The sequence below is a fragment of the Halomonas sp. FeN2 genome, from assembly GCF_020595105.1.
In the GTDB taxonomy this organism is placed as follows: Bacteria; Pseudomonadota; Gammaproteobacteria; order Pseudomonadales; family Halomonadaceae; genus Vreelandella; species Vreelandella neptunia.
In genome coordinates this window covers 2,248,121-2,475,885 of the sequence record NZ_CP074200.1, presented here as the reverse complement: position 1 = coordinate 2,475,885, position 227,765 = coordinate 2,248,121, and the positions used below count along the sequence as shown (strand labels likewise).

Sequence of the window (227,765 nt, the reverse complement as noted above, 5' to 3'; positions counted from 1 at the left end):
AGCGCTCCGTAGCTCGGGTCGGCAATACTTGTTCCAACCCAAGCTCATGGCAGGCGGCAAACAGCGAAATTGAGCGCTCCGTCGCGTAGTTGGCGAGTTTCTCTACCGTTCCAGGGCCCACTTCGCGGCGCGGCACGTTCACAATGCGCAAAAAGGCGTTGTCGTCCGCGGGATTAATCAACAGGCGCAGGTAAGCCATGGTGTCTTTAATCTCGTTGCGCGAGAAAAACGACGTACCCCCAGAGAGCTTGTAAGGAATTTGGTAGTGCTGCAGCTTAAGCTCTAACAAGCGGGCCTGGAAATTGCCCCGATAAAGCACCGCAAAATCCCGCCACTCGGCCTTTTCCTTGATACGCCGGGTGAGCATTTCGCTGGCGACCCGCTCAGACTCCGCCTCTTCATGACGATTCACGATTACCCGAATAGGCGCGCCGTCGCCCATATCGGACCATAGCGTCTTCTCATAAACGTGGGGGTTGTTGGCGATTAGCGTGTTGGCGGCGCGCAGTATCGTGGCGGTAGAGCGGTAGTTCTGCTCCAGCTTGATCACTTTCAAGCGCGGGAAATCTTCACCCAGGGTGATTAGGTTTTCAGGGCGGGCACCGCGCCAGGCGTAGATCGACTGGTCATCGTCGCCTACCACGGTAAAGGTGGAGCGCTCCGCCATTAGCAGTTTCACTAACAGGTACTGGGAGACGTTGGTGTCCTGATACTCATCGACGAGCATGTAGTGGATTTTGCGCCGCCAGCGCTCTAGTGCTTCCGTATCGTTCTTGAGCAGTACCACCGGCAGCAGAATCAGATCGTCGAAATCCACCGCGTTGTAGGCTTTTAAATGGCGTACGTAGGCTTCATAAACCCGAGCGGCAAAGTGCTCATCGTCATCAGCCGCAAACGAGAGCGCATCGCTAGGCAGCACCAAGTCGTTCTTCCAGGTGGAAATTTTGCTCTGCACAGCATTGATCTGCTCGGCGTCCACCTGGGCGTCTTTGTTCATCAAATCGCGCAGCAGCGCCTTGGCGTCTTCCGGGTCAAATAGCGAAAAGCCCGGTTTATAGCCCAGGGTTTTAAGCTCGCCACGGATAATATTCAGCCCCAGGGTGTGAAAAGTAGAGACCGTCAGTCCGTGGCCCTCTTTGCCGTGGAGCATCTGGCCCACGCGTTCTTTCATCTCTCGGGCGGCTTTATTGGTAAAGGTCACCGCGGCGATCCTGCGCGCGCTCATCCCACACTCTTGCACCAAATAGGCAATTTTAGTGGTGATAACGCTGGTTTTACCGGAACCTGCACCCGCCAACACCAGGCAAGGGCCATCAATGTAGCGCACGGCTTCCTGCTGGCGCGGGTTTAGCCCTTTGATGCGGCTAAGAATGCTCTTGGGCGTTGCAGGCGTCATGCGTCGGTGATCCTCTACGAGAGTTGCAGGCGGTTTCAAGTACGGTTTCGATTACGATTTCAAGTACGGTTTCAAGTACAATCGTCCGCTTGGCGAATGTAGGATAAACAGGCAGGTGGCGATGTTTGAAGTAGCGCTTTTTGAACCGCGTATGGCGCCCAATACGGGCAATATCATGCGCCTGGTGGCTAATAATGGCTGCCGGTTACACCTGATTGAGCCACTGGGCTTTGACCTGGAAGAGAAAAAGCTGCGTCGCGCCGGGTTGGATTACCGCGACCTCGACAACGTCACTCGCCACGCCGATTTTAGCGCCTTTCAGCAAACCATGCAGGGGCGGCGCATCTGGGCGATCACCACCAAAGGCACGCGCACCTACAGCGATGCGGACTTTGCCCCAGGCGATGTGCTGCTGTTTGGCTCTGAAACCGCTGGGCTGTCACCTCAGGTGCATGAAGCGCTAACCGCGGAGCATAAACTGCGCCTGCCCATGCAACCCAATAACCGTAGCCTAAACCTTTCCAACGCTGTGGCTATTGTGAGCTACGAAGCGTGGCGCCAGCAAGGGTTCGCTGGCGCGCTGCAGGTCTAATCAGTTGGTAATCCCATAGCGGTCACGATACGCCCTGATCGCTTCAGCGTAGGCGAGCATTTCGCCACCAGCATGCTCTTCAAGGTAAGTGAGCACTTGCTCCAGAGTGACGATACTGACCACTGGCATAGCGTACTGAGCCTGCACTTCCTGAATCGCGCTCTGCTCGCCTTGACCGCGCTCCTGACGGTCAAGCGCTATGATAACGCCTGCGGCACGAGCACCGCTCTGCTCAATCAGTGTCATCACTTCGCGAATGGCGGTACCCGCGGTAATCACGTCGTCAATAATTAAAATATCGCCGATAAGCGGTGCGCCTACGATATTGCCGCCTTCGCCGTGGGGTTTCGCCTCTTTGCGGTTAAAGGCGTAGGGCATATCCCGGTCGTGGTGATCGGCCAGCGCCGCCGCGGTGACTGCCGCCAGGGGGATGCCTTTGTACGCCGGGCCAAACAGTACATCGGCGTTTAAGCCGCTATCGACAATCGCCTGGGCGTAAAAACGCCCCAATTTGGCCAGCGCACGACCGGTTTGAAACAGCCCTGCGTTGAAAAAGTAGGGGCTAACGCGGCCAGATTTAAGCGTAAACTCGCCAAACTTAAGCACGCCTTGCTCAATGGCAAAGGCAATGAAATCGCGCTGGTAGGGTTGTAGAGTGGTAGCCACGGCATTCCTCACTAGGCGGTAGGTTTAAATCGGTACGAAAGCAACAATAAAAGTGGGGTAAATGGCAAGTTTTACTAGCTGCCTTTACCCAAACGTCTAAACGTCGGGTATCATACAGCAGCGACGCAAAAGGGACGATTTATGAAAATTGCCAGCATCAATGTCAATGGTATTCGTGATGCCGTCGATCGTGGCTTCCTGGACTGGCTGGCTCAGCAGGATGTCGACGTGGTCTGCGTGCAGAACATCAAGGCAAAAAGTTTTGAACTGGGTGACCACATTCTGTATCCGGAAGGCTATGAAGGCTATTTCCTGGATGCCGAAGAGGACGGTTTCTCCGGTGTGGCACTCTATTGCCGCAAAATCCCCAAGGCGATTATGTATGGCCTGGGGTTCCCTCAGTGTGACCATGAAGGACGTTTTCTGCAGGCGGATTATGAACGCTTCAGTATTGTCTCCTTCCTGATGCCTGACGGAAGTGACCAAAAAGCCAAACAGGCGTTTATGGAGCAGTATCAAGAGTATCTGACGAAGATGTCGCGCAAACGCCGCGAATACATCCTCTGCGGTACTTGGCATATTGCCCATAAAACCGTCGATTTGGCTAACTGGTCGGATAATCAACTGACCTCAGGCTTCCGCCCGGAAGAGCGCGCCTGGATGGATCAGGTGCTTGGCCCCACCGGGTTTATCGACACCTTCCGCGAAATTAACCGCGATGCAGGTGAATATACCTGGTGGCCGAAGCTCGACCAAGACGTGCCCCGTGAGCGCCAGGAAGGTTGGCGGATTGACTATCAATTAGTCGGCCCCAACTTCCGCCGCCACGTGGTCGACGCGTGGATCGATTACGATGCGACCTTCTCTGAGTTCGCACCGCTAATCGTTGAGTACGACCTGGCGCTCTAAGCGCTAGGCAACGAACTTTTCCCGCGTCGCCTGTCACCCTTGCGGATTAGCCGGGGTGACAAACAACAGGCCAGCTAAATGCTGGCCTGTTGTTTTTTACGTCTTACTCCTTACCTTCATTACCCACGAATACCCAGCGCTTCACGCTGATGATCGCGAAGCGCATCGCCTGCTTTCTCGGCTAAATCGAGCATGTCGTTTAGCTCAGCGCGAGTGAAGGCGCCTGCCTCGGCGGTGCCTTGCACTTCGATTAGCTCGCCGCTTTCGGTCATTACCACGTTCAGGTCGGTATCGGCTTTGCTATCTTCCGGGTAGTCCAGATCCAGCACCGGCACGCCTTTATAAATACCCACGGAAATGGCGCTCACCAACTGCTTGAAGGGATCGCCCTTGATCTTCTTCTCGCGCTGCAGATAACGGATCGCATCGATCAGTGCTACGCAGCCCCCGGTAATCGCCGCGGTACGGGTACCGCCATCGGCCTGGATCACATCGCAATCCACGGTAATGGTGAACTCACCGAGCTTCTTCAAATTCACCGCGGCGCGCAGGCTGCGGCCAATCAAACGCTGGATTTCCAGCGTGCGGCCGCCTTGCTTGCCGCGGGTCGCTTCACGGCCACTACGGGTGTGAGTGGCGCGGGGCAGCATGCCGTACTCAGCGGTGACCCAGCCCTGATTCTTGCCGCGCAGCCAGCGCGGTACACCGGCTTCTACGCTGGCATTACACAGCACTTTGGTATCGCCAAACTCCACCAGCACAGAGCCTTCCGCATGACGGGTGTAATCGCGGGTCAGGCGAATCTCACGGAGCTGGTCGGCTTCGCGACCGCTGGGGCGCACAACATCAGGACGCTTAGCACTGCTCACAAATAGTACCTCTCAATAAACGCACAACTGGGAAAAGCCCTCCATTGTACACGTCTGGGAGTGCGCTGATTGGCCTATCGGGTAGACTGTTGGCAATGCTTTATACACCGTTGTTCTCTATTAGGATGAAACATGGCCACTTCAAGCCGCGTACACAGCATGACCGCCTTTGCCCGCACCGAGCAGGCTGCCCCGTTTGGCACGCTGCAGGTGGAAATTCGCTCGGTGAATCAGCGTTATTTAGAGCCTCACTTCCGCCTGCACGAAAGCCTGCGTGACCTGGAGCCAGTGCTGCGTGAAGCGCTGCGCACCCGTTTAGCTCGTGGCAAAGTCGAGTGCAGTGTTCGCTTTGAGAGCGCCGAAACCGCCCAAGCCCCCGCCGTTAACAGCGCCCGCTTAGCCGCCATTGCTGATGCGCTAACCGCCATACAGCAGCAAGTGCCCAGCGCCGTGCCGCCCACCACGCTTGCGCTCCTCAATCAGCCCGGTGTAATGGAAACCCAACATCTCGATCAGGATGCCATCAAAGCCGCTGCCAAAGCGCTGTTCGACCAAGCGCTGAATGAGCTAATTGATGCCCGCGCCCGTGAAGGGGAAAAGCTTGCCGAGATGATCACCACCCGCCTGGCGGCAGTAAGTGAACAGGTCACCACCGTACGCAGCCTGCTGCCGCAGATTTTAGAGCGCCAACGCGCCCAACTGCTAGAGCGCCTGGAGGTTGCCAAAACCGAACTCGACCCCCAGCGCCTGGAAGCCGAACTGGTGCTGGTAGCGCAAAAAGCCGATGTGGATGAAGAGCTAGACCGCCTAACGGCGCATATCGAAGAAGTAAGCCACCAGCTCGCCCAGAAAGGCCCCAAAGGCCGCCGTTTGGATTTCCTAATGCAAGAGCTTAACCGGGAAGCCAATACGCTTTCGTCAAAGTCTGTGGTGGCGGAGACGACTCGCTGTGCGGTGGAGTTGAAGGTGTTGATTGAGCAGATGAGGGAGCAGATTCAGAATATTGAGTGACTTCCAATGATGGTGCTTCAGGGGAGCGTTGTAGTTGTTAAAGAAAATGCGGCAGGCGTCATAGCGATACGACACCTTCACGGAAATACCTTATCGCCATCGACTTAGCCGTTGATGGCATTCGTCTTCCGGTAGCCAGGCACCCGCTTCCAGCATCGTTTCCAAAGCATCGGCCAACTGGCCTGGAGCAAGAAGCGCATGGGCTTCCAGTTCATCCAGGATCCAAAGTACACCACGAACCTCTAGCTGGCTTTTCTGACCTGATTTCCTGAGCGCGCCGTCATTGGTCAGCAGCGTCCAGCCTCTTTCCTTGGCTAGGAAGTAGCACGACACATCCGCTAGTGAGGAATTACCCAATGTTTGGCGTAGCATAAAAAGCGTTGCAACTTCCTCACCATTGAATGCCTCAACCACAAGGCCTAATCCCGTTAACTCTTGGCCAGGGGGCTTTTTCAGCTCCCGCCACACAAAGTCGGTGGTGACGAACTGGTGAGGTAGGGCAAACACGGTTTCAAGCAGGCCACTGTGGTGAAGATCTATCCAGATATTGGTATCAGAGACAAGAATTTTCGCTGACATGCTCACTGTCACCTGCCTGTCCGTTTGCCATGATTTCCTCAATCTCGCCGAGGCTTACACTGAGTAACTCCGCTGCTCTTGAAGGAGTAACCAGTCCTTCAGCCAGCGCCCTGTAAACCAATTGCTTCAGGCGATAGGATTTTTCAGGCTCTTGTCGACCAGGTTCACTTTTTCGAAAACCTTTCATCGACCATAGGCGAAAAGTGTTCTGATAGAAGCTCGAACTAACGATATCCAGGTCATATAACCGGCGCAAAGTGGCTTGAATAGAAATACCCCACTCCTCCTTGGCCAAAAGGAACTCTTGGAACAGCACCCGTTTGCGGTGCTCACCAAAGGTGACGCGCACTTGATTTGCAGGAAAAAGAAACGCCCCGGCAAAGCGGTGGCACCAGTTTTCTTCATCCCGAGTGCCATGAAGCTCCTCTGGTAGTGACATAACCAAATGTCCTAGCTCATGGGCGAGATTAAAACGCTGGCGTTCACCAGGACGCTCAGTATTACTGACAATAACGGCATCCGCGCCATCGTTGACGAGGGCGCAAAGCCCATCGAATTTCTCGTGGGCCTTAAGACTGACGACTTTAATGCCGTTTTCTTCCAGGGTTTCAGTCAGATTGGCGATGGGGTTTAGCCCAAGCTGCCATTCTTCACGGAGTTTATTAGCTGCCTGTTCAACCTCATCGATACTGGATACGGAAAAACGCTTATGCCATTTGGAAAATTCATCAGGTGATTGGCCGGTTTGGAACAGGCTCTCTGCCGCTAAATAGCGCTCAAGGTGCTCACGCACTTGCTCCTTGACGGCTTCTTGCTGGCGTTTTCCGAAGGCAGAGTGCTTACGGAAGTCTACTTTTCCCAGCGCTACTGAGTCTGAACGGAAAAAATACTCAGGGTTAACCCCAAGTGCGTCCGCTAGTTGGATCAAGCGAGTCGAATTGGGCGCGTCCTTGCCCTGTTCATATTTCGACAGAGCTTGCTTGGTTATGCCCCCCAGCAGATCGGCTAACTGCTGCAAGGTCATATTCTTAAGGACACGCGCACGATGTAGACGATCATGCAGCATGACGTATTACCTTATGTCAGGGCGGTTTAAGTTGACAATATGGTTAAATTTTTAAAATCTGTCAACCTGGCGTGTTGTTTAGATATGGAGCACTTCATGAGGGAAGTTCATGTGATGGATCACATGTTGGCAGGAAGTCAGGGATGTAGATCCAGGCTATTTTTGACGCAGCTCTGACTCGAACGCTGACAGCGTCCCTCCCCGCCCAGCAAACCGTTCGTGCTTTTAGCCGTTGGTCGATGCCCCTGACCGAGTTGCCGATCTGTGCTAACGCCCTGGCCTTGAGATGCGCAATATGAAATGCACCGCATTCCAACAAGAGCGCATCGAGGACTCCATCATGGGCAACAACACCAAGATTGATTTTATCTACCTCTCCGAGCAGGACATGATTCGTGCCGGCGTGACCGATATGGCCGCCTGTGTGGACACCATGGAAGAGGTCTTCCACCTGCTTCACATCGGCGATTACCGCATGGCTGGGCCCAACAACGACTCCCACGGCGCGATGATCATGTTCCCAGAGGAGTCGCCGTTTCCCACCATGCCGAAACCGACTGCCGATCGCCGCATGATGGCGATGCCGGCCTATCTGGGCGGCAGCTTCTGCACCTCCGGTGTGAAGTGGTACGGCTCCAACATCGCCAACCGGGAAAAGGGCCTGCCCCGCTCCATCCTGATGTTCACGCTGACCGACCCGGACACCGCCGCGCCGTTGGCGTACATGTCGGCCAACTTGCTGTCGGCCTACCGCACCGGCGCCGTGCCGGGTGTCGGCGCTCGCCATCTGGCCCGCAAGGATTCCCGCGTTATCGGCCTGCTGGGCCCAGGGGTGATGGGCCGCACGAGCGTGGCCGCGTTCATGGCGGTCTGCCCGGAGATCGACACCATCAAGATCAAGGGGCGCAGCGAGAAGAACATCAACGGCTTCATCGACTGGGTGAAGGAGCACTACCCGCAGGTCACCAACCTCCAAGTCGTCGATTCCGAGGAAGCGGTGGTGCGCGATGCCGACATCGTGACCTACTGCGCCTCCGGCGAAGTCGGCAATCCCGACCTCTACCCGATGGTCAAGCGCGAGTGGGTTAAGCCCGGCGCCTTTCTGGCAATGCCGGCGCCGTGCAACTTCGATGCCGGCATGGAAGCGCCGGATATCCGCAAGGTACTCGATGACACCGGCCTTTACGAAGCCTGGTACGAGGAAGTGCCCAAGCCCGCCCATAACGTGATTCCGCTGGTCGGCGTGAAGTTCATGGACATGCTCCACGCCGGCACCCTCGAGGCCAGCGCGCTGGAAGACCTGGGCGCTATCGTCTCCGGTGACAGCCCAGGCCGTCAGAGCGACGAGGAGATCATCATGATGTCGGTCGGCGGCATGCCGGTCGAAGACGTTGCCTGGGCCACGGTCGTCTACCGCAAGGCCGTGGAGCATGGCATTGGCGTCAAGCTGAACCTGTGGGATGAGCCCGCGCTGAAATAAGGCGTCGGCATCTCTCATCCGCGGGCATCGCCTCTCGGCTGATGCTCGCCCTTCTCATTGATTTCAAAGCGAGCGTTCTCTAATGACTACGATCACCAAGGTCAAAACCGGCTCCAAATTTGAGGAACACGCCAGCTATTCGCGCGTGGTGGCCGTCGACAACTGGATCCTTGTCTCCAACACTGCCGGGCGTAACCCGGACACCAAAGAGATTCCAGACGACGTCAGTGAGCAGTTGAAGCAGGTCTTCGCCAACATCGAACGCGGGCTTTCAGCCGTCGATAGCGACCTTTCCGACGTGGTATCTGCCAGGATTTTCATTCAGAACCCGGCCGACACTGAAACGGTCATGACCCTGTTCGGCGAAACCATGCGCGGCGTCGACCCGGTCATTACCGTGACCTGCCCGCCGCTCGGCGCCGAGGTCTACAAGGTCGAGCTGGAAGTGACCGCTTACCGAGGCGCTGGCAACGCCGAGACCATCCGGATCGACACCTCCGCTCAGTGAGGCGTCGTTCGGCCCTATAACTTGATCCAACGCGGTATGGCCGGCCTGACCCGGGCATACTGCGTTGAACGATCAACCGATCAGGACGCGTTCATGGCACCGACTATCGCACCCGTCGAGACCTCCAACGACTTTCCCGCCTCGACCACCGTGGTCATCATCGGTGGCGGCATTATCGGCCTGACCGCTGCCCTGACGCTCGCCGAGCGCGGCGTGCCCGTCACGGTACTGGAAAAGGGCCGCATCGCCGGTGAGCAGTCCTCCCGCAATCTGGGCTGGATTCGCAAGACCAGCCGCCACGGCGAGGATGTGCCGCTGGCGCTGGCTTCCGACCGGCTATGGGCCACCATGGCTGAGCGCACCGGCAGCGACGTGGGGTATCGCCAGTCGGGCATCATGTTTTTGTCGCGCACGCCCGATCAGCTCGCCGTGCATGAAGCCTGGCTCGACTCGGTCGCGGCGCTGTCGCTGGACTCCCGACTGTTGAGCGCGCGCGAGATCGACGCGCAGGTGCCGGGCGGTCGCGATGACTGGGCTGGCGCCATCTTCACGCCATCTGACGGCTACGCTGAGCCTACGCTTGCCTCCAGCGCCATCGCTCGGGCGGCCATTGCACGGGGCGCGGTCATCGTCGAACACTGTGCGGTGCGCAATATTACCCGCACCGGCGGGCAGGTGAGCGGGGTGGTAACCGAGCGCGGCGAAATTCGCTGCGATCAGGTACTGCTGGCTGGCGGCATGTGGTCCCGGCGGTTTCTGGGCAATATCGGCATCTCCCTGCCCACCTTGCCGCTGATTCTGTCGGTGTTTCGAACCGGCGCCATGGAAGGGCCCACCAACAGCGCCGTTGGCGGGCCGGATTTCTCCTTTCGAAAGCACAAGGATGGCGGCTTCATTGTGACCCAGCGTGGTGCACTTGATGCCCCGCTGACGCTGGATCATCTGCTGGTCGGCTCCAAGTATCTAAGCGCACTGCGTGCCCAGCGGGGGCTTTTGCGGATATCGCTGGGCAAGCACTTTTGGCGGGATCTCGCGCTGCCACGGCGCTGGAAAAACGGCAACTCGCCCTTCGAACGCGTGCGCACCCTGGATCCGCCGATCAATCAAATGCTCAACCGTGATGCCCACCACAATCTGTCCGCGGCATGGCCGGTGTTCGAAAAGGCGACCATCGAAGAAGCCTGGGCAGGCATGATCGACATCACACCGGACTCCAACCCGGTCATTGATGCGGTGCCCGGCGTGCCGGGGCTGACCCTGGCTTCCGGCTTCTCCGGCCACGGCTTTGGCACCTCGCCGGCGGCCGGCCAGCTCGCCGCGGATCTGATCATGAACAACGAGCCGATCATTGATCCAAGGCCTTACCGGTTCGGGAGGTTCTAAACTGTGCGGAGCGTCTATGTCACGCTCTGCCCACACCCAGGCGCGTAGCTAACGGTGGCTTCTGGAACAGCCGTAACCTCCTTCTGCTCGATATATCCAAAATCTCACCCGAGAAAACGCCAGGCTCGTCCTGGCTGGACGTCTTTTGCCAGCCTCGAGACCCGGTCTGGTCGGATTGCGATTGTCATGGCGGCGATGGTTTTTCGCTCGCCACCAGGTTCAGTACGCCCTCTGCCCAATCCAGAGCGACCTCAGAGGCCGCAAGCGATCCGCTGGCATCGTGACGGCCAAACTCGCCGATTCGCGTTGCGCCACAGGCCAGTAGCGCCTCGGTGAGCAGTTCGCCGCCGCGTGAGTAGGTTCTGGCGTAGCTACTGTCGCCCAGCCCCATGCTCGCAAAACGCACGCCGGATAGGTCGGGAGCATCATCGCGCAGCGTCGCGTAGAAATCTTGGGCGCCGCCCGGCACCTCGCCATCGCCGTAGGTTGAGCAGACGATGAGGTAGAACCGGGTCGGGTCGAGCGAGTGCGGGTCAACATCGCCCAGATCGGCCACGTCCACCGTGCAGCGCCCATCAAGGGCCTGCTCGAGCTCCTCGGCGACCAGCTCGGCATTGCCGGACTCGGTGCCGAATAGAATGCTGACCGCCAGGTCGCCCAGGCTGTCGCCGTCACCCGTATTGAGGTGCGCCGCACGCTCGACCACCAGCGACTCATCCCGCGCCGACGCTAAAAGCGCCTCCAGCGTGGCCAGCTTGGTGCGTACCCGCCCTGGAGAGGTCTGGGTACGCTCTAGGTGGTCGATACGCCGCCAGCCGTCGATGTCGGTGGCCTCTTCATGAGGGCTAAGCCCCTGGCGAGTGCAGTGCACCTCACCTGCCGCGATATCCGCGCCAATCACGCCAGCCAGTGCCCGTGCGTCGGTGCGCTGATCGGGAATCGTGCCTCGGGCGCCGCGGCGCAACCAGCCGGCCAGGTAGAGCCCTGCCTCGACGCGGCCGGTCTCGGATGCCGCCGGATACTCGGCGAGCGCGTGTGATATGGCGTCCTCCGGGTCGGGCACGAAACCGATGGCGGTTATGACCGAATCCAGTGCCAGCGCGACGGTCTCGCCGCCATGACGCAGAGTGATACCTTCGACCTGCGCCTGCCCATCGATGTGTTCGGGCACTGTCTCGAACCACCACTCGACCATCATCCGCGGCTCGCCCTCGAGGTCGACGCTGTCTGCCCCGGGTAGCGTACGCAGCGCGTCCAGCCGAGCATCCTTGCCTTCCGGCACGCTATCCAGATCGACACCGTGAAGGCGATGCCGAATAGCTGAAAAGCCGCCCAGCTCGCGGATCATCACCGGGTCGAAGCGGGCCTTCTCCGCGCTCGAGCGGCCGATGATGTGCAGCGTATCGATCTCACGTGTCAGCTTCCCGTGAACGGCGTCGTCGATGTCGCTGCCCTCGAGTTCGGCGGCGCGAATCGACAGCAGCCGCAACACGTCGATGGCTACATTCCCCTGACCCAAGATTGCCACGCGCCGACCAAGCGTCGGCGTCTCGGTCTCGTCCGGGTGGCCGTTGAGTCGGCGGGTAATACTGCCCGCACCCACTACGCCCGTAAGCAGGTCACCGGGAATCTCCAGCGGCCGATCCGCACGTACACCGGAGGCAAGCACCACGGCGTCGTAGTTCGTGCGCAGCGCATCGAAAGACACCTGCTGGCCGATGGTCGTATTGCCGATAAAACGCACGTTCGGCGCATCGAACAGGCGATCAAACTGGCGTGAGACGGCTTTGGTACCCTGATGATCGCCTGCCACGCCGTAGCGCAGCAGTCCGTAGGGCACCGGAAGGCGGTCAAACAGATCGATATGGGCGCCGGGCATGCGGCGCTGGACTTCTTTTGCCGTGAAACAGCCCGCCGGCCCCGAGCCGACAATGGCGACGTGGGGGGTCGCCTCGGCTTCCGTTGCCGAGGGCGTTGGCCCACCCGTAGAGACGGGCACGCGCCCCTTGGCAAGCGGCTTCACGTCGCGCCAGGTCACCGGCAGCGAGAGCATGCCACGGAAGACCCAGCCGCCGATGGTGGGATCGCGGTCGGGGTGAAGCTCAAGCCCTTTCAAGTGATCGAACAGCAGCGGCAGCGCCACTTCGGCCACCTCGGCCCGCGCCGCCCGGGCGCCTAGGCACACATGCGTGCCCTTGCTGAACGCCAGGTGCGGTTTGACCTCGCGGTAAATATCGAATTTGTCCGCGTGCTCCCAGATCGATTCATCGCGGTTGGCCGAGAGAATACAGATGCCTAGCCGTGCCCCTTCCGGCAGCTCGACGCCGGCCAGCACGGTGCGTTTCGTGGTCTGGCGTGAATAAAGCCCGATGGGCGCTACCCAGCGAATGGTTTCATCGAACACCGTCGACCACAGGCTCGGGTCGCGCTCCACCGCCCGGCGCTGGTCGGGGTGGGTCAACATCGCCCAAGCCGCCACGCCCAGGGCGTCCCGGGGCTCATTCAAACCGCCGCCGATGCTCATCTTGATGTTGGCGCGAATCTTTTCCAGCGGCATCTGATCCTCGGGGGAGGAGAGCAGCGAGGAGAGAAGGGAGTGGTCGCGGTTGTGAAGGTGCCACTCGAGCATCTCGTCGAGGGCGACATCCACTTCATCGAAAGAGCGCTTGCCCGCGGCCCAAACGTCCGGGTCGTCACCGTAGTTGCCGGTTGCATCAATCAGCGTCTGTGACCAGCGCTGAAGATCTTCCGCCGAGGCGTTGTAGAGCCCGAGCAGTGATCTCAGGCATTCGGCGGCAAAGGGCGCTGAAAAATCCCAGATCAGATCGGCCCCCGGCCCCTTGTCGATGAAGCGGGCCAACTGCTCGCGGCCCTTTTCATGAAAGGTCTGCGTCCAGACGTTTTTAACCGCATTGGGCTTGAATACGCTCTGCCACTGGCGGCGCTCACGGTAGTGCTCCGGGTCGTCGCGGCGCAGCATCGAATGCCCCATGGCGCGAATCTGGAGCGAATCCGTCTCGTTGGCTGAATAGGTTTCCTGGTCGTGCTCGGTGGTAATCACGGCGTCGTAGCTGGTGATCAGATAGCGGTTGACGCTGGGCACCCAATGAACCCCGCCCTCGCGCCGCAGGCGTTCGTAGATTGGAAACGGATCGTCATACAGTGTCTTGAGATCGACCCAGTTTGCCACGGGGGCGGGGCGAGTTTTCATTGGCTTGTTCATAGGATCTCCATGAAGGTGCACTTAGACGCTGCTTACGCCCGGCGCCCCATGTTCTATCTTGAGCGGTTCTAATCGCTCAGATCCGGCTCGAACAGCCCCTTGTTCATCTTGAACTTGACCCAGACGATGGCAATCAGGCTGACAATACCCAGCACCACGCCCAGTAGCGTATAGATCAGGGCGGTCATCTCAGGCGATGGGGAAGCGTTGGCTGCCACGTAGGCCATGCCGATGATGCCCAGAATCTGCGGCAGCGGGTAAAAGGGCGTGCGATAAGGGCGGCGATGCTCGGGGCGGCGACGACGCAGCACCATCACATCGATATGCGCGACGATGTAAGCAAACAGCCAACTGGTCGCCGCAGCGATCACCAGCGCGATGATCTGATCGGGTTCGATCAGCAAAAAAGGCACGACCACGCCCAGCGCCAGAAAGGTGATGCCGACCCAGGGCGTGTTATAGCGCGGGTGCATCTTGCCCATGATAGAAAACGCCTGGCCGTTATCGGCCATGCCCGAGAGCATGCGCGGTACGGCGGCAAGCACGGTATTGACCGTGCTGCAGGTCGCGGTCACGCCCATTACAGTGGCAATAATCAGGCCTGCTTGGCCAAACACGCTATTGACCAGATCTAGATACGGCAGGGGTGAGGTGGTTAAGGTCTCAACGGAAAGATAGTGGCCGGCGCCGAGGCAGAAGATCGAGAACAGCACAAAGATGATGCCCAGCGACAGGAACATAGCGCGGGGAATCCGCTTCTCCGGCTGACGAATATCGTTGATCATCGGGCAGATGAACTCACAGCCGACGAACATCCACATGGCCAGGGCGACCAGGCCGATAAAGCTGCCGTCGACAATGCCTCCGATGCCCCAGTCGATGCCTGCGGCGGCCTGAGCCACCTCCGGCGACGGCGGCTGGAGCAGGGCGGTGGCGCCCACGAGTAAGATGGCAACGATCATGGCGAAAGTGAACACGTTCTGAAGCTTGGCGAAGACGTCGGTGCCGAGAATATTGAGCACGGCCAGCGTCGCCAGCAGCAGGATTGGTACCAGATGCGACGGCAGCATTTCGGGGAACAGCGTCTGCAGCAGGGCATCCACCAGCAGAAATTCGGCAGGAATCGCGAAGATGGCCACCACCACGTAGCCTGCAAACACCGAGACGATGGCTGGGAAATGACCGATGGCCTTTTGAGTATAGGTGGCAAGCGTGCCCGCCTGCGGATACATCAGCGAAAGTTCCGAGAAGGACATGGCGTTGCAGACGGCAAGCAAGGTGGCCACCAGCATGGCGGCCAGAAAACTCAAGCCGCCGATGCCAAAGCCCATCAATGCCGATGCCATGGCGCCCTGCACCACCACGGTTCCCACACAGATCGCGATCATGGTCTTGAAACCGATGTGTTGACGCGCAGGGGCGCTTACCTGGGGCGCGGGGCCCGCCTTCGAGGTGTTGAGCATGATGAGTAATCTCCTGGCCGGTTGAATTCTTGTTTGGTTGACACGGACAACCTGATATCCAATCTGCACCTTACTCACCGACCATTCTTGTTCTCTGCTGCCAGAAATTTTCCCCTGCCTGCCTACTTCTGTCTTAACTCTCCTGTATCACGGCCGACCTCCCCCATCCGGGGGATACCCAGGCGGCTTAACAGCGCCGACGATAAAAATGTACGTGGCCATTGGTTGCCTTACACCTTACCCCTGTCTCAGGAGACAACCCCATGACAACAACTCCTTCCCACACTGACTGGATCTCGGTTGCTGGCCTTGAAAAGGGCTTCGCGACGGGTTCCTATGCGCTGGACAACTCGGCAGACCTCACCGGCAAGCAGGTTGAACTGCACGCCGCCGACGGCAGTGTTCGCCGTCTCGAGTTCGATCAGGATCAGCTGGCCATCGATGGCGGCGAGGCGGTCAAGGTGCGCATCACATCGTTACGTGAACGTGTCTATCTGCTTGACTGGCTGGATGAACGCACCCGTCCGGCGACTTCGTACACCGTGGTGCTGGATACCCTGACTGACAGCTACACTCAGGTCATCGGCACCTTGCCCACGTTTGATGTCATCAAAACCGGCCTCTATGAGCGCGCACTGGGCGGCCGCCCGCTGACCGACGTCAAGGTCGACATCAGCCACGGCGCGGTGAACAAACCCTACAGCGACGGCGCCTGCCCGCATGCCAAGACCGACGAGCTGATCGGGGTGCGCAACCTCTACCGTTACAGTCCGACCGAGGTGTACGAACACACCTATCTGAACGAGAACTTCTACACCTGGCACTGCCTGAAAGGCGTGGAGCAGGGGCTGTGCGACACTGATGCCTGCCACTATTACAAGATTGCCGATGAGCTTTATCTGTTCATCTGGCGCGAGAAGATCGTCCCGACGCTCGGCATCGTCATGATCGATGAGCAGAATCACCGCAGCGACGGCAAGATCTTCGGCGTTGGTGATACCGAAGACGCGCCGCTGGCCAACTTCCCGATGGCTTCTTACTGTCAGCGCCTGGCCGATACGGAGTACCCCGATGACCTCTGATAACAAAACCGTCGTCATCACCGGCGCCGGCACCGGCGTGGGTGAAGCCTGCGCGCGTCAGCAGGCCGCGCTTGGCCATAACGTCGTATTGATTGGACGTCGCAAGGCACCTCTTGAGGCGCTAGCGGCGGACACCGGCGGGCTGGTGCTCGCCGGCGACGCCGCCAGCGCCACCGAGTGGGAGGGGTTCTGCCAGCGCATTCTCGAGGCCTATGGCCGGATCGACAGCCTGATCTGCAGCGCGGGGGGCCACGGCCTCGGCACGGCCACCGAGATGTCCGACGATGACTGGCATCAATCGATGCGTCTCAATCTGGATACCGCCTTCTACAGCGCACGCGCCTGTCTGCCACACCTGATCAAGCAGCAGGGCACCATGGTGTTGCTGGGGTCGTTGGCTTCGTTTCAGGCCGGTGGTGAGGTCTGCGGCTACACCACCGCCAAGCACGCGATTGTGGGGCTGACACGTTCCATGGCTCGTGACTTCGGCCCTCAGGGCGTGAGGGTCAACTGTGTCTGCCCGGGGTGGATTCGAACGCCCATGGCCGATGAAGAAATGCAGCCGCTGATGGCGCATTACCACGAGTCCCTCGATGATGCTTACGCCCGTGTGACGCAGCACGTGCCCCTGCGGCGGCCAGCCAGTGCCCACGAAATCGCCGAGGTCTGTCATTTTCTGATCAGCCCGGCCTCCGCCATCATTACCGGCAGCATGATCATGGCCGACGGCGGCTCGCATATCGTCGACACCCCCACCCTCGCTTTCGAGGCCCTCTAGGAGACGACAGGGCGACCGGGCTGCCCATGGCCCGGTTGCCCTGTCCCGGATCAATGGAGTCCGTTCATGAGTATTCGTATCGATTACAGCGGCCAGCACGTACTGGTCACCGGCGGTGCCCAGGGCATCGGCGAGGCTATCGTGACCCGTTTTGCCGAGGCCGGTGCCCGCGTCACGCTGGCCGACATCAACGGCGACCAGGCCACGCGGGTAGCTGAAAAGCTCACGGCTGAGGGGCATCGGGTTCAGGCTTACGCCGTGGATCTCTCCGATGAGGCCACCACACGCGCCATGATAGCGGTCAGCGACCCCATCGACGTGCTGGTGCACAACGCGGGCTACTTTCCGCTCACGCCTTTTGAAGATCTCACCCGCGACCAGGTCGAACGCACCTTCGCCGTTAACGTGCAGTCGCTGTTCTGGATGACACAAGCGCTGCTGCCTTCTTTCAAGCAGAAGGGGCAGGGCGTGATCCTGTGTACTTCCTCGGTCACCGGCAATCGGGTCGCGTATCCGGGGCTGACCCATTACGCCGCGTCCAAGGCCGCGGTTAACGGCTTCATCCGCAACACCGCACTGGAAATGGGCGGTTTGGGCATCCGCATCAACGGCGTCGAGCCGGGCATGATCCGCACCCCGGCGATGGACAACCTTGGTGACGACGAGCACAGCCAGCGCCTCGAGCGCGGCATTCCGCTGGGCCACCTGGGGGCTCCGGAGGACATCGCCAACGCCATGCTGTTTCTGGGCTCTGATCTGGCCAAGTACATCACTGGCCAGACCATCATCGTCGATGGCGGCGCTCTGCTGCCGGAAAGCGTGACCGCGCTCGACTGAGCCACTATGGGTCATTGGGCAACAAATTTCCGTTGCTTGCACACGGCCGACTCGCTATGTTGGAGGTATTAATCAACATGGAGTCGGCTAGCCATGCAGTCTCCCCAGGAACTGGGTGTCTACTGTCTGAACGCCTTCACCCGTGCCGTGCCCGCTTCGCTGGCAGCGTTCTACCATATCGACGACGGACTGAGTGCGTTTGATTTCCAGCTTTACGGCGATCCCACGCAGATGCACGACAGCTACCTGCGTCGCTACCGGCACCTTGACCCGCTTCAGCCCGGTTACTGCCAGCAGATCGGCCGAGGTGTCGTGTCACTGCGCGATGCCCAGGCGCTTCAATCGAAACAGCGTAATGAGGGGTATCAGACGTTTCTGAGCCAGCACGATGTGGTGGATGTAACCGAAGTCATGTTCTACCGCCGGAACCGCCCGGTGATGGGCATGTCGTTGCTGCGCAAGTCACGCTTCGGGAGTTTTACCCCCCAGGAACTGAACACGCTGCAATCGCTTCAGGAGATGCTGCAGCTGGCCGTCTCGACCCGCGCCAGTGAGATTGCCCCGGCGCAGGCCGAACCCCACCACAGGCCGTTGACCGAGCGTGAGGCGCAGCTTTTGCCGCTGGTACGCCAGGGGTTGAGCAATAAGGTCATGGCGCGTGAGCTCGGCATTGCGCCCTCCACGATCAAGACCCACCTCGATCATCTGTATCGTAAATTCGATGTCACCAACCGCACCGAGTTGGTCGGGCGACTCTACTCGTAGCCCGCTTCACCCTGCTCGATAGGCTATGAAGCCCTCAGCGCAGTTGCCTTCTCATAGTGATTAGCGGACGTCCCAACATGCCCACCCTACGCTACCTCACGTTAGCCCTGCTGCTCGCTATGTCGAGCATATTCTCGACCACTGCCCAGGCAAACGAGGCAACCTGGCAGGCGCTACAGGAGGGCGGTTTAGTGATTCTCATGCGCCACTCCCTGGCCCCTGGCATTGGTGATCCGCCCGGGTTTGAGCGTGGCAGTTGCGAGACTCAGCGCAATCTCTCTGAGGCTGGTCGCGCTCAGGCGCAAGCCGCTGGGCGTGCGTTTCGTGCGCGGGATATTCCCATTGCGGCGGTTTACTCATCAAGCTGGTGTCGTGCGCTGGATACCGCCGAGTTAATGGCGTTGGGGCCTGTGGAGCCTACTCCCTGGCTGGACTCTTTCTTTCGCGGGCGCGGTGATCAGACGTCAATCACTCAAACCGCCCAAGAGCAGATTGCCGCATGGCAGGGGCCGGGCAATTTGCTGCTGGTCACCCATCAGGTAAATATCACGGCATTGGTGGGTAGCGGTGTGGGCTCGGGAGAAATGATTGTGGTGCGCCCAGCGGGTGATGAGATGCAGGTCGTGGGGCGGTTAAGCGTTAGCGGCCAATAATTTGCTTCTTATCCGCGCAAGACTTTATAAAGTAAACAACGATATAGGTTAGGAATTCTTTATGAAAGCCGTTGTTTTTGAGCAATTTTCCGCCCCGCCGACCCTTCAGCAACTGCCCGACCCTACCCCTGAGCCGCATGGCGTTGTGGTGAAGGTAATGGCCAACGGAGTCTGCCGCAGCGACTGGCATGGCTGGGTAGGGCATGACACCGATATTCAACTTCCCCATGTGCCGGGGCATGAGCTTTCCGGCGTGGTCGAAGCCGTGGGTAAGGACGTAAAAAAGTGGCGCATTGGCGATCGCGTCACGGTTCCCTTCGTTGGCGGTTGCGGTACTTGCCCCGAGTGCCACTCCGGCAACCATCAGGTGTGCGATAGCCAGTTTCAGCCCGGTTTCACGCATTGGGGCTCCTTTGCCGAGTATGTGGGCATTCACTACGCCGATGTGAACTTGGTTGCACTGCCAGAGACACTCGACTTTGCAACGGCGGCCAGCTTGGGTTGCCGGTTCGTTACCTCTTTTCGGGCAGTGGTGGATCAAGGCAAAACAGCGGCAGGCCAGTGGGTGGCCGTCCACGGCTGCGGCGGGGTTGGGCTTTCTGCCGTGATGATTGCCAACGCCGTCGGTGCCAACGTGGTGGCCATCGATATTTCTGAAGGCGCTCTAGATCTGGCCCGTCAATTGGGTGCCACTGCCACCGTGAATGCTGCCAAGGTACCCAATGTGGTTGAAGCGGTGGCGGAGATAACCCGGGGAGGCGCTCACGTATCCCTGGATGCGCTGGGCCATCCGACAACTTGCTTTAACTCCATCAGTAATCTGCGTAAACGGGGCAAGCATGTCCAGGTCGGGTTGATGTTGGCCGAGAACAGCACGCCCGCCATTCCCATGAGTAAAGTCATTGCCCATGAGCTTGAAATACTGGGTAGCCACGGCATGCAGGCCCACCGTTATGACGCCATGCTGGCGATGATCCAGTCTGGAAAGCTGGCGCCTGAAAAGCTTATTGGCAAACGCATCAATCTTGAGCAGTCGATTGAGGCGCTGATGAACATGGATAAGTTCGAAGGGGCGGGGGTGACGGTGGTGACCGAGTTTTGAGGAAACCGCTGAGCAGTTTAGTAACAATTTCCTTCAATGAAACGAGGCAAATTATTCGCTCCTCATCTGCGGGTTGAGGTTTTACGCTGGGCGTATTGATAAGGAGTAAGCTATGCCATCAGACACTATTCAATCAGCACGTCGCGTGATCGCCCAGCACCCGGCCAAGCGCGATGATATCGGCGATTTGGTTACCCGGCGCCCGCTGCCGGGGCCGCAACTTGAACAGCTCGATCCATTCCTGTTTCTTAACCACCACGGCCCGCAGACTTATCCGGCCAATAATCGTGGCCTGCCGTTTGGCCCGCACCCGCACCGGGGCTTTGAAACGGTCACCTTTATACTGAAAGGCTCATTGGCCCACGCTGATAGCGCCAAGCATCAAAGCGTGATCAATGCGGGCGGCGTGCAGTGGATGACCGCGGGCAGCGGCATTGTGCATGCGGAAATTTCGCCAGAGGAGTTTCTGCGCGACGGTGGCCCGTTGGAGATTCTGCAGCTGTGGGTCAACCTACCGTCGCACTTGAAAATGAGCGAGCCGCGCTACGTAGGGCTGCAACAAGAATCCATTCCTGCTATTAAGCTGCCGGGTGGCGGTGAGTTGAACCTGATCTCAGGTGAGTGGCAGGGTAATGCTGGCCCTATCGACACGCTAACCGGCGTATTTATGTCGACGCTGCGGCTGCCTGCCGGTAGCCACGAGCAACTGCCCGTGGCGCCAGGTCGACAGGTATTTCTCTACGTGGTGGATGGCGATGTCACCGTAGGTGGCGAACTCGTTAAGGCCCATCATCTGATTGAAGTGGATCGCGATGGTGATAGCCTCGACATCGAAGCTAACAGCGACGCGCGCCTGCTGTTTGGCCATGGCGAGGTGATCGATGAGCCGGTCTATTCCCACGGGCCCTTCGTGATGAATACCCGCGAAGAGATCGTTCAGGCGGTCGAGGACTATCAGAACGGCAAATTTGGCGGGCTCGACGCATAAAGGCAGCGTCAGCAGCAATTATTGCGTTTGGCGTTCCAATCCTCTTCAGGCGGCCTTACGCCATGGTTGCCGCGATAGTTAGGTGATGTCGGCGGCGACCAGCCCTCTAGCAGTGCGTCATCAAGGGCGTATATTTCGATGCCGATCGGGTGGCAAGTGGCCAGCAGGTCGTCGTCAGTGGCATCGCTGCCCCATAGATCTACCGATAGATCGCCGCCTGGGCAGCAGGAGAGGGCACACAGTAGGTCAATCTCGGCAAATAGCTCCAGGTAGTCGCCTTCTTTGGCCGGGCAAGCCTTCATGAAGTACTGATCCTGTTCATTAAGGCCGGTGCACTGAAAGACGTTAAGCACATCGTGGACATCAAATTCGGTGAGTCCGAAGGGCGCCACGGCCCGGGTTAAGTTGGAGTGACAGTGGAAGTCGAAATCCTCACCGGTCAGCAGATGATTCACATAAGGATCACAGCGGGTACCTAATAAATCGTGAACACGACCGCCATCCTCGTCGATACCGTAGTTTTCCAAGGTATCGGCGGTGATAGTCGCCATAGGCCGAAGGTAGGGAAGAGACGACCATAAACGATCGTGAACGCTAACATGAGCGCGCTGAAGCTGGCGCGTGCGTGAGGCCCAGAAGCGTTCTCGTGGGTTGTGCAACGACCACAGATTGAAATCTCCCACCTGAGGCCCTTGGCGAGTACACAGGCGCATTACGTGACCAGCGGGAACTTTCCAGGCGCGTGCATCACGAATTGGCACCTCTATGGTTTCTATTAGCCTCCGCTGATCGGTCGCTTTGGCAATCCGGTTGTAAAAAGCCGGGTCAACGAAAAGGGGAGAGCCTGGTTTGGCGCGGTAGGCTGGAGCTCGGTTGGCCATTGTTAGTGACTCCTTGTAAATAACGGTGGTGATGACACTTGGTGCTCAAAGAGGCCATTCACTACAGCGGCTCGCCGCGATAGTAGTGCCACAGAAACAGCGAACCCACGCTGCGCCAAGGCGCCCAGTGTTCCACCAACTGGCGGGCCTGCTTGGGCGTGGGTTTGTCGTCCATGCCTTTTAAACGGCCCAGCGCTACCCGCAGGGCGAGATCATCGGCAGGGAAAATATCCGGGCGTTTCAGCGAAAACATCAGGTAGATCTCGGCGCTCCAACGGCCAAAGCCGCGTAGCTCGGTAATCGCGGCAATGGCTTCATCATCGCTTAGCTGTTCAAGCCCCTCGGCGCTAAAAGTACCTGCCAACTCTGCTTCTGCCAGCCCTTTGGCGTACTCAATCTTGCGCCAGGAGAGCCCTGCGTCGCGCAGCGCTTGGCCCTCTACCTCCATCACTGCCTTGGCGTGCAGCTCGGGCAACAATGTATTGACACGACCCATAATAGCGCGGGCCGCTTCGGTGGATAGCTGTTGGCTAACGATGGTGGAAAAGAACGTCGCAAAACCTTTGTCGCGCTCACGAGGCGGGGGAGCCCCCACTAGCGGCAGGGCGCGGGCTATATCCGGATCGGCCTTGGCAAGTGCTGCCATGGCGTGCTCGATGGTATCTAGGTTCATGGACGTCTCGGGTATTGAAAAATAAAAAGTACACTAACAAAGCTAGGACACTAATGGGATTAAACCCATGTGGATAATCCCTTTCGCTCGCTAACTTTTTATACGCAGTATGTTTCTACTTTCGTCTAATCCTGCGATCATTTGCGCCATCGTGATACCAACGGGGTGGTATCCCTAGGAGTCAAACATGCAGGATTCGACAGCATCGTCGTCTCAAGGGCTGGCGCGTAACCCGCGCTTGGCAGAATTTGTGTTGGCGCTGGGTGGCTTTGGGATAGGCACCAGCGAGTTTGTCATTATGGGCCTGATGAATCGCGTGGCGGGAGATTTAGCGGTAACGGTGCCGCAAGTGGGTTACGCAATCAGCAGCTACGCCCTGGGCGTGGTGGTCGGCGCACCGCTGATTTCGGCACTGGCCGCGCGGGTGCCTAGGCGGCCACTGTTAATCATTCTGATGCTGGTCTTTGCGGTGGGCAATATTGCCAGCGCTATGGCACCAGGGTTCTGGTCATTCGTCGGCCTGCGTTTTCTGGCGGGCTTGCCCCATGGGGCCTATTTTGGCATCGCGGCGCTGGTGGCGGCGGGAGCCGTGCCGATAGACCAACGGGCGCGGGCTATTTCCCGGGTGATGATGGGCTTAACGGTGGCGATTTTGATCGGTGCACCGCTGGGTACCTGGGCGGGTAACCTTTTTGGCTGGCAGATCGCCTTTGCAGGTGTCGGCGGTATTGCGCTGCTCACCGCCCTGTTGATTCGGCTTTATGTGCCGGTTCAGCCCGTCGATACCCTGGCAAGCCCGGTGCGTGAACTGTCCGCACTGCTTAAGCAGCGGGTGTTGGTCACCCTGGCGCTTGCCTGCATCGGCTGCGGCGGCATGTTCGCAATTTTTAGCTATGTGATGCCGACGTTAACCCAGCAGGCGGGTATGAGCGAAGCACTGGGGCCACTGGTGCTGGTCATTTTTGGCCTGGGCTCTATTGCCGGTAATTTAATTGGCGGGCGCATGGCGGATAAAAACCTGATGCGCGCCATACCCACCATCCTGCTTTGGTGTGGCGTGATCCAGGGGCTGTTTTACTTTGCGGCGAATAACGTTTGGACGGGGCTGCTGTTTGTTGGCTTGGTGGGTACCAGCATGGCCCTGGCGCCTTCTTTACAAACCCGCTTAATGGATGTGGCAGAGGATGCCCAAACCATGGCGGCCTCACTGAACCACGCGGCCTTTAACGGTGCCAATGCCTTAGGGGCGTGGCTTGCTGGCCTGGCCATCAGCGCTGGCTTTAGCTGGTCGAGCACGGGCTTGGTCGGTGCGGGATTGGCACTCTGTGGTTTGGTGATTTTTGCCGCAGGGCGTTGGTTGGAAAAGCGCACCTACGGCATCGTGGCCCAGCGAGCCTAGCGTTGGCTAACGTTGCATCGTGATTGATTGGCCAGTTGGCTAGTTATCGAACAGTGATAATTAACATGGCTAAAAAGTCGAATTCTCTCTACTGTGTAAGAGTAGTAACCCATAAGGAGATGACCATGCACATTCAGGTATTGAATTCGACACGTATATTGACCCTCGGCGCGGTGGTGGCGTTAACCATTGGCTTGGCGGGCTGCGGTACTTCCACTGGCGAGCGCGCTACTAGCGGCGCGGGGGTCGGTGCTGCCGTCGGCGCGGGTGCCGCAGCCATAACCGGTGGTAGCGTCGTTCAAGGCGCCGTTATCGGCGGTGGCGTTGGTGCTGCCACCGGTGCCGCTACGGATGAAGATGACATCAACCTCGAATAAGCAATGGTTGATCTCTTAGCGACACAGCCTAAATCCGCGCATGCCCATATGAAAGTGATCCGCATGCGCGGCGTTGTAATCCGGCCCCAATACATTACCGAAGGTATGGCAGGCGCCATCCCGCGCCGCGCGTAAAAACTCACCTACCTCGCCTTCATCATCCCAGCCATTAATTAGCGTGATGCGCTGGCCGTTCTCAAACTGAAATCCCACTACATCCAGCGCTTCAGCGGTGGCGTGTTCGCTGCGCCTGCCGGTTTCACGACCGTAAACGTTACGGCAGGCAAAGCTACCCACGTGGTTAACCTGACTCACCCGGCTGCCCATAATCTCCTCGGCGGCAGGCTGTAACGCGTGGCGTTCATACATAACCCACGCCAGCGCCATCGGGCAGGAGGCCACGAAACTCTGATTGAACGCGACGCCGCTAGACTGCATGCGTACGATATTGGCAAGCGGGCAGTTCGCCGTGGGGGCGTAATCGGCCAATGGTGTGTAGAGCAGCTCGCCTTCAGGGAGAGTATCTAATGCGGCTAAACAACCATTGCGGTCATCCGCCAAGCGGCTTAGCTTCAGTTGAGTGACCGGCGTAATGGGATCGTCAATATGTAGCGGTGCCCAAGGCGCCCAGTGGCGGGGAATCTCTATAAGGCCTTTTTGCAGGGCTACGCCCAGGGCAATCAAGACTAAAATAAACAGCGTACTGCGCATGCTTACCTCCCTGTACATCACTGCCAACGCTACAGTCGTCGCGCTGGGTGTGCGATACTGCGCAGCCTTGCTGCTCTGCTGCAGTCGCTCTACTTATTTTGCTACTTGTTCCGCTACTTATTTTCGCTAACTGAAGGGAAAGTACTTCATGTCCCAAGGTACGCTGTTTATCGTTTCTGCCCCATCGGGTGCTGGCAAGACTAGCTTGGTGCGCGAGCTAATCGAAAGCCTGGATGGAATTCAAGTATCGGTGTCGCACACTACGCGTGCCAAGCGCGAGGGTGAGGTGGATGGCGTCAATTATCATTTCACCGATGTGGCCGAGTTTGAAGCGATGATCACCCGGGGGGAGTTCTTTGAGTATGCCAAAGTATTTGATAATTACTACGGCACCTCGCGCCAGGCGGTAGAGGTATTGCTGGCAGCGGGGCAGGACGTCATTCTGGAAATCGACTGGCAGGGCGCCCAGCAGGTACGCGAACAAATGCCTGATGCGGTGTCGATTTTTATACTACCGCCTTCGCGCAACGAACTTGAACGGCGCCTCGCTAGCCGTGGCACCGACGAGCATGCGGTGATTGCCCGGCGCATGCGCGATGCGGTGAGTGAAATGTCCCATTACCACGAATATGATTACCTCGTCGTTAACGATGACTTCACCACGGCGCTGCAGGAGTTACAATCACTGGTAATCAGCCGTCGCTTAAGTCGCCCGGTAATGACCGAGCGCCACGCGCCGCTGTTGGCTGCGCTCTTGTCACAGGCGCCTACGGTCGAGTAATCTATTCGGTTCTACATCTTTTTTTCGCTGGGTCGACGCCGTTTTTCAACTTTAAAACGGTGTCGGCCCGGTTCCGTCATAACAGGAAGGCTCCCATGGCTCGCGTAACCGTTGAAGATTGTCTTGAAAATGTTGAAAACCGTTTCAAGCTGGTGATGATTTCCACCCAGCGTGCTCGTCAGCTGGCGCGCGGCTCCCGCGATGCCCTGCTGCCCTGGGAAAATGACAAGCCTACGGTAATGGCGCTGCGTGAAATTGCCGCAGGCTTGGTTGATCACACCGTACTGGACGAGCCCGTTGAAGCCGCAGTTCGTCCGCGCCCGGCAATGGCGCCTACTCATATCGACGACTAACGTTTTCAACGAAACCGATAGAGGCGCGGTAGATGTTCACCATTGATGACCTGGCCGATAGACTCGGCGGCTATTTACCCTCGGATGAAATCCAGCAGGTCAAACGTGCCTTTTACTACGCTGAGCAGGCCCACGACGGCCAGCGGCGGCGTTCAGGCGAGCCTTACGTCACCCACCCGCTTGCGGTGGCGAATATTCTTGCCAATATGCACATGGATCATCAAAGCCTGATGGCTGCCATGCTGCACGACGTTATCGAAGACACCGGCGTTTCCAAAAAAGCCCTTGAGGCCCAGTTTGGTAAACCGGTGGCAGAACTGGTGGACGGGGTATCCAAACTTACCCAAATCACCTTTGAAGACAAAGCTGTCGCTCAAGCGGAAAACTTCCAGAAGATGGTGCTGGCGATGTCGCGAGATATTCGTGTCATTATCGTCAAGCTGGCAGATCGACTGCATAACATGCGCACCCTGGGCGCCCTGCGACCGGATAAGAAGCGCCGCATTGCCCGTGAAACGTTGGAAATTTACGCGCGCATTGCTGGACGGCTGGGTATCAATACCATTCGTATCGAGCTTGAGGATCTCTCCTTTCAAGCGATTCACCCCATGCGCGCGGAGCGCATCAAGCGTGCGGTGGCCAATGCGCGGGGGCATCGGCGCAGCGCGATGCGCGAAATCCAGTCGTCGTTGCAAAAGAGTCTGGATGAAGATGATCTTAACGGCACGGTAATTGGGCGCCAAAAGCATCTGCTGTCGATCTATAAAAAGATGCGCGACCAGCGTAAGCCCTTCGCCGAAATTATGGACGTGTTTGGTTTTCGCATCATTACCGAAGATGTGGCCAGCTGTTACCGCATTCTAGGCGTGGTGCATAACTTTTATAAGCCAGTGCCGGGGCGTTTTAAAGACTATATTGCGATCCCCAAGGCCAACGGTTACCAGAGCCTGCATACCACCCTGTTTGGCTCACGGGGTATGCCCATTGAAGTGCAGATACGCACCCGTGAAATGGAGGCCATGGCCAATAACGGTATTGCGGCTCACTGGCTTTACAAAGCGGGGCAGACATCGCACCCGATTGCCGAGGGCAGCCATGCCCGAGCCCGCGCATGGGTGAAAGGCCTGCTGGAGATGCAGCGCCACGCCGGCGACTCGCTGGAGTTTATCGAACACGTTAAGAACGACCTTTTTCCTGACGATGTCTATGTGTTCACGCCCAAAGGCGACATTATGGAGCTTCCTCAGGGCGCCACCGTGATCGACTTCGCCTACTCCGTGCATACGGATATCGGCAATAACTGCATCGCTTGTAGAATCGATCGCCATTTGGCACCGCTCTCGACGCGCTTAGAGAGTGGCCAAACGCTGGAGATCATCACCGCTCCCGGCGCGAAGCCGAATCTTGCCTGGCTTAACTTTGTGACCACAGCAAAGGCGCGTTCGGCTATTCGACATGCGCTTAAACATCAGCAGCAGACCGAAGCGGTCATGCTGGGGCGGCGGTTACTCAATAAAGCGCTGGCACCGTTCGATACCAGTCTGGAAGAGCTGGATGAGAGTGTTCTCAAGCGGGCATTTAAAGAGCTGGATGTTACTTCCGAAGAGTCGCTGTTGGAGTCGCTAGGGCTGGGCAATCGCATGACCCACGTGGTGGCTCGCCGCCTGGTGGATGCCGCCCACGGGGATGATACTTATGAGCATCCCGCAGGCGTTGAAGGTAGCAAAGCCGTTATGATCAGCGGCAGCGAAGGTATGGTGATTAACTTTGCCCGCTGCTGCCATCCGCTACCGGGCGACCCGGTGGTCGGTCACCTTTCCACTGGCAAAGGCTTGGTGGTGCATCGTGCAGAGTGTAAAAACGTTGTTGATAAGAACTTTGCCGATAAAAACGACCCCGACAAGCTCTTTGCACTGGAGTGGTCGGACACCATCGATGAAGATTTCCCAGTCGCGCTGCGTATCGAAATTGAGAGCCGCCGCGGATTAGTCGCAGAGCTTGCCGGACTGGTCACCGATGCCGATGCCAACATTGAGCGGATTGGCATTGAAGAGCGTGATGCCCACCTTTCCACCGTCAATCTGATCCTGTCGGTGAAAGGACGCGTGCACTTGGCACGCATCATTAAACGCATCCGTAACCTTCCCAACGTTGGCAAAATCACCCGACTCGCTAACTAACACCGTCTATAACAATAGGCTGATAAAAATCGGCAGCGATCGCTATTTTTTTAGCATCAAATAATTAAGCGTTACCCACTACAGGAGCGAAACAACGTATGAGCAATAAGGCTGTTATCAACACCAGCAAAGCCCCCGCGGCTATTGGCCCTTACTCCCAGGCCATTAAAGCAGGCAACACGGTTTATCTCTCTGGCCAGATCCCGCTGGATCCAGCGACCATGGTGATTGTGTCTGAGGATTTCGAAGCCCAGGCACGCCAAGTCTTCACCAACCTGAAAGCAGTGTGTGAAGAAGCGGCGGGCTCGCTAAGTGATATTGTGAAACTGAATCTCTACCTGGTGGACTTGGATAACTTTGCCATTGTGAACCAAGTCATGGAGGAGTTCTTCACCGCTCCTTTCCCCGCCCGCGCCGCCGTTGGCGTCAAAGCGCTGCCCAAAGGCAGCCAGGTGGAAGCGGAAGCGGTGATGGTGATTGGCGACTAGGCTTTGTTTAGCGCTAGCAGCCTGTCGGGCTTGACCGATCATCGCGAGAAACACGGATTTTGAGCCAAATTTATCGATCGATTGAGGCGAATAGCGCGCTATTTAACGAAATCGATCGAATAAAGTTGGCCAAAATACAGGGATTCGCAGTAGATCAGTGTTAAGTCCGACAGGCTGCTAGAAAGCCGCCCTCTTTGAGTACCTGTGCATACCCTTCGCGGTAGCTGGGAAAGCGGAACTGATAACCAGTGCTCAATAGACGCTGGTTATCGCAGCGTTTGCTCGTTCGCCGACGCAAAGGAGACTGCATGGTCTCGGTGGCTTCAACGTTAAGCTGCTCTGCCAGCCACATCATGACGTTATGCATGGTGACCGGTTCGCAGTCGCTACCCAGGTAGACATCCGCCAGGGACTCACCGCTCTCCTGATAGCGAATCAGGTGGGCGATAATGCCGGTGCAGTCGTCGCGGTGGATACGGTTGGAGTACACCACGGGAGTGATCGCGGCAACACGGCCTTCAGCGACCTGATGAATCAGCCGGTCGCGGCCTGGGCCGTAAATGCCGGAAAAACGAATCACCGTACCGGGCAGCGAATGATTAATCAGCGCCTGTTCGGCTTCACACATCAGCGTGCCAGAGAAGCTCGTCGAATCGGGAGGCGTCTCTTCGTTAACGACTTCGCCTTCCTGTTGCCCATGCACGCTGGTCGACGAGACAAAAAATACCCGGCGCGGCGGCGTTTTATGCTGTTCTAATACACTCAGCACTCGCTTTAAGCCTTCAGGGTAGGCGCTTTGATAGGCGCTCTCTTCGAAACGGTCAGCGCTGACGGTATACACCACATAGTCAGCCTGGGGCAGGCTTTTGGGGCCGGCTTCTTCAAGATCGTTTAAATCCAGCTTCAGCGGTTTAATGCCGGTGCCTTTCAAGGCTTCCACGTTGCGACGTAAGCCAATCACCTGGTGTCCTTCCTCAAGCAGTTCGCGCCCAAGGTTGATCCCTATATCGCCACAGCCGATAATCAGTACGGTTAGCTTCACCGTGCTCACTCCTCTTGATTAATATTCCCTATTAGATGCAAAGTCTCTACCAAATATGAGATTGTCGGATGAGAAGACCAACTGCAGAGCTTGCTTGTCCTTTTCCATCCCGCTGACTGTCACTTTGTTAGTCACACGCTGCTACGAGAGGATGCCACTGGCACCGCTATGACTTTAACAGAACTTCGCTATATCGTAACCCTTGCCCAAGAGCGTCATTTTGGTCGCGCGGCAGAACGCTGCCATGTTTCACAGCCCACGCTCTCGGTGGCGGTGAAAAAGCTGGAAGAAGAGCTCGAAACGCCGCTGTTTGAGCGTTCCAAGTCCACCGTACAGGTCACCCCGCTGGGTGAAAAAATCGTCGCCCAGGCCCAGCGTGTGCTAGAGCAGAGCAGCCTGATTTTTGAGCTCGCCAGTGCGGGTAAAGATCAGTTGGCCAACCCGCTGCGCATTGGGGCGATTTACACCATTGGGCCCTATCTGTTTCCGCATCTGGTGCCTGCCCTGGCGAACGCGGCACCTCAGATGCCGCTGTATATTGAGGAAGGCATGACCGGTACGCTGCGCGCCAAGCTTAGAAGCGGCGAGCTGGATGTGATTATTGTCGCGTTGCCGTTTACCGAAACCGATGTAGTGACCAAGCCGATCTACGACGAAGCCTTTGAAGTGCTCATCCCCGCCAATCACCCTTGGGTCGAGCGGGAGGCGATCAATAAAGAGGACTTACTCGAAGAGCGCCTGCTGCTACTTGGCGAAGGCCACTGCTTCCGCGATCAAATTCTGGAAGCCTGCCCGGCGATTACCCAAAAGCTCAACAGCCCCAACAATACGCTGATTGCCGAAGGCGGGTCGCTGGAAACCATTCGCCATATGGTGGCCTCTCGATTAGGTATCACTGTGTTGCCGCAGTCGGCTCTGGGCACCGACCAGTATGAAAATGCCATGCTGGCGAGCCGACCCTTTGTTGACCCAGCGCCCTCCCGCACCGTGGCGATCGCCTGGCGGGCGAGCTTCCCCCGTCCCAAAGCTATTGAGGCGCTGATTCAGGCAATTAGCCACTGCCGCCAACCGACTAAAGCCGTGAAAAGCGCCCCATGAGTGATCTTTCCGCGCCCATCACCGCGCTGAAGGGCGTTGGCGAAGCGCTGGCGCTAAAGCTTGGCCGGTTAGGGATCGAGCGGGTGAGCGATCTGCTGTTTCACCTGCCGCTACGCTATCAGGATCGCACGCGACTGACACCGATTGGCCTGCTGCGCGCGGGGCAGGAGGCGGTGATTGAGGGCGAAGTGACCGCCTGCGACGTGGTCAAAGGGCGCCGCCGCAGCCTGTTGGTGCGCCTGCGTGATGCTAGCGGTATTTTGAGCCTGCGCTTTTTTCACTTCTCACCGGCCCAGCAGCAACAGATGCGTCCTGGCGCCACGGTGCGGGCTTTTGGCGAAGCGCGGGCCGGGGCGACCGGTTTAGAGATCTATCACCCGGAATACCGGCTCAGCGGCGGTAGTGAGACCCCGGTGGATGAGTACTTCACGCCGATTTACCCCACCACCGAAGGCTTGAACCAGCCGCGGCTACGCGCCCTGGCGCAGCAGGCGCTTGGTTTACTGGACGACGCCCCCGAGGCCTTGCCCGATGTGATACCCGATGCACTTCTCACGCGCTTCCAACTGCCGGGCCTACACGCCAGCCTGCACTTGCTGCACCAGCCGCCTCCCGATGTGAATATAGAGCAGTTGACCAGCGGCCAGCACCCGGCCACTCGGCGGCTAGCGCTGGAGGAACTGCTGGCCCACCAATTAAGCCTGCGCGAAGTGCGCCTGCGTATTCAGGCGGATGGCGCACCGACGCTACCCTCCGGGCGCAGCCTGCAGGCGCGCTTTTTGGCCCAACTGCCCTTTGCCTTAACCGGCGCACAGCGCCGCGTGCTGGAAGAGATCAGCCACGATTTAAGCCGACCGGCGCCGATGCTGCGGCTGATCCAGGGCGATGTGGGATCGGGAAAAACCGTGGTTGCCGCCATGGCCGCACTGAGCGCCCTGGCGGGCAACTGCCAGGCGGCAATTATGGCGCCCACAGAGATCCTCGCTGAGCAGCACTACCGCTCGTTTAAAGCCTGGTTTGAGCCGCTGGGGATCGAAGTGGCGTGGCTGGCGGGCAAGCTCAAAGGTAAAGCGCGGCTGGATGCCAAGGCGGCGATCGCCGACGGGCGTGCGCGGATGGTGGTGGGTACCCACGCGCTGTTTCAGGACGATGTGCACTTCCAGTGTTTGGGGCTGGCGATTATTGATGAGCAGCACCGCTTTGGCGTGCATCAGCGTTTAGCGCTACGCGAGAAGGGCGAGGCGGGTGGGCTGACGCCGCACCAGTTGATTATGACCGCCACGCCGATCCCCCGCACTCTGGCCATGAGTGCCTATGCGGATCTCGATGTTTCCGTGATCGACGAGCTTCCCCCCGGCCGCACGCCAGTCAAAACCGTGGTAGTGCCCGACGAACGCCGCCCTGAAGTGGTTGAGCGCATTCGGCTGGCCTGCAGTGAAGGCCGTCAGGCGTACTGGGTGTGCACGCTGATCGATGAATCCGAGGTGCTGCAGTGCCAGGCCGCCGAGGTTACTCGTGATGAGCTAACCGTAGCGCTGCCAGAGCTGGCGGTGGGCTTGGTTCATGGGCGCATGAAGTCGAGCGAGAAAGCCGAGGTGATGACCGCCTTCAAAGCGGGAGAGCTGGATCTGCTGGTGGCGACCACGGTGATCGAGGTGGGAGTGGACGTACCCAACGCCAGCCTGATGATTATCGAAAACCCCGAGCGCCTGGGGCTTTCCCAGCTACACCAGCTGCGCGGCCGGGTAGGGCGTGGCAGCACGGAAAGCTTCTGTGTGTTGCTCTACCATCCGCCGCTGTCGAAAAGCTCCCGCCAACGTTTGGCGGTCATGCGCGAAACCACCGACGGCTTCCGTATAGCCGAGAAAGACCTGGAAATCCGCGGGCCCGGCGAAGTGCTCGGCACCCGCCAAACCGGCCTGGCGCAGATGAAAATCGCAGACCTGGAGCGCGATGCCGACCTTCTGGAACGTGTCAGCGCCATGGCCCAAACGCTGCAGGGCAACTCCAACGTCACCGCTGTCCTGGTGCGCCGCTGGTTAGGCGAAGCAGCAGGGCGCTATGGGCAGGTGTGACTAGGTAGGTTAGACCCTAGCGGTGGCGTTGGTTGGCGCGTGTTCTTCACTTCCCACCAACCTATTAGCCGCCTCACCCAGCGGGGCGAGCTGCTCGGTAATAAGGCGCAGCTGGCTCTGGATAGGGCGGTAGAGCGTAACGGTTTTTTCATCTGCTGATAGCGCACTTTGCTCTTCTAGCTGGGCTAATAACTCGGCAGCTTGATTCGCCAGTGGCTCAACCGGCTGGCGCTGGTTTAATCGCTCGGCGATTTGTCCCAGCAGCTCACCAATACGTTTTGCTACCGGCACCAGCGTGGCGTCATCTTCATCGTCAGTCAACTGGTGGCGATGGGCGCCCAGAGCAGAGAGGTGGCTGAGTAGGGTGTTGGAGAGCACCAGAAAGCGCAGCCCGTTGTCCGCATCCAGTTTCCGGTAGTGCCCCGGCTCATGGAGCATATTGGTGAGCAGGGTGGAGAGCGCTGCATCGGCGTTATGCGCATTGCGCCGTGCCAAACGGTAGGCTAAGTCGTCCTGCTTTCCTTCCTCGTATTGGTGAATAATTTCTTCAAGATAGCGGCGGTGGTTATTCAGTGCGTTGGCGGCCTCGCGGTAAAGCCTGCGTCCCTGCCAGTCGGGCAGAATAAAAAACACCGCTAAGCCCGCAATGAGCGAGCCAAGCAGGGTGTCGAGCAGCCGCGGCAGAATCAGATCATAGCCGTCGCCTACCTGGTTGAAACTGCACAGTACGAGCAGCGTGATGGACGCGGTGGCGATCACATAGTGTTTCTCACGATTGGCAAAAAATGACACCCCCGCGGCCACGGCGATCATGCTCTGCACCAGCGGGTGCGGAAAGAGGCTGATCGACGCCCACCCCACTGTCAGGCCCAATACCGTACCCATTATCCGCTGTGATAAAAATCGCCGCGTGGTGGCAAAGTTGGGCCGGCAAACAAACAGCGTGGTCAGCAGAATCCAAAAGCCCTGCTCGGGGTCGATCCACTGAAGGAGGCCATAGCCGATCATCAGCGCGATAGAGAGCCGCGTCGCGTGTCGAAAGGTGGGGGAGCCGAGGGTAAAGTTCAGACGCACCCGCTTCCACGCTTCCAGCAAACTTGAAGGCGAACGGTCGTAAAGCGAGCTGTCGCGCCGCTCATCGCTGACGCCGGGGTTGTGAGCGCTGGCCAACTGGCTTTCCAGCGTGGCCAGATTCTCTGCCAGCGCGCTCAACGGGTAAAGGAGTGGGCGCCACTCGGGCTTGCCCCGGCCACGCAAGTTCTCAATCGAGGCGTGCAGGTCGGCCAACGCCTCTTCGCTTTGCTGGTGGTCAAACGGGCGGTTGAGCAGCAGCGATTTCGCTAGCTGGCGGCAGGCGCGCCCCTGTTGATCCAGCAGCCGCTGACAGCGAAACAGTACATCGTGGTGGAAAAATGCTTTGCTGAGCGCGCTATAGGGGTAGTGGGTAGAGCTGGCGCGTTCGTGGATGTCCTGGGCGATAAAGTAGATGCGCAGGTAGCGGTTGAGTTTTTGGTCGCCGCGCTGACCCTCTAAGCGCCGGAAAATCATCTCTTTAGCTTGATTGAGCGCATCGACCACTTTGCCGTTCTGGCGTGCCAAGGCCACCCGACGCGCTTCTACATCGACACCGCGTACCGGTTCAAACAGCGCCGATTTCAGTATTAGAAACTCACCCAGCGCTTTGTACACCCGCGCCATGCTCTGCTTGACCGGCTGGCGCGAAAACAGTGCGCACCACACCACCGAAATTAGCCCGTACCACACCGCTCCAGCCAATAGCAGTAGTTGGCGCGTCGCCACGTCTTCATCTACCCCGCCGTGCTGCTCGATGTTGATCATCGAGTAGATCGACAGTATTAGCGTGCCGGAAGCGATGGTGGCGTAACGCTGTCCAATAGCGCCGAGCATAATCAGGCAAAAGGTCGAAAGCCCCAGGCCCACGACAAATAGCCACGGCCAGGGAAATAGCCACTGCACGATAAATGATGCTGACGTAAAGCAGACCAGCGTTACCAGCAGCGCTTGAAGACGGCCTTGCCAACTGTCGTCAGTTTCAGACAGCGCGCAGGCGATAATGCCCAGAAACAGCGGAATGACCAGCGCCACATCACCCATTAAACCGCTGAACAGCAATGCACCGCTGAACGCTATAAAAACGCGCAGGCTGTAGGCGAATTTATCGAGAGTCCAAAGGCGCCGTAGCGGCAAAGATAGGGGCATAAAGGCTCTTATAGGTGGTTGTTAGACTTTAGTATAAATGCGTAGGCGTTGGATGTCGCTACCTCAGCGCTCAACGATTGAGTGTTCTAAAAATTAGCGCACTAAAGCCCTATGATTGAAACAGTAACCTTTCGATACTCGGAGTGACTCTAAAAAAAACAGGGACACTCCTATGGATCTCAAGCTACTGCTGGACTGGCGTCTTCATCTTACGGTGATCGTGACGTCGATGTTTGCCGAGTGGGTCGGCATCGTACGTATCCCCCTCGGGCCTGGAACGCTGCTGCTGCTACCGCTGCTCTATGCTTTTATCATTGGCGTACTGTTCAATCCTCATCTTTTTTCGGCAATGGGCAAGGTCATTCCCAAGCCGGTCAGCAATGCGGCTGGCCCGATTATTCTCATCGCCATCCTGCCGTTTATTGCCAAGTTTGGCTCCACCATTGGCCCCGCCATTGAGCAAATTATCGCCGCCGGCCCTGCGCTGATTCTCCAGGAATTGGGCAATCTGGGTACCATGCTCATCGCGCTGCCCTTTGCCGTATTAGTGCTCAAAATGGGCCGGGAAGCGATTGGCGCTACCTACTCTATCGCCCGTGAACCCAATATTGCCATCATTTCAGACCGTTACGGGCTGAGAAGCCCTGAAGGTATCGGCATTATGGGCGTTTACGTAGTGGGTACCATGTTCGGCACGCTCTACTTCGCCTTAATGGCGGGCTATATCGCCTCGTTGGATATTCTCGATATTCGTGCTTTGGCCATGGCCTGCGGGGTGGGTAGTGGCAGTATGGTGGCGGCGTGTTCGGCAGCCTTAGCCGAAGCGGTACCAGCATCCAAAGACGAGCTACTCGCCTTTGCCGGGGCAAGCAACCTGCTTACCTACGCCACCGGTCTGTATATCTCGCTATTTATCGCGCTACCGATCACCGAGTGGATGTACAAGCGCTTAAACGGCTCGCGCCAGGAGGTTAGCCATGAAAACTCATGAGAGCCCGATCGATCAATTCGACGCTGAGGCGTTAAAAGAGCTACGTCCCGAAAATCAGCTGGGTAAAACAGCGTTAGTACTGGCAGCGGTGTGTGTGGCGGCGTGGTTTAGCAATATCGTCAACGGTTCGCCTTTATTAGACGCGCTGCCCGGTATGCTGATTTTGTATGTGATGGTCATCATCGGCTTGGTGATTGGGCGATTTTGCCCTTTTTACCTGCCCAGCGTGGCCTGGGTGTCGCTGATCAGTATTATCGCGACGCTGCCGTTCTTCCCTGGCAATGGCTGGATTATCGCACGGCTCGCTGAAGTGGATTTCCTGGCGGTGGTCACGCCGGTGTTGGCCTATGCCGGGCTGGCACTGACTGGACGTGAGTTTGCCATGTTCAGGCAAACCGGCTGGAAGCTGGTGATCGTGGCCCTGCTGGTATTCACCGGGACCTTTATTGGCTCTGCCGTTGTCGCCCACGTGATGCTTTAAGGATAAGACGATGACTGCTTCAGTAGACTTACCGGATAGCGCAGAACTAAAAGCGTGGCGCCATGATTTTCACCAGCACCCGGAAACGGCCTTTGAAGAGCACCGCACCAGCGCGCGCATTGCCGAGCTGCTGAATGAGTGGGGCTTTGAGGTAACCACCGGGATTGCCGGAACGGGTGTGGTAGCCGCGTTGGATGGTCAACAGGGTGAAGGTAAAACCATCGGCCTGCGGGCCGATATCGATGCCCTGGATATTCGTGAAGAGACGGCGCTTGCCTACGCCTCGCAAACGCCGGGCAAGATGCACGCCTGCGGCCACGATGGCCACACGACCATGCTATTGGGCGCCGCCTGGGCGTTAAAGCAGCAGCCGGATTTCAAAGGCCGGGTGGTGTTTATCTTTCAGCCCGCCGAAGAGAGCGCAGGCGGTGGGCGGGTGATGGTCGAAGAGGGCCTTTTTGAGCGCTTTCCCATGGACGCCGTGTACGGCCTGCATAACTGGCCGGGCCTACCCGTAGGCGTTGCCGCGGTGCACGATACCGACGTCATGGCCGCTTTCGATATCTTTAGCCTGACACTGACGGGTAAGGGCTGCCATGCGGCGATGCCCCATTTAGGTACTGATACGGTTTTGGCGAGCTGCCAACTGATCAGCCAACTGCAAGGGCTGGTGAGCCGCGAAACGCCGCCGGACAAATCAGTCGTGCTGAGTATTACCAGCATTAATGCGGGGGATACCTTCAATGTGATTCCCGAGCAGGTCGAGCTGCGTGGCACGCTGCGCTGCTTCGATATGGCGCTTAAAGAGCAATTAGAAGCACGCTTTAAGCAGGCGATTGCCAGCTTGGCGGAGTTTCACGGCTTAACCGTTGAGCTGGATTACCAGCGCTGCTATCCCGCTACTATCAATACCCCTGAACATGCCCAGCACTGCGCCTCGGTGCTGGAAAGCTTACTCGGCAGCGACAATGTGGTGCGCAACCCGCCGCCCAGTATGGCCTCCGAAGATTTTTCGTTCCTGCTGGCCGAGCGCCCCGGCGCCTATATTTGGATGGGCAACGGCGAAGATTCTGCCTCGCTGCACAACCCGCGCTACGACTTCAACGACGCGCTGTTGCCGTTAGGAACGCGCTATTGGGTGGAGCTAGTCAGGGCGCTGCTCGTCTAAGTCGCACCCTTTTTCTCAACGAAAAGCGTTATGCGCTCTCTGATGCCCACTGGGTAGGGGAGCGTCTACGCCGAACTTCACGTAACAGGACGTTCAAGGAGTTTTAAGATGTCTTTTTCAACAGAGTCGTTATCGGTTGTGGTGATTGGTCTGGGGCAGATGGGCGGCAATATGGCACTTACGCTTAAAGCCGCCGGGTTTACAGTGACAGGCAGCGATGTATTTGAGCAAGCGCGGTCGCGTTTGTCGGCTAAGGGCCTAGCAGTGGTAGCGCTCGATGAACTACCTGCCAGCGACATCTATCTGCTGTCCCTGCCCACCTCTGCCCATGTCCGGGAGGTGATCGAGCAATCTCCAGGCTTACTCAACCTGGCGCCGAAAGGCAGCGTTATTGTCGATACCTCCACCAGCGACCCCGCCGTGACGCGTGAATTGGCCGAAAAAGTAACCGCCGCGGGCCTTCAATGGCTGGATGCGCCGGTCAGCGGCGGGCCTAAAGGTGCTGCCAGCGGCAAGCTGGGGATGCTGCTGGGAGGCGATGAACGTACTATCGAACGGGTATTGCCGATGCTGGAAGCGATGTCGGCCAAGCGTACCCATGTGGGCGGCCCAGGCAGCGGCCATGTGGTGAAACTTGCCAATAACTACCTGTGTGCCGCGCACCTGCTGACGACTGCCGAAGCCGTTGCGATGGCCGCCAAGGCGGGCGTGGACCCCGCTGCCTGTTTAGCGGGCCTGAATAGCGGTTCAGGGCGCAGCGCGGTTAGCGAAGTCAACTTCCCCGAGTGGGTGCTGAGCGAGCGTTTTGATTCTGGATTTACCACCGGCTTGATGCGCAAGGATCTGCGTTTGGCGCGGGATGCCGCTGAGCAGTTGGGCCTGCCGTTACCGCTGCTGCAAGCCGTTGTCGATGCGTGGCACGCAAACCCCGAGCAGCCAACTGATAGCGATGACTTTAACCATATCACTACGCCGATATTAGCGCGCGGCAGCCAAACGGAGGGTAACCAATGAACTCACTTAGCCAGCACGCCTGCGACCATCTTGCACAACTGCTTGAGGGTTTTGGCTTGGCCGCTGCCACGCCGTTAAGTAATTGGATTGATGGCGAATTAATCGCGGGCGAAGGTGAGGAAATCACCCTGATCAACCCGGCTACTGGCGAAACGCTGGTGCACTATCGTGATGCGGGCGCTGCACTGATTGAGCGTGCTACCCAAGCGGCACAGCGAGGCCAACGTGAGTGGATGGCGCTCACCGCCAGCGAGCGTGGGCGGCGCATGAATGCGGCGCTGCGTGGGCTAGAGGGCCATGAAGAGGCGCTGGCGCAGCTGGAAAGCGTGGTGGCCGGTAAGCCTATTCGTGACTGCCGGGCTGAAGTAGGCAAAGTGCGCGAGATGTTTGAGTATTACGCGGGCTGGTGCGACAAGCAGCACGGCGAAGTGATTCCGGTACCTACCTCGCACCTTAACTATGTGCGCCACGTGCCTTACGGCGTGGTAGGGCAGATTACTCCTTGGAATGCCCCGATGTTTACCTGCGCCTGGCAGTTGGCCCCGGCGATGGCGGCGGGCAACGGCGTGGTGCTGAAGCCCTCTGAGCTTACGCCCTTCTCCTCGGTGGTGATTGCCAAGCTACTGGAAAGCGGCGGGCTACCTAAGGGACTGATCAATATCGTCAACGGGCTGGGCAAGTCGACCGGTGCGGCGCTGACCGACCACCCCGCCATCAGCAAGCTGGTCTTCGTGGGCTCCCCCCAGAGCGGGCGCATGATTGCCGAAGCAGGCGCGCGGAGGCTGGTGCCCAGCGTGTTAGAGCTGGGGGGCAAGTCCGCCAATATCGTGTTTGCCGATGCCAAGCTCGATGAAGCCGTCGCGGGAGCCCAGGCGGCCATTTTTGCCGCCGCCGGCCAGAGCTGTGTGGCGGGATCGCGGCTGTTGATTGAGCGCTCGGTGTTTGAGCAGGTCACCAGCCGTTTGGCACGGGCCGCGGAGCAGATTGCGGTGGGGTTACCCAGCGATGAAGCGACGCGCATGGGGCCACTACAGAATCGCCGACAATTTGAGCAGGCCACCCGCATGATTGAGGCCGCCGAAGCGGCAGGCGCGAGAGTATTAACGGGCGGCAAACGTCCCGAAGGACTGCCAGACGAGGCCCACGGCTATTTTATCGCCCCGACCGTGCTGGTCGATGTCACGCCGGATATGGAGATCGCTCAACAAGAGGTGTTCGGCCCGGTGCTGGTCGCCATGGCCTTTGACGATGAAGCCGAGGCTATTCAACTCGCCAATGAAACCCGCTTTGGCTTGGCTGGCGCCGTTTGGAGCCAGGACGTAGCAAGGGCGCATCGCGTCGCCGGGCAACTGCGTGCGGGTACGGTATGGATTAATAGCTACAAGGCGATCAGCGTGATGTCGCCGTTTGGTGGCTTTGGCGATAGCGGCTTCGGTCGCTCCAGCGGGTTGGATGGCCTGCGTGAATACACGGTGCCGCAAAGCGTCTGGGTGGAAACGGCACCGGAAGCTAGTGTCGCCTTTGGCTATGGCAGCGGCGTGGGTTGATCGTTTAGTCATAGCGACTATCCAGTAACAGAGAGCGTGAGTTGAACTTGTCGGGGCTATTCGCCCCGCTTTGTGAGGAGTTACTGCAATGAGCTTTGGCATTGATCACCCCTTAGTCGCGGTCGCCGATTTAGATGTGGCAGCCGAGCGTGCGGCAGCCTTGGGTTTTACCCTCAATCCGCGCCATAGCCACCCCTGGGGTACCGATAACCACCTGCTGTTTTTACGCAATAATTTCATTGAGTTGATTGGTATTGCCCATTCACACCTAACAGATTATCGGGATAGCAACGGCTTTCAATTTGCCAAAGTGGTGGAAGATCGCTTAGCCATTGGTGAAGGGATCGCTATGCTGGCTTTAGAAAGTGAAGCGATGGCGACGGATCATGCGCTGTTGACCGCGCGTGGCTTTGAAGGCCACTCGCCTATTGAGTTTCGCCGACTGGCGCATCTTGCCAGTGGTGATGTGGAAGTGGGCGTCGCGTTAAATATTCTGCATGACCCTCAGCAGCCTTTCCTTACTCAGTTCTTGTGCCAGCAATTGCGCCCCGAGCTGTTTCGCACAGACCCCAGCCTTGAGCGGCACGCCAATACGGCGACATCTATCACCGATATTTGGTATGTGTCCGATAGCCCTGCTCGTGATGTGGAGCATTTTCGTCGTATCCATGGCGAAGAAGCGATTCAAACGCAAGCGGGGGGCTTTAAAATCCACACCGATAAAGGGGTTTGCCATTTATTAAGCGATAGCGCAATAGGGGAGCACTTTGAGGTGTTGGCTGGGCTTCCGTCGATACCCGCCAGGGCGGTGGCGCTAACACTGGCCTGTGAAGATATTGCCGCGGCGATGAATCATTGGCAGCAGTGCTCGCTACCTTTTGTGTCGCTGAGCGCTCATCAGGCCGATATACCGCCTGAGGTGTTAGGTGGAACAGCGCTACGCTTTTCTCAAACCACTGGGTGAGAGCACCAATAATGACCGAGACCTCAGACTTAGGCGCTCACGCCTTTAATGACCCTGCCGCGCTTTGGCGGGAGATCCAGGTAGCAGCCCTTGAAGCCTCACGCTCGCAGCCCCTACTCGCTGATTTCTACCGCTACGCTTTGCTTGATCATAGCGACTTTGCTTCGGCACTTGCCGTCGTTATCGCCGAAACTCTGTCATCTACTCATATATCACATGCCTCTGCATTGGCAGAGATTCGCGCTGTGTTTGCGGAAAACCCGCTGATCGTAGAGTCGGCTTTGGATGATTTGCGGGTATTACTACAAGAAGATGCCGCTATTCCAGAACCTTTTACACCGCTGCTCTATTTCTCGGGTTATCGCGCACTGCAGTGTCATCGCGTCAGTCATGTTTGGTGGGCAACGGCGAAGAAGAGCATGGCGAGCTACCTGCAGTTTCGCTGTAGCTGTACATTCAGTGTGGATATTCATCCTGCGGCATGCGTTGGTAAAGGCATCTTTATCGACCATGGGGCGGGCATTGTGATTGGCGAAACCGCCGTCGTCGAAGATGGAGTCACCATTTTTCAGGGCGTCACATTAGGGGGAACGGGTAAGCTCGATGGGGATCGCCATCCCAAAATTAGGCGGAATGCTTTTTTGGGTGCAAACGCCGTTGTACTTGGCAATATTGAAATTGGTGAGGGCGCCCGAATAGGGGCTGGCGCTATTGTGACTAAGCGCGTTGCTGCTGGCGTCACGGTGGTTGGTTTACCCGCATCAGCGCGCTAATTCGCTACATCGCGAAAAGCCTGCATCCAGCGCTGCAAATGGCGTAGCAGTAGAATGCTGGCTTTGGGCTGTTGGCGGCCTACTCGTGTGACCATATGGGCTTGGGAGCGCTGAAAGAGCGGATGGTCTACCGGGCGCGCCACGAGCGTGCCCGCTTCTATGTCGTGCGCGACAGCAAAAGCCGGTAGCAGCGTAACGCCCATGCCGCTGCGTACATACTGTGCCAATACCACCATGGAGTTGGTATTCATCGCTAGGCGGGGTGCAATGCGTGCGTGCTGAAACGCTTGATCAACCATTTGGCGAACGCCGTGACTGGTGTCCCACATGGCCATCGGCTGATCACTGAGCTGAGTCAGCGTGAGCGGTGACGTTTGCAAGGTGAGTGGATGGTTCGGTGGCAGAATAGCCATTAGCGGCTGAGGCGTCGATGCCCAGAAGCGTAGCTGTGGGTGGGTTCGCTCGTGGAACATTAAGCCGATATGAGTGTGATCGTCGACAATGGCTTCAATAATGCCCGAGGTGCCTGCGGTATGAATATCGAGCTGAATGCCCGCATAGCGTTGGGTAAATTCATGCAGCGGGGAGGCTACCAGGTCACTGACAAACCCTTCACCGACGGTAAGCGATATCTTACCGGTTTCCATGCGCTGGTAGGATTCAAGTGACGCAATAAAGCCTTCATCAAGGGCGCCGCGACGTTCGCAGTATTCAAGCAACATTTCGCCTACCGGGGTAGGCGAAATGCCGTCGCGCTGACGCTCCATCAGGGTTGCTCCCAAGGCTTCTTCCAGCAGAGCAATTTGCCGGCTTACCGCCGAGGGAGCAATATCCAAGCGCGCCGCTGCGCGGCGCACGGAGCCAGATTCAAGGGTAACGCGGAAGTAAACGAGGCGTTGATGAGGTATGTCCATCGATAGCTTTTATACCTCTACCTTGTTTAGCCTAAATTTATTTAAACTAAGCCGCTACCCTATGCCAATCGTAAGCCGCTACAAATACTTGAGTAGTTTTTGCAGCTTATTCATATCGGCGGAATCACCCACCAAGCGCACGCTGCCGTTCATCATGCCGTCGAGAAAGGCCTGCTGGGTTGGCTTTTTGAGCACTTTCAAAGCGGTATCCTGATCACGGAAACGTAGCTCAAGATCTAAGTCCACGGGCAGCCCTTTGCCGGTACTGACACTTTTCGGCGTCATCCGGTAGTGGCGGGCAATGCTTAGATCTTCCGTGGCAATCCCCCAGTCCAGGCCGCGCATGCGTTCTAACTGTTCGCGAAAGCGCGGTTTGCGGCGCAGGGCGCGTTTGAGCAGTACGCCCAGCAGCCACAGCGTCAGCTTGAGCTTCATTAGGAAACGGCGTCCTTGAGTCCCTTGCCTGGCTTAAAGGCAACGTTTTTGCTGGCCGGAATCTGCAGCGGGGCACCGGTTTGCGGATTTTTGCCGGTACGCGCTGCGCGCTCACGTACCGTGAAGGTACCAAAACCAATCAGCGCGACATCTTCGCCCTTGGCACAACTGTTGGTGATCTCATCCAGAATGACGTTCAGCACCTGGCCAGCTTTATCTTTGGACAGGTCGGCACTTTCAGCGATGGCTGCTGCGAGTTCAGGTTTGCGCATAAGGAATCTCCCCTTTTTAAAAGAAATCAAACATCAAACAAATGCATGTTGTTGGGTGCGTAGCCGATTAGGATAGCTTCTCTAGCCTAGTCGTGAACGCGACGAAAATCAGCCTAGCAGCGCAGGTGCTGCTCTGGAAAGCTCCACTTTCCTTCTCACGCAGCCGCCTGTCAACGCAAAACCAATCAAACGTCCGTCTTTATTTTCAGCCAAGGCACTGATATCACCGCCTTCGCCTTCAATTCGCCAGCGCTCGGGCGTGGTGGTTGGCGGGTAGGCCACTACTGGCAGCAGCGGCGTTTTAACCACTACCGGCCAGGCGCCAAAGCTAACGGTTGTGGGGGTGCCCGAAAGCGTTGCCGCCAGTGCCTTAGCGCTGGCTTGCAGCGGCTGAACGTACATGGCATTAACGCCGTCTACGCAGGCTGCATCGCCCAGGGCGTAGATATTGGGGTGCGAAGTACGCAACTGGCGGTCAACGACTATACCGCTAGGCGATACGCTTAAACCCGCTGATTCGGCAAGCGCCGTACGGGGTGCAAGGCCGGTTGCCATCAGCACGAGATCAGCGCTGACGGTGTCGCCATTATCCAGACGTAATAGGATGTCTTCGCCGTTTTCGGCCGCGATGGAATCAATCGAACGGCCAAGGTGAAGGTGGATCCCTGCTTCGCTAAAGGCATCGCCCAAGGCGTTCCCTAAAGGCGGTGGCAGCAAGCGAGGAAGCAGGCTTCCTTCAGGGGCGATGACGCTGACGTGATGGCCGCCAGCGTGAAGGTCGTTGGCAAATTCACAGCCGACCAGCCCCGCGCCAATAATCGCCACCTGTGCTGGGCCGTGGCCTAGCGCCGTGTGAAAGCGGCGGTAGTCGTCCAGGTCATTAATGGTAAAGCAGCGTGAGGCTAAGCTGGGCTCAAGGCTGAAGGGCAACCGTGGTGCAGCGCCAGTGGCGAGTACCAGTGTGTCGTAGCCGAGCACCCTGCCGTCTTCAAGAAGAACGGCTTGGTTATCCACATCCAGTTCGTCTACCTGGGTGTGGATAACCATCTGGGCATTTAGCTCTTCGCCTAGATCAGACGCGCTGCGCTGGGCTAATTTTTCGGGCTCGAGGCCCTTGGCGAAGCCGGTGGAGAGCAACGGCTTGCTGTAGTCATCGCCGCTGTCAGCGCTTACCAGCGTGATTGAGCGTTGGTCGCCCAATCGGCGTAACACCCGGGCAAGGCCAACCCCTGCCATGCCAGTGCCAATAATCACCAGCGCAGCGTGAGAGGACGTTTTCTGTGTTTGGGTGGCGGGCATGCAGACACCAAAAAAAGTTGCTAAAAAGAGTGCGAAAAAAGAGGCGCTAAACCGAGTCGTTAAAAAAGTCGCTGAAACAAAAGCCTTTCAGTGCTCATGTTACACTAGCCAACCCGTTAATTGCCCTGGAGAACTCGGTGACGGCTGCTGCTTTTCGGCAAAATCCTCTATTTTCCCGCTGGCGCCCGATTGATGCGGCGCGGCCTGCGATGAGTGCTTCCTGGTGGCAGTGGGTCGCCTCCACCGACTCGTTAACCGCCCGCTTAATGGTCGCGGGTGGAGAGAAGCCGTTTCGAGTACGGTTGCTACATCAGGGCGTCGGCTGGCCGCGCCAGGATGAGGCTCAGGCGCTGGGCATTGGCTTCAAGCGTTACGCCTGGCTGCGGGAAGTGGCGCTGTGCTTGGATGAAACGCCGTGGGTGGTGGCTCGCTCGGTCGCCCCCCTCACGCAGCTAAAGGGCCAGCGTTTGGAGAGTTTGGGTGAGCGCTCGCTAGGCAGTTGGCTATTTCGACAGCCAGGTTTAGTTCGCGGGCCTTTGGAAGCGACGAAGCAACCCCCGGATTTTATTAGCGTGAATGGTATCGATGGGAGTTGTGCCTGGGGAAGGCGCTCCGTCTTTTATCACGGCGGCCTGTCGTTATTAGTGCAAGAGTATTTTTTGGGTGCGATGGCAGATGATCTTGGCCTGCCTTCGCGCTAGGCTAGCGCCTGCATCTTATTCTTCGTGAGGTAAGCATGGATCGTTCACTGTTGCGGCCGAAGGGATGGGCTCGCGTGACAGACTTTTTACAGCTGATGCGCTTGAATCGGCCGATAGGCACATGGCTTTTGATGTGGCCGACGCTATGGGCCCTTTGGGTGGCTGCGGAAGGTGTACCAGGGCGAAATGTGCTGGTGATTTTTGTGGCCGGCGTTTATGTGATGCGCGCCGCGGGCTGCGTAGTCAATGACTATGCGGATCGCCACTTCGATGGGCATGTGAAACGCACAAAACATCGTCCGCTAGCGACAGGCCGTATCAGCGAAACCGAAGCCCAACTGCTGTTTATTGCGCTGGTGGCCGCTGCGTTTATTCTGGTATTACTGACCAACTGGTTTACGGTACTGCTCTCGCTGGGCGGGGTGCTGCTGGCGATTATTTATCCGTTTATGAAGCGCTATACCCACTTTCCTCAGGTGGTGCTGGGTGCGGCGTTTTCCTGGGCAATTCCGATGGCGTTTGGCGCCATACTTGGCCACGTGCCGCTGGAAGCATGGCTGCTATTCTGCGCGAATGTGTGCTGGACAGTAGCCTACGATACCCAGTACGCCATGGTTGATCGCGACGATGATTTAAAAATTGGCATTAAATCAACGGCCGTGCTGTTTGGAAATGCGGATCGCTTGATCATTGGCTTACTCCAGCTAGCTACCCTGGGGCTTCTGGCATGGGTAGGTTGGCGGGTTGGTTTAGGTGGCTTCTTCTGGTTAGGGCTCGCGGCAATGGCGGCGACTTTTCTGCATCAGCAGCGCTTAATTCGCGACCAGGAGCGGGATGCCTGCTTCCAGGCGTTTCTTAACAATCATTGGTCGGGCCTGCTGATTTTTGCCGGTATTGCGCTTAGCTGGTGGCCTGTGGCTGGTTAATCGCGGCGGTTGTCATGTAACTGTCATCAAGTCATGGTGTTATCGTCACTGACATGTCATTGAACTGTTTATCTTTGAGCAAGTTTTCTTTGGACACCGTGAGGCTCTGGTATGACCGCCAAGACCGTTCTGATTGTCGATGATGAATCATCGATTCGCGAGATGATCGCGGTAGCGCTGGAAATGGCTGACTATCGCGTGCTCGAAGCGGATAATGCCCAGGATGCTCATGCCATGGTGGTCGACCACCAGCCCGATCTACTACTGCTGGACTGGATGATGCCCGGTACTAGTGGTATTGAGCTGGCAAGACGCCTAAAGCGTGAAGAAGCTACCGCCGAAATCCCGATTATTATGCTCACCGCGAAAGGCGAAGAGGATAATAAAATTCAAGGGCTTGAAGCCGGTGCAGATGACTATATCACCAAGCCTTTTTCACCTCGGGAATTGGTGGCACGGCTAAAAGCGGTGCTGCGCCGTGCGACGCCACGTGGCGTTGAAGATCCCATTGAGATTAACGGCCTGCTGCTTGATCCGGTTAGCCACCGGGTCAGCGCTCACGGCAAAGCGCTGGAAATGGGCCCTACCGAGTACCGGCTGCTACAGTTTTTTATGACCCACCAAGAGCGCGCTTACACACGCAGCCAGCTGCTTGACCAAGTGTGGGGGGGGAATGTGTATGTCGAAGAGCGCACAGTTGATGTGCATATTCGCCGTTTGCGTAAAGCCCTGGGCGAGGTGCATCAAAACCTGATTCAAACGGTTCGGGGTACCGGTTACCGTTTCTCTGCACGGGTGTAAATGTGCGTTTATGGAGTCGTGAGCTGTGGCGAATAGCGTGGCTGGCCACGCTGGGCACCTGCTTAGGCTGGCTGTTGGGTTCGGCCGGGCTGGGGCTCGCGGCAGGGCTTGCGCTATGCCTGTTTTACCACCTACGACAGTTGCGCGAGCTTTACCTGTGGCTCACGCTTAACCCTCACGATGAACCCCCTGCCGCCAGTGGAATGTGGGGCGAGCTATTCGATCGTTTATACCGCTATCAAAAAAGCCAGCGCATTACCCAAAGCCGTCTGCGCGCTACTCTGGCGCGTATTCAAGAGTCGTCTGAAGCGATGCGTGACAGCGTGGTTATGCTTGACCGCCACGGCGACCTGGAGTGGTGGAACAGTGCTGCTACCGCCATGCTGGGGCTACAAACGGCCCATGATCGTGGTCAACACATTACTAACCTGCTGCGCGACCCAAGCTTTATCAGCTACTTTAATGCGCGTAATTACAGTGAGCCGTTAACGCTCACTTCGCCGATTGATGAACGGCGAATCCTGCAATATCAAATTACTCTCTATGGTGACGACGAACGCTTGGTGATGGCGCGCGATATCACCCGCTTGCATCGCCTAGAGCAGATGCGGCGCGACTTTGTCGCCAACGTCTCCCACGAGCTGCGCACCCCTCTGACCGTTCTATCAGGTTATTTGGAAACCTACAGTGATATCGCCGATCAGCTTCCGCCGCGATTGGGTCGCAGTGTCCAGCAAATGCAGGAGCAGACCCAGCGGATGCAGAATCTGGTCAACGATTTATTGCTGCTCTCGCGTTTGGAGATTGACCAAGGTGGGCAAGATCATCATCCGCTGTCACTTGAGCCTTTACTGCAAAGCGTGTGTGCTGACGCACTAGCCTTATCGCATCAACGCCATACCATCACCGTCGCACTTGAGAGCGATGCGCGGCTGCTAGGCAGTGAGCAGGAAATTCGTAGCGCCGTCTCTAACCTTGCCTTTAATGCGGTTCGCTACACACCAGCAGGCAGCCAAATCACCCTGCGCTGGAAAGCTAGCGCTACTGGCGGTGGCTGTATTGATGTGGAAGATAACGGAGAGGGGATTGATCCTGTGCATATTCCCCGCTTAACCGAACGCTTTTACCGAGTCGATAAGGGGCGCAGTACTGCAACGGGCGGCACAGGTTTAGGCTTAGCCATCGTTAAGCACGTACTGTTGCGTCATGATGCGCAACTGCAAATTGAATCCCTCCCCGGTAAAGGGGCGTTGTTTCGCTGCGCCTTCCCCCCCTCGCGTCTTGTTTGATGTAGCCAAATGTCCCGCCGCACAATATTTGTAGAAGTGTGCAATATTGGCATGCAAGATTGGTAAAACCTTGCTCATGTGTCATTTCTACACAGTTTTTAGCGTCATATTTTAGCTGGGTAGATTTCTGAAAATGCTTTCAAGTTGAATTCAAGTTATTGATTTTTGATGTTTTTATTTTATTTTATGTTTTTTTGGCATACCGAATGCAGCAATAAAGTTAAGAAAGACGACCGCAGGAAATGCTGGCTACTGGTTAGCCCTTCTTTCTTGACTAAGCGGTAACAAACAGCGATCGGAGGTGGAATATGATGTCCAAGGAATTTCTCAAGAAAGCTGGCATTCTAGGTGTTTCTTTTGGTCTGATGGCAAGTCCATTAGCTTTTGCACAAACCGATGAAAATTCGGCGATTGACGAAAATCAGGGTATTACAGCTGATGAGCAGCCAATGGATCCACAAGGTGTAGGCAGCTCAAACAGCAGTGATACAGATATGACGAATGACTTAACCCATGACGAAGGCGATGACGTTAGCGACATGGATCCTCAATCAAGCAGCCACTCAGATGATGCTGAGTATGGCGAAGATGAGCTTGTTGAAGAAAATAGCGGTAGCTAATTATTGGTGATTTTTTAGATATCATTGAATGCTTTTTCATCGGATGAAGAAGCGATCAACAGGATGTTACACAGGCAAGGATGCTCTTAGATTCAAGGATGAATCAATAGGAAATCAAAACGTTAGTCAGGGGAAATTCCAAGGTTGGAGTCCCGCACAAGGAGTGGAAGCTAACGTTAGTCATTCCCTATAACCAATTCTGATATCGGGCTCCGCAAAGCGGGGCCTAATTTTTTGCTGCCTACTTTTTTCAATCTATATTTTTCCCTCCCCCTCTGCTTTGTACTTTTCTTGTTTTCTCCCTAAAAACTATACTGTTGCCTTTTGATACGAGGCGTATTTGCATGCGCTTTTAAGGCGGACGTTGAGTAGTGTGTCATAAAGGCACAGACAATTTTGCGCATGTGTCATTAGTGCACATGTAATTAGCGTGCTTTTGTTTGTAGCGGTGTATTATTGCGCACAATATATTTAAAATAAGTAGTTGATTTTATTGCTATTAATTGAATTAATATCGGTTTTGGCATTTTAAGTGCAAGATTAAGGTAGTGAAGCTAACCGCAGTGAGAACTGAGCCAGGGGCCTCTTCTTACTTCACTTCAGCGGTATCAAACAGTCGTCAGGAGTAAATATTATGTTTAACGTATTTGTAAAAAAAGCAGCCGTTGTGGGACTTTCATTTGGTCTACTGGCTAGCCCGTTGGCAATGGCACATATGTCCATTGAAGCTAACCAAGACTTTACCGTCGATGATCAGCCGATTCAGGCACAGTCACACCGTACCTCGGCCCAAGCTGAGTTTAGCCCATCTGATTTGATGTATGACGAAGGCGAGCGCCCTCTAGTTATCAAGGCAGAGTCACACCGCACCAGCGCTCAAGCAGAGTACACAGCAAAAGATTTAACGCATGATGAAGGTGATGGAAACGTTTGGTAACAAAAATTTGCAATTATGTAGAAATACATTACGATTAGCGTGTGAGCTAAACACGCGAAGGCGTGTCAAAACGGTACGGATGCAGATCGATTCAAGGAATGAATCAAGCGACAATCAAAGCGTTAGTCAGGGTTAAATTCCAAGGTTGGAGCAGTCCCGCAAAAGGAAAGGAAGCTAGCGTTAGTCATTGTCAAAGTATTGTGTCCTTAGGCCCTGCTAATGCGGGGTCTGATTTTTTGTGACGCCCAACACCTCTCTCAAACCATTGTCTTTTTCGTTTAAGGTGCTGCTTTCTAGCGGGGCCTAATTTCATTGCATCGCTATGCATACACCGCACCTCATGCAGTCTGCCGATGGGCGATGTCTTAAGTATCTGGTATGTATAGATAACATCCATATGAATAATGAATACATAATCCCTATGGTCATAAAAATCTATGCTATTGATTTTTATGCAATAAATTATTTTTATTTTTTGGCGCCTAATATGCAACGTAAAGCGTGATAGTCGTTCTAATCATCATCGAACGGAATCCATGAATAGTGAGGAGATCACCATGCTGTTAAAAGAAATGAGTCAAAAACTCGCCATAGTAGGTATTGCTTTTGGTCTGGTAGCGAGCCCCTTGGCGATGGCGCAATCATCTATTGAGCTAAATCAAGACCGTACCGCAGGTCAGGATGTCATCGACAAACCTGAGTCACATGCAGCTTCCAAACCATCTCATGTCTCTGCGAGTGACTTGAACCATGATGAAGGCGATAGCTTGGACTTTTCGCCCTCAAGTAGTCGTTTTTCTAGTGCTGAAAAAGGGGCGACCTCTCGCCGAGAGGGTTACACTCCTGGGGAACTCAACCGGGATGAAGGCGATAGCACCGACTGGTAAAAAATAGAATAAGTGTAACTGCTAATGTAATCATTGCTAGCAAAAACCCCGCCAAAGCGGGGTTTTTGCTATAAGTTAACTGCAGCCCACGTCAGTGGTGGTGGCCATCAGCAGCTTCGCTGCCTTCCTGGGCGCCCTGTATCCAAACCTCAATATCCACATCGCCTTGTTCTGCAAAGGTGAGCGTAAGAGGGAACCGCTCACCCTCCTTTAGCGGCTCGGTGAGGCCAATCAGCATTAAGTGAAAGCCGCCACCAGGGCGCATGGTATAAGTCTCACCTGCCTCGACACGAATCTCATCCACATGCCGCATCTGCATCATATCGCCGTCCATTCGCATATCGTGCAGCTCAACGTTGCTGCTCGCAGGGCTGCTCGCGCCAATAAGAGTAACGGACTCTGAAAGGGCGGTGATGTCGACGTAGGCGGCGCCGTTTGCCGCACCTGGTGGGGTAGGGGTGGCGAAGGGGTGCGCAACGCGCAGAGCCTCAGTTTTTACCTCGTGGGCTACGGCTATAGATGCCATCAAAATAGACATAGCGCTAACCAAGAGTACGCCCCCCAGCCAAGCCGTCGGTTTTAACATGCGGTGATTCCTTTGTTGTTAATTGAGCCCAGGATTGAACCTAGGAAAGACGAACAAAACATAAAGGTAGCAAAGTGGCGTAGCCTGGGTAATAAGCGCCTACTGCGGTGTGATGCCGCGTGTATCACCATGTACATTTCGGTAATGGTCATCCCAGAGTAGTACGGCACCCGCTACGGCGCCGGGAATCAGAAATAGATTGGCCAACGGAATCCAGGTGATTAGCGTGACTAGGCCTCCAAAACTGAGGCTTTGCCACCAGCGTTTAGAGAGCCGTTGACGCATATCAGCAAACGTCACCTTGTTGTTATCCATGGGGTAATCCAAATAAGTGATGGACATCACCCAGGCAGAAAACAGCGCCCAGAGTAGTGGGGCAACGATATTAACGCCTGGAATCCAGCTAATCACAAAGAGGCCAGCGGCACGCGGCAGAATATAGGCGAGCTTAACAAACTCGCGTCCCACAGCATCAACGGCTGTTTTAGTCAGATTTCGATCATCAATGGGCTCACGGCCAGTGACTTGAACTTCAACTTTGGCGGCCAAAAAGCCGTAAAAAGGGGCTGCAATCAAGCTGGTCACCAGCGTGAAGGTAAAAAACACGACTACCAACAGGCTAATTACGAAAAGCGGCCAGATAAGCCAGGATAGCCAATCAAGCCAGGCGGGTACCATGCTCATCCAATGGGCGAGCCAGCCATCAAAACGGTTGAGCACAAAGCTGAACATGCTCACGTAGACAATCAGGTTGACCAGAATCGGCAGAAAAATATAGCGGCGCATACCCGGCTGATACACACAGCGTGTACCTCGGCTCAGCGCAGTGACAGCATCCAGCATTTAGGTGAGCTCCTCGAGATTCAAACGACCAGGCCGCTTAGCAGCCTGGTCGTATTGCAGGAGGAAAGCCCCATCAGGTCAAGACTTTTTTAGCACCTTTGGATCCAGGTCGTCGGTGTCGCTATGACGAATATCCAGGCCTTTGACGAGATAAACCACGTACTCAGCAAGGTTGTCGGCGTGGTCGCCTACTCGCTCCAGCGCACGCAGTACCCACATGATGCTAAGCACGGATGTAATAGAGCGCGAATCTTCCATCATAAAGGTCATCAACGAACGCATAGCGCTGCTGTACTCGTCGTCAACCAGCTCGTCTTCGCGCACAACCTGCATTGCCAGGTCAGTATCAAAGCGGGCAAAGGCGGTGAGTGCGTCGCGGAGCATTTTGCGTACGTGCTCACTAATGTGACGCACCTCTACCAAGCCACGAATGGTGCTGGTGTTTTCACTTAGGAGCAGGGCGTTGCGGGCAATTTTGCTGGCTTCATCGCCAATGCGCTCTAAGTCTGAAGTGGCGCGGATGACGGCCAGCACCAGACGTAAATCGGACGCTGCCGGTTGACGACGCGCCAGTACGCGAGTGCATTCATCGTCGATTTGCAGCTGCAGATCGTTGACTTGGCGGTCATTGTCACGCACCTGCTCGGCTAACCGGGTGTCGCCTTCCAGTAGGGCAAAGACGGCGTCCTGCACTTGCTTTTCCACCAGACCGCCCATGGCCATCAGGTGGGTTTTCAGCTCTTCCAGCTCCTGGTTGAACTGGCGAGAGATATGCTGGCTGTGAGAGTCGCTAGTAATATCCATGGAGCACTCCTGACGGTTCAGTTGCTAGGGCCTAGGTGATGCGGCCGGTGATGTAGTTTTCAGTGCGTTGCAAACGGGGGTTGGTGAAGACCTGATCGGTCGGCCCGTATTCAACCAGCTCCCCTTGATGCAAAAAGGCGGTGTAATCCGATACGCGTGCCGCTTGTTGCATATTGTGGGTGACCAGTATCAGCGTCAGCTCTGACTTGAGGTTACGGATCAACTCCTCAATTTTGAGGGTTGAAATCGGGTCGAGGGCTGACGCAGGTTCATCAAGCAGCAGCACATCGGGCTGAACTGCTAAGGTGCGGGCGATTACCAGGCGCTGCTGCTGGCCGCCGGAAAGCTGCCAGGCGGAACGGTGTAGGCGGTCTTTCACCTCATCCCACAGAGCAGCGGAAGTAAGCGCCCACTCAATAATGTCGTCCCTTTTGCGCTTGGGCATGCGCTGCTGCAATCGTAGCCCAAAGGCCACGTTTTCATAGATCGACATGGGGAAGGGATTGGGCGTTTGAAATACCATCCCCACACGCCGTCGCAGCTCAGTCACATTCATTTGCGGGTCATGAATATCTTGCCCTTCCAGCGTGATTTGGCCGCTGTGGGTGACCGACTCATTAAGATCGTGCAAACGATTAATTGCCCGTAACAGCGTCGACTTACCGCAGCCTGACGGGCCGATAAAAGCCGTTACACGATGCCGGGGAACACTGAGGGTTAACTCGCGCAACGCCTCTTTCCCCGCGTAGGCGAGGCTAAAGTGATCGATACTCAGGCAGCTGTGCTCGGACGAAAAGTGCGCCACTGGTGCCTGAGAGGTATTGGCTGAATGTAATGACGCTAGCATTCGTTTCCCCGTTGACGCCTAAGATAATGACGCAGAAATATGGCAGTTAGGTTAAGCACCAGCACAATTAACACTAAAAGTAGCGCCGTGGCGTAAACCAGCGGTATGGCAGCCTGCACATCTTCGCCGTGAAAGGCGGTATCAAATAAATGATAGCCAAGGTGCATGAACTTGCGCTCTAAATGTAGGTAAGGAAACTCACCATCGATGGGCATTTGAGGCGCCAGCTTAGCAACGCCAACCAGCATTAGCGGCGCCACTTCGCCGGCCGCGCGGGCAACCGCTAAAATGACGCCTGTTAGCATGGCGGGGGCAGCCATGGGCAGCACAATGCGGGTGAGCATTTCTAAGCGCGTAGCGCCAAGCGCCACGGCGCCTTCACGCTGCGCCTCGGGAATCCGCGCCAGGCCTTCCTCTGTTGCCACAATCACCACTGGTAGGGTCAGCAGTGCCAGGGTCAGCGACGCCCATAACAGGCCGCCGGTGCCAAAGGTGGGCGAAGGCAGTGTATCGCTGAAAAACCACTCATCCAGCGAGCCACCGATGCCGTAAACAAACACGCCCAAACCAAATACGCCATAAACAATCGACGGAACGCCCGCCAGATTGCGCACGCCAATACGTACCAATCGGGTCAGTCGCCCCTGGTGAGCGATTTCATTGAGATAAATAGCGGCCAGCACCCCAAACGGGGTCACCATCACCGACATTAAAATCACCATCAGCACCGTGCCAAATATCGCGGGCCAGACGCCACCGTCGGTGTTGGCTGCCCGTGGGCCCTCACTCAGAAACCGCCAAACTGCATCCCCCCAGGCGAGCGTTTTCTGCCACACGCTCATGGCATTGGGAGCCTGAGCGCTCGACACGCTGGCCAGCGGTTGGCGCAGGGTTTGGCCGTCCACGGTGGTAAGCAGCAGTTGGCTATCCTGGCGCTGGCTGACGGGGAGCGCCAATAAAGAGGTCAATCGTTGCCAGGCAGCGTCTCCCTCCCACCGCTGGCCCTGCTGCTCTATGGCGACCAAACGGCCAATAAAGTCGCCCCAGGGGCTGCGATCAAGACGAATCAAATCGTCTGGCTGGGTGCGCTCGGCAATTTCATCAATCGCCACCCAACGCCAGCGCACGCCCTCTATATCCTGGTTGCCGGTAAAGTAGAGGCGTTCATCCCCTGCTTGCTGGGGTAGCGCGACTTCGCGTACGGCTTGACCAGCAAAGGTTTCGCCCGAGTCAAGGGTGACCTCTTCCAGCGTAGCGGGCCAAAAATGCCCTAGCCCGCGCACCAGCAGCAGCGTGAGTAGGGCGCCCAGCATCAGCAGGGAGAGCGCTACGCTGGCTGCGCAAAGCCAGGGCCATACATCATTTGCCCGGCTAAAACGAGGTCGGCGAGAGGCGGCGTGGGTCGAAACTGAGTTCATAAGGTGCCCCCCATCTGGCGGAAGCGGCGGCGTAAACGCTGGCGGACGACCTCGGCAAGGGTATTGACCAGAAACGTGAAGATAAACAGCACCAGGGCGGCCAAGATCAGTAGATGATAGGTCTGGCCACCGGGGGACGCTTCAGGCAGCTCAATGGCAATAGCCGCGGCCATGGAGCGCATACCCTCGAAGGGGCTGGCGCTAAACAGGGCTGTATTGCCGCTAGCCATCAGTACTATCATGGTTTCGCCTACAGCCCGGCCCGCACCGATCATTATCGCCGAGAATATACCTGGGCCCGCTGCCACCAGCGCCACTTTCCACATCGCCTGCCAGCGGCTGGCTCCTAGCGCTTGCGCGCCCTCTATTAAGGTTGAGGGCACATCGGCGAGCGCGTCTTCTGCCAGTGAATAGATGCTGGGAATAACGGCAAAGCCCATGGCAATACCGACAATCAGCGCGTTACGGGTGGCGTAATCCATACCGTAGCGCTGATCGAGTAGCTGGCGTAAATCACCGCCTAACCACTGCTGCTCCATCCAGGGCGCGAGCCATAGTGCTACCGCCACCATTATAGCGAGCCAGGGAACGAGCCAGAGACCCGCCCAGGAGAGCGGTAAGCGGCGGCGCAGGCGTGATTTAGCCCAATGCCAGAGTAAGCCGGCAAGCGCTGCGCTAAGCGGTAGCCAAACGATCAGCACCAAAGCGCTGGCGAGGTGGCGTTCTACCCAAGGTGCCAAAATAAGTCCGGCAATAAAGCCCACCACCACACCGGGGATTGCCTCCATCATTTCGAGCGTAGGCTTGATCCGCGAGCGCAGGCGCGCTGACATAAACAGTGCAGAGTAGATGGCGGCCCCCAAGGCCACGGGAATGGCGAACAGCAGTGCGGCTAGGGCGGCTTTAAGCGTGCCCCACGCCAGGGGGGAGAGCTTAGCCAGCGCTAAGGTATCGCCAATCGCCAGCAGCGGCAGGGTTTCCCACACCAAAAAGACACCGATAGCCAGGATTGCCAACAGCACGCCGATTCCGCCAGCGGTGATTAAACCGGTGGCCATGCGATCTTGCAGCAGCCTTAGCGGCCGTCGAGAAGAGCTTAACCGAGGTAGGGTCATGTGGATATCATGGCAAAACCGAGGTGATCATAGCGCTGACCAAGAGGTAGTGAAAAACCAGGATGTAGTGAAAAACAGTGCATAGACAGGATCCCTACCCTAAGACAATTATGTGTCAGTTAGATGACAGTGATTTACCACCTCTGTTGAGCGCTAAGGACACTGGAGGTTAATGGTACAAAGCCGGATGCGCGCGCAATCTGCTGGCCCTCATCGGACATAATCAACTTGAGCAGTGCCTGCTCGGCGGGAGGTAAGGTCTCCCCCGGCGGTAGGTTCACATAGAGGTAAAGGTAGCGCGACAGCGGGTAGTCACCGCTCTGTATCGCTGCTTCATCGGGCGGTATCGCAATGCCATCATCGTTATAGAGGCTCAATGCATGAACGGCTGGGGTTAGGTGGTTAAATCCTGCATAGCCCATCGCATTGGCTGATTCGCCAACGGCCGCGACCACCGCCGATGAGCCGGGGTGCTCACTAATGTCGTTGCGAAAAAGACCGCCGCATAACGCCCGCTGTTGAAATAGCCCATGGGTGCCCGAGGCAAGGTTACGCCCATGCAGCGCAATGCTACCAAATGACCAGTCACGGGTTGCCGGTAGCTGTTCCCAGCGTCTGATCGGCACTTCGCCTCCGCAGGCCAACGAGGTTGAGAAGATGGCATCAACCTGCAGCCGGGTCAGAGCGCGTAAGGGGTTATGGCGGTGTACAACCACAATCAGTGCGTCACGGGCGACTTTTAATTCCAGCGGTGGGTAGCCATAGCGCTCAATAAAATTGTCACGCTCTTCGCTGGTCATCGGACGAGACATCGGGCCAAGCCGGGCAGTGCCGGCCATTAGCGCCGTGGGCGCACTGGCTGAACCACTTGCTTGAAACTGCAGCTTTACCTCAGGATAACGGGTAGTGAGGGTTTCACCCCAGCGCAGCATTAGCCCCGCCATAGTGTCGGATCCCACCGCGCCCAAGGTGCCGCTAATAACTGCTGGCTGCTGCCCCCAGGCCAGGGACGTTATCAGCATCAGGACAAACGCCATCCAGCTCAATACGGTGCGCCGAACGGTGAAAGCTAAACCCCCATTAATGAAAAGAGTCGTCAAACGAGTATTCAAACGAGCGTCCTCTTATGGTTAACTAAATCCATTCCTTTGTGTTGCGATGCAGCAACACCTATAAATAACGTGCCACGCTGCAACGTTTACAACAATAAACTGACTAAGCGACTAACTCATGACTCTTCTGGAAACCGATTTGGACGACGTACCCGCCCCTCAAGGCCAACTAACGCTAAAATTACTGGCTTCCCGCCAAGATACCAATTTTTATGGTGATATACCCGGTGGATGGCTGGTCAATCAAATGGATCAAGCGGCTGAACTGGCGGCAGGCCGTGAAGCAGGGGGGCGTACGGCGACTGTGGCAATTGAAGCCATGGACTTTTTAAGCCCGGTGCGCGTTGGCTCGATGGTCAGCGTTTACACCCAGGTACAAGAAATTGGTCATAGCTCGATCAAGATTGATGTGGAGGTCTGGGTGCGTCCTCCCCATGGGCAACGCATAGAGGAGCGCCAAAAAGTTACCGAGGCGCGCTTTGTGATGGTTGCGCTGGACGATAATGGGCGCATCCGAGCAGTGCATAGCGACTAGTTCACTTCAACAGAGCTGACTTGAAATAGCAAAAGGGCGCTAAGAGCGCCCTTTTGTCGTGCTTGTCGTTTACTGGTCTAGTGGCTCATTAACCTTCGACGTTATCGCGGTTCTTCAGGTAGGCGTATTCACCCACATCGCTGAACGGGCGCAGTAGCTTCTGGAAGGCCGAGTAAGACTCGTAAACACGGCGAGATTCCTCGTCGCTTTCGACCTGGCGCTGGATCGCTTCCTGAGACGAGGTGTATAGCGCCGCCATTACATCGTCAGGGAAAGTACGCAGCTGAACGCCATGCTCATCGACCAGTGTTTCCAGTGCTTGTGCGTTGCGGAAGGCAAATTCGCTGATCATCGCAAGGTTAGACGCCCGCGCCGCTTCGCGAACCACGTCCTGCAGATCTTCCGGCAGAGAGTTCCAGGCATCCAGGTTGATCGTTCCTTCCAGTACCGCAGAGGGCTCGTTCCACGCCGAGGTGTAATAGTAGTCAGCCACCTGATGTAGGCCGAATGCCATATCGTTATAGGGCCCCACCCAGTCAGCGGCATCCAGTGCACCGGTTTGCAGCGAGGTGAAAATTTCCGAGCCCGGCATAGTAACCGTACTGACGCCGATGCTGTTCATCGCTTCACCCGCCAGGCCCGGCAGGCGAAGTTTTAGCCCCTGCATATCGTCTAACGAGTTGATCTCTTTTTTGAACCAGCCCGCCATCTGCGCACCGGTATTGCCCACGGCAAACGGCTTCAGATTGTGATTGGCGTAGATCTCATCCCAAAGCTCCTGACCGCCGCCGTGGTACAACCAGGCGTTCATTTCGGTAGTCGTCATACCGAAGGGTACAGCGGTAAAGAACTGCGAAGCAGCTACTTTGCCGCGCCAGTAGTAAGAGGCAGAGTGGCCCATCTCAGCGGTACCGGCTGCTACCGCATCGAAGACTTCCAGGGCTGGTACCAATTCACCCGCTCCGTGTACACGGATCTGCATGCGGCCGTTGGAAAGCTGTTCTACCCGGCGGGCGAAATCATTCGCACCAGTGCCCAGGGCAGGGAAGTTTTTCGGCCAAGAGGTGACCATGTCCCAGGTGAAGGTTTCTTGTGCGCGCGCACTTGAGGTGGTTACGAAAGGGGCGGCAACGGCCCCGGCGACGCCAAGGCTGGCAGTTTTGAGGAAGTGACGGCGTTGCATGGTGAGCAAAACTCCAAAGGTAATAAAACTGTTGTTATAGGGCGCTAAGTTCGCGGTGTCCGCTTGTTAGTATGCTGTATAGCGAATTTAGCCCGCAAGCCTGATTAATCATCCGAGGCGTCTTTCATGCTGTTGCCATGGCGTACCAGCCAATAACAGCCGCCTAACGCCAATACCGCAGCCGAGAGGGCGCCAATCTGCCAGGGGTCGATGACTTCCATATCCAGCACCATAAACTTGCGCACCAGCGCCATAATGGCAATGAGAACCACGATTTCAACGTGGATGAAGCCTTTACCACTGGTCATTGTGCGGATGATGGAGTTATTGAACTCCATGGCAATCAAGACGGTAAGGATCATGTCAAATAGCGCTTGAAATACGCGGTAGTCAAAGGGGTCACGGCTTTGAATAAACAGCAGTTGCACCACATGAATGACTAAGTAATACATAGCGACCAGCACAGCGCCGCCGATGGCGAGGGTCAGCACCATCGAAACTAAGCGTTCAAAACGCTGGTAGCCGCTGAGTGCCTGCCAACCGTTACACACCTCAGGAAATAGGCGTTTTAAGCGCTGTTTCATAATGACCTCTATGTGGTGCCTGGAGCGCGTAGGCGTAGTTAATGAGAAGAATCGCTGGTTTACAGCGGCGTTAGCTTAGCAAAACCAAGCACCAGCCATTTGACCCCTTCGCCTTCAAAGCTGACCTGTACCCGGGCGCGGGCACCTTCGCCTTCCGCGTTAAGAATAATCCCTTCGCCGAACACCGGGTGCTCAACGCCTTGGCCAACATGTAAGGTGGGTATATCACCGCTGCTCTCGACACTTTGCTGGGCAAAAGACGTTCGCGATGCGGTGACCGGGCGGGAAATATGTCCGCGTAGGCGGACTTCTTCGAGTAGGTGTGGCGGTAGCTCGCGCAAAAAGCGCGACGGGCGTGGAAACACCTCTTTGCCGTGCAGGCGCCGGGTTTCGGCGTGGGTCAGGTAGAGCTTCTGCATGGCGCGGGTGACGCCGACGTAGCAGAGCCGACGCTCCTCTTCGAGCCTACCCGGTTCCTCCAGGGACATCTTGTGTGGAAACAGCCCCTCCTCGACACCGGCAATAAAGACGACGGGGAACTCCAGGCCTTTGGCGGAGTGCAGCGTCATCAGCTGTACGCTGTCCTCAAACTCTTCGGCTTCATGGTCGCCAGCATTAAGGGCGGCTTCTGAAAGAAACGCTTCCAGTGCGGCCATGCCTTCGCCCGCTTCAGGGGCTTCAAAAACATCGCCTTGGGTAAAGGCGCGGGCAGCAGTGACGAGCTCTTCCAGGTTTTCGACCCGCGCCTGGCCTTTCTCGCCGCGCTCACTCTTGTGGTGCTCGATCAAACCGGTATGCACCGTGACGTGATCGATAATTTCGTGCAGCGCCATGCCAGAGGCATCGTTATCGAGCTGCTCAATCAGGTTGGCGAAGGTTTGCACGGCATTGGCCGCGCGGCCTTTCAAGGTGCCGTCGTTAATCGCATCGTGGAGTGCCTGCCACAGCTGAATGCCTTGTTCACGGGCACGTAGGCGGACAATCTCCACCGTGCGCGTGCCGATACCGCGGGTGGGTACGTTGATCACCCGCTCAAGCGAGGCGTCATCATCGCGGTTGAGCATCAGGCGCAGGTAGGCCAGGGCATTCTTGATTTCCAGGCGCTCGTAAAAGCGGTGACCACCGTAAATACGGTAGGGCATGCCTTGGCGAATCAGCGTCTCTTCCAGCAGGCGAGACTGGGCGTTTGAGCGGTAGAGAATCGCGATATCGCGGCGGTTAAAGCCTTCGTCGACCTTCTCCTTGATGGTGTCGACGATATAGCGCGCTTCTTCCAGGTCGTTAAACCCGGCGTAGATCGAGATCGGCTCGCCTTCGATACCGTCGGTCCACAGGTTTTTACCCATCCGCTCGCTGTTGTGGCTGATCAGCGTATTGGCGGCTTCCAGAATCGCGCTGGTGGAGCGATAGTTCTGCTCGAGCCGCACGGTGTGGGTTTGCGGAAACTCCTGCTCAAAGCGGCTGATATTCTCCACCTTGGCACCGCGCCAGCCGTAGATCGACTGGTCGTCATCACCGACGGCAGTCATCGGCGTCTTCATGCCGGTGAGCAGCTTTAGCCAGGCGTACTGCAGGGTATTGGTATCTTGAAACTCATCCACCAGGACATGACCAAAGCGCTCTTGGTAGTGGTTTAACAGCGCCGGGTTATCGCGCAGCAGCTCCAGGCTGCGTAGCAGCAGTTCACCGAAATCGACCAGGCCGCCGCGCTCGCAGGTGAGCTGGTAGCGCTCGTAGAGCTCAACCATCTGGCCCATGTAGGCATCGCCATCCACATTGACCTGGTGCGGGCGCAGTCCCTCCTCTTTGCAGCCGGAGATAAAGTGCTGCACTTGGCGGGGCGGGTAGCGTTCGTCGTCGATGGCGTAATCTTTCAGCAGCCGTTTGACCAGCCGTAGCTGATCGTCAGAATCGATAATCTGGAAGTGTTGCGGCAGCTTGGCGTCCTGCCAATGGGTGCGCAGCAGGCGGTGGGCGATGGAGTGAAAGGTACCTACCCACACATGGCGCATCGAGATGCTTAGCAGCGCCTCGAGGCGGGTGCGCATCTCCTTGGCGGCTTTATTGGTAAAGGTTACCGCCAGCAGTGCGTAGGGTGAAAGCCCTTCGGCCTGCATCAGCCAGGCGATGCGATGAACCAGCACGCGGGTTTTGCCCGAGCCTGCGCCTGCGAGCACCAATAGATTACCTTGGGGAGCGCTCACTGCTTCGCGCTGGGCGGAGTTGAGCTGATCGAGAATCGCCGTGACGTCGTCCATAGTAGCCGCTGCCGGATCAAAAAATAGGCGGCTAGTCTAGCACAGCCAGCTAACTGGCTGTGTATACAGGTGTGGCAATCTTCTCGCCTCTGTGTCGAGGGCAGGTTTCCGCGAGGGCGCTGTGAACCCATCCGTGGGCGCTACTTTTGCATCTGACCGCCATGGAGGGCGGAAATGCCGGAATTGTCAGGAACACTTTCCGGCCCTGTCAAAAGACCCTCGCTTCAACCTGCCCTCGCACTCGGTATAGGCAAAGACTAGGAATCTTCAGGAAAGCGCAGCGTATTAAGGCTCTTTTTAACCGCTTTGAGCTGTTCGGCGAGTTTCGGCCCGCGGGTTTTGGCCACGCCCACGGCGAGTACATCGATAAGCACCAGGTGTGCAATCCGCGAGCTAAGCGGGGTGTAGATTTCGGTGTCTTCGTGAACATCGATATACAGCGGCAGGCTAACCTCTTCGGCGAGCGGCGAGCCGCTGGGGCACAGGCCAATGACTGTCGCGCCCGCTTCGCGAGCCAAGCGCACGCTGGCGACCAACGCTTTGGTACGGCCGGTTTGGGAAATGGCCACCACCACATCGCCATCGTTCAAGGTCACCGCCGACATATTCTGCATATGCGGGTCAGCGTAGGCAGAGGTAGAAATTTGTAGCCGGAAAAATTTGTGCTGAGCATCAAAAGCCACCGCGCCGGATGCCCCAAAACCATAGAACTCGACCCGATTGGCCATCGCCAGGGCGTTGACTGCACGGCCCAGGGCGTCGTTATCCAACCGGTCACGAACCGAGAGTAGCGTACCCACGGTCGAGTCAAAGATGCTGTGGGAAAATTCAGCGACCGAGTCGCTATCGTTCATGGAGAACTGCGCAAACTGACTGCCGCTGGCCAGCATTTGCGCCAGCTGTAGTTTGAAGTCCTGAAAGCCATTGCAACCCAGCGCACGGCAAAAGCGCACAACGGTAGGTTCGCTAACGGTGGCTTCGGTGGCCAGGTCCACAATACGCATGTGGATGACCTCTTCGGGGTTGCGCAGTACAAACCGCGCCACTTTTTGCTCGGAGCGTCGAAAGTGCTCCATGCGGCGTCTCATTTCATCGAACAGGGCGCGACTCACGTTCAGCTCCTTGGCTTTCTAGCTCACTTGGCTACGTTGGCATTGGTCACAGTATGCCTGACTGATGGCGCAAATGGGCACTGATAACGACGTTCAGGCTAGCGTTTAAAGGCCGTTAGCCCCTTTTTTTAAGATTGGTCATCATTTTGTCAAGTAGGTTATAGTAATAATTGAAGTGCCGCACTGCATCATAACAGTCGTCACGGATGCAGGTGGACGAAGGCATATTCATCTGGAGGAACGTCGATTATGAGAAACGTCGAACGAATCACCTCGGTTAAAAGCGAATTGCTCGACATCTTCATGAGTATGGAAGTCGATGAGCATGCTCAGCGCCAGCGCAGCGCTGCCCAACGCAGCTTAAGAGCGCGGCGGGGTATTGAGCTTCATCGTGAGTTTCAAAAGTTATCGCGGGATATCGCCCCCTTGCCCGATGAAGATCGGCAAGAGAGCGAATTACACTAAGTTTCAGGATGCCAAGAGAGTAGGGGCGCAACTATTATCTGCGCAGAACCACGCTGCCCTGCCGGTTAGCAGGGCCTTGGCAGCTCGGCTATACAAGCGGCTGAGCTTAGATTAACCCTGTTACGAAGACGGCAATAACGCCAGCGGGCGCTACATAGCGCGCGATGACGTTCCATACGCTCTTGCCGGTCGCTGAAAGACCCAGTTCATCTTCCACGCTGCTGCGCTCCAGGCACCAAGCGGTGAATAGAATCGCGCCCAGCCCCGTCAGCGGCAGCATTATTTTGCTGGTCAGCGTATCCAGCAGGTCAAACACGCCCAGTCCAAACAGCACCGGTTCGCTCCACACGTTGAATGACAACAGCGCCGCAATACCTAGTAACCAAGCACCCACTCCGGCCACAACGGTAGCCATGACACGGCTTAGCGGCGTGCGTTCTTCAATGAATTCCACCACGGGCTCAAGCAGTGAAATGGCCGACGTCAATGCCGCAAACGTCAGCAGCAAAAAGAACATCAAACCTAACAGTAAACCACCATCAATATTGCCAAAGGCCAGTGGTAGGGTGACGAAAATCAGCCCTGGGCCCGAAGCGACATCCAAATTATTTGCAAACACGATCGGGAAGATGGCTAAACCCGCGCCCAACGCGATGACGGTATCCATGATGATGACCGTGCGGGCGGTTTGCAGCAGGTCGATCTCTTTGCCCAGATAAGAGCCGTAAGCCATCATTATGCCCATACCCAGAGAGAGGGTGAAGAAGGCGTGGCCCAAGGCGGCTAGCACGGTTTCTGCTGTGAGCTTGCTCCAGTCCGGGTTGAACATATACGTCAACGCCTCGCCAAAATGACCGGTTGTCATGCCATAACCAATCAGCACCACCAGCAGCAGTGCGAGGACTGGCATCAGAATGCGTACAGCGCCTTCAAGGCCTTTGGTAACGCCGCGGGCGACAATCCCAATGACCAGCAGCATAAACACGGAGTGACCCAGCAGCAGCAATCCAGGGTTACTCAACATGCCATTAAATAGCGCGCCAATGCCATCGGCATCTTGACCGCTAAAAGCACCGCTCACCGAGTTGACGGTGTAGTAGAGCGACCAGCCGCCAATCACGCTATAAAACGACAAAATCAAGAAGGCCCCGACAATGCCACTGATGCCCACGATGGCCCAGGCTCTTGGCTTTTTAGCCGTGCGCGCCAGCTCTGACATCGTGCTGGCGGGGTTCTTCTGGCCGCGCCGCCCCAAAAGCCACTCAGAGACAAGAATGGGCAAGCCGATCAGCGCGATACAGAGCAAATACACAAATACGAAAGCAGCGCCGCCGCTTTCACCCACCATATACGGAAATTTCCAGATATTGCCTAGACCCACCGCTGAACCAGCGGCGGCCAGCACAAAGGTCATTCGCGATGACCACTGCGCATGCGCAAGCTTCGCCATAAATCACCCATTAAGTCGATTGTTGTGTAAGTCACTGCGTGCTGGGCACGCTAGTTTTCGGAAAAATGAGTTATTGCCAGCGTACTTTTCCGAAAGTAAGCGCAATTTATCTGATCGACCGCAAGCATGCCAGTTAGCTGACCTAAAAAGGTGGGTTAAAACAGTTGGCTTTGCTTTTCACCCGCGAAAGGGCCAAGTGGTGGCAGCGGCGTCACTTCTTCTAGTGCGTTGTAGAGTAATCGGGCCATGTGGGGAGACTCGCGGTTATCCGCAGTATGCACAAATAAGAAAGGGGTTTTCCCCTGATTTATCCACAGCTTTAGGCGGTCTATCCAGGCGGTGAAGTAGTTGCTATTAATCGTTTTGTCAATATGGCCAATGAAACGAATGACAGGAAAATTTGCCGTGGAAAGCACGTGTAGCGGGAGTTTCGGCTTTTCTTGCTGGGCATGGGCCAGGCCCATATGGCCATTTGCCGGGGTTGAGAAGAGCGGGCGTACGTCGAGCATCACGCGATTGGCCGAATAAGTTATCAACAGGCGGTTAAGGGCTGTTTCAGCGGCTCCTTTGTGGAAAAACTCTGGGTGGCGAACCTCGACCGCGCAAGGCAAATGGGCAGGCCAAGCGGCGAGCAGCGCTTCAAGCTGGGGAAGCTCTTGGGGGCCGAAATCCCGTGGCAGTTGAACCATGGTGGGCCCAAGGCGGTCGTGCAGCGGTTCTAGCGCCGTTAAAAAAGCCCAGGCCTCCTCTAACCGGGTTAGCCGTTGATCGTGGGTGACACTGGCAGGCAATTTAAAACAAAAGCGGAAGTGGGATGGTGCCTGACGCGCCCAGGCAGCAATGGTTTCCGGCTTAGGGGTACCGCTATAAAAGGTAGTGTTGCCCTCAACGCTGGAAAACACCGCCGCGTAATCGCTTAACAGCTCAGTTTTGGCATGGCGTGGATAAAGGTTGCCCAGCCAGTCTTGATTGGCCCACATAGGCAAGCCTAGATAAAGAGGAAGCGTCATGGGTGCCAGCCTACGTCAACAAGATCAAGCGCTAATGTAACAGGTTAAGCGCCCCGCCCGTTAAGCGTGCATGGCGGCTTTTATAGGGGCTTTGCATGGCTTTTATGTATAGCAAGGCGCGGAAAAAGTGAAATTGTTAAGACGCCGATAGCGCTACTATGTAGGTATAGCCCCTTTATGGGCAGGTATAGCCGTTTACAAACAGGATAGTGCCATGTGTTCAGCTTACGTTAGCAGTGATGAAATTCGCGACCAGTTTTCCCGCGCCATGTCGGCGATGTATCAGCAGGAGGTGCCGCAATATGGCACCTTGCTGTCGCTGGTTGAGGCGGTTAATCAAGAGGTACTCGCCGCTAATCCTGCACTTAACAGTGAATTAAAACAAAGCGATGAGCTGGCGCGTATCAACGTTGAACGCCACGGCGCTATTCGAGTGGGAAGCCCAGGCGAGCTTGCTATGTTGCGGCGAATGTTCTCGGTCATGGGGATGGAGCCGGTGGGGTATTACGACTTATCTACCGCAGGCGTGCCGGTTCACTCCACGGCGTTTCGGCCGGTCGCGGATAGTGCCCTCAAGCGGAACCCCTTCCGCGTATTTACCTCGTTATTGCGCCTTGAACTGATCGAAAAAGCTGAACTAAGAGAACAGGCGAGTGAAATTTTAAGTGCCCGCGATATCTTCACTGCCAACGTGAAAACGCTGATTGAGCGTTTTGAGCAGCAGGGTGGCCTAAGCGCCGACGATGCCAAGCAGTTTGTGCAGGAAGCGTTGGAAACGTTCCGCTGGCACGACAACGCCACGGTCGACTTGGCCACCTATGAGCGTTTGCATGCCGAACACCGCTTAATTGCCGATGTGGTCTGCTTCCGCGGCCCGCACATTAACCACCTAACGCCGCGCACGCTGGATATTGATGAAGTGCAGCGGCGCATGCCCAGCGTTGGCATTGACCCCAAAGCGACGATTGAAGGCCCGCCTCGCCGAGACTGCCCAGTCCTGCTACGTCAAACCAGCTTCAAAGCACTGGAGGAGACGATTGCTTTCGCGGACGCTGCTGAGGGTAAACACACCGCCCGCTTTGGCGAAATCGAACAGCGCGGCATTGCATTAACGCGCAAGGGGCGCGAGCTATACGACCGCCTGCTGGCAGCTGCCAAAGAGAACTCGCCCACCTTAGCCAATAATGACACCCATCAAGCGCATTTATCTGAGGTGTTTAAAGCGTTTCCCGATAGCTATGAAACGCTGCGTCGCGAAGGATTAGCGTTTTTCCACTATCAGGCGGTTCAGGGTGCATCTGTGCAAGGAGAAGTTTCAGTTGAGCAACTGGAGAGCTTGATCGAACAAGGCGCCCTCCGTGTGACCCCGATGATTTATGAAGACTTCTTACCCGTGAGCGCGGCCGGTATTTTTCAATCCAACCTGGGTGGAAACAGCCATGATCATTATGCAAGCAGCGCAAGTCAGCAGGCGTTTGAGCAGGCCTTAGGGAGAGCCGTTATCGATGAAATCGAGCTGTATGCCCAGCGCCAGGAAACATCGCTTGAACAGGCGCTGGCGCAGTTGGCGGGTTAAGTGATAGAACAGGCAGCTAGGTCAAGCTATCCACTAACCCATAAGGTTGAAGAGAGTTATGAGTCAAGGAAAGGTATTGGTATTACATGGCCCCAACTTAAATTTGCTGGGTAGCCGTCAGCCAGAAATATATGGGTACGAGACGTTAGACGACGTGAATAACACTTTGCGGGAGAAAGCGGTGATGGCCGACTGGGACATCACTTGTCTGCAGAGCAACCATGAAGGCGAATTGATTGACGCCATTCACGCTGCACGCCTGGATGGCACCCAAGCGATTATTATCAATCCCGCTGCCTACACGCATACCTCAGTGGCCATTCTTGATGCCCTCAATGCTTTTGATGGCAAAGTCATTGAGGTGCATTTGTCCAATGTTCACAAGCGCGAAGCCTTTCGCCATCACTCCTATGTCTCGCTGCGTGCCGATGGCGTCATTGCTGGCCTCGGGGTTCAAGGCTATCGAGCCGCGCTAGAGGCGGTGATGGTGGGGGCTAGTTAATATGCGCTCTTACCTGGGCCACTTTGTTTTGTAAAACAGGCAAGTAAACATTAATCAACGTATCAAGATCGACCCGAGCAGCGTTAGTGCTGATATTGATTGCGCCCATTAAATGCTGCTTGGCGTCATAGACAGGAACGGCAATGGAGCGCAAGCCGGAGTCAAGCTCTTGATCAGAAATGGCATAGCCCTGCTGCCGCGCTTTTATTATCTGGTTTCGTAGCTCACTAACATCTGTCACCGTTTTGTCGGTGTAAGACTCTAGAGCAACCGAAGAAAGAAAGTGATCAAGGTCGGTATCGCTGAGCTGAGCGAGCAACATGCGCCCCATGGAAGTATGAGCTGCTGGCAGCCGAGTGCCTACTGAAAGCGTAATTGCCATCAAGCGATGCTTTGCTGCCGAGCGGGCTACGTAGATAACATCATTGCCATCAAGTACACCAAGCGAGGAGGACTCCCCAGTTTCAGCGGTAATGTCTTCGAGATGTTGCTGAATAACATCTCGGTAATTATTAGCCGATAAAAAGGCATAGCCGAGTTGAAGCACGCGGGGTGCCAGTTCGAAGTAGCGTTGCTGTTTGCGCACATACCCCAGGGCATGCAGGGTGAGTAAGAAGCGCCTGGCTTTTGCTCTATTCATTCCCGTGCGCGCGGCGACTTCGCTTAGTGTCATGCGGGGGTGCTCATGATCGAATGCCTGGATGACTTCCAGACCACTAGCAAGGGCCGTTACAAAGTCGCGGCTATCTTCACTCAGCATTTCTTCCTGCATTTTTACTATCCATTGTGCTAAAACCGGGGATAAAAGATTAACGTAAAAAAGTTCGCAGTGCGAACGTGGCTCCCTCTTTCAGCGGTCAATCCCGCTTCTTACTACTAAAGTTGTGTTTTTTAAAAGGTTAGCAACAACGTAATCTCAAGCTAGATGCTACGAATACGTGTACGCCTTACGAACAATAGTTAAGTATAAATAATTACTTAGCAACGCACAGGAAGATAACAATGAATAAACTCCTTAGCGCATCATGTCTGGCTGCCTTCGGTAGCGCTCTGGCACTGGGCCTAGCGGTTTCCTCCGCCAGCGCCAATGAGTGGCCCACCGACGATATTCGTCTTGTCGTCCCCTACGCTCCAGGTGGCACCACGGATGTGTTGTCCCGCCGCGTCGCGGATCTTCTTCAGCAAGAGCTTGATGCTAACGTGGTTGTGGAGAATCGTCCGGGGGCGGGCTCTACGGTGGGCACCGGTCGTCTCGCCCGCGGTGGGCGTGATGCCGACCACACCATTTTAATGGCATCACCCGGTCACACCATCGGCGCGGCCATTTACCCTGATCTTAGCTACGATCCAGTCGAAGACTTTGTCTTCCTGCAAAACATGATCGATATCCCCAATGTCATGGTGGTGCCCGCCGACAGCCCTTATGAAAGTGTTATCGAGTTCGTTGAAGCGGCAAAAGAAGAGAACATGACCTTCAGCCACAGCGGCGTGGGCAGCTCCATCCATATGTCCGGCGAGTTATTCAAGACGTTGACCGAGACCAACATGACGGCAGTGCCGTTTGCCGGCAGCGGTGCGGCGCTTCCTGCGCTTTTGGGCGGCGATGTAGACGTCTCCTTCGAGAACATGCCGACCGTTCTTTCGCATATTCGCTCGGGTGACCTGCGCGCTCTGGCGGTGACTTCTGCTGAGCGGTCAGAGTATTTGCCGGATGTACCCACTTTGACGGAAGTGGGTGAGTATAACCTCGACCAGTTCGTCACCACGGCATGGTTTGGTCTGGTGGCACACAGCTCTTTCCCGGAAGAAGCGCAAACCGTTATGCGGGATGCCCTGGCTAAGGTGATGGAGCGTGAAGAGTTTGTGGACTTTGCTGATCAACTGGGCGCCGAACCGGGCCAGGTGTCTGGCGAAGAGTTCAAGCAGTTTATCGCCGATGAAGTCGAACGTTGGCAGGGCGTTGCACAGCAGGCCGGTATTAGCCAGTAACTAGCTACTCTTCCGTTATAACAGAGAGGCGAGGGCCGCTACCCTCGCCTCTCTTGTTGCCCAGGAGAAGGCCGCGATGACACCCTCGGGTTCCAAGCGCAGAGTGAAAATAAAAGATACCAGCGACCTCATCACCGGCATTGTATTGCTGGGGTTTGCCATAGTGTTGGTCTTTTATCTGGTACCCAACTATATAAACGAACCGCCGATCCTACAAAACCCAATGATGTCGCCGCGATGGCTGCCGGCGATCATCGGCTGGCTGATTCTGCTGTTTTCGATTCTACTCATTCTTCAGGCCTTCATTGTGGAAGGAAAGCCCGAGGAGGATGAGCGGGCGATTGAGAAAGGCTCCACTCGGCGTTTCGTGCTAATGGTGCTATCGCTGGTGATATATGTTGCCTTGTTTGAGGTAATGGGCGCCGTGTTCTGCGGTATTTTGGCAACCTTAGTTCTTTTCGTAGCGCATCCGGTTCGCACCTGGTGGGTATATAGCCTGGCATTTCTGTTTCCAGTTGTGGTGGCGCTCTTATTTGTAGAAGTAATGAACGTACCACTACCGATAATGCCGCTCGGTTTCTGATTTGCTACTTACTTTTCTGGGTGCCCTATGGAAAATTTTTCGGAAGTCATAGAGATATTCTTCAGCCTGGATAACTTTCTGGCCATAGCCGCAGGCGTGGTTATCGGCGTGGTTGTTGGTTCTATCCCCGGTTTAACCGCCACCATGGCGGTGGCATTGGCACTTCCCTTTACCTTCTCTATGCAGCCGGTTGCCGCTATCCTGCTGCTGGTAGGTATCTATAAAGGGGGGATGTACGGTGGCTCGATTACCGCCATTCTCATCAGAACCCCAGGCTCCCCCGCCTCGGCCTGTACGTTGTTAGACGGCTACCCGATGGCCCAACAGGGGCATGCAAAAAAAGCGCTTAAGGCCGCGCTCTATTCGTCGGTGATTGCCGATTTTATCTCCAACATAGCGTTGATCTTTTTTGCCGCCTACTTGGCTAAAATTGCGCTGAACTTCGGGGCACCCGAATTTTTCTGGCTGATCTGTTTTTCGCTCACCATTATCATCTCGCTAGCCAGCGGCTCTATGATCAAGGGCTTGATGGCAGCGCTGTTGGGCATTTTGTTGTCCATGGTAGGGCTGGATGAGGTCTTCGGTTCCCAGCGGCTTACCTTCGATAGCTACAACTTGATGGACAGCATCTCTTTTATCCCTCTGTTGATTGGCCTGTTTGCTATTCCAGAAATTATCGAGTTTTATCGTAAGAAAGCGATTCCTCATATTAAGGCGAAGGCAAGTGGTGCCGGTTTGGCCTTCTCTGAGCTCAAGCGTTGTATGAAAAGCATTGTGCGAGGCAGCTTAATTGGCGTCATTATTGGCGCTATCCCCGGCACCGGCGCGACGGCGGCGGCATTCATCTCCTACAGCGATGCGCGTCGGCGCTCTCCCAACAGAGCAAATTTCGGCAAGGGCGAGGTAGAAGGGGTGGCAGCGGCTGAGGCCGGTAACAATGGCGTTGCCGGGGCGACGTTAATTCCGCTGTTATCGCTAGGTATTCCTGGGGACGTCATCACCGCCATTATCCTGGGAGCTTTTATGGTGCATGGGTTAACGCCTGGCCCGCTTATGTTCCAGGAAAATCTGTCGCTGATCTATGCACTGTTCCTGGGGATTATGTGCAGCTCGGTCATCCTGCTGGTGGTGGGTAACGTTGCCATCAAGTACTTCTCGTTAATTGCCGATATCCCCAAGTCCATTCTCTTTCCTATCGTCTTGATGTTCTGCGTCTACGGCGCTTATGCGGTCAATAACGCCACGTTCGACGTGTGGCTGATGCTGGCGTTTGGAGTGTTGGGATATATCTTCAATCGTGCCGCCATACCGGCGGCGCCGTTTCTGATTGGCTTCATCCTGGGGCCGATGTTCGAAGACAACCTGCGTCGTTCTCTGCTCATCGGCTCCAATGACCTATCGATCTTCGTACGCGGGCCGATTACCTGGGCCTTCATCGCGCTGACCGTGGGTTCCATCGGCCTGGCCGTTTATCGCTTTGCCGCCTCTCGACGTGGTGCGCGCAATAGCACTGACGAGTCACGCCAAAGCTGAGTTAACCGACCGTCACTCCGCCGCAGACAAACAGCGTCTGGCCGGTAATAAAGCTGCTACGCTCGTCGCAAAAGAAACTGACAGCCTGGGCCACGTCTTCAGGTTGTCCCATTCGGCTTAGCGGAATGTTATCGATGATGCGGCGAGCGCGCTCGGAATCGGGCGGATTGTTTTGCCAGAAGGCACTAGTGGCGATAGGGCCGGGTGCCACGCAATTGACCGTAATACCGTGCTCCGCCAGCTCCAACGCCCAGGTGCGGGCCATGGATTGCAGTGCTCCCTTTGTCGCGCTGTAAATAGTGCGCGCCTCTTTACCGAGCACCACACGACTGGCATTCATGACGATACGACCCATGCCCTGTGCCTTGATAGTGGGCAGTAGCGCTTGAGTGCAGACCAGCGCCGAGCGCACGTTCAGATGCATGAGCTTATCGAAGTCCTCAAGCCGTGCCTCTTCAAGCAGCGCTGGTGCCACAATACCCACATTATTGATCAGCCGAGACACCGCATATCGTTCGGCGATTTCCTCCATCACCCGGCGAGTAGCGTTGGCGTCGGCAAGGTCGACTTGGTAGGCGTCTTCTTGTAAAGAGCCGGCCTCCGGCGCGACGATATCCGCCACAATAACGCGATAGCCATCCTGTTGAAGTCGTAAAGCAATGGCTTGGCCAATGTTTCTAGCCCCGCCGGTAACCACGGCGCAGGGCTGTTGTGACGTTTTGTCTTGATCAGAATGTTGACCCATTTTTATTGTCCTTTTATACGTTAAATATTTGTTTATTAGAGTTTTAAAACGCTAGCATTCCTGAAAGTGACATCAGCCCGATGATCAGGCTAAGCGTAAAGAACGAAGCGACTGTCGCCACCAGCATCGCCGCAGCGCTTACGCCGCCTAAACCATAGCGTTGGCCAAAAAGTGGGTAAATGCTGATCATCGGTGCGGCAGCAAATAGCAACGCACCGGCCATATAAAGCGGATCAATGCCTGGAACAAAATAGAAGGCGATGAAGATGAGCAGGGGGTGAATAATCAGTTTGCCGATGACAATTTGACCTACGTCGCTCGCCATACCTTTAACCTGTAGGCCAAACAGCGCGCCGCCGATCACAAACAGCGCCGCTGGGCCCGCTGCTTCGGCCAGCATATCAATGGCTTTAAACAGTGGCGCGGGAATATTGACGCCGGTAACGGCCAGACAAATGCCGATCAGCAAGCCTACCAGCACCGGGTTTTTGATAAGGCTAAGCAACGTCTTTTTAACCGTTATCCATGTGCTGGAACCTTGATGGCTGCCCATTTCGGCCAGAATCAGCGCTGCGGGAATGATAATCAGTGTCTCAATAACCATATTGAGTGCCATAAGCACCGCCGCAGGTGAGCCGATGACCATCGCTGCCACGGGGTACCCGACAAAACCGCTGTTGGAAGCTGACATGCCTAGTGCCTGCATAGCACTGGCGTTGAGTGGTTGGCGCTGTAGTTTTAAGCAGAGCAGTAACCCCGCAGCGAAAACGGCGATAGAGCCCAGCCCGTAAGCCACCAGATAGTTGAGCTTGAAAACCTCTTCGAGAGGTTGCTGGGTGAGCGCGCGAATTACGAGCGCGGGCAGCGCGCAGTAGAGCACAAAGACGCCCACCCCCTGCATCTGATCGCGCTGGATAATGCCGCTCCATCTCGCTATATATCCCAAGCCAATAAGTAGGAATATGGGCGTGGTAATCCCAAGTATAGCTAGCATAGCGGCCCCTTAGCGCATGAAGGCAAATAGTTAAGTTCGAATAACGAATAATTGTACGCTATTTATCTGGCGCTTCATGGCATAGAGTGAGCAGAAGGCGTGACAAGTTGCTCGATATAATGAGCACGCGGTGGTATTACGAGCAGATCGATCTGTTTTAGAGATGATGCCGACGCAATTGATGTCTTCAGCCCGCAGAATATCAGTGTTGTTTAACATCATCATCTTGAGTGCTATCGCCAAGTTCCGCTTCCAGACGCTGCTGTGCAGTGACGCGCACAAAGGCATTCGGCGCGCCCAGCCCTTGGTAACCCTCCCGTTGCACCAGCTCAAAGAAGAACGCCTGGCGGCCGGGCTGGGTATACAGCTGATGGAAGTCACCTTCGCCATCCTGATCAAACAGGATGTGGTGCGCTTGCATCCATTGCAGGGTTTGCGCCGGTAGGTCGAAGCGCGCGGCCAGGTCGCGGTAGTAATTGCCGGGAATCGGCAGTACCGGCGTGCCCGCCTGCTGCAGCGCCGCACTGGTGTCGCGCATGGCGCTGGTGCGCAGGGCAACATGGTGAATTCCCGAGCCGCCGTACTGGCGCACAAAACGGTTGCTGGCGGTATCCGGCGAGGCGCTGGCGTTAAGCGCCAGGCGGAAGCGACCGTTGTAGTTCTGTAGTACCTGGCTCTGGATCAGCCCGCGGGGGTCGGTGACATCGAAGGAGGGCGTTGGCGCTAACTGGAAAATAGCGCGGTACTGCAGCATCAGCGAGAGGTAGTCGTGGTAGGAGAGCGCCACGCTGATATGGTCGATATCCACCAGCGCCCCCTGAGGAGCCGGCTGTACATCGACAGGGAACTCGCGATCCCAGGTGCGGCTTAGCTGCGAGTCATCAATAATATAGGAGAGGCTGCCATCCACATTGCGCAGGGCGCTCATGCGGTGGCTGGCACCCACCTCTTCGGGTTCCACGATATCGTAGCCAAGTTTGTCGGCACGTTTAAACGCCTCATAGGCATTTGCCACGCGCAGGCCAATCGCCGTTACTGCGGTGGCATCGCGTCCTGGCGTGCGGCCGGTAAAGCTCGATTCGGCATTGAGTACCAGATTGACGTCACCTGCCGCCCAGCGCTCGGCGTTAAGCGTGTGGTGGCGCCCCACGCAGGCCATGCCCAGCGCGGTAAGCAGCTCGCGCAGCGAGGCTAAATCGTCAGGCTCAACGGCGATTTCCAGAAAGGCGACCGACTCGATCGGCTGCGGTGCGGGAATGCCGCTGTCGCCCTGCATGCTGCGCAGCAGGTTGTAGGAACGCAGCCCGTCCCGGGCAGTTTGGTCGCTGTGACCCATGCGAAAGACATCGTTAAAGATCTCGTGGGAGAGCGGGCCGTCGTAACGGGTCTCATCCAGCATGGCCATGAACTTATCCATCTGCAGCTCGCCCTGGCCGGGGAAGCAGCGGTAGTGGCGGCTCCACGACAGGTGATCCATGGAGAGGCGCGGCGCATCGGCGGTCTGTACCAGAAAGATGCGATCCCCCGGAATGCGGCCAATGGTGCCTAGCTCGGTCTGACGGGAGAAGATATGGAAAGTGTCCAGCACCAGGCCGACATTGGGGTGGGCGGCACGGCGCACCACTTCCCAGCTGTCGCGGTAGTCGTGAATATGGCGGCCCCAGGCCAGCGCCTCATAGGCCACGCGCAGGTGTCGCCGCGCGGCACGCTCGCCGAGCTCATAGTAGTCATCGGCGGCGCGGCTTAACCCCGGTAACGAGTCGGGATGAACGGTACTGCACGCCATAAGCAGATCCGTGCCCAGCTCCTCCATCAGATCAAACTTGTGCTCGGCGCGGTCAAAGGCCCGCTCACGAGCGCGGCCCTGGAGACCTTCAAAATCGCGAAACGGCTGAAGCGTCACCAGCTTGAGGCCGCGGGAGCGAATCAACTCACCCGCTTCCCGCGGCGTGCCGGTGAACGCGGTTAGGTCATTTTCAAACAGCTCAAGCCCCTCAAAGCCTGCCTGAGCAATGGCGTCTACCTTCTCTTCCAGGGAGCCGCTTAGGCAAACCGTGGCAATGGATGAGTACATGGAGTGTGCTCCTTGGTATCGAACAATCAGTAACCCGTCAGCAAGGTGACCGACCGGTGCTGGCAGGAGAAGTGGCGATTGGTCTGCTGTCATCGAATAAACAGGTGCTGACGCGTCAGGCTTGTCGGGCGATCGCTTTTCGATGCTGCAAGGCTTTCAGATAGATCTCTTGGGTTCGCATGATGTGCGCGTGTAGAACGCTTTCGAAGCTTGCGATATCGCTTTTCTTGAGGTGCTCGATCATGGCGTGATGCTCCTGGAAGCTTATATTTCTTAACTCGGTTTGCGGTGATGTGATGGACGTTCGCAGAGCCGAAATACGGTTGCTGATCAAGTTGAAGGCATCGAGCAGATATCGGTTGTCGCAGTGCTCGAAGAACATCTGGTGGTAGGCGCTATCGAGGCTGGAATACTCCTGAACATCGTCTTTATCAATAGATGACTGCATCTTCTGAGTGATCAACTGCAGAGATCTAACGAGTCTTATCGGGCTATTCGAAAAGCTGCGCTTCGCTGCCTGTAGTTCTACCATAAAGCGAAAGTCGCAAAGGTCCACAACGTCCGCGCTCGTTGGCTCGAATACGAAACTGCCGCGTTTGGGCTTAACGGTGACAAGCCCCAACGTTTGAAGTCGAGCCAGCGCGTCTCTTATAGGGGTCCGGCTGACTCCGAGTTTCGACGAAAGCGCCTCTTCAGGGATTTTTTCTCCCAGGACAAAATCCCCGTTGATGATGGCCGTGCGAAGTCGTTCGGCAACGATGTCCGTCAGGGACTGAACAGGCCCTATGCGAAATTTGTTTGTCATTAATTCGCCCTATCAACCGTTTACTGTCTTTTGTTTTCGAATCAGTCGTAGCAATACCGGCACAAACCATATGGAAAGCGTCAGGATGCCAAGCGTTGCGGCGATGGGGCGCGAGAAGAAGTCGAGCAGGTTGCCGTCACTCTTGATGAGCGAGGTAATCAGGTTGCTTTCGAGCATGGGACCCATCACCAGACCCAGTATGACCGGGGCGACAGGCAGGCCATTCTCTTCCATGAGGTAAGCTATCAATCCCAGCACCAGCATGATCACGATACCGGTGTAGGTATTGTCGATCGCATAGGAGCCAGCAATGGCAAAAATCAGGATGAAAGGCACTAGAATGCTCTTCTTTACCTGAAGAAGATGCCGAGAGGCAAATATGGCGATCAGGCCAAGTGGAATGATCAGCAGGTTGGCCACCAAAAAGGTAATGAAGACCGCGGTCACTTCGACCCCTTTCGTGATAAATACCAGCGGCCCCGGGTTAAGCCCCTTGGCGTAGAGCACCCCTATGACGATCGCGGTGATCGAATCCCCTGGAATACCGAACACCATGGCCGGTACATACGCACCGGATAGCGCAGAGTTGTTTGCAGAGCAGGCGTCTACCAGCCCTTCGTCGTGACCCGAGCCGTACTTTTCAGGTTGGCGAGACATCTTCTTGGAGACGGCGTAGGCAATCCAACTGCCGATATCGGAGCCCGCGCCGGGCAGAATGCCCACAATATTGCCGATCAACGAGCCCCGCAGGATGTTGACCTTGTAACGGAACAGGGTTTTGCCCAGGCCCGAAAACAGCGAACGAAAGGAAACGTGTGAAGGCGCCTTCTCTGTCGAATCCTTGTGGACGAGGGTGCGAATGATCTCGGGGATGGCGAACATGCCGATCAGGGCTGGTACGAAGGCCACACCTGAAATGACAGCGTCGATACCGAACACGAAGCGTGGATAACCCGCCGTCGAGTCGAGACCGACCGTGGCGATCAAAAGCCCCACTCCCAGCGAGAGCAGACTCTTTAATACGGAGCCGGTACCCAGCATGACAGCCGCTGTCAGCCCGAGAAGCGCCAGCCAGAAATACTCGGTGGAAGTGAAGTTCAGAGAAACCAGCGCAAGCTTGGGCGCGGCGAAAATGAGCACCAGCGATCCGAAGACGCCGCCAAAAGCGGCACAGAAAACCGAGATACCCAGCGCCTGCCCTACCTTTCCTTTCACGGCGAGACCATTCATGTCGCTGACGTAAGCGGCCGAGGCGGCCGTTCCGGGAATTCGCAGCAGAGCGGTGGGTATATCGGAGGCGAATATCGCCATGGCCGCCGTCGTGACGATCGCGGCAATGGCGGGCACCGGATCCATAAAGAAGGTGATGGGTACCAGTATGGCCGTTGCCATGGTGGCGGAAAGCCCCGGAATGGCGCCCACGAAGAGTCCGAAAAGTGCACTGATCAGGATGACGCTGAGCGTGGTGTAGTTGAAAACTAAGGGCAGCGCTCCCACGATGTTGTCGGTCATGTCGTTATACCCTTAGATGAATGATCCGGCGGGAAGAGGCACATTGAGCTGTTGAGATAGCAGGTAATAAACCACGACGACGAAAACAGCGGCGCAGCCAAGAATCAGCGGTTGGCGGTAGCCTTCAAGCCACAATAGTGCCAGCGCCAGAATGATCCCACCGGGTACGAAGCCGATCTCTTCAATCCAAATCGCGAACACAAGACTTCCCAGAATCAGCAGTAAAAACCCCAGGACGCGCTTCTTTTTCAGCCAGCCCTGGTTGGTGACTAGTAAGGGAGTCGCTTTTCCCGCGAGCATGTACTTGGCGATCAATATCACGCCGCCGATCAGAAAACCGCAGCCGATAATCGTTGGAAAGGTGGAGGGGCCGACCATCTGCCCAGGCATGGCAGGAAAGGTACGTGCCTGGAAAACCGCCAACGCGCCAATGAGCATGAAGGCAATACCAATCACAATATCGTTGAATTTCATATGAGAAGACCTGAAGCAAATGGATACCTTGCAGGCAAGGTACCCATTTTCGCTATTCAACAATGCCCAGAGATTTCAGCGTTTCGCCGATTCTCTGATCCGAGCTCTGCATGAAATCCATGAACTCATCACCTTCCAGCCAAAGCGTTGCGTAGCCGCGATTGTTCATGAATTCCAGGTAGGTCGGGTCGTTCACTATGGCGCTCATATGTTCCTGTAGCGTGTCGATGATTTCTTCATCCACGTCGGCAGGCCCGACCAGTCCGCGCCAGGAACCAAACGACCACTCGTTGCCCGTCGCTTCTTCGAAGGTCGGCAGGTCAGGAGCGTTTGAGGAGCGCTCTGTATTCAGGATCACGAGTGGCTTGATGAGTCCCGCATCCATCAGTGCACGCGCTTCCGGCATCGACGCGGCCGCGAAATCCACGCCGCCGGCGGCGAGATCCTGAAGGCCCGGAGCCGCGCCTTCGGAAGGAACCCACGCCACTTTGTCCGCCGGGATATCTGATGCCAGCAGCATGCCGGCTTCTGCAATGTGATTGACGCCGCCCTGGGCCGAGCCGCTGGCCTTGAACTCGCGATGTCCGGATGAGCGAATCGCTTTCAGCAGATCGTCGATGCTGTCATAGCCGCTTCTGGACGAAACGAAAATGGCAACTGGGTCGGCATTGTAAAGCCCGATGGGCGAGTAATCCTGGTAGGTGATATCCGTGAGGCCCTGGTAATGCATGCCGCCTATTTCAAGGGTGGCGATTCCGATCGTATAGCCGTCAGGCGTGGCATTGGCGATGGCCGAATGGCCGATAACGCCCGAGCCGCCGGTACGGTTGACCACGGGAACGGGAACACCAAGGCTCTCTTCGAGCAGGGTGGAAATCATGCGCGCGGTTGCATCTGTGCCACCGCCGGCGCCCCAGGGAACAACCAGCGTGATGGGTTTATCAGGCCAGCTACTGGCGTGCAGAGGCGATGATGCAAGCAGCAGTAATGAGGCAATTCCAAGGGCTTTGTAGCCTTGGCTCTTCGTTGAATGAGTCATGAGGGTCTCGTATTGTTATCAAAAGCTTGTTGTATGTAACACATAACACTTCAATTTAAATGCCGGGTACCGTCAAGAAATAATACTCAAAAACGTATTATCAAAAAGTATAATAAATAAATAAGTTATTGATAATAAATAGTATTATTGTTTTATCACTATCCGTGCTTGAACACACAAGTGCATATTTAAAGCACGCAGTTCTTACATACAACAATCAAATTTTATTGAGTTATTGCTCTATAAAAGGGGCTTTAAAACGCTGAAATAGTGGTTTTTCTTATTACTTTAGTCTTAGTTAAGCGGTTTAAGCTCAGATTTGTCTTGACGGCTTCAGGATTAATTGTTGTATGTTGTATGTAACATATTAGGTGAGTCGAGGCGGCGTACACGCTCAAGCGCCGGTTCCGCTACGGAGGAAAGATGACCAGGACAATCAACCTGATTTTTAGAGTGGTTGACGTCGCACTCGTGGCACTGCTGTTTGGCATGACGGTCATGGTGTTTGTAAACGTTGTCTTACGTTACGGTTTCGGCTCGGGTATCGACGTATCCGATGAGCTTTCGCGATTTTTTTTCGTGTGGCTGATTTTTCTTGGCGCCATCGCAGCCATGCATCGCAACATGCATATCGGCTTCGATCTGGTGCTTTTGCTGGCCCCGAGGCCGCTCAGGCGTGCCATGCTCGTCGTTGCCAACGGTCTGGTCGTTGTCGTTTGTGGGCTGCTCATCACCGGCGCACTCCAGCAGTTCGATATAAACGCGACGAATATCGCGCCGGTGACGCGCCTGCCGATGATTTGGGTCTTCGGCGCAGTTATCCCCATGGCGGGAGCGATCGGTTTGATCGCCGCGCTGCGTATGTTGGGCTATCTGACCGGGCGGCTGACCTCTCTACCGCGTGGCGGTGAGGTGGCGCCATGATTTTGGGTATCTTTGTCAGCACTTTGATCGCCACTCTGGCGCTCGGTGTCCCCGTGGCTTTTGCGCTGCTGATCTGTGCGGCCATGATGGGCTGGGCGCTCGATCTGCTCGATCCACAGATCATTTCGCAACAGCTAGTGCTTGGCGCCAACAACTTTTCCCTATTGGCTATCCCGTTTTTCCTACTGGCTGGGGAGCTGATGAACGCCGGCGGAATGTCTAAGCGGATCATCGCTTTCGCGATAGCTTTCGTGGGCCATCTGCGTGGTGGGTTGGGCATCGTGGCGATCTTTGCCGCTATCATTCTTGCATCGCTGTCGGGCTCTGCCGCCGCCGATACTGCGGCCCTGATCGCCATCATGCTGCCCATGATGCGCGCATCGGGCCATGACGAGGCGCGCTCTGTCGGGCTCTTGTCGTCAGGGGGTGTCATCGCGCCGATCATCCCGCCTTCTATCGCCTACATTATTTTTGCGGTGGCGACTAATCTCTCGATTACCCAGCTGTTTCTGGCGGGCATCGTTCCGGGTGTTCTGATGGGGCTCGCGGCGATGGCGGCATGGCTGATCGTTGCACGTCGCGACAATGTCGAACCGCTGCCGCGTCAGGGGTGGATGACGCGCTTGCACGAAACTCGGCGGGCGATCTGGTCGCTAGGTATGCCGGTCATCATTCTGGGCGGCATTAGGTTCGGTATTGTCACGCCCACCGAGGCGGCCGTCGTCGCCGTGGTCTACGCCGTATTCGTCGGCATGGTGATTCACCGAGAGCTGAAGATCAGTCATCTGTTCGAGGTCTTTCGCAACGCAGCGCTCACCACGGCGGTCGTCATGCTGTTGGCCGCAGCGGCGTTGGCCACCGCCTGGTTCATCACCATCGCCGATTTGTCGGGAATAGTGCTCGAGCTGGTCGGCCCGCTGGTGGAGTCGCCGCGTCTGCTGCTAATCGTGATCATGCTGATCGTGCTGCTGGTAGGCACCATGCTGGATATGGGGCCGACCATTCTCATCCTCGCACCGGTATTGCTGCCCGTGGTCGTCGAGGCTGGCATCGATCCGATCTACTTCGGGGTGATCTTCGTCGTCAATACCGCGATCGGTCTTGTTACCCCGCCTGTCGGCATTGTATTGAGCGTCGCCTCCGGGGTGTCAGGTGTCGCGCTGCATCGGGTGGCGCGAGGGGCGGCGCCTTTTTTGATCGCCCAGGTACTGGTGCTGGTACTGCTGGTCGCGTTCCCGCAAATCGTTCTCTGGCCACTGGAGTGGTTGGCTCGATAATGTCGAAGCGATCCAGCAGTGGTACGTAACTTGCGTCTTCAAACAATAAATAAGGAATGACTCATCATGAAAAAAATGACCTTCCTCGCCGCGACGGCTCTGACTGGTCTGACAACGCTGGTACCGGCCATGGCCCAGGAGTTCGGCAATCACACCTTTCGAGTGTCGAACGGCGCCGCTCAAGACCATCCGGTGGCCACAGGGGTTGATGCCATGTCTAGCTGTCTTCAGGAGGGCTCGGGTGGCGCGATGAAGCTGCGCGCCTTCTACTCTGGCCAACTGGGTGACGACGCTCAGGCAACGCAGTCGGTGCGCTCGGGCTCCATCGATATGGTCGTTGCCGGGGCCGACGCGCTGGCGGGCATCGAGCCTGCGATGGGCGTTTTCAGCCTACCGTTCCTGTTTTCCGATTTCGATGAGGTCGATCAGGTGATGACCGGCCCCTACGCTAACGATCTGGCCGAGAAGATGGCCGGACATCAATTGGTAATGCTGTCGATCTGGGAAAACGGTTTTCGCCATGCCACCAACTCGGTGCGCCCCATCCAGAGCGTGGCGGATTTCGAGGGACTGAGCATTCGCGTGATTCAGAACCCGATCTATCTCGCTACCTTCCGCGCGCTCGATGCAAACCCGGTGCCTATGTCGTTCGGCGAAGTGTTCACGGCACTCGAAACCGGCGCCGTCGATGGCATGGAAAACCCACTGCCGCTGATTCAGTCCCAGCGTTTCTACGAGGTTCAGGACTATGTCACGCTGACGCAGCACGCCTATTCCCCGTTGCCGGTCTTGATGTCCGAACGCAAGTGGAACGGTCTTAACGAAGATGAGCAGAATCTAGTGCGCGAGTGTGCGGTTGCGGCGCGCGACCCCCAGGTCACGCGTGCCCGCGAAGCCGTTGACGAGGCTCGCGCCGCGCTGGAATCTGAAGGCATGGAGTTTACCGAACTCAGCGAAGAGGCAATGGCCGAGCTTCGCGAGACGGTGGCGCCGGTTTACGAGATCAGCCGTGACGCGCTCGGCGGTGACAACATCGACCGAATGATGGAACAGCTCGACAGCATCCGTTCAGGTAACTAATAAAGAGAGAATTATGTCTCGACCCACTGTACTGATTACCGGCGCGGCAGCGGGCATCGGCCGGGCCATCGCGAACCGGCTGGTTCAACGAGGCGCGCGTGTCCTGCTCTGGGACGTCTCGGCGCCGGCACTGGAGCAGACACGCGACGAGCTCGGCGATTTAGCCCGGGCAGAGGTCGTCGATATCGCCGATGAAAATGCCATTGCCTCGGCGGATATGACCACGTGGCGCCCGACACACCTGGTCAACAACGCCGGCATTCTGGGGCAAAAGCGCAGTTGGCTCGACCTGGAGGCCGCTGAAATCGAGCGTTTGTTACGCATTAACGTGACAGGCCCAATGCTGGTCACCAAGGCCTTTCTGAACGCACGCGCCCTCGATACGCCCGGTGCGATCGTCAATATGGCGTCTATCGCGGGTGAAAACGGAGGCGCGCCGGGCTTTGCCGCTTATGGTGCCTCGAAGGGCGCATTGTTGGCGCTAACCCGTGCGATGGCGCGCGATCTGGCCCCGGATCTTCGGGTCAATGCCTTGGCGCCCGGCATCATTCAGACTGCCATGCAGACCGGCGCGCCAGGCGGGGCGGCGAACGCCGAGGCTATCCCGCTCGGTCGGGCAGGCAGCGCCGAGGAAGTGGCCGGCGCCGCTGAATGGCTGCTGCTCGATGCGCCTTATACCTCTGGCGAAGTGCTACGCGTCGCCGGTGGGCGGCGCTGACGCCCACGTACTACTTCCATCACTCAAAGGTGCCCAATGACTGACACACGGCCAACTACCCAGGCTTCTCTTCTCAGATCCCTTATTGCCAAGGGCGATATTGTCGCTGCACCCGGTGCCCCCGACTCGCTGTCGGCGCGCTTGGTCGAGCGAGCAGGCTTCCCCGCTATCTATATGACGGGCTTTGGTGCCACTGCCAGTCGTTTGGGGATGCCCGATATTGGGCTTTTATCCCAGACTGAGATGACCGAGCACGCCCGTAATATGGTGCGAGCTGTCAATATCCCCATTATCGCCGATGCCGATACCGGCTATGGCGGGCCAAACAACATTTACCGCACCGTGCAGGAATACCTGCAGGCTGGAGTCGCTGCGATCCATTTGGAGGATCAAGAGGCACCTAAACGCTGTGGCCAGCGAGCGGGTGTACGCTTGATCGATGCCGATGCCAATGTACGACGTTTAAAAGGCGCCATCGCCGCACGTGGTAGCCAAGATATGCTGGTCATTGGTCGCACTGATGCGATGCCTGCCGCAGGGCCCGAGGAAGCGATTCGCCGAGCGAAAATGTATCAGGATGCTGGTGTCGACCTGGTATTTGTCGATGGCATTAAAACCATCGCCGAAATTGAGGCCGTCGCTAAATCTGTCGAAGGGCCCAAGGTCGTGTCGATCGTGGATGGCAACGAAACGGTCAAGCTGAACCAGGCAGTACTGCAGGAGATGGGGTTCTCGGTCGTTTTCTATGCCGTCACCCTGCTGTTTACGGCGAGCAAGGCCATGGAAAACGCACTGGTACGCCTGCGCGAGGACGGTACCCCAGCAAATGTCGGTGATCAGCATAATTATAACCAGTTCACCGAGATCGTGAACCAGGACTTCTTCAACGCCTTTGATGACCAGTATGGAGCGCGTTCATGAACCCCAAGATTGTCGTTACCGATTTTGAATTTCCCGATCTAGCACCCGAACGAGCGGTCATTGAAGCGGCTGGTTTTCAGTTAATCGAAGCTCAGTGCAAGACAGAAGCCGAGGCCATCGCTGCCTGCGCCGATGCGGATGCCATTATTAATCAGTATTGCCAACTGACAGCTGGGGTGATCGACAAGTTAGAACGTTGTCAGGTTATCTCGCGTTATGGTATTGGGCTGAACACTATTGATGTACCGCGTGCCACCGAATCTGGCATCTATGTTGCCAATGTGCCAGACGGCTCATTGGAAGAAGTATCGGATCATGCCATTGCACTCATGATGGCGCTGAAACGAGGCATTGCTACCTATGATCGCGCGCTAAGAGCAGGCACATGGGACTACACTGTTGCCAAGCCACTATCGCGGTTACGTGGGCAAACATTGGGATTTCTTAGCTTCGGCCAAATTGCCCAGCGTATGGCACACAAAATGGCGAATTTTGGGCTGCGTATTATTGCGCATGACCCATACGCCGATGTAGCTGTCGCGAAGTCCGCAGGTGTTGAGCTGGTGACTTACGACAAGTTAATCGCCGAATCCGATATCTTGTCAGTACATGTTCCGTTGACCGATGAAACCCGGCACATGATTTCAGATGCACAGTTTGCGGCGATGAAGCCCACTGCCCTAATACTGAATACCGCTCGCGGCCCAGTGGTTGACGAGGATGCGCTGGTGCGGGCACTGAAAGACGGGCAAATTGCAGGCGCAGGGCTCGATGTGTTTGAAGCCGAACCGATTGGCGCTGATCACCCGCTATTATCGCTTCCCAATGTCATTACTAGCCCGCATTGCGCTTGGTATTCAGAAGGCAGCGAGTTCGAGATCCGCTCAAAGACTGCGCAGAATATCGTCGACGTATTACAGGGACGTGAACCGACTTATCTCGCTAATCCGGCTGTCCGCGATATTCTTCGCGCTAAAGCCTGAGGGTGGATCGAGCCGACGCAGAGGCATCATGATCCGTTTCGGATAAGCGTTCGACGGCAACGAGCTGAGTGCGGTGAACATGCGTTTTCAGCACTCTCTCAAATCTGGCCATGTCCTGTTGTTTTAGCGCCTCAATGATGTCGCCATGTTCAGTAAAGCTGGCCTCACGGCGTTCTTCCTTGGCTGCTGTCAGTACGGTGCGGATTGTCGCTAGCCGTGCTTCAACCAGCATATAGGCGTCCTGTACCAATGTGTTTGAACAGTGTTGGAAGAACGCTTTGTGGAAGGCGGTATCCAGTGCGGCATAGCGCCTGGTGTCTCCGCTTTTATGGGTGCTGGCCATTTCATCGAACAGCCCTTGAAGAGCTTGAATCAATGTCTCACCCCCGCCTCGCATGGCGAGGGTGCAGGCTTCACGCTCTAGCATTTCACGGTATTCGCACAGTTGACCTATGTCGACGATCGTAGGATTGAAGACAAAACTACCTCGCTTGGGGCGGATTTCAACCAAGCCTGTAAATTGCAGTGCGTTTAGCGCATCGCGTACCGGTGAGCGGCTGACACCAAACGTTTCGGCTAGCGACTCTTCTGAGATTTTCTCACCCAAGGTGAACTCGCCAGACACAATAGCATCACGAATCCGCTCCATAACAAGTGTTGCCAGGGACTGGGGGCGCTGGATCTTAAGAGGTTTGGAAGCCATAGGTGTTCCGCACAGTGGGTGGTGACTGCATCTAGTATGTAAAGTACCACACACCGTAAATCTAAATATAGTTGTGTCGTTTTGTTTCAACTTGGGAGAATTTTATATGGACACCAAGGATAACGCGTTCAATACAGAGTTAAAGGGTACGGTTGCCATCATTACGGGAGCAGGTGGTGACATTGGCGAGGCCCTTGCTCAAGAGTTAGAACGCTGTGGTGCGACTAACTGCTCGATATAATGCGTACGCAGCGGTATCACATGCGGATCGATCTGTTTAGAGGCGATGCAATCGGCGGTGAAAAAGCGAAACGCATCCACGCCCTGAAACACAAACAGATCAACACCCGACAGTGTTTTGGCGCCCGCCTGGTGGGCGGCGTTTAACAGCTCGGTGTGGGCGGGGATGTAAACCGCATCGAAGACCCAATGCTGGGCACCCAGCCCAGCGGTATCGATGGGGCAGCCGGGGTGGTTGATATGGCCAATCGGCGAGCAGTTGACCACGCCTTGCCACTGGGGCAGTTCCTGCTGCGCCTGCTCTGAGGTAATGCACGTCGCCTTAATGTCCATGGCGTTAAGGTCACGGCTGAGGCTCTCTGCCCGGGAAGCATCGTGTTCGAGAATATGGATGTGGCTAACGGCAAGCTCCCCCAGCGCACACGCCACCGCACGCCCAACGCCACCGGCGCCAATGAGTAGTACCTCACCCGCGGGCTGGCTGCCGAAAGAGTGGCGGTAGGCGCTGATAAAGCCGGTGTAATCGGTGTTCTCAGCGCGCAACCCATCCGCGTCAAACAGCAGCGTGTTGGCAGTGCCTACCCGCCGAACGCCTTCGCCGCGGATATCGGCCAGCTGTGCCGCTTTCTCCTTAAACGGGAACGTAACGTTGGTGCCCCGGTAGCCCTCGGCACGCAGCTTTTGTATTGCATTGGGGAAGTCAAAATCTGCCACGCCCCGGCTATCGATTAAATCATAGCGTACCGGCTCGCCCAGTGAGGCACCCAGGCGCTCATGCAAATCGGGAGATTGCGATTTAGCAATACCTTCGCCTACCAGTCCGAGTTTGATCATGCTTGGCTCTCTCCCGAGTCGTGGTTTGGCGTTGCCTGAGCAATACCATCAATTTCCGCTTCCAGGCGTTGCTGTGCAGTGACGCGCACAAAGGCATTCGGCGCGCCGAGCCCTTGATAACCTTCACGCTGCACCAGCTCAAAGAAGAACGCCTGGCGGCCGGGCTGGGTATACAGCTGATGGAAGTCACCGTCGCCATCCTGATCAAAAAGGATGTGGTGCGCTTGCATCCATTGCAGGGTTTGCGCCGGTAGGTCGAAGCGCGCGGCCAGGTCGCGGTAGTAATTGCCGGGAATCGGCAGTACCGGCGTGCCCGCCTGCTGCAGCGCCGCACTGGTGTCGCGCATGGCGCTGGTGCGCAGGGCAACATGGTGAATTCCCGAGCCGCCGTACTGGCGCACAAAACGGTTGCTGGCGGTATCCGGCGAGGCGCTGGCGTTAAGCGCCAGGCGGAAGCGACCGTTGTAGTTCTGTAGCACTTGGCTCTGGATCAGCCCGCGGGGGTCGGTGACATCGAAGGAGGGCGTTGGCGCCAGCTGGAAAATAGCGCGGTACTGCAGCATCAGCGAGAGGTAGTCGTGGTAGGAGAGGGCCACGCTGATATGGTCGATATCTACCAGCGCCACCTGAGGAACCGGCTGTACATCGACAGGGAACTCGCGATCCCAGGTGCGGCTTAGCTGTGAGTCGTCAATAATATAGGAGAGGCTGCCATCCACATTGCGCAGGGCGCTCATGCGGTGGCTGGCGCCCACTTCTTCAGGCTCGACAATATCGTAGCCAAGTTTGTCGGCACGTTTAAACGCCTCATAGGCATTTGCCACGCGCAGGCCAATCGCCGTTACTGCGGTGGCATCGCGTCCTGGCGTGCGGCCGGTAAAGCTTGATTCGGCATTGAGTACCAGATTGACGTCACCTGCCGCCCAGCGCTCGGCGTTAAGCGTGTGGTGGCGCCCCACGCAGGCCATGCCCAACGCGCTGAGCAGCTCGCGCAGCGAGGCTAAATCGTCAGGCTCAACGGCGATTTCCAGAAAGGCGACCGACTCGATCGGCTGCGGTGCGGGAATTCCGCTGTCGCCCTGCATGCTGCGCAGCAGGTTGTAGGAGCGCAGCCCGTCCCGGGCCGTCTGGTCGCTGTGACCCATGCGAAAGACATCGTTAAAGATCTCGTGGGAGAGCGGGCCGTCGTAACGGGTCTCATCCAGCATGGCCATGAACTTATCCATCTGCAGCTCGCCCTGGCCGGGGAAGCAGCGGTAGTGACGACTCCACGACAGGTGATCCATAGAGAGGCGCGGCGCATCGGCGGTCTGTACCAGAAAGATGCGATCCCCCGGAATGCGGCCAATGGTGCCCAGCTCGGTCTGGCGGGAGAAGATATGGAAAGTGTCCAGCACCAGGCCGACATTGGGGTGGGCAGCACGGCGTACCACTTCCCAGCTGTCGCGGTAGTCGTGAATATGGCGGCCCCAGGCCAGCGCCTCATAGGCCACGCGCAGATTGCGCCGCGCGGCACGCTCGCCGAGTTCATAGTAGTCATCGGCGGCGCGGCTCAATCCCGGTAGTGAGTCAGGGTGAACGGTACTGCACGCCATAAGTAGATCCGTGCCCAGCTCCTCCATCAGATCAAACTTGTGCTCGGCGCGATCAAACGCCCGCTCCCGGGCGCGGCCCTGGAGACCCTCAAAATCGCGAAACGGCTGAAGCGTCACCAGCTTGAGGCCGCGGGAGCGAATCAACTCACCCGCTTCCCGCGGCGTGCCGGTGAACGCGGTTAGGTCATTTTCAAACAGCTCAAGCCCCTCAAAGCCTGCCTGAGCAATGGCGTCTACCTTCTCTTCCAGTGAGCCGCTTAGGCAAACCGTGGCAATGGATGAGTACATGGCATCACGCTCCTTACATTGAGTAACATTAGTAGCCCGCCAAGCGCGGCAGGAAGGTGACCAGCGCTGGTACGAAGGTAATCAGCAGCAGAATCAAAAACTGCACGCCCAGCATTGGCAGAATGCGGCGGATAATCGGCCCCATTCCCACCCCAGAGACAGAGTCGGCGACAAACAGGCAGAGCCCCATGGGCGGTGTGATCAGCCCCATCATCAGGTTGAAGATCACCACGATGCCGAAATGCAGTGGGTCGATACCCAGCGCCATGGCGATGGGGTGGAGGATAGGCACGAGCACCAAGATGGCCGCTATACCCTCTAAAAACAGTCCCACCACCAGCAGGAGTAGAATCACGGCAATCAGGAAAGTCCACTGGGTATCGATACTCATCAGCGCCCACTCGGTGAGCATGTTGGGCACGCGTTCGAAGGTTAATACCCAGTTGGCTGCGGCAACGGCGCCCATGATGACCATAATCACCGCGCTGTCGCGCATGGCTCGGGCGAAGATGCCAGGCAGGTTCACCAGTTTGATATTGCGGTAGAGCACCACGCCCAGAATCAGCGCGTAGACCACGGCAAAGGCCGCCGCCTCGGTGGGCGTGACGATACCGGCAAGAATGGCCCCGACCACAAACACTGGCATGAGCGCGGGCAGCAGGCCGTGGAGAAGGGCGTGTCGGCGCGACTGCTGTTTTGACTGGGTGGCGCCAAGGTCACCGGCAAAAAAGTAGACGTAGATGGAGAGCCCCAGTGCCAGCAAAAAGCCCGGCACGATACCGGCTAAAAACAGCCCCGGTACCGACACACCCGACACCGTCAGTGCATAGATAATCACCGGAATACTGGGTGGAATAATCGGGCCAATCACCGAAGAGGCAGCGGTAAGCGCAGCGGCAAAATCCCGGGGGTAGCCCTCTTTTTCCATTGATGGAATGAAGACCCGCCCTAGCGCGGAGGTGTCGGCAATTGCCGAACCCGAGAGGCCGGCAAAAATCACCGAGGCCCAGATATTGACGTGTGCCAGCCCCGCTTTCAGGCGGCCGACAATGGCGGTGGCCAGGTTAATAATCCGGTGCGTGATGCCCGCTTCGTTCATCAGCTCGCCAGCCAGAATGAACAGTGGGATCGCCAGTAGCGGGAAGGACTCCATCCCGCCGAAAAACTGCTGCGAGACGATTCGGATGTGGTAGGGCAAATCGCCGGTGCTCATCAGCACCGTCAGCGAGCCGAGAATGGCAAAGGCAAACGGCACCCCGAGCAGTACAAGGGCTAAAAGTAGTATAAAAATCATGATGAAGCCTCCTCACCACGCTGATCACATAGGCGCAGCGCGCCCATCACCAGTGCAGAGAGACAGAGCAGCCCACCACCGATGAGCATGGAGGCTTGAAAAAGCCACATCGGCATGCCGGTGCTTGATGAGGTGCGGCCACCCCGTGCGGAGATAAACTCAACGGCTGACACCATCAAGCCAATGCCCACTACTAGCACCACCAAGTCGACGGCCACGGCCTGCCAGCGCACCCAGCGCGGCGGCAGCAAACGACGAATAAGGTCAAAGCCGATGTGCTTGTCCTGTAGGTACGCCCAGGACATGCCAAACATCAGGCCGTAAATCATCAGGTAGATGGCGGTATCTTCCCCCCAGGTAATGGAGCCGCCAAAGGTGTAGCGCGCAAAGGCATTGCCTGCGACCAACAGAAAAATCAGCACCATGGCAAGTCCTGCCAAACTGCCATTGAACAGGATCAGGCCGCGGTGTAACCGGGCGAGAAGAGGAGACATAGGAGCACCTTCGATCGATAGTCAGGCACGCAGGGCTGCGAGTGGGCCACTGAAGGCCCACTCGCAAGCGCTTTGTTCAGGCGGGGTTTAGAAGCGTGCGGAAGCCTCTTCCACAGCGGAAGAGAGGCGCTCGATCCACTCTGCGTCATCGCCAAGTTCTTCGGTCAGGTACGCCTGAACCGGCGGCTGGGCGGCTTCGCGGAAGGCCTCCATCTGCTCAGCGGTGGGCTGGGTGATCTCCATACCCTCTGCTTCCAGTTTGGTGATCCCCTCTGCCGAATTGAACTGCTGAATGGCACGACCTGTGGTGCCCGCGACCACAGCGGCGCGCTTCACCGCAGCCTGTTCCTCTTCGCTAAGCGACTGGAATATCTCATCGTTAATCAGCAGGTGGTCAACGCCGTAAACGTGGCGATCCAGGGTCAAATAATCCTGAAACTCATAGAAGTTATTGCCGTAGATCACCGAGATGGGGTTCTCCTGGCCATCGACTACGCCGGTGGCAAGGGCTGTGGGTACTTCACCCCAGGCGATGCCCTGGGGCTCTCCACCTAAAGCACTGACCATTTCCAGGTAGAGCGGAATAGTCTGCACGCGGAACTTCAGGCCCTGCATATCCTCAGGCGAGTTGATCGCGCGCACGGAGTTGGTGAAGTGGCGGAAGCCCGTTTCGCCGTAAGCCAGTGTGCGTAGGCCAGTCTGTTGCAAGCAGTGCTCGGCTAGTGCTGTACCAAACTCGCCGTCCATCACTTGCCACGCCACTGGCGCTGACGGGAAGGTGTAAGGGATATCCGTTACGGCGACCGCCGGGCAGAAATTAGCGTAGGCGCCGGAGACCATCGCAATGCTGATGGTGCCATCCTGGGCGCCTTCAATCAGCTCGGTTTCACCACCAAGCGCTCCAGCGGGATAGACCTCTACGGTGAGGTCAGTTTCGGCTTCCACCAGATTTTTAAACACCTGACCAGCTGCGCCTTTTTTCGAAGTAGTCCAGTCATCTGGGTCAACGTGGGCGAAGCGTAACGTCTGGGCGGAGGCATTCGCTGCGGCAATGAGAGTAGCGGCAGCGACGGCTGCCGTCAGCGTGCGCTTCATGGATATTTGTTTTACTGAAAACACTGGAGACATTGTTGTTGTCCTCTTATCGGGCCGTTGTCATGGGGTTTGAAAAAGCCTTATAGACATGGCGTGCCTGGCCTTTTCATCCTGTCATAATCAACAATGTACGAAATGGTACGTTCAGTCAAGCTGTGGCATACTAGACAAAAGACGACCATGACAATAAAAGGCACGCTCTATGACAGCCCCTTCGACCAAGGCCAGCCCCCCTGCCGCGCGGCGTCGGCGTAAAAATAACCCCGAATCTGTGCGCGCCGATATTCTTGCGGTGGCTACCCGCGAATTCTCAGAAAAAGGCCTCTCTGGAGCCCGGATTGATGAGATCGCCGAGAAAACCCGCGCCTCCAAGCGGATGATTTACTACTACTTTAATGATAAAGAGACGCTCTACCTGCACACCCTGGAAGCCGCCTATCAGAAAGTGCGCCTGCAGGAGGCTGAGCTGGATCTTGACCACCTGGCCCCGCTTGAAGCGCTTAGTCGGCTGGTGCGGTTTACCTTTTGTCATCACGCCAAAAACCCTGACTTTATTCGCCTGGTAATGATCGAAAATATTCATCATGGCCGCTTTTTGGCGCAGTCAGAGTTGATTCAATCACTCAATGCTGGAGTGATTGATGTACTCACCAACGTCTATAGCCGCGGTGTAGAGGAGGGTTGTTTTCGCGAAGGCCTGGATCCTCGGGAGCTGCACTGGCTGATTAGCGCCCTGTCGTTTTTCAATGTCTCAAATCAGCACACCTTTTCGCGGATTTTTGATTGGCACCAAGCTGCGCCAGAGAATCAGCAAAAATTAGAAGATCATGTTACCGATATGGTGATGCGTTACGTGCGTCCCGACTAGGCGACCCCTTAATGGTGAGCAAAATCAGTTCATGTTGATTCGCAAGCTTGCCTTACGAAGTAGGGAGACGCTTGTGAGTTCACACCTACCTAGTTAGCGTAAGGTTCTTAGCGTACGTTCGAAGAGCGAACATATGTACAATTTTGTCCTGGGCCATGTTTTTAAGCTATTTTGAGGCGCTGGACAGCGTTAAATAGGAAGCCTACCGCCATGCCCTCTGCATTTTTAAAACACCCTTTTATGAGCCAGCGAGCCGTCGCTGAGAGTGACGATGACGCGATGGTGGGTGCCATGTTGGCCTTCGAGTTGGCCCTGGCCGAGGTTCAAGAAGCCAGCGGAGCCGTGCCTGCCGGGGTTAGCCAGCAAATGCGTGAGCAGCTTGAGCGCGCCAACGTTAATGTCGCTGAGATCTCTGAGGGCATCGCCAGCGGAGGCAATGTGGCGATTCCCTTCGTTAAACAGAGCCGTGCGCTGCTCGCCGATGAGATCAAGCGCTACTGGCACCAGGGTGCAACAAGCCAGGACGTGGTCGACTCTGCGCTGATGCTGCTACTTAAGCCACGCTTGGCGGCGCTGGATGAATTACTGCTGCGCTGCCGTTCGGCGGCGGTAGCACTTATGGAGACTCACATCGACACGCCCATGGTGGGGCGCACCTTAATGCAGCAGGCGCTGCCGATCACCTTTGGGGTGAAGGTGGCTCACTGGGCAATTGGCCTGGAGCAAACGCGCCGCCGTTTAAGCGCTGTTGAGCTACCCGTTCAGTTTGGTGGTGCGGTGGGCGTGCACTCGGGTTGGGATAACCTCGGGCTTGAGTGGATGGATGCGCTAGCCGAGCGGTTAGGCTTGGCGGTGCCGGTACTGCCCTGGCATACCGACCGCTACCCGATCCATGCCCTCGGCACGGCGTTTGATGCCGTTGCCGGGGCCGCTGAAAAAATCGCCCTGGATGTCTCGCTGCTCACCCAAACCGAAGTCGGTGAAGTCGCGGAACCCTCGGCACCGGGGATGGGGGAGTCCTCCTCCATGCCCCATAAGCGTAACCCGGTACGCAGCGCGTTGATTCGTGGCGCCGCGCGGCAGGTGCATGGCCACACCAGCGTCTTGAGCAACGCTGCCGCCCAACCCCTTGAACGTGGTTTGGGCGAGTGGCATGCGGAGTGGGCGCCGCTGATGGAGAGCGCTCTGCTGGTAGAGGGTTCGCTAGAGCAAGTGACCGTGCTGCTGGAAGGGTTGGAGGTCTATCCCGAAAAAATGCAGCGTAACCTGGCAGCCACCGGCGGCGGCATTATGGCCGAGCCAGTCGCACGTTTGCTGGCACCGACGCTAGGCGTGGAGAAAGCCAAAGCGGTCAGCGCGGAAGCGGCAGAAACCTCACGCCAGACAGCACGTCCCTATTCAGAGGTGCTTGCCGAGCATCCTGATGTGAAAGGGGTCGTAGACCCCGAGGCGCTGCGTAATGCCTGCGACCCTGCTTTATACCTTGGTAGCAGCGCCGCCCAGGTCACTCGTGCCAAAAAATGGCTAGCAGCGCAATAAGCGTATTTAAAAACAAAACGTTACGTTTAGGTTTGGCGTGGTAGATGGGTTCAGCAGGGTAATTAGGTGAGCGCCGATGGGTTTGACCCCATTAGCGTTCAGCAGTAGATTGTTCGTATAGAGGATCTATGTTCGCTTAACGAACATTCTGCTAACCGCTAAGAGGCACCCATCATGGCCGAGTTTCTCAGCTTGCATGACGCGGTAGCGCGCTACGTCCAAGACGGCGCTACCGTGGCCATGGAAGGTTTTACCCACCTGATTCCGTTTGCCGCCGGTCACGAAGTGATCCGCCAGAAGAAGCGTGACCTGACGCTGATCCGCATGACCCCGGATATCATCTACGATCAGATGATTGGCGCGGGCTGCGCTAAAAAGGTGATCTTCTCCTGGGGCGGTAATCCCGGCGTGGGCTCGCTGCACCGCCTGCGCGATGCGGTTGAGAAAGGCTGGCCGAATAAGATCGAGATTCTTGAGCATAGCCACGCCGCCATGGCCTGCGCCTTTGAGGCGGGTGCCGCCGGTCTACCGCTGGCGGTTTTTCGCGGCTACATCGGCAGCGAGCTGCCCAGCGTCAACGATCAAATCAAATTCATCGAGTGCCCGTTCACCGGTGAGCGCCTGGCCGCCGTGCCGTCGGTGCGCCCGGACGTCTCGATCATCCACGCCCAGCGGGCGGATCGTCAGGGTAATGTGCTGGTAGAAGGTATCGTGGGCGTACAGAAAGAGGCGGTACTAGCGGCCAAGCACAGTATCGTCACGGTGGAGGAGATCGTCGATGACCTCAACGCCCATCCTAACGCCTGCGTGATTCCCAGCTGGGCCATCAGCGCCATTGCGGTGGCCGAGAAAGGCGCACTGCCCTCCTACACCCACGGTTATTACGGCCGCAGCAACCGCTTCTATAAAGAGTGGGATGCCATCGCTCGGGATCGCGACACCTTTACCCAGTGGCTCGACGACAACGTCTTTAATGCTGTTAAAAATCATGCAGAGGAGAACAGCTAATGAGTCTCGAATATACCTCTTCTGAAATGATGTCGGTGACCGCCGCGCGGGCGCTGGAAAATGGCATGACCTGCTTTGTGGGTATCGGACTGCCCTCGGAAGCCGCCAACCTGGCACGGCTGACCCACGCCCCTGATGTGGTGCTGATTTATGAGTCCGGCACGCTGCAAACCAAGCCCGATATTCTGCCGCTCTCCATCGGTGACGGTGAGCTGTGCGAATCAGCGCTGACCACCGTAGCGGTGCCGGAGATGTTTCGCTACTGGCTGCAGGGCGGCAAAGTCGACGTGGGCTTTTTAGGCACCGCGCAAATCGACCGCTTTGCTAACCTTAACACCACGCTGATCGGCGATTACAAAGCGCCCAAGGTTCGCCTGCCAGGCGGCGGCGGTGCGCCGGAAATTGCCACCAACGCCGGTGAAGTGTTTATCACCCTGAAACACTCCAAGCGTGCCTTTGTGAAAGATGTCGATTTCGTCACCACACTAGGCTTTGGCCGCGACGGCAAAGGGCGCGATAACGTACCTAATATCGGCAAAGGCCCCACCCGGGTAATCACCGACCTGTGCGTGATGAAGCCCGACCCGGAAAGCAAAGAGCTGGTAGTGGTGTCACTGCACCCAGGTGTCAGCCGCGAAGACGTGATTGAGGCGACCGGCTGGGAGATTCGCTTTGCCGAACAGCTTGAGAGCACACCAGAGCCCAGCGAAAACGAGCTGACGATTTTACGTGAGCTCAAAGCGCGCACTGAGCGGGCCCACGCGGACGCATAAAGGAGCTATTTATGAGCGATGTTGTGATGCAAGACGTCTTTCTATGTCATCCCCGCCGCACCGCCGTGGGACGCTTTGGTGGAACCCTGGCCAGCGTGCGCCCGGATGATTTTGCTGCAACGATTTTTAAAGCCGTACTGGCAGAAGCGCCGGATCTCGACCCTGCTGCCATTGAAGAAGTCTTTATGGGCTGCGCCAACCAGGCCGGCGAAGATAACCGCAACGTAGCGCGGATGTCGTCGCTCCTGGCGGGTATTCCTACCTCAGTCCCTGGCACGACCATGAACCGCCTGTGCGGCTCGGGTATGGACGCGGTGGGCACCGCGTTTCGTGCCATTAAAGCGGGTGAGATGGAGCTGGCGCTGGCCGGCGGCGTGGAGTCCATGTCCCGCGCGCCCTACGTGATGGGCAAGGCCGATAGCGCTTTCGCCCGCAGCCAAAAACTCGAAGACACCACCATTGGCTGGCGCCTGATCAACCCGCTGATGAAGAAAACCTACGGCATTGATTCCATGCCGGAGACCGCAGAGAACGTCGCCGAGCAGTTCAATATCTCTCGCGAAGACCAGGATGCCTTTGCCCTGCGCTCCCAGCAGAAGGCCGCTACCGCTCAAAAAGCCGGGCGCTTTGCCCAGGAGATCACCGCCATCGAGATCCCGCGCCGCAAGCAGGAGCCGCTGATCTTTGACCAGGATGAGCATCTGCGGGAAACCACGTTGGAAAAACTGGCAGGTTTGCCCACGCCCTTCCGTGAAGGCGGCAGCGTTACCGCGGGCAACGCTTCTGGCGTCAACGACGGTGCGGCGGCGATGCTGGTGGCCAGCGAAGCGGCGGTCAAACAGCATGGTCTTAAGCCGATGGCGAAAATCATCGGCATGGCCACGGCAGGCGTTGAGCCGCGCATTATGGGCTATGGCCCGGTACCGGCAGTGCAGAAGCTACTCAAGCGCACCGGCATTTCGATGGATGAGATCGATGTGTTTGAGTTTAACGAAGCGTTCGCCGCCCAGGCGTTAGCCTGTATGCGCGACCTGGGTCTTAAAGACGACGACCCTCGCGTCAACCCGAACGGTGGCGCGATTGCGCTGGGGCACCCGTTGGGTATGTCCGGAGCCCGCCTGTTGTTGACCGCCGCCCATGAGCTGCAAAACAGCGGCAAGCGCTATGCGCTGTGCACCATGTGCGTAGGCGTGGGTCAGGGTATCGCTACGTTGATTGAACGCGTTTAACGGAGACCGTCATGGCATTTCATAGCATCAACGGCCGCAGCGTGGCCTATCGGCTGCTCGGCTCGGAAGTGAACCCGCTGGTCGTGCTGGCGCACCCTTTGGGCATGAGCCAGGCAGTATGGGATGACGTGATTCCCGCGCTGCTGCCCCGCTATCGGGTGCTGACCTGGGATCTTCCCGGCCACGGTGCTAGTCAGGCAGTCAGCGGTACGCAAATTACGCCCGCTGATCTAGCCGCCGAGGCCTTGGCATTGGCAGAACTGGCGGGCGCTGAGCGCTTTCACTTTGCCGGGACATCCATTGGCGGTGTCGTTGGCCAACAGTTGATTGCCGAGTATGGTGATCGCCTGCTCTCCGCTACGCTGACCAACACTGGCGCGGTGATTGGTAATCCGGATCTCTGGAACACCCGCGCAGGCCGCGTGCGGCAGGAAGGCCTAGCAGCGATGTCTGAAGAGATCGTGCCTCGCTGGTTTGCCCCGGCGGCGTTTGAGGAAAGCCCGGCGCTGAAAGCGGGATGGTGCGTACAAATGGGCCGTGGCGACGATGAGTCCTACGCCCAGCTGTGCGAAATGCTTGGCCGCGATACCTTCACTGGCAAATTAGCTGCTAAGCAGGTCAAAGTGCAGTTATTTGGCGGCAGTGAGGATATGGCTACACCCTCCGCGACGCTGGAAGCCCTGGCGGCAGAGCTCGGTGACGCACCGCTGGAGATTTTTGAGGACGTCGGCCATGTGCCTGCGGTAGAAGCCCCGCCGCTGTTCGCGCAAAAGCTCCTTGCCGTGATGGCAACGGATCTGGGCGACGTGGCCAACCACGGCGTGGCTTACGCCACTGGCCTTGAAACCCGCAAGCAGGTATTGGGAGAAGAGCATGTAGCGCGCTCTACCGCCAACGCCAACAGCCTGGATGCACCCTTCCAGCAGATGATTACCCGTCTGGCCTGGGGCGAACTGTGGAGCAATAACGACCTAACCCGCCGTGAGCGCAGCATGATCACCACCGGCATTCTCGCCGCCCTCGGCCGTGAAGAGCTAACGCTGCACTTGAAAACAGCCAAGCGTATTGGGCTAACGGAAGCCGAGCTGCGCCAGGTGCTGATGCACGTGGCCATCTACGGCGGTGTTCCAGCGGCAAATCACGCTTTTTCGCTTGCCAAAGAGCTGGGGTGGGGCGAGTAAAGCGCCACTCGCTGTACACGTGCTGACAGGGTATCCTCATAACCAAAGGGTTATTGTGAGGGTGTTATGCTCAACGCGCGGATAAAACTACGGCACTTGCAGGCGTTTCTCGAAGTGGCGCGGCAGCGAAGTTTTGCCCGCGCCGCTGAAAGCCTCGCCATTACTCAGCCGGGTATCTCCAAAACCATTCGTGAGCTAGAGGATACCCTCGCTGTCCAGCTATTCGAGCGCACTCCCCGTGGTGTTTCCCTTACCCAGGCTGGACTGACACTGCTTCGACATGCAGGCCCGGCAGTGCGCGCGCTGGAGGAGGGCGTGGATGCTATTCAGGCCGTTCAAACCGGCTCTCACTGGTTGCGCGTAGGCACGCTATCTACGGTTGAAAGTTGGCTCCTACCTGAAGCTCTGCGCCGTTGGCAGATGAGTACCACCACCGAACGAGGCGCACAGGTGGTTACCGGCACCAGCGCCTTCCTGCTTTCGCGTTTGCGCCGCGGTGAGCTGGATGTTGTGGTAGGCCGCATGACAGAAGCGCGCGAAATTCATGATCTGAGCTTTGAACACCTCTATTACGAACGTCTTCAGCTAGTGGTTCGCGCAGGCCACCCGTTACTGCTCGAACAGGAGCCAGGTGCCGATAAACTCTGCGCCTACCCCTGGATTGTGCCGCCGCCGCAAACCACGCTCCGCCAACAAGTCGATAGCTTCTTTGTACGTCATGGGCTCACGCTGCCAGCCCAGCGCATTGAGACACTGTCGTTAGCGTTGGGACAGCGTTATACGCTTACCGGTGATGCTATTTGGGTGGCGCCAGAAGAAGCGGTGCGTTCATCCCTTGAGCGCAGAGAGCTCTGCGAACTCGCCCTGCCCTTAGAGCCCCATGGCGGTTCCGTCGGGGCATGTATCAACCGTTCACTGCGCCCTACTCTGGCGACTGAAACGTTCTGCGAAGTGTTGCGGGAAGTGGCTGCCGACGTTGTCAAAGGGCATAACCTATAGGTTATTAGGGTTGGATAAGTTATTAATTGGCAGGTGGTGGATTAACCATGACACTAATACCGTCCGTTTCAATCCTTGAGATACCTGTATGCCAAATGACAATAACCGCTTTGTGACCCGTGACCGCAACTGGCATCCCCCAGCCTATACGCCGGGTTATAAAACCTCGGTACCGCGCTCGCCACAGCAGGCGCTGGTGAGTATGCAGCAACCCACCGCCTCCGAACTGACCGGCCCAGACTTCAGCCACCTGCGCATGGGGCCCCACGATAACGATCTACTGCTGAACTTCCGCCAGGATCCAGACCGGGGCGGACTCCCCCAGGGCGAGCGGATTATGATGTTTGGCCGAGTGGTGGATCAGTTTGGTAAGCCGGTACCGCATACCCTGGTGGAAATGTGGCAGGCCAATGCTGGCGGTCGCTATCGCCACAAAAACGACAGGTATCTGGCGCCGCTAGACCCTAACTTCGGCGGAGTAGGTCGCTGTTTGACCGATGAGCAGGGTATGTACCGTTTTCGCACCATCAAGCCTGGCCCCTACCCGTGGCCCAACGATGTGAACAGCTGGCGCCCAGCGCATATTCACGTATCGGTAACCGGCCCCTCGATCTCAACCCGGCTGATTACTCAGATGTATTTTGAAGGTGATCCGCTGATTCCCCTGTGCCCCATTGTGCATACGCTCAGAGATCCTGACGCAGTGGAAACCATGATCGGCCGACTCGATATGGCGCACAGTAAACCGATGGACTGCCTGGCCTATCGCTTTGACATCGTGGTGCGCGGTGAACTGCAAACCTACTTCGAAAACCAGTAAGGCCAGGGGAAACCTCATGAAACAACCCGCTATTCAGCCCAACACGCAGCCAACTAGCGAGCTTATGCTGCGCGAAACGGCGTCGCAAACTGCTGGCCCCTACGTGCATATTGGTCTGGCGCTCGCCGCAGCCGGCAACCCCGTACGGGATGAAGAGATCTGGAACGAGATGGCCAAGCCCGACGCCGAGGGCGAGCATATCGAAGTCGTCGGCACCGTTATCGACGGCAATGGTGACCTGGTGCGCGATGCGTTTTTAGAAGCGTGGCAAGCCGATGCCGCCGGCAACTACCAATCCGATTACGACCTCAGCAAGCCGTTCAATAGCTTCGGCCGTACCGCGACGACGTTTGACCACGGCAGCGAGTGGTCGCTAACCACCATTAAGCCCGGCGCGGTGAAGCACCCCAGCGGCCAGCCAATGGCGCCGCATATTAACCTGGCGGTCTTTGCCCGGGGTGTCAATGTTCACCTGCAAACACGGCTCTACTTCGATGATGAAGCTGAGGCGAACGCCCAGTGCCCGGTGCTCACGCGTATTGAGTCACCGACGCGACGCCAAACGCTAATCGCCAAGCGAGAAGAGGCAAATGGAAAGGTACGTTATCGCTTTGATATCCGCCTGCAGGGCGAAGGCGAGACGGTGTTTTTTGATTTTTGAGTAGTCGTTATTCTCGCCTCTGCAAAAAAAGCGCTGTGACGATGTCATGGCGCTTTTTTGTGTGTCTGGCGAGATGATCAATTTGCGCAGCAGGTGCTATTGGGTGGGACTTATCACAGTGGTTTTTCCAGGATCTTGAGCAGCGGCATAATGATTAAACGGCACTGGAAGGAAAAGTTTGTGTAAGACATTTCGGAAAATTTTGTAAGAGATTTCTTACAAAGAGAGTGCTGACAATAAGTCTTTATTTTTTAAGTGGCTGATTTTTATATGTTGTTTCTGCTTTGGTAGGCTTTAAAACACCGAGCAGTGCTCAGATCATCTCCGCTTCGTAACTGCCAGCGGTTGCGCCCTCACGGTATCTCGCTACGCTAGCGCCTCTCATTCGTAATCGACGATCCAAGGAGGGAGGCGATGGCAAACGGCAACGGTCTATCCTTTACGCTGACACTACCCGGCGTAGACGATGTCGCCGTGGTGGACTTTACTCACCGCGAGGCCCTTTCCGCCCCCTTTGAGCTAACGCTCAACTTTGCCAGTCGCAATGGCCAACTCAATGCCGCCGAGCTGCTGGATCGTGACGCCACGCTCACCGTGTGGCACAGCGGCGAAGCGCTGCGCCACCTTCATGGCATTGTCAGCGAATTTTCCCAGGGCGATCGCGGGCACCGCCGCACCTTCTACTCCCTGGTACTGCGCCCTGCGCTGTGGCGGCTTTCGCTACGCCATAACTCGCGTATTTTCCAAAAAGTCACGCCCATCACCATTATCACCACCCTCTGCCAGGAACGCGGCATTAGTGACATAACGTTTGATGTTACGCGCGAGCCCGTCGAACGTGAATATTGTGTTCAGTATCGCGAGACCGACCTCGCCTTTATCGAACGCCTCGCTGCGGAAGAGGGGCTGTTTTACTACCATACCTTTGAAGTAGGATCCCATCGCCTGGTCTTTAGCGATGATCCTAAAATGCTCAGCAGCTTGGGCGAGCGCACCTATCACAGCCGCGCGGGGGGAACGCCGCCTACCCGCTATGTGCGCAAACTGCGCCAGACGGCGCGGGTGGCCAGTTCCTCTGCCACACTGAAGGACTACACCTTCAAGAACCCGGCCTATGCACAGCTGCATGAGCACCAGGGCCGCGACGTTGAGCAACACGGCCAGCGCGCCGACTATGAACACTACGACTACCCGGGGCGCTATAAGCAGGATGCTTCCGGCAAGCCGTTTACCCGCACGCGCTTAGAATACCTGCGCCGAGAGGCGATCACGGCACATGCCGAGAGTGACCTACCCGAGCTTGCCCCAGGGGCGCGCTTTACCCTCACCGATCACGATGCCGACGCCCTCAACCGCGACTGGCAGCTTATCGAGGTCACCCATTACGGCGAACAGCCCCAGGCGCTGGAAGAAGACAGCATCTCCAGCAGCGATACGGGCGGGATGACCCGCTACCACAACACGCTGGTGCTGGGGCCAGGTAATACCGCTTGGCGGGCAACGCCTAACCCCAAGCCGCGGGTGGACGGCCCTCAGGTGGCGTTTGTGGTCGGGCCCCCAGGGGAGGAGATCCACTGTGATGAATTCGGCCGGGTCAAGGTGCAGTTTCCCTGGGATCGCTATGCGGAGCCTAATGAGAAGGCCAGCTGCTGGGTGCGGGTATCCCAAGGCTGGGCAGGGGCGGGTTACGGCAGTATCGCTATACCGCGGATCGGGCATGAGGTCACGATTTCGTTCCTTGAAGGCGATCCGGATCAGCCGCTGATCACCGGGCGTACCTACCATGCCGTGAATACGCCACCGTATCTTCTCCCGGAGCACAAAACCCGCACCACGATCAAAACCCAGACCCACCAAGGCGAAGGCTTCAACGAGCTGTGCTTTGAAGACAAGGCCGGGGAAGAGTTTATCTACATGCATGCCCAGAAAAATATGGAGCTGCATGTCCTCAACTCCCGCCAGAAACGGGTCGAGTTCGACGACACCGCCACCATTGGCAATAACTCCCATTTAGCGGTCGCCAAGGACCGTGTTGAAACCATCGACGGCAATCGCGATATCACCGTGCGTACCAATCACACCGAACAGATAGACGGTGACCGTGGGTCAACGGTGGGCGGCAGCTATCAGACCCATGCCAATGGCGATATCACCTTTAAAGCCGATGGCGAGCTTATCCTCGATGCCAGCAAGATCACCCTGGTCGCCGGTGGCGCCGCGCTGGTGGTCGGTGGTGGCAGTGTGGATGTCACCCCGGTACTCAATGTTGGCTCGGCATCGCCCAGCGCGGCGGCGCTGCCCAGCATACCCGCCGTGCTGGAAGCCGCTGCAGGGGAAGGCAGCCCGTTTGTCTCCCACTGCCCGCTCGAAGGGGAATAACCCATGGCCATGGCCGACTACTGGCTCGCCCGCTGCCATGTGATGGCTTATTCCCCCAGTGCTCGACGCTGGGAAGAGGAGGCCGACGAAGCGGTCACCGTGGTCGCGGTACTGGCCGAGGACGCCGACCAGGTCAGGGCGCTGTTACAGCAGCAGTGCCACGCTGACGGCCTGGGGCTGATCCGCCTCGATGCCATTGAGACCCTGCTCCAGCGCTGCCGCCGAGAAGGTATCGCCCACGGGCTGGTGGAACTGGCCCACACCACCTCGTCGCAACACCCGGTGGCGTATGGCGAGATGCTGCCCCTGTTGCCGGAACCCGCGCCTGAACCTGAACCAGCAGCGGTTCTCCCGCCGGTGAATTATCAAGAGACCACTTGGCAAGCGCTGTTTGCCCCCCATCAGCCACCGTTATGGGCGGTCATCGACGGGGTTAACTGCCGCGAAGCAATGCAGCGCCTAAGCCAAGCCGAGGCCCAAAGCGCCTGCCTGTATGCCTCAACGGATAGTGCCACTCAAGCCAATGCTCCCTGGCTGGTGCGCCTGGAAGCCGACAGCGACGTACGCCAATGGCTGGAAGACCTGCCCCAGGATCAACACTGGGGGATATTGCTGCAATCCAACGCCACCCTAAAGCAACTGCGCAGCCACCTGCGCAAGTTCACCATGCTCTGGACGCCCGCCAACGACCAGGCCCCGGTCTACTTCCGATTCTACGACCCCCGGGTGGCGCTGGATATGAGCCAAGCCCTGGAACCCTGGAAGCTGGCGGCTTTTATGGCGCCACTCGAAACGGTGATAGTGCCTGCCTCGCCTTTAATGGTGTTTCCCGCTGAGCTTGAATTAACCCCCGTGATTGAGCTCGACGCCGATGCCAGCGACGTACAGGGAAGGCTAATGCGCATTGCCCTCAGCGACGATGCCCGCGCCGCCAACGGCCAGGGGCGGCAGTTTGCGATAGGGCCGGCGGAGTATCAGCGCTTTGGGGAGCTGGTGGAGCAGCGGGCGCAAGGAGCCCTGGCGCTTTCGCTCAAGCCAGCCTACCCCCAGGCCACCGTGGATGAGCTGCTAGACAGTGTTCAAACGGCCGCACAGCTAGGGCAGCGCTATGGGCTTGCCACTAAGAAGCAGATCAAACTGCTTGCCAAGTGCGTAATGGAACTGGGCGATACGTTTCCCAACGGATATGCCGAGGCCCAGCGGATCCTCAGCAGTCCGACAACCGCCGCTTGGCGAAAACGTGACCAACTGGAAGCCTGGCTACCCAAAGGGCGCATCAGACGCACACTTTTGGCACCGAATCGCGATGAGGAAGGTGATATGCAACACGATAATTTTCGGCCCATCGTTAGCGAGGAGCGGTCATGAGCTACCAGCCGGGCTTTGAAGAGATGGTGTACCTGTTAGAAACGCAGCCGGAGGCCTTCGAGAGGCCAGGCTCCGTCTTGCGTTCGCTTCACAGTGCACTCCAAAACAGGGAGCCGGTGGATGAAGAGGGCACGGCTCGTCGCCTTTACCAGGAGTACCGAGAAAGCGGAGCCGAACCGCTGACCGAAACTCCTATTCCATCGGCTAGCAGTGATTCAGCAGAGGAAGGTGGGCCAGATACAGCGTTCGCTGAGACCTGTGTGAAGTGTACCCAGGACGATGGATGCTGCCTTAAGGCTGGGAGCGTCAGTGACAAGGAGGATAGTTCACGCAAGGTTGAATGGCCCGCTGTTGATGACGCAATGACCTTGCTCGTGGTCGCAAGACCCCAAGAGAATGCCGCCTCAGGCCCGCTAACGGCCAATGTGGAAGTCGTATGGGAAGGCGAAACAAGCTGTCAAAACGGTCGTACTGACGATGTTCCTTGTATAGGGGCCTGTATCAATTCCTGTGGTGCTGTTGGATTCGACAGTGGAATACAGAAGCTTACCGAGCAGCAGGTCGATGTTCCTATCACTTACGACCAACCGACGCGATTGGCGGGAAGCCTTAACGATTTTATTCCCTTCGATATCACGCTGGGCTTTGTGGCCTTTGAAGCGGTACTCGGCGGCCGCTTATTGAATGGTCATGGCGGGCAGGCCAACTTCCTCCCCATGCAGTGTTTGCCGGGCAAAGATATTAGCCACTCCCTGAAGGTCATTCCTTATCCCTACATGAAGCTAGAAGGCGACGTTACCCTAGCTGTAGAAACCGTCATTATGACCAGTGAAGTGTCGGCGAGAGTGTCAGCAACGGGTACGCTTTCGGGTCAGTACGGTCGGCATACACTGGATTGGTCAAGCAGTGCCGAAGCCGCGGGTGGCGAGCCTAAGGGTATCCCACGCCAAAACGATGCGCCTGGTCTAATCGGCATTATGGTCGAGACAATACAGAAGATTGACCGCTACTTTTCCATGGGGAGTCCCAGTGACACGGTGGCGTACGATCGTTCTTCCATTGGTTCTGGCGTCATCATTAGCAAATCGCTGTCGTTTAAGCCCTCCGGGTTTGAGCTAGTGCCGGTGCCAAGCAGCCCAGATCTGCAGCTTAATATCGGCAGTCTGGAGTCGGTTCTCAGCCTGGGGGTGACAGGCAGAATTGACTTGATCGAAGTGATTGCATCAATTGCGTTAACCCCTGCTGGCGCCAATCGGATTCAGGATGCGCGCGCTCGAATAAAAGCAGGCGAGAAAGTGAACGCAACCATAGAAGGCTATCTGGAGCTGAGTGCAACAGGGTCGTTGCAGCATACCTTGGGCAAGGATGGTGTAGTTTCCTACCGCATACCGGCCTCCGGTGAGGGCATGGAGTTTAACGCTCGTGATGTGACAAGCGATTTCAGAGGAACATTGCAAATTCTCGGCTTAGCAGAAATAAAGCTCCATGTAGAAGGCAGTGTTTTCATGGTTAGAGCTCGGGCGGGCGTGCGCGGTTCTATTCATACCTCCTGGATGTGGGAAGTAAAGAACAACGACGAAGGCCAGCGGATGAAACGCTATACCTTTGAAGGCGTTAAGGTCACCGGGGAGGCTTATGCGGAAGTTACTTGGGGTGATGATGGAGAAGGGGGTGACAGCAGTGGAGCAGGAATTTCCTCCGAAGGTAGCTTTGAGTTGGTGGAAGGCGAAGAGAGTGAGAGTCTCTCGGAGCAAGTGAACTCTTCGATTGATGCGTCGAATACAAATGCAGCCAGTATGTCCAGCTCAGCGCGAGCGAAAGCATCGGGTACAGAAAAAATAGCCGAGATTGAAGGAGATGAGGGTGATGGAAAAACAATTTGGCCTAAGGAAGAGGGAGTATGGGTGCCTTTCTAAAAGGTTACTGAGTTGGGGGCTTTTTTTATGTTTATTGATGTTTCAGGAGCTAGCCATGGCGCAGCCAATTGATCGCCAGTACTGGGTGAATATTCATACCCAAGGTGCCGCGTGGACGTTAAGAATTAATGATATAAATGTGCGCTCTCATAAATTGACAGAGCAGTACTCTATTTCGTACCCGATTAGCACGAGCCTAAGGGAAGGGCAAAATACGGTGTCGTTCATTTATGCACCGTTAATAGAGCAGGATCCTGCAACGGGCGAGTTTATCCAAGGGCCCAAATCGACTTTTTATGTCGATGTCTCCATTGAGGCGATCAATACTAGCACCCAGCAGAAGGAACGCATTAATACGCTGCAGCTGCGTTACGATATGGATACTGGTGAGCTGGTAGATTTCCCCAACAATCCTGCCAATCCGCTTGGCGAGACGATACATCAGACCGAACATCTGCGTACACGTGGGGAGTTTCAGGTTAACTCGCCAGACAGATTAGTCATTGATAATGGTGATTTACTGGCTGCTGAACGGGTTGACATGAGCTTCCGCTTACTGGATACCATTCCCGATTTTCACTGGGTGAATGATGCGACGCCGCTGCAAGATACCCCACGACTTCGCCATGAGTTACGCCAAGCCTATGAGCGGTTACATCGCCTATTTGAAGAAGGTAAGACTGATGCAATCTTACGTGAAGGTGAGGCAATGTGGGGCCGCGCTGGGCTACTAATGGCTGGGGGGAAAAACGCCAGAGAATATACAGAATCTCTTCCTATCGCCTCACAGCTTGCAGGTCTCCGTGAGGAGCCTGGTTCTCCGCAGCTAGAGCCGTTGCGCCTTGCTGACGATCCTGCTGGTGATAGTTTAGAATTTATGGGTAATGGGCGCTTGGTTCGCATCTTACCCACCCCAATCCGCTGGTCATACCCCAATGAGCCTGATCGATTCCATCGACTGCCAGTTGTGTTTTATCGCACAGCATCAGGCGAGTGGCGTCTCGCAACGGTTGCTTCATGAAACCCATTGCCCGCAAAGGCGATCTCCATCGCTGCCCCATCCCCGGCCACGGCACCACGGAAATTATCACTGGTTCGCCCTCTTTTGTTGAGGGCCAGCCCGTGGCGCGGGTAGGTGATAAAACCGGCTGCGGCGCTACCATTATCGAAGGCTCAAGCCACTCTAACCATGATGGTAGGCCCACGGCTTATCTAGGCTGCAAAACCGATCATGGTGGCGAGATTATTACGGCGTCGAGCAGTGCCAGAGTTCAGCCATAGCGCCTATGCAAAATGACAATTGTGGAAGGAGCCAGGAATTGAACGGAGTCATTGGGCGGTTAGTGACAGGTGCCTTATTTGGAAAATATAGCGCTTTGGTTATCGCTTGGCTCGCCAGCGTTTGCTTGGTCAGCCTATCGCCCCGTGCCATGGCGCAGCCAATTGATCGCCAGTACTGGGTGAATATTCATACCCAAGGTGCCGCGTGGGCGTTAAGAATTAATGACTTGCATGTACAGTCTCATAGCACTACAGAGCAGTACTCCATATCGTATCCCATTAGCGTAAATTTGAAAGAAGGCGCCAATACGGTTTCCTTTATTTATGCGCCGATACTGGGAGATGAGACCACAGGGGAGTCAAAGCGTGATCCTGAAACAGGCGAGTTAATGCAGGGGCCTAAATCGACGTTTTGGGTCAACGTCACCATTGAGGCTATTAACACCCGTACTCAAGAGAAGGAGGGGATTCATACGTTGCAGCTACGCTACGATATGGAGACAGGTGAGTTGATAGATTTCCCCAAAAACCCTGCCAATGTTATCGGCGAGACGATACACCAGAGCGAACACTTGCGTACTCGCGGGGAGTTTCAGGTGAGCTCGCCGGATCGTCTAGTGGTGAGTAATGGGGAAAGTATAGAAGCGGAACGGGTAGATATGAGTTTCCGTTTGCTGGATACCATTCCCGATTTTCACTGGGTGAACGATGCGACCCCGCTGCGAGACACCCCACGTCTACGCCACGAGTTACGCCAAGCCTATGAGCGGTTACATCGCCTATTCGAAGAAGGCAATGCAGACGCCCTTGTGCGCGAATTTGAACCTGTTTGGGGTCGTGCCGGATTGTTGATGGCAGGGGGAAAGAGCGCCAGGGATTACATCGAATCAATGCCTATCGGTTCACAGTTAGTGGGATTGCACCAAGAGCCTGATGGGCCTCGCTTACAGCCATTGGATTTTGCTGATACCCCAGCTGACGATAGTTTGGAGTTTATGGGAGATGGGCGCTTGGTGCGTATTGTACCCAACCCGATTTATTGGTCTTATCCAGGCCAGCCGGATAAAGAAGAGGATGTAATGCCAATGATGTTTTATCGCACCTCTTCGGGAGATTGGCGGATTGCGGATGTTGATTCATGAAACCCGTTGCCCGCAAAGGCGACCTGCACCGCTGCCCGATTTCCGGCCACGGCACCACGGAAATTGTCACCGGTTCGCCCTCTCAGGTAGAGGGCCAGCCCGCAGCGCGGGTGGGTGATAAAACCGGCTGCGGCGCCACCATTATTGAAGGCTCCAGCCACTCTAACCATGATGGTAAGCCCACCGCCTACCTGGGCTGTAAAACTGATCACGGCGGCGAGATTATTACGGCGTCGAGCAGTGCCAAGGTTCAGCCGTAGCGCTTATGCGGAACGATGGAGTTACAAGGAGAGATGTCTTGAAAGGAGTCGTTAGTCGGTTAGTGGTAGGCGCCTCATTTGGAAAATACAGCACTTGGGGCCTCGTTTGTCTCGTCATCGCTTGCTTGGTCAGCCTATCGACAAGCGCCATGGCGCAGCCAATTGATCGCCAGTACTGGGTGAATATTCACACCCAAGGTGCCGCGTGGACGTTAAGAATTAATGATTTATATGTACAGTCTCATAGGTCGACTGAGTACTACTCTATTTCATATCCCATTAGCGTTAATGTAAAAGAAGGCGCCAATACGGTTTCCTTTATTTATGCGCCGCTGCTTGAGGATGAAGCAGGCAATTTATTGCAGGATGCTGAAACGGGCGAGTTAATGCAGGGGCCTAAAGAAAATTTCTTTGTCAACGTCACCATTGAGGCTATTAACACACAGACCCAAGCGAAAGAGGGGATTCATACGTTGCAGCTGCGCTACGATATGGAGACGGGCGAGTTGATAGATTTCCCCAAAAACCCTGCCAACGTTATCGGCGAGACGGTACACCAGAGCGAGCACTTGCGTACTAGGGGGGAGTTTCAGGTGAGCTCACCGGATCGTTTGGTGGTTGGTAATGGGGAAAGCATAGAGGCTGAACGGATCGATATGAACTTCCGTTTGCTGGATACCATTCCCGATTTTCACTGGGTGAATGATGCGGCCCAGCTGCAAGATACCCCACGGCTACGCCACGAGTTACGCCAAGCCTATGAGCGTCTGCATCGCCTATATGAGGAAGGTAATACTGACGCCATTTTGCGTGAAGGTGAACCCGTTTGGGATCGCGCTGGGTTGCTCATGGCAGGGGGCAAGAGTGCACGGGAATACATTGCTTCTCTTCCTTTCGCTTCACAAACTATAGGTATGCGCCAAGAGCCTGATGGGCCTCAGCTAGAACCACTGCGTCTTGCCAACGACCCCGCTGGCGATAGCTTAGAGTTTATGGGCGACGGACGCTTAGTACGCATTTTACCCAGCCCGCTTCGTTGGTCATACCCAAACCAAGCTAATCAAAAAAGCGATGTCTTGCCAGTGGTTTTCTACCGCACGGCATCTGGTGAGTGGCGTATCGCGACGGTGTCTGCATGAAACCCGTTGCCCGTAAAGGTGACCTCCACCGTTGCCCCATTCCCGGCCACGGCACCACGGGAATTGTCTCCGGTTCGCCCTCTCAAGTCGAGGGCCAGCCCGTGGCGCGGGTGGGGGATAAAACCGGCTGCGGCGCCACCATTATCGAAGGTTCCAGCCACTCCAATCACGATGGTCGGCCCACCGCCTACCTGGGCTGCAAAACGGATCATGGTGGAGAGATTATTACGGCGTCGAGCAGTGCCAAGGTTCAGCCGTAGCGCTTATGCGGAATGACAGTTGTGGAAGGAGACAGGAATTGAACGGAGTCGTTGGGCGGTTAGTGATAAGCGCATCATTTGGAAAATATAGTGCTTCGGTTATCGCTTGGCTTGCCATCGCTTGCTTGGTCAGCTTAGCGACCAGTGCCATGGCGCAGCCAATTGATCGCCAGTACTGGGTGAATATTCATACCCAAGGTGCCGCGTGGACGCTAAGAATTAATGATTTATATGTACAGTCTCATAAGTCGACTGAGTACTACTCTATTTCATATCCCATTAGCGTTAATTTAAAAGAAGGCGCCAATACGGTTTCCTTTATTTATGCGCCGCTGCTTGAGGACGAAGCAGGCAATTTATTACAGGATGCTGAAACGGGCGAGTTAACGCAGGGGCCTAAAGACAATTTCTTTGTCAACGTCACCATTGAGGCTATTAACACACAGACTCAAGCGAGGGAGGGAATTCATACGTTGCAGCTACGCTACGATATGGAGACGGGCGAGTTGATAGATTTCCCCAAAAACCCTGCCAACGTTATCGGCGAGACGGCACATCAGAGCGAACACCTGCGCACCCGTGGGGAGTTTCAGGTTAACTCGCCGGATCGTCTAGTGGTTGGTAATGGGGAAAGCATAGAGGCGGAACGGGTCGATATGAGCTTCCGTTTGCTGGATAACATTTCCGATTTTCACTGGGTGAATGATGCCACGCCACTGCGAGACACCCCACGGCTACGCCACGAGTTACGCCAATCCTATGAGCGTTTGCACCGCCTATTTGAAGAAGGTAATACAGACGCTATTGTGCGCGAATTTGAACCTGTTTGGGGTCGTGCAGGATTGTTGATGGCAGGGGGAAAGAGCGCCAGGGATTACATCGAATCAATGCCTATCGGTTCACAACTAGTTGGATTGCATCAGGAGCCAAATGGCCCACGTTTACAACCATTGGACATTGCTGATGATCCAGCAGACGATAGTTTGGAGTTTATGGGAGATGGGCGCCTTGTTCGTATTTTACCCAGCCCGATTTATTGGTCTTATCCAGGTCAGCCAGATAAAGAAGAAACGGCCATCCCTATGATGTTTTATCGTACATCAGCAGGTGAGTGGCGTATTGCGGCGGTTGCTTCATGAAACCCATCGCTCGCAAAGGCGACCTCCACCGCTGCCCCATTCCCGGCCACGGCACCACGGAAATTGTCACCGGTTCGCCCTCGCAAGTGAAGGGCCAGCCCGTGGCGCGGCTGGGTGATAAAACCGGCTGTGGGGGCACTATTATCGAAGGTTCCAGCCACTCCAACCACGATGGTAAGCCCACCGCGTACCTGGGCTGTAAAACCGACCATGGTGGCGAGATTATTTCCGCATCGAGCAGTGCCAAGGTGCAGCCTTGAAGGATCGTGTTAGTTTATGGAGTTGCAAAAGGCATATCACAGCATGAAAAAATGGGTGGCTTACTTTTGGATTATTGCGCTGACGCTGATCAGTGCACCAGCAATGGCACAGGAAACCGAGTATCAGTTTGGCGTTCGCTGGAGCGTTAATGGCTTAGCGTCATCAGTAGACATACAAGACGTTATGCTTGATTTTAAAGGGGTGCCGAGCGAGCAGAACACAATGTTGCCTATTACCCAGTATGTCCGTAATGGACGCAATGCCCTTCAGTTTTACGCTTGGCCAGTACCATCTGCTGAACCATTTGAAGAGCAGCACGAACTTCGCCTCTCCGTAGAGTATTGGGAGCCCGACGAAAATCCTAACATTGATGCTAAAACAGCGTTTGAAGTGGTGATGATGCCCGGCGTAAAAGACGCCAAGCCTGAGATCGTGTCAATAGATCAGGCCGCCCCCGTGCAGCCGCGAGAAAGCGATATTAGCTGGGATCAAGACTACTTTAAATTAACCGTTCCCTTCAACAACCGCCAACCGATGCCTACCTGGTGCTGGGAAGAGGGCGATGTACTAAACGACAATGATGCCACCCGTGCTAGCCTAACCCGCGAATATCGTCGGCTACATACGCTGTTTGCCGCAGGCGATAACGATGCCCTGTTAGCCGCCGCCTCGACAAGAACAACAGAGCTGGCTCTGGCCTCGGGGACCCCAGAAGACTACGTTCGGGATAGGTTTAGCTACAATCTGTACTTCGATAACCCGGATCTCTACCAGTTAGACGACTTCCCCGAAGAGCCCATGACGTTAAACTTGGGTGCAGATAATCGCGTGGCATGGCTGACCACAAAAGGAGTAAGTGAACCCATCCGTTTTAATAATGTTTCACAGGAAGGTCGTGCTAGCTACGTAAGCCTCTACTTCATTCGCCGCGATGGCCAGTGGGAAATCTGCCGATGAAACCCGTTGCCCGTAAAGGCGATCTCCACCGTTGCCCCATTCCCGGCCACGGCACCACGGAAATTGTCACCGGTTCGCCCTCGCAAGTGGAGGGCCAGCCCGTGGCGCGGGTGGGTGATAAAACCGGCTGCGGCGCTACCATCATCGAAGGTTCCAGCCACTCCAACCACGATTGTAGGCCCACGGCTTATCTAGGCTGCAAAACCGATCATGGTGGCGAGATTATTACCGCGTCGAGCAGTGCCAAGGTTCAGCCTTAGTGCTTATGTGGAATGATGGAGTTACCAGGAGCGATACCTTGAAAGGAGTCGTTAGTCGTTTAGTGGTAGGCGCACCATTCGGTAGCTATAGCGCTTGGGTTGTCGCGAGGCTCGCCATCGTGTGTCTGCTCAGCCTATCGTCCAGCGCCATGGCACAGCCAATTGAACGCGAATACTGGGTCAATATTCATACGGAAGGCGCAGCGTGGGTATTGCGTGTTAATGATGTGAATGTGCTGTCTCATCGCTTTATAGAACAATATTCTATCTCATATCCAATTAGTCCTAGCCTGAAAGAAGGTCAAAATACGATATCGCTTATTTATGCACCCCTTCTTGAAGACGACACAGGGTACCTCGCAAAGGATGAAGAAACCGGCGAGTATATACAGGCGCCTAAAGAAGACTTTTGGGTTGATGTTTCCATTGAAGCTATTAATACACGCACTCAGGAAAAGGAGCGCATCAACACTCTGCAACTTCGGTATGACATGGAGGAAGGTGAGCTTATAGCCTCTCATCAGAATCCTGCCAATATAAATGGTGAAACGGTGCATCAAACTGAACACCTGCGCACGCGGGGAGAGTTTGTTGTGAGTTCGCCGGATCAATTACTAACTGGTAGTGGACAAAGTATAGAAGCTGAGCGGGTAGATATGAGTTTCCGTTTGCTGGATACCATTCCCGATTTTCACTGGGTGAATGAGGCCACGCCGCTGCAAGACACCCCACGACTTCGCCATGAGTTACGCCAAGCCTATGAGCGTCTGCACCGCCTATTTGAAGAAGGGAATACAGACGCTATTGTGCGCGAATTTGAGCCTGTTTGGGATCGAACTGGTTTGCTGATGGCCGGGGGGAAGAGTGCCAGAGAGTATGCTGAATCACTGCCTGTTGGCTCACAACTAGTTGGATTGCATCAGGAGCCAAATGGCCCGCGTTTACAGCCTTTGGACATTGCGGATGATCCAGCAGACGATAGTTTGGAGTTTATGGGAGATGGGCGCCTTGTGCGTATTTTACCTAGCCCGATTTATTGGTCTTATCCAAGTCAGCCAGATAAAGAAGAAACTGCTATTCCTATGGTGTTTTATCGTACATCAGCAGGTGAGTGGCGTATTGCGGCGGTTGCTTCATGAAACCCGTTGCCCGTAAAGGCGACCTTCACAGCTGCCCCGTCGCCGGCCACGGCACCACGGAAATTGTCACCGGTTCGCCCTCTAGAGTAGAGGGCCAGCCCGCGGCGAGGGTGGGGGATAAAACCGGCTGCGGCGCCACCATTATCGAAGGTTCCAGCCACTCCAACCACGATGGCAGGCCCACGGCTTATCTAGGCTGCAAAACCGATCATGGTGGCGAGATTATTACCGCATCGAGCAGTGCCAAGGTTCAGCCGTAGCGAGGGCGCTGTTCGTCTCGCCATTTTAATATCAATATTTAAGTTGAGGGTGGTTAATGATTAGCCTTTTAAACATTAAGAAAGGATACGGTCTTTTCTTTATATTTGGTGCCTGTGGTTTTTTCATCGGTCTATTCTTATTTTTTGGTTTGGTGATGATTCCTTTTTATGATTACGGGCGCAGTATGTTCTGGGATAAAGTGCCTACTGTTATTTTAGAAAAGGATATGGTGGAAGTGTCAGGGGGAAGACGGCATTCATCTCCGAGTTACAGACCCGAGATCAGCTATACGTATACATATGAAGGAAGTCGGTACGTTAATAATGATGTTAGTAACTATGACAATGTTTTATCTAAAGACCCCAACTGGCTTGATCGCGAGCTTGAGCATTCTAGGCAAGGTGTGAATACATTCGTTGCTTGGGTTAATCCTTCAAACCCAAGCGAGTCCTATCTTGTGAGGAATATTTGGAAAAGCACTACGTTTTTAGGCACTTTGATGGGAGTCGTGTTCGCTTTTGTAGGTTTGATTTTAGTGCGCATATCCTTAGTAAAGGCGAATTGAATTTGGCATAGATGACGCGGAGTACCTAGATGCTCAGGAAGAAGAGCTTGAAGGCAAAATTCAGTAAGTTAATCAGTTATTGAGTGAGTGACTGTCATCAAGTAAAGGCCGTGGTTTTGTTTGATAAAACGAATCACAGCAGCGTGACTCTTAGCGCCTCGAGCAGCGCCAAGGTGCAGCGGTAGTGCTTATACGGAATGATGGAGTTACACGGAGACAGGAGTAGGGGCTAGGTGGTTCGTAGTAGATAAACTATTTAGGAAATAAGATGCTTATCCATTGAGCGAATGCTAAGTGGGTAAGCATTCTAAGTGTAAGCAAGGGCAGCCAGCGTCGGCTGCCCTGTTGTTATAGCTTCCAGCCTAGGCTGGGCAGCTTTGTTGCAAATCCATCGCGGCTTCATAGATATCGTTGGCAGAGTCGCCAACCTCTTCCAAGTAATCATCAATGGTCTGCTGCAGCACGGGGCCCCATTCAGGATCTTCCAGTGCGTCTTCGATGACGACGAACTCATGTCCGGCTTCGACGGCTTCTTCACGCCCTTGGCGTATCATCTCGTCGTAAACCTCCGCCGCGCGAAGCGACCACTCTAAGCCGCTGTGGTCATCAATCACCTGCTGTAAATCGGCCGGCAGGCTGTCGTAGCTGCGCTGGCTCATGGTGGCGAACAGCGAAAGGTCATAGAGGGGGACTTCGGTATGGTACTGCGCTAGTTCGTTCAACCGGAAGGTTTTCATGCCTTCCCAGTTGAAGCTGAGGCCGTCGACGACACCACGCTGCATGGAGGTAAACACATCCGGCGCTGGCATACCCACGGCTTGGGCGCCTAGGCGCTCGAACATATCACCCACCACGGGCGTGGGGCGGCGTAGGCGAAGTCCCTCAAGATCAGCCGGTGTTTCAATCAGTTGATCCTTGGTATGCAGATAGCCTGGGCCGGTAGTGAACAAGAACAGAGGGCGCGTGTCGGCGTACTCCTGTTCAAAGTATCCCTGATCGTAAAGCGACTGGAGTATGCAGGCTCCTTGGCGGGCGCTTGATGAGACCCCCGGCAGCTCGACGACTTGCGTGAGGGGAAAGCGGCCCGCCGTATAACCTTGGGCAGAGGCACCAATATCGGCGATACCGCTGACAGCACTTTCGTAGGTTTGAGCCGATTTCGCTAGTGTCTGGCTGGGGAAAACTTCTACTGTCAGCTGCCCATCTGACGCCTCCTCGACGCTTTCAGCCCAGGCTTGAAACAGCTCACGGTCTATCATTGAGCCACCCGGCCAAACGTGCGCCACTCGAAGTGTGGTACTAGCTTCCACGGCGGGGGCCGCGAATGAGACGGCGAACACGCCAAACAGCGTCGCCTTGGCTAGATGTGTGGGTAGTTTATTCATTGTCGTTATCCTGATGGCTAGTCAACGGGGTACGTTTTTGTAACTGTTTTTATGACTGCTTTTATGCTGGCTTAAAGATCCAACACAAGGGTTTTGCTCTTGGCTCTGGAGCAGCAGGGCGTGAACTGGTCGTTGGCCGCGTGCTCATCGTCATCCAGGTATAAATCCCGGTGGTCGGGTTCGCCTTCAAGCACACGGGTTAGGCAGGTGCCGCAGACGCCTTGCTCACAGGACACCATGATGTCGATGCCATTTTCGGCCAGCACTTGGTAGACCGTTTTGTCGGCGGGCACGGTAAAGGCGGCGCCGCTGCTGGCGATACGCACCTCGAAACTGCCGTCATCTTCGCTGGTTGTTTCCGCGCCTGCAAAGTACTCGGTATGCAGTTGGTCGGCTGGCCAGCCACACTGTTTACCTGTGGATATGACGGCGTTAATAAATCCGCTAGGGCCGCAGACGTAGACCTGGGCATCAGCCTCTGGCTCATTAAGCAGTTTTTCCAGGTCGAGGGCTGGGGCCGCGGTGTCGTCGTCCAGATAGAAGTGCGCTCTCTTGGCAAAACTTGATGTCTTGATACGATCGCGAAAGGCCATTCGCTCGGCAGAGCGCGCGCAGTAGTGCAGCTCGAAGTCTGCCTCGGTGCGCGCTAAACGCTCTGCCATGCAAAGCAATGGCGTAATGCCAATTCCGCCCGCCAGCAGATAAGTTCGTTTAGCTGGCTTGAGCGGGAAGTGATTTTTAGGGGCGCTAATGAGTAAGAGGTCACCCTCTTGAACTTCATCATGCATGGCGACGGAGCCTCCTCTGGAGGCCTCATCACGCAATACGCCGATCAAGTAGCGATCCCGCTCTTCAGAGTGGTTGCACAGCGAGTATTGCCGGATTACCCCCTCTTTCACCTGCACGTCAATGTGGGCGCCAGCGCTAAAGGGGGGCAGCGGTCGACCATGCGGGTCGGCAAGCTCAAAGGTGGCAATGCCAAGCGCCTCCTCATGGCGAGCTTTTACCTCGACAATAAGCGATAGAGAGGGGTGGCTCATGCCGTTGCCTCCTGGGGTTGCTCGGCCTGCTCCTCTTTTAAGATGCGATCAATAATGCGGCGCGCTTGTACGCCCCCGCCGTCAATATTGAGTTTCAGCAGTTGGCGGTCGGGATAGCGAAGTAGGTTACGCTGCTGTGCCTCGAGCATCTCAAGATCCTCTTCGAAGATCTTGCCCTGGCCCTCGCGGATCTTGTCGGTGAGCGCCTGATCTTCCGGCTTGAAGTTGCGGGCCATTCCCCAGAAGTACCAGATAGAGGTGTCTGATTCTGGGGTGATAAAGTCGACTACGATACTTGAGGCTTTTACATTGGCCGGTGCGTTGGCCCCGCCATTGCCCGCGTGGGCCACGCCGACTTCAATTAACACATGGCTGGGCGGGGTAAAGCGGCAAATCTGCCAGCGATCAACGGGTACGTCGTCGGCAAGCCCGTTACCCCTAAGGGCGGCCTGCCAGAAAGGCGGCGCGGGGATATTCTCCATCTCGCGGCTGGTGACCACCTCATCGCCGCTAACCGTTGTTTTTGGTGCGGCTTCCTCTATCTCTGGCTGGCCAATGCTGGAGGCGTGCACATAGGTCTCATGGGTAAGGTCCATGAGGTTGTCGATCATCAGGCGATATTCACACTGAATATGGTAGAGGCCGCCGCCATAAGCCCAGTCGGGGTTGTTTGCCCAGTGCAGCTCGGGGATCAGATCGGCGTCAGCTTTATCGGGGTCGCCGGGCCAGATCCAGATAAAGCCGTGGCGTTCTTCAACAGGATAGGCACGATTGCTTGGGAAGCCGCGAACCCGCTGGCCGGGCATACTGTCGCATTTGCCGCTGCAGTTCATTTCAAGGCCGTGGTAGCCGCAAACCAGCTTGCCATCACGGACAAAGCCCAGGGAGAGTGGCGCGCCACGGTGGGGGCAGAAATCCTCCACGGCGGCTACGCGACCTTCATCGCCGCGGAAGAAAACTAGTTGCTTATTGCAAATAGTTCGCCCGAGTGGCTTTTCGGTAAGCTCATCAGGGGTGCAGGCGACGTACCAGGTGTTCATTGGAAAGGGGGTTTGTTGAGTCACGGTTAACTCCTTATGGTTTAGTGTTGTAATTATGCTTATTGGATCCAAAGTAAAGGCTAGGAAGGTTTTTGCAGTCAACCTATACTTTCGTAGAGTTCGCCAATAAATAGCTAAACAGTGTTGATATGAGAGAAAAATTAAATGAGTAACAACGATAAAAGTGTCGTCAGCCGGCTGCGTAAATTGATCAGCGAGGGGGAGTACTCTCCTGGCGAGCGCCTTGGGGAGGTTGCGGTTGCGGAGCAGCTGGGTGTTTCGAGAACGCCGGTAAGGCTTGCATTTCGAACTTTAGAGCAGGAGGGGCTGCTGCAGCAGGCAGGCAAGCGTGGGTTTATGGTGCGTGAGTTTACCCAGGTGGATGTGCACTGCGCGGTTGAGGTTCGCGGGGTATTGGAGGGGCTGGCTGCTCGGCGGCTTGCTGAGCAGGGCCTGCCGCCGAGTGTTGATAAGGAATTGAGGTTTTGGATCCAAAAAGGGAGGACGCTGATCGACAAAGGCTACCTTTTGGAATCAGATATTAATCAATGGAGTGAGCTTAATGCACATTTTCACGGCATTATTATTGACTCTATCGGCAGCGGTGTCGTGGCGGATGCCATTGCCAGGAATAATCACCTGCCTTTTGCTGCCGCCGACTCAATCATTATTGATGGTGATGACTTAGAGCGTGAATTTAAAAAATTGCAGTTAGCTCAGTTCCATCATGAGCTTATATTTCAGTCACTTAAGAGGGGAGAGGGAGCCAGAGCCGAAATGCTGATGCGCGAACATGCGCTGATCGGGCTACGGTACCCTGAGCTGCTGGCAGATTCTGAATAAAAATACCGATAATTTAGTTATATAGTGTAATTAAACCAAAGTATTAAATTAATAAAATCTTTTATATTCAGTAGTTTGTGTTATCAGAAAGATATATAGCCTCCATTGTAATTGACAGATGGAGGTTTTTTTTGCAGCTTTGGTACGTAGTGCGGATCAGAGTTCGCATTGAGAACAATTACAACTAGCCACTACGACCAAAAGCAGAGACAAACAATGAAAATTAACCACTTTGTCGCGTGTGTTCTTCTCGCTCCCTGTGCGCTTGCTTCTCAGGCCCATGCATTTGATGTTGTAGAAGCCGGGCAGCCTATCGTTACCGGAGAGCCCAGCCGTGTAGGCCCACCCTGGAATCATCGATCAACGATTAATATTCCAGGCACCAAAACAGATATTGCCTTTGGGGGGTACGTTAAACTCGATGCGTTTTACGACTTCGACTACGACCTGGGGACATCAACTAATCCTTACGCCGTTATGAACCCCGGTAATAGAACCGATGGTCGAACCAGCTTTACGGCCTATGAGTCCCGCCTGAATTTCCGCACCCACACCGCCACTGACTATGGGCGTTTATCGACTTACTTCGAAGGGCATTTTGTTCCTGATGGTAAGTTCGGGCTACGCCATGCGTATGGCGAACTGAATGGTTTTCTCGCCGGGCAAACGTGGTCAAATTTTATGAGCTTCGTGGGCGGAACACGCACCCTGGCACTAGGGGATCCTAAGGGCTACGCCTTCGAGCGGCAGGCTCAGTTGCGCTATACGCAGCCTGTTGGGGAAGGGAGTTTCTCGGTTGCATTGGAAAACCCCACTACGGTTATAGCCCGCAATGATGCTTCAGTAGCCGATGGGGAGAGTCAGCTGCCAGATTTGACGCTGCGCTACGAATATAAGCGTTTATTTGCGCTATCGGGGATAGCACGCCAGCTTTCGACCAATAACATCACCAATACCATTGATGACGAAGTCACTGGCTATGGGGTGCAGGCACAGTTTAATTTGCCATTTAATGCGTCAACCAGCTTGCGAGGCAGTGCCACCTACGGTGAAGGTATCGGTAACTATATGGGTAACCCTGGCAATGTAGGTCACCGTAACGCACCTGACGTCTATGTGAAGGGTAACAATCTTGAAACGATTGAAACCCAGGCATTTGGTCTCTCACTGAATCACTACTGGACGGATAGCTGGTTTAGCTCTGTGGGCGTTTCGCGTCTTGAGCAAGACCTACCCGCAGGCTATGGCGATCATTTCGAAACGCTCAACTATGGGTTTGCCAATGTGATTTGGGATGTTACCGAGCGCATGACGGTAGGACTTGAGTACCAGCATGCGGATATCGAGCAGGTGAATGGGGTCTCCAATGATGCTAGTCGCCTTCAGGCGAGTGCCACCTTCCAATTCTAGCGCTCTACGCGTTCTCGTGAGGTGACTGTGTAAGTGATTTACCGCTGTTTCGATGACGTTTTAGGCTGGCGATTTGCCAGCCTTTTTTGGTCACGTATGGAAAAAAGGGGGGCTCAAGCGTACATAGAAGGGCGTAGATTAAAGAGGTGAACGAGCGGTTTATTCGGCTGAGTGCTCAAGCAGAATGGCCATGCCTTGACCGCCGCCAATGCAAGCGGCCGCTATGCCATAGCGCAAGCCATCACGCTTGATTTGTCGGGCCAAGGACATTGCTAGCCGCAAGCCCGTTGCAGCCAGTGGGTGCCCAATGGCGATAGCTCCGCCATGAACGTTGAGCTTGGTTGGGTCGAGATCCAGCTCACGTGCAACTGCGAGCACCTGCGCACCCTGAGCCTCGTTGATTTCGAAGCGGTCGATATCATCGAGAGTGAGGCCGCTACGTTCCAGCAGTAGCCGAATGGCGGGTGCCGGTCCAATACCCATGATCTCGGGGGCTACGCCAACCACGATCGTGGCGCATAGGCGTGCGAGAGATGACCTGGCCGCGTGAGTCCCTGCCATCACCAGCGCCGCTGCTGCGCCGTCGACCACGGCGGCGCTGTTACCAGCCGTTTGTACACCGCCGTCGTATACCGGCGGCAATTGGTTCAATACCTTCCGAGGCGAAGGCCGAATATGTGTGTCTTGGTCTACCCGGGTAATTTTACGAGGTAGGCGAATGCGCCTATCACTATAACCGGGGAGGGAGAAGGTTTCGTTTTCAACAGCAATGATATCCGCGGAGAGAATCCCTTGCGCTTGGGCTTCGACCGCCCGGGAGAAGCTGCGCTCCGCATAGGCGTCTACCTGCTCACGAGTGATGGCATAGCGCTGCGCCAGTGTGTCGGCGGTCTGAATCATCGATACATTGGGTGCCGGATCCATTAGCGCTTCCCACAGGAAGTCTTTGAAGGCCACCTGTGCACCCAGTTTGAAGCCACCTCTGTGCGTGTAGGCTGCAATTGGGTTGCGGGTCATGGATTCCGTGCCGACGCACAGCACGCAATTGGCCTGCCCGAGTGCAATCTGTTCCGCAGCTTGTTTCAACAGCTCAAAACCGGTGCCGCAAACACGCTGTGTGTGTAGCGCAGGCACCTCCTGAGGGACGCCTGCATACAATCCAATATGGCGGGGGAGTAAATAGGCGTCGAAACTTGCCTGTGCCACCGACCCAGCGATCACCGAATCAACGCTTGCCGGTGGTGTACCGCTCATGTCCAGTACTGCCTTGGCGACCCAGATGCCCAGATCCGTGGGGGAGATCGCCCCCAGTACACCGTTCAGGTCGGTGAACGGTGTGCGTACAGCGGCAACTAAATGGGTATCCTCAAATGCCGTGTAGTGCCCGCGTGTCATAGTTATTCTCCCAAAATAGCGTAGCGGGCGGCGTATAGCTGCCCGTGCGCTCTGGTGGCGGCTGACGCCCTGATGTTAACAGTGCCGGTAGTTAAGACGCTGGGCTGGTGGGCAGGATAATGCGTGGATCGTGGGGGGGCTCAGCGTAGAGACAGGCCACGAGATCCGAGTAGCGCTCGCGAACTAGGCGTTGATTCACCGAGCCCTTGTCGGTCAGTTCACCGCGGTCAACGGAAAGCGGTTGATCGAGCAGTAATAGGCGCTCTAAACGCATGGAGCTTGACTGGCCGCGGCAGTGGGTTGCCAGGCGCTGTGCGAACCACTGGTGCAGGCTGGCGTCGGTGGCCAGAGCCTCAAGGGAGCTATCCGCTGAGCCAAGCTTCTGCTCGCAGGCGGGAAGGTTCAGCACGACGATGCCCGTCAGGTAGTCACGCCCTTCGCCGACCACCACGATGTCTTGTACCAGCGGGGCAAAGTGCTCGACAAGGTTTAGGCGCAGGGTGCCCACATTGACCCAGGTTCCGGTCACCAGTTTGAAATTCTCGCTTAGCCGGCCGTCAAAGATTAGCCCCCGTTCGGGGTGGTCTGGGTCAAGAAGGCGCATGGCATCTCCGGTACAGTAGTAGCCTTCGTGGTCAAACGCCTCACTGGTTCGCTGGGTGTCGCGCCAGTAGCCTGGAGTGATGTTGAGGCCCTTGAGGCGCGCCTCCCACTTATCATCCGTCGCTACCAGTTTCAGCGCCATGCCAGGTACGGGCTGCCCGATCAACCCCGGTGTCTCGCTGGGCTCTTCGGTGCAAAATGCCAGACATGCTTCGGTAGAGCCCAGCCCCGTCAACATGGGAACTGGAGCCCCGCGCGTCTGTTTGCCTAGGCTCTCTAAGGCGGTGCGCACATGGGCGGGCAGTACGGCCCCCCCGAAGTGCAGCATTTCCAGGTCACGGAAAAAGGCTTCACGCAGGGTGTCATCGTTACGCAAGTGCTCGACTAGTGCTTCAAACCCTTTGGGAACATTGCAGTAAAACGTCGGCGACACTTCGCGCAGATTCTCGACGGTTCGCTGAACCCCCTGGGCGGTGGGGTTACCGTCATCAATGTATAACGAGCCTCCGTTATGCATTGCCATCCCCAAAATCGTATTGCCGCCGAAAGTGTGGTGCCAGGGGAGCCAGTCGACTAACACCGGGGTGCGCCGTTCTAGAAAGCTCAGCCGTTTCGCCAGCATGGCTTGGTTACTGCATAGCATGCGATGGGTGTTAATCACCGCTTTCGGCATGCCCGTCGACCCTGAGGTAAACAGTAGTTTAGCGATACTGTCAGGCGTTACACGGGCGTGGGCATCGTCAACCTCTGCGCTTGCCGGCGTCGCTGCCAGTGAGTCAAACGCCAGGGCCCGCTGAGCTGGTACCTTGGCCACACAGGTGACGTTATTATCGCAAACGGCTGCCAGTGCCTTGCCAAAGCGCGTCTCTTCATCGACAAATAGCATTCCTGGGGTTACCAGCTCCACCACATGCCTAAGCTTAACGAAATCCTCAGACAGCAGCGCGTAAGAGGGCGACACCGGCACGTAGGGAATGCCCACATGCATGGCGGCACAGGCAAGCAGAGCATGTTCGATGCTGTTTCCCGACAGCACCATCAGCGGCCGCTCCGTCGACAGGCCATGATCAATCAGTGCTTGTGCCAGACGAATCACTTGTGGCATTGCTTCACCGAAGGTTAGCGTTCGCCACCTGTGTCGACCCTCTTCTCGCTCAGCCAAAAAGGGGCTCAGTGGTGTTTCGCTTGCCCAATGGGTTAGGCGCTGGGTCATGCTGCTGGGATAGCTGGGAACATCGCCCCCGTGTAGTCGGTACTCATGGAGGGGTGGCTTGGTAAGCGGAGGGGGGAGTGACATGAATAGCTCCATAGCGAAAAATCTTGGATTTGTTGTGTGCTGTCATCTTGGCGAATATAGTTATAGTTGTTAACTAGATGATTGGCTAGGATGCTGATTTAAGACCTTGGTTGTAATTATTTAAATAAGATGGGAATTGACGCATGACCACATCTAAAAAAAGCACGTCTGTTCAGCAAGTTGAGCCCGAAGAAAAAGAGCCGACTTCTGTCGCCGGCCTGGTGCTTGAAAATCGCCTTGGGTACGCCTTGAGAAGGGCTCAACTCTCCGTTTTTAAACATTTTAATGAGGCCATGCAGGAGTATGAAATACGCCCTGCCCAGTTCTCTTCGCTCGTGGTGATTGAAGGCTATCCCGGCATCACCCAAACCAATTTAGCCAAAATACTGGACATTGATCCGCCCAGAATCGTTAGCTTAATTAATAATCTGGAGGAAAGAGGGCTTGCTCTGCGGGTGCGATGTAAGCGAGATCGGCGCTCCCACGGGATTTTTCTTAGCAAAAAAGGGGAAGCCTTAACCGAACAGCTAAAAGAACTGGCTGAACAGAGTGATATCAATGCAACTCAAGCACTTAGTGAAATTGAGCGGCGCCAATTGCTGTCTCTTTTAGTGAAAATATACGCAGCGGATACCATCGAGGAATAAAACTTTAGGCGTATTTTTGTCGGCAACGCTTGCATGCTCTCTCAAAGACAATTACTTATATTAAGTAACTAGTTTGGTTGTGACGGTCTCGCGGTGTATAGCGCAAGGTGTGTTTCAGCCATACAGCGAACTCCAAAAACAAGAGACGAAGCGATGAGCAGCTTAGCGACGGTACCGACAATCGGCACTGCATTGATGCGCCGTAGCCTTGAGACACCCTGTAGGGTTGCCGCGATAAGCGGCGGCTTGCTGGTCGCAGCACTCGCGATCATCACCGTCGTTAGTATTCTTGGCCGGTGGCTAGCCAGTGCGCCAATCTTAAGTGAACTGCCTATATTGGAATGGGTGGGCCCCATCACTGGCGATTACGAGCTGGTGGAAATGGGTACTGCCATTGCCGTTTTTCTGTTTTTACCTTACTGCCATCTTCGCGGTGGGCATGTCACGGTGGATCTACTGGTCATGCATGCGCCGCCCATGGTTCAACGCCTGCTCGCTGTTGTCGCAGAAACGCTTTTTTTGGTGGTGGCAGGGTTAATGACCTGGCGCCTCTATCATGGCTTGCTCGATAAACGACGCTATATGGAAACCAGCATGCTGCTGGATATACCGCTCTGGTGGGGGTATGTCGGTGGTCTGGTGGGGTTCGCGCTGTTGACGCTGGTGTGTCTCTATCGCACCTGCGATGCGTTTACTTACGATCCGCATCAGCCAGGTTCTAAACAAAATAGTTCGAATCAAAATAGTCCGACTCAAGGCAGCTCGGCTAAAGAAAGCTCCGCCCAGGGAGACCTGTGATGACACCACTCACTTTGGGCGCTAGCGGCTTTGTGGTACTGCTATTCATGATGGCTACGCGTATTCCTATTGGCCTGGCCATGCTAGTTGTCGGTGCCGTAGGTATGATGCTGATCACTGGCCCGATGGGCATTTTAAATGGCTTAAAGACGCTCCCTTACGAACACTTTTCCAGCCATACGCTATCCATCATTCCGCTTTTCCTGCTTATGGGACAGTTTGCGGCGAGAGCCGGTCTCTCCCGAGCCATGTTTCAGGCGGCCAACGACTGGCTGGGTCACCGCCGCGGTGGGCTGGCGATGTCTACCATAGGCGCTTGCGGCGCTTTTGGGGCCATCTGTGGCTCTTCGCTGGCTACCGCCGCCACCATGACCAAAGTGGCGCTGCCCGAAATGGAGCGTCAAGGGTATCGCGGCAGCCTGGCGACCGGCGCACTGGCCGCTGGCGGCACCCTGGGCATTTTGATTCCCCCTTCTGTGGTGTTGGTTATCTACGCAATTCTGGCCGAGCAAAACATTAATGAAATGTTTGCCGCCGCCCTGGTGCCGGGTTTGTTAGCGGTGTTCAGCTATATGCTGGCCATCTCGCTTTACGTGCGCTTTTTCCCTGACAGTGCGCCGAGTAAAGCGAAAGCATCCCGGAGCGAGCGTTGGCGCTCACTGCTGGAGGTTTGGCCAGGAGCAGCGATCTTTATCGTGGTGATTGGAGGCATCTATACCGGTATCTTTACGCCGACCGAAGCCGCAGCCGTCGGTGCGGTCTCCACCGGTGCCCTGGCAATAACAAGAGGCGGACTGCGTTGGAGCGGCCTGCGGGACTGTGTGCTTGAGACCGCGGTGACCTCGGCAATGATCTTCTTCATTGTCCTTGGCGCCAGTGTCTTCAATAGCTTCCTTGCCCTGACCCAGCTTCCGCAAATGACCGCCGGTTGGATAGTGGGGCTCGAGATCAGCCCCTGGGTGGTTCTGGCCGGCATTCTGTTCTGTTATTTGGTGCTTGGCTGCTTTATGGACAGCCTCTCGATGATCCTGCTCACCGTGCCTATCTTTCTGCCCATCGTCACCGGGATGGACTTCGGCATGCCCGCAACGGATGTGGCGATATGGTTCGGTATTTTAGCGCTGGTGGTCGTCGAGGTTGGCATGATCACGCCGCCGGTGGGGCTGAACATTTTCATTATCCACTCCATGGCGCCACGCATTCCTTTAACGGAAACCTTTAAAGGCATCCTGCCTTTTTTAGCGGCCGATCTTATTCGCATTATTTTGCTGGTGCTCTTCCCCGCCATCTCGCTTGGCTTCGTTTACTTAATAAATTGATCAAGGTGGTCACATGTCCCATGACTCGAGCCAGCGAAGGTTAACGTCCATCGTGATGGCGAGGAGATAGCTAAGCGAAAAGTTCAGCGCTGAACAGATTGTTAAACAGTCGTTTTTGATAAGTAACGTTGTAAGTCGTTCGATAAAACCTGAGGAGTAAGAGATGAGTAACTACCAAGATCGCTGGCAAACCGTGAAAGTAAACGTCGAAGAGGGCATTGCCTGGGTGACGTTGAATCGCCCTGAAAAGCGCAACGCCATGAGCCCGACGCTCAACCGTGAAATGATCGATGTGCTGGAGACCATCGAGCTGGATCAAGAGGCCCACGTACTAGTGTTGACCGGCGAGGGTGAATCCTTTTCAGCCGGTATGGATCTTAAAGAGTACTTCCGCGAGATCGACGCCAGCCCCGAGATCGTTCAGGTCAAGGTGCGCCGCGACGCCTCTACCTGGCAGTGGAAGTTACTGCGTCACTACGCCAAACCCACCATTGCCATGGTTAATGGCTGGTGCTTTGGCGGCGCTTTCTCGCCGCTGGTTGCCTGCGATTTGGCGATTGCCGCCGACGAGTCGGTATTCGGTCTTTCCGAAATCAACTGGGGTATTCCCCCAGGCAACCTGGTTAGCAAAGCCATGGCCGACACCGTGGGTCACCGTGAAGCGCTCTACTACATCATGACCGGGGAAACATTTACCGGCCCCCAGGCGGCCAAAATGGGGCTGGTTAACAGAAGCGTGCCATTGACTGAATTGCGCGAAGCCACCCGCGAGCTGGCAGCAACGTTGCGCGATAAGAACCCCGTTGTGATGCGTGCTGCCAAGACGGGCTTCAAAATGTGCCGCGAACTGACCTGGGAGCAGAACGAGGAGTATCTCTACGCCAAGCTCGACCAGGCGCAGCAGCTTGATCCTGAGCAGGGGCGCGAGCAAGGGCTGAAGCAGTTCCTTGATGACAAGAGCATCAAGCCAGGGCTAGAGAGCTACCATCGATAAGTACGGGATCTGAACAACAACAATCGATAATCCTTTAAACGAGAGGTCGTCATGGATCTGAAACTGTTAATTGGTGGAGAGCAGTGTGCCGCTGAACAAAACGCGAACTTTACTCGGGCCAATCCGCTGACTGGTAACGTCGTCATCCAGGCTGCGGCGGCCTCTGCCGCCGATGCTGCTCGGGCAGCAGAAGCAGCCGCGAAAGCATTTCCTGCCTGGTCAAGAACGGGGCCCGGCGAGAAGCGCGCCAAGCTGCTAAAGGCCGCAGAGGCCATGGAGGCACGCCAAGCCGATTTTATCGAACGCATGGTGGATGAAACTGGCGCTACGCCAGGCTGGGCAGGTTTTAACGTGATGGTCGCCGCCAGCATTCTACGCGAGGCCGCGTCGCTGACCACGCAAGTGGGGGGGGAGGTCATCCCTTCTAACGTACCCGATAACTTAGCGATGGGCGTGCGCGTGCCCTGCGGCGTGGTGGTGGGCATTGCGCCCTGGAACGCACCGATTATTCTTGGCACCCGTGCCATCGCCACACCGCTGGCGTGCGGCAATACGGTGGTACTCAAGGCTTCTGAACAGTGCCCCGGAACCCACCACCTGATTGGGGAGGTGCTGATCGAGGCGGGCCTGGGCGATGGCATCGTTAACGTGGTGACCAATGCGCCCCCGCAGGCCGCCGAGGTCGTCGAGGCGCTGATCGAACATCAAGCCGTGCGCCGTATCAATTTCACCGGCTCGACCGAGGTAGGACGCATCATTGCCGAAAAGGCAGCGCGCCATCTCAAGCCGGTATTGCTGGAGCTGGGGGGCAAAGCCCCATTCGTGGTACTTGAAGATGCTGACCTTGACGCCGCCGTGGAGGCCGCTGCCTTTGGCGCCTTCTTCAATCAGGGGCAGATCTGTATGTCCACTGAGCGGCTGATTGTGGTGGATGCGGTCGCTGATGCCTTCGTCGAAAAACTGGCTCGCAAAGCACAAACGCTGCGCGCGGGCGATCCCCGGGGAGAAGGTAACGCGCTGGGTACGCTGATCAATCGCGAATCGGGCGAGAAGCTCAACACCCTGCTTGACGACGCCCAACGGCATGGCGCTCGTTTAGCCTGTGGCGGTAAGGCCGAAGGCGTCATTATGCAGCCTACCGTGGTCGATGGGGTTACCAAGGCGATGCGCCTCTATGGCGAAGAGTCGTTTGGCCCGGTGGTGGCGCTGATGCGTGTCAAGGATGAGGAGGAAGCCCTGCGTGTGGCGAACGATAGTGAATATGGCCTGTCTGCCGCCGTCTTCAGCCGCGATACCGCCCGGGCGATGCAGTTTGCCCAACGCATTGAGTCGGGTATTTGCCATATCAATGCGCCCACCGTCCACGATGAGCCGCAGATGCCCTTTGGCGGCGTTAAATCGAGCGGCTATGGACGCTTTGGCGGTAAGGCCGGGATTGAGGAGTTCACCGACCTGCGCTGGATGACTCTGCAGCTTGGCCCGCGCCATTACCCTATTTAGATTAGCCAGGAACTTATGTCTTACAAGAAAGCGAAGTAAATAAGGAGTTCATTACAATGACAATAAAACCCACACTCGCCAGCCTCGCGTTGTTAAGCGGCATACTCTTCAGCGCTAGTGGCTACGCCCAAGACACGGTGACCCTGCGCTTGCACCACTTTGCTGCCCCTGCCACGCCAGTGCAGACCGAGTATCTGGAGCCTTGGGCTAAGCGTATCGAAGAGCAGTCCGAGGGGGCTATCAAGGTAGAAATATTCCCTGCCATGCAGTTGGGTGGGTCGGCGCCCTCGCTCTATGATCAAGCCAAGGATGGGGTAGTGGATATTGCCTGGACATTGCTCAGCTATACGCCTAATCGCTTCCCGGAGTCTGAGGCCTTCGACCAACCCTTCCTGCCCACAACGGGGGAAGCCACCAGCATGGCAGCCCATGAGTTTGCGACAACGCATATGCAGGCTGCCTTTGAGGGCGTCTACCCTATCGCCGTATTTGCCCATACGCCGGGCAAAATCCATACCAGAGATACGTCTATAGAAAACGCCGACGATCTGAAAGGGCTAGCCATGCGCGCGCCCTCGAAGACGATGAATCGCTATCTGGGGCTGCTTGGCGCGCAAGCGGTGGGTATGCCGATGCCACAAATTCCAGAAGCGATTTCGCGGGGGGTGATCGACGGCCTGACGCTACCCTTTGAGAGCGCAGCGGCATTGGGCGTGCTGGATATCGCCCAGAACCACACCTTTTTCGAGGGTGAGCAAGGTTTGTATACGGCAATGATGGTACTGGGCTTAAACCAAGCTAGCTATGATGCACTCTCGCCGGAACTGAAACAGGTGATTGACGATAATGCCGGGCTTGAAGAGGCGCAGCGTATCGGTCAGGTCATGGATCAAGCGGAAGAGAAGGCGATTGAAGCCATTGAAGCGAGTGGTGAAGGTGAAATGTTCTACATCGCTCAAGACTCACTGGCACCCTGGCAGGCAGCCGCTGAGACGGCCACGGCTCAGTGGATTGACGACATGGGTAACCGAGGCTTTGATGGTCAACTGCTCTATGATGAGGCGACTCGCTTAGTAGAGAAATATACCGAGCAGACAATGTAGTCAGTCTTTGTTCTTGTCAGTAAGCCGCCTTCGTACTAGCGAAGGCGGCTTTTATTATTGGTGCATCAGGGGATGGCTAGTCGCGTGGTCATTAGGTAGTTCGACTATGGTCGTGAAGTGATATTGGAAAAGTCCAAGTTTCTGTTGCTATTTTGCTTTTCGGGACGGGTATGCAGGCTGGAACACTGATTACCTTTGATCGTGCGGGTATAAAGGCTCGCTGCGGTGCCTAAACATAGACGAATGTCGATTAGCCCTACGCCTCATAGTGGACTAATGTGGTTGCTTAAAGCGAACTAGTATTCGCTATGCGAACTTACAATAATCCAAGAAAGTCCTGGAGGCTCCTATGAAAATGTCCCTATCCCGATGCATTTTGGCAGCGGCAATTACTTGCCTGGCCGTTAGCTCTGCCCAGGCAGAGACCACCCTGCGGATGGCCCACTTTTGGCCTGGCCCTTCAGGCGTTAATGAAGATGTTTTGCAGGCATGGGCCGATACCATTGCAGAAGAATCCAATGGCGATCTAACCATTCAAATGTTTCCCGCCGGTACCCTAGCCAAACCGGACTCCATTTATGAAGCTGCTGCCAACGGTATAGCCGATATTGGTGCCACCGCCCAGGGCTATACTGCCGGTCGCTTCCCCCTCTCACAGATCGTCGAACTACCTGGGGTAGCGAGCACGGCAACGCAAGGTGCTTGCGTACTGCAAACGCTCTATGACGACGGCCATTTGGATAGCGAATACGAAGACACCCGCCCGCTGTTTATGTTTACCACGGGCCCGGGTGGCATCCACACCATCGACACCGATGTGCAAACCCCTGCCGACCTGGAAGGGTTGCGCATTCGCCGTCCCACCGCTGTAGCGGGCGAGATGCTGGAAAATATGGGCGCGATTCCTGTGGGCATGCCTGCCCCTGATATCTACACCTCCATGCAGCGTGGTGTTATTGAAGGTTTGAGCTTTCCCTGGGAAGGTCTCAAAGGCTTCCGCATCAACGAGCTAGTGAATTATCACACCGAAGTGCCCTTTTACACGCTGATCTTCGTCGCCACCATGAACCAGCGCGCCTATGACAGCCTGACGCCAGAGCAACAAGCGGTAATCGATAATAACTCAGGCATGAAGTGGGCTGAAAACGCCGGTGCGGTGTTTGATCGGCTTGATGTAGAAGGCAAACAAGAAGCTGCTGATGCAGGCCATACCATTCGCGAAATCGAAAATCCGTTAGCGCATCCTGATTGGCAAGAACCGCTCGAAACCGGTATTGAAAACTACCTAACGCAGCTGGAAGAGCGCGGTCTGGACCAGGCCAGAGATGTATATCAAGCAGCACTGGCAGCCAGTGAGTCGTGTGGTACCCAATAGGGGTAAGGTTATATGAAGTCTACTCTCTATAGGGCCAGCCACTGGCTGGCCCTCATTTGTCGCTTGGTGGCTGGCATCGCACTGATTGGGTTGCTGGCAGTAACCATTGCTGATGTAAGTACGCGTTATCTATCGCGTATAACGGAAGGTGCAATTGCACTGCGCGTTTCAGGCAGTGTAGAGCTGGTTAGCTATTTGATGCTGTTTGCGCTACTAGCGGCCATGGCGGCTAATGTGGAGAAAAGCCAAGTGGTGGTAGAGGCGTTCTCCCACGGCTTGCCGCAAGCGATAAAAAATCGCCTGCAGGGGCTCTTTTTCCTCGGCTTTATGGCGCTGGGGCTGATTCTGTTTGTGGGTTTGCTGGATTCGGCCGCAGCGGCCAGTCGGCACGGCGAAATAACCCAAGACCTGCGGCTACCCTTGGGGCCGATTTACCAGTTGGCAGCAGTGCTCAGCTTGCTACTGGGGATACGTAGCTTTATTCACGCCTTGCTCGGCGTTATTTATGCAGTGGGTGAGGAGGCAACTCATGGGGAGTGAAGCGATTGGTGCCATTGGGCTAGGGCTTTTATTGGTATTGATGATTCTGCGCGTACCGGTCGCCTTAACCATGCTCATTGTGGGGGTAGTGGGGTTTGCGCAAATCATTAGTTGGGATGCGGCTGTAGCGCAGTTAAAAACCGTACCGGTGGAAGTACTCTCTAACTACAGTTTCAGCGCCGTGCCCATGTTTATCTTGATGGGCGTGCTGGCTGCTCATTCAGGGATGGCCGGTAAGCTGTTTGATTCAACGCGTATTATTTGCGGTGGCTGGAAGGGCGGCCTGGCGATTGCAGCCGTGGGCTCTTGCGGCATCTTCTCCGCTATCTCCGGCTCTTCGTTAGCCACGGCGAGCACCATGACCCGGGTAGCGTTGCCGGAGATGGAGCGCTATGGCTATAACCGTGGTTTAGCAACTGGCGCGCTGGCTGCAGGCGGCACGCTGGGCATTATGATTCCGCCCAGTATCGCACTGCTTATCTACGCCATTCTTACCGAACAGTCCGTTGGCGATATGTTCATGGCGGGGCTGATTCCCGGTCTGCTGGGGCTGGTGATGTATTCACTGACCATTACCGTGGTGATGTACCTGCGCCCCTCCCTGGCGGTAGCGGGCGAACCCACTGCTTGGAAAGAGAAGCTGCTATCGCTGACCGGTTTAGTGCCCTTCTTTGGCGTTTTCCTGGTGATGATTTTAGGTATCTATTTTGGTGCCTTTACACCGACGGAGGGCGCTAGCGTCGGGGCGTTCGCCACGCTGCTTTATGCCCTTTCGAAAGGCATGCGCGGTGCGCAGCTATGGCATAGCGTACAAGAGACGTTGGCGCTCTCTGCGGTGGTGTTCTTTATGCTGGTGGGGGCTGAAACGCTGGGTTACTTCATCTCGGTGTCGCGCATTTCGTTCTCTATCACTGACCTGCTCTACGGCATGGATCTCACTCCTATTGTCGTGGTGCTGTGCATTCTGGCGCTCTACTTTGTGCTGGGAATGTTTATGGACTCCATCGCCATGCTGGTAATCACCGTACCGGTGGTTTATCCGATTATTCAGGCAATGGGTATCGACCCGGTATGGTTCGGTATTTTGACCGTACTGACCGTTGAGCTGGGACTGATGACCCCGCCGGTGGGGATGAACGTGTTTGTGATTAAAGCGATGGCGCCGCACGTGGGGCTGGGGGAGATATTTAAAGGGGTTACACCCTTTGTAGTGTCTGACTTGCTGCGCCTGACGCTTTTGATTCTTTTCCCGGTGCTCTCGACCTTCTTTTTACTTTAAGTAAATTGAAATAAGCGACGTACAATATCGTCATTACCGCTGTTGAGAGAGGAAGCCGCCCGGCGCAAGGCCGGGCTGAGCTGGTTTTGAGGAGAAAATAGTCGACGACAAGCGAGGGAATAAAATAACCAACGATGCGCGGTTTAGTGGATAGGATGACGCACGATGGGTTTTATTGCCCGACCATGCTCGGCATCGTCGATCGCTTGGTTGATCTGATCAAAATCGTAGAAGGTCACCAATCGATCAAAGGGGAAGCGGCCCTGTTCATACAGCCGAATCAGCGCCGGTATAAAGATATCGGGCAGCGAGTCGCCTTCCACAATGCCCCGCAGGCTACGCCCCGCTGACATCATATGGGTCAGATTCAGTTCCACCGTGGTCGTGGGGTCGGAGGCGCCAACAATCCCGCAGGTGCCGCGCGGCGCCAGTGCATCCACTGCTTTTTGAATGACGGTGGGCAGGCCCGTGGTATCGAGCGCATGATCAACGCCGATGCCGCCCGTGGCTTGGAAGATCTGCTCCATCAGGTCTTCTGCGTTGGCGGGAATGGCATGACTAGCGCCAAGCTCTTTTGCCAGTGCCAGCCGCTGTTCGTGGAGGTCGACCGCAATGATGGTGGTCGCACCGGCGACCACCCCCGCCATGATCGCGGAAAGCCCCACGGAGCCGGTGCCAAACACCAGCAGTGAATCGCCCGGTGCCACAGCAAGCGAGTTCAGCACTGCACCGGCACCGGTTTGCACACCGCAGGCCAGAGGGCCGAGCAGTTCCAGTGGCGCTGAAGTGGGCACCTTGACGATATTGCGTTCATGGCAGAGGGCGTGGCTGGCGAAAGAGGACTGGCCGAAGATATTGGCGTGAACAGGCTCGGCGTCTTTCGATAGGCCGATGGAGCCATCGGCACGGGTGCCAAAGAAATTCCGTGGGAAAAAATCATGGCAGTAGCTGGCTTGGCCACCCGAGCAACTGGGGCAATGGCCGCAGGAGTTGAAGGTCATGACCACAGGGTCACCGACTTCCACTTTGGTCACTCCGGCCCCAACCGATTCAACAATACCGGCGCCTTCATGGCCGAGTACCACGGGTTGAGGTGTAGGTAGCTGCTGGTCGCGCATGGCGATATCAGTGTGACAAATGCCGGTGGCGACCACACGCACCAGGATTTCGCCCGCACGGGGCGCTTCAAGCTGTAACGTTTCGATAGAAAATGGTGCCCGAGGCGAGCGGGCAACGGCGGCAATGATATTCATGGCAGGCTCCTGCTGGTTTCAAGAAGATTACTTGGCGATCACCACCGACTGAATCGCGGTGTATTCGTGAAGTCCTGCCTCGGCGAACTCCACCCCGATGCCGGACTGCTTATGGCCGCCGAAAGGAATGTGCGGCGCCATGGCGAAGTGCTGGTTGACCCAGGCGCTGCCTGATTCCAACCGACAGGCGATCTGTTTGCCCAGCGTGAGGTCTTGCGTCCATACCGAACCGCCCAGGCCATAAGGTGAGTTATTGGCTCGCGCTATGGCCTCATCGATATCATCAAAGCGCAGCAGTGAGCGTACCGGGCCAAAAATCTCTTCATCCACTAGCGGGTTACCTTCCTCGATATCGCGAATCAAGGTGGGTTCGACGAAGTAGCCTGGGCCGTAGGTATTGCCTCCAGCAATAACGCGGCCGTGCTGGGGGGCCTGCTCCAGTAGCTTTTGCACTGCCTCGAACTGTTGACGGTTCTGCACGGGGCCATACTGAGTCTCTGGGTCTAATCCTTCGCCTAGCTTGGCGTCGCGGGCCTGCTCGGCGAGGGCGTCGCACATGCGGTCGTAGATGCCGGACTGAATATAGAGGCGCTTAATCGACATGCACACCTGGCCGGAGTTGACGAAGGCCAGCGCGAACAGCTGCGGTGCCACGGCGTCGACGTCCACATCGTCCAGCACGATGGCGGCATCGTTGCCACCCAGCTCCAGGGTGAGGCGCTGCAAGCTATCGGCTGCAGAACGCATGACTGCCCGGCCGGTGGCCGTGGAACCCGTGAAGGACACCTTATTGATGCCGGCATGGCCGGTGAGCAAGGGGCCAACATCACCACCGTCCGGCAGTATGTTGACCACGCCTGGCGGTACCAGGTCGGCAATCATTTCCCCCAGGCGCAGGGTCGCCAGCGGTGTGGTGGGGCTTGGCTTGATAAGGCAGGTGTTGCCCGCAATCAGCGCTGGCCCCAGTTTGTAGCAGGCCATCACGAGCGGAAAATTCCAGGGCACGATAGCGGCCACAACGCCTAGGGGGCGTCGGTGGAGTTCAGCGCGCTGGCGCTCGTCGTCTTGCAGCGTGCGGGGTGAAAGATCCATTTCAGCGAAATAGCGCAAGATGGCCGGAGCCTGACTGGTTTCGACCGCGGCGCCTGCCAGAGGCTTACCCTGTTCCAGGGTTATCCACCGCTGCAGCTCCTCGGCATTTTCCTCAATGCAGTCGGCGATGGCGTGTAACGTCTGGCGGCGTTGTTCCATGGGCGCGTCCCGCCAGGCAGGCCACGCCTTTCTTGCCGCACCAATGGCACGCTCGACGTCTTCAGGCGTGGCCTGGGGGCAGTAGGTCAGGATCTCTTCATTACTGGGATTGATGACGGGCATCTGCTGAGTGCCAGAGACCAGCTCACCATTAATGAGGGCGTGAAATTTATGATTATTTTGCATGATGCTTCTCCTGTTGCGGCTACCCCATTCAATGCCGCATCGAGTGCTTGGTCTTGTGCATCCCTGCAGATTACTTGACGATTTCTGCAACGGTGGGTTGCCAAGCATAAGCACCTGGATCAAGCTAAATAATCGTGAAGTCCTATCAATAATAGAAACAACAAAATCGGAGTCACCCTGACATGAATGCCCTTACCTCAAGAGGGGCAGCATTCCCCGATAGAGCGCCGCCATTCTCGTTAAGCACTACCAGTCTGGAATCTTTCGTGCAAGCAAACGAAAGGCAACTGCTGCCCCTTGAGGTCGCACCATTAACGTCCACGTTTTTCGCCAGGCTGCGAGGGCAGGACTTGCTGCGAAGTCGACTGGTATACATCGCCAGTTCGCCGGTGCGCGTTGCTCGCACACCACGGCTAGCGGCGCAGACCGATGGCGATCATATCTTTAAGCTGGTTTGGCAATTACGCGGTGGAGCGCTGATGACACAGGGCGGCCAAACCATCCGGTTAGCCCCTGGCAAGATGACTATTTATCGGCTATCGAGCCCCTATCAGCTGCATACCCACGGGGATTATCGAGCCCTGATGCTGAAAGTCGATCTTGCCGATATGCCTGAATGGCGACGGTTGGCCGAACGTTGTGAAGGGCTTGCAATCCCTGTAGATGCCGCTGCTCATGCTGCGCTAGCCGCACTGCGCGTTCAACTGAGGTGGGGCAGTGACCCATCGATAGGCCAAGTGGAAGACGCCGCCTTGGAGCTGGTGTTCGGGTCGTTCTGGCGCTACCAAAGGGAGCAGCTTTATAACGCACCCATGCCCAGTGAACGGCTTACCAAAGCACGACGTGTGGTGCTTGAGCGCCTTGCCGATACGCTGCTGGCTCCTGAAGATCTGGCCTATGCCCTGAATATGTCGGTGCGAGGGCTTTACGATGAGTTCCGGCGTTACCGTATGACACCACCCGCAGCATTCATCCGTGAATTACGCTTGGAGCAGTGCTACTTGGCACTGTTAGACGCCACTCCTCAAAGGCGCAGCATCACTCATATCGCTCTGGAGCACGGTTTTTCTGATGGTGCGCATTTTGCCAGGGTGTTCCGCAAGCGCTATGGGATATCACCTGGCGACCTTCGGGCACGCGGAAAACAGTTGGGTTAGCGGCGGAGCAGTCAAGCAGCCTGGCGTTTATCGTGGGGCCTGCTGCCGCAAGCGAAAATCCCGCGGTGAAAGCGTGGTATTGCGCTTAAAAAAACGCGTGAAGTAAGCCGGTTCAGAGAAACCCAAGCTGTCAGAGACTTGGCCAATGGTCATATTGGTATAGGTGAGCTGGCGCTTGGCCTCCAGCAGCAAACGTTCGTGCAGCAACTGCAGGGCGCTATGTCCGGCGAGTTGGCGGCAGAGCATATTCAAGTGCGCGCTACTCACCCCAACCTGCTCGGCTAACTGTTCAATACTCGGCTGCTCGCGATAGTGCGCTTCGATCAGCGCTTGATAGTGCTCTAAATGCTGCCGTCCTTTGTCACTCTGGCGGGGGCCGTAGCGCTTTGCCGTGCTGCCGGTATAAGCACAAAGGCGCGATAGCTCTACCACCAAGGCTTGAATAAGTGCTTCGAGCAGGCTGTTCCGGCCGGGGGCCGGTTGGCGGTACTCCTGGTCGATCTGAGCGACCAGGGTGGCAATTCGCTCAGCCAGATTGGCCTGTAGCAGCGGGTAGAAGTCGGCTTTTTTTAGCGTACTGTTCTCACCCATTAACGCATGTAAGTGGTCAGCCAATGGCTTAGCCAAGGTAATGATGTGCCCCTGCACATCCGGTGAAAAGATAAAGCCGTGAATAGTCATCGCGGGCACCACGATCGCGCTGGCACTCTGAAGCTGGTGGCTCGTTCCCTCCAGCTCTAACTCAACGCTACCTTGCGCAATAAACAGAATATGCACCAGGTCGGCATGGCGATGCGGGCGTATACGCCAGTCATGTAGCTGGCTGCGCTCAGGGATGGATTCGCAGTGAAGCAAGTCTGGCGTGGGCCAATGCTGCGTCTCGCCATAGAGCTTAAATACCGGAACGGACGTTGCCGACGAGGCTGGCATCACCTACATCTCCTATACGACTAAGGTTGAGTAATAACACGCTAAATGTCCAATAATTGATCTAGATCATGCCTTATTATGCGGCGTGTTTCATTGAAAAATACAAGTCATAAGTTTTTGATAATGACAACGATGAGGCATCCCCTATGAAGACACAGGTCGCGATTATTGGCGCTGGCCCTTCTGGCCTACTGCTGGGGCAGCTACTCCATCGCCAAGGCATTGATAATGTGATTGTTGAGCGGCGTAGCGGTGAGTATGTATTGAGCCGTATCCGCGCCGGTGTGCTTGAGCAAGGTATGGTGGACTTGCTGCGCGAAGCGGGTGTTGACCAGCGGATGGATGAAGAAGGCTTACCCCATGACGGTTTTGAGCTTGTTTTCGACAACCGCCGCGTGCGAGTCGCACTGGATGAACTGACCGGCGGCAGTAAAGTCATGGTTTACGGCCAAACGGAGGTAACGCAAGATTTAATGGAGGCTCGCGCCGCCGCTGGCGCGACAACGCTCTACGAGGCGGAAAACGTTCAACCCCACGATCTGGAGAGTGACAGCCCCTATCTCACCTTTGAGCACAACGGCGAAACGATCCGGCTGGAGTGCGACTATATCGCTGGTTGTGACGGCTACCATGGCGTCTCCCGCCAGGCGATCCCTCAAGAGCGCATAAAAGAGTTCGAAAAAGTCTACCCGTTTGGCTGGCTGGGTATGCTTTCGGATACGCCGCCAGTCTCCGATGAGCTGATTTACGCACGCCATGAGCGCGGCTTCAGCCTCTGCAGCATGCGCTCCGCTACCCGCAGCCGCTACTACCTCCAGGTGCCGTTAGATGAAAAGGTAGAAAATTGGTCTGACGAGCGTTTTTGGGAAGAGCTCAAGCGCCGCCTGCCTGATGAGGTGGCCGCCAAGCTTGTCACCGGGCCTTCGATCGAGAAAAGCATCGCGCCGCTGCGCAGCTACGTGGTCGAACCCATGCAGTACGGGCGGCTGTTCCTGGTCGGTGATGCGGCGCATATTGTACCGCCCACCGGTGCCAAAGGGCTTAATCTGGCCGCCAGTGATGTGAACACGCTCTATCGGCTAATGATGAAAGTTTACCAGGAAGGCCGCACGGATTTGATCGAGCGCTATTCGCAAACCTGCCTGAAGCGCATCTGGAAGGCGGAGCGCTTCTCCTGGTGGATGACCTCCATGCTGCACAACTTCTCTGACCAAGAGGATTTTAACAGCCGCATGCAGTTAGCCGAGTTGGACTACGTGACCAGCTCTAAAGCGGGGCTGACCACCATTGCGGAAAACTATGTGGGTTTGCCCTACGAGCCTCTGGAGTAGCGCCTACCTGTTGTGCATTTATCCTCCTTGCCCAGGCTGACGCTTGGGCTTTTTATACTCAAGCGTCAGGAAGCTTAACGATATTATTGTCGTTTCTTGCTCGGTAATAAGCGCGTTTTAGGATGTAATAAAACCTTCGTATCCAAACGCTATACCATAGAGCGATAGCGAGTTTGTCTCAGTCTTAGATCATTTATTAGTCGTAAGCTATACGTCTTAATTAAGCAGTGTATGTTCTACCACTTTCGGGGGGGGGAGGATTAGAGTAATAACGAAATAATAGGTAGTATTTTTTAAGCTGCTGATTATTAATAATAAGCTAAATATTTTAGTATGCTGATTTGCTCGATGAGGTATGCAATCAACCTGATAGGTATTGGGTGGCGTACTTTTGGGCTTGGCAACGCAGCGCTGGAATTTACATCGTCGCTTCGCGCTACTGACGGTGCTCTCCGTGGGTACTAAACCGGCTCAAATTGTCTTCGGTCTGATGTTCGCTAGTTGGTTTATCACCATGTGGGTCAGCAATACCGCCACTGCAGCGATTATGGTGCCAATCGGAGGTTCAATCATTGCCTTAGTGAAGTCGCTGGGTAACGGTGATGACACGCCCAAGTTTTCTGCCGCTGTACTTCTGGGCATTGCCTATGCCATCACCGCTATTGTGATCATCTTGTTGACCGAACTAACCAGCAACACGGCGACGGCGGCTGCCTTCTTCCCGATTATGGGATCTATTGCCGTGGGGCTGGGTAGTGGGCCCTTCCTGATGACCATCGTGGTCACCTTTGCTGTGAGCTGCGCCTTTATGTTGCCCGTGGCAACACCTTCCGATGCAGTGGCTTTCGCAACAGGGGATCTTCCAATCAAAAGCATGATCCGGGCAGGTATCTGACTCAACGTCATCGGTTTGCTAGTGATTATGGTCGCGCTCTATACCATTGTACCTCTGGTATTTGATGTCGCTTTCTAAAACGTGGCTGTCAACGTCTTTGGCAGCGATTTGAATTTGACGATGGTCAAGATGTGCTCTATTTTGTTCGTAATGCAAAATAATGTTCGCAATAAGAACAAAGAGGTTTCCATGTCTCAACCCTGCATAATTTGTGTCGCCATCACCGGCAGCCTGCCACGCAAAGAGAATAATCCTGCCGTGCCGATTACGGTGGAGGAGCAGATTGAAAGCACCCAGGCGGCGTTCGAAGCGGGCGCCACCATTGCGCATTGTCACGTACGCAACGATGACCAAACGCCTTCATCCGACCCGGAGAAGTTTGGCCGCCTGATGGAAGGGCTCAAGCAGCACTGCCCCGGCATGATTATTCAGCTCTCAACCGGCGGGCGCTCCGGCGCTGGTGAGGCGCGCGGCGGCATGCTGCCGCTAAAGCCCGACATGGCAAGCCTCTCGGTGGGCTCCAATAACTTCCCCAATCGTGTTTACGAGAATCCGCCCCAGTTGGTGGAGTGGCTTGCCGATGAGATGCTCAAGTACGACGTAAAGCCTGAAATCGAAGCGTTTGATCTGTCGCATATCCATCAGGCGGTTGCACTCTCCAAGCAGGGAAAGCTGAAAGCACCGCTTTATGTGCAGTTTGTCATGGGCGTTAAGAATTCGATGCCAGCGGACAAGCCAACGTTTGATTTCTATATCGAGACTCTCAAGCGGCTGGCGCCGGATGCACAGTGGTGCGGCGCAGGTATTGGCGCCAGCCAATACCTTCTTAATGAGTGGTCTATCGCCGCTGGTGGCCACACCCGTACCGGGCTTGAAGATAACGTGCGCCTGGATAGCGAAACGCTGGCGCCTTCCAACGCGGCGTTGGTCGAGCGCACCGTCGCCCTATGCGAAAAGTACCAGCGACCAGTGGCTACCTGGCAACAGGCGCGTGAGATGCTTGGGTTATAAACACGACAAAACCGGCAATAAAACCGCAGGAGTAGAGAGATGACCAATGTTACTGTCGTAGGTGATGCACCTGAGATCGACGAGATCAAACGCGTTGTGCAGCTATATGTCGATGGCTTTCAAGGCGGTCGAGAAAAGCTGGAGGAGGCGTTTCATAAGGACGCGTGGATTTTTGCTGTGGCTGCTGATGGTAAGTTGGCAACCGACCTAATCAGCGACCGTTTCGAGCGCTGGGCGGCTAGCCACCGTAAAGTGACGAGCCGCTTTATTGCTGTCACCCAGGCGGGAGAGGTCGCCAGCGTATTGCTAGGCTTTGATAATAGCGACAACCTGGCGGATTCCTGGGTCGATGTGATTGCCTTGGTAAAGGTTGACGGCATCTGGAAAATTACCAATAAAACGGCAGCCCATAGCACCCGCGCCGCTTGGGCGAAGCCGAGCTCCTAGGCGTTAATGACCCCTATTCAGAGAACAGAGAAAACATCAGCCCACGCAGCCAGCGGTTGCCTGGGTCTTGATGAAAGCGACGGTGCCAGAAAAGATTAATCGGGATTTCTGGGAACGTTAGGGGGTGCTCACGAATGGCTAACCCGAAACGTGTTCGCGTTGCCTCGGCTAATTTATCGGTGACCGTCACCACTAGATCGCTGCTGCTGACGATATAGGGAACAGCTGCGAAATGCGGCAGTGTTAACCGAACTGGGCGCGCAACCCCAGCGTGCGCAAGCTGCTCTTCGATAATGCCATGCCCCGTGCCCCGAGCAACCACCACAGCGTGATGCGCTGCGCGAAACGCCTCAAGGCTAAACTCCTCCGCAGCGAGGGGGTGATGCTCGCGCATTAAGCAAACGTAGCGTTGTACAAACAGTCGCTGCTGGTAGAAGCCTGCCCCTAGTTGCGGGATCAGACCAACTGCCAAATCTATCTCTCCCTCCTCCATCTCGTTTTTCAGGTCATTATGGTGGCTGCGCACGGTATTGAGTGAAACCCCCGGCGCATGGCGTGAAAGATGTTGCAGCAAGCGTGGAAGAAATACTATTTCACCGATATCGGTCATGTTGATATGGAAAGTGCGCTCACTCTTCGCGGGGTTGAAATCGTCGCATAGGCTCAGCGTGTCGTTCATGCGTGCCAACGCATCCGCAATACCGGGGTGAAGTCGACTGGCACGGGGCGTAGGTTGCAGGCCTTGCGATGTGCGCTCGAAAAGTTCGTCTTCCAGCAAGTGACGTAGACGCTTCAGTGCATGACTCACCGCCGGCTGGGTGATACCCAAGCGCAGCGCCACCCGTTGTGTATTTTGCTCTTGGTACAACAAGTCAAAAACAACCAGCAGATTCAGGTCAATGTTGGCAAGTTTCTCCATCACCTTACGCCTCGCAATGTATTCCACAATAGTCGAATGTAGCCGTCAGAGAGGTTTTTAACTGGTTGATTCATCTTGTTATTAGCGCCGTTTATAGTCTGAATGAAAGAAGCTGTGTGGTGGCAGTTGAGGCTTCCGAATAGCGTTAGGGGGAGAGCATAGCGCTCAACATATAACGATAAGCCCCTGAGCAGAGTTAAATCATGGTAGCTAACAGCACAGTAGCAAATACACAGCCAAAACGTCTTTCGATTGGCATCGTCGGTGGTGGTATTGGGGGCGTGGCCTTCGCCGTCGCGCTATCTCGAGATAGCCACCTTGATGTACAGCTTTTCGAAGCTGCTCCCCAGTTCTCCGAGATTGGTGCGGGTGTCTCCTTTGGCCCCAATGCGGTAAAAGCCATTCAGCTATTGGGGTTGGAAAACGCTTATCAGCGTATTGCCGATTCCTCACCAGCGCCCTTTGAGGATGTTTGGTTTGAATGGCGGCGTGGTAGCGATGACACTTACTTAACCGCCAGCTTAGCGCCAGGTGTTGGCCAATCCTCGGTGCATCGTGCCGATTTTCTGGATGCCATTGTCGCCAATCTGCCTGAGGGCATCGCCCACTTTGGCAAACGCTGTATAGGCGTTAAGCAAGAAGCCGACAGCGCCACCGCCAGCTTCGACGATGGCACTCACTTTACTGGCGATGTGATCATCGGCTTTGACGGTATTAAGTCTGCGGTGCGCTCTCATGTGCTGCCCCCGGAGCAGTATGGTGAAATTACCCCGTTTTGGAGTGGAACCTACGCTTATCGCGGCATGATCCCCACTGGCCAGCTTGAGGCTGCATTAGAGGCTAAAGGCAGCGAGAAACGGTTAGCGCTAGTCCCCCAGATGTATCTTGGCAAAGATCGCCATATTTTGACCTTCCCGGTTAAGCAGTCCCAACTCGTTAACGTCGTGGCCTTCATTACGGATCGTTCGATACCGAACCCTAAACTGCCCGAAGGCGAAGAGTGGGTTCAAGCCGTCAGCCAGGAGGAAATGCTAGAAGTATTTGAAGGTTGGAGTCCGGCTTGCCAAGCCATTCTTGAATGCATTCCTGAGCCAACGCGCTGGGCGCTGCATGAGTTACCTGAGCTTGCCCGCTACCAGCGCGACCGCGTACTGATCGTTGGCGACGCCGCCCATGCGTTAGTGCCTCACCAGGGGGCGGGGGCCGGTCAGGCGCTGGAGGACGCCTATGTGCTGGCGACTCTGCTGGCGGATGCCAGTTGCCGTAGCCACAACGTGAGAACTGTGTTGTCTGCCTTTGAACAAGTACGCCATAGCCGTACCTGCAAAGTGCAGCGTACCTCCCATGAGGCGGGCGATGTCTACGAATATGCAGGAGAGGGCATCGGCGACGACGAAGCCGAGCTAATTAACAATCTTGAGAGTCGCTTCGAGTGGCTGTGGAATCATGACCCACACGACGATGTGATTGCCGCTAAAAATAGCTTGCAGTTTGAAACAAGCGAGAACTGGGGGTGAACCAAAAACTACCCATTTAAAGCAATAACTTCTTTTATAAAGACGAACTACAACAAAGAGTGCAACGATGAAAACAAATAATACAACACTGACGTCGTTACTTGGGGCAGGCTTTTTGCTGGCAGGGCAACTTGCGATGGCTGAAGATGGCGAGCCTGTAAAGCTAGGTTTAATGTTGCCCTATACGGGTACCTACACGGCACTGGGCGAGGCTATTACCAATGGTTTGAAACTCGCTATTGAGCAGAATAGTGGACAGCTTGGAGGACGTGAAGTCGAGTATGTCCAGCTTGATTCCGAGGCCAATCCCTCCAAGGCCCCCCAGAATATGAGCCGATTAGTGAACAGTGACGAGGTCGACGTTGTTATTGGCCCTGTCCACTCAGGTGTGGCCATGGGGATGCTCCGCGTGGCCAAGCAAACCGGCGCTATTACCATTATTCCCAATGCTGGTTTGGGGGCAGCAACGAACGAACTTTGCATGCCCAATGTATTTCGTACTTCACATAACATGTGGCAGGACAGTTACCCCATGGGGAAAGTAGCCTATGATCGCGGCCACCGTGAGATGGTAACGATTACCTGGGATTATGCCGGTGGTAAAGAGGATATTGCTGCTTTTGAGGAGGCGTTTACGGAAGCCGGTGGTGAGATTATTGAGCAAATTCTGGTTCCTTTTCCCAGTACTGAGTTTCAAAGTTATTTGACGCAAATAGCCAGCCTCAATCCCGACGCGGTTTATACGTTCTTCGCGGGTGGAGGGGGTGTCAGCTTTGTGCGTGACTACGCTGCAGCCGGACTTAAGGAAAATATTCCCCTGTTGGGCTCTGGCTTTATGACCGAAGGTAATTTGGCAGCATTAGGGGGCGCGGGCGAGGGGGTGTTAACGACGCTACACTACGCTGAAACGCTGGAGAGTGAAGAAAATCAGAGCTTCGTAGCTGCTTATCAAGAGGCTTACGGTGAGATGCCTGATGCTTATGCCGTGCATGGTTATGACACTGGTGCCATGCTCATACAAGCGCTTGATGCAGTAGAAGGTGATTCCACTGACCGCGATGCACTCATTGACGCACTCGCTGCCGTTGAGCTGCAGAGCCCACGTGGATCATTGCGCTTCTCCAAGTCCCACCACCCGATACAAAATATCTACCTGCGTGAGATCCGCGATGGTCGGCACGAAGTATTATCGGTAGCGCATGAGCTACTCGAGTCACCCGATGCTGATTGCCAGATGTAAGTGAGTTTTTAGAGAGTTAGCGCTTATTATTGTTGGCAGTACGACTAAATCGTGTGATTAGCGTCGTGCTGCCTTCCTGTCCTTTACACCTCATGTCTCAATGATGTGTCTTATTCTTTTGTCGTAAAAGAAACACCACTCAGCTGGCTTCGGCGTATGGAAAGTGTGCCATCACGTTAATAGTTAGTCGCAGATATTATCTACTCACCGTGTCGCTATGCCTTGCCCATCATTACGTCGCTCATTTATGTGTAAACCGCCTTTAAAATGCCACCGTGTTTATCAATCTATTGATTAGTAAAGGAAATTAAAGAAGGTGAATAGGGCTGAAGAAGCTGAGCAAAGGTAGAGGTGGTTTAATAAAAATAGTTGCCCGTTAAAAAAACAGGCAGTCATCTCCCTTTGTTGATACCTCCTCGGTATGGCTAAGCACCTAAACAATATTGGTTCCCTCTTCCTCACGCAATCAAACTGACATCAAGTCAACGATTGCCAGACGCTGGAGCCTGCATGTCAACCGTCATCCAACATATTGAGACGTTGCTGGTCGACCTACCGACCATCCGTCCTCACAAACTCTCCATGACCACCATGGCCTGCCAAACCATGGTCATTGTGCGCATGCGCCACTCCGACGGCATCGAAGGGCTTGGCGAAGGCACTACCATTGGCGGCCTGGCCTACGGCCCAGAAAGCCCAGAGAGCATTAAGCGCAATATTGATACTTATCTAGCTCCACTGCTGGTCGGCCAGCCCTCCAACAATGTCCACCAGTTGCGTGCTCGGCTTAACCGCCATGCTCGCGGCAATATGATTGCCAAATCTGCATTAGAAACAGCTCTGTTGGATGCTCAGGGCAAACGCTTGGGATTGAGCGTCGCCGAGCTGCTGGGCGGCGTACGTCAGGATCACTTGCCCGTGCTGTGGACGCTAGCCAGCGGTGATACCGCCAAAGATATTGATGAGGCCATGCTGCGTTTAGAACAGCGTCGCCACTGCGACTTCAAGTTAAAAATTGGTGCTAACCCGGTGGATCAGGACGTGCGCCATGTGGCGGCGATCAAGGAAGCGCTGGGTGATCGAGCCAGTGTGCGAGTTGATGTTAATCAGGCGTGGGATGAATCCACCGCCGTTCGCGGTATTCAGGTGCTACAGGATGCTGGCATCGAGTTAATTGAGCAGCCCATTAGCGCTCGTGAACATGCCGGCCTAGTTCGCTTGGCTAACCGCTTCAATGTGCCGATGCTCGCCGATGAGGCGGTGCAAGATGCCCGCGACGGGCTTGATCTAGTGTGCGGCGGCTTCAGTGGTGCCTTTGCGCTAAAGATCGCCAAATCCGGCGGTATTTACGGGGTACTTGAGCTGGCTCACGTCGCCCAAGCGGCTGGCATTGGCTTATATGGCGGCACCCTGCTGGAAGGCACTATCGGTACGGCTGCCTCTCTACACGCCTGGGCAACGCTGCCAGCAATGGCTTGGGGCACGGAAATGTTCGGCCCGCTGCTGTTGCAAGACGACATCGTCGTTACCCCTCTCAACTACACCGAGTTTGGAGTGGAGTTACCGCAAGGGGCTGGCCTCGGCATCACCCTGGATGAAGATAAGTTGGCGCACTACTCACGTAAGTAACAGTCACGCACGTAAACGTCACGAAAGTAACGCCACGGCAAATAAAGTCATTGTTTAGATCGCCCGCAATGAAAAGAGGAGAGCCATATGCTGTTTCAAGTTGAGATGACCGTTAAGTTGCCGCCCGACATGCCAGCCGAGCAGGCTGCCAAGATCAAGGCAACGGAAAAGGCGTATTCCCAAGACCTACAGCGTCAGGGTAAATGGCGTCATTTGTGGCGGGTAGCGGGTAGCTACTCAAACATCAGTATTTTTGACGTGGAAGACAACGCTGAGCTGCAGGAACTCGTCAGTAACCTGCCGCTATTCCCCTATATGGAGATCAGTGTCAAACCGCTGTGCCGTCACCCCTCTTCAGTGCGCGACGACGACAGTTAATTATCGATAGAACGCGCCAGTTCTTTTTATAAAACAAAAGCCTATAAAAATAGAGGTTTTCATCATGACCGTGAAGATATTCGACACGCCCGAAGTGCAAGATTTCCTAAATGCCGTTGCTGGCTTTGATCAGTCAGGCGGCAATGATCGCGCCAAGCAAATCGTTCATCGCCTGGTTGGTGATCTGTTCAAGCTGATCGATGACTTCGATGTCACCGAGGAAGAGTACTGGGCGGCGGTTAACCTGCTCAATGCCCTGGGTAGCCAGACCCAATTCGGCCTGTTGTCCCCAGGGCTGGGCTTTGACCACTTCCTCGATATGCGTCAGGACGCTATCGATGCCGAAGCCAAGCGCACCGGCGGCACCCCACGCACCATCGAAGGCCCCCTATACGTGGCCGGTGCCCCCGAGGCGGAAGGCTTCGCGCGCATGGACGATGACACGACCGAGGGCGAGACCATGTGGCTGACCGGCCAGGTGCGCGATGTGAATGGCACCCCGATTGCCGGTGCGAAGGTCGAGATCTGGCACGCCAACTCCCAGGGCGGCTACTCGTTCTTTGACCCCTCACAATCTGAGTACAACCTGCGCCGCACGATCTACGCGGACAGCGACGGCCGCTACACCGCGCGCAGCATTATCCCCTCCGGCTACGGCGTACCCGAAGGCGCCCCCACCGATGTGGTGCTCAAGTCCCTGGGTCGTCACGGCGAGCGCCCGGCGCATATCCACTACTTCGTCTCCGCACCGGGCCATCAGCACCTGACCACACAGATCAACCTGGCGGGCGACCCCTACACCTATGACGACTTCGCCTTTGCTACACGGGAAGAGCTGGTGGTTCCCGCCGAGCGTATTGACGACCCGGCCGAGATCGCCAAGCGCGACCTGGACGGCCCCTTCTCCCACGTGGTGTTCGATGTGGAGCTGGCCCAAACCGACGCCGCCGAACTGCAGGTACGTCACGCCCGCCCGCGGGCTAAAGAAGACGATCAGGATCTGGCCAGCCAGCTCGCCGGTACCGCCAAGGTATAACCCTCATGCCTTGAGCAATGCGGGCCTTCCCCTTGGCCCGCCTTCGCAAGACATAACAGCGCGACATCATCAATACGAGGAGAGAGATCATGACGACGCAGCTTGATCAGCTCGAAGCCCGCGTGCGCGGCGCTGTCCAAGATGAGCCCGATAACGGCATCTTCCGCTGCCACCGCAGCATGTTCACCGATCCTGACTTCTTTGAACTTGAGCTAAAGCACATCTTCGAAGGCAACTGGCTGTTCCTGGCCCACGAGAGCCAGGTCGCGGAACCCGGTGACTACATGACCGTCACCATGGGCCGCCAGCCAGTGATTATCACCCGCGACAAGCAGGGCGAACTGCACGGCCTGATTAACGCCTGCGCCCACCGTGGTGCCACCCTATGCCGCCGCAAGCGCGGCAACAAAGGCACCTTCACCTGCCCGTTCCACGGCTGGACGTTCAAAAACGACGGCCAACTGCTCAAAGCCAAGAACGAGAAGAACGGCGCCTACCCTGAGCAATTCAAACAGGATGGTTCCCACAACCTCAAGCGCCTACCGCGCTTTGAAAACTACAAAGGCTTCCTGTTTGGCAGCCTGAGCGATGATGTTCAACCGCTCGAACAACACCTGGGCGAAACCACCAAGATCATCGACAACATCGTCGACCAAGCCCCGGAAGGTCTGGAGATCCTGCGTGGCACCTCCTCCTACACCTACACCGGCAACTGGAAGCTGCAGGCCGAAAATGGCGCCGATGGCTACCACGTCAGCTCCGTACACTGGAACTACGCCTCCACCATGGAGCGCCGCAACTACGACGCGGGCGGCACCAAGGCAGTGGACGCCGACGGCTGGTCGAAGAGCAAAGGCGGCTTCTACTCCTACGAAAACGGCCACATGATGCTGTGGACCCGGCTGCTTAACCCGGAAGTGCGCCCGGTCTATCAGCACAAAGAGCGGATCCAGGAGCAGCTAGGCGAAGCCCGCGCTGACTCCATCGTCAACCAGACGCGCAACCTCTGCCTCTACCCCAACGTCTACCTGATGGATCAGTTCTCCACGCAAATCCGCGTGATCCGTCCCATCGCCGTGGACAAAACCGAAGTCACCATCTACTGCTTCGCGCCCAAAGGTGAAGCCGCCGAAGACCGGCGTGTGCGTATCCGTCAATACGAAGACTTCTTCAACGTCTCCGGCATGGGCACCCCCGACGACCTCGAAGAGTTCCGCGCCTGCCAAGAAGGCTACAACGGCGCGCTGGCCGAATGGAACGACCTCTCCCGCGGGGCCCAACAGTGGATCGAAGGCGCCGATGAAACGGCCCAAGCGATCGGCATGAAGCCCCTGCTCAGCGGCGCCTCCCCGGAAGACGAAGGGCTCTACGTGCTGCACCACCAGCACTGGGTCAGCGAAATGCTGCGCGCCATCGACAAAGAGCGCAGCCAATTTATCGCCACCGCGACCGCCTAAGCGCCCAGCGCCAGAAGAGAGGAGAGAAGTGCCATGAGCATTAGCTATCACGACATCCAAGCTTTTTTGTACCGCGAAGCACGGCTACTCGATGACCGGGAGTGGGACGAGTGGCTCACGCTGTACCGCAAAGACGCCGAGTTCTGGATGCCCGCCTGGGACGACGACGACCAGCTCACCCGCGATCCGCACAGCGAGATATCGCTGATCTACTACCCCAACCGTGAAGGGTTAGAGGATCGGGTCTACCGGATCAAAACCGAGCGCAGCGGGGCGAGTACACCGGAGCCGCGCACCACCCACCAGGTGACTAACCTGGAGATCCTGTCGCAAGAGGGCGACACGGTAGAGCTGCGGTTCAACTGGCACACGCTCAACCACCGCTACAAGAAGACCGACAGCTTCTTCGGCACGTCGTTTTATACCCTGGACGTGTCGGGTGAGAGCCCGCTGATCACAAGAAAAGTCGTGCAGCTGAATAACGACTATATCCATCAGGTTATCGACGTGTATCACGTGTGACCTGAGGAGAGAGGAGAGTTAACCATGAGTTATACCATTGCCCTTAACTTTGAGGACGGCGTGACCCGCTTTATTGGCTGTAAAGAGGGGGAGACTGTTCTCGACGCTGCTTACCGGCAGAAAGTAAACCTACCGATGGACTGCTCTGACGGCGTATGTGGCACCTGCAAAGGTCACTGCGAACAGGGCGAATTCGATATGGGTGACGAGTACCTGGAAGATGCGCTTTCCGATGAGGAAGCCGCGGAAGGCCAGGTGCTCACGTGTCAGATGGTGCCTTCTTCGGATTGTGTTATTCAAGTGCCAGTGGCATCCACGCTGTGTAAAACACAGGTGGGCAAGGTTGAGAGCACGGTAGCAGCAGTTGAGCAACTTTCCGAAGATAGTATTGAGCTCGTCGTTGATTTGGATGATGCCGAAGGCCTCGCCTTTTTGCCAGGGCAGTACATTCATATTGATGTGCCAGGTACTGAGGTGCACCGCTCCTACTCTTTCAGCTCATTGCCGGGGGATAAGCGCGCCACCTTCTTAATTCGCAACATCCCCAACGGGGTAATGAGCGGCTATTTAACCGAGCGCGCTGCTGTGGGCGAAAAGCTTACGCTGACCGGCCCGCTGGGCAGCTTCTACCTGCGAGAAGTGAAGCGCCCGGTGCTTATGCTTGCTGGCGGCACGGGTCTGGCTCCGTTTCTCTCCATGTTAGCGCAATTGGTCGAAAAGGGCTGTGATGCACCGATTCATATGATTTACGGCGTCAATAAAGATGACCACCTAGTCAAAACCGATGCGTTAGATGCCTTCGTAGAAAAAATTCCCAGCTTCACCTACGCCACCGTGGTGGTCGACGAGGCTAGCGAGCATTCGCGTAAAGGTTACGTGACGCACCACATGGACGCCGAGGTAATGCATGACGGCGATGTGGACGTTTACCTGTGTGGTCCGCCCCCGATGGTAGACGCTGTGCTGAAGTACTTCGACGCTGAAGGAATCGAGCCCCAGAGCTTCCACTATGAGAAATTCACACCTAATCAAGTGGGGGAGAGCGCATGAGCAATCAACGTTTTGACGGCCCACGTTTTCAAGATCGAGTAATGGTGGTCACGGGTGCTGCTCAAGGAATTGGGCAGCGGGTTGCTGAGCGCGCCGCCGTTGAAGGTGCGCGCTTGGTATTGGTAGATCGCGCTGATGATATCCACGAGATCGTTGCTGAGCTAAGCAAGCAGGGCTGCGAAGTGATTGCGGTACAAGCCGACCTAGAAAAATGGGAAGGCGCCGAGCAAGTCATGGAGGCGACGCTCTCTCACTTTGGTCGCATCGATATTCTGGTTAATAACGTTGGCGGCGCAATTAACTTCAAGCCTTTTACCGAGTTTAGCGAGGCGCAGATCGCCGCAGAGATCAATCGTTCTCTAATGCCTACACTTTGGTGCTGTCGTGCGGCGCTGCCAACCATGGTTGAGCAGGGCAGCGGTGTCATCGTCAATGTCTCTTCAGCGGCAACGCGGGGTATTCACCGTATCCCCTACTCGGCAGCAAAGGGCGGTATCAATGCGATGACTGCGTCGCTGGCGTTTGAGTATGCCGAGCACGGTATTCGTGTCGTAGCCACGGCACCCGGTGGCACCGAAGCCCCGCCACGGCGTATTTCGCGTGGAACGCCAACGCCCAGTAACGAGACTGAGAAGGCGTGGTTTCAAGCACATATCGATCAGACTAAGCAGAGCTGCTTGATGAGCCGCTATGGAACATTGGATGAAATGGTTGCGCCAATTCTATTCCTTGCTTCCGACGAGGCCAGTTATATCACCGGTAGTGTATTGCCCGTAGCGGGCGGTGACCTTGGTTAGCAATAGTGGAAAAGGCAATTCTAGATAAAAACTAGCAATCACTCTAAGCACAATAATCCCCTGGAGTAGACCGTGAAACATATTGAGAAAGGCGTCAGCCTAAGGCATGCGCCCCGCGATTTCCTGCGCGACCTCAATGCCGACAACGCCAGTACTGGGCTAGTGGCGGGAATTTTAGGGCTCAGCGTTGGGGTCGTTCACATCAGCGCTGGCACGTCTGCGGGTCTGGATTCCTCCTTCATCATGATCTGGGTGATCAGCTACTTGATGATCAATGGCCTGTTTGGACTCTTCATGCCGGCCTATTACCGTTTGCCGTTGCCAATGGCTAACTCTATCCCCGGTGCATTAATGTTTGCAGCGGTCATCCCTGTAATCGGCCTAGAGGCTGCATTAGGCGCCAGCTTGATTGCGGGGGCTATTACGCTAGTTGCTGGCGTGACCGGAGTGATGGGTATCGTTATGCGTTTGATACCGATGCCGATAGTGATGGGCATGGTGGGCGGTATGCTACTTAGCTTTGGCCTCAACATGGTTAAGCCGTTGGAGAGCGCTATCGTGCCAGCCTCTATCATGATCCTGGCTTTTTTCTTCTCTGCACGCCTCTTACGTAAGGTGCCGCCTCTGGTTGTGGCGATGCTGGCGGGCATTGTGTACTTGATGGCAACCGGGGTTGACTTGTCCGGTATCGAGGCGACGATCCGTTTTCCCGAGTTCATCATTCCCGAATTCACGTTAGGCGCCTTTCTAACCTATGGTTTACCGCTTGCGATTATCCTGGTGGGCATGGAGACCCCCGCGGGTGTCGGCCTAGTGAAGGGAATGGGTTACAAAGAAGTGCCCGCTAATGGAATCACTGCGGTGGGCGGTTTCGGAACCATGGTGTCTGCTTTTTTCAATCTGCACAGTACCTGTATTGCCGCCCCCATGACCGGCGTCTGTGCCTCACCAGAAGCTGGAACTCATGACAAACGTTGGGTGGCGGCGGTGATTGCCGGGGCTATCTTTGTGGTTGCCGCGCCTTTCTACGGCTATGTGGTCAGCCTACTTGAGGCTACGCCGCGCTACTTTATTGCCATTATCGCTGGGCTGGCACTGATGCGGGTCATCACCTCCTCGATGGCTATCGCCTTTTCAGGCAAGAAGCATGAAATAGGTGCACTGTTTGCCTTTCTAATTGCCGCGTCGGGAATTCAGATTCTCGGCATCGGCGCCACGTTTTGGGCGTTAGTTTTGGGCGTGATTGTTTCGGCCATCTTCGAAACCAGGGATTTCGAGTTCATATTCACCCGCGAGGTAGCCAAAAAGAGCGGTTGATCTCACACAACTCCTGCAACTTCATAGTGGTTATCCTCCTTGACCCGTGTCTGCTTTTGCAGTGCGGGTCTTTTTTGTCCCATTTTACGTTTAACTGTCCCTTTATCCTTTTGTCGCAAGTTGAAATTAATTGTTCCTCCTTTGGAGCAGGTCAACTGAATATTATGTCACGCAAAAACCACGATATTGGTTTAAAGGTTAAGTTAATGATGAGTCTGGCTGGGTATTATTAGCAGGCTTAGTATTAATGTTTGGCGATTTTACTTTTAAAATAGAAGGTTAGCTTTTTTTACTGGCTCCGCTTAGGAAACAAATATTCAAAATCCCCTCTCGCTGAGATACCTATGAAGTATGGGAAGGAACTCAAACGATATTGGTCTGGAAGTCGCAGCATGATCGATATTAGTGACGAACATAACAACAACTGTCGTCTTTAGGCCCTTGATAGGCGTATTTACTCTTCAGCAGGTACTACCGCTATCGCCGGGCTCCAAGACAACAATAAAACCAACGATAGGGTTTCACCATGACCGTAAAAATATTCGACACGCCCGAGGTTCAAGATTTCCTAAATGCCGTTGCTGGCTTTGATCAGTCAGGCGGCAATGACCGCGCCAAGCAAATCGTTCATCGCCTGGTTGGTGATCTGTTCAAGCTGATCGATGACTTCGATGTCACCGAGGAAGAGTACTGGGCGGCGGTTAACCTGCTCAATGCCCTGGGTAGCCAGACCCAATTCGGCCTGTTGTCCCCAGGGCTGGGCTTTGACCACTTCCTCGATATGCGTCAGGACGCTATCGATGCCGAAGCCAAGCGCACCGGCGGCACCCCACGCACCATCGAAGGCCCCCTATACGTGGCCGGTGCCCCCGAGGCGGAAGGCTTCGCGCGCATGGACGATGACACGACCGAGGGCGAGACCATGTGGCTGACCGGCCAGGTGCGCGATGTGAATGGCACCCCGATTGCCGGTGCGAAGGTCGAGATCTGGCACGCCAACTCCCAGGGCGGCTACTCGTTCTTTGACCCCTCACAATCTGAGTACAACCTGCGCCGCACGATCTACGCGGACAGCGACGGCCGCTACACCGCGCGCAGCATTATCCCCTCCGGCTACGGCGTACCCGAAGGCGCCCCCACCGATGTGGTGCTCAAGTCCCTGGGTCGTCACGGCGAGCGCCCGGCGCATATCCACTACTTCGTCTCCGCACCGGGCCATCAGCACCTGACCACACAGATCAACCTGGCGGGCGACCCCTACACCTATGACGACTTCGCCTTTGCTACACGGGAAGAGCTGGTGGTTCCCGCCGAGCGTATTGACGACCCGGCCGAGATCGCCAAGCGCGACCTGGACGGCCCCTTCTCCCACGTGGTGTTCGATGTGGAGCTGGCCCAAACCGACGCCGCCGAACTGCAGGTACGTCACGCCCGCCCGCGGGCTAAAGAAGACGACCAGGATCTGGCCAGCCAGCTCGCCGGTACCGCCAAGGTATAACCCTCATGCCTTGAGCAATGCGGGCCTTCCCCTTGGCCCGCCTTCGCAAGACATAACAGCGCGACATCATCAATACGAGGAGAGAGATCATGACGACGCAGCTTGATCAGCTCGAAGCCCGCGTGCGCGGCGCTGTCCAAGATGAGCCCGATAACGGCATCTTCCGCTGCCACCGCAGCATGTTCACCGATCCTGACTTCTTTGAACTTGAGCTAAAGCACATCTTCGAAGGCAACTGGCTGTTCCTGGCCCACGAGAGCCAGGTCGCGGAACCCGGTGACTACATGACCGTCACCATGGGCCGCCAGCCAGTGATTATCACCCGCGACAAGCAGGGCGAACTGCACGGCCTGATTAACGCCTGCGCCCACCGTGGTGCCACCCTATGCCGCCGCAAGCGCGGCAACAAAGGCACCTTCACCTGCCCGTTCCACGGCTGGACGTTCAAAAACGACGGCCAACTGCTCAAAGCCAAGAACGAGAAGAACGGCGCCTACCCTGAGCAATTCAAACAGGATGGTTCCCACAACCTCAAGCGCCTACCGCGCTTTGAAAACTACAAAGGCTTCCTGTTTGGCAGCCTGAGCGATGATGTTCAACCGCTCGAACAACACCTGGGCGAAACCACCAAGATCATCGACAACATCGTCGACCAAGCCCCGGAAGGCCTGGAGATCCTGCGTGGCACCTCCTCCTACACCTACACCGGCAACTGGAAGCTGCAGGCCGAAAACGGCGCCGATGGCTACCACGTCAGCTCCGTACACTGGAACTACGCCTCCACCATGGAGCGCCGCAACTACGACGCGGGCGGCACCAAGGCAGTGGACGCCGACGGCTGGTCGAAGAGCAAAGGCGGCTTCTACTCCTACGAAAACGGTCACATGATGCTGTGGACCCGGCTGCTTAACCCGGAAGTGCGCCCGGTCTATCAGCACAAAGAGCGGATCCAGGAGCAGCTGGGCGAAGCCCGCGCTGACTCCATCGTCAACCAGACCCGCAACCTCTGCCTCTACCCCAACGTCTACCTGATGGATCAGTTCTCCACGCAAATCCGCGTGATCCGTCCCATCGCCGTGGACAAAACCGAAGTCACCATCTACTGCTTCGCGCCCAAAGGTGAAGCCGCCGAAGACCGGCGTGTGCGTATCCGTCAATACGAAGACTTCTTCAACGTCTCCGGCATGGGCACCCCCGACGACCTCGAAGAGTTCCGCGCCTGCCAAGAAGGCTACAACGGCGCGCTGGCCGAATGGAACGACCTCTCCCGCGGGGCCCAACAGTGGATCGAAGGCGCCGATGAAACGGCCCAAGCGATCGACATGAAGCCCCTGCTCAGCGGCGCCTCCCCGGAAGACGAAGGGCTCTACGTGCTGCACCACCAGCACTGGGTCAGCGAAATGCTGCGTGCCATCGACAAAGAGCGCAGCCAATTTATCGCCACCGCATCCGCCTAAGCGCCCAGCGCCAGAAGAGAGGAGAGAAGTGCCATGAGCATTAGCTATCACGACATCCAAGCTTTTTTGTACCGCGAAGCACGACTGCTGGACGACCGGGAGTGGGACGAGTGGCTCACGCTGTACCGCAAAGACGCCGAGTTCTGGATGCCCGCCTGGGACGACGACGACCAGCTCACCCGAGACCCCCACAGCGAAATCTCGCTGATCTACTACCCCAACCGTGAAGGGTTAGAGGATCGGGTCTACCGGATCAAGACCGAGCGCAGCGGGGCGAGTACACCGGAGCCGCGCACCACCCACCAGGTGACTAACCTGGAGATCCTGTCGCAAGAGGGCGACACGGTAGAGCTGCGGTTTAACTGGCACACGCTCAACCACCGCTACAAGAAGACCGACAGCTTCTTCGGCACGTCGTTTTATACCCTGGACGTGTCGGGTGAGAGCCCGCTGATCACAAGAAAAGTCGTGCAGTTGAATAACGACTATATCCATCAAGTTATCGACGTATACCACGTGTAATCGATAGAGATAAGACAGGGACGTCACTTACTGCGGTACACATCTTGCTAATAACCACCCAAGAACCACCAACAACAACTCAACCCTGGTGAAAATATAATGAAAACATTTAAAAAGACCTCTCTTGCCACGCTTCTAAGCGCTACTGCCATGCTGTCAGCAGGCAGTGCCATCGCCAATGAAGATCCGGTGAAGCTCGGTTTGATGCTCCCTTACTCAGGTACCTATACGGCACTTGGAGAAGCCATTACTAACGGCCTAAAGCTTGCCATTGAACAAGAGGGCGGTCAGCTAGGCGGTCGTGATGTGGAGTACGTTGAGCTTGATTCAGAGGCTGACCCTTCCAAAGCACCTCAGAACATGAGTCGTCTAGTTAATGGAGACGGTGTTGACTTCGTCATTGGGCCCGTACACTCCGGCGTTGCCATGGGCATGCTGCGCGTGGCTAAGCAGACGGGTGCGATTACGATCATTCCCAACGCGGGGCTGGGTGCCGCTACTAATGAGTTGTGCATGCCTAACGTTTTCCGTACCTCGTTCAGTATGTGGCAAGACAGCTACCCCATGGGCAAAGTGGCCTACGATCAAGGGCATCGCAAAATTGTGACGATCACCTGGGATTATGCTGGTGGTAAAGAGGATCTGGCAGGTTTCGAGGAGGCTTTTACCGCTGAGGGCGGCGAGATCGTTGAGCAAATTTTAGTGCCATTCCCCAGCACGGAATTTCAGAGTTATTTGACGCAAATTGCCAGCCTTGAGCCTGACGCTGTCTATACCTTCTTTGCGGGCGGTGGCGGTGTCAGCTTTGTTCGGGATTATGCCTCGGCAGGTCTTAAAGAGAGCATACCGCTGCTAGGGTCAGGCTTTCTTACCGAGGGTAATTTATCCGCTTTAGGCGACGCAGGCGAAGGGGTAATGACCACGTTGCACTACGCTGAAACCCTCGAAAATGATGCCAACCAATCCTTCGTTTCGGCCTACGAAAATGCCTACGGTGAACTGCCTGATACCTACGCGGTACAAGGTTACGACACGGGCATGATGCTGGTTCAGGCACTTTATGTTCTAGGGGGCGATACCTCTGATCAGGAGCGCTTGATCGATGTTTTGGCCAACGTTCAACTGGCAAGTCCGCGTGGGCCCTTGAGTTTCTCCGACTCTCACCACCCCATTCAAAATGTTTATCTACGTGAGATCCGCGACGGTAAGCACGAAGTCGTTCGTATCGCTCATGAGAATCTAGAAGTACCCGACGAAGCCTGCCAGATGTAACGGCATCTGTATGCACTCTGGGGCGGACATGATCCGCCCCTCACTCTGATTCTCGGAGGGATCTCATGGATCTCGCATTTTTCAGCGTACAGCTCCTTAACGGTCTGCAGTACGGTCTGCTGCTCTTTTTGATTGCCAGCGGTTTGACGTTGATTTTCGGCATCATGGGAATCATCAACCTGGCCCACGGCGCGATGTATATGATCGGTGCCTATTTGGTTTACGACCTTACCCTGCGCTTGGGCAATTTTTGGCTGGCCATTCTGGCGGCAATTCCTATCGCTATTGCACTAGGACTAATCATTGAGCGGCTGTTTCTCGATACGCTTTATAAGCGCGATCACCTCTATCAAGTGCTGCTGACATTTGGGCTGATTTTAGTGCTCAACGAAGCGCAACGGATTATTTGGGGGGGCGATGTGCATCGTGTTGCGGTGCCCGCGCCGTTTGACGCCAGTATTCAACTGACCGACAACCTGCAGTACTCGGTGTACCGCCTCTTTGTGATGGGCGTCTGCCTGGCATTGGCTGGGGTGATCTATTGGGTGATGCGGCATACGCGGCTGGGTATCATCATCCGCGCCGGCGCGGTTAATCGCGACATGGTTGAAGGGCTGGGAATCAATGTCCGTACCCTGTTTACGCTGATTTTCAGCGTGGGTGTTGCGCTCACTGCCTTTGCGGGAATGATCGCCGCACCGCTCACCTCTATCGCGCCAGGCATGGGCGATAGCATTCTCATCACTTGCTTTGTCGTCGTCGTCATCGGCGGTATTGGTTCCATTAAAGGAGCCTTTTGGGGCGCCATCATCATTGGCATGGCCACCACCTTTGGGGCGGTACTCATCCCTAGCCTTGCCAGCATGGTGATCTACCTGATTATGGCGGCGGTATTGCTGGTGAAACCGCGCGGTCTTTTCGCGTGAGGAGAGTAAGAAATGTTACATAGATATCCCAAGCGCGTTGCGTTCATCATGCTGGTATTAACGGCTTTGGTGGCTGCTTTTCCTCTCTGGGGAGAAGCCGTATTCGGTAATCAGGCCAACTTCATGTTGGAGAAACTGACCCTGATGCTGATTCTGGCCCTGTTTGCCATGAGCCTGGATCTGCTGGTAGGCATTGTGGGCTTAGTCAGTCTGGGGCATGCGCTCTTCTTCGGTTTGGGGGCTTACACTCTAGCGTTAGCCAGCCCTGATTTTAGTCCGGCATCCATGTGGTGGATGCTGCCTCTTGTAATGGGCGTCTCTGCGTGTGTGGGTTTAGTGGTAGGTATCTTAGTGATACGCACTAAAGGCATCTTCTTCATCATGACGACGCTGGCATTTGGCCAGATGCTTTACTACTTCATTAGTACATCCCAGTTTGCGGGAGGAACCGATGGTGTTTTTATTATGTTCCGACCGAGTTTGGCATTAGGGGAGCGTACGCTGGTAGATCTTGATAACCCTTACAGCTTCTTTTACTTCTGTTTAGGGATGCTGCTTCTCGGCTACTTCTTTCTACGCTGGCTCACTCGCTCCTACTTTGGTCAAGTGCTCGACGGTATTCATGACAACGAGCACCGAATGCAGGCCTTAGGCTATGCCACCAGCGGCTATAAACTGGTTGCCTTTGTTATCGCTGGGGTTATGGCAGCGATTGCTGGCATGTTAGCGGCGATGCAGTACGGCTTCGCTAATCCGGCTCAACTGGGCTGGCACACCTCTGGCGAAGTGCTGATGATGCTTATTTTAGGCGGCATGGGCACCATCTTTGGCCCCATTTTAGGCGCTTTCGCCTACGAAATTCTGCTCTATGTTTACGAGCATGCCACGACGCACTGGCCGATACTCATGGGGCTGACCATTATCGTTGCCGTACTGGTGCTTCCTCGCGGGATTGCGGGCTTGATTGTAGCGCCGCCCTGGAAAAGCAAGCCTCAAACGACGACTAAAACCGTCGAAAATCCCAAAGTGTCTCCCTCCGTTCAACCCATTACCCACAATAAGGAGGGCTAAGCTATGCGCGATGAAGTCATTTTAGCCACGCATGGGTTGACTCGCCGATTTGGTGGTTTAGTGGCAGTCAACGACGTTGATTTTGACGTTAAATCTAATGAAATTCACGCTATTTTGGGTCCTAATGGCGCGGGTAAAAGTACGCTAATCAATCTGCTCTCTGGCGAGATACCCCCTTCTGAAGGCCAGGTGCTCTATCGCGGTCAGCCGATCCAGGGTAAAAGCGCGCGCCAGATCGCCCGCATGGGCATTGGCCGCAGCCACCAGAAAACCAATATATTCCCACGCCTGAGTTGCCTGCAAAACTGTGAACTGGCGGCGCGTATTCATATGGGCGGCGTGTTTGGCAGCTGGCGTTCGCGCCAAACCGCGCGGCAAGTGAGTGAGCGCGCTCAGGAGGTACTGGATACCTGCCAATTGAACCACCGCGCTTATACGACTGCATCAGATATGAGCTATGGCGAACAGCGCCAGCTGCAGATCGCGATGGTATTGGCGACAGCGCCATCGCTGATGCTACTTGATGAGCCAATGGCGGGAATGGGGCGTGAAGAGACCGCTCAAGTCACCGAGCTGCTCGCCGCCCTAACGGATCGCTACACACTGGTGCTGATTGAACACGACATGGATTCGGTCTTTCGCTTGGCTGACCGCATAACCGTTATGGTCGATGGCTGCGTGTTGGAGAGTGGCCCGACCGAGCAGATACGCACAAGCGAAAAGGTACGCGATGTCTACCTGGGGCGTCATGAAGAGGGGGCAACCGCATGAGCGCAGAGCAAACCAATACGCCATTGATTGATGCCCGGGGGCTACACACTTACTACGGTGAGAGCCATATTTTGCATGGGGTGGATTTGACCCTGATGCCTGGTGAGACGCTGAGTCTGCTGGGCCGCAATGGTATGGGCAAGACCACGACGCTGAAGTCGATACTGGGGTTTGTCCCACCTCGGCGCGGCGAGGTGTTTATTAAGGGCGTCTCGGCGACCAAGCGGCGCCCCTGGCAACTGATTCGCCAAGGGATTGGCTACGTGCCGGAGGGACGCGGTATTTTTCCAGGCGTCAGTGTGCGTGAGCATCTGATTATGGCCGCACGTCCTAATGATCGGGGGGAGTCTCCCTGGACGCTAGAGCGCGTTCTGGATACGTTCCCGCGCCTGGGCCAACGTATCAATCATGATGGTTCCTTTCTCTCAGGCGGCGAACAGCAGATGCTTTCTATTGGCCGTGCGCTGACGACCAACCCCGATCTGATGATCCTTGATGAAGCGACCGAAGGTCTTGCACCGCTGATTCGCGATGAGATTTGGAAGATCATAGGTGAGATCAAAGCGACCGGAATTTCTACCATTATCGTCGATAAAAATATCGATAACCTTCTGAAGATAGCAGAAAAACACCTGCTACTGGTCAAGGGGGAAGTGGTCTATAGCGGTGATTCTCAGGGACTAAAAGATAATCCATCAATTCTTGAAACCCACCTCGGCGTTGCTTGATACAGCTCCGGCAAGCAGGTGCTTGCCGGAGCTGTTGGATACTCGTTAAATACTGACACGGGGAAGTGTGTTGCATGCAATTTCACAAGCAATTGCAAAAGGATCTGTCGATTCCAGCAATCACTGCTGGCTTTGTAGCGGTGCTGGTCTCTTATTCTGGGCCACTCGCCATCTTTTTCCAGGCGGCTCAGAGCGCCGACATATCCAGCACCATGATGACGTCCTGGGTTTGGGCCATCTCAATCGGCGCAGCTGTCTCAGGGATTTTTTTAAGCCTGTGGTTAAAAGTGCCGGTAGTGACCGCTTGGTCGGCGCCGGGGACTGCGTTATTGGTAACACTGTTCCCGGGGTTGACGCTTAATGAAGCGGTGGGCGCCTACCTAACGGCCGCCGTGATCATTTTTCTGATCGGCGTTACGGGTTCTTTTGACCGTATCATCCGGCTGATACCGCCGGGCATAGCTAGCGCGATGATGGCAGGCATTCTTTTCCAGTTCGGGGTGGGAGTCTTCGTTTCATTGGAGAGCGTGCCAGCACTGGCCATTGGTATGTTTATCGCTTACCTGCTCTTTAAGCGGCTTACCCCTCGCTACAGCTTGGTGCTGCTGTTAATCGCTGGCATCACCTTGGCGGTCTTGTTAGAGGGCGCCAGCCTGCAGGGGGTGTCACTCCAGTTTGCCGAGCCCCAGTTTATCCGCCCCGAGTGGTCCTGGAACGCGACGCTGAGCCTGGCCATTCCCCTGGTACTGGTGAGTTTGACAGGCCAATTCTTGCCCGGCATGGCAATTATGCGCTCCTCAGGCTACTCCACCCCGGCCAGGCCAATAGTTATCGTGGCTAGTGTAACTTCCTTTTTTACCGCCTTTTTTGGCGGTATTACCACTGTAATTGCAGCGATTACAGCAGCAATCTGTACGAGTAAGGAGGCCCACGAAGATCCTGATAAGCGTTATGTTGCCGGGGTGGCAAACGGTGTTTTCTACCTGTTTGGCGCTATTTTTGCGGGCACTATTGTAGCGCTGTTTACCTCGCTGCCGGGGGAGTTTGTGGCGGTACTTGCAGGACTTGCGCTAATTGGTGCTATTACCAGCAATATTAGTGCTTTTGCGGCCGAAAAGAGCCACCTGGAAGCCTCTGTCATTACTTTCATTGCCACCGCATCGGGCGTTAGCTTTTTAGGCTTAGGTTCTGCCTTTTGGGGGGTGGTCGCTGGGTCGCTTGCCTATAACCTGCTGCATCGACGTTTTAGCTCGCTTAACCATAAAACCTAATAACAGTGATACTACTGAAGCGGTAGTGGGAGTGTAACCATGGAAAAGATTGTTGTGGCGGTTGATGATAGTGAAAGTGCTTTGCATGCCCTGCAGTTCGGACAAACGTTTGCGGCCCAGCTGGGGGTAGAGGTAAGCGCTATCTCGGTGGTGCCGACGCAAGATGAGATCGGCCCACGGCGCACTAAACTGCAGGGGCGCTTGGCGTCGCACCATCTCGAAGCAGTCGCTATCGACGTCGTTGCTCATGATAGCGCCAAGGCGTATCTGGGTGAGCTCGCTAGTTGCGAGGATACCGGGCTATGTATGATGGCCCATGGTCGACGCCCGGTACCGGAGATGCTGATCGGCAGCGTAACTGCAGGGGTTGTGCGAAGGGCTCAGCGTCCGGTTTACCTGTGTGGCCCCCGCTATGACAGTCGAGCCCACCAGCGGGTCGACGTATTAGCCGTTTGTGTTGATGGGTCTAAGCTATCCGAGCAAATTTTGCCCCATGCAGCAACTTTATCGAAGCGTTTGGGAGCTCGTTTGCAATTGTTGCAAGTGATAGATGTCTCTGCTGCCAGAAAGTCCACAGCGTTAGGTCATACCGATGTGATGGAGTCAGCCTATCTAAACGCGCTGGCACGCCGTGTCGAAAGTGAGCAAAAACTGGAAGTAGACTGGGAGGTGCTTCATGGCGACCCCGCCGACTCTATCGTCAGTTATTTAGCGGGTAGCCATAATACGATGCTTGCCATGACCACCCATGGGCGTAGCGGCCTTTCGCAGGTGGTGGCGGGCAGTGTCAGCCACGAAGTGCTGCATGAAGCTTCTTGCCCTGTGGCTGTTCTGCGACCTTGAATCACTGGCTTGCTGCCATTATGGGTAGCGCCCAGAGCGGCGATTTTCAACGAGTACTTCTAAAATAGCATTGGCTTCCTGCATAAGCGGGGAGGGTTTTTCGCCCCGCCGACGGCTGCAGATAACGGGAGATGTAATTGATTTATCGGCCAATGGTACATAGCAAATACCATCGCGTTGGACACGCTTTACCTGCTCTGGAACCAGCGTAATGCCAATGCCGGAAGCGACAAGGCTAAGTGCCGTTTGAACCTCGTTGGCTTCCTGCACAACTTCGACCTTTAATCCTTGACGGCGGAAAATTCCCAATACCATATCGGCAAGGCTAGGACGTGGTTTTGCGGGAAAAAGGATTAGAGGGTAGCGAGCCAGCTCTTCGCAGCTAGGGGTTGTGCCCTCTAGCGGGTGACCGCTAGATAGAGCTGCAATTAATGGCTCGTCGAAGAGAATCTCCTGCTCGACGTCGGGGTCATCAATACGTAAACGCCCGAAGCCCATGTCGATGCGACCCGCTTTGAGCGCCTGAATTTGTTGTACTGTCGTAAGCTCTGCCAAGGAGAGCTCGACATTATCCATGCGGCGCAAATCACGCACGAGCATTGGGAGTTGCCCGTAAAAAACGGACGGTACAAAGCCAATGCCGAATAGTGCCCGCTTGCTACGCGCCATGTGTCGAGTGGCGTCGATGGTGACTTCCACTTTCTCTAAAATCTGCAGAGCGTGCTGCTGAAAAAAGACACCTGGCGGCGTCAAACGCAATCCTCTTGAGCTTCGTTCAAACAGTTCAGCTCCTACCTCTTGTTCTAATTGTTTGATTTGGCGGGAAAGAGGCGGTTGAGACATATGCAACCGTTCAGCCGCACAGGTAAAGTTAAGCTCTTCAGCGACAACGCAGAAGTACCTCAGGTGGCGTAGTTCCATGATACCTCCAAGGTATGAGCGGCTACTTAAACAATATTGGCTTTGTCATTCGCTTGTTAGCATGCTGGCGATGCTTTTCACGTATTGAGGCAACTTAAAAACCAGCCTAACCAAGCGCCATAACGCTACCAGCATTTAAACGTTTAAAAGCGAAATATCGACTACGACTTTAGTAAAGAATGCTAGAATAAAAGGAGGTAGGCCTGCCATGTATGCGCGTATTTTAGTTCCTGTCGACGGCTCTGAGAGCGCTAAACAAGCTTTGAAAGTAGCTTGCAAGCTGCTGGATAGAGAAGGCTCCACGCTCTACTTACTACATGTACCTGAAACGCTTACCTATGCGACCACACTGGTATGGGGCATTGGTGCGATTGATGCTGGCACTACGCTTGCTGAACGCGAGAAGGTGGGTGAACAGCTATTGGCCCAGGCGGTGAGCTCCGCGCAGGCAGAGGGCGCTAAGCACATTGAAGAGTTGCTGACGGAAGGTGACCCAGCCCGCGCCATTATAGAGGCCGCCAATGCCAATAATGTCGATGCCATTGTGATGGGCAGCCGGGGACTAAGCGACTTGGCTGGTGTGGTGATTGGCAGTGTATCGCACAAAGTGAGCCATTCAGCCAAGTGTCCTGTGATTACGGTGAGCCAATAAAAAGCAGCGGCGATATCTGCCCGCACCTCTCCCGATACAGTTTTCAATCTGCAGAAATTTACTTGTCGCCTAACACACCCTAGCCCATGCTTTTAGCAAGACGCTATAACTCAGGGTATTGGCTAAAAACGAAACGTTAGGACGTTTGAAAATGGCAAAATTTTTCCAGGAATTTCGAGAGTTCGCGGTAAAAGGCAACGTCGTCGATATGGCGGTGGGGATCATTATCGGCGGGGCGTTTACGCTGATTGTGCAAAGCCTGGTGGCGGATGTGATGAATCCGCTGATTGGCTTGCTGGTGGGCGGGGTCGACTTTTCCAATCTGTTTGTGGTGTTACGCCAAGGGGTGGTGGGTGGCCCTTATGCGACGCTGGCGGATGCCCAGGCCGCCGGGGCGGTAACGCTAAACCTTGGGCTGTTTATTAATGCGGTGGTGAGCTTTACGATTGTCGCCTTTGTGGTCTTTCTATTGGTACGTACCATCAACCGGTTAAAGCGCGAAGAGGCGGTGGCACCTGCAAGTCCTACCGAGCAGCCTTGCCCTTACTGTTTGATGGTGGTGCCAATCAAAGCCACCCGCTGTGGCCACTGCACAGCAACGCTTTCTCAGCCAGTGGAGGCTGAAGCGCCGGTTGAAGCAGCACCTGCGCCACCACCAATGCCACCTGCCAAACCTTAGCCACTAAAAAGGGCGCCTATGAAGGCGCCCTTGAGCGTTATAGCAGAAGCGCCACTACGCGCTTTTTTTAATGGTTTTGCTCTCTTTTTGCTTACTGTCGGGCTTTTTGCTGTCGTTAGCATCGCTGGGTTGCGGCAGCGATGGCAGCGATTTGGCCAACATCTCAACACTGTGGCGGTAGTAGAGCTGACTCTTGTTATGCTCGCCCAGGCTTGCATAGAGGCGCGCTAGCTCAGCGCAGACTTCGCCATTGGGGCGCTGACGCTGGCTGGCTTCAAAGTACTCGAGTGCTTTCTGCCATTGGCCGATACGCAGCGAGAGGCGACCACAAGCGAGCAGCAGCTCTGGGTCGTTGGGGCGTTCCTGCAGCCACTTCTCGGCTTTAGCAAGTTGGCGTGCCGCATCTACGTTTAGCAGGCCGTAGCGTTTCACCAGCCGCGCGTCCCAGTGGTGATCCAGCGAATGGTTGAGCAAGCGCTCGGCAATTGGCTCTTCGTTGGCTTGAATCAGCGCTTCGCTGTATAGCACGATCAGTTCGGTGTTGCCGCGCAGGTAGTCGGGCATATCGGCCCAAAGGCCACGCACCCGCTCAATGTTGGTGGGGTTTTGCGCTTCAAACACGATAAGTTCGCGATAGGCTTTAAACTCAAGCTGTTCACGCTCTTGCTGGGTAATGAGCTTCTGCGCCGCCAAGCGTGGAATCAAACGCCTTAAGCCTTCCCAATCGTTGACGCTTAAGTGCACCTGCTTGAGTAGTTTGAGCACCTGCGGGTGGTTGGAGAGCTTCTTATCCAGGCGATTCAGAATCGCCAGCGCTTCTTCGGGCTGCTGACGCTCAATCATCATTTGCGCTTGCATCAGGCCAACGGCGGTATCGGCGCCGTCGGTGGTTAGCTGTGCCTGATTCAGGTGCTCCTGGGATTTCACGTGGTGGCCCTGGTAATGGGCCGCCAGCGCTGCGGATAGGTAGTTGACCAGCGGTGTGCTGGAGTCATCGGCGGCATTAACCAGGGTTTTTTCGGCCTTTTTCCAGCGCCCTTCGGTCAGTGCTACCAGACCACGCACGGTGCGCTGCATGGCGCGACGGTTACGGGCGCGGCTGTTCCAGCTACGAAAACGTCCCATGGGGCGAATAATACCGCTGAGCAAACGCAGCACGAAGTGTAGGACGATAAAGGCGGCAAACAGCAGTACCAGACCAAACCAAAACGATGTCTGGATGGAGGAGTCGCCCACGCGGATCAGCCAGTAGCCGGGCACCGACATCATCAGATGCCCGAACAGGGCCCCGACGGCGAGGCCTGCGACAATGAGGAGAACAAGCTTTCTCATGAATCACCTCCGCTTTGGCCGCGCGTCTCATAGCGGTTGTCGATAAAGCGTGCAAGTTCCTGCTGTGAAGCGCTGATATCGGGCAGCTCGGGTTTTACCTCGGCTTCCTTGAGCTCTTGAAGGCGCGCAATAACGCTTTGGGTCTCTTCGCGAGTGGTGTCGTAGTAGTCGTTCAGCAGTTGCAGCGCTTTGTCGATACTCGCGTCATAAAGCTCTTTCTCTTCGTTGAGCAGGGCCAGCTGTGTCTGCTCCAGCACTAAGCGCAGGCTTTGGCGCAGGTAAGACTCTTGCTCCGGAGTAATCAGCGCTTCCAGCGCTTCATCGTGATGGCGAACCACCACCAGGTCTTTAAGCTCTTCACCGAAGCGCGCCAGCTGGCGCTGGAAAGTGCCGGTCGGCGGCTGTTCGATGCTGGAGGTTACCGCTTGCTCCTCAATTTCTTGAGAGAGTCGCAGAGAGGAGATACGTTCCTGCTGGGCATTGAGCGCTAGGTAGAGGCCGGTACGGTCAACCTGGGGCACGGCGTCCAGCGCGGCTAGCTCATTGGCAATGGCTTCGCGTACGGGCGTCAACGCTGGGTTATCTGCATCAACTAGGCGCGCATCGGCGGTACGCAGCAGTGCGGCCGCGCCGTCAACATCGCCTTCCAGCTGTAGGCGCTGATTGGCAAGACGTAGCAGGTAGGCGGCTTCGGCATGCAGCCACTCGCGCTCGTCGGTATCCTGCTCCTGAGAGAGCTGATCCAGCACTTGGCCCAGGGTCTCATCAACGTCGCTGCGGTAGCTGTCAAATTCATCACGCAGGTCGCCCAGAGTGCTCTGCAACGCTTCATCGCGCTCGGCTTCGCCGCTATCCAGGCGTGATTCAAGGTCGCTAACCGCCTGCTGTGAGGCGCTACCTTCAGCCTGTTGCGTCAGTTCGTCGAGGCGCTGCTGCTGATTATCCAGGCGTTGCCAACCTTGCCAAGCGACGAACGCTAGGGCAATCGCCAGAATAATCACCAGGGCAATTGCCAGGCCGCCACTTTTACCGCCACCGCCGCTCTGGCCGCTACCGCTGCCTTTGTGGCCGGTGGGCGGCGTGGTGCCCGCCGATGACTTGTCTCTGGTCGGCTTTGACGAGCCGGCGCTTGAAGATGGCGAACTAGAGGTCGACCCACTTGAGGAGGAAGAGCCTGGCTGAGCGGCACTCGGTGACGATGAGCCTGTGCTGCTGGGCGTAGAGGTATCTGCCGGTTTTGCCGCGCTGCTAGCAGCGGTTGAACTCGCAGTGGACGAGCCCTTTCCACGCCGCCGCGACCGACTATTTTTAGCACCACTCTGAGCAGGTGTTGTAGAGCTCGGCGGTGTGTTCGGCGTGCTGGGCTCAGTCGCGTCGGTCGTGGAAGCTGCTTTGTCGGTCGTTTTAGGGACGCCTTGAGAGGCATCGGAGGACGTCGGTTGTACATCGTCCTGATCGTTTACTTGTTTGCTCATGTGTCGCTAGCCCTTAGTAAGTTCCTTGATCGACATCGGCACCCTGTGGGTCGCAGGTCTCCAACGCCGCTATCAACGCAGCTGGCGTAGCTCCGGACGCCACCTTAAGGTCACAAAAACCCAGTATGCCAGCCAGTGTAGCCAAACGGCGACTGGAAACGATTAGCGGTTGGTTCAAGGCCGCCTGATTGCACCATTTTGCCAGATGTTCCAGCAGTTCGCTGCTGGTGACGATCAACGCCCGGTAATTACCTGAAGAAAGGCGCGTTTGTAGCGTGGGGGCAAGGGGGTGAAACCTGCGTCGATACACCGCAGCTCGTGTTACCAGTGCCCCCCGTTCGGCAAGCGTTTCAGCGAGCAGCGGGCGGCCACCTTCACCCGCCACCAGTAGAATACGCTGGTGCGCTAACTGCTGTAACGAGGCAAGCGCCAGCAGTGCTTCGCTGGTATCTTCGCCGGCACTCGGCCCAGGCACATGCACGCGGACGCCCAACTGATCATAAAGCGTCGCTGCTGTGGCGCTGCCAACGCTGTAGTAGTCAATGCCAATAGGCAACTGCGGCCAGAAGCGATCCAGCGCTTCACTTAAGCAAGTGGCCGCAAAGGGACTGATGACTATTATCTTATGGTACTGATCAATATCCAGCCAGATACGCCGCATTTCAGGGGTTTCTGGCAAGGCTTCGAGTTGCATCACATTGAGTGATTCAACGCTCTCGCCGCGCTCGCGCAGAGCAGCGGCCAACGCTTCACCGCGCTCGCCGGGGCGGCAGATCAGTACCGGTTGGCTCATATGGCGCGGCCGTAAACCTCAGCCAGAATATCGCCAGCGCCCTGGTCGAGCAGCTCTTCGGCAATGCGAATGCCCAGCGCTTCCGGTTCATGCATCGAGCCGCGGCCTTCAGCGCGCAGCACTTCGGTGCCCTCTGGGTTGCCCACTAAGCCACGTAGCCACAGGGTTTCATTGTCAATATCCAGCACCGCGTGGCCCGCAATGGGTACTTGGCAGCCGCCCTCTAAGCGCGTGTTCATGGCCCGTTCGGCGCGTACGCGGGTTGCGGTGTCTGCGTCGTCAAGCGGGGCTAGCAACGCAATCAGCTCGGGATCATGCAGCCGGCACTCAATGCCTAGAGCACCTTGGCCGCAGGCGGGCAAGCACACTTCCGGCGGCAGTGCCTGGGCAATCCTATCGTCCAAGCCCAACCGCTTAAGGCCCGAGGTCGCCAGGATGATGGCGTCAAATTCGCCCGCGTCTAATTTGCCTAGCCGCGTTTGTACGTTGCCGCGCAGATTAAGAATTTGCAGGTCGGGACGGGCTTCACGCATCTGAAGACCGCGCCGTAGGCTGGCGGTGCCAATACGCGCCCCTTCGGGGAGCTCATCAATGCTAGAGTAGTGGTTGGATACAAACGCATCGGTAGGGTCGGCGCCCTCTAGAATGACCGACAGGCCCAGCCCTTCGGGAAAGTGCATGGGGACATCTTTCATAGAGTGGACGGCAATATCGGCACGGCCATCCAGCATGGCGTCTTCCAACTCTTTAACGAACAGCCCTTTACCGCCAATTTTTGAAAGCGGCGTATCGAGAATTTTGTCGCCCTTGGTAGACAGTGCTACAAGCTCGACCTCAAGGCCGCTGTGAGCCGCCATTAGGCGGTCGCGAACGTACTCAGCCTGCCACATGGCCAGTTGGCTTTTACGCGTGGCAATGCGCAGTTTGGTGATTGATAGCACGTTATTCTCCCTATACCGCAGACACGGCGAGTCAAGCTATGATAAGTGTCATCATAAAGCACCGAGCGCCACAGTAAAAATAACGGAACTAATTATGCTCTCGTAACGTGTTTTATCCGTTCCCTAGGAAATCCTATGTCCTTAGTGTTACCCCACGGCCAGCTTGACCAGTTTTTCCTGCTCTCACGGGATCTGTTCTGCTGTATCGACTTTGAAGGCACGCTGCTGCAAGTCAATCCCGCCTTCGAGACGCTGCTGGGGTACTCGTCCGAAAACTTAATTGGGCGTGCCTGTGGTGTTGTCATTGACCCCCTCGATCATCCCGTGATCGAGGGAGCGTTACAGCGCATGCACCAAGGCGAAAAGATCCTTCCCTTCGAGGTGCGTGCTGTTTCTGCAACCGGCAAACAGCACTGGCTAGAAATTACGCCTTCATCAGGGGAGGGGGTGATTTACGTGATCGCCCGGGTGATTACGCGCCGCAAGGCCGCGGATGAGCAGTTGCTGCGCAACCAACGGCTGTTCAAAATTGCCGGTGAAACCGCTCTGATTGGCGGCTGGTATGTCGACATGGCGGACGGTCAGCCTATCTGGTCCGATGAGCTTAGCCATATCCACGGCATGCCCCCGGGGTTTCAACCCAGCGTTGAAGAGGCGTTTTCCTTTTATGCGCCGGAGTCACGGGAGCGCCTGATGGCGGCATTTAATGCCTGCTGTGAGTACGGTATTAGCTTTGATGACGAGTATGAGGTGATTACCCGCCAAGGTAAGCACCTCTGGGTGCGAGCGATTGGTAAGGCGGTGCGCGATCACGAGGGCCGCATTATTCAGGTGCAGGGGGCGTCGCAGGATATTACCGAGCAAAAGCAGTTGCGCGAAAACCTGACCCAGCTTGCACACCGGCTAACCATGACGCTGGATAGCATTACAGACAGTTTTTTTACTCTGGATACGGAGTGGCGTTTTACTTACGTGAACCGAGAGGCGGAGCGTATTTTGAAGCGCCACGAAGGTGAGCTGCTAGGCCAGCATATTTGGCAGACGTTTCCTGACGCCGTGGGCAGCAGGTTTCAGAAAGAGTATCAACGTGCCGCGAGCCAACAAGAAGCGGTACATTTTGAAGCGTTCAATCCGCGCTTAAATAGTTGGCTGGAGGTGCACGTTTACCCTTCACCCGAAGGTCTGGCGGTCTATTTTCGTGATATCAACGAGCGTAAAGCAACCGAGCATCAGCTAAAACTGCTGGAGCGTAGCGTTGAATCAAGTACCAACGGGGTGGTGATTGTCGATGCCCAGCGCAGCGACCTGCCTATGGTCTACGTTAACGCTGCCTTCGAGCGCATTACCGGCTACTCGCGCAGCCAGGCACTGGGGCGCAACTGCCGTTTCCTGCAAGGTAACGAGACCGATCCCGCCACCGTCAAGCAGCTTCAGGTAGGAATTACCGAACAGCGTGAAGTGCACGTGGTCATTCGTAACTATCGGCGTGACGGTACGGTGTTTTGGAACGACCTGTACATTTCGCCCGTTCTCGATGAAGACGGTCAGGTGACCCACTTTATCGGTGTCCAAAACGATATTTCTGAACAGCGCGAATATCAGGCGCAACTCGACCATAACGCCCATCACGATGCCTTGACCGGGCTGCCCAATCGGCTGTTGCTTGGTCAGCGCTTGGAAGAGGGGTGCGTGGTAGCGCGCCGCTACCATCGCTATATCGCCGTGCTGTTTATCGACTTGGATGATTTCAAGCCGATCAACGATACCTTGGGCCATGAAGTGGGCGACTTTATTCTGGTCGAGGTTGCCAAACGGCTGGAAAATGAACTGCGCCCCTGGGACACCGTTGCGCGTTTTGGCAGCGATGAGTTTGTGGTGTTGTTGCCGGATCTAGCCCATCAGGGCGACGTAATACAAGTGGTCGAACGGGTTCTCCAGGGGCTTTCGCCGCCCTACTGGTTTCGCGACAGCGAGCTGCGCATCACCGCCAGTATTGGCATTGCCATCAATGACGGCAGTATGAAAAACCCCCGCCAGCTTATCCAGCAGGCGGACTTGGCGATGTATAAAGCCAAACGGCGCGGGCGTAATACCTACCACTGGTATACCGAAGACTTGAATCGCAAGGTGAGCGAACGGGTTAGCTTACGCAGTGCGCTACAGCAAGCCATTGAGCAACAGCAGTTCGAGCTTCATTACCAACCGCAGATTCACGCGCCAAGCGGTCGCGTGGTGGGGGTTGAAGCGCTGATCCGCTGGCAGCACCCTGAGCGAGGCAATATCCCGCCGTCTGATTTTATTAGCCTTGCCGAGGATACTGGTCAGATCATTCCCATTAGCGAGTGGGTGTTAGCTACCGCCTGTCGCGATGCCCAGCAGCTCAATGGCCTGGGGCTGGGCGAGATCACCATGGCGGTTAATATTTCGCCCATGCAGTTTCAACGCCCTGGCTTCCTCGCCTCTATTGATCAGGTGCTGGCGAGCAGCAGACTAACGCCTGCGCTGTTAGAGTTGGAGCTTACCGAGGGGGTGCTGATGGACAGCGCCGAGCAAGCGATACAGGCATTAAGAAATCTACGAGCGCTGGGAGTCCAGATTGCACTAGACGATTTTGGCACCGGCTTCTCTAGCTTAAGCTACTTAAAGCGGTTGCCGATTAATCGCATCAAGATTGACCGCTCCTTTGTGCGCGAGGTGATTACGGATCGCTACGATGCCGCGATTATCGACGGCGTGGTCGCCATGGCGGGGAAAATGGGGCTCGAAGTGCTGGTCGAAGGTGTAGAGACGGCAGAGCAGTTCGGCTACCTGCAACAGCACCACTGCGACTATTTCCAGGGCTACTACTTTGCCCGCCCCATGCCCCTAAGTGCCCTGTACGAATTTCTGCACAAACCACCTGCCGTCGTAATGTCAGGCTCTTGGCTCCCGCATAAATAAAAACGGCGTGCCGCTGACCGGGGCGACTCTGGTACACTTTCTGCTAACGACTCCATTGTTTTGTCAGCAGGATATATCTTCGATGAGCCAAGCCACGAATCAGTCTTGGGGCGGTCGCTTTAGCGAGCCCACCGATGCCTTTGTTGCACGCTTCACCGCGTCAGTTAATTTCGACCAGCGCCTGGCCCCCCAGGACATCCAGGGCTCTATCGCCCACGCCACTATGCTGGCTCGGGTCGGCGTGCTCACCGATGACGAGCGCGATGCGATTATTAACGGCCTGAACGAGATTCAGGGTGAAATCGAGCGCGGCGAGTTTAACTGGTCGGTGCCGCTGGAAGATGTGCATATGAACATCGAAGCGCGGCTGACCGAAAAGATCGGTATTACCGGCAAAAAACTCCACACCGGGCGCTCGCGTAACGACCAGGTCGCCACTGATATTCGCCTGTTTATGCGCGATGAGATCGACGTTATCGAAGTGGAACTCAAGCGCCTGCGTGAAGGCATGATCGAACTGGCTGACCGTGAAGCCGAGACCATTATGCCCGGCTTTACCCACCTGCAAACCGCCCAGCCGGTCACCTTTGGCCACCATATTCTGGCTTGGCAAGAGATGCTGGCCCGGGATCACGAGCGCCTGCTGGACTGCCGTAAGCGCGGCAATGTCATGCCGCTGGGAGCAGCCGCGCTGGCAGGCACTACCTACCCGATCGACCGCCATGTAACAGCAGAACTGTTAGGTTTTGACCGTCCAACGGAAAACTCTCTGGACGCGGTCTCGGATCGTGACTTCGCCATCGAATTCACCAGCTTTGCCAGCATTCTACTAATGCACCTATCGCGCATGAGCGAAGAACTGGTGCTATGGACCAGCGCCCAGTTCAACTTTATCGACCTGCCCGACCGCTTCTGCACCGGTTCTTCGATCATGCCGCAGAAGAAAAACCCCGACGTGCCTGAGCTGGTACGCGGCAAAACCGGTCGCGTGTACGGCCACCTGATATCGCTGCTAACGCTGATGAAATCCCAGCCGCTGGCCTACAACAAAGACAATCAGGAAGATAAAGAGCCGCTGTTCGATGCAGTGGATACCGTGCGCGACTGCTTAAAAGCGTTCGCCGACATGGTGCCCGCGATCGAGCCTAAAAAAGCCAGCATGTATGAAGCGGCGCGGCGTGGTTTCTCTACCGCGACGGACTTGGCCGACTACCTGGTGCGCAAGGGCGTAGCCTTCCGCGACGCCCACGAAATCGTGGGGCAGTCGGTGGCTTATGGCCTTAAAAGCGAAAAAGACCTGTCCGAGATGAGTCTGGATGAGCTCAAACAGTTCTCCGATACCATCGAGCAGGATGTGTTCGAGGTGTTGACCCTGGAAGGCTCGGTAGCCGCCCGTAATCACATTGGTGGTACCGCGCCGAATCAGGTGCGGGCAGCCGCCCAGCGAGCGCGTGAGGCGCTAAGTGCGCTCAAGGCGGGCGCATGAAAACGCTGGCAATCATGGCCCTTTCGGCGCTGCTGTTAACCGCGGTTGTCGGCTGTGGACAAAAAGGGCCGCTTTATCTGCCGGAAGATGCGCCCGCTGACGAGCAATCTGCCCAGGCGTCTGAATAGATAGCTGCAGGCCCAGGAGAAGGGGAGAGCACCATGGACTATTTTAATTACCGCGATGGCGTGCTGTACGCCGAAGACGTACCGCTGTCACGCATTGCCGACGAGTACGGCACACCCTGCTACGTCTACTCAAAAGCCACTTTCGAACGTCACTTTCGCGCCTATACCGAAGCACTGGGTGGCCACCCACACCTGATTTGTTACGCGGTGAAGGCCAACTCCAACCTGGCAGTGCTGGGGCTGTTGGCCAAGCTGGGTGCGGGGTTCGATATTGTTTCCATCGGTGAGCTCGAGCGGGTACTCAAAGCCGGTGGTGATCCAGCGAAGGTGGTGTTTTCAGGGGTTGCCAAGCAGCCCCATGAAATGATCCGTGCGCTGGAAGTGGGCATTAAGTGCTTTAACGTTGAGTCACGCCCGGAGCTTGAGCGCTTGAATCGCGTTGCCGGTGAGCTGGGTAAAATTGCCCCGGTCTCGTTGCGGGTCAACCCAGATGTGGATGCGGGTACTCACCCGTATATCTCCACTGGTTTGAAGGATAACAAGTTCGGCATCCCAGTGGATGAAGCCTTGGCGGTTTACGAACTGGCCGCAAGCCTGCCTAATCTGCAGGTGAAAGGACTTGATTGCCACATTGGTTCGCAGCTTACCGAGACGGCGCCGTTTTTGGATGCCCTTGATCGCCTGCTGGTGCTTATGGAACGCTTGCGTGAGCGGAGCATCGAAATTGAGCACCTGGATTTAGGCGGCGGTTTAGGCGTGCCTTACCGTGATGAAAAACCGCCCCAGCCGTTTGATTACGCCAGCCAGCTGCTGGCGCGGCTTTCGCGCTGGGAAGGTGGCGAAGCGCTTACGCTGCTGTTTGAGCCCGGCCGCTCCATCGCTGCCAATGCGGGGGTCATGCTTACGCGGGTAGAGTTTCTCAAGCCCGGCGAGACCAAGAATTTCGCCATTGTCGATGCGGCCATGAACGATCTGATTCGTCCGGCGCTGTACCAGGCCTGGCAGGCGATTGTGCCGGTGGATACTCGCCAAACGCGGGAAAGCGCCCTTTACGACGTAGTGGGCCCCGTGTGTGAAACCGGTGACTTCCTGGGCAAGGAACGCGAGCTGGCGATTACCGAAGGCGATCTTTTGGCAGTGCGCTCGGCGGGGGCCTACGGCTTTGTCATGGCGTCGAACTACAACAGTCGCCCTCGTGCCGCCGAGTTGATGGTCGATGGCGACAACTGCCACGTGGTGCGCGCCCGGGAAACCGTTGCCAGCCTATGGGCGGGTGAAGCACTGCTGCCCGAAGGGGGGCGCTAATGCTGTTACACTTCACCAAAATGCATGGCCTGGGCAATGACTTTGTCATGGTGGATCTGGTCACTCAGCGCGCGCGGCTGGACGAAGCCCAAATCCGCACGCTGGCAGATCGGCGTTTCGGCATTGGCTTTGACCAGCTGTTGGTCGTCGAGCCGCCTCGCGATCCCGAGATGGATTTTCGCTACCGCATTTACAATGCCGACGGCAGTGAAGTGGAAAACTGCGGCAATGGCGCGCGCTGTTTTGCCCGCTTCGTGCGCGATCAGCGGCTAACCCACAAGCATGAAATTCATGTGGAAACCGCCGGAGGGCCGTTGGTGCTGACCGTGCAGCACGACGGCATGGTGCGGGTAGATATGGGCCGCCCGCGGTTTAGCCCTCTGGCGCTGCCGTTCGATGCCCCAGGGGATCAACCCCTACATCAGCTCGAAGTGGGCGATGAAACGCTGCAGATCGGCGTGGTCTCCATGGGTAACCCCCATGCGGTGCTGCAGGTCGACAGCGTGGATGAAGCCCCGGTCGAGCGCCTAGGGCCATTGGTCGAGGCACATCCGCGTTTTCCTAAGCGTGTTAACGTGGGCTTTATGCAGGTACTCTCGCCCAGTGAAATTCGTTTGCGCGTGTACGAACGCGGCAGCGGCGAAACCCTGGCCTGCGGTACCGGTGCCTGCGCCGCGGTGGCCAGCGGCATTCGTCAGGGGCTGCTGAAAAGCCCCGTAAAGGTTCATTTACTTGGTGGAGAGCTCAGCATTGAGTGGCCTGACCCTGAAGGGGCGCTAACGATGGTGGGGCCAGCTACACGGGTTTTCGATGGCCGCGTAGCACTTAATTAATTCGAGGAGAACGGCGATGTCACAAGCCCCCGAACCCCGCAAAACGCTCGAGCCTGATCAAGTGGCGTTCTGGCTGGCGCGCCATCCCGATTTTTTCGTCGGCCGGGAAGGGCTTCTGCAGCAACTGCAGGTTCCCCATCCGCATATCGACGGGTCGGTGTCACTGCTCGAGCGCCTGGTGTTAGATCTGCGTAAGCGCGCAGAAACCGCCGAGGGCCGCCTGGAGCACCTGCTGGAGACCGCTCGCCATAACGAGTCACAGTACCGTCGGCTGCGGGAAACGTTGATAGCCCTGGTGGAAGCGCCGGATCGCGATGCGCTGGCGCAAGCGTTGGCCACTCAGCTTAGCGAGCGCTTTGAAACCCCGGCCATGGCGCTGTGGTGTCCGGCCACGTTAAGCGATAGTGAGCCGACGCCGCCCCAGCCGCCTCGCCATGTGCTGGATCAGCACGCCAGTGCGCGGCTTTCGGCGTTGTTGGATGGCCGTACCAGCCGCTGCGTTAAGCTTAGCGTTAGCGACTGGAAATGCCTGCTGCCCCATGTCAAAGCGCCCCGTAAAGCGGGCTCCTGCGCTATTTCGCGCCTCTCTGCGGGCGACCCCTTGGGTTATTTGCTGCTAGCCAGCCCCAGCCCAGACGCTTACCGGGCCAGTATGGACACGCTGTTCACCGAGTACTTGGGCGATATCGTCGCGCGCCTGCTGATTCGCCTGGGCGATCATGGCTAACTCAACGCTAGATGAGCCATCCCTGGCTGAGACGCCGATAGCCAAGCGCGTTGAGGCCTTTCTAGCGGCGCTGGCGTCTCATGCAAGTCCTGCCACGGTGGCGGCTTATCGGCACGATTTGGCCGCCCTGTGTCGCTTCACCGAGCGGCGCGATGTGACGGATCCCGCGGCGTTAGATACCGCTCTGCTGCGGGCGTTTTTAGGGGCGGAGCGTAGTCGCGGCCTGGCGCCTAGAAGCCTGGCCCGGCGACGGGCGGCGCTGTCCCGCTTCGCCGATTACCTGGTCAAGCAGGGTGTGCTGGTCGATAACCCGGTGGGGCTACTGCGTACGCCTAAACAGCCGAGCCATCTGCCGCGCCCTGTGGATGTCGATGCCCTGGCGCGCTTTCTTGATACCCCCCACGATGGCTCGCCATTGGGCATGCGGGATCAGGCTATTCTTGAACTGTTTTACTCCAGCGGCTTGCGCTTGGCGGAGCTGGCGGCCCTTGATTTGGGCGATTTGCAGAACAGCCGGGTAAGGGTAATAGGTAAAGGCGGCAAGCCGCGTCAGGTGCCGGTAGGGCGCCGCGCCCAGCAGGCGCTGGCCGAGTGGCTGGGGTGTCGCTCAGTGCTGGCACCTATTACTGAGCAGGCGCTATTTGTGGGCCAGCGCGGGCAGCGCTTAGGGCATCGTGCCATTCAAAAGCGCTTAGCGCAGCTGTCGCTTGCCCGTGGCCTGCCCGAACACCTGCACCCTCACCGGTTGCGTCACTCCTTTGCTAGCCATCTGTTGGAGTCGAGCCAGGATCTTCGCGCCGTACAGGAGTTGCTGGGCCACGCCAATCTGTCGACTACGCAAATCTATACCCGGCTTGATTGGCAGCATCTTGCGACCAGCTACGATGCCGCCCACCCCCGCGCCAAACGGGGCCCCAGCGACCGCAAAAATAGCCCCAGGAGTAAACCATGACGATGCTGCAGGCAATCACCTTCGATCTCGATGACACGTTGTGGGATAACCACGGCGTGATGGCGCGTACCGAAGAGGGCCACTACCGCTGGCTGCTGGAGGCGCTTGAGGCATGGCGAGCGGCACGCCAGGAAACAGCGCTGGCGTTATCCCACGAAGAGGGCGGGCTGGATTACCTTCAGCGTCGTCAACAGTTGGCTAAAGAGGTGCCCGAACGGCGCGGCGACTTCACTTGGCTACGTTTGCGCGCCCTGGAGGCTCAGTTAGAAGGCGCCGGTCTGCACCGCAGTGCTGCGTTGATGTGGGCAGGGGCGGCGATGAATGAGTTTCACCGCCTGCGTGTACAGGTCACGCCCCACCCTGAAGCGGCCGGTTTACTGGCTGCCTTAGCGGAGCGCTATCAGTTGGCGGCGATCACCAACGGCAATATACATCTTAAACGTCAGCCGCTGGCCAGCTATTTTCCGGTCGCCATTGCTGCGGGCGAGCTACTGGCGCCCAAGCCCGATCCTACGCCGTTTCTCACCGCGCTGTCGCGCTTAAACGTGGCCCCTGAATGCGCCATGCACGTGGGTGACTCGTGGCAGGAGGACGTGCTCCCTGCCCAGCAGCTGGGCATGCACGCGGTCTGGATTTCTGAAGCGGAGGATCAACCGCTTCCCCCGCGTGTGCACCGCATTGCCCATATTAAAGAGCTACCCAGTGTGCTTGAGAAGCTAGAGATGCATCATTCAGGCGGTGTATACAGCCACTGATTGAGTTTCTGGGATAGCGTATCGACGCCGTCGCGCTTGAGTGAAGAGAACAGCTGAACGGAGACGAGGTCTTCCCAATCCTTCAAACGCGAGCGTACTTTTTGCAGCGCAGCGCTGGCAGGGCCTTTCTTCAGCTTGTCGGCTTTGGTAAGCAAAATATGCACCGGCATTCCGCGCTGGTCGGCATAGTCGAGCATCATTTGGTCGAACTCGGTGAGCGGGTGGCGCACGTCCATTAGCAGTACTAAGCCGCGTAGGCTGTAACGGTTGCGCAGGTACTCCGCTAGGTGCTTTTGCCACTCTAGCTTGACCGCCTCCGGAACCTTGGCGTAGCCATAGCCGGGCAGGTCGACCAAGCGCCGCGACGCGTCGTTCATAACGCTGAAAAAGTTGATCAGCTGGGTGCGCCCCGGTGTGCGCGAGGTGCGCGCTAACGCATTTTGTTGTGTTAATGCGTTGATAGCACTTGATTTGCCTGCGTTTGAACGCCCGGCAAAGGCCACCTCAGCGCCGGTGTCATCCGGGCACAGGGCCAGGGTGGGGGCGCTGATAAGAAAACTTGCCGTCGGGTAGTTCAGCCGAGGGATTGGGCTATCATGGGGGGTAGTCATGGGGTTGATCCTGAAAAACGAACATAAAAGCGGTCTACTCTGCGTACTATCACCTCATTATTGCCTCACCATCAGGTAAAGTAGGACGCATAATAGCGACTCATGATAGAGAATTGAGAGCAGTACCGCGACGAATTACCCCTAAAGCAGGTCAGTACTTGCATTCCCGCCGCTGGGGTGATTCGTTATAATGCAAGCGGTTTATATCTGCGACCTGAGGCGCTAGTGTACCATCGCGATACGTTGTTGGTATTAGCGAAGGTTGGTATTGGCGGAGCTAACCCTGGTAACTTGTGAAACCTGGGAAGCGCCCAGGGTGCGTACCAGTCAAACATAAAACGGCATAGTGGAATAGCAATGAGAAAGTTACTGGCAAGCCTAGCAATTACCATGGGCGCCGTTGGCATCGCCCACGCTCAAACGGACTACCAAGCCGATGCTGACGCATCCGCTGGCCAGGAAATGGCCCAAACCTGCGCCGCCTGCCATGGGCAGCAGGGCATTAGCCCATCGGGCGCTTTTCCTAACCTGGCGGGTCAGCAGATGTCCTATCTGGCGAAACAGATTATGGACATTCGCGATGGCAACCGCATGGTTCCCCAAATGGCCGGTCAAGTTGATGACTTCTCTGACCAGGACGCTTGGGATGTGGCGGCGCACTTTGCGCGCCAAGACGCCAACCTGGGCCAATCCAGTGACGAAGACGCTGAGCTACTGGCACGCGGTGAAGAGCTTTACCGCGCTGGCGATATGTCCAAGGGTATTCCCGCCTGTTCTGCTTGCCATACTCCCACGGGCGTCGGTATCGGCAGCGCCGTTTACCCTGGCTTGTCTGGGCAACACGCTCAATACACGGTCTCAACGCTGCAGGCATTCGCGTCAGGTGATCGTAACAATAGCCCCAATAACATCATGGGCGACATCGCTTCAAAAATGAGCGACAACGATATGGAAGCAGTGGCTAACTATGTGTTGGGTTTGAACTGAGTGTTGGGTTTGAACTAACGTTTTAAGCCCTAGCGTTTAACACCACACATAGACAGCCTAAATACTTCCTTATGCCGTTTGCGGGTTCTCACTAGCAACGTTCTTGGTAACGTTTGCTAGCTGAGGGAACCCGCTAATGTATTCACGGTCTCACTTTCCGCTTACCCATGGAGAAGCTTTTACAATGTCTAAAACGCGAGCGATGTTTAAAACGGTAATGGTCGCACTGGCCGGTTTAGGGCTTTCTGCGGCAGTGAGTGCCCAGGAAGTGGTGGAAGGTCAGCACTATGAGGTGCTTGAATCGCCGGTAGAGACACAGGTTGACGACGGGCAAATTGAAGTCACCGAAATATTTTGGTTTGGCTGCCCGCACTGCTATCGCCTGCAAACGCCGATTAACGAGTGGTACGAGACTCTGGACGATGACGTTAGTGTCGTCAAAATGCCTGCCACCATGGGCGGGGATTGGAATACCCACGCTACAGCATTCTATGCAGCTGAGTCGCTGGGCATCGAAGAGGAGTTGCACGCTGACTTCTTTAACGCCATCCACCAGGAAAATCAGTCGCTCACAGAGCCCGATGAGATTGCAGCTTTCTTTGCCAACTACGGCGTCAGCGAAGAAGAGGCCAAGCAAGCGCTGACTGACTTTAGTGTGCGCAGCGAAGTGAATGATGCCAATAACCGTATGCGCAAAATGAAGTTAATGGGTGTGCCTGCCCTGGTGATTGATGGTCGTTTTCTGGTGACGCCGAGCTCAGCCGGTAGCCTTGAAAACATGCCGAAAATCGCTGAAGCGTTGGTTGAGCAGGTGCGTGAAGAGCGCGCAGAGTAACCGTGTTACGTGAAGCTAGGGAGCGTGACGAAACAGCCATAAATGGCCCACGCTCGACGCTGTTTGAAGATGGGCATTTGCGTTTGCTGACCTTTAATTTGCAGGTTGGCATTCAGACCTCGGCGTATCATCACTATGTTACGCGCAGCTGGCAGCACCTATTGCCCAATCCGCGTCGTCAGAAGCGGCTGGACGTGATGGGTGAAGTGCTGAGCAAGTTTGACGTGGTGGGACTGCAAGAGGTCGACGGCGGTAGTTTTCGCTCAAGCCGCGTCAATCAGGTGGAGTATCTCGCTGCCAAAGCGGGGTTTCCCCATCATGTTCAGCAGCTCAATCGCAATCTGGGCCGCATTGCCCAGCACAGTAATGGTTTACTCTCGCGCTTGGTACCCAGCCAAATAGAAGAGCACCGTTTGCCGGGTGCAATGCCGGGGCGCGGCGCGATTCACGCTCGCTTTGGCGAAGGGCCTGATGCGCTGCATATCTTTGTTGCCCACCTGGCGCTAAGCCACCGTGGCCGGGTGCGTCAGCTCAACTACTTAAGCGACATCATTCAACCACTGCGCCACGTGGTGGTCATGGGGGATCTCAACTGTACCCCTGACCAACTGCACGCTCACGAGCGTTTTAGTGCGTCGTTACCGCTGCACCCGGTTAAACCCTTGCTCAGTTACCCCTCCTGGCAGCCGCGCCATGCGCTGGATCATATCTTGTTGTCGCAGTCGTTAGAGGCCGCCGAAGTGCGGGTGCTGGATCATCTCTTCTCTGACCACCTGCCGATTGCTGTCGATTTACCCTTGCCCGAGGCCTGTTTAGCGGCAATTCGTTCAAGCGTTTAATAATAAGCACGCTGTGCACTCCGTGAGCGCTGCATTGTCCGCGTATATGCGCTATTGTCTGGGACGCTGATCCCCTTAGCCGTTTTACGCGAGACACTCCCATGTCGGACACAACACAACTACCTGCTTTTATTGGTGCGCTGGATCGCGCTTCCGAATGGTTCGGGCGTACCCTTGCGTGGCTGATCATCATTATGATGTTGATTCAGTTCGCTATTGTACTGCTTCGCTATGCCTTCAGTGTGAATAGCATCTTCATGCAAGAACTAGTGATGTATATGCACGCCAGCGTGTTTATGCTCGCAGCCGCCTATACGTTTCGCCACGACGGCCACGTGCGGGTGGACATCTTCTATCGAGGCATGACACCGCGCCGCCAGGCGTTAATCAATGTCGTGGGCATTATCACGCTATTGATTCCAGTGATGATCTTTATCATCGCTTCCAGTCTGGGCTATGTGGCCAACTCCTGGCGCATTCTGGAAACCTCCTCCGACTACGGCGGTATTCCGGCAGTCTATGCACTGAAAACCTTGATACCGCTGTTTGCCGTTTTGATGATCGTGCAAGGCGTGATTGAAATTGTGCGCAATGGCTATGTGATGGCCGGGCGGATAGTGCCGTCTGCTGCCGGTGGCAATCATCTTGAGGAGCGTGTTTGATGCTGGAATTTATGCCAGTTATTTTATTTGCCGTTATCTGTATTGTATTGATGTTCGGCTTTCCCGTAGCGCTGTCTCTGGCGGGCACGGCGTTGCTGTTTGCCGGTATGGGGCTCGGGTTGGAAGCCATCGGTATCGACGCCAACTTTGATAGTGGCTATCTTGCCGCCTTGCCTAACCGACTCTACGGCATAATGACCAACCAAACGCTGTTGGCGGTGCCGCTATTTGTCTTGATGGGCGTGTTGCTGGAAAAATCCAAAGTGGCTGAGACGCTGCTGGATGCCATGGCTCTGCTATTTGGCGCCATGCGTGGTGGCTTGGGTATTTCGGTGACTCTGGTGGGCATGCTGATGGCTGCCTCTACCGGTATTGTAGGGGCCACGGTGGTCACCATGGGGCTGATGTCGCTTCCCACCATGCTAAAGCGTGGCTACAGTACCTCGTTGGCGACCGGGACTATCTGTGCTACCGGTACGTTGGGGCAGATTATTCCGCCTTCCATTGCCTTGGTACTGCTTGGTGACGTGCTGTCATCAGCGTATCAGCAAGCGCAGCTGGATATGGGGATTTTCAGCCCTAAAACGGTCTCCGTGGGCGATCTGTTTATGGGCGCACTGGTGCCCGGGTTACTGCTGGTCGTCATGTACATGATCTATGTGGCTATGGTGGCATGGTTGCGTCCGCATATGGCGCCTGCTGCCGACCGTGAAGAGTTGATGGCCGAGCTTGGTCATACCTCGGGGATTGGCATGCTGCTGCTCAAAGGGTTGGTGCCACCGGTGGTACTGATTGTGGCAGTGCTGGGCTCGATCCTCAGTGGTTTTGCCACGCCCACAGAGGCCTCAGCGGTAGGCGCCTTTGGCGCTTTAGTGCTGGCGTTGGCTTATCGTCAGCTCGATTGGGCGACGTTGAAGGACGTGCTGCGTTCGACCACTCACGTTACCACCATGGTATTTTTGATCCTGATCGGTGCGGCGCTGTTTTCGCTAGTGTTTCGTGCTTACGGCGGCGAACACATGGTGACCGAACTGTTCGAGGGTATGCCTGGTGGGGTGGTTGGCGCGACGATCATTGTTATGCTGGTGATCTTCCTGCTCGGCTTTATTCTCGACTTTATCGAAATCACCTTTGTGGTGGTGCCGATTGTCGGGCCGATTTTGCTTGCCATGGGCCTTGACCCGATTTGGCTGGGCATCATGATCGCGATTAACCTGCAAACGTCGTTCTTAACGCCGCCGTTCGGCTTCGCGCTGTTCTATCTGCGTGGCGTAGCGCCGCCGTCTGTATCTACTTCGGCTATTTACCGCGGTGTTATACCGTTTATCCTAATGCAACTGGGTATGTTGCTCATGTTGAGCTTTTTCCCGCAGCTAGCAACGTGGCTACCTGCGCAATTTGGCTAATAAAAGGGTTAGTTGAAAAGCATCGCTGCTATCAACGTTAAGAAGTGGCAACCTAATTAAAAAGCAGCAAATAGCCGTTAATGGCCTGTAGCAAACCGCCTGGTGTTCTACGCTTGGCGGAGTATTCCTACTCATAATAGTAATAATAGAAAGTAAGAGGGTTATTGTATGAAAGCCAAAACACTCCCCGTCGCGATCGCCATGACGACCGCACTTTCCGCCAGTTTGCTGGTGGTCTCTAGTTTCGATAACCAAGCACAGGCGCAAGAGGACGAGTTCCGCTGGAAAATGGTCACCTCCTGGCCGAAAAATTTCCCAGGTGTTGGTCAGGGCCCCGAGCGGCTCTCCCAGCTGGTCGACGAAATGTCGGATGGTCGCCTGACCATTGAAGTCTTCGGGGCTGGCCAATTGGTACCGGGGTTTGAGGTATTTGACGCCGTTTCTGACGGTACCGCTGAACTAGGCCACTCCGCTTCCTACTACTGGAAGGGCAAAGCGCCTGCCGCACAGTTCTTCGCCGCCGTGCCGTTTGGGATGAATGCTCAAGAGATGAACGCCTGGCTAAGCTATGGCGGCGGTATGGAGCTGTGGAACGAGCTGTACGATGACTTTGGCGTTGACGTCATGGTGGCGGGTGCCTCCGGCGTCCAGATGGGCGGCTGGTACAACAAAGAGATCAACTCGGTTGCCGATCTCGACGGCCTGAAAATGCGTATGCCGGGCCTGGGTGGCGAAGTGATGAGTCGCATGGGTGTCGCGATTGTGAATATGCCCGGCGGCGAGATCTTTACTTCGCTGCAATCTGGTGCGATTGACGCAACAGAGTGGATTGGCCCTTACAACGACCTAGCTTTCGGCCTGCACCAAGCCGCCGACTACTACTATTATCCAGGCTGGCACGAGCCCACGGTCATGTTCGAGGCCATTGTTAACGAAGAGGCTTTCGCGGAGCTGCCAGCGGATTTGCAGGCGATCCTGCGTACCGCTATTAGCGACATTAACCAGAGCGTACTGGATGAGTACACCGCACGTAACAACGATGCGTTGGAAACGCTGGTGAACGAGCACGACGTCGAGCTACGCCGCATTCCCGACGACGTACTGGCCCAGGCGCGTGAGCACTCGCAAGATGTGGTCGCCGAGCTGGCCGAATCGAGCGAACTAGCTACGCGTATCTATGATTCCTATCAAGCATTCCAGGAGAAGGTGGAGGATTACCACGCCATCTCAGAGCAGGCGTACTACAACGCCCGCAACCCGGAAGGTGACACCTCGGAATAGTTTGCTGTGCTTGATGCACACTAACGAGCCGCCTTCGGGCGGCTTTTGTGTGTATGGCATATACGTTTTCGGCAGCATAAGGCGCTCAGCTTGGGTATCCTAGGCGTACAGTGACGTTTTTGCCGTGAAGGAGCCCCATGTCTACCCATTCCCGTCTTCGCAATGTGCTTACCATCGCCGGCTCCGATCCTTCGGGGGGCGCCGGGCTGCAGGGGGATCTGAAAACCTTTTCAGCCCTCGGCGTTTACGGCACCAACGTGATTACCGCGGTGATTGCCCAGAATACCTGTGGGGTGGCCTCGGTGTACCCCGTCGCGCCCCAGGCGATACGCGAGCAGTTGGAACACCTGCTGGATGATGTGGCGATAGATGCAGTCAAAATTGGCATGGTGGCCAGTCGCGAGGTCGCCGAGGTGATAGCCGATGTGCTGCGTCAGCGGCGCCCACGCTGGATCGTGCTCGACCCGGTGATGGTGGCCAAGAGCGGCGATATTCTGGTCGATGACGCCGGCATTCGCGCAGTGCGCGATATTCTCGTGCCGCTGGCCGATGTGATCACCCCCAATCTGCCAGAAGCCGCGGTACTGCTCGACACGCCGTCGCCTACCAGTTTAGACGCCATGGAAGCGATGTTGCCGGGGTTAACGCAATTGGGCGCGCCCTATGTTGTGCTGAAAGGCGGCCATCTGCGCGGGGAAACCTGCCCAGACCTGCTGGCAACCCCCAATGGCCATGAGTGGTTGCCCGCCTCGCGAATCGATACCGACAATTTGCACGGTACCGGCTGTGCACTCTCCTCAGCGATTGCCGCCTGCCTGGCGAAGCTGCCCGTGGATGCCGAAGGGGATGCCCCGGTAGCTGCTATCAGTGATGCCAAGCAATGGCTACATGCGGCCCTGGAGGCGAGCGAGCGCTTAAACGTAGGAAAAGGGCGCGGCCCGGTGCACCATTTTCACGCTTGGTGGTGATTGGGTGAGCTGCCTTGAAGCATTTAGGCGCTAGCTGGCTTGCGGGAATGGACATTGCGCACCATGCTAAGGAGTGTTTGCTTAACGGCTTGTAAGGCTGAGCTGCTCAGCCGAGGAGCGTTTCGCCATGCCTCGCACCATTCTGTTTGCCACCGATCTTTCCGCTGATAATCGTGCCGCTTTTGCTCGGGCGTTGCGTTTGGCCTATGCCCAGGGGGTTCAGCTAGACGTGCTGCACGTGTTGGATCCTTACCTACCCAGACGTGTGCTGTTGGATGTCGAGAGCGCGGTAGTGGAAGACATCACCACCATGTTGACGGATCTACGCGAAGACTACGCCCTAGAGGCGCCGAAAACGCTGATCCAGACCGTGACCGGCTCGCCTCACGTTGAAATCGTCCGCGAAGCTCATGAACGCAACGCTGAGCTGATTGTGCTGGGCATGCATCGCAAGCGTGGGCAAAAAGACCTGCTTGCGGGTACCACGGCAATGCGCGTGCTGCGCAGCGCACCATGCCCTGTGGTGGTCTCTTCTCACCAGCCGACCCAGCCCTGGCAGCATATTCTGGTACCTATCGATTTTTCGCTGACGGCGCGGCATACCTTGAAAGAGGCGCTGATTCGCTTCCCTGAAGCCACGCTGACCTTGCTGCACGCCTGGACGCTACCCGGCGAGCGTGAGTTGGGTTCGCAGGCCTATTACGCCCACTGGCGTGAACAAGAAGTGCAGCGCCTGCGCGAGCAGTTGAACAATGAAGTCGAGAGCCTGATGCGCGAGTTAGATGGGGTGCCCGATGTGGAGCTGGTGTTAGAGCAAGGCGCGCCCTGCGATGTGCTACAAGCATATATGAAGCGCCACACGCCCGATCTCGTGATGATCGGCAGTCGCGGTCAGCCCCACCACGCCAGCCAGCTAACCGAGATGCTGCTGTGTGAACCGCACTGCGATTTAATGCTCTGCCGTGCCTGGTAAGCGGGCGCTGTTAATAATCAGTAGTGAACGGCCAATAATAAATATTGTACGGAACCTTTATGTGGTGTGTCAGTATGTATAGATATGCTGCCATGAGGAGGTTCTATGTCTATATGCTTATTAGGGGCTAGGCGCGCCATACAATGGTCACTGCTGTTAGCTGGCCTATCACTAACGCCTTGGGCGATGGCCAACAATGTGACGGAAAAAGGCGAAGTGTTTGAGCGCACAGTAGAGGAGCACGGCCAGCGCTATAGTCTTATCGGTAGCGGCGTGTTTCGCTACATGATCTGGACGGCCTATGCGGGCGCCTACTACCAGGCAGGCGAATCCGAGCCACAGCCGTTGAGTGACGTTCCAAGGCGCTTGGAGCTTGCTTATTTCCATGCCATCGACGCCCCTGACTTCTCTGAAGCCACCACAGAAAGCCTTCAGAAGAGCCTCACCGCTTATGAGTATTCGCAGTTAGAGGTAGATATTACCGCCTTTAATCGAAGCTACCAGGACGTCGAGCCGCAAGATCGCTATGTGCTGAGTTGGGACGGTGACACGCTGCGCCTGGCACTGAACGGCGACACGCTATATGAGGGTGGTAACGCAGAGCTGGCGAGCGCCATGTTCGGTATCTGGCTGGGCGAGCGGCCTTTGGGTGAAGATTTTCGCGATGCGCTGCTGGGGAAAAATTAATAAGTGGTCGTTATAATGGCCGTTTGTTAGCTGGGAGAAGCGTTGTGAAGGCACTGATTCAGCGCGTGAAGCGCGCCAGCGTTGAGGTAGAGGGTAATGTCGTTGGCAGTATCGACAGTGGACTGCTGGCGCTGATAGGCGTGGAGAAGCAAGATGACGGGGCTAGCGTGGAAAAACTGCTGCACAAGCTCCTTCACTACCGGGTATTCAGCGACGCCGACGGCAAGATGAATCATAACCTGCAGCAGGTGAGCGGCGGCTTGCTGTTGGTCTCTCAGTTCACCCTGGCGGCGGATACCCGTAAGGGGCTGCGGCCCAGCTTCTCCAGCGCCGCTCCGCCAGCCCAGGGCGAAGCGCTATTCAACTTGCTGGTTACCCAGGCCCGCACTGCCTGGCCGAATGTCGCCACCGGTGAATTTGGCGCTGATATGCAGGTGGCGCTAATCAACGATGGCCCGGTAACGTTTTTGTTGGAAAGCTAGCCCTGTTGTTGAGTATTCGCTTTCCGCTAGCTAGCCGTCTCTTCGCTGGCGAGCAGTTCTGCTTCCATTGCCTCCAGCGCCTCTTCGGCGCTCAGCCACTGCCTTTCTGACTCATCCAGGCGCGCTTTAATCTCCGCTTGCTGACCAAGTGTCTTGGTTAGTTCGGCTTTGCGGCTGCTGTCGGTGTAGAGCTCTGGGTCGGCCAGCACTTGTTCTACCTTATCGAGTTCTTGCTGGGCCTTCTCCATGGCTTTTTCTGCCTGGTCGCGCTGCTTTTTCAGTGGGCGCAGCTTCTCACGCAGCTCGGCAGCCGCTTTGCGGGATGCTTTGCGCGCTTCGCGGCTGTCGCCGCTAGGCTGCTGGTTCTGGCGCTCGGCTTTTTCTCCGCGGGAGTCCCGGCGGCTCTCTTCCAGGCGCGCTTTAAGCCAAACCCGGTAATCTTCCAAATCTCCATCGAAGGGCTCGACACGGTGATCTGCCACCCGCCAGAACTCATCGACCGTGGCGCGCAGCAAGTGACGATCGTGGGAGACCAGAATAACCGTGCCTTCGAAGCTTGCCAGTGCCTGAGTCAGCGCCTCGCGCATCTCTAAGTCCAGGTGGTTGGTGGGCTCATCGAGCAGTAGCAGGTTGGGTTTCTGCCAAGCGACGAGTGCCAGTGCCAGGCGGGCTTTTTCACCACCGGAGTAGTTGGCGACTGTGCCGAAGGCGTCGTCGCCCTTAAAGCCAAAGCCACCCAGAAAGTTGCGAATTTCCTGATCGCTGGCGGTGGGAGAGAGGCGCTGGACATGCACAAAGGGCGTCGATGAAACATCCAGGCTCTCAAGCTGATGCTGAGCAAAGTAGCCAATCGCCAAATGCTCGCCGGGCACGCGCTTGCCGTTAAGTAACTCAAGCTCGCCGGTGAGCGATTTAATTAGCGTCGACTTACCCGCCCCGTTGGGGCCTAACAGGCCAATGCGGCTACCTGGCAGCAGGGTGACGTTGACCTTGTCCAGTTGGATGTTGTCGTCACTGCCGTCGCCCTTTTTACCGCGATAGCCGAGCTGGGCCTGATCCAGCACCAGCAGTGGGTGCGAGGTTTTATCGGCGGCGGGTAGCGTAAAGTGGAAGGGCGAATCCACATGGGCGACGGCGATATCTTCCATGCGTTCGAGCATTTTTACCCGGCTTTGTGCCTGCTTGGCCTTGGTCGCCTTGGCTTTAAAGCGGGCGATAAAACGCTCGATTTCTTCCCGGCGGGCTTGCTGCTTGGCGGCTTCAGCCTGTTGCAGAGCAAGCTTTTCGGCGCGGGTGCGCTCAAACTGAGAGTAATTGCCGCGGTAAAGATCCAGGGTCTGGTGGTGCATATGCACGATGTGGTCACATACGGCATCTAAAAAGTCGCGGTCGTGGGAAATCAGCAGCAGTGTGCCCGGGTAGCGGGTCAGCCACTGTTCCAGCCACAGCAGGGCGTCTAGATCCAGGTGGTTGGTCGGCTCATCCAGCAGCAGTAGATCGGAAGGCATAAACAGCGTACGAGCAAGGTTGACCCGCATCCGCCAACCGCCGGAAAACGCCGAGAGCGGGCGGGCGAGGTCAGTCTGGACGAAGCCCAACCCCACCAGTAGCTGCGCCGCTCGCGACTCGGCGCGGTAGCCATCCAGGGTTTCAATCAAGCCGTGCAGCTCGGCTTCGCGGTGGGCTTCCCCTGCTTCACGGGCGGCCAGTAGGTCAGCTTCTGCTTGGCGTAGCGCCAAGTCGCCATCGAGTACATACTCAATAATCGGGCGGTCGAGGGCGTCAACTTCCTGAGCCATATGCGCAATGCGCTGGCCGCCGCTCATCTCTACCTCGCCCTGGTCGGGCGCAAGTTCGCCGAGCAGGAGTTTGAATAGGCTCGATTTACCGGCGCCGTTTGCCCCGATAATCCCGGCCTTTACCCCGTTATTAAGGGTAACGTCCGCGTTGTCGAGTAGCGTTTGCGTGCCGCGTTGCAGGGCGACTTGGCGCAGTGCGATCATGCCTTCTCCCGAAGAAAGTGGGTCATTTGATGCGAGATTCTATTACGCTTGATTCTACCCGATTGCAGCGCCTACAGCAGACACCCTTGTGGGATTTTGCACTGGCGCTCTACGCCGAGCCCGGCGTTGAGGCGGCCTGCCTGACGCTGCAAGAGAAAGCCGGACTGGATGTTTGCGAAGTGCTGTTTCACTGCTGGCTCTACTCCTGTGGCTTGGAAGCCATGCCTAAAGCGGTTGCTCGCCAGCGTGAGCAGCGACGTCTTTGGCAGTGCCATGTGACGGAGATATTGCGCGGGTTACGGCGTGATTTAAAAGCCTCTGCGGCGGAAAGCGAGTCCATAGCGGCGCTGCGCGAGACTATTAAACGGGCGGAGTTGATGGCTGAGCGTGAGAACCTTCAACGTTGGCAAGCGTGGGTATGGGAAGCTTCCGGAGAAGAGCAACGTGTGGCGAACGTTGCCGAAATGTCGTTAGATGCGGCTAAGTGGTTGCGAAATCAGCTGTTTTCTACCCAAAATGATCAGTGCTCTGGCGGCGGTTTGGAAGAGCAGAATATATGGCTCCCTACGCTACAAACGCTTACTTGCCCGCTTGACCCTCACCAAGTACCGCGCTAGCCTGAAATTAAGCTGTTTTTGAAATACCTAGCGTTATTCGCCCGCTGACATGCAGTATAAACAGCATCATTGTCCTGCAAGCGAATACCCGTTGGCGAATAACACGCTCGTGTTGATAAATGCGGAGCTGACCTAAATATAGACAATTGGGTTTTCAAAATTAGGTCGTTGCGCATTCGTACAGCGCGCTTACCACTGCAAGGGGAACAACGCATGAAGGCAAGCAAATCCGTTTCTACTCGTTCTGTAACGACAAAGTTATTGACCACGGCCAGTGTAGGTGCACTGCTGTTTGGTCTCAGCGCCGCTGCTCAAGCAGATAACTGGCGCTACGCTCACGAAGAGTATGAAGGCGACGTTCAAGACGTCTTTGCCTACGCTTTTAAAGAGTATATTGAAGAGAACTCAGACCACACTGTACAAGTTTACCGCTTTGGTGAGCTGGGTGAGTCTGATGACATCATGGAGCAGACCCAGAACGGTATTCTGCAGTTTGTAAACCAGTCGCCCGGTTTTACCGGGGCGCTTATTCCGGAAGCGCAAATTTTCTTCATTCCTTACTTGCTGCCGACTGACGAAGAAACCGTCCTGGAGTTCTTCGACGAAAGTAAGGCCATCAACGAGATGTTCCCTGAGCTTTACGCCGAGCAAGGCCTAGAGCTGCTGAAGATGTATCCTGAAGGCGAAATGGTTATTACAACCAATGAGCCGTTCTCATCGCCGGAGGAGCTGGATAACAAAAAAATTCGTACCATGACCAACCCGCTCCTGACAGAGACCTATGACGCCTTTGGTGCGACGCCAACCCCGCTGCCTTGGGGTGAAGTCTATGGTGGTCTGCAGACCGGCATTATCGATGGTCAAGAGAACCCGATTTTCTGGATCGAGTCTGGCGGTTTGTACGAAGTGTCTCCGCACCTGACCTTTACCGGCCACGGCTGGTTCACTACTGCGATGATGGCCAACCAGGACTTCTATGAAGGTTTGTCTGAAGAAGATCAAGAGCTAGTACAGGAAGCCTCTGAAGCCGCTTATGACCACACTATCGAGCATATCAAAGGCCTGGCTGAAGAGTCACTAGCGAAAATTCAGGAAGCCTCTGATGAAGTGACGGTAACACGTCTTGACGAAGAGCAAATTCAAGCTTTCCGTGATCGTGCCCCGCAGGTTGAAGAAGCCTTCCTGGAAATGACCGGTGAGGATGGTGAAGAGCTACTCGAGCAGTTTAAAGCTGACCTTGAAGCCGTAACCAACGAGTAATCATCCTTAAAGCCGCATTGGCGAATGGTTGATTAAACAAGGGGCAGCAAAGGCTGCCCCTTTTTGTTTTGCGGCGGTTAGGTGGATGCTACTCGGCTGGGGGCTAACCATGTTGTCGTTGGGTTACGTGCATCTAGCGTTGAACCGTCGGCAGCGGCATGCCGTTACGCTTGGGTTAGCTGTTCGCCTCGGAAAGAGGTAGGTCTGGGCTTGATAGGTTCGGACTAGATGGAAGAGGAACAACGATGTGTATTGTGCCTACGGCACGTAACTGTTGCCGTTAGAGCCGTTCAAAAGGAGTCCGGCCATGACCGATGAAGAGATGGAAAAGAGTTACCGCTCCGGCTTGCCGGGGGTACTAGGCGTGATCGACACTGCAATTAGCAAAATAGAAGCCGTGATTCTCGCGATGGGTGTTTTGCTAATGGCGCTGAATACGGTCACCAACGTGGTTGCCCGCTTTGTATTTGGCAATAGCATCATGTTTTCCGGTGAGCTAAACCGCATTTTAATCATCATGATTACCTTTGCGGGTATTGGTTATGCCGCGCGCCACGGCCGTCATATTCGCATGTCGGCTATCTACGATGCGCTACCGGTAGGTGGGCGCAGAGTGCTAATGATCTGCATCGCTCTGTTCACATCGCTTGTGATGTTTTTCCTGCTCTATTATTCGGTGGTTTATATTGTTGATCTGCATAGCAAAGGCAGGGTGTTGCCCTCCATGGGCTTGCCGATCTGGATTATCTACCTATGGGTGCCGATGGGCTTTTTGATTACCGGTATTCAATACCTGCTGACCGCCGTTAAAAACTTCACCTCTCACGACGTGTATCTCTCCACGGGTGTGGTGGATGGTTACAAAGACACCGAAACTGAAGTCTGATGCAGAGCACTGCACTCTAGGGGAATAGCTATGACGACAATAATGGTCTCCACTATGATTGCCCTGCTGCTGCTGGGCTTTCCAATGATGATTCCGCTGATTACCGCTGCGGTAATCGGCTTCTATATGATGTTTAACGGCTTCGGCCAGATGGATACACTGATCCAGCAGATGATGGCGGGTATACGCCCAGCCTCACTGATTGCGGTTCCTATGTTTATCCTTGCCGCTGACATCATGACCCGCGGGCAGTCTGCTAACCGATTGATTGATATGGTGATGGCGTTTATCGGCCATATTAAAGGCGGCTTGGCGGTGAGCACTGCGGCATCTTGTACACTGTTTGGCGCCGTATCTGGCTCTACTCAGGCGACCGTGGTTGCCGTTGGTTCACCGCTGCGTCCGAAAATGCTTAAAGCGGGCTACTCGGACTCTTTCACGCTGGCGCTGATCATCAATGCCAGCGATATAGCGTTCTTGATACCGCCCAGTATCGGCATGATTATTTATGGCGTTATCTCGGGCACCTCTATCGGCGAGCTATTTATTGCTGGGATTGGCCCAGGGCTAATGATCCTGTGCATGTTCTCGATTTATTGCATTATCTACGCCATCGTGAAAGACGTACCTACTGAAGCAAAATCTAGCTGGAAAGAGCGTGCAATCGCGGTTCGGCAGGCTCTTTGGCCGCTCGGCTTTCCGGTCATTATCGTTGGTGGCATTTATGGCGGTATCTTCAGCCCGACGGAAGCCGCTGCAGCCTGTGTACTGTATGCCATTTTGCTTGAGTTTGTGGTCTTCCGTTCGCTTAAGATGAACGACATTTATGCCATCGCCAAATCTACCGGCTTGATTACCGCCGTGGTATTTATCCTAGTCGCGGTGGGTAATGGCTTCTCGTGGATTATCTCGTTTGCCCAGATCCCCCAAATGATTCTGGAGGCAGTGGGTGTCAATGAAGCTGGCCCAACGGGCGTATTGATTGCCATCTGTATCTCCTTCTTTGTGGCCTGTATGTTTGTTGATCCAATTGTGGTCATTCTGGTGCTAACGCCCATCTTCGCGCCCGCCATTGCGGCGACGGGCCTGGATCCTGTGCTGGTAGGTATTTTGATTACCCTGCAGGTAGCGATAGGCTCGGCAACCCCGCCCTTTGGGTGTGATATTTTCACGGCTATTGCGATTTTCAAGCGCCCCTATTGGGACGTGATCAAAGGCACTCCACCGTTTATTTTCATGCTGATTTTAGCGGCCGCTCTGCTGATCATGTTTCCGCAAATTGCGCTGTTCCTGCGTGATGTTGCCTTCCGCTAAACAGCCACAAGGAGTACGCGAATGTTTAATCGCATTTTAGTCCCGGTGGATGGTTCTAAAGGTGCCTTAAGGGCGCTGGAAAAGGCGGTGGGTTTGCAAATGCTAACCGGCGCTGAGCTCTATCTGCTGTGCGTGTTTAAACACCATAGCTTGCTGGAAGCTTCGCTCTCTATGGTGCGGCCCAACCAGCTGGATATTCCTGACGATGCGTTAAAAGAGTATGCCACTGAGATCGCCGTGCATGCGAAATCCCATGCGATCGAGCTGGGCGCTGACAGTGCCCGTGTGCGTGCTTTTGTGAAGGGCGGGCGGCCTTCGCGCATCATTGTGCGCTTTGCCCGTAAGCGAGAGTGCGATCTGATCGTGATTGGCGCCCAGGGCACCAATGGCGAAAAGAACCCGCTGCTAGGCAGCGTTTCTCAGCGGGTGGCGGGCGCGGCGCACTGCCCTACTCTGGTGGTCTAAATCCGCTAAACCTCTCGCTCATTTTGTGGTCTTATTGGCACCCACCACCCCGAAGATGCAGCTCGGGGCGGTGGGTGTTAGTCTTTGTATGACACTGTTTGGCGTTCAGCGCCGCTATAAAAAAGGATCTTTCATGAAACAACTGCTCTCTACCACGGCTCTGACAGGTTTGCTTTTGGTTGCCCCCTTTGCAGCGGCAGCGCCCGAAACGGATGAACAGCGCTTGGCTTACAGCCTGGGTGTTACCTTGGGTGAAAGCATGCAGGCCGACATCGAAGACCTCGACTTGGACGCGTTCAACGACGGTATGAGCGATGTGTTTGAAGGTAATGACTTGGCGCTCAGTGAAGAAGAGATGACCGAAGCGTTGATGGCGTTCCAAGAGCAGTCAATGCAAGCGCGTGCAGCCGAAGCTGAAGAGATAGCGCAAAACAATCTCGAAGAAGGCGAAGCCTTTCTGGCCGAGAACGCAGAGCGCGAGGAAGTGACCGTGACCGACTCTGGCCTTCAGTATGAAGTGCTTGAATCCGGCGATGGCGCCACGCCTGGCCCTGAAGATACCGTCGAAGTGAACTACGAAGGCATGCTGTTGGACGGCACGGTCTTCGATAGCTCTTTTGAACGCGGTGAATCCGTCAGCTTCCAGACCAATCAGGTCATCGAAGGTTGGCAGGAAGCGCTGCAGATGATGAGCGTTGGCGATAGCTGGATGCTTTACATCCCTGCGGATATTGCTTATGGCGAGAATGGCCAGGGGCCGATCGGGCCTAACGAAGTACTGACCTTCCGCGTTGATTTGCTAGGCGTCGAATAAGCGATGATCTCACACCCCACTTCTAGCCTGCATTCTCTCGCCCAGGCACTGGTTTGCTTAGGTCTTTGCACGCCGCTGCTAGCGCAGGCCGAGACGGACAGTGAGCCTGAGGATCTGCCCGCCCTGAGTGCTGCGAGTGAGCAGGCCAGCGTAGTGGGGGTATCGTCGGGTGGTTATATGGCGACCCAGCTAGCGGTAGCTTGGCCCGAGCGGTTTAGTGGCCTAGGTGTACTGGCAGCAGGACCCTGGAGCTGCGCCCAGGGCTCGCTCAGTTTGGCGCTTAATCAGTGCATGATGACCCGCCGTGGCTTGCCTTCGCTAGATGAATTGGAGGCTCGCCACCAGCGCTATATTGAGCTTGAACAGGTTGGCAGCGCTGAGGCGCTTAGCCAGCTTAGGGCCTACTTATGGCACGGCGAAGAGGATGAAGTGGTTGAGCCACAGCTCGGCGACCTGCTTGCTGAGCAGTGGCAGCAGTGGCTTGCTTCGCCTGATCAGCTACGCGTTGCGCGCAGTGAAAATGCGGGACATGGCTGGCCGATACGGTTGCCCAGTGAAGCCGCCCCCGGGCCTCAGGAGTGGGGCGATTGTCGTCAGGGGGGCGGCAGTTTCCTATTATCCTGCGATGACAATATTGCCGGAGAAATGCTGGATTGGCTCTACCCCGAACGGGAAGTCTCTGGTGCTGGTGAGCGTAGTAGCGAACAAGAGGGTGAGCAAGGTGGTGAACTCGTCGCGTTTGATCAGTCTGAATTTGCGGTAAAAGGCCTAGCCGACACCGGCTATGTGTTTATACCCGAAGGCTGCGAAGCGGGCGAGTGCCCGGTAACGTTGGCGCTCCACGGCTGCCAAATGAATGCAGAAGCCATTGGCGATACGTTTATACGCTACACCGGGCTCAATGCCTGGGCGGCAGCGCATCAGCAAATCGTGCTCTATCCTCAGGCAGAAAGCAGTATGGCGAACCCGCAGGGCTGCTGGGATTGGTGGGGATTTGCTGAAAGTACCTGGCAGTTAAGCCCGCAGCACGATACCCGTAGCGGTACCCAGATTGGCGCGCTGCTGGCGATGCTGGATCGTTTACAGGCGGCACCCGAACAAGCCGATTAAGAAGAAACTGCGCTTAACCGTCTAGTTCGCTCTCTAATGCGGAAACTAACCCATGCGGGGTCGGTGAGTAGAGCACTCGCTGAAGAATATCGCCCTCGCGATTAACCAAAAAGAGCGAGGCGCTGTGATCAATGGTGTAGTCCATTGCGGAATCCGGCGCTTCGACTTTCCGCCATATCACCCCATAGCGTGAGGCGACATCTTCAAGCTGTTCCTGGCTGCCTACCGCGCCGATAAACTCCTCGCCGAAAAAGCCCATGTACTCCTGCATGCGCGCGATAGTGTCGCGTTCGGGGTCAACGGTAATCATCACTGGCACTACCCGCTCGCGCTGCTCTTCGGAGAGTTGGGACAGGGCTTGACGCTTAACCGACTGGGTCATGGGACAAATATCGGGGCAGTAGGTGTAGCCAAAGGAAAGAATCGCGACTTGATCGTCGTCTAACTGGGTTAACGAGAAATCACCCTGGGTAGAGGGCAGTTCAACTGGGCCTCCTACCGGTTCGCCCTCTTGGGGGGCGAAGGCATACTGATAGAGGCCTATGCCGCTGACCACCAGCAAAACCGCGACCAACGCCGCGCCTAGCCATAACGGTTTCCTTGCCATATGCGTTAACTCCGAATTACGTCAAAATCGAACCAACTGCCTACCTTGCCTTCTGCGGTTTCCAGTATGACACGTGCACGCCAGGGCATAACGTTTTGAGTGCAAATGCCCACTTGGCCTTGACCTTCAAAATGGCCGGGAGCACCTGCGCTAAGGGCAAAACGGTGTAGCCCCAAATCCATATCTCGACCAATAAAATCTACTTCGACCTGGGTGGCCGTTACACCATCGACTTCTACTTCCAGTGGTAATATCTCCAGTGCATCGATTTGCCCATTTGCCTGAACCGCGAGCGTGATGCGGCCCTTATCGCCCAAAGTGGCAGAGCAGGGCGCTGCATGCAGGTTGCAGCTTGAAGTGGGGGGAAACCATGTCACATCACTGTCGCGGTGTAGCCAATGTGAAAAGGCATACCACGCGCAGGCCGCTAGCGCCAAGCCAGTGACCAGTATCAGTACCCTTAAGGCGGGAAAGCCCGCCGGGTGTGCAGGTTTTGATGTCATCTTCATGGCAGAATAATCGCTACGCAAGCCGTGGGGCGGGGAATCATTGCCATGGTAACAGCAATCGCGCCGATATCGCTGTGCTGGGATGTCGCAGGCAAAAGGGACGTAAATGGAGAGTATCACTGGTGCCTTAGGCCCACTATTTCTGTTGATCTTACTGGGCGCCGTGCTTGGCTATTGGCGCTGGCCCAGCGACACCTTTTGGCCGCATATGGAGCGGCTGATCTACTTTGTGCTGTTTCCGGCCATGCTGGTGGGCACCTTGGCCACTGCGGATGTAAACCAAGTGCCGGTCGGCCGCTTGGCGCTGGTGCTGTTGGGCGCGATGGCGCTGTTTGGCTTACTGCTGTGGCGTTTGCGTGGCTGGCTACAGCTAACGCCCGCGGCGTTTACGTCGGTATTTCAAGGCGCGGTACGTTTTAATACCTATGTGGGCGTTGCTGGCGCCGCCGCGCTACACGGCAGCTTAGGCGCGACCACCGCAGCCGTCGCTGTGGCGCTAATGGTGCCAGTGGTTAATGTGATGTGCGTGGCCAGCTTTGTCGCCGCTGGCACACTCGGCGGTGCTAGCGTAGGTAAAAGTGCCATGGCGTTGATTAAAAACCCGCTGATTCTAGCCTGCCTAGCGGGTATCGCCCTGAACCTTTCGGGCGTTGGTTTGCCGGGCTGGAGTCAGGATACGGTAGAGCTACTGGGGCGTGCGGCGCTGCCGTTGGGGTTGGTGGCCGTGGGTGTGGCGCTGCGCCCAGCGGCACTGCTGCGCATTGACCGCGGCTTACTGGCCACCAATAGCGTTAAACTGCTGCTCATGCCCGCGCTGGTATTGGCACTCACTTGGATCTTGCAGCTGGATCCCGTAAGCCGCGACGTAGCGCTACTGTTTGCAGCACTGCCCACCGCCACCTCTGCGTATATCCTAGCCCGCCAGCTGGGCGGCGATGCCGAGCTGATGGCCGCGATCATTACTGGCCAAACCCTACTGGCCATGCTCACCCTCCCGCTGTGGCTGCAGTTGGTTAGCTAAGAGTAGGGCTGGGAAAGCTAAATAAAAAATATTCGTATTTATGTTGACGGTGTAAATGAGAACTATTACAGTGTGGTTGTCAGCGTTTGATGAGACGCTGGCAACCAGGACAGCTGTTGATTTCAGAATCAGCGCCAATTTTCTGTCATGGTTTCTCCCTCTCATTGCTAGTCACGGTCTTTTTGCCGCTCCAATGGAGCGGCTTTCTTTTTTTGTGGATCCCTCTTTTTATAATCTTGTGTCAATCGCAATGAGGATCTGTGCAAACGCTCATTGAGTGTTTGTCTGCCTCACGTGTCAGTTAAACCAGCGCTGTTCGCTGGGAAACAGTGCAGATAGAGGCGCGAGGTTGCTATGATCAAAAGTAAATAAAAAATATTCGTATTTGTATTGACGCGGTAAATGAGAACTATTACATTGTGGTTGTCAGCGTTTAATGAGACGTTGGCAACCACGACAGAAACCGCCAGTTTCCTGTCATGGTTTCTCCCTCTCATTGCTAGTCACGGTCTTTTTGCCGCTCCCTTGGAGCGGCTTTCTTTTTTGCGTCTACTAACCTTCCCCGCTCTCTACGCTTACCGATTTTTGGCTACGTGTATGCGCTTAGCCGCTTATATTTTTAATACAAAAACCGCTGTAGCGACGCAGGATGACATGTGTCATTGCTTGGGGGCGCTTTGGCGTCTACGTTTTATAAGTAGCGTTTAAAGGCGTTTATTAATAAGCACACTAACGGAGGAGTTTGCTATGAGCGATACACAAGATCTTTTCCCGACTCGCTTGGAACGAAAGTTGGGAATGTTTAAGCGTATTGATCCCGTGGTATATGGCGATGAATCACAGCTTGCGAATGGCCCTTTGAGCAAGTCAGAAATTGATGAGTACGAGAAAAAGGGGTTTCTGTCATTTGAAGGCTTTTTTGACGCCGATGATATGCAGGCTTTTCTTCAAGAGCTGCGTGAGTATGAAGACGATGCTGATCTCAAGCTCTCAGAAGGCACTATCCTTGAGCCAGGACGTGAAGAGATACGCACCGTTTTTGGCATTCATGATGTTTCAAAACGTTTTCAGCGCTTGACCCAAGATCCCAAATTGTTAGCGATCGTCAAGCAACTGCTGGGCAGCGATGTGTATATCCACCAGTCACGCATTAACTATAAGCCAGGCTTCAAAGGCAAAGGTTTTGAGTGGCACTCCGACTTTGAAACATGGCATAGCGAAGATGGCATGCCGCGTATGCGTGCGTTAAGTTGCTCTATAGTACTCACTGACAACGGGGAGTTTAACGGTCCACTCATGCTAATCCCCGGTTCGCATCAGTACTTTGTTCCCTGTGTGGGACGAACGCCGGAAAATAACTATAAAGAGTCGCTAAAAAGCCAAGAGGTGGGCGTGCCCCCAGCCAGTAGCCTTCGCGAGCTAATGTTAGAAAACGATATCGAGGCGCCTAAGGGGCCCGCCGGATCGCTGGTGATCTTTGAATGCAATACCATGCACGGCTCGAACATAAATATGTCTTGCTGGCCGAGAAGTAATCTGTTCTTTGTTTACAATAGCGTTGAAAACACGCTACACGACCCTTACTGCGGCAATCGACCGAGGCCTGAGTTTCTGGCCAATCGTTCGGAATGGGAGCCGCTTAAACCGCTTAATGAGTAATGCCAATGCGCATCGCCGTATTCAGCGCTAAACCCTACGATCGCACTTTTATTACTCGCGCTAACGCAGGGGAGCGACACTCCTTGAGCTTTTTGGAGGCGCGTCTAACGGCTGATACGGCCCCTTTGGCTAACGGCTTTGATGCGGTTTGCGCCTTTGTTAATGACTGCCTTGATGCCACCGTGTTAGAGCAACTGCATAACGGTGGCACAAGGTTAGTGGCGCTGCGTTCGGCGGGCTTTAATCATGTTGATTTAGCTACCGCCGAACGGTTGGGCATTACGGTGGTACGGGTGCCCGCCTATTCCCCCCACGCAGTGGCAGAACACGCGGTCGCCCTAGTGCTAAGCCTTAATCGCATGACTTATCGCGCCTACAACCGGGTGCGGGAGGGCAATTTTGCCCTGGATGGCCTGCTGGGGTTCGACCTGCAAGGTAAAACCGTGGGCGTTATTGGCACGGGGCATATCGGGCTGATTTTTGCCGATATTATGCACGGCTTTGGTTGTCGGGTAGTGGCCAGCGACCCGTTTCCCAGCCCGGCTGCTAAATCCTTTGTTGAGTACGTGCCGCTAGCAACGCTATTTGCCAGCGCCGACATTATCTCGCTGCACTGCCCGTTAACGCCTGAGACTCACCATTTGATTGATGCTGACGCCATCGCGCAAATGAAGGAGGGCGTCATGCTGATCAACACCGGCCGCGGAAGGGTGGTCGATACCCAAGCTGTGATAGCAGGCCTGAAAAGTGGCAAAATTGGCCGCTTAGGGTTGGATGTTTACGAAGAGGAAGAGCAGCTGTTCTTTGAAGACCTCTCCCAGGGCGTGATTGACGACGATCAGTTTATGCGCCTAACGACCTTCCATAATGTACTGATCACCGGTCATCAGGCTTTCTTCACTGCCGAGGCGCTGACCAATATCGCCGAGACCACGCTGGCGAACATCGACGCTTTTGAAAGTGGAAGTGGCACCATGCATCGGGTGGTTAGCGCCAAGTAAATATAACTTTAAGCTGCTAGTGCATACACTTTAAAATAATCAGGAGACCGCCCCATGCAGCTCTATTTAAATACCTCTTCTCCCTATGCACGCGTTGTGCGCGTGTGTCTCTATGAAAAGCAGCTGATCGAGCGCACCGAGCTTTGCTGGTGCGACCCTTGGGCGGCGGATAGCGAACTGTTGCAGATTACGCCGCTTAGCCGTATTCCAACGCTGGTAACCGACGAGGGTGATGTGCTCACCGAGTCGCTGTTGATTGCTCACTATCTGGATACAGTGGGCGAAGGGCCGTCTCTGATGCCCAGTAAAACATTAGCGGAAACCCTGGCGCTGGCAGGGTTGGGGCAGGGCTTGATGGACGCCGCCTTTAACGTGGTGATCGGCCGCAAACATAGTGGCCACGAAGTGGATACGACGCTGTTGGGGCAGCGCCGTTTAAAAGCGATCGAACGCACCCTGATAACACTTAATGCCCACCCCAGCGTGCTGGCAGGCAGTGCCCAGCGCACCCTGGGGACGATTACCGTTGCCGTGGCGCTGGCGTATATCAGTTTTCGCCTACCGGCCTTTGATTGGCAAAACCGCTACCCGACGCTACATGCTTGGCAGGCGAAGGTGGTGGAGGGCGAGAGCTTTGCGCTAACTGAATTTGAGTAGGAACCCACTATTTCAGATAGCGCATAAAGACTAGGCCATCGCGAGGTGGAGACAGCCCGTAGATTCACCCCTCCCGGCGATAGATCAAATCCCAAACCCCGTGACCCAGTTTTTCGCCGCGTGCTTCAAACTTGGTTAGCGGGCGGAACGCCGGGCGTGGCACGTACGGTGCGGTTTCCGCGCTGGCGGTATTGGCATAACCGGGGGCCGCTTCCATTACCTCGGCCATCCACTCTGCGTAGGCTTCCCAGTCGGTGGCCATATGGAAGGTGCCGCCGGGCATCAGGCGAGTGCGGATCAGCTCAACAAAGGCAGGCTGCACGATGCGCCGTTTGTGATGCTTCTTCTTCGGCCAGGGGTCGGGGAAGAACAGCTGCAGCGTGGTTAGCGAGCCTTCGGGCAGGCACTGCTCCAGCACCGCCAGGGCGTCTTCCCGGTAAACGCGGAGATTGGTCAGGCCGCGTTTATCGACTTCATCCAACAGCTTGCCAACACCGGGGGCGTGGACTTCAATGCCGATAAAGTCGGTGTCTGGATGAGTCTCGGCCTGTTCTATCAGCGAGTTACCCATGCCAAAGCCGATTTCTACGACCCGCGGTGCCTTACGGCCAAACAGGGCGTCCAGGTCTTGACGACCGTCGGCGATGGTCAGGCCAAAGCGCGGCCAGATATCTTCTAAGCCACGGTTCTGGGCCTGGGTCATACGCCCCGCGCGGATCACGTAGCTTTTAATGCCGCGGCGGTGCAGCGGTGCATCCGTACCTTCCGGGCCTGTGGTGGCGTTGCTTTCGGGCGCGGTGTGACTTTCTGGTCCGGTATCGTTGGGTTCAGTCATGGGGTCTCGAATTAATTAACCGTTAATACGGCCAGCGAAAGGTGAAGAAGGATCGGCGGATTGGCGGCGCGGCATACGTCCGGCTAAAAACGCATCGCGCCCGGCTTCCACGGCCAGCTTCATGGCGTTGGCCATGCGCAGCGGCTCGCGGGCGTGGGCAATGGCGGTATTCAGCAGCACACCGTCGCAACCGAGTTCCATCGCCATGGCAGCGTCTGACGCCGTGCCAATGCCCGCATCCACCAGTACCGGTACCTTGCTCTGCTCAACGATCAAACGCACGTTGTGCGGATTCTGAATGCCGTGACCCGAGCCAATCAGTGAGCCTAGCGGCATGATGGCGCAGCAGCCCATGGCTTCTAGTTCGCGTGCCACAATAGGGTCGTCGCTGGTGTACACCATGACGTCAAAGCCATCAGCAAGCAGCGTTTCAGCGGCTTTTAGCGTCTCGACCACATTGGGGTAAAGCGTGTGATCGTCGCCGAGCACTTCCAGCTTGACCAGATTGTGACCGTCGAGCAGTTCGCGGGCCAGGCGGCAGGTGCGAACGGCATCTTTAGCGTTGTAGCAACCGGCGGTATTGGGCAGCAGGGTGTAGCGTTCGGGGGAAATAACGTCTAGCAGGTTGGGCGCATCGGCGTCCTGGCCTAAATTAGTGCGGCGTACCGCAAAGGTCACGATTTCAGCGCCGCTTTGGGCAATGGCGGCGCCGGTTTCGGTAAAGTCTTTGTACTTGCCTGTTCCAACCAGCAGGCGCGAGTGAAAATCGCGTCCGGCGATGGTTAGCAGGGTATCGGCTAGCGCTACATGCGTTTGTTGGGTCATAGTGTTTCCTTTAGCCGCCGCCAATCGCGTGAACCACTTCCACTTGGTCACCATCGACCAGGCGGGTGTCGGCGTGTTGGCTGCGGGGGACGATCTCTTCGTTAATTTCGACGGCGATACGACGACCGCTAAGGCCCAGCTGTTCAACTAAGTCAGCGGCGGTTAGGCCGGTCGACAGCGTATGGGGTTCGCCGTTTAGACGTATCTGGATAGACATAGATAGGCGTGTCTCATTCGTCGTGGTAGTTCGTTCTTTAAGGCATTCTCTATTGTAGCGGTTTCGCACCGCGCAAGGTAAGCCGTAGGTGCAATCAGCGCGATGGATGCCACCCACAATAGGAGTAGGAGAGCAGCGTGCAACGAATAGATAAAGTGTGGTGGTGTATCGCGGCGCTCTCGGGCGCCATGATGGTAATGCTAGGCGCCTATGCCGCCCATGGCCTGGCGGCGCGCACCACAGAAGCGATGGTGAGTGCGGTTGAAACCGGCGTGCGCTATCAGGCCTGGCACACGCTTGCCGTCATGATCGTGCTGGTATGGCGCCAAGTGCAGCCGCTTGCCGGACAACGCTGGGTGCTGGCGCTGTGGGCGCTTGGCATGTCGTGTTTTTCAGGCTCGCTCTACTTGATGGCGCTGGCGGGGCTGAACCTTGGCATTGTCACCCCTATTGGCGGGCTACTGTTGATGGCCGGTTGGTTGGCGCTTGGAGCGGTAGCCCTGCTAGCGCAGCGCCGTCATACGTAGCCGTAACGCGTTGCCAATCACGCTCACTGACGAGAGGGACATCGCCGCTGCGGCGATAATCGGTGATAACAAAATACCTGTGAAGGGGTACAAAATCCCTGCGGCAATGGGGATGCCTGCCGCGTTGTAAGCAAAGGCAAAAAAGAGATTTTGGCGGATATTGCGCATGGTGGCTTTTGAGAGCTTATGCGCCGTGGCAATACCGGTAAGATCCCCTCGTAGTAGGGTAACCCCAGCGCTTTCTATTGCCACATCGGTGCCGGTTCCCATTGCAATGCCGACATCAGCTGTAGCCAGCGCAGGTGCATCGTTCACGCCGTCGCCGGCCATGACAACAATGCGCCCTTCATCGCGGAGATGCTGAATCACTCGGCCCTTGTCTTCTGGAAGTACTTCAGCTTCGACCTCATCAATGCCTAGCCGACGCGCCACAGCTTCTGCGGAGGTACGATTATCGCCTGTCAGCATTACCACTCGAATGCCTTCAGCCTGTAGTGAACGGATAGCTTCTTCGGTGGTCTCCTTGACCGGATCGGCAATGGCGAGAAGCCCAGCCAAATTCCCGTCGATGCTCGCAAAGATGACCGTAGCACCGTCACTGCGCAATTGATCGGAATGTGTGTCTTGAGACTGGGTGTTAACGCCTTCGCTTTCCATCAAGAGCCGGTTGCCCAGGGCAATACGCTTGCCATCTATCTGGCCTATAACGCCCATGCCGTTGGGAGCCTCGAAGTCCAACGCTTCTGTTAATTTTACCTCTGCCTTTTTAGCCTTTTCGACTATTGCATGGGCCAAGGGATGCTCGCTGCCTCGCTCAAGACTAGCTACCAAGCGCAAAAGCTCCGATTCAGCAATGCCCTCAGTGGGAATCAACTCGGTCACTCGTGGTTTGCCTTCGGTAAGCGTGCCGGTTTTGTCGACGACGACGGTGTCGACTTTCTCTAGACGTTCAAGAGCTTCGGCGTCGCGGATCAACACGCCTAACTGGGCTCCGCGCCCTACGCCCACCATAATCGACATGGGGGTAGCGAGGCCTAGCGCGCACGGACAGGCAATGATCAGAACACTAACCGCCGCAATCAGGCCAAACGCCATCGGCGGGGTAGGGCCCCACACTGACCAAGCGATGAAAGCCACAACGGCAATGAGAATAACGACGGGTACAAAGACGCTGGCGACTTTGTCGGCAAGCCCTTGAATGGGTGCGCGGCTACGCTGGGCGCTGGCGACCATTTGCACAATCTGCGACAGCATGGTGTCCTGGCCGACCTTGTCAGCGCGCATGACAAATGATCCTTGGCCATTGATACTGCCACCAATGACGCCATCGCCAACTTCTTTTTTCACCGCTAGTGGTTCGCCGGTAACCATAGATTCGTCAACGTTGGAGCGACCTTCCATCACTTCGCCATCTAATGGCACCTTATCGCCGGGGCGCACCCGTAGACGATCCCCGACCTGAACCTGATCAAGGGAGATATCTTCCTCATTGCCCTGACCATCAAGGCGTAGAGCGGTAGCGGGCGCTAGGTCGAGCAGGGCGCGAATAGCGCCAGAGGTTTTTTCACGAGCGCGTAGCTCTAATACTTGTCCCAGTAAAACTAAAACGACAATCACTGCCGCTGCTTCGAAATAAACGGCCACTGAGCCATCGGCTTGTCGGAATGCATCGGGAAAGATGCCCGGAGCGAGGGTGGCCAGCAAACTGTAGATCAACGCGGTGCCGGTACCGATCGCGATTAGCGTGAACATATTAAGGCTGCGATGCACTAGCGAATGCCATCCGCGTACAAAGAATGGCCAACCTGCCCAGACGACTACCGGCGTTGCCAGCAGTAGTTGAATCCAGTTAGAGGTTTGCTGGGAAATAAAATGCATAAGGCCAAACACGTGGCCACCCATTTCTAGGGCAAACACGGGCAGGGTCAGTACTAGGCCGATCCAGAAACGCCTGGTCATGTCCTTGAGTTCGTCTGAAGGGCTGGTGTCAGCAGAGACGGTCTCAGGTTCCAACGCCATGCCGCAGATAGGGCAGTCGCCTGGCCCTTCTCGTCGAACTTCGGGGTGCATCGGGCAAGTATAAATAGAACCCGAGGATACTGACGCTAGTGACTGTTTGCTTGGCCCAAGGTACGCGTCAGGCTTGGTAACAAACTTATCTCGACACTTTTCTGAGCAGAAGTACCAGTCCTTACCCACGTGATGGGCATGGTGGTGAGTGGCATGGGGGTCAACATCCATGCCACAAACAGGGTCTTTCACCTTTCTTTCGGCATGGTCTTCAGACATCGTTCATTCTCCCCGTTTGGCGAACAAGGCGCATGGCTTCGTGCTCTTCAAGATCCAAAAGAGACTCTAGGAGATCTTTGGTTTCAGGAATTTCCGCTTTGCCGACGAGGGTTCGATAAAGATTTATTGTTTGTTCATGGAAATCAAAAACCTCTCGGCAAATGTCGTCAACACTCAGCTTAGCGTAGGGAGCATCGCAGGTACGATGCGTACGGATAGGTTTATGCTCCAAATAGTCATAAGCGTAGGTTTTTAATGCTTTTGCATCAGCAGTCTGTTCAAAGCGCGCCACAACGCGCTGCATTTCCGATTCCTGTGTAGCTAAGTAACTGAGCAACATGCGAGCGCGTTCTTCTTGGTGTTGATCGGCGCAATGGGCAAGGCAATCAGCAAGATGCTTGTGTAGCTGACGCGTCCAATCGATCAATTCACCAAAGGTTCTGACGTCCATGGGTAGCTCCTATAACGCTATTAACGTTAATGGGTATGAGAGTGATCGCTATCGTTTGAAGTGTCGCGTTTGGATAAGAAAAGCCACTCTCCGAGTAAAAGACTAGCCATTACTACGCTGGCAACGATGAGCACTAACGGATCAGAGGTGGCTTTTACCCAAACAAAGCCAATTAACACGACGGCATCAAGCAGTATGGCAATGCTAGGAATGACAGGATTAGCCCCCACACTGTCTTTCAGGTGGCGAAGCACACCCCAGTGAATGGCCATATCCATGATCAGGTAGAAAATGATGCCTAGTGCTGCGATGCGGCTCAGGTCAAAAAAAGCGGTGAGCGCTAAACCAAACACGATGGTGTACACCAGTGTGTGCTTTTGCACACTGCCCGGCATATGAAAATGGCGGTGGGGAACCAACTTCATTTCTGTCAGCATGGCGAGCATGCGTGAAACGGCAAAGACACTGGCGATGATGCCGCCCGCCGTTGCCAGCATGGCGAGGATCACGGTAAACGCAACCGCTGCTTCACCCAGCGCGGGCCGGGCCGCAGCAGCCAGGGAATAATCCTGCGTTTCAATTATTTCAGGCAGGGAAAGGTTACTGGCAACGGCAAAACCGACCAGCGCATAAATCACCACGCATAGCGCAATCGAAATGGTGATGGCTTTGCCAACGTTGCGTTTGGGATCTTTAAGTTCAGAGCCGCTGTTGGTAATGGTGGTGAAGCCTTTGAAAGCCAGGATACCGAGCGCCGTGGCACCTAGAAAACCAGCTAATGTCGGTGTGGGGGCGTCGCTACCAGAGCTGGAGCCCATTTCCAGGGAGTCGGCGATAAACACACCGACAATACCGAACACCACAATGCCGCCTATTTTGATAAATCCGAGCACCGAGGCGACAGTCTCGATCAGGCGGTTAGTTGATAAGTTGATCAAGAAGGCCGTTAGCAGCAAGCCGACCCCGAGCAAGGGCACGAACAGCGAACGGTCGCCCATATCAAACAGTTCAAGCGTATAAGAGCCAAAGGTTCTCGCTAGAAAACTTTGTGCGATCACCATGGAGAAATACATAAGAAGGGCGTGAAAAGCAGTAGTCAGCGTCGGGCCGTACGCTTTCTGCAAATACATGCCAATGCCACCTGCCGATGGATAGGTATTGGATATTGTGACGTAGGAATACGCGCTAAAAGCAACGATGACCGCAGCGGCCAGAAAGGCCAGAGGGAATAAATATCCTGTCATTTCGGCCATTTGGCCGGTAAGGGCGAAGATGCCGGCCCCAATCATCACGCCGGTGCCTAATGCAACGGCACCGACCAAACTAAGGCTACCTTCTTCGTACTGCGGCGTTCTATCCTTATCCGCCATGGGCAAACCTCCTTTTACTGAGCCAGCAACGGGCGCGGTTGCTGCACTGCTATTGAGCGTTCCTTACCTATAGCGTGGAAGGCTTACCTGAAAGCAACCTGAATATCGCCCGATGAAAACATGACCTTGATCAAGCGTTATGCGAATAGGATGGGCTCACCCGATCAACATGCGAAGTGGCATCCACAGCCCCATACCCATCATTACGAGGTTTTCGGTGAGTGACACAAAGCCTAGCGGTACGTTGCTGTTGCCACCCACGCAGGCGCATTTGAGCTCACGTTTGTCGATATATACCGCCTTAAATACCGAAACAGCCCCCACGGTGCCGACGAATAGCGCCAGTGGTGCGGCCAGCCAGATAAGCGTGCCCGCCAACATCAGCAGCCCCGCAAGTGTCTCGGCGTAGGGGTAAACGTAACTGTAGGGGACGTGGCGCTGGGCGAGCAGGTCATAGTTGAGAAACATGGTGCTAAAGCTTTCTACATCCTGCAGCTTTTGCAAACCCAGGAGCACCATCGCCGTGGCGACGGCGTACTCCGGCATACGTGCAGTGAATAGCGTGCCCTGCGCCGCCCAACTGACGGCAAAACCGACGAGCAGTGCGGTGGCAAAAATCGCCAGCACGGGGCGATAGGTGGTGGCCTTTGGATCAGGAACGCTCATGCCCAGGTGCTTACGCAGCTCTTCATAGCCGCCAATACGTTCATCGCCCAGATATACCTGCGGCGTCGTGTCGACGTTTTCCTGCTGTTTAAACGCGTCAATTTCTTCCCGTGAGGTCAGCAGGTTGTCGTCCACCTCGTAGCCTTTGCGCTTGAGCAGGTCGACGGTTTTTAAGCCGAACGGACACATGTGCTCCGCTGTTTTCATCCGATAAACGCGAGCAGTAGAGTGCGTGGTTGATACCATCATTAGCCTCTTGTTTATTCATTAACTCGATATTGCTTACCTATTAGCCTAGAACCTATGTGCCACCTTTAGGTCAAATGGGCGGTTCTCACTAGTTTGTCCAAGCAGTGTAGGTGCCTGGGAACCACAGGCATCGTTGTACAAAAAAACGCCACCTTCCGGTGGCGCAGTGCTTAACGATTTAAAACATTAACCTGACACCTGCAACCACACCGGCATCTTCGCTACTATTCCCACTAGCACGCGAAAGGTCGGCGGTATCGCCATACTCTTTTACCCAGTAAGCGCCCACGTACGGAGCGAAGCGGCGGGACACTTCATAGCCGAGACGCATACCCACACGCACTGAGTTTAGCCCCTCGCCGACACCAAACTCCTCGACTTCGCTGGCAGCAACGGCTATTTCAGTACGTGGCTGCAGATAAAGGCGTTGCGTCAGGCGCAGGTCGTATTCGCCCTCAAAGCTGGCGGCCAGGTCGCCGTCATCGCTCAGCTTTAGGGCGACATCGGTTTCGATGCCGTAGGGCATCACCCCTTGCAGGCCTACCACGGCATAGGTGCGCTCGGCGTGGTCATCGGAAAATACGCCACCCTGGTAACCCACGCCGCCCTGTAACTCCCAAAAGTCGGCAACCAGGCGACTGTAGAGCAGTTCAAGGGATTCGAACTCGGCATCCTCGCCGTCGCCCTGGACGTTCTCGCCTTCCGACTTGAGGTATACACGGTTAACATCGCCGCCGTACCAGCCTTGAAAGTCCCACACAACGGCCTCTTCGCCGTTATCAGGCACGCTATATTCAAGACGATCAAAGAGCGCCATACCCATATTGTGTTCCATCATCGGGGCTGGCCAATCTTTCGGCGCATCGTAACCATCTTCCGCATGGGCAGCGGTGGTTATGACAAACGCTAAGCTAATGCCAGTGAAGTAGAGCTTGGCTTTCATACTGCCTCCTTAAGAAACCTGAACAACGCGGAACATTCCGGCATCCATGTGATAGAGCAGATGGCAATGGAAGGCCCAGCTGCCTTCGGCATCTGCCGTGATCAGCGCCGAAACCCGCTCGCCGGGCTTAACGTTCAAGGTGTGCTTGCGCGGAATCAGCTCGCCCTGACCGTTTTCCAGCTCCATCCACATACCGTGCAGGTGAATGGGGTGTTCCATCATGGTGTCGTTGACCAGGATCAGGCGTAGGCGCTCGCCCTTTTCGAAGTGGATGGGGCCGGAGACCTCGCTGAATTTTTGGCCGTCGAACGACCACATGTAGCGCTCCATGTTGCCGGTGAGGTGCAGTTCAAGCTCGCGTCCAGGCTCGCGGCGGTCGGGCCAAGGAGTGAAGGCTTTCAAGTCTTGGTAAACCAGTACACGGCGCTCGTTGGGATCAATACCTATGCCCACTTGACCATAGCGCGAGCCCGGCTGGGCTTCACCAGACGCCAGCATGCCGCTTGCGAGTGCGAGTGCGTTGTGCTGCTCTCCGGTCATACCAGTGGGGTGTTCCATGCCACTCATACCCGACATAGCTGAATGATCCATGCCTTCCATGTTGGAATGATCCATATCGTCCATATTGGACATGCCCGAGTGATCCATGCCCTGCATGTTCGACATACCCGAATGATCCATGCCCTCCATAGTGGAGTGATCCATGCCGCCCATGCCATGGGCACCCATGGCTTCCATACCGCGGTCAGCAATTTGGCGACGGTCAGGAATCTCCGCCTGCATGCCTTCACGCGGGGCTAGGGTGGCACGAGCGTAGCCGCTGCGATCCATGGATTCGGCAAAGATGGTGTAGGCTTGATCGTCTTCGGGTGACACCAAGACGTCGTAGGTTTCGGCAACACCGATACGGAACTCATCGACAGGGACGGGCTGAACCGGTTGGCCGTCGGCGGCTACTACGGTCATTTTGAGGCCGGGTATACGTACATCGAAGTAGGACATCGCCGAGCCGTTGATCACTCGTAGCCGAACACGCTCACCCGGCTTGAACAGGGCGTTCCAGTTTTCCTCTGGGGAGTGGCCGTTGAGCAGGTAGGTGTAGGTACTGCCGGTAACGTCGGCAATATCCCGTGAGCTCATGCGCATTTTGGCCCACATACTGCGCATCTCGACGGTGGGGGCTAAACCATTTTGCCGTACATCGGCAAAGAAATCGGCAACCGTGCGTTCCTGAAAGTTGTAATAACCCTCCATGGTTTTCAGATTGCGAAATACCGACATGGGGTCTTCAAACGTCCAGTCCGTCAGCAGCAGCACGTGTTCGCGGTCATAGCGGAAAGGCTCGCGCTCGTCAGCGTCGATAATCAGCGGCCCCACGTGGCCTAGCTGCTCCTGCATACCTGAGTGGCTGTGGTACCAGTAGGTGCCGTTCTGGCGCACAGGGAAGCGGTAGGTGAAGGTTTCACCGGGCGCGATACCGGCAAAGCTGACCCCCGGTACTCCATCCATTTCCGGTGGCAGAATCAAGCCGTGCCAATGAATGGAGGTGGATTCATTAAGTAGGTTGGTAACGCGTAGCACCGCGTCCTGCCCTTCCTTTAGGCGAATCAACGGGCCGGGGCTAGTACCGTTGATGCTAAAAGCGCTGGTCTCCTGGCCATCAATAGAAATGGACTCACGCCGGATGGCCAGCGATACCTCCGGGCCTTCTTCCACGCCCTTGGAATAGACGTTTGTACGCCCCCAGGGGTTGGCCCAGGCGGGGCTCAAACCCATGGCAGCGGCAGAGCCCAACCCCAGCGCCGCACTGCCTTTCAGCACCTGGCGGCGTGAAAGCGGGTGGGTGATAAAATTCGAACGCGTCATATAAAGCTCCCATCGCTGATGAATTTCATCATCTTGGGGGAGCAAGCTGAATCAATGCTGAAAAAGACGCTATGCGGCGTTAATACCCCTTAGTGGCAGCGTGGTGGTTACCCGCAGACCACCCAACGGGCTGCGTTCGAACTGGCAGTGTCCTGCGTAACGCGCCACTAGCTGCGCAAGTATGGAAAGCCCCAGGCCGTAACCAGGACGGCGTTCATCCAGCCGGGTGCCGCGCTCGCCCAAGCGCGCTATATCGCTTTCAGCAACGCCGGGGCCGTCGTCGTCAATCGTTAGTGTTAGAGCGAGCTCAGAAGTGCTGATATGGCAACGAATCGCGTTGGTGGCCCATTTGCCTGCGTTATCCAACACAATGCCCAGCATTTCGGCGTAATCGTGGGCGTCGATAGGCACTTGGTCGCGCTGATTAACTGCTTGCGTTAGCTCGAACACCTGCTGAGGATAGAGGCTCTGAAACATAACCATCAGGCGCTGGCTGTCGCGGGCGAGGTGGGTCATGCGCCCTGCATGGGGGCCAGCAATACGCGCGCGGCGAAGCTCGGCATCTAACTGAGCGTTGATATCCTCCAATCGCATCAGTACCTTGTGGCGGCGGCTTTCATCAATGGGTCTGCCGCCTCTAAGTACTTGGGTGATCGCCGCCAAAGGTGTCTTAAGCGCATGAGAAAGGTTGGCTACCGACTCTCGTGAGCGCTGCAATCGCAAGTCGATGTCATCCATAAAGCGATTGAGTTGTGCGACCAAGCCATCAAGCTCTGCGGGGGCTGCAAGAGAAAGCCGTTGACGCTCTCCAGACTGGAGCTCTTCAAGCTGTTGTCGCAGTTGCCATAATGGCTTCAGGCCACGATTAACGGCCAGCATGTTGAGTGCCACCAGCACCGATAGCAGGCCTGCCGCAATGCCACCTACCCACCAGTGCAAAGTGGCTAAACCTTTTTCTACCTGAGAAAAATCTTCACCGATTAACAATACGCCGTTGGTGCCTTGCCACTCGAATTGCTGGCGATACACCAGTAAGTGGCGCTCGCCGCGCTTTACCTCGACTAGCGAATCACCAGCTTCCTCAAGTAAGGTTGCTAGCTGACGTTGCCATTCGGGGTGTGAGGCGCTGATCTCACCATTAAGTCGCAGCACATAAAGGTGGTGAAAAACCTGATAACTTTGACTCGCCGATGTGAGCGAAGAGGGTATGGCTAACTGGTCATTTTCCAACTGCGATACTGCGTGTTCGGCTTCACGCTTGAGGCGTTCACCGAGAAACTCCTTAGCAAGATTTTGCAAAAACACGCCGTGCAGCAACCATGTCAAACCCACGACTAAGAGCGCAACGCCTCCCAGCCAAGCTAGCAGGCGAAACCTTAAGCTACGTTTATTAACGTGAAACAAAAACGTACCCCTGGCCGCGGCGTGTCTGGATAATCGATTTGCCAAGATAACGGCGCAAACGAGCCACGTATACCTCTACCAAGTTGGGTGCGGCAGCGTCTTGCTCCAACGCGTAAAGCTGTTCCAGCAATCGCTCCTTGGAGTGAATACGGTCAGGGTGGAGCATCAGGTAGCGTAGTAGTCGAAACTCGGTGGCGGTAAGCGAACGCCATGTTGTCCCTTCGCTACAAACACGCTGGCCCGCTTCATCCAAGGACACCCCGTTGAGAGTGATGACTTGGGATAATTGGCCAGAGTGCCTGCGTAGCAGGGCCTTTAAACGCGCCATCAGTTCGGCTTCGTGAAAGGGTTTGGTGAGGTAGTCGTCAGCCCCTGTTTCCAAGCCAATGACCTTGTCTTCCCAGGTGTCGCGCGCGGTGAGTATCAGAACCGGGGTCGGGCGTTTTTGCTTGCGCCAACGCGTGATTAGCTCAAGACCCGAACCATCGGGTAATCCAATATCTAGGATGGCAAGCTCGTACTCCTCGGTTGCCATGAACGACGTAGCCGACTGAACGGTGTCGGCTACGTCGACGAGGTAACCGTTGTCTTTCAGACTTTCAGCCAAACTTTCAGCTAATAGGTCATCGTCTTCTAAAAGCAACAGTTTCATAGGGAGCCTCTGATTAATGTGATGAGCGCAGGCCAGACAAGGCAAAAATCAACGAAAAAGCGGGGTTGTAAATGAGCATTTTGAGATGATTTTTAACGCAGTATGGCCAAGCGCAATAGTTAATCAGAGGTTTCATAGGTTATATCGCGTTAGAAATTAATATCACCATACATCCCTGATTCATAATGGCCAGGGATATTACAGGCGTACTCCAGACTCTCAACGTTCGAGGGGGCTGTCCACACCAGTGTTTTGGTCTCACCTGCCCCAATGGTGATAGATGGCATCTGCCCGCCGTGCGCACCTTCTGCCATGTCGTGGCCACCGTGTCCGCCATGAGCGTCACCATGGCCGCCACTCATTTCCTGCATCATTATCCGATGCTCTTCCTGGGCGGCTTTATCACCTATTACAAATTCGTGTTCAAGGTTGCCATTATTGATAATTTCAAACCGAATGGTTTCACCTGCGGTGACTTGTATGGCTTCAGGATCAAACCACATATCACCCGCTTCTACGCTAATCGTGCGGTCAACCTCGGCATTGCTAGCGCTGTGCTGACTGTCCTCGTGCTCACCAGCGGCCCATGCTGTGAAGGTTAAGGTACTAAGCGATACCGTTAGTAGGCCAAGCATCAGGTAATTCGTGCGCATTATGTTTGCCTCGCAGTGGTATTTACCCATTACTTATATCGCGCGAACCTGAAATGAGCCTGAACCGTGAGTTTTCGGACAGAGCCTAATGACCTGCGTCAAGAAAGCATTGTTAAACATGCTGGCTAACTTGACCTCCGTGTCACACATAGGTTGTAAGCTTCAGTTGTGTAATAAGCATGTTGGTATCATTGCTTTAATGCTCGTAGGAGTTTTGCCATGATGAACGCAGACTGTTTTGCCTTTATGAGCTCTTTGGGCTGGGTAGGCTGGTTAATGCCTCTCGCATTTTTATTGCTGGCGGGGCTTGGGATCGCGTCGCTTACTAAATATCTTTTTAGTCGTTCTCATCAAGGAGGCCACGCATGAGCCGTTTAACGACATCACTATTTTTATCCGGCGCACTGGTTCTGGGGGCCACCTCGGCCCATGCGGCACTGCCTGACGAGGCCACACTGTATAAAAATCCCCAGTGCGGCTGCTGTGACGGTTATGCACGCCATCTTGAAGAACTCGGCGTAGAAGTAACGATCATTGATGACGTAGAGCTAGGCGATGTCAAGCAGCAGGCGGGCGTGCCCTACGGACTGGGGTCGTGCCATACCATCGAGATGGGCGAGTATTGGATCGAAGGCCATGTTCCGATGGAAGCCGTGCAGGCGCTGTTCGAGCAACAGCCTGATCTTGACGGTATTGGCTTGGCCGGTATGCCCATTGGCACGCCGGGTATGCCGGGGCCTCAGGACGAGCCCTATAACGTCTATGCGTTTAGCGACCAGCAAGATGAGCCGTTCATGACGCTGGCGCCGTGATGCCGTGCTCCTCCGGCACGTCGATATCGATAAGCGTGCCGTTGTCCTGCACGGCATACTCTCGGTAGTGTGCCGTGTGGCGACGAATAATGTCTTTGGCACCGGCGTCGCCGCTTAACGTTTGAAGGGCTGGCCATTGTGAACGTCCGAATATAACCGGATGGCCTGGTTGGCCTTTGAAGCAGGGCCTCACGATGGTGTCGTGAGTGGCTCGCTGCTGTAGCGCGAATAGCGTGTCTCGCTGCAGGTAGGGCATATCGCCCAATAAAATCGCCACCGCTTCCACGTTCGAGAGGCGAGGATCATTGCTAAGCGCCGTTACCGCCTCGGCCAGACTTGAACCCAGCCCAAGGCGCGCCTGACGAATGCGAATAAGCGGCGTGCCTTCGGCAAGCCCTAAAAGATCTGTGTCGTCCTCTTCGCGGATCGCTACGCGTAGCAGAGGAAACGCTTGCTCTGCGTTGGCGACGCTGGCAGCTAACATCGTGCGTCCATCAGCCAAGCACGCGCAGCGCTTGTCGTGCTCACCAAACCGGCGCGAGTAACCGGCGGCCATGACCAATGCGACAACGTTGCTAGAGCTCATTGATAGTTTTTCCGTGTTGCACCCGCACGATATCCGCCATAACAGCGAGAGCAATCTCAGCTGGGGTCTTGCTTCCCAGCGCGAGACCAATTGGCATATGCAGGCGGTCGACCTGCTCTTCGGTTAACCCCCCGGAACGAATTAACCGCTCAGCGCGCTCAGTCGATGTGCGCCTTGAACCCATCACGCCGATATAGAAAGCAGGCGTGCGTACAGCCTCCATCATAGCTAAATCATCAATACGCGGGTCGTGAGTGAGCGCCACAACCGCCGTTGCGCTATGGCAAGCGCCGGAGGCAATGTAGAGCGAGGGCAGTAACGCTTTGACGGTCACCCCTGGCACTGCAAAGTCTGCGCAGACCGCCTCGTCTGGATCGCAGACGATCACTTCAAACCCCAGAGCAGCGGCAAAGGCGGCACAAGGGGCGGAAATGGGCGAAATGCCGGCAATAATGAGCCGTCTGGCCGGAGCAATCCGCATTTGAACAACATCTTGCCGATCATGTTCTTGTTCATCGCAGGGTTGACCATCCAACCGAACCACACGAGGGCCGAGAGTGTCATCCTCGCTGAAGGAGTGCTCTCCCGTGGATAAATTCACGTTACGCATCAAACGGTGATGGCCATCAAGGGTAGCTAGCAGGGTGGCCAAGTGCTCCTGCGTGTCAGCAGTCGAGAGCAGACGCTCAATCAACACTTCTAAAACACCGCCACAGGGAAGCGCAATATGCGCGCCTTGAGTATCGTCGGGGTCACCATAGCGCGTCACCGTAATTGGGCGATCATATTCTCCCTCGCCGAGACGCTTTATAAAGTCATCCTCTACACAGCCACCCGAAAGCGAGCCGATGTGTTTACCCTCTTGGCTGACGACCATCCACGAGCCCGGCGCGCGTGGCGAAGAGCCAAATGTGGCCAGCACGGTACACAGCCAAATCGTTTCCCCTTCCAGAGACCACTTAAGCGCTTGCTCAATCACTTGCCGATCCAAATGCTGCATTTATAACGTTTCCAATAGTTAGCAAACGGCATCCATTGCCTGTTTTGGCGTGGGCATAAGACTTATAGCCTAGCGTAGCAACAGCGTGTACAGAGGATGTAATCGATTTTTTTCAGAACCTTTATGCCCAATCGCCGGGTTGCTTACTCCAATCATGACTATGCTGAAGTCGTGACGACATTCATAAAGCGACAGCAATGAGCAGGGAAGGCACATAGTTATGAACCCACCTAATAGCGCTGAAAGGCGTCGCGAGACCGCGCAGAATGGCGCGGAGCGCTCGAACGTCTCTTTAGTGGTCAATGGAGCAAGGCACCAGCTTGAACTGGATAACCGAACGACGCTGCTGGATGCCTTGCGTGAACATTTAAAACTCACCGGCACCAAGAAGGGCTGCGACCACGGTCAGTGCGGCGCCTGCACGGTGTCGGTGAATGGCGAACGGATTAACGCCTGCCTGACGCTGGCGGTGATGCATGAAGGTGATGACGTGGCGACCATCGAAGGGTTAGGGGAAGCAGATCATCTTGATCCAATGCAGCAAGCGTTTCTCGATCATGACGCCTTCCAGTGCGGCTACTGCACGCCGGGCCAGATCTGTTCGGCAAAGGCTGTGCTAGAGGAGATTCGAGCAGACCTGCCCAGCCATGTAACGAAGGATCTAACCGCACCTATAGAGGTGACCGACGCCGAGATTCGCGAGCGGATGTCGGGCAATCTCTGCCGCTGTGGCGCTTATGCCAATATTCTAAAAGCCATTAATCAGGTGGCGGAGGAGCACGCATGAGAGCCTTCTCCTATGAACGCGTGTCTGATCCTGCTCAGGCGGCTGCCCGTGCCGCTGAAGTGTCTGGCGCCAAATTTATTGCCGGTGGCACCAACCTGCTTGATTTGATGAAGCACGAGATTGAAACCCCGCTGCACCTGATTGATGTAACGGGTACTGGGCTCAACGCTATTACCGAGACCAGCAACGGCGGTTTGCGTGTAGGGGCATTAGTGAGTAACAGTGCGCTCGCCGCCGACCACCGAATTCGTCGTGATTATGCGGTGCTCAGCCGAGCCCTTGTCTCAGGCGCATCGGGCCAGCTTCGCAATAAAGCCACGACCGGCGGTAATCTGCTCCAGCGCACCCGCTGCCCCTATTTTTACGACACCGGCATGCCCTGCAACAAGCGTTCGCCAGGGGCTGGCTGTGCGGCACTCGGTGAAGGCGCCAGCTCGCGTGGGCTGGGCGTTATCGGTACCTCAGAGGCGTGCATTGCCACTCATCCCTCGGACATGGCCGTTGCGCTCAGGGTATTAGATGCCGAAGTGGAAACCATCACGCCGAGTGGGGAGACGCGATACCAGTCGCTGGATGCGTTTTACCAATTACCTGGCGACACCCCAGAGGTTGAAAACACGCTGGCGCCGGGCGAGATGATTACCGGTGTTGTACTGCCAGCGCCTGTTGAAGGCCGCCACGCCTATTTTAAGGTGCGTGACCGAGCCTCTTACGCCTTCGCGCTGGTCTCCGTTGCGCTTATCCAAACGCCGGATGGCAGTGGCCGTGTCGCGCTTGGCGGCGTGGCCCCGATGCCTTGGCGCCGTGACGAAGCCGATGCAGCGCTGCCGCAGGGAGCTTCAGCGGTGATGAGCCAATTACTGGACGGCGCCCGCCCGACCCAAGACAACGCTTATAAGCTTACCCTGGCAGAGCGAACGCTTGCCGCGCTGCTGGCTCAGGAGTGACCCATGGACTTTAATCAATCAGCGGAAGATAACCTGTTCGATCGCGCCCGTATTATCGGCAAACCCCATGTGCGAATCGACGGCACGCTTAAGGTGATGGGGTGTGCGCCCTATGCTTATGAGCGTCATGACGTGGCGGCGGATCAACTGGTGGGCTACCCCCTGTGTGCGACCATTGCCAAGGGGCGAATTACCCATATGGATGCGTCGGCTGCCCGGGCCGCCCCAGGTGTTGTTTCAGTGGTAACGACGCTGGAGATTGAGCCACTTGATCGCTCGGAAAACAACGTTGCCCGGCTGTTCGGTGGCGATAAGATTGCCCACTACCATCAGGCGATCGCGGTAGTGGTGGCGGAGACTCTGGAGCAGGCACGTAGCGCCGCGGCGCTGATTGATGTCAGCTACCAGCAAGAGCAGGGTATCTTCGACCTTGAAGCTGCTTGGGAAAAGCTGGATAACACCGGCGAACCGCTTTCAGACGTGGGCGACGTTGACGCGGCGTTTCAAACCGCGGCCTTCACGCTGGATGAAGTCTATCGCACCGCTTCCCAAAGCCACGCCATGATGGAACCCCACGCGTCGATTGTTGACTGGTCTGATGGCGGGCAAATGACGGTGTGGACGTCGAACCAGATGATCGAAATGAATAAACAGGCGTTGGCGACCTCCTTCAATCTCGACCCCGACACGATTCGCGTCGAAAGCCCCTACATTGGCGGTGGCTTTGGCGGGAAACTGTGGCTGCGCGCTGACGCGGTACTCGCCGCCCTCGGCTCGCGGGCCTCAGGGCGGCCGGTCAAGCTGGCCTTGCCGCGTCCGCTGGTGTTCAACAATGCGACCCACCGCTCTGGCACCATTCAGCGACTGCGAATCGCTGCCGATGCCCAGGGCAAGATAATCGCCTTCGACCATGCCGCGGTTTCGCATACCCTGCCCGGCGGAAGCGGCGAGAACCCGGTCAATCAAACCCGCACGTTTTACGCCGGTGCGAGTCGCCGCGTCGCTCATCAGCCTGTTGAGATGGATCTACCCGAATCGGCGGATATGCGCGCTCCCGGCGAAGCCTCAGGGCTTGCCGTGCTGGAAATTGCCATGGATGAAATGGCGCAGAAGCTGGAGATGGATCCCGTCGAGTTCAGGATACTCAACGACACCCAAGTCGACCCGGAAGATCCCTCAAAGCCCTTTAGCGATCGTCATTACGTTGAGTGTTTACGCCAAGGCGCAGCAGCCTTTGGCTGGGAGGCGCGCAACCGCTCGCCTGGGGAAAAACGCGAAGGAGAGTGGTTGATCGGTTACGGTATGGCAGGGGCCTATCGCGGAGCGCCCACGCTGGATTCCGGGGCACGCGTACGTTTGCAGGACGGGCGGCTGATCGTTGAGACCGATATGACCGATATCGGCACCGGCTCCTACACCATTCTCGCTCAGACGGCTGCTGAAACGATGGGGATTGAGCTGGACGCCGTTGAAGTTCGGCTGGGCAACAGTGCCTATCCTATATCTTCGGGTTCAGGCGGGCAGTTTGGGGCTACTAGTTCAACCGCTGGCGTGTACGCCGCCTGTTTGGCGCTTCAAGAGCAGATCGCCAAGCGCTTAGGCGTCGAAAAGCCGCGTTTTGAAAACAGCCGCGTGCTAGCCGTGGATACTGACTTGGCGCTTGCCGATGTGGCAAACGGCGAAGAGCTTGTCGCCGAAGATACGATCCACTTTGGCGACTTTAAAGACGATATGCAGATTGGCACCTTTGGAGCGCATTTCATCGAGGTTGGGGTGCATGCCTATACCGGCGAAACGCGTGTTCGACGTATGCTCGCGGTGTGTGATGCGGGCCGCATCCTAAATCCGATCACCGCGCGTAGCCAAGTGCTTGGCGGTATGACGATGGGCGTGGGTGCTGCGTTGTCGGAGGGGCTAACCGTTGACCTTGAGCGCGGTTTCTTTGTTAATCACGACCTTGCCAGTTACGAGGTGGCGGTTCACGCCGATATCCCCGAGCAGGAGGTTATTTTTCTGGATACCACGGATGCGGCTTCATCGCCCTTAAAAGCCAAGGGGGTCGGAGAGCTTGGCATCTGCGGCGTGGCGGCGGCTATCGCCAACGCGGTTTATAACGCCACTGGTGTTCGGGTGCGTGAATACCCCATAACCCTTGATCGAATGATCGACCAGCTCCCGGAGGCTGGTCGCAGTGCGATTTTATAGTGCCGATTAAGGCGTCAAACTGTGGGTGAGGCAATCAGCATTGGCTTCTCGGCGGTAGACGAAGAGAGCGGCAGTGTGAACCCACTGACGGCGTTCATCATCTTATCAGCGGTGACCGATAGTTGTTCTGCCATGCTGTGGGAGTTTTCAACCGCCGCACGGGAGAGCTCCAGGGCATTGTAAATTTCGTTAACGCTTTGCTCGAGCTCTTCAACGCCTTGATGCTGCTGGCTAATTGCGCTTTCAGAATTGTTTAAACGCATGGCGACCTGCTCAAAGCTTTGAATAAGTGACCGAGTCGTCTCCGCAATGGTGGAAGTTTGTTTAACCCCTAGCAACACTTGGTCGGTGGTGGCCGCAATGGTATGGCGGATCTGAGTAGCAGTTGTTTGGGTATTTTTCGACAAGTTACGCACTTCGTTGGCAACCACGGCGAAGCCACGGCCGTGTTCACCAGCTCTTGCTGCTTCAACGGATGCGTTTAATGCGAGAAGGTTGGTTTGAAATGTGATGTTATCAATTTCGCCAAGCATCTCCTGGATAGCTTTGGAGTGCTTATCAAGTAGCCGCATCATTTCACCCATTTCCTCGACTTGCTTACCGTTTTGTCGAGCAATTTTCTCAGCATCGTTGGCCAGTTGACGTATATGTTGAGATTCTTTGGCGGTTTCCCGAGTCGAGGCTGCGAGTTCCGTCGTGCTAGTGGATATGCGCTCGGTTTGACTGCTGTTACGGGACGTTTGAGTGCGTAGTTGCTCTTGAGCAACAAAAAGCTGCTGACTGTAGTCCATAACGTGGCTTGCTGCGGTTTGTGTTTTTCGCAGGCTATCCGCTACCTGGTCGCGCATTTCTACGATTGCCGAGACTGCGGGCAACTGCTGTTCTTTTCTGCTGAAGGCAACGTCCAAGTTTCCGCTACCGGCGGCAATGGCAAAGCGAGTGACGTGAAGCCCTTCTTGCACCATGCTTTCCAGCACTTTTGCCAAATAGCCAAGAATAACGACTTGGACAACCACGGCGCCGCCGTGCATAAGTAAGCAATACAGTAAATCGACAGGGCTGTGGGTTATCGCCCCCTCTTCCATGACATGCATGTCACCCATGCTCACGTAAAGCTGAACGAGCCCCTGATACTGAAGCCAGGTAAAAAGAGCATGGTGAAGTGCTATGACCAAACCACCAAAAGCAATAACTCGCCAGTCGCTATAAAGGATTAAAACAGAGAGCAAGATAAAGATGCCAAAGTGTGCTTCGATCATGCCGCCACTTTGTTCGATCAATACGGCCGACCAGACCATCATCACAGCGGCTTTGATGAACCCGTTAGCAATGTGGCCTGGTAATTTATGCTGGAGAATATAGGTAAGCGGTAGAGTGGCAGCACTTACCACCGCTACTAGCATCAGCGTTTGGGTAAAAAAGCTAATCACCAAGCATAATAAAGCGACAAACCCTAGTGGCCACCACATGAGCCTGTCGGTACGCGCAATATGGTTCGAGAAAGAGGCGTCTGGCATTATTATATTTTCCTTGCTTTACAGCGGAAAGGAGTTGCTAGGGGGGAATACCCTGTCGAAATTTTTTAAAATAACTTTATGGAGTTTTGCTAAATATAAGCAGTCTTTTCTATAGTTAGCACTTTCGCCGTAAGATTAATGGAGTTTTTATTCTTTGAATAGTTAGTTAACAATTCTTCACTATTTGTTTTTGCTTATATTTTGATATAAGGATCACTAATGGATCATCCTCGTTTAGCTGGCTATTCACATTTGGGTGAGGTAGATCCCGTCAAGGCTTAGGCTTTCTTTGGGAGCGCATAGCTAGCGGTGACATGGACGACTGGGTGTACTTCATCACTGACCGAGAAAATCTGCACTTCTCCGACCGCTAAAAGTCGACCAAGCTTGATCAATTTGGCGTGGGCGATAATATCGTGATCGCCGGAGGCGGCACGCAGGAAGTGGCAGTTTAGGTCGCTGGTCACTGCCATCGGTTCGGGGCCGATCTGCGCCAGAATCGCAACGTAGAGTGCAACATCTGCAAAGCCCATCATGGTAGGGCCGGAAACCCGGGGGCCGGGGCGAAGATGCTCATGACCGATTTTAAGGCGCATGGTGGCAGTCATCTCACCTACGCTCTCTATCTTGCCCATCCGCTGGGGAAAGACTTCATCCAGAAAGTTTTCGATTTGCTCGGCAGTCATTACGGTCATTATTTTTTTCCTTTATAAAAAAGCCCCGAGGCATAAACCTCGAGGCTGATTACACCGTAAAACGATCTTACTTCGCCTTATGCACCTGACGCCACTCGTGAAGTAGCGGCTCGGTGTAGCCGGAAGGCTGCACGCGGCCTTTGAAGATTAGGTCAGAGGCGGCTTTGAAGGCAGTAGAACCTTCAAAATCGGCGCTCATGGCGGTGTAAGTAGGGTCGCCAGCGTTCTGCTCATCGACCACCTTGGCCATGCGTTTGAGCGTTTCTTCCACCCGCGGTGCATCGACAATGCCGTGGAGCAGCCAGTTGGCAATGTGCTGGCTGGAGATACGCAGCGTGGCGCGGTCTTCCATCAGGCCCACATTGTGGATATCCGGCACTTTTGAACAGCCCACGCCGTGCTCTACCCAGCGCACTACGTAGCCAAGAATACCTTGGCAGTTGTTATCCAACTCCTGCTGCTTCTCTTCATCCGACCAGTTGGCGTTTTCCGCCACCGGCACGGTGAGTAGGTCATCCAGGTAATCGGGCTCGCCCAACGCTTCCAGCTCGCGCTGAACGTCGGTGACGTTGACCTGATGGTAGTGCAGTGCGTGCAGCGCAGCAGCGGTAGGTGAAGGTACCCAAGCGGTGTTGGCACCCGATTTCGGATGGCCGATTTTCTGCTCCAGCATGTTGTGCATCAGGTCTGGCATGGCCCACATGCCTTTACCGATTTGCGCACGACCACGCAGACCGCAGGCAAGACCCACTTGCACGTTGCTCTTCTCGTAGGCCTGAATCCAAGCGGCGCCCTTCATA

The 227,765-nt window shown here is 55.9% G+C and carries 223 protein-coding genes (2 of these 223 running past the window's edge); 145 read left to right on the top strand and 78 right to left on the bottom strand.

Features of this window, described 5'->3' with window-relative positions; all coding sequences use genetic code 11:
- A protein-coding gene (gene rep / locus KF947_RS11360; protein ID WP_133733165.1) for a DNA helicase Rep crosses the window boundary here: on the bottom strand, positions 1-1,396 show its 5' portion. 674 nt of this gene lie to the left of the window's left edge; the window shows 1,396 of its 2,070 coding nt (coding positions 1-1,396); it begins with the start codon at positions 1,394-1,396; its stop codon lies beyond the left edge, outside the window.
- 121 nt (positions 1,397-1,517) lie between these two features.
- Between rep and KF947_RS11355 the strand changes: the two genes are divergently transcribed.
- Positions 1,518-1,988 carry a tRNA (cytidine(34)-2'-O)-methyltransferase gene (locus KF947_RS11355; protein WP_133733166.1) on the top strand — a complete coding sequence of 157 codons (471 nt, stop codon included), beginning with the start codon at positions 1,518-1,520 and terminating at the stop codon, positions 1,986-1,988.
- Here the strand turns inward: KF947_RS11355 and pyrE are convergent, their stop codons facing one another.
- On the bottom strand, positions 1,989-2,654 hold the full coding sequence (pyrE, locus tag KF947_RS11350) for an orotate phosphoribosyltransferase (protein WP_227404024.1): 666 nt from the start codon (positions 2,652-2,654) through the stop codon (positions 1,989-1,991). It abuts the gene before it with no gap.
- A 141-nt stretch (positions 2,655-2,795) separates the two neighbouring features.
- Between pyrE and KF947_RS11345 the strand changes: the two genes are divergently transcribed.
- Positions 2,796-3,563 carry an exodeoxyribonuclease III gene (locus tag KF947_RS11345; RefSeq protein WP_009286323.1) on the top strand — a complete coding sequence of 256 codons (768 nt, stop codon included), beginning with the start codon at positions 2,796-2,798 and terminating at the stop codon, positions 3,561-3,563.
- A gap of 119 nt (positions 3,564-3,682) precedes the next feature.
- Here KF947_RS11345 and rph read toward each other — a convergent pair whose 3' ends face one another.
- Positions 3,683-4,405 carry a ribonuclease PH gene (gene rph / locus KF947_RS11340; protein WP_170834128.1) on the bottom strand — a complete coding sequence of 241 codons (723 nt, stop codon included), beginning with the start codon at positions 4,403-4,405 and terminating at the stop codon, positions 3,683-3,685.
- Between the two features lie 159 nt (positions 4,406-4,564).
- On the opposite strand from rph, the gene KF947_RS11335 reads away from it, so the two are divergent.
- Complete coding sequence (locus KF947_RS11335; protein ID WP_227404023.1) at positions 4,565-5,443, top strand: YicC/YloC family endoribonuclease; 879 nt, start codon at positions 4,565-4,567, stop codon at positions 5,441-5,443.
- Between the two features lie 90 nt (positions 5,444-5,533).
- On the opposite strand, the gene KF947_RS11330 is transcribed toward KF947_RS11335, so the two are convergent.
- Positions 5,534-6,022, bottom strand: a complete 489-nt coding sequence (locus KF947_RS11330) for a type II toxin-antitoxin system VapC family toxin (protein WP_133732282.1) — start codon at positions 6,020-6,022, stop codon at positions 5,534-5,536.
- Complete coding sequence (locus KF947_RS11325) at positions 5,997-7,088, bottom strand: helix-turn-helix domain-containing protein (protein ID WP_227404022.1); 1,092 nt, start codon at positions 7,086-7,088, stop codon at positions 5,997-5,999. Before KF947_RS11325 ends, KF947_RS11330 begins: the two co-directional genes overlap by 26 nt.
- A 340-nt stretch (positions 7,089-7,428) precedes the next feature.
- Between KF947_RS11325 and KF947_RS11320 the strand changes: the two genes are divergently transcribed.
- The 3 genes from KF947_RS11320 (at position 7,429) to KF947_RS11310 (ending at position 10,459) form a co-directional block, all read left to right on the top strand.
- The gene (locus KF947_RS11320; RefSeq protein WP_227404021.1) at positions 7,429-8,568 is read left to right on the top strand and encodes a tyramine oxidase subunit B; all 1,140 of its coding nucleotides are present in this window, start codon (positions 7,429-7,431) and stop codon (positions 8,566-8,568) included.
- A gap of 82 nt (positions 8,569-8,650) precedes the next feature.
- Positions 8,651-9,076, top strand: coding sequence for a Rid family hydrolase (locus tag KF947_RS11315; protein WP_227404020.1), 426 nt, complete (start codon positions 8,651-8,653; stop codon positions 9,074-9,076).
- Between the two features lie 93 nt (positions 9,077-9,169).
- Entirely contained in the window at positions 9,170-10,459 is a 1,290-nt protein-coding gene (locus KF947_RS11310) for an NAD(P)/FAD-dependent oxidoreductase (RefSeq protein ID WP_227404019.1), read from the top strand.
- 184 nt (positions 10,460-10,643) lie between these two features.
- Here KF947_RS11310 and KF947_RS11305 read toward each other — a convergent pair whose 3' ends face one another.
- Positions 10,644-13,682, bottom strand: coding sequence for a cytochrome P450 (locus KF947_RS11305; protein WP_227404018.1), 3,039 nt, complete (start codon positions 13,680-13,682; stop codon positions 10,644-10,646).
- A 68-nt stretch (positions 13,683-13,750) separates the two neighbouring features.
- Positions 13,751-15,145, bottom strand: a complete 1,395-nt coding sequence (locus KF947_RS11300) for an APC family permease (RefSeq protein ID WP_227404017.1) — start codon at positions 15,143-15,145, stop codon at positions 13,751-13,753.
- A gap of 263 nt (positions 15,146-15,408) precedes the next feature.
- Between KF947_RS11300 and KF947_RS11295 the strand changes: the two genes are divergently transcribed.
- The 7 genes from KF947_RS11295 (at position 15,409) to KF947_RS11265 (ending at position 21,350) form a co-directional block, all read left to right on the top strand.
- A complete protein-coding gene (locus KF947_RS11295) occupies positions 15,409-16,227 on the top strand; it encodes a MoaF C-terminal domain-containing protein (protein ID WP_227404016.1) in 819 nt (272 codons plus the stop codon).
- A complete protein-coding gene (locus KF947_RS11290) occupies positions 16,217-17,005 on the top strand; it encodes an SDR family NAD(P)-dependent oxidoreductase (RefSeq protein ID WP_227404015.1) in 789 nt (262 codons plus the stop codon). Before KF947_RS11295 ends, KF947_RS11290 begins: the two co-directional genes overlap by 11 nt.
- 66 nt (positions 17,006-17,071) lie before the next feature.
- Positions 17,072-17,842 carry an SDR family oxidoreductase gene (locus KF947_RS11285; RefSeq protein ID WP_133732274.1) on the top strand — a complete coding sequence of 257 codons (771 nt, stop codon included), beginning with the start codon at positions 17,072-17,074 and terminating at the stop codon, positions 17,840-17,842.
- Positions 17,843-17,935: 93 nt separating this feature from the next.
- Positions 17,936-18,607, top strand: coding sequence for a helix-turn-helix transcriptional regulator (locus tag KF947_RS11280; RefSeq protein WP_133732300.1), 672 nt, complete (start codon positions 17,936-17,938; stop codon positions 18,605-18,607).
- A 77-nt stretch (positions 18,608-18,684) separates the two neighbouring features.
- A complete protein-coding gene (locus KF947_RS11275; protein WP_227404014.1) occupies positions 18,685-19,260 on the top strand; it encodes a histidine phosphatase family protein in 576 nt (191 codons plus the stop codon).
- A 61-nt stretch (positions 19,261-19,321) separates the two neighbouring features.
- Positions 19,322-20,362 carry a zinc-dependent alcohol dehydrogenase family protein gene (locus KF947_RS11270; protein WP_227404013.1) on the top strand — a complete coding sequence of 347 codons (1,041 nt, stop codon included), beginning with the start codon at positions 19,322-19,324 and terminating at the stop codon, positions 20,360-20,362.
- 112 nt (positions 20,363-20,474) lie between these two features.
- A complete protein-coding gene (locus KF947_RS11265) occupies positions 20,475-21,350 on the top strand; it encodes a pirin family protein (protein WP_227404012.1) in 876 nt (291 codons plus the stop codon).
- An 8-nt stretch (positions 21,351-21,358) separates the two neighbouring features.
- On the opposite strand, the gene KF947_RS11260 is transcribed toward KF947_RS11265, so the two are convergent.
- Both KF947_RS11260 and KF947_RS11255 read right to left on the bottom strand, forming a co-directional pair.
- Complete coding sequence (locus KF947_RS11260; protein ID WP_223288294.1) at positions 21,359-22,231, bottom strand: urea carboxylase-associated family protein; 873 nt, start codon at positions 22,229-22,231, stop codon at positions 21,359-21,361.
- Between the two features lie 61 nt (positions 22,232-22,292).
- Positions 22,293-22,904, bottom strand: coding sequence for a DNA-3-methyladenine glycosylase family protein (locus KF947_RS11255; RefSeq protein WP_223288295.1), 612 nt, complete (start codon positions 22,902-22,904; stop codon positions 22,293-22,295).
- A gap of 187 nt (positions 22,905-23,091) precedes the next feature.
- On the opposite strand from KF947_RS11255, the gene KF947_RS11250 reads away from it, so the two are divergent.
- Both KF947_RS11250 and KF947_RS11245 read left to right on the top strand, forming a co-directional pair.
- Positions 23,092-24,303, top strand: a complete 1,212-nt coding sequence (locus KF947_RS11250; protein WP_227404011.1) for an MFS transporter — start codon at positions 23,092-23,094, stop codon at positions 24,301-24,303.
- Between the two features lie 125 nt (positions 24,304-24,428).
- Positions 24,429-24,680 (top strand): hypothetical protein, encoded by a 252-nt coding sequence (locus KF947_RS11245; protein WP_133732267.1) that lies wholly within the window; start codon positions 24,429-24,431, stop codon positions 24,678-24,680.
- A gap of 15 nt (positions 24,681-24,695) precedes the next feature.
- On the opposite strand, the gene KF947_RS11240 is transcribed toward KF947_RS11245, so the two are convergent.
- Entirely contained in the window at positions 24,696-25,391 is a 696-nt protein-coding gene (locus KF947_RS11240) for an extensin family protein (RefSeq protein WP_227404010.1), read from the bottom strand.
- Between the two features lie 148 nt (positions 25,392-25,539).
- On the opposite strand from KF947_RS11240, the gene gmk reads away from it, so the two are divergent.
- From gmk to KF947_RS11220, 4 genes are all read left to right on the top strand, one after another.
- The gene (gmk, locus tag KF947_RS11235) at positions 25,540-26,172 is read left to right on the top strand and encodes a guanylate kinase (protein WP_227404009.1); all 633 of its coding nucleotides are present in this window, start codon (positions 25,540-25,542) and stop codon (positions 26,170-26,172) included.
- Between the two features lie 95 nt (positions 26,173-26,267).
- Positions 26,268-26,525: a DNA-directed RNA polymerase subunit omega gene (gene rpoZ, locus KF947_RS11230; protein ID WP_007112267.1), complete on the top strand. Its 258-nt coding sequence runs from the start codon at positions 26,268-26,270 to the stop codon at positions 26,523-26,525.
- 32 nt (positions 26,526-26,557) lie between these two features.
- On the top strand, positions 26,558-28,705 hold the full coding sequence (locus tag KF947_RS11225; RefSeq protein WP_133732264.1) for a RelA/SpoT family protein: 2,148 nt from the start codon (positions 26,558-26,560) through the stop codon (positions 28,703-28,705).
- A gap of 98 nt (positions 28,706-28,803) precedes the next feature.
- A complete protein-coding gene (locus KF947_RS11220; RefSeq protein ID WP_223288297.1) occupies positions 28,804-29,193 on the top strand; it encodes a RidA family protein in 390 nt (129 codons plus the stop codon).
- A 160-nt stretch (positions 29,194-29,353) separates the two neighbouring features.
- Here KF947_RS11220 and KF947_RS11215 read toward each other — a convergent pair whose 3' ends face one another.
- A complete protein-coding gene (locus KF947_RS11215) occupies positions 29,354-30,235 on the bottom strand; it encodes an SDR family oxidoreductase (protein WP_227404008.1) in 882 nt (293 codons plus the stop codon).
- Positions 30,236-30,403: 168 nt separating this feature from the next.
- Here KF947_RS11215 and KF947_RS11210 point away from each other — a divergent pair, with 168 nt between their 5' ends.
- The gene (locus KF947_RS11210; protein ID WP_133732261.1) at positions 30,404-31,333 is read left to right on the top strand and encodes a hydrogen peroxide-inducible genes activator; all 930 of its coding nucleotides are present in this window, start codon (positions 30,404-30,406) and stop codon (positions 31,331-31,333) included.
- Positions 31,330-33,408 carry an ATP-dependent DNA helicase RecG gene (recG, locus tag KF947_RS11205; RefSeq protein WP_227404007.1) on the top strand — a complete coding sequence of 693 codons (2,079 nt, stop codon included), beginning with the start codon at positions 31,330-31,332 and terminating at the stop codon, positions 33,406-33,408. Before KF947_RS11210 ends, recG begins: the two co-directional genes overlap by 4 nt.
- 9 nt (positions 33,409-33,417) lie before the next feature.
- Here recG and yccS read toward each other — a convergent pair whose 3' ends face one another.
- Positions 33,418-35,628: a YccS family putative transporter gene (gene yccS, locus KF947_RS11200; protein ID WP_227404006.1), complete on the bottom strand. Its 2,211-nt coding sequence runs from the start codon at positions 35,626-35,628 to the stop codon at positions 33,418-33,420.
- A gap of 172 nt (positions 35,629-35,800) precedes the next feature.
- Here yccS and KF947_RS11195 point away from each other — a divergent pair, with 172 nt between their 5' ends.
- The 7 genes from KF947_RS11195 (at position 35,801) to epsC (ending at position 42,566) form a co-directional block, all read left to right on the top strand.
- Positions 35,801-36,619 carry a DUF3100 domain-containing protein gene (locus tag KF947_RS11195; RefSeq protein WP_227404005.1) on the top strand — a complete coding sequence of 273 codons (819 nt, stop codon included), beginning with the start codon at positions 35,801-35,803 and terminating at the stop codon, positions 36,617-36,619.
- On the top strand, positions 36,606-37,100 hold the full coding sequence (locus KF947_RS11190; protein WP_227404004.1) for a hypothetical protein: 495 nt from the start codon (positions 36,606-36,608) through the stop codon (positions 37,098-37,100). The genes KF947_RS11195 and KF947_RS11190 overlap by 14 nt, the downstream gene beginning before the upstream one ends.
- A 10-nt stretch (positions 37,101-37,110) precedes the next feature.
- Positions 37,111-38,268, top strand: a complete 1,158-nt coding sequence (locus KF947_RS11185; RefSeq protein WP_227404003.1) for a M20 aminoacylase family protein — start codon at positions 37,111-37,113, stop codon at positions 38,266-38,268.
- Positions 38,269-38,376: 108 nt separating this feature from the next.
- A complete protein-coding gene (locus KF947_RS22210; RefSeq protein ID WP_227404002.1) occupies positions 38,377-39,282 on the top strand; it encodes an NAD(P)-dependent oxidoreductase in 906 nt (301 codons plus the stop codon).
- Positions 39,279-40,829, top strand: coding sequence for an aldehyde dehydrogenase family protein (locus KF947_RS11175; RefSeq protein WP_227404001.1), 1,551 nt, complete (start codon positions 39,279-39,281; stop codon positions 40,827-40,829). The genes KF947_RS22210 and KF947_RS11175 overlap by 4 nt, the downstream gene beginning before the upstream one ends.
- An 88-nt stretch (positions 40,830-40,917) precedes the next feature.
- A complete protein-coding gene (locus tag KF947_RS11170) occupies positions 40,918-41,793 on the top strand; it encodes a VOC family protein (RefSeq protein ID WP_227404000.1) in 876 nt (291 codons plus the stop codon).
- Positions 41,794-41,804: 11 nt separating this feature from the next.
- Positions 41,805-42,566, top strand: coding sequence for a serine O-acetyltransferase EpsC (epsC, locus tag KF947_RS11165; protein WP_227403999.1), 762 nt, complete (start codon positions 41,805-41,807; stop codon positions 42,564-42,566).
- Here the strand turns inward: epsC and KF947_RS11160 are convergent.
- The 4 genes from KF947_RS11160 to KF947_RS11145 form a co-directional block, all read right to left on the bottom strand.
- Complete coding sequence (locus KF947_RS11160) at positions 42,563-43,480, bottom strand: LysR family transcriptional regulator (protein WP_133732251.1); 918 nt, start codon at positions 43,478-43,480, stop codon at positions 42,563-42,565. The genes epsC and KF947_RS11160 overlap by 4 nt on opposite strands.
- A 78-nt stretch (positions 43,481-43,558) precedes the next feature.
- The gene (locus KF947_RS11155; protein ID WP_133732250.1) at positions 43,559-43,915 is read right to left on the bottom strand and encodes a hypothetical protein; all 357 of its coding nucleotides are present in this window, start codon (positions 43,913-43,915) and stop codon (positions 43,559-43,561) included.
- Positions 43,915-44,187: an HU family DNA-binding protein gene (locus KF947_RS11150; RefSeq protein WP_064232353.1), complete on the bottom strand. Its 273-nt coding sequence runs from the start codon at positions 44,185-44,187 to the stop codon at positions 43,915-43,917. Before KF947_RS11150 ends, KF947_RS11155 begins: the two co-directional genes overlap by 1 nt.
- A 108-nt stretch (positions 44,188-44,295) precedes the next feature.
- Positions 44,296-45,486 carry an NAD(P)/FAD-dependent oxidoreductase gene (locus tag KF947_RS11145; protein ID WP_227403998.1) on the bottom strand — a complete coding sequence of 397 codons (1,191 nt, stop codon included), beginning with the start codon at positions 45,484-45,486 and terminating at the stop codon, positions 44,296-44,298.
- 137 nt (positions 45,487-45,623) lie between these two features.
- Here KF947_RS11145 and KF947_RS11140 point away from each other — a divergent pair, with 137 nt between their 5' ends.
- From KF947_RS11140 to KF947_RS11110, 7 genes are all read left to right on the top strand, one after another.
- Positions 45,624-46,187 carry a chorismate--pyruvate lyase family protein gene (locus tag KF947_RS11140; protein ID WP_166650398.1) on the top strand — a complete coding sequence of 188 codons (564 nt, stop codon included), beginning with the start codon at positions 45,624-45,626 and terminating at the stop codon, positions 46,185-46,187.
- 35 nt (positions 46,188-46,222) lie between these two features.
- Entirely contained in the window at positions 46,223-47,113 is an 891-nt protein-coding gene (gene ubiA, locus KF947_RS11135; RefSeq protein WP_133732247.1) for a 4-hydroxybenzoate octaprenyltransferase, read from the top strand.
- A 111-nt stretch (positions 47,114-47,224) separates the two neighbouring features.
- On the top strand, positions 47,225-47,914 hold the full coding sequence (gene phoB, locus KF947_RS11130; RefSeq protein ID WP_133732246.1) for a phosphate regulon transcriptional regulator PhoB: 690 nt from the start codon (positions 47,225-47,227) through the stop codon (positions 47,912-47,914).
- A gap of 2 nt (positions 47,915-47,916) precedes the next feature.
- On the top strand, positions 47,917-49,203 hold the full coding sequence (phoR, locus tag KF947_RS11125) for a phosphate regulon sensor histidine kinase PhoR (protein WP_133732245.1): 1,287 nt from the start codon (positions 47,917-47,919) through the stop codon (positions 49,201-49,203).
- A gap of 308 nt (positions 49,204-49,511) precedes the next feature.
- Positions 49,512-49,823, top strand: a complete 312-nt coding sequence (locus KF947_RS11120; RefSeq protein ID WP_166650397.1) for a hypothetical protein — start codon at positions 49,512-49,514, stop codon at positions 49,821-49,823.
- A gap of 634 nt (positions 49,824-50,457) precedes the next feature.
- The gene (locus KF947_RS11115) at positions 50,458-50,760 is read left to right on the top strand and encodes a hypothetical protein (protein WP_133732244.1); all 303 of its coding nucleotides are present in this window, start codon (positions 50,458-50,460) and stop codon (positions 50,758-50,760) included.
- Between the two features lie 557 nt (positions 50,761-51,317).
- Positions 51,318-51,647: a hypothetical protein gene (locus tag KF947_RS11110; protein WP_133732243.1), complete on the top strand. Its 330-nt coding sequence runs from the start codon at positions 51,318-51,320 to the stop codon at positions 51,645-51,647.
- A gap of 91 nt (positions 51,648-51,738) precedes the next feature.
- Here KF947_RS11110 and KF947_RS11105 read toward each other — a convergent pair whose 3' ends face one another.
- The 7 genes from KF947_RS11105 to KF947_RS11075 all read right to left on the bottom strand — a co-directional run bounded on the left by KF947_RS11105 (position 51,739) and on the right by KF947_RS11075 (position 58,297).
- Positions 51,739-52,233, bottom strand: coding sequence for a copper chaperone PCu(A)C (locus KF947_RS11105; protein ID WP_133732242.1), 495 nt, complete (start codon positions 52,231-52,233; stop codon positions 51,739-51,741).
- A gap of 99 nt (positions 52,234-52,332) precedes the next feature.
- Positions 52,333-53,076 carry a sulfate transporter CysZ gene (gene cysZ / locus KF947_RS11100; protein WP_133732241.1) on the bottom strand — a complete coding sequence of 248 codons (744 nt, stop codon included), beginning with the start codon at positions 53,074-53,076 and terminating at the stop codon, positions 52,333-52,335.
- A gap of 78 nt (positions 53,077-53,154) precedes the next feature.
- Positions 53,155-53,880 (bottom strand): phosphate signaling complex protein PhoU, encoded by a 726-nt coding sequence (phoU, locus tag KF947_RS11095; protein ID WP_088698318.1) that lies wholly within the window; start codon positions 53,878-53,880, stop codon positions 53,155-53,157.
- A gap of 31 nt (positions 53,881-53,911) precedes the next feature.
- Positions 53,912-54,727 (bottom strand): phosphate ABC transporter ATP-binding protein PstB, encoded by an 816-nt coding sequence (pstB, locus tag KF947_RS11090; protein WP_009286293.1) that lies wholly within the window; start codon positions 54,725-54,727, stop codon positions 53,912-53,914.
- A complete protein-coding gene (gene pstA / locus KF947_RS11085; protein ID WP_227403997.1) occupies positions 54,721-56,145 on the bottom strand; it encodes a phosphate ABC transporter permease PstA in 1,425 nt (474 codons plus the stop codon). The genes pstB and pstA overlap by 7 nt, the downstream gene beginning before the upstream one ends.
- Complete coding sequence (locus KF947_RS11080; RefSeq protein ID WP_133732239.1) at positions 56,142-57,260, bottom strand: ABC transporter permease subunit; 1,119 nt, start codon at positions 57,258-57,260, stop codon at positions 56,142-56,144. Before KF947_RS11080 ends, pstA begins: the two co-directional genes overlap by 4 nt.
- 134 nt (positions 57,261-57,394) lie before the next feature.
- Complete coding sequence (locus KF947_RS11075) at positions 57,395-58,297, bottom strand: PstS family phosphate ABC transporter substrate-binding protein (protein WP_227403996.1); 903 nt, start codon at positions 58,295-58,297, stop codon at positions 57,395-57,397.
- A 193-nt stretch (positions 58,298-58,490) separates the two neighbouring features.
- On the opposite strand from KF947_RS11075, the gene KF947_RS11070 reads away from it, so the two are divergent.
- Entirely contained in the window at positions 58,491-58,907 is a 417-nt protein-coding gene (locus tag KF947_RS11070) for an acyl-CoA thioesterase (protein ID WP_022521117.1), read from the top strand.
- Between the two features lie 88 nt (positions 58,908-58,995).
- Here KF947_RS11070 and KF947_RS11065 read toward each other — a convergent pair whose 3' ends face one another.
- The 4 genes from KF947_RS11065 to hexR all read right to left on the bottom strand — a co-directional run bounded on the left by KF947_RS11065 (position 58,996) and on the right by hexR (position 64,044).
- Positions 58,996-60,090, bottom strand: a complete 1,095-nt coding sequence (locus tag KF947_RS11065) for a TRAP transporter substrate-binding protein (protein WP_133732237.1) — start codon at positions 60,088-60,090, stop codon at positions 58,996-58,998.
- 104 nt (positions 60,091-60,194) lie between these two features.
- Positions 60,195-60,674, bottom strand: coding sequence for a phosphate-starvation-inducible PsiE family protein (locus KF947_RS11060; protein WP_133732236.1), 480 nt, complete (start codon positions 60,672-60,674; stop codon positions 60,195-60,197).
- A 59-nt stretch (positions 60,675-60,733) separates the two neighbouring features.
- Entirely contained in the window at positions 60,734-62,932 is a 2,199-nt protein-coding gene (gene uvrD / locus KF947_RS11055; RefSeq protein ID WP_227403995.1) for a DNA helicase II, read from the bottom strand.
- A gap of 257 nt (positions 62,933-63,189) precedes the next feature.
- On the bottom strand, positions 63,190-64,044 hold the full coding sequence (gene hexR / locus KF947_RS11050; RefSeq protein ID WP_227403994.1) for a transcriptional regulator HexR: 855 nt from the start codon (positions 64,042-64,044) through the stop codon (positions 63,190-63,192).
- A 249-nt stretch (positions 64,045-64,293) separates the two neighbouring features.
- Here hexR and KF947_RS11045 point away from each other — a divergent pair, with 249 nt between their 5' ends.
- Positions 64,294-64,509, top strand: a complete 216-nt coding sequence (locus tag KF947_RS11045) for a PA3496 family putative envelope integrity protein (RefSeq protein WP_022521120.1) — start codon at positions 64,294-64,296, stop codon at positions 64,507-64,509.
- A 106-nt stretch (positions 64,510-64,615) separates the two neighbouring features.
- Here KF947_RS11045 and KF947_RS11040 read toward each other — a convergent pair whose 3' ends face one another.
- Positions 64,616-65,959, bottom strand: a complete 1,344-nt coding sequence (locus tag KF947_RS11040; protein ID WP_133732233.1) for a sodium-dependent transporter — start codon at positions 65,957-65,959, stop codon at positions 64,616-64,618.
- Positions 65,960-66,114: 155 nt separating this feature from the next.
- Positions 66,115-66,969, bottom strand: coding sequence for a DUF72 domain-containing protein (locus KF947_RS11035; protein ID WP_133732232.1), 855 nt, complete (start codon positions 66,967-66,969; stop codon positions 66,115-66,117).
- Between the two features lie 214 nt (positions 66,970-67,183).
- Here KF947_RS11035 and KF947_RS11030 point away from each other — a divergent pair, with 214 nt between their 5' ends.
- Positions 67,184-68,545 (top strand): VOC family protein, encoded by a 1,362-nt coding sequence (locus tag KF947_RS11030; protein WP_223288319.1) that lies wholly within the window; start codon positions 67,184-67,186, stop codon positions 68,543-68,545.
- A gap of 58 nt (positions 68,546-68,603) precedes the next feature.
- Positions 68,604-69,047 (top strand): type II 3-dehydroquinate dehydratase, encoded by a 444-nt coding sequence (gene aroQ / locus KF947_RS11025; protein ID WP_133732230.1) that lies wholly within the window; start codon positions 68,604-68,606, stop codon positions 69,045-69,047.
- Here the strand turns inward: aroQ and KF947_RS11020 are convergent.
- On the bottom strand, positions 69,040-69,819 hold the full coding sequence (locus KF947_RS11020) for an IclR family transcriptional regulator C-terminal domain-containing protein (RefSeq protein ID WP_133732229.1): 780 nt from the start codon (positions 69,817-69,819) through the stop codon (positions 69,040-69,042). The two genes, aroQ and KF947_RS11020, sit on opposite strands and share 8 nt — an antisense overlap.
- A gap of 230 nt (positions 69,820-70,049) precedes the next feature.
- Between KF947_RS11020 and KF947_RS11015 the strand changes: the two genes are divergently transcribed.
- From KF947_RS11015 to KF947_RS11005, 3 genes are all read left to right on the top strand, one after another.
- Positions 70,050-71,036 carry a Bug family tripartite tricarboxylate transporter substrate binding protein gene (locus KF947_RS11015; RefSeq protein ID WP_133732228.1) on the top strand — a complete coding sequence of 329 codons (987 nt, stop codon included), beginning with the start codon at positions 70,050-70,052 and terminating at the stop codon, positions 71,034-71,036.
- 76 nt (positions 71,037-71,112) lie between these two features.
- On the top strand, positions 71,113-71,619 hold the full coding sequence (locus KF947_RS11010) for a tripartite tricarboxylate transporter TctB family protein (protein ID WP_133732227.1): 507 nt from the start codon (positions 71,113-71,115) through the stop codon (positions 71,617-71,619).
- 27 nt (positions 71,620-71,646) lie between these two features.
- Positions 71,647-73,152 carry a tripartite tricarboxylate transporter permease gene (locus tag KF947_RS11005; RefSeq protein ID WP_133732226.1) on the top strand — a complete coding sequence of 502 codons (1,506 nt, stop codon included), beginning with the start codon at positions 71,647-71,649 and terminating at the stop codon, positions 73,150-73,152.
- 1 nt (position 73,153) lies between these two features.
- On the opposite strand, the gene KF947_RS11000 is transcribed toward KF947_RS11005, so the two are convergent.
- The 7 genes from KF947_RS11000 to KF947_RS10970 form a co-directional block, all read right to left on the bottom strand.
- Entirely contained in the window at positions 73,154-73,897 is a 744-nt protein-coding gene (locus tag KF947_RS11000) for an SDR family NAD(P)-dependent oxidoreductase (protein WP_223288322.1), read from the bottom strand.
- 43 nt (positions 73,898-73,940) lie between these two features.
- Positions 73,941-74,891 carry an AEC family transporter gene (locus tag KF947_RS10995; protein WP_227403993.1) on the bottom strand — a complete coding sequence of 317 codons (951 nt, stop codon included), beginning with the start codon at positions 74,889-74,891 and terminating at the stop codon, positions 73,941-73,943.
- A gap of 202 nt (positions 74,892-75,093) precedes the next feature.
- A complete protein-coding gene (locus KF947_RS10990; protein ID WP_227403992.1) occupies positions 75,094-76,965 on the bottom strand; it encodes a bifunctional sugar phosphate isomerase/epimerase/4-hydroxyphenylpyruvate dioxygenase family protein in 1,872 nt (623 codons plus the stop codon).
- 115 nt (positions 76,966-77,080) lie between these two features.
- A complete protein-coding gene (locus KF947_RS10985) occupies positions 77,081-77,770 on the bottom strand; it encodes a GntR family transcriptional regulator (protein WP_227403991.1) in 690 nt (229 codons plus the stop codon).
- Between the two features lie 12 nt (positions 77,771-77,782).
- Positions 77,783-79,282, bottom strand: coding sequence for a tripartite tricarboxylate transporter permease (locus KF947_RS10980; RefSeq protein WP_227406252.1), 1,500 nt, complete (start codon positions 79,280-79,282; stop codon positions 77,783-77,785).
- Between the two features lie 12 nt (positions 79,283-79,294).
- Positions 79,295-79,756: a tripartite tricarboxylate transporter TctB family protein gene (locus KF947_RS10975; RefSeq protein WP_223288327.1), complete on the bottom strand. Its 462-nt coding sequence runs from the start codon at positions 79,754-79,756 to the stop codon at positions 79,295-79,297.
- Positions 79,757-79,808: 52 nt separating this feature from the next.
- Entirely contained in the window at positions 79,809-80,795 is a 987-nt protein-coding gene (locus KF947_RS10970) for a tripartite tricarboxylate transporter substrate binding protein (protein ID WP_223288328.1), read from the bottom strand.
- 423 nt (positions 80,796-81,218) lie between these two features.
- Here KF947_RS10970 and KF947_RS10965 point away from each other — a divergent pair, with 423 nt between their 5' ends.
- From KF947_RS10965 to KF947_RS10940, 6 genes are all read left to right on the top strand, one after another.
- Positions 81,219-81,719, top strand: coding sequence for a TRAP transporter small permease (locus KF947_RS10965; RefSeq protein WP_088699283.1), 501 nt, complete (start codon positions 81,219-81,221; stop codon positions 81,717-81,719).
- A complete protein-coding gene (locus tag KF947_RS10960; protein WP_088699282.1) occupies positions 81,716-82,996 on the top strand; it encodes a TRAP transporter large permease in 1,281 nt (426 codons plus the stop codon). Before KF947_RS10965 ends, KF947_RS10960 begins: the two co-directional genes overlap by 4 nt.
- 66 nt (positions 82,997-83,062) lie before the next feature.
- Positions 83,063-84,076, top strand: coding sequence for a DctP family TRAP transporter solute-binding subunit (locus tag KF947_RS10955; RefSeq protein WP_223288330.1), 1,014 nt, complete (start codon positions 83,063-83,065; stop codon positions 84,074-84,076).
- A 13-nt stretch (positions 84,077-84,089) separates the two neighbouring features.
- Positions 84,090-84,794: an SDR family NAD(P)-dependent oxidoreductase gene (locus KF947_RS10950; RefSeq protein ID WP_223288331.1), complete on the top strand. Its 705-nt coding sequence runs from the start codon at positions 84,090-84,092 to the stop codon at positions 84,792-84,794.
- 36 nt (positions 84,795-84,830) lie between these two features.
- Positions 84,831-85,715: an isocitrate lyase/PEP mutase family protein gene (locus KF947_RS10945; RefSeq protein WP_227406251.1), complete on the top strand. Its 885-nt coding sequence runs from the start codon at positions 84,831-84,833 to the stop codon at positions 85,713-85,715.
- Positions 85,712-86,698, top strand: coding sequence for a C-terminal binding protein (locus tag KF947_RS10940; RefSeq protein WP_227406250.1), 987 nt, complete (start codon positions 85,712-85,714; stop codon positions 86,696-86,698). Before KF947_RS10945 ends, KF947_RS10940 begins: the two co-directional genes overlap by 4 nt.
- Here KF947_RS10940 and KF947_RS10935 read toward each other — a convergent pair.
- The 6 genes from KF947_RS10935 to KF947_RS10910 all read right to left on the bottom strand — a co-directional run bounded on the left by KF947_RS10935 (position 86,688) and on the right by KF947_RS10910 (position 93,274).
- Entirely contained in the window at positions 86,688-87,401 is a 714-nt protein-coding gene (locus tag KF947_RS10935; RefSeq protein WP_223288334.1) for a GntR family transcriptional regulator, read from the bottom strand. The genes KF947_RS10940 and KF947_RS10935 overlap by 11 nt on opposite strands.
- 198 nt (positions 87,402-87,599) lie before the next feature.
- Complete coding sequence (locus KF947_RS10930) at positions 87,600-88,475, bottom strand: shikimate dehydrogenase family protein (RefSeq protein WP_227406249.1); 876 nt, start codon at positions 88,473-88,475, stop codon at positions 87,600-87,602.
- Complete coding sequence (locus KF947_RS10925) at positions 88,472-90,358, bottom strand: bifunctional sugar phosphate isomerase/epimerase/4-hydroxyphenylpyruvate dioxygenase family protein (protein ID WP_227406248.1); 1,887 nt, start codon at positions 90,356-90,358, stop codon at positions 88,472-88,474. Before KF947_RS10925 ends, KF947_RS10930 begins: the two co-directional genes overlap by 4 nt.
- Before the next feature lie 28 nt (positions 90,359-90,386).
- Positions 90,387-91,652, bottom strand: coding sequence for a TRAP transporter large permease (locus KF947_RS10920; RefSeq protein WP_009286280.1), 1,266 nt, complete (start codon positions 91,650-91,652; stop codon positions 90,387-90,389).
- Positions 91,649-92,146 carry a TRAP transporter small permease gene (locus KF947_RS10915; protein ID WP_133732221.1) on the bottom strand — a complete coding sequence of 166 codons (498 nt, stop codon included), beginning with the start codon at positions 92,144-92,146 and terminating at the stop codon, positions 91,649-91,651. Before KF947_RS10915 ends, KF947_RS10920 begins: the two co-directional genes overlap by 4 nt.
- Positions 92,147-92,233: 87 nt before the next feature.
- Entirely contained in the window at positions 92,234-93,274 is a 1,041-nt protein-coding gene (locus KF947_RS10910) for a DctP family TRAP transporter solute-binding subunit (protein WP_227406247.1), read from the bottom strand.
- A 169-nt stretch (positions 93,275-93,443) separates the two neighbouring features.
- On the opposite strand from KF947_RS10910, the gene KF947_RS10905 reads away from it, so the two are divergent.
- The 25 genes from KF947_RS10905 to KF947_RS10785 all read left to right on the top strand — a co-directional run bounded on the left by KF947_RS10905 (position 93,444) and on the right by KF947_RS10785 (position 116,646).
- On the top strand, positions 93,444-94,109 hold the full coding sequence (locus KF947_RS10905) for a TetR/AcrR family transcriptional regulator (RefSeq protein WP_133732220.1): 666 nt from the start codon (positions 93,444-93,446) through the stop codon (positions 94,107-94,109).
- A gap of 210 nt (positions 94,110-94,319) precedes the next feature.
- Positions 94,320-95,648 (top strand): adenylosuccinate lyase family protein, encoded by a 1,329-nt coding sequence (locus tag KF947_RS10900; RefSeq protein ID WP_227406246.1) that lies wholly within the window; start codon positions 94,320-94,322, stop codon positions 95,646-95,648.
- Positions 95,649-95,822: 174 nt separating this feature from the next.
- Positions 95,823-96,656, top strand: a complete 834-nt coding sequence (locus KF947_RS10895; RefSeq protein WP_133732218.1) for a CoA transferase subunit A — start codon at positions 95,823-95,825, stop codon at positions 96,654-96,656.
- Positions 96,656-97,429 (top strand): CoA-transferase subunit beta, encoded by a 774-nt coding sequence (locus KF947_RS10890; protein ID WP_089691070.1) that lies wholly within the window; start codon positions 96,656-96,658, stop codon positions 97,427-97,429. The genes KF947_RS10895 and KF947_RS10890 overlap by 1 nt, the downstream gene beginning before the upstream one ends.
- Before the next feature lie 26 nt (positions 97,430-97,455).
- Positions 97,456-98,658 carry a 3-oxoadipyl-CoA thiolase gene (gene pcaF, locus KF947_RS10885; RefSeq protein WP_227406292.1) on the top strand — a complete coding sequence of 401 codons (1,203 nt, stop codon included), beginning with the start codon at positions 97,456-97,458 and terminating at the stop codon, positions 98,656-98,658.
- A gap of 11 nt (positions 98,659-98,669) precedes the next feature.
- Positions 98,670-99,839 (top strand): alpha/beta fold hydrolase, encoded by a 1,170-nt coding sequence (locus KF947_RS10880; RefSeq protein WP_227406245.1) that lies wholly within the window; start codon positions 98,670-98,672, stop codon positions 99,837-99,839.
- 66 nt (positions 99,840-99,905) lie between these two features.
- A complete protein-coding gene (gene pcaQ, locus KF947_RS10875; RefSeq protein WP_227406244.1) occupies positions 99,906-100,838 on the top strand; it encodes a pca operon transcription factor PcaQ in 933 nt (310 codons plus the stop codon).
- Between the two features lie 88 nt (positions 100,839-100,926).
- Positions 100,927-101,658 (top strand): protocatechuate 3,4-dioxygenase subunit beta, encoded by a 732-nt coding sequence (gene pcaH / locus KF947_RS10870; RefSeq protein ID WP_088700076.1) that lies wholly within the window; start codon positions 100,927-100,929, stop codon positions 101,656-101,658.
- Between the two features lie 16 nt (positions 101,659-101,674).
- The gene (pcaG, locus tag KF947_RS10865) at positions 101,675-102,319 is read left to right on the top strand and encodes a protocatechuate 3,4-dioxygenase subunit alpha (RefSeq protein ID WP_171051099.1); all 645 of its coding nucleotides are present in this window, start codon (positions 101,675-101,677) and stop codon (positions 102,317-102,319) included.
- A gap of 414 nt (positions 102,320-102,733) precedes the next feature.
- The gene (gene tssI / locus KF947_RS10860; protein ID WP_227406243.1) at positions 102,734-104,698 is read left to right on the top strand and encodes a type VI secretion system tip protein VgrG; all 1,965 of its coding nucleotides are present in this window, start codon (positions 102,734-102,736) and stop codon (positions 104,696-104,698) included.
- A 3-nt stretch (positions 104,699-104,701) separates the two neighbouring features.
- Positions 104,702-106,066: a DUF4123 domain-containing protein gene (locus KF947_RS10855; RefSeq protein WP_227406242.1), complete on the top strand. Its 1,365-nt coding sequence runs from the start codon at positions 104,702-104,704 to the stop codon at positions 106,064-106,066.
- Positions 106,063-107,982: a hypothetical protein gene (locus tag KF947_RS10850; RefSeq protein WP_227406241.1), complete on the top strand. Its 1,920-nt coding sequence runs from the start codon at positions 106,063-106,065 to the stop codon at positions 107,980-107,982. Before KF947_RS10855 ends, KF947_RS10850 begins: the two co-directional genes overlap by 4 nt.
- A 55-nt stretch (positions 107,983-108,037) precedes the next feature.
- Positions 108,038-109,003, top strand: coding sequence for a hypothetical protein (locus tag KF947_RS10845; protein WP_227406240.1), 966 nt, complete (start codon positions 108,038-108,040; stop codon positions 109,001-109,003).
- The gene (locus tag KF947_RS10840; RefSeq protein WP_227406239.1) at positions 109,000-109,263 is read left to right on the top strand and encodes a PAAR domain-containing protein; all 264 of its coding nucleotides are present in this window, start codon (positions 109,000-109,002) and stop codon (positions 109,261-109,263) included. Before KF947_RS10845 ends, KF947_RS10840 begins: the two co-directional genes overlap by 4 nt.
- 38 nt (positions 109,264-109,301) lie before the next feature.
- On the top strand, positions 109,302-110,405 hold the full coding sequence (locus tag KF947_RS10835) for a hypothetical protein (RefSeq protein WP_227406238.1): 1,104 nt from the start codon (positions 109,302-109,304) through the stop codon (positions 110,403-110,405).
- The gene (locus KF947_RS10830; RefSeq protein ID WP_227406237.1) at positions 110,402-110,665 is read left to right on the top strand and encodes a PAAR domain-containing protein; all 264 of its coding nucleotides are present in this window, start codon (positions 110,402-110,404) and stop codon (positions 110,663-110,665) included. Before KF947_RS10835 ends, KF947_RS10830 begins: the two co-directional genes overlap by 4 nt.
- Positions 110,666-110,703: 38 nt before the next feature.
- The gene (locus KF947_RS10825; protein ID WP_227406236.1) at positions 110,704-111,804 is read left to right on the top strand and encodes a hypothetical protein; all 1,101 of its coding nucleotides are present in this window, start codon (positions 110,704-110,706) and stop codon (positions 111,802-111,804) included.
- Positions 111,801-112,064, top strand: coding sequence for a PAAR domain-containing protein (locus tag KF947_RS10820; RefSeq protein WP_227406235.1), 264 nt, complete (start codon positions 111,801-111,803; stop codon positions 112,062-112,064). Before KF947_RS10825 ends, KF947_RS10820 begins: the two co-directional genes overlap by 4 nt.
- Before the next feature lie 149 nt (positions 112,065-112,213).
- The gene (locus KF947_RS10815; RefSeq protein ID WP_227406234.1) at positions 112,214-113,203 is read left to right on the top strand and encodes a hypothetical protein; all 990 of its coding nucleotides are present in this window, start codon (positions 112,214-112,216) and stop codon (positions 113,201-113,203) included.
- The gene (locus KF947_RS10810) at positions 113,200-113,463 is read left to right on the top strand and encodes a PAAR domain-containing protein (protein WP_227406233.1); all 264 of its coding nucleotides are present in this window, start codon (positions 113,200-113,202) and stop codon (positions 113,461-113,463) included. The genes KF947_RS10815 and KF947_RS10810 overlap by 4 nt, the downstream gene beginning before the upstream one ends.
- A gap of 43 nt (positions 113,464-113,506) precedes the next feature.
- On the top strand, positions 113,507-114,421 hold the full coding sequence (locus KF947_RS10805) for a hypothetical protein (protein WP_227406232.1): 915 nt from the start codon (positions 113,507-113,509) through the stop codon (positions 114,419-114,421).
- Positions 114,418-114,681, top strand: coding sequence for a PAAR domain-containing protein (locus tag KF947_RS10800; protein WP_227406231.1), 264 nt, complete (start codon positions 114,418-114,420; stop codon positions 114,679-114,681). The genes KF947_RS10805 and KF947_RS10800 overlap by 4 nt, the downstream gene beginning before the upstream one ends.
- Before the next feature lie 38 nt (positions 114,682-114,719).
- Complete coding sequence (locus KF947_RS10795; protein WP_227406230.1) at positions 114,720-115,820, top strand: hypothetical protein; 1,101 nt, start codon at positions 114,720-114,722, stop codon at positions 115,818-115,820.
- Positions 115,817-116,080, top strand: a complete 264-nt coding sequence (locus KF947_RS10790; RefSeq protein ID WP_227406229.1) for a PAAR domain-containing protein — start codon at positions 115,817-115,819, stop codon at positions 116,078-116,080. The genes KF947_RS10795 and KF947_RS10790 overlap by 4 nt, the downstream gene beginning before the upstream one ends.
- Positions 116,081-116,136: 56 nt before the next feature.
- Positions 116,137-116,646 (top strand): DUF3592 domain-containing protein, encoded by a 510-nt coding sequence (locus KF947_RS10785; RefSeq protein WP_133732210.1) that lies wholly within the window; start codon positions 116,137-116,139, stop codon positions 116,644-116,646.
- 362 nt (positions 116,647-117,008) lie between these two features.
- Here the strand turns inward: KF947_RS10785 and KF947_RS10780 are convergent, their stop codons facing one another.
- From KF947_RS10780 to KF947_RS10770, 3 genes are all read right to left on the bottom strand, one after another.
- Positions 117,009-118,031 carry a TRAP transporter substrate-binding protein gene (locus KF947_RS10780; protein WP_227406228.1) on the bottom strand — a complete coding sequence of 341 codons (1,023 nt, stop codon included), beginning with the start codon at positions 118,029-118,031 and terminating at the stop codon, positions 117,009-117,011.
- A 71-nt stretch (positions 118,032-118,102) separates the two neighbouring features.
- Entirely contained in the window at positions 118,103-119,071 is a 969-nt protein-coding gene (locus KF947_RS10775; RefSeq protein ID WP_133732208.1) for a PDR/VanB family oxidoreductase, read from the bottom strand.
- Positions 119,068-120,135 carry an aromatic ring-hydroxylating oxygenase subunit alpha gene (locus KF947_RS10770; RefSeq protein WP_227406227.1) on the bottom strand — a complete coding sequence of 356 codons (1,068 nt, stop codon included), beginning with the start codon at positions 120,133-120,135 and terminating at the stop codon, positions 119,068-119,070. The genes KF947_RS10775 and KF947_RS10770 overlap by 4 nt, the downstream gene beginning before the upstream one ends.
- A gap of 141 nt (positions 120,136-120,276) precedes the next feature.
- Here KF947_RS10770 and KF947_RS10765 point away from each other — a divergent pair, with 141 nt between their 5' ends.
- Complete coding sequence (locus tag KF947_RS10765) at positions 120,277-120,954, top strand: GntR family transcriptional regulator (protein ID WP_227406226.1); 678 nt, start codon at positions 120,277-120,279, stop codon at positions 120,952-120,954.
- Between the two features lie 216 nt (positions 120,955-121,170).
- Positions 121,171-122,364, top strand: coding sequence for a DcaP family trimeric outer membrane transporter (locus KF947_RS10760; protein WP_133732206.1), 1,194 nt, complete (start codon positions 121,171-121,173; stop codon positions 122,362-122,364).
- Positions 122,365-122,523: 159 nt separating this feature from the next.
- Here the strand turns inward: KF947_RS10760 and KF947_RS10755 are convergent, their stop codons facing one another.
- Together KF947_RS10755 and KF947_RS10750 are read right to left on the bottom strand one after the other, a co-directional pair.
- On the bottom strand, positions 122,524-123,759 hold the full coding sequence (locus KF947_RS10755; protein ID WP_227406225.1) for a thiolase family protein: 1,236 nt from the start codon (positions 123,757-123,759) through the stop codon (positions 122,524-122,526).
- A 91-nt stretch (positions 123,760-123,850) separates the two neighbouring features.
- Positions 123,851-125,659, bottom strand: a complete 1,809-nt coding sequence (locus KF947_RS10750; RefSeq protein ID WP_227406224.1) for a feruloyl-CoA synthase — start codon at positions 125,657-125,659, stop codon at positions 123,851-123,853.
- A 143-nt stretch (positions 125,660-125,802) separates the two neighbouring features.
- Here KF947_RS10750 and KF947_RS10745 point away from each other — a divergent pair, with 143 nt between their 5' ends.
- The 9 genes from KF947_RS10745 (at position 125,803) to KF947_RS10705 (ending at position 135,214) form a co-directional block, all read left to right on the top strand.
- Positions 125,803-126,306, top strand: coding sequence for a MarR family winged helix-turn-helix transcriptional regulator (locus tag KF947_RS10745; protein ID WP_223288346.1), 504 nt, complete (start codon positions 125,803-125,805; stop codon positions 126,304-126,306).
- A 153-nt stretch (positions 126,307-126,459) separates the two neighbouring features.
- Positions 126,460-127,104, top strand: coding sequence for a TRAP transporter small permease (locus tag KF947_RS10740; RefSeq protein WP_133732202.1), 645 nt, complete (start codon positions 126,460-126,462; stop codon positions 127,102-127,104).
- A complete protein-coding gene (locus tag KF947_RS10735; protein ID WP_227406223.1) occupies positions 127,104-128,423 on the top strand; it encodes a TRAP transporter large permease in 1,320 nt (439 codons plus the stop codon). The genes KF947_RS10740 and KF947_RS10735 overlap by 1 nt, the downstream gene beginning before the upstream one ends.
- A gap of 163 nt (positions 128,424-128,586) precedes the next feature.
- Positions 128,587-129,417, top strand: a complete 831-nt coding sequence (locus KF947_RS10730) for a p-hydroxycinnamoyl CoA hydratase/lyase (protein ID WP_133732200.1) — start codon at positions 128,587-128,589, stop codon at positions 129,415-129,417.
- Between the two features lie 51 nt (positions 129,418-129,468).
- Complete coding sequence (locus tag KF947_RS10725; RefSeq protein ID WP_227406222.1) at positions 129,469-130,917, top strand: aldehyde dehydrogenase; 1,449 nt, start codon at positions 129,469-129,471, stop codon at positions 130,915-130,917.
- A 56-nt stretch (positions 130,918-130,973) separates the two neighbouring features.
- Positions 130,974-132,020, top strand: coding sequence for a TRAP transporter substrate-binding protein (locus KF947_RS10720; protein WP_223288349.1), 1,047 nt, complete (start codon positions 130,974-130,976; stop codon positions 132,018-132,020).
- A gap of 349 nt (positions 132,021-132,369) precedes the next feature.
- On the top strand, positions 132,370-133,395 hold the full coding sequence (locus tag KF947_RS10715; RefSeq protein WP_227406221.1) for a TRAP transporter substrate-binding protein: 1,026 nt from the start codon (positions 132,370-132,372) through the stop codon (positions 133,393-133,395).
- 12 nt (positions 133,396-133,407) lie between these two features.
- Positions 133,408-133,935, top strand: coding sequence for a TRAP transporter small permease (locus KF947_RS10710; protein WP_138799563.1), 528 nt, complete (start codon positions 133,408-133,410; stop codon positions 133,933-133,935).
- Positions 133,925-135,214, top strand: a complete 1,290-nt coding sequence (locus tag KF947_RS10705) for a TRAP transporter large permease (protein WP_223288351.1) — start codon at positions 133,925-133,927, stop codon at positions 135,212-135,214. The genes KF947_RS10710 and KF947_RS10705 overlap by 11 nt, the downstream gene beginning before the upstream one ends.
- Positions 135,215-135,357: 143 nt before the next feature.
- On the opposite strand, the gene KF947_RS10700 is transcribed toward KF947_RS10705, so the two are convergent.
- Both KF947_RS10700 and KF947_RS10695 read right to left on the bottom strand, forming a co-directional pair.
- Positions 135,358-136,467 (bottom strand): NAD(P)-dependent alcohol dehydrogenase, encoded by a 1,110-nt coding sequence (locus KF947_RS10700; protein WP_133732195.1) that lies wholly within the window; start codon positions 136,465-136,467, stop codon positions 135,358-135,360.
- A gap of 27 nt (positions 136,468-136,494) precedes the next feature.
- Positions 136,495-137,904, bottom strand: coding sequence for an aldehyde dehydrogenase family protein (locus KF947_RS10695; protein WP_227406220.1), 1,410 nt, complete (start codon positions 137,902-137,904; stop codon positions 136,495-136,497).
- 266 nt (positions 137,905-138,170) lie between these two features.
- On the opposite strand from KF947_RS10695, the gene KF947_RS10690 reads away from it, so the two are divergent.
- Entirely contained in the window at positions 138,171-139,061 is an 891-nt protein-coding gene (locus KF947_RS10690) for a helix-turn-helix domain-containing protein (protein WP_227406219.1), read from the top strand.
- Between the two features lie 27 nt (positions 139,062-139,088).
- On the opposite strand, the gene KF947_RS10685 is transcribed toward KF947_RS10690, so the two are convergent.
- Positions 139,089-139,991, bottom strand: a complete 903-nt coding sequence (locus KF947_RS10685) for a helix-turn-helix domain-containing protein (protein ID WP_227406218.1) — start codon at positions 139,989-139,991, stop codon at positions 139,089-139,091.
- Positions 139,992-140,137: 146 nt separating this feature from the next.
- Here KF947_RS10685 and pobA point away from each other — a divergent pair, with 146 nt between their 5' ends.
- The 4 genes from pobA (at position 140,138) to KF947_RS10665 (ending at position 143,675) form a co-directional block, all read left to right on the top strand.
- Positions 140,138-141,322 carry a 4-hydroxybenzoate 3-monooxygenase gene (gene pobA / locus KF947_RS10680; RefSeq protein WP_227406217.1) on the top strand — a complete coding sequence of 395 codons (1,185 nt, stop codon included), beginning with the start codon at positions 140,138-140,140 and terminating at the stop codon, positions 141,320-141,322.
- Between the two features lie 376 nt (positions 141,323-141,698).
- Complete coding sequence (locus tag KF947_RS10675; protein WP_227406216.1) at positions 141,699-142,217, top strand: SLC13 family permease; 519 nt, start codon at positions 141,699-141,701, stop codon at positions 142,215-142,217.
- 189 nt (positions 142,218-142,406) lie between these two features.
- The gene (locus tag KF947_RS10670; protein WP_227406215.1) at positions 142,407-143,228 is read left to right on the top strand and encodes a 3-keto-5-aminohexanoate cleavage protein; all 822 of its coding nucleotides are present in this window, start codon (positions 142,407-142,409) and stop codon (positions 143,226-143,228) included.
- A gap of 39 nt (positions 143,229-143,267) precedes the next feature.
- On the top strand, positions 143,268-143,675 hold the full coding sequence (locus KF947_RS10665; RefSeq protein WP_227406214.1) for a nuclear transport factor 2 family protein: 408 nt from the start codon (positions 143,268-143,270) through the stop codon (positions 143,673-143,675).
- Between the two features lie 13 nt (positions 143,676-143,688).
- Here the strand turns inward: KF947_RS10665 and KF947_RS10660 are convergent, their stop codons facing one another.
- A complete protein-coding gene (locus KF947_RS10660) occupies positions 143,689-144,594 on the bottom strand; it encodes a LysR family transcriptional regulator (RefSeq protein ID WP_223288372.1) in 906 nt (301 codons plus the stop codon).
- 203 nt (positions 144,595-144,797) lie between these two features.
- Between KF947_RS10660 and salA the strand changes: the two genes are divergently transcribed.
- The 20 genes from salA to KF947_RS10560 all read left to right on the top strand — a co-directional run bounded on the left by salA (position 144,798) and on the right by KF947_RS10560 (position 165,896).
- Positions 144,798-146,111 carry a salicylate 1-monooxygenase gene (gene salA, locus KF947_RS10655; RefSeq protein ID WP_227406213.1) on the top strand — a complete coding sequence of 438 codons (1,314 nt, stop codon included), beginning with the start codon at positions 144,798-144,800 and terminating at the stop codon, positions 146,109-146,111.
- A 67-nt stretch (positions 146,112-146,178) separates the two neighbouring features.
- Entirely contained in the window at positions 146,179-147,351 is a 1,173-nt protein-coding gene (locus tag KF947_RS10650) for an ABC transporter substrate-binding protein (RefSeq protein ID WP_138799551.1), read from the top strand.
- A 510-nt stretch (positions 147,352-147,861) separates the two neighbouring features.
- Positions 147,862-148,980 carry a muconate/chloromuconate family cycloisomerase gene (locus tag KF947_RS10645; RefSeq protein ID WP_227406212.1) on the top strand — a complete coding sequence of 373 codons (1,119 nt, stop codon included), beginning with the start codon at positions 147,862-147,864 and terminating at the stop codon, positions 148,978-148,980.
- An 87-nt stretch (positions 148,981-149,067) separates the two neighbouring features.
- Positions 149,068-149,358, top strand: coding sequence for a muconolactone Delta-isomerase (gene catC / locus KF947_RS10640; RefSeq protein ID WP_138799549.1), 291 nt, complete (start codon positions 149,068-149,070; stop codon positions 149,356-149,358).
- 64 nt (positions 149,359-149,422) lie between these two features.
- Positions 149,423-150,394: a catechol 1,2-dioxygenase gene (gene catA / locus KF947_RS10635; RefSeq protein ID WP_227406210.1), complete on the top strand. Its 972-nt coding sequence runs from the start codon at positions 149,423-149,425 to the stop codon at positions 150,392-150,394.
- 89 nt (positions 150,395-150,483) lie between these two features.
- Positions 150,484-151,851 (top strand): Rieske 2Fe-2S domain-containing protein, encoded by a 1,368-nt coding sequence (locus KF947_RS10630; RefSeq protein ID WP_227406211.1) that lies wholly within the window; start codon positions 150,484-150,486, stop codon positions 151,849-151,851.
- 33 nt (positions 151,852-151,884) lie between these two features.
- Complete coding sequence (gene benB, locus KF947_RS10625) at positions 151,885-152,373, top strand: benzoate 1,2-dioxygenase small subunit (protein WP_138799547.1); 489 nt, start codon at positions 151,885-151,887, stop codon at positions 152,371-152,373.
- Between the two features lie 24 nt (positions 152,374-152,397).
- Complete coding sequence (gene benC, locus KF947_RS10620) at positions 152,398-153,423, top strand: benzoate 1,2-dioxygenase electron transfer component BenC (RefSeq protein ID WP_138799546.1); 1,026 nt, start codon at positions 152,398-152,400, stop codon at positions 153,421-153,423.
- Positions 153,420-154,220: a benzoate diol dehydrogenase BenD gene (benD, locus tag KF947_RS10615; RefSeq protein WP_223288378.1), complete on the top strand. Its 801-nt coding sequence runs from the start codon at positions 153,420-153,422 to the stop codon at positions 154,218-154,220. Before benC ends, benD begins: the two co-directional genes overlap by 4 nt.
- 72 nt (positions 154,221-154,292) lie before the next feature.
- Positions 154,293-155,537, top strand: a complete 1,245-nt coding sequence (locus KF947_RS10610) for a benzoate/H(+) symporter BenE family transporter (RefSeq protein ID WP_223288379.1) — start codon at positions 154,293-154,295, stop codon at positions 155,535-155,537.
- 526 nt (positions 155,538-156,063) lie between these two features.
- A complete protein-coding gene (gene catA / locus KF947_RS10605) occupies positions 156,064-157,035 on the top strand; it encodes a catechol 1,2-dioxygenase (RefSeq protein WP_227406210.1) in 972 nt (323 codons plus the stop codon).
- An 89-nt stretch (positions 157,036-157,124) separates the two neighbouring features.
- Positions 157,125-158,492, top strand: coding sequence for a Rieske 2Fe-2S domain-containing protein (locus KF947_RS10600; RefSeq protein WP_223288376.1), 1,368 nt, complete (start codon positions 157,125-157,127; stop codon positions 158,490-158,492).
- Between the two features lie 33 nt (positions 158,493-158,525).
- Positions 158,526-159,014, top strand: a complete 489-nt coding sequence (benB, locus tag KF947_RS10595; RefSeq protein ID WP_138799547.1) for a benzoate 1,2-dioxygenase small subunit — start codon at positions 158,526-158,528, stop codon at positions 159,012-159,014.
- A 99-nt stretch (positions 159,015-159,113) separates the two neighbouring features.
- Entirely contained in the window at positions 159,114-160,286 is a 1,173-nt protein-coding gene (locus tag KF947_RS10590; protein WP_227406209.1) for an ABC transporter substrate-binding protein, read from the top strand.
- A 65-nt stretch (positions 160,287-160,351) separates the two neighbouring features.
- Positions 160,352-161,212: a branched-chain amino acid ABC transporter permease gene (locus KF947_RS10585; RefSeq protein ID WP_227406208.1), complete on the top strand. Its 861-nt coding sequence runs from the start codon at positions 160,352-160,354 to the stop codon at positions 161,210-161,212.
- A gap of 12 nt (positions 161,213-161,224) precedes the next feature.
- Positions 161,225-162,283 (top strand): branched-chain amino acid ABC transporter permease, encoded by a 1,059-nt coding sequence (locus tag KF947_RS10580; protein WP_138799539.1) that lies wholly within the window; start codon positions 161,225-161,227, stop codon positions 162,281-162,283.
- Positions 162,284-162,286: 3 nt separating this feature from the next.
- Entirely contained in the window at positions 162,287-163,054 is a 768-nt protein-coding gene (locus KF947_RS10575) for an ABC transporter ATP-binding protein (protein ID WP_227406207.1), read from the top strand.
- Positions 163,051-163,782, top strand: a complete 732-nt coding sequence (locus tag KF947_RS10570) for an ABC transporter ATP-binding protein (RefSeq protein ID WP_138799537.1) — start codon at positions 163,051-163,053, stop codon at positions 163,780-163,782. The genes KF947_RS10575 and KF947_RS10570 overlap by 4 nt, the downstream gene beginning before the upstream one ends.
- A 74-nt stretch (positions 163,783-163,856) precedes the next feature.
- Positions 163,857-165,053 carry a benzoate/H(+) symporter BenE family transporter gene (locus KF947_RS10565; protein WP_227406206.1) on the top strand — a complete coding sequence of 399 codons (1,197 nt, stop codon included), beginning with the start codon at positions 163,857-163,859 and terminating at the stop codon, positions 165,051-165,053.
- A 39-nt stretch (positions 165,054-165,092) separates the two neighbouring features.
- Positions 165,093-165,896, top strand: coding sequence for a universal stress protein (locus KF947_RS10560; protein WP_223288382.1), 804 nt, complete (start codon positions 165,093-165,095; stop codon positions 165,894-165,896).
- Positions 165,897-165,914: 18 nt separating this feature from the next.
- Here KF947_RS10560 and KF947_RS10555 read toward each other — a convergent pair whose 3' ends face one another.
- On the bottom strand, positions 165,915-166,817 hold the full coding sequence (locus tag KF947_RS10555) for a LysR family transcriptional regulator (RefSeq protein WP_009286235.1): 903 nt from the start codon (positions 166,815-166,817) through the stop codon (positions 165,915-165,917).
- Between the two features lie 208 nt (positions 166,818-167,025).
- Here KF947_RS10555 and KF947_RS10550 point away from each other — a divergent pair, with 208 nt between their 5' ends.
- On the top strand, positions 167,026-167,469 hold the full coding sequence (locus tag KF947_RS10550) for a universal stress protein (RefSeq protein ID WP_223288384.1): 444 nt from the start codon (positions 167,026-167,028) through the stop codon (positions 167,467-167,469).
- Between the two features lie 151 nt (positions 167,470-167,620).
- Positions 167,621-168,148, top strand: a complete 528-nt coding sequence (gene mscL / locus KF947_RS10545) for a large-conductance mechanosensitive channel protein MscL (protein ID WP_138799533.1) — start codon at positions 167,621-167,623, stop codon at positions 168,146-168,148.
- A 54-nt stretch (positions 168,149-168,202) separates the two neighbouring features.
- Here mscL and KF947_RS10540 read toward each other — a convergent pair whose 3' ends face one another.
- The 4 genes from KF947_RS10540 to hemC are packed head-to-tail and all read right to left on the bottom strand — an operon-like array spanning position 168,203 to position 172,689.
- Positions 168,203-169,480 (bottom strand): heme biosynthesis HemY N-terminal domain-containing protein, encoded by a 1,278-nt coding sequence (locus tag KF947_RS10540; protein ID WP_133732189.1) that lies wholly within the window; start codon positions 169,478-169,480, stop codon positions 168,203-168,205.
- Complete coding sequence (locus KF947_RS10535) at positions 169,477-170,955, bottom strand: uroporphyrinogen-III C-methyltransferase (RefSeq protein WP_227406205.1); 1,479 nt, start codon at positions 170,953-170,955, stop codon at positions 169,477-169,479. The genes KF947_RS10540 and KF947_RS10535 overlap by 4 nt, the downstream gene beginning before the upstream one ends.
- 13 nt (positions 170,956-170,968) lie before the next feature.
- Complete coding sequence (locus KF947_RS10530) at positions 170,969-171,748, bottom strand: uroporphyrinogen-III synthase (RefSeq protein WP_227406204.1); 780 nt, start codon at positions 171,746-171,748, stop codon at positions 170,969-170,971.
- Positions 171,745-172,689, bottom strand: a complete 945-nt coding sequence (gene hemC / locus KF947_RS10525; protein ID WP_133732186.1) for a hydroxymethylbilane synthase — start codon at positions 172,687-172,689, stop codon at positions 171,745-171,747. The genes KF947_RS10530 and hemC overlap by 4 nt, the downstream gene beginning before the upstream one ends.
- Before the next feature lie 135 nt (positions 172,690-172,824).
- Between hemC and KF947_RS10520 the strand changes: the two genes are divergently transcribed.
- The 8 genes from KF947_RS10520 to KF947_RS10485 all read left to right on the top strand — a co-directional run bounded on the left by KF947_RS10520 (position 172,825) and on the right by KF947_RS10485 (position 181,815).
- Positions 172,825-175,629 (top strand): EAL domain-containing protein, encoded by a 2,805-nt coding sequence (locus tag KF947_RS10520; RefSeq protein ID WP_227406203.1) that lies wholly within the window; start codon positions 172,825-172,827, stop codon positions 175,627-175,629.
- 82 nt (positions 175,630-175,711) lie between these two features.
- A complete protein-coding gene (gene argH, locus KF947_RS10515; RefSeq protein ID WP_227406202.1) occupies positions 175,712-177,115 on the top strand; it encodes an argininosuccinate lyase in 1,404 nt (467 codons plus the stop codon).
- Positions 177,112-177,243 carry an LPS translocon maturation chaperone LptM gene (lptM, locus tag KF947_RS10510; RefSeq protein WP_022521220.1) on the top strand — a complete coding sequence of 44 codons (132 nt, stop codon included), beginning with the start codon at positions 177,112-177,114 and terminating at the stop codon, positions 177,241-177,243. The genes argH and lptM overlap by 4 nt, the downstream gene beginning before the upstream one ends.
- 33 nt (positions 177,244-177,276) lie before the next feature.
- Positions 177,277-178,548, top strand: coding sequence for a diaminopimelate decarboxylase (gene lysA, locus KF947_RS10505; RefSeq protein WP_227406201.1), 1,272 nt, complete (start codon positions 177,277-177,279; stop codon positions 178,546-178,548).
- A complete protein-coding gene (gene dapF, locus KF947_RS10500; protein ID WP_133732183.1) occupies positions 178,548-179,381 on the top strand; it encodes a diaminopimelate epimerase in 834 nt (277 codons plus the stop codon). Before lysA ends, dapF begins: the two co-directional genes overlap by 1 nt.
- 16 nt (positions 179,382-179,397) lie before the next feature.
- Positions 179,398-180,108, top strand: a complete 711-nt coding sequence (locus KF947_RS10495) for a DUF484 family protein (protein WP_133732182.1) — start codon at positions 179,398-179,400, stop codon at positions 180,106-180,108.
- Positions 180,101-181,060, top strand: coding sequence for a tyrosine recombinase XerC (locus tag KF947_RS10490; RefSeq protein WP_227406200.1), 960 nt, complete (start codon positions 180,101-180,103; stop codon positions 181,058-181,060). Before KF947_RS10495 ends, KF947_RS10490 begins: the two co-directional genes overlap by 8 nt.
- Complete coding sequence (locus KF947_RS10485) at positions 181,057-181,815, top strand: HAD family hydrolase (protein ID WP_223288392.1); 759 nt, start codon at positions 181,057-181,059, stop codon at positions 181,813-181,815. Before KF947_RS10490 ends, KF947_RS10485 begins: the two co-directional genes overlap by 4 nt.
- On the opposite strand, the gene yihA is transcribed toward KF947_RS10485, so the two are convergent.
- Complete coding sequence (gene yihA / locus KF947_RS10480) at positions 181,788-182,426, bottom strand: ribosome biogenesis GTP-binding protein YihA/YsxC (RefSeq protein WP_133732179.1); 639 nt, start codon at positions 182,424-182,426, stop codon at positions 181,788-181,790. The genes KF947_RS10485 and yihA overlap by 28 nt on opposite strands.
- A 357-nt stretch (positions 182,427-182,783) precedes the next feature.
- Here yihA and KF947_RS10475 point away from each other — a divergent pair, with 357 nt between their 5' ends.
- The 10 genes from KF947_RS10475 to dtd all read left to right on the top strand — a co-directional run bounded on the left by KF947_RS10475 (position 182,784) and on the right by dtd (position 191,546).
- Positions 182,784-183,413, top strand: coding sequence for a c-type cytochrome (locus tag KF947_RS10475; RefSeq protein ID WP_133732178.1), 630 nt, complete (start codon positions 182,784-182,786; stop codon positions 183,411-183,413).
- A gap of 202 nt (positions 183,414-183,615) precedes the next feature.
- A complete protein-coding gene (locus KF947_RS10470; protein ID WP_035583663.1) occupies positions 183,616-184,248 on the top strand; it encodes a thiol:disulfide interchange protein DsbA/DsbL in 633 nt (210 codons plus the stop codon).
- Positions 184,249-184,250: 2 nt separating this feature from the next.
- Positions 184,251-185,087, top strand: coding sequence for an endonuclease/exonuclease/phosphatase family protein (locus tag KF947_RS10465; RefSeq protein ID WP_227406199.1), 837 nt, complete (start codon positions 184,251-184,253; stop codon positions 185,085-185,087).
- A gap of 101 nt (positions 185,088-185,188) precedes the next feature.
- Entirely contained in the window at positions 185,189-185,749 is a 561-nt protein-coding gene (locus KF947_RS10460) for a TRAP transporter small permease subunit (RefSeq protein ID WP_133732177.1), read from the top strand.
- Positions 185,749-187,155 carry a TRAP transporter large permease gene (locus tag KF947_RS10455; RefSeq protein WP_133732176.1) on the top strand — a complete coding sequence of 469 codons (1,407 nt, stop codon included), beginning with the start codon at positions 185,749-185,751 and terminating at the stop codon, positions 187,153-187,155. Before KF947_RS10460 ends, KF947_RS10455 begins: the two co-directional genes overlap by 1 nt.
- Before the next feature lie 168 nt (positions 187,156-187,323).
- A complete protein-coding gene (locus KF947_RS10450; RefSeq protein ID WP_133732175.1) occupies positions 187,324-188,436 on the top strand; it encodes a TRAP transporter substrate-binding protein in 1,113 nt (370 codons plus the stop codon).
- Between the two features lie 137 nt (positions 188,437-188,573).
- A complete protein-coding gene (gene thiD / locus KF947_RS10445) occupies positions 188,574-189,404 on the top strand; it encodes a bifunctional hydroxymethylpyrimidine kinase/phosphomethylpyrimidine kinase (RefSeq protein ID WP_133732174.1) in 831 nt (276 codons plus the stop codon).
- A gap of 127 nt (positions 189,405-189,531) precedes the next feature.
- Positions 189,532-190,377 (top strand): universal stress protein, encoded by an 846-nt coding sequence (locus tag KF947_RS10440; RefSeq protein WP_223288394.1) that lies wholly within the window; start codon positions 189,532-189,534, stop codon positions 190,375-190,377.
- Positions 190,378-190,482: 105 nt separating this feature from the next.
- Complete coding sequence (locus tag KF947_RS10435; RefSeq protein ID WP_223288395.1) at positions 190,483-191,064, top strand: chalcone isomerase family protein; 582 nt, start codon at positions 190,483-190,485, stop codon at positions 191,062-191,064.
- A 44-nt stretch (positions 191,065-191,108) separates the two neighbouring features.
- Positions 191,109-191,546, top strand: a complete 438-nt coding sequence (gene dtd / locus KF947_RS10430) for a D-aminoacyl-tRNA deacylase (RefSeq protein ID WP_223288396.1) — start codon at positions 191,109-191,111, stop codon at positions 191,544-191,546.
- Between the two features lie 26 nt (positions 191,547-191,572).
- Here the strand turns inward: dtd and KF947_RS10425 are convergent, their stop codons facing one another.
- Positions 191,573-193,549: an ATP-binding cassette domain-containing protein gene (locus KF947_RS10425; RefSeq protein ID WP_227406198.1), complete on the bottom strand. Its 1,977-nt coding sequence runs from the start codon at positions 193,547-193,549 to the stop codon at positions 191,573-191,575.
- 29 nt (positions 193,550-193,578) lie between these two features.
- On the opposite strand from KF947_RS10425, the gene KF947_RS10420 reads away from it, so the two are divergent.
- The 7 genes from KF947_RS10420 (at position 193,579) to KF947_RS10390 (ending at position 200,015) form a co-directional block, all read left to right on the top strand.
- Complete coding sequence (locus tag KF947_RS10420) at positions 193,579-194,166, top strand: TIGR02444 family protein (RefSeq protein WP_223288398.1); 588 nt, start codon at positions 193,579-193,581, stop codon at positions 194,164-194,166.
- 213 nt (positions 194,167-194,379) lie between these two features.
- Positions 194,380-195,426 carry a TRAP transporter substrate-binding protein DctP gene (gene dctP / locus KF947_RS10415; RefSeq protein ID WP_133732168.1) on the top strand — a complete coding sequence of 349 codons (1,047 nt, stop codon included), beginning with the start codon at positions 194,380-194,382 and terminating at the stop codon, positions 195,424-195,426.
- 307 nt (positions 195,427-195,733) lie between these two features.
- Entirely contained in the window at positions 195,734-196,312 is a 579-nt protein-coding gene (locus KF947_RS10410; RefSeq protein ID WP_133732167.1) for a TRAP transporter small permease, read from the top strand.
- Between the two features lie 30 nt (positions 196,313-196,342).
- A complete protein-coding gene (locus tag KF947_RS10405) occupies positions 196,343-197,626 on the top strand; it encodes a TRAP transporter large permease (protein ID WP_227406197.1) in 1,284 nt (427 codons plus the stop codon).
- 21 nt (positions 197,627-197,647) lie between these two features.
- Entirely contained in the window at positions 197,648-198,091 is a 444-nt protein-coding gene (locus KF947_RS10400) for a universal stress protein (protein ID WP_088700144.1), read from the top strand.
- A 133-nt stretch (positions 198,092-198,224) separates the two neighbouring features.
- Positions 198,225-198,905, top strand: coding sequence for an FKBP-type peptidyl-prolyl cis-trans isomerase (locus KF947_RS10395; RefSeq protein WP_227406196.1), 681 nt, complete (start codon positions 198,225-198,227; stop codon positions 198,903-198,905).
- A 3-nt stretch (positions 198,906-198,908) separates the two neighbouring features.
- On the top strand, positions 198,909-200,015 hold the full coding sequence (locus tag KF947_RS10390) for a PHB depolymerase family esterase (protein WP_227406195.1): 1,107 nt from the start codon (positions 198,909-198,911) through the stop codon (positions 200,013-200,015).
- A gap of 13 nt (positions 200,016-200,028) precedes the next feature.
- On the opposite strand, the gene KF947_RS10385 is transcribed toward KF947_RS10390, so the two are convergent.
- Positions 200,029-200,622 (bottom strand): SCO family protein, encoded by a 594-nt coding sequence (locus KF947_RS10385; protein WP_133733626.1) that lies wholly within the window; start codon positions 200,620-200,622, stop codon positions 200,029-200,031.
- A gap of 5 nt (positions 200,623-200,627) precedes the next feature.
- Positions 200,628-201,131, bottom strand: coding sequence for a hypothetical protein (locus tag KF947_RS10380; protein WP_227406194.1), 504 nt, complete (start codon positions 201,129-201,131; stop codon positions 200,628-200,630).
- 106 nt (positions 201,132-201,237) lie between these two features.
- Here KF947_RS10380 and KF947_RS10375 point away from each other — a divergent pair, with 106 nt between their 5' ends.
- The 4 genes from KF947_RS10375 to KF947_RS10360 all read left to right on the top strand — a co-directional run bounded on the left by KF947_RS10375 (position 201,238) and on the right by KF947_RS10360 (position 205,469).
- The gene (locus KF947_RS10375) at positions 201,238-202,152 is read left to right on the top strand and encodes an AEC family transporter (RefSeq protein ID WP_223288401.1); all 915 of its coding nucleotides are present in this window, start codon (positions 201,238-201,240) and stop codon (positions 202,150-202,152) included.
- A gap of 747 nt (positions 202,153-202,899) precedes the next feature.
- On the top strand, positions 202,900-203,811 hold the full coding sequence (gene thpD / locus KF947_RS10370) for an ectoine hydroxylase (RefSeq protein WP_223288402.1): 912 nt from the start codon (positions 202,900-202,902) through the stop codon (positions 203,809-203,811).
- A 5-nt stretch (positions 203,812-203,816) separates the two neighbouring features.
- Entirely contained in the window at positions 203,817-204,812 is a 996-nt protein-coding gene (locus KF947_RS10365) for a 2-hydroxyacid dehydrogenase (RefSeq protein WP_227406193.1), read from the top strand.
- Positions 204,813-204,866: 54 nt separating this feature from the next.
- Positions 204,867-205,469, top strand: coding sequence for a glutathione S-transferase N-terminal domain-containing protein (locus tag KF947_RS10360; protein WP_227406192.1), 603 nt, complete (start codon positions 204,867-204,869; stop codon positions 205,467-205,469).
- Positions 205,470-205,533: 64 nt separating this feature from the next.
- Here KF947_RS10360 and trmB read toward each other — a convergent pair whose 3' ends face one another.
- The 3 genes from trmB to thiS are packed head-to-tail and all read right to left on the bottom strand — an operon-like array spanning position 205,534 to position 207,346.
- Complete coding sequence (gene trmB / locus KF947_RS10355; protein ID WP_227406191.1) at positions 205,534-206,304, bottom strand: tRNA (guanosine(46)-N7)-methyltransferase TrmB; 771 nt, start codon at positions 206,302-206,304, stop codon at positions 205,534-205,536.
- Positions 206,305-206,319: 15 nt separating this feature from the next.
- Positions 206,320-207,129 (bottom strand): thiazole synthase, encoded by an 810-nt coding sequence (locus tag KF947_RS10350; RefSeq protein ID WP_227406190.1) that lies wholly within the window; start codon positions 207,127-207,129, stop codon positions 206,320-206,322.
- 10 nt (positions 207,130-207,139) lie between these two features.
- Positions 207,140-207,346: a sulfur carrier protein ThiS gene (gene thiS, locus KF947_RS10345; protein ID WP_088700159.1), complete on the bottom strand. Its 207-nt coding sequence runs from the start codon at positions 207,344-207,346 to the stop codon at positions 207,140-207,142.
- A 137-nt stretch (positions 207,347-207,483) separates the two neighbouring features.
- Between thiS and KF947_RS10340 the strand changes: the two genes are divergently transcribed.
- On the top strand, positions 207,484-207,873 hold the full coding sequence (locus tag KF947_RS10340; RefSeq protein ID WP_227406189.1) for a DUF423 domain-containing protein: 390 nt from the start codon (positions 207,484-207,486) through the stop codon (positions 207,871-207,873).
- On the opposite strand, the gene KF947_RS10335 is transcribed toward KF947_RS10340, so the two are convergent.
- The 9 genes from KF947_RS10335 to KF947_RS10295 form a co-directional block, all read right to left on the bottom strand.
- The gene (locus KF947_RS10335) at positions 207,850-210,162 is read right to left on the bottom strand and encodes a heavy metal translocating P-type ATPase (protein ID WP_227406188.1); all 2,313 of its coding nucleotides are present in this window, start codon (positions 210,160-210,162) and stop codon (positions 207,850-207,852) included. The genes KF947_RS10340 and KF947_RS10335 overlap by 24 nt on opposite strands.
- Positions 210,155-210,613: an ATPase gene (locus tag KF947_RS10330; protein ID WP_227406187.1), complete on the bottom strand. Its 459-nt coding sequence runs from the start codon at positions 210,611-210,613 to the stop codon at positions 210,155-210,157. The genes KF947_RS10335 and KF947_RS10330 overlap by 8 nt, the downstream gene beginning before the upstream one ends.
- A gap of 26 nt (positions 210,614-210,639) precedes the next feature.
- Complete coding sequence (locus tag KF947_RS10325; RefSeq protein ID WP_227406186.1) at positions 210,640-211,983, bottom strand: APC family permease; 1,344 nt, start codon at positions 211,981-211,983, stop codon at positions 210,640-210,642.
- A gap of 156 nt (positions 211,984-212,139) precedes the next feature.
- Positions 212,140-212,895, bottom strand: coding sequence for a glutaredoxin (locus tag KF947_RS10320; RefSeq protein ID WP_413614130.1), 756 nt, complete (start codon positions 212,893-212,895; stop codon positions 212,140-212,142).
- A 181-nt stretch (positions 212,896-213,076) separates the two neighbouring features.
- A complete protein-coding gene (locus tag KF947_RS10315; RefSeq protein WP_133733617.1) occupies positions 213,077-213,841 on the bottom strand; it encodes a copper resistance protein B in 765 nt (254 codons plus the stop codon).
- A 9-nt stretch (positions 213,842-213,850) separates the two neighbouring features.
- On the bottom strand, positions 213,851-215,707 hold the full coding sequence (locus KF947_RS10310) for a copper resistance system multicopper oxidase (RefSeq protein ID WP_227406184.1): 1,857 nt from the start codon (positions 215,705-215,707) through the stop codon (positions 213,851-213,853).
- A gap of 69 nt (positions 215,708-215,776) precedes the next feature.
- Positions 215,777-217,012 carry an ATP-binding protein gene (locus tag KF947_RS10305; RefSeq protein ID WP_227406291.1) on the bottom strand — a complete coding sequence of 412 codons (1,236 nt, stop codon included), beginning with the start codon at positions 217,010-217,012 and terminating at the stop codon, positions 215,777-215,779.
- An 85-nt stretch (positions 217,013-217,097) separates the two neighbouring features.
- The gene (locus KF947_RS10300; protein WP_133733614.1) at positions 217,098-217,763 is read right to left on the bottom strand and encodes a response regulator transcription factor; all 666 of its coding nucleotides are present in this window, start codon (positions 217,761-217,763) and stop codon (positions 217,098-217,100) included.
- Positions 217,764-217,912: 149 nt separating this feature from the next.
- Positions 217,913-218,416, bottom strand: a complete 504-nt coding sequence (locus tag KF947_RS10295; RefSeq protein ID WP_223288408.1) for a plastocyanin/azurin family copper-binding protein — start codon at positions 218,414-218,416, stop codon at positions 217,913-217,915.
- Between the two features lie 365 nt (positions 218,417-218,781).
- Between KF947_RS10295 and KF947_RS10290 the strand changes: the two genes are divergently transcribed.
- Positions 218,782-219,228: a DUF411 domain-containing protein gene (locus KF947_RS10290; RefSeq protein ID WP_133733612.1), complete on the top strand. Its 447-nt coding sequence runs from the start codon at positions 218,782-218,784 to the stop codon at positions 219,226-219,228.
- On the opposite strand, the gene KF947_RS10285 is transcribed toward KF947_RS10290, so the two are convergent.
- Together KF947_RS10285 and KF947_RS10280 are read right to left on the bottom strand one after the other, a co-directional pair.
- Positions 219,209-219,814 (bottom strand): NTP transferase domain-containing protein, encoded by a 606-nt coding sequence (locus tag KF947_RS10285; RefSeq protein WP_227406183.1) that lies wholly within the window; start codon positions 219,812-219,814, stop codon positions 219,209-219,211. The two genes, KF947_RS10290 and KF947_RS10285, sit on opposite strands and share 20 nt — an antisense overlap.
- Entirely contained in the window at positions 219,804-220,814 is a 1,011-nt protein-coding gene (locus tag KF947_RS10280) for an XdhC family protein (RefSeq protein WP_227406182.1), read from the bottom strand. The genes KF947_RS10285 and KF947_RS10280 overlap by 11 nt, the downstream gene beginning before the upstream one ends.
- A 220-nt stretch (positions 220,815-221,034) precedes the next feature.
- Between KF947_RS10280 and paoA the strand changes: the two genes are divergently transcribed.
- The 3 genes from paoA to paoC are packed head-to-tail and all read left to right on the top strand — an operon-like array spanning position 221,035 to position 224,753.
- Complete coding sequence (paoA, locus tag KF947_RS10275) at positions 221,035-221,601, top strand: aldehyde dehydrogenase iron-sulfur subunit PaoA (RefSeq protein ID WP_227406181.1); 567 nt, start codon at positions 221,035-221,037, stop codon at positions 221,599-221,601.
- Entirely contained in the window at positions 221,598-222,548 is a 951-nt protein-coding gene (locus KF947_RS10270) for an FAD binding domain-containing protein (protein ID WP_227406180.1), read from the top strand. The genes paoA and KF947_RS10270 overlap by 4 nt, the downstream gene beginning before the upstream one ends.
- A gap of 3 nt (positions 222,549-222,551) precedes the next feature.
- Entirely contained in the window at positions 222,552-224,753 is a 2,202-nt protein-coding gene (paoC, locus tag KF947_RS10265) for an aldehyde oxidoreductase molybdenum-binding subunit PaoC (RefSeq protein ID WP_227406179.1), read from the top strand.
- Positions 224,754-224,767: 14 nt separating this feature from the next.
- Here the strand turns inward: paoC and KF947_RS10260 are convergent, their stop codons facing one another.
- The 3 genes from KF947_RS10260 to KF947_RS10250 all read right to left on the bottom strand — a co-directional run.
- Positions 224,768-226,270, bottom strand: a complete 1,503-nt coding sequence (locus KF947_RS10260) for a methyl-accepting chemotaxis protein (protein WP_133733606.1) — start codon at positions 226,268-226,270, stop codon at positions 224,768-224,770.
- Positions 226,271-226,548: 278 nt separating this feature from the next.
- Entirely contained in the window at positions 226,549-226,965 is a 417-nt protein-coding gene (locus tag KF947_RS10255) for a PaaI family thioesterase (RefSeq protein ID WP_227406178.1), read from the bottom strand.
- Positions 226,966-227,032: 67 nt separating this feature from the next.
- Positions 227,033-227,765, bottom strand: partial view of a malate synthase G gene (locus KF947_RS10250; protein WP_227406177.1) — the 3' portion only. The gene runs 1,442 nt beyond the window's last position; only the last 733 of its 2,175 coding nucleotides appear in the window; its start codon lies off the right edge, out of view — the gene reads right to left on this strand; it ends in the stop codon at positions 227,033-227,035.

Bases quoted from the DNA above. Each gene is read 5' to 3' on its own strand.
- KF947_RS10685 (WP_227406218.1), bottom strand. From the start codon at position 139,991: ATGCCAGCCTCGTCGGCAACGTCCGTTCCGGTATTTAAGCTCTATGGC.
- KF947_RS10455 (WP_133732176.1), top strand. From the start codon at position 185,749: ATGCTGGAATTTATGCCAGTTATTTTATTTGCCGTTATCTGTATTGTA.
- KF947_RS11035 (WP_133732232.1), bottom strand. From the start codon at position 66,969: ATGACGCTTCCTCTTTATCTAGGCTTGCCTATGTGGGCCAATCAAGAC.
- KF947_RS11115 (WP_133732244.1), top strand. From the start codon at position 50,458: ATGTTTAACGTATTTGTAAAAAAAGCAGCCGTTGTGGGACTTTCATTT.
- KF947_RS10280 (WP_227406182.1), bottom strand. From the start codon at position 220,814: ATGCAGCATTTGGATCGGCAAGTGATTGAGCAAGCGCTTAAGTGGTCT.
- lysA (WP_227406201.1), top strand. From the start codon at position 177,277: ATGGACTATTTTAATTACCGCGATGGCGTGCTGTACGCCGAAGACGTA.
- KF947_RS10715 (WP_227406221.1), top strand. From the start codon at position 132,370: ATGAAAATGTCCCTATCCCGATGCATTTTGGCAGCGGCAATTACTTGC.
- mscL (WP_138799533.1), top strand. From the start codon at position 167,621: ATGGCAAAATTTTTCCAGGAATTTCGAGAGTTCGCGGTAAAAGGCAAC.
- benB (WP_138799547.1), top strand. From the start codon at position 158,526: ATGAGCATTAGCTATCACGACATCCAAGCTTTTTTGTACCGCGAAGCA.
- KF947_RS10310 (WP_227406184.1), bottom strand. From the start codon at position 215,707: ATGACGCGTTCGAATTTTATCACCCACCCGCTTTCACGCCGCCAGGTG.
- recG (WP_227404007.1), top strand. From the start codon at position 31,330: ATGAGTGATCTTTCCGCGCCCATCACCGCGCTGAAGGGCGTTGGCGAA.
- KF947_RS10710 (WP_138799563.1), top strand. From the start codon at position 133,408: ATGAAGTCTACTCTCTATAGGGCCAGCCACTGGCTGGCCCTCATTTGT.
- tssI (WP_227406243.1), top strand. From the start codon at position 102,734: ATGGCAAACGGCAACGGTCTATCCTTTACGCTGACACTACCCGGCGTA.
- thpD (WP_223288402.1), top strand. From the start codon at position 202,900: ATGAGCGATACACAAGATCTTTTCCCGACTCGCTTGGAACGAAAGTTG.
- KF947_RS10970 (WP_223288328.1), bottom strand. From the start codon at position 80,795: ATGACTCATTCAACGAAGAGCCAAGGCTACAAAGCCCTTGGAATTGCC.
- KF947_RS10570 (WP_138799537.1), top strand. From the start codon at position 163,051: ATGAGCGCAGAGCAAACCAATACGCCATTGATTGATGCCCGGGGGCTA.
- KF947_RS10695 (WP_227406220.1), bottom strand. From the start codon at position 137,904: ATGCAAAATAATCATAAATTTCACGCCCTCATTAATGGTGAGCTGGTC.
- KF947_RS10330 (WP_227406187.1), bottom strand. From the start codon at position 210,613: ATGGACGTCAGAACCTTTGGTGAATTGATCGATTGGACGCGTCAGCTA.
- KF947_RS10385 (WP_133733626.1), bottom strand. From the start codon at position 200,622: ATGGCAAGGAAACCGTTATGGCTAGGCGCGGCGTTGGTCGCGGTTTTG.
- KF947_RS11190 (WP_227404004.1), top strand. From the start codon at position 36,606: ATGAAAACTCATGAGAGCCCGATCGATCAATTCGACGCTGAGGCGTTA.
- KF947_RS11275 (WP_227404014.1), top strand. From the start codon at position 18,685: ATGCCCACCCTACGCTACCTCACGTTAGCCCTGCTGCTCGCTATGTCG.
- trmB (WP_227406191.1), bottom strand. From the start codon at position 206,304: ATGACTGAACCCAACGATACCGGACCAGAAAGTCACACCGCGCCCGAA.
- KF947_RS11070 (WP_022521117.1), top strand. From the start codon at position 58,491: ATGACTCTTCTGGAAACCGATTTGGACGACGTACCCGCCCCTCAAGGC.
- KF947_RS10315 (WP_133733617.1), bottom strand. From the start codon at position 213,841: ATGAAAGCCAAGCTCTACTTCACTGGCATTAGCTTAGCGTTTGTCATA.
- KF947_RS10950 (WP_223288331.1), top strand. From the start codon at position 84,090: ATGTCTCGACCCACTGTACTGATTACCGGCGCGGCAGCGGGCATCGGC.
- paoC (WP_227406179.1), top strand. From the start codon at position 222,552: ATGGACTTTAATCAATCAGCGGAAGATAACCTGTTCGATCGCGCCCGT.
- KF947_RS11255 (WP_223288295.1), bottom strand. From the start codon at position 22,904: ATGAACCTAGATACCATCGAGCACGCCATGGCAGCACTTGCCAAGGCC.
- KF947_RS11160 (WP_133732251.1), bottom strand. From the start codon at position 43,480: ATGGACATACCTCATCAACGCCTCGTTTACTTCCGCGTTACCCTTGAA.
- KF947_RS10670 (WP_227406215.1), top strand. From the start codon at position 142,407: ATGTCTCAACCCTGCATAATTTGTGTCGCCATCACCGGCAGCCTGCCA.
- KF947_RS11305 (WP_227404018.1), bottom strand. From the start codon at position 13,682: ATGAACAAGCCAATGAAAACTCGCCCCGCCCCCGTGGCAAACTGGGTC.
- KF947_RS11295 (WP_227404016.1), top strand. From the start codon at position 15,409: ATGACAACAACTCCTTCCCACACTGACTGGATCTCGGTTGCTGGCCTT.
- KF947_RS10905 (WP_133732220.1), top strand. From the start codon at position 93,444: ATGACAGCCCCTTCGACCAAGGCCAGCCCCCCTGCCGCGCGGCGTCGG.
- benB (WP_138799547.1), top strand. From the start codon at position 151,885: ATGAGCATTAGCTATCACGACATCCAAGCTTTTTTGTACCGCGAAGCA.
- KF947_RS10785 (WP_133732210.1), top strand. From the start codon at position 116,137: ATGATTAGCCTTTTAAACATTAAGAAAGGATACGGTCTTTTCTTTATA.
- KF947_RS10775 (WP_133732208.1), bottom strand. From the start codon at position 119,071: ATGAGCCACCCCTCTCTATCGCTTATTGTCGAGGTAAAAGCTCGCCAT.
- KF947_RS10600 (WP_223288376.1), top strand. From the start codon at position 157,125: ATGACGACGCAGCTTGATCAGCTCGAAGCCCGCGTGCGCGGCGCTGTC.
- KF947_RS10955 (WP_223288330.1), top strand. From the start codon at position 83,063: ATGAAAAAAATGACCTTCCTCGCCGCGACGGCTCTGACTGGTCTGACA.
- KF947_RS10490 (WP_227406200.1), top strand. From the start codon at position 180,101: ATGGCTAACTCAACGCTAGATGAGCCATCCCTGGCTGAGACGCCGATA.
- KF947_RS11105 (WP_133732242.1), bottom strand. From the start codon at position 52,233: ATGTTAAAACCGACGGCTTGGCTGGGGGGCGTACTCTTGGTTAGCGCT.
- KF947_RS11170 (WP_227404000.1), top strand. From the start codon at position 40,918: ATGAGCTTTGGCATTGATCACCCCTTAGTCGCGGTCGCCGATTTAGAT.
- KF947_RS10460 (WP_133732177.1), top strand. From the start codon at position 185,189: ATGTCGGACACAACACAACTACCTGCTTTTATTGGTGCGCTGGATCGC.
- KF947_RS10880 (WP_227406245.1), top strand. From the start codon at position 98,670: ATGGCATTTCATAGCATCAACGGCCGCAGCGTGGCCTATCGGCTGCTC.
- KF947_RS10755 (WP_227406225.1), bottom strand. From the start codon at position 123,759: ATGACACGCGGGCACTACACGGCATTTGAGGATACCCATTTAGTTGCC.
- benD (WP_223288378.1), top strand. From the start codon at position 153,420: ATGAGCAATCAACGTTTTGACGGCCCACGTTTTCAAGATCGAGTAATG.
- KF947_RS11260 (WP_223288294.1), bottom strand. From the start codon at position 22,231: ATGGCCAACCGAGCTCCAGCCTACCGCGCCAAACCAGGCTCTCCCCTT.
- KF947_RS10565 (WP_227406206.1), top strand. From the start codon at position 163,857: ATGCAATTTCACAAGCAATTGCAAAAGGATCTGTCGATTCCAGCAATC.
- KF947_RS10995 (WP_227403993.1), bottom strand. From the start codon at position 74,891: ATGCTAGCTATACTTGGGATTACCACGCCCATATTCCTACTTATTGGC.
- KF947_RS11065 (WP_133732237.1), bottom strand. From the start codon at position 60,090: ATGCAACGCCGTCACTTCCTCAAAACTGCCAGCCTTGGCGTCGCCGGG.
- thiD (WP_133732174.1), top strand. From the start codon at position 188,574: ATGTCTACCCATTCCCGTCTTCGCAATGTGCTTACCATCGCCGGCTCC.
- KF947_RS11010 (WP_133732227.1), top strand. From the start codon at position 71,113: ATGACACCCTCGGGTTCCAAGCGCAGAGTGAAAATAAAAGATACCAGC.
- catA (WP_227406210.1), top strand. From the start codon at position 156,064: ATGACCGTAAAAATATTCGACACGCCCGAGGTTCAAGATTTCCTAAAT.
- pobA (WP_227406217.1), top strand. From the start codon at position 140,138: ATGAAGACACAGGTCGCGATTATTGGCGCTGGCCCTTCTGGCCTACTG.
- KF947_RS10580 (WP_138799539.1), top strand. From the start codon at position 161,225: ATGTTACATAGATATCCCAAGCGCGTTGCGTTCATCATGCTGGTATTA.
- gmk (WP_227404009.1), top strand. From the start codon at position 25,540: ATGTCCCAAGGTACGCTGTTTATCGTTTCTGCCCCATCGGGTGCTGGC.
- KF947_RS10830 (WP_227406237.1), top strand. From the start codon at position 110,402: ATGAAACCCGTTGCCCGCAAAGGCGACCTGCACCGCTGCCCGATTTCC.
- KF947_RS10375 (WP_223288401.1), top strand. From the start codon at position 201,238: ATGGAGAGTATCACTGGTGCCTTAGGCCCACTATTTCTGTTGATCTTA.
- catA (WP_227406210.1), top strand. From the start codon at position 149,423: ATGACCGTGAAGATATTCGACACGCCCGAAGTGCAAGATTTCCTAAAT.
- KF947_RS10260 (WP_133733606.1), bottom strand. From the start codon at position 226,270: ATGCCAGACGCCTCTTTCTCGAACCATATTGCGCGTACCGACAGGCTC.
- KF947_RS10390 (WP_227406195.1), top strand. From the start codon at position 198,909: ATGATCTCACACCCCACTTCTAGCCTGCATTCTCTCGCCCAGGCACTG.
- thiS (WP_088700159.1), bottom strand. From the start codon at position 207,346: ATGTCTATCCAGATACGTCTAAACGGCGAACCCCATACGCTGTCGACC.
- KF947_RS10380 (WP_227406194.1), bottom strand. From the start codon at position 201,131: ATGAAGATGACATCAAAACCTGCACACCCGGCGGGCTTTCCCGCCTTA.
- KF947_RS10520 (WP_227406203.1), top strand. From the start codon at position 172,825: ATGTCCTTAGTGTTACCCCACGGCCAGCTTGACCAGTTTTTCCTGCTC.
- KF947_RS10735 (WP_227406223.1), top strand. From the start codon at position 127,104: ATGACACCACTCACTTTGGGCGCTAGCGGCTTTGTGGTACTGCTATTC.
- KF947_RS10495 (WP_133732182.1), top strand. From the start codon at position 179,398: ATGTCACAAGCCCCCGAACCCCGCAAAACGCTCGAGCCTGATCAAGTG.
- KF947_RS10720 (WP_223288349.1), top strand. From the start codon at position 130,974: ATGACAATAAAACCCACACTCGCCAGCCTCGCGTTGTTAAGCGGCATA.
- KF947_RS10935 (WP_223288334.1), bottom strand. From the start codon at position 87,401: ATGGCTTCCAAACCTCTTAAGATCCAGCGCCCCCAGTCCCTGGCAACA.
- aroQ (WP_133732230.1), top strand. From the start codon at position 68,604: ATGAGTCAAGGAAAGGTATTGGTATTACATGGCCCCAACTTAAATTTG.
- KF947_RS11290 (WP_227404015.1), top strand. From the start codon at position 16,217: ATGACCTCTGATAACAAAACCGTCGTCATCACCGGCGCCGGCACCGGC.
- KF947_RS11185 (WP_227404003.1), top strand. From the start codon at position 37,111: ATGACTGCTTCAGTAGACTTACCGGATAGCGCAGAACTAAAAGCGTGG.
- KF947_RS10660 (WP_223288372.1), bottom strand. From the start codon at position 144,594: ATGGAGAAACTTGCCAACATTGACCTGAATCTGCTGGTTGTTTTTGAC.
- catC (WP_138799549.1), top strand. From the start codon at position 149,068: ATGCTGTTTCAAGTTGAGATGACCGTTAAGTTGCCGCCCGACATGCCA.
- KF947_RS11240 (WP_227404010.1), bottom strand. From the start codon at position 25,391: ATGCGCAGTACGCTGTTTATTTTAGTCTTGATTGCCCTGGGCGTAGCC.
- KF947_RS10700 (WP_133732195.1), bottom strand. From the start codon at position 136,467: ATGAATATCATTGCCGCCGTTGCCCGCTCGCCTCGGGCACCATTTTCT.
- KF947_RS10270 (WP_227406180.1), top strand. From the start codon at position 221,598: ATGAGAGCCTTCTCCTATGAACGCGTGTCTGATCCTGCTCAGGCGGCT.
- KF947_RS10350 (WP_227406190.1), bottom strand. From the start codon at position 207,129: ATGACCCAACAAACGCATGTAGCGCTAGCCGATACCCTGCTAACCATC.
- cysZ (WP_133732241.1), bottom strand. From the start codon at position 53,076: ATGCTGGATGCTGTCACTGCGCTGAGCCGAGGTACACGCTGTGTGTAT.
- KF947_RS11245 (WP_133732267.1), top strand. From the start codon at position 24,429: ATGCACATTCAGGTATTGAATTCGACACGTATATTGACCCTCGGCGCG.
- KF947_RS11330 (WP_133732282.1), bottom strand. From the start codon at position 6,022: ATGTCAGCGAAAATTCTTGTCTCTGATACCAATATCTGGATAGATCTT.
- KF947_RS22210 (WP_227404002.1), top strand. From the start codon at position 38,377: ATGTCTTTTTCAACAGAGTCGTTATCGGTTGTGGTGATTGGTCTGGGG.
- pcaF (WP_227406292.1), top strand. From the start codon at position 97,456: ATGCAAGACGTCTTTCTATGTCATCCCCGCCGCACCGCCGTGGGACGC.
- KF947_RS11020 (WP_133732229.1), bottom strand. From the start codon at position 69,819: ATGCAGGAAGAAATGCTGAGTGAAGATAGCCGCGACTTTGTAACGGCC.
- KF947_RS11120 (WP_166650397.1), top strand. From the start codon at position 49,512: ATGATGTCCAAGGAATTTCTCAAGAAAGCTGGCATTCTAGGTGTTTCT.
- KF947_RS10915 (WP_133732221.1), bottom strand. From the start codon at position 92,146: ATGTCTCCTCTTCTCGCCCGGTTACACCGCGGCCTGATCCTGTTCAAT.
- KF947_RS10365 (WP_227406193.1), top strand. From the start codon at position 203,817: ATGCGCATCGCCGTATTCAGCGCTAAACCCTACGATCGCACTTTTATT.
- KF947_RS10535 (WP_227406205.1), bottom strand. From the start codon at position 170,955: ATGAGCAAACAAGTAAACGATCAGGACGATGTACAACCGACGTCCTCC.
- KF947_RS10475 (WP_133732178.1), top strand. From the start codon at position 182,784: ATGAGAAAGTTACTGGCAAGCCTAGCAATTACCATGGGCGCCGTTGGC.
- KF947_RS11335 (WP_227404023.1), top strand. From the start codon at position 4,565: ATGGCCACTTCAAGCCGCGTACACAGCATGACCGCCTTTGCCCGCACC.
- phoU (WP_088698318.1), bottom strand. From the start codon at position 53,880: ATGGATATTACTAGCGACTCTCACAGCCAGCATATCTCTCGCCAGTTC.
- KF947_RS10895 (WP_133732218.1), top strand. From the start codon at position 95,823: ATGGCCGAGTTTCTCAGCTTGCATGACGCGGTAGCGCGCTACGTCCAA.
- salA (WP_227406213.1), top strand. From the start codon at position 144,798: ATGGTAGCTAACAGCACAGTAGCAAATACACAGCCAAAACGTCTTTCG.
- KF947_RS10320 (WP_413614130.1), bottom strand. From the start codon at position 212,895: ATGGTATCAACCACGCACTCTACTGCTCGCGTTTATCGGATGAAAACA.
- KF947_RS11315 (WP_227404020.1), top strand. From the start codon at position 8,651: ATGACTACGATCACCAAGGTCAAAACCGGCTCCAAATTTGAGGAACAC.
- KF947_RS10285 (WP_227406183.1), bottom strand. From the start codon at position 219,814: ATGAGCTCTAGCAACGTTGTCGCATTGGTCATGGCCGCCGGTTACTCG.
- KF947_RS10810 (WP_227406233.1), top strand. From the start codon at position 113,200: ATGAAACCCATCGCTCGCAAAGGCGACCTCCACCGCTGCCCCATTCCC.
- KF947_RS11015 (WP_133732228.1), top strand. From the start codon at position 70,050: ATGAATAAACTCCTTAGCGCATCATGTCTGGCTGCCTTCGGTAGCGCT.
- KF947_RS10805 (WP_227406232.1), top strand. From the start codon at position 113,507: ATGAAAAAATGGGTGGCTTACTTTTGGATTATTGCGCTGACGCTGATC.
- KF947_RS10840 (WP_227406239.1), top strand. From the start codon at position 109,000: ATGAAACCCATTGCCCGCAAAGGCGATCTCCATCGCTGCCCCATCCCC.
- KF947_RS10650 (WP_138799551.1), top strand. From the start codon at position 146,179: ATGAAAACAAATAATACAACACTGACGTCGTTACTTGGGGCAGGCTTT.
- KF947_RS10790 (WP_227406229.1), top strand. From the start codon at position 115,817: ATGAAACCCGTTGCCCGTAAAGGCGACCTTCACAGCTGCCCCGTCGCC.
- KF947_RS11310 (WP_227404019.1), top strand. From the start codon at position 9,170: ATGGCACCGACTATCGCACCCGTCGAGACCTCCAACGACTTTCCCGCC.
- KF947_RS10845 (WP_227406240.1), top strand. From the start codon at position 108,038: ATGGCGCAGCCAATTGATCGCCAGTACTGGGTGAATATTCATACCCAA.
- KF947_RS10890 (WP_089691070.1), top strand. From the start codon at position 96,656: ATGAGTCTCGAATATACCTCTTCTGAAATGATGTCGGTGACCGCCGCG.
- KF947_RS11225 (WP_133732264.1), top strand. From the start codon at position 26,558: ATGTTCACCATTGATGACCTGGCCGATAGACTCGGCGGCTATTTACCC.
- benC (WP_138799546.1), top strand. From the start codon at position 152,398: ATGAGTTATACCATTGCCCTTAACTTTGAGGACGGCGTGACCCGCTTT.
- pstB (WP_009286293.1), bottom strand. From the start codon at position 54,727: ATGCTAGCGTCATTACATTCAGCCAATACCTCTCAGGCACCAGTGGCG.
- KF947_RS10400 (WP_088700144.1), top strand. From the start codon at position 197,648: ATGTTTAATCGCATTTTAGTCCCGGTGGATGGTTCTAAAGGTGCCTTA.
- pcaQ (WP_227406244.1), top strand. From the start codon at position 99,906: ATGCTCAACGCGCGGATAAAACTACGGCACTTGCAGGCGTTTCTCGAA.
- KF947_RS10410 (WP_133732167.1), top strand. From the start codon at position 195,734: ATGACCGATGAAGAGATGGAAAAGAGTTACCGCTCCGGCTTGCCGGGG.
- KF947_RS11320 (WP_227404021.1), top strand. From the start codon at position 7,429: ATGGGCAACAACACCAAGATTGATTTTATCTACCTCTCCGAGCAGGAC.
- KF947_RS11040 (WP_133732233.1), bottom strand. From the start codon at position 65,959: ATGGCGAAGCTTGCGCATGCGCAGTGGTCATCGCGAATGACCTTTGTG.
- lptM (WP_022521220.1), top strand. From the start codon at position 177,112: ATGAAAACGCTGGCAATCATGGCCCTTTCGGCGCTGCTGTTAACCGCG.
- KF947_RS10440 (WP_223288394.1), top strand. From the start codon at position 189,532: ATGCCTCGCACCATTCTGTTTGCCACCGATCTTTCCGCTGATAATCGT.
- KF947_RS11000 (WP_223288322.1), bottom strand. From the start codon at position 73,897: ATGGGTCAACATTCTGATCAAGACAAAACGTCACAACAGCCCTGCGCC.
- KF947_RS11145 (WP_227403998.1), bottom strand. From the start codon at position 45,486: ATGCCCGCCACCCAAACACAGAAAACGTCCTCTCACGCTGCGCTGGTG.
- KF947_RS10730 (WP_133732200.1), top strand. From the start codon at position 128,587: ATGAGTAACTACCAAGATCGCTGGCAAACCGTGAAAGTAAACGTCGAA.
- KF947_RS10960 (WP_088699282.1), top strand. From the start codon at position 81,716: ATGATTTTGGGTATCTTTGTCAGCACTTTGATCGCCACTCTGGCGCTC.
- KF947_RS11210 (WP_133732261.1), top strand. From the start codon at position 30,404: ATGACTTTAACAGAACTTCGCTATATCGTAACCCTTGCCCAAGAGCGT.
- KF947_RS10925 (WP_227406248.1), bottom strand. From the start codon at position 90,358: ATGTACTCATCCATTGCCACGGTTTGCCTAAGCGGCTCACTGGAAGAG.
- KF947_RS10740 (WP_133732202.1), top strand. From the start codon at position 126,460: ATGAGCAGCTTAGCGACGGTACCGACAATCGGCACTGCATTGATGCGC.
- KF947_RS10940 (WP_227406250.1), top strand. From the start codon at position 85,712: ATGAACCCCAAGATTGTCGTTACCGATTTTGAATTTCCCGATCTAGCA.
- KF947_RS10910 (WP_227406247.1), bottom strand. From the start codon at position 93,274: ATGTCTCCAGTGTTTTCAGTAAAACAAATATCCATGAAGCGCACGCTG.
- KF947_RS10665 (WP_227406214.1), top strand. From the start codon at position 143,268: ATGACCAATGTTACTGTCGTAGGTGATGCACCTGAGATCGACGAGATC.
- KF947_RS11265 (WP_227404012.1), top strand. From the start codon at position 20,475: ATGCCATCAGACACTATTCAATCAGCACGTCGCGTGATCGCCCAGCAC.
- KF947_RS10395 (WP_227406196.1), top strand. From the start codon at position 198,225: ATGAAACAACTGCTCTCTACCACGGCTCTGACAGGTTTGCTTTTGGTT.
- KF947_RS11325 (WP_227404022.1), bottom strand. From the start codon at position 7,088: ATGCTGCATGATCGTCTACATCGTGCGCGTGTCCTTAAGAATATGACC.
- rpoZ (WP_007112267.1), top strand. From the start codon at position 26,268: ATGGCTCGCGTAACCGTTGAAGATTGTCTTGAAAATGTTGAAAACCGT.
- KF947_RS10645 (WP_227406212.1), top strand. From the start codon at position 147,862: ATGTCAACCGTCATCCAACATATTGAGACGTTGCTGGTCGACCTACCG.
- KF947_RS10750 (WP_227406224.1), bottom strand. From the start codon at position 125,659: ATGTCACTCCCCCCTCCGCTTACCAAGCCACCCCTCCATGAGTACCGA.
- KF947_RS10540 (WP_133732189.1), bottom strand. From the start codon at position 169,480: ATGAGAAAGCTTGTTCTCCTCATTGTCGCAGGCCTCGCCGTCGGGGCC.
- KF947_RS11155 (WP_133732250.1), bottom strand. From the start codon at position 43,915: ATGAAGCTCAAGCTGACGCTGTGGCTGCTGGGCGTACTGCTCAAACGC.
- KF947_RS11355 (WP_133733166.1), top strand. From the start codon at position 1,518: ATGTTTGAAGTAGCGCTTTTTGAACCGCGTATGGCGCCCAATACGGGC.
- paoA (WP_227406181.1), top strand. From the start codon at position 221,035: ATGAACCCACCTAATAGCGCTGAAAGGCGTCGCGAGACCGCGCAGAAT.
- KF947_RS10965 (WP_088699283.1), top strand. From the start codon at position 81,219: ATGACCAGGACAATCAACCTGATTTTTAGAGTGGTTGACGTCGCACTC.
- KF947_RS10290 (WP_133733612.1), top strand. From the start codon at position 218,782: ATGAGCCGTTTAACGACATCACTATTTTTATCCGGCGCACTGGTTCTG.
- pcaH (WP_088700076.1), top strand. From the start codon at position 100,927: ATGCCAAATGACAATAACCGCTTTGTGACCCGTGACCGCAACTGGCAT.
- KF947_RS10255 (WP_227406178.1), bottom strand. From the start codon at position 226,965: ATGACCGTAATGACTGCCGAGCAAATCGAAAACTTTCTGGATGAAGTC.
- KF947_RS10575 (WP_227406207.1), top strand. From the start codon at position 162,287: ATGCGCGATGAAGTCATTTTAGCCACGCATGGGTTGACTCGCCGATTT.
- KF947_RS10450 (WP_133732175.1), top strand. From the start codon at position 187,324: ATGAAAGCCAAAACACTCCCCGTCGCGATCGCCATGACGACCGCACTT.
- KF947_RS10975 (WP_223288327.1), bottom strand. From the start codon at position 79,756: ATGAAATTCAACGATATTGTGATTGGTATTGCCTTCATGCTCATTGGC.
- epsC (WP_227403999.1), top strand. From the start codon at position 41,805: ATGACCGAGACCTCAGACTTAGGCGCTCACGCCTTTAATGACCCTGCC.
- KF947_RS11005 (WP_133732226.1), top strand. From the start codon at position 71,647: ATGGAAAATTTTTCGGAAGTCATAGAGATATTCTTCAGCCTGGATAAC.
- KF947_RS10425 (WP_227406198.1), bottom strand. From the start codon at position 193,549: ATGATCGCACTGCGCCAAGTCGCCCTGCAACGCGGCACGCAAACGCTA.
- phoB (WP_133732246.1), top strand. From the start codon at position 47,225: ATGACCGCCAAGACCGTTCTGATTGTCGATGATGAATCATCGATTCGC.
- KF947_RS10420 (WP_223288398.1), top strand. From the start codon at position 193,579: ATGCGAGATTCTATTACGCTTGATTCTACCCGATTGCAGCGCCTACAG.
- KF947_RS10920 (WP_009286280.1), bottom strand. From the start codon at position 91,652: ATGATTTTTATACTACTTTTAGCCCTTGTACTGCTCGGGGTGCCGTTT.
- KF947_RS11080 (WP_133732239.1), bottom strand. From the start codon at position 57,260: ATGACCCTACCTCGGTTAAGCTCTTCTCGACGGCCGCTAAGGCTGCTG.
- KF947_RS11110 (WP_133732243.1), top strand. From the start codon at position 51,318: ATGCTGTTAAAAGAAATGAGTCAAAAACTCGCCATAGTAGGTATTGCT.
- KF947_RS10560 (WP_223288382.1), top strand. From the start codon at position 165,093: ATGGAAAAGATTGTTGTGGCGGTTGATGATAGTGAAAGTGCTTTGCAT.
- yihA (WP_133732179.1), bottom strand. From the start codon at position 182,426: ATGACTACCCCCCATGATAGCCCAATCCCTCGGCTGAACTACCCGACG.
- KF947_RS10945 (WP_227406251.1), top strand. From the start codon at position 84,831: ATGACTGACACACGGCCAACTACCCAGGCTTCTCTTCTCAGATCCCTT.
- KF947_RS11250 (WP_227404011.1), top strand. From the start codon at position 23,092: ATGCAGGATTCGACAGCATCGTCGTCTCAAGGGCTGGCGCGTAACCCG.
- KF947_RS10470 (WP_035583663.1), top strand. From the start codon at position 183,616: ATGTTTAAAACGGTAATGGTCGCACTGGCCGGTTTAGGGCTTTCTGCG.
- KF947_RS10815 (WP_227406234.1), top strand. From the start codon at position 112,214: ATGGCGCAGCCAATTGATCGCCAGTACTGGGTGAATATTCATACCCAA.
- KF947_RS10585 (WP_227406208.1), top strand. From the start codon at position 160,352: ATGGATCTCGCATTTTTCAGCGTACAGCTCCTTAACGGTCTGCAGTAC.
- KF947_RS10850 (WP_227406241.1), top strand. From the start codon at position 106,063: ATGAGCTACCAGCCGGGCTTTGAAGAGATGGTGTACCTGTTAGAAACG.
- KF947_RS10990 (WP_227403992.1), bottom strand. From the start codon at position 76,965: ATGTACTCATCCATTGCCACGGTTTGCCTAAGCGGCTCCCTGGAAGAG.
- KF947_RS10980 (WP_227406252.1), bottom strand. From the start codon at position 79,282: ATGACCGACAACATCGTGGGAGCGCTGCCCTTAGTTTTCAACTACACC.
- KF947_RS11280 (WP_133732300.1), top strand. From the start codon at position 17,936: ATGCAGTCTCCCCAGGAACTGGGTGTCTACTGTCTGAACGCCTTCACC.
- KF947_RS10745 (WP_223288346.1), top strand. From the start codon at position 125,803: ATGACCACATCTAAAAAAAGCACGTCTGTTCAGCAAGTTGAGCCCGAA.
- KF947_RS10930 (WP_227406249.1), bottom strand. From the start codon at position 88,475: ATGATCAAACTCGGACTGGTAGGCGAAGGTATTGCTAAATCGCAATCT.
- KF947_RS10335 (WP_227406188.1), bottom strand. From the start codon at position 210,162: ATGTCTGAAGACCATGCCGAAAGAAAGGTGAAAGACCCTGTTTGTGGC.
- dctP (WP_133732168.1), top strand. From the start codon at position 194,380: ATGAAGGCAAGCAAATCCGTTTCTACTCGTTCTGTAACGACAAAGTTA.
- KF947_RS10820 (WP_227406235.1), top strand. From the start codon at position 111,801: ATGAAACCCGTTGCCCGTAAAGGTGACCTCCACCGTTGCCCCATTCCC.
- KF947_RS10295 (WP_223288408.1), bottom strand. From the start codon at position 218,416: ATGCGCACGAATTACCTGATGCTTGGCCTACTAACGGTATCGCTTAGT.
- KF947_RS10550 (WP_223288384.1), top strand. From the start codon at position 167,026: ATGTATGCGCGTATTTTAGTTCCTGTCGACGGCTCTGAGAGCGCTAAA.
- KF947_RS10405 (WP_227406197.1), top strand. From the start codon at position 196,343: ATGACGACAATAATGGTCTCCACTATGATTGCCCTGCTGCTGCTGGGC.
- KF947_RS10485 (WP_223288392.1), top strand. From the start codon at position 181,057: ATGACGATGCTGCAGGCAATCACCTTCGATCTCGATGACACGTTGTGG.
- KF947_RS10780 (WP_227406228.1), bottom strand. From the start codon at position 118,031: ATGAATAAACTACCCACACATCTAGCCAAGGCGACGCTGTTTGGCGTG.
- KF947_RS10360 (WP_227406192.1), top strand. From the start codon at position 204,867: ATGCAGCTCTATTTAAATACCTCTTCTCCCTATGCACGCGTTGTGCGC.
- pcaG (WP_171051099.1), top strand. From the start codon at position 101,675: ATGAAACAACCCGCTATTCAGCCCAACACGCAGCCAACTAGCGAGCTT.
- KF947_RS11175 (WP_227404001.1), top strand. From the start codon at position 39,279: ATGAACTCACTTAGCCAGCACGCCTGCGACCATCTTGCACAACTGCTT.
- KF947_RS11150 (WP_064232353.1), bottom strand. From the start codon at position 44,187: ATGCGCAAACCTGAACTCGCAGCAGCCATCGCTGAAAGTGCCGACCTG.
- KF947_RS10555 (WP_009286235.1), bottom strand. From the start codon at position 166,817: ATGGAACTACGCCACCTGAGGTACTTCTGCGTTGTCGCTGAAGAGCTT.
- uvrD (WP_227403995.1), bottom strand. From the start codon at position 62,932: ATGGACGACGTCACGGCGATTCTCGATCAGCTCAACTCCGCCCAGCGC.
- KF947_RS10760 (WP_133732206.1), top strand. From the start codon at position 121,171: ATGAAAATTAACCACTTTGTCGCGTGTGTTCTTCTCGCTCCCTGTGCG.
- KF947_RS10855 (WP_227406242.1), top strand. From the start codon at position 104,702: ATGGCCATGGCCGACTACTGGCTCGCCCGCTGCCATGTGATGGCTTAT.
- yccS (WP_227404006.1), bottom strand. From the start codon at position 35,628: ATGCCCCTATCTTTGCCGCTACGGCGCCTTTGGACTCTCGATAAATTC.
- KF947_RS11075 (WP_227403996.1), bottom strand. From the start codon at position 58,297: ATGGCGTTTGTCCTGATGCTGATAACGTCCCTGGCCTGGGGGCAGCAG.
- KF947_RS11285 (WP_133732274.1), top strand. From the start codon at position 17,072: ATGAGTATTCGTATCGATTACAGCGGCCAGCACGTACTGGTCACCGGC.
- KF947_RS11270 (WP_227404013.1), top strand. From the start codon at position 19,322: ATGAAAGCCGTTGTTTTTGAGCAATTTTCCGCCCCGCCGACCCTTCAG.
- KF947_RS10800 (WP_227406231.1), top strand. From the start codon at position 114,418: ATGAAACCCGTTGCCCGTAAAGGCGATCTCCACCGTTGCCCCATTCCC.
- KF947_RS11045 (WP_022521120.1), top strand. From the start codon at position 64,294: ATGAGAAACGTCGAACGAATCACCTCGGTTAAAAGCGAATTGCTCGAC.
- KF947_RS10765 (WP_227406226.1), top strand. From the start codon at position 120,277: ATGAGTAACAACGATAAAAGTGTCGTCAGCCGGCTGCGTAAATTGATC.
- KF947_RS11220 (WP_223288297.1), top strand. From the start codon at position 28,804: ATGAGCAATAAGGCTGTTATCAACACCAGCAAAGCCCCCGCGGCTATT.
- KF947_RS11060 (WP_133732236.1), bottom strand. From the start codon at position 60,674: ATGAAACAGCGCTTAAAACGCCTATTTCCTGAGGTGTGTAACGGTTGG.
- pstA (WP_227403997.1), bottom strand. From the start codon at position 56,145: ATGAACTCAGTTTCGACCCACGCCGCCTCTCGCCGACCTCGTTTTAGC.
- KF947_RS10985 (WP_227403991.1), bottom strand. From the start codon at position 77,770: ATGACAAACAAATTTCGCATAGGGCCTGTTCAGTCCCTGACGGACATC.
- KF947_RS11300 (WP_227404017.1), bottom strand. From the start codon at position 15,145: ATGCTCAACACCTCGAAGGCGGGCCCCGCGCCCCAGGTAAGCGCCCCT.
- KF947_RS11030 (WP_223288319.1), top strand. From the start codon at position 67,184: ATGTGTTCAGCTTACGTTAGCAGTGATGAAATTCGCGACCAGTTTTCC.
- KF947_RS10900 (WP_227406246.1), top strand. From the start codon at position 94,320: ATGCCCTCTGCATTTTTAAAACACCCTTTTATGAGCCAGCGAGCCGTC.
- KF947_RS10325 (WP_227406186.1), bottom strand. From the start codon at position 211,983: ATGGCGGATAAGGATAGAACGCCGCAGTACGAAGAAGGTAGCCTTAGT.
- KF947_RS10630 (WP_227406211.1), top strand. From the start codon at position 150,484: ATGACGACGCAGCTTGATCAGCTCGAAGCCCGCGTGCGCGGCGCTGTC.
- ubiA (WP_133732247.1), top strand. From the start codon at position 46,223: ATGGATCGTTCACTGTTGCGGCCGAAGGGATGGGCTCGCGTGACAGAC.
- KF947_RS10300 (WP_133733614.1), bottom strand. From the start codon at position 217,763: ATGAAACTGTTGCTTTTAGAAGACGATGACCTATTAGCTGAAAGTTTG.
- KF947_RS10435 (WP_223288395.1), top strand. From the start codon at position 190,483: ATGTCTATATGCTTATTAGGGGCTAGGCGCGCCATACAATGGTCACTG.
- KF947_RS10705 (WP_223288351.1), top strand. From the start codon at position 133,925: ATGGGGAGTGAAGCGATTGGTGCCATTGGGCTAGGGCTTTTATTGGTA.
- KF947_RS10530 (WP_227406204.1), bottom strand. From the start codon at position 171,748: ATGAGCCAACCGGTACTGATCTGCCGCCCCGGCGAGCGCGGTGAAGCG.
- KF947_RS10725 (WP_227406222.1), top strand. From the start codon at position 129,469: ATGGATCTGAAACTGTTAATTGGTGGAGAGCAGTGTGCCGCTGAACAA.
- argH (WP_227406202.1), top strand. From the start codon at position 175,712: ATGAGCCAAGCCACGAATCAGTCTTGGGGCGGTCGCTTTAGCGAGCCC.
- KF947_RS10590 (WP_227406209.1), top strand. From the start codon at position 159,114: ATGAAAACATTTAAAAAGACCTCTCTTGCCACGCTTCTAAGCGCTACT.
- KF947_RS11195 (WP_227404005.1), top strand. From the start codon at position 35,801: ATGGATCTCAAGCTACTGCTGGACTGGCGTCTTCATCTTACGGTGATC.
- KF947_RS11345 (WP_009286323.1), top strand. From the start codon at position 2,796: ATGAAAATTGCCAGCATCAATGTCAATGGTATTCGTGATGCCGTCGAT.
- dapF (WP_133732183.1), top strand. From the start codon at position 178,548: ATGCTGTTACACTTCACCAAAATGCATGGCCTGGGCAATGACTTTGTC.